The 230686-nt window shown below is 50.2% G+C and carries 200 protein-coding genes, 3 tRNA genes and 1 pseudogene (2 of these 204 cut by a window edge); 65 read left to right on the top strand and 139 right to left on the bottom strand.

The window, feature by feature from the left end:
- The 8 genes from TERTU_RS06645 to TERTU_RS06610 form a co-directional block, all read left to right on the top strand.
- A protein-coding gene (locus TERTU_RS06645; RefSeq protein ID WP_015820107.1) for a TonB-dependent receptor crosses the window boundary here: on the top strand, nt 1–588 show its 3' portion. The gene continues 2265 nt to the left of window position 1, outside the view; only the last 588 of its 2853 coding nucleotides appear in the window; the start codon falls outside the window, past its left edge; the stop codon is at nt 586–588.
- Nucleotides 589–636: 48 nt separating this feature from the next.
- Nucleotides 637–2160 carry a tryptophan halogenase family protein gene (locus tag TERTU_RS06640; RefSeq protein ID WP_015818947.1) on the top strand — a complete coding sequence of 508 codons (1524 nt, stop codon included), beginning with the start codon at nt 637–639 and terminating at the stop codon, nt 2158–2160.
- Nucleotides 2135–4579 (top strand): glycoside hydrolase family 95 protein, encoded by a 2445-nt coding sequence (locus TERTU_RS06635; RefSeq protein WP_015817296.1) that lies wholly within the window; start codon nt 2135–2137, stop codon nt 4577–4579. The genes TERTU_RS06640 and TERTU_RS06635 overlap by 26 nt, the downstream gene beginning before the upstream one ends.
- Nucleotides 4576–6249, top strand: a complete 1674-nt coding sequence (locus TERTU_RS06630) for a DUF5597 domain-containing protein (protein ID WP_015819141.1) — start codon at nt 4576–4578, stop codon at nt 6247–6249. Before TERTU_RS06635 ends, TERTU_RS06630 begins: the two co-directional genes overlap by 4 nt.
- A 12-nt stretch (nt 6250–6261) precedes the next feature.
- The gene (locus TERTU_RS06625) at nt 6262–9195 is read left to right on the top strand and encodes a TIM-barrel domain-containing protein (RefSeq protein WP_015817636.1); all 2934 of its coding nucleotides are present in this window, start codon (nt 6262–6264) and stop codon (nt 9193–9195) included.
- A gap of 15 nt (nt 9196–9210) precedes the next feature.
- Nucleotides 9211–10101 carry an amidohydrolase family protein gene (locus TERTU_RS06620; protein ID WP_015820490.1) on the top strand — a complete coding sequence of 297 codons (891 nt, stop codon included), beginning with the start codon at nt 9211–9213 and terminating at the stop codon, nt 10099–10101.
- Between the two features lie 58 nt (nt 10102–10159).
- Nucleotides 10160–10927, top strand: coding sequence for an IclR family transcriptional regulator (locus TERTU_RS06615; RefSeq protein WP_015820749.1), 768 nt, complete (start codon nt 10160–10162; stop codon nt 10925–10927).
- Nucleotides 10928–11030: 103 nt separating this feature from the next.
- Nucleotides 11031–12050 carry an aldo/keto reductase gene (locus tag TERTU_RS06610; RefSeq protein ID WP_015816876.1) on the top strand — a complete coding sequence of 340 codons (1020 nt, stop codon included), beginning with the start codon at nt 11031–11033 and terminating at the stop codon, nt 12048–12050.
- A 34-nt stretch (nt 12051–12084) separates the two neighbouring features.
- On the opposite strand, the gene TERTU_RS06605 is transcribed toward TERTU_RS06610, so the two are convergent.
- Nucleotides 12085–13662 (bottom strand): UxaA family hydrolase, encoded by a 1578-nt coding sequence (locus TERTU_RS06605; RefSeq protein ID WP_041590095.1) that lies wholly within the window; start codon nt 13660–13662, stop codon nt 12085–12087.
- A gap of 357 nt (nt 13663–14019) precedes the next feature.
- On the opposite strand from TERTU_RS06605, the gene TERTU_RS06600 reads away from it, so the two are divergent.
- From TERTU_RS06600 to TERTU_RS06575, 6 genes are all read left to right on the top strand, one after another.
- On the top strand, nt 14020–14802 hold the full coding sequence (locus tag TERTU_RS06600; protein ID WP_015819555.1) for a FadR/GntR family transcriptional regulator: 783 nt from the start codon (nt 14020–14022) through the stop codon (nt 14800–14802).
- A 128-nt stretch (nt 14803–14930) separates the two neighbouring features.
- Nucleotides 14931–16334, top strand: a complete 1404-nt coding sequence (locus TERTU_RS06595; protein ID WP_015819110.1) for a glycoside hydrolase family 28 protein — start codon at nt 14931–14933, stop codon at nt 16332–16334.
- 375 nt (nt 16335–16709) lie between these two features.
- Nucleotides 16710–19403: a TonB-dependent receptor gene (locus tag TERTU_RS06590; RefSeq protein WP_015818196.1), complete on the top strand. Its 2694-nt coding sequence runs from the start codon at nt 16710–16712 to the stop codon at nt 19401–19403.
- Between the two features lie 96 nt (nt 19404–19499).
- Nucleotides 19500–21998, top strand: a complete 2499-nt coding sequence (locus TERTU_RS06585) for a glycoside hydrolase family 88 protein (protein WP_015817034.1) — start codon at nt 19500–19502, stop codon at nt 21996–21998.
- Between the two features lie 33 nt (nt 21999–22031).
- Nucleotides 22032–22874 (top strand): 5-dehydro-4-deoxy-D-glucuronate isomerase, encoded by an 843-nt coding sequence (kduI, locus tag TERTU_RS06580; RefSeq protein WP_015819242.1) that lies wholly within the window; start codon nt 22032–22034, stop codon nt 22872–22874.
- 28 nt (nt 22875–22902) lie between these two features.
- Entirely contained in the window at nt 22903–23697 is a 795-nt protein-coding gene (locus TERTU_RS06575) for a gluconate 5-dehydrogenase (RefSeq protein ID WP_015818416.1), read from the top strand.
- A gap of 225 nt (nt 23698–23922) precedes the next feature.
- Here the strand turns inward: TERTU_RS06575 and TERTU_RS06570 are convergent, their stop codons facing one another.
- The 6 genes from TERTU_RS06570 to TERTU_RS06545 all read right to left on the bottom strand — a co-directional run bounded on the left by TERTU_RS06570 (nt 23923) and on the right by TERTU_RS06545 (nt 35598).
- The gene (locus TERTU_RS06570; protein ID WP_015818333.1) at nt 23923–26268 is read right to left on the bottom strand and encodes an RICIN domain-containing protein; all 2346 of its coding nucleotides are present in this window, start codon (nt 26266–26268) and stop codon (nt 23923–23925) included.
- 392 nt (nt 26269–26660) lie between these two features.
- Nucleotides 26661–27929, bottom strand: coding sequence for a pectinesterase family protein (locus tag TERTU_RS06565; RefSeq protein WP_015817490.1), 1269 nt, complete (start codon nt 27927–27929; stop codon nt 26661–26663).
- A gap of 244 nt (nt 27930–28173) precedes the next feature.
- Complete coding sequence (locus TERTU_RS06560; protein ID WP_015816881.1) at nt 28174–32004, bottom strand: pectate trisaccharide-lyase; 3831 nt, start codon at nt 32002–32004, stop codon at nt 28174–28176.
- Nucleotides 32005–32704: 700 nt separating this feature from the next.
- A complete protein-coding gene (locus TERTU_RS06555; protein WP_015818746.1) occupies nt 32705–34009 on the bottom strand; it encodes a TRAP transporter large permease in 1305 nt (434 codons plus the stop codon).
- The gene (locus tag TERTU_RS06550; RefSeq protein WP_015818316.1) at nt 34009–34497 is read right to left on the bottom strand and encodes a TRAP transporter small permease; all 489 of its coding nucleotides are present in this window, start codon (nt 34495–34497) and stop codon (nt 34009–34011) included. The genes TERTU_RS06555 and TERTU_RS06550 overlap by 1 nt, the downstream gene beginning before the upstream one ends.
- A 54-nt stretch (nt 34498–34551) precedes the next feature.
- On the bottom strand, nt 34552–35598 hold the full coding sequence (locus TERTU_RS06545; RefSeq protein ID WP_041590094.1) for a TRAP transporter substrate-binding protein: 1047 nt from the start codon (nt 35596–35598) through the stop codon (nt 34552–34554).
- Between the two features lie 979 nt (nt 35599–36577).
- Between TERTU_RS06545 and TERTU_RS06540 the strand changes: the two genes are divergently transcribed.
- Nucleotides 36578–37504: a LysR family transcriptional regulator gene (locus TERTU_RS06540; protein WP_228378280.1), complete on the top strand. Its 927-nt coding sequence runs from the start codon at nt 36578–36580 to the stop codon at nt 37502–37504.
- Here the strand turns inward: TERTU_RS06540 and TERTU_RS06535 are convergent.
- The 9 genes from TERTU_RS06535 to TERTU_RS06495 all read right to left on the bottom strand — a co-directional run bounded on the left by TERTU_RS06535 (nt 37493) and on the right by TERTU_RS06495 (nt 48293).
- A complete protein-coding gene (locus TERTU_RS06535) occupies nt 37493–38386 on the bottom strand; it encodes a DMT family transporter (protein ID WP_015820055.1) in 894 nt (297 codons plus the stop codon). The two genes, TERTU_RS06540 and TERTU_RS06535, sit on opposite strands and share 12 nt — an antisense overlap.
- A 141-nt stretch (nt 38387–38527) precedes the next feature.
- On the bottom strand, nt 38528–40417 hold the full coding sequence (locus TERTU_RS06530) for a flavin-containing monooxygenase (protein WP_015818549.1): 1890 nt from the start codon (nt 40415–40417) through the stop codon (nt 38528–38530).
- Between the two features lie 21 nt (nt 40418–40438).
- On the bottom strand, nt 40439–40930 hold the full coding sequence (locus TERTU_RS06525; RefSeq protein WP_015819636.1) for a nuclear transport factor 2 family protein: 492 nt from the start codon (nt 40928–40930) through the stop codon (nt 40439–40441).
- Nucleotides 40923–42131 carry an aromatic ring-hydroxylating oxygenase subunit alpha gene (locus TERTU_RS06520; RefSeq protein WP_015819145.1) on the bottom strand — a complete coding sequence of 403 codons (1209 nt, stop codon included), beginning with the start codon at nt 42129–42131 and terminating at the stop codon, nt 40923–40925. The genes TERTU_RS06525 and TERTU_RS06520 overlap by 8 nt, the downstream gene beginning before the upstream one ends.
- 1 nt (nt 42132) lies before the next feature.
- The gene (locus TERTU_RS06515) at nt 42133–43278 is read right to left on the bottom strand and encodes a cupin domain-containing protein (protein WP_041590093.1); all 1146 of its coding nucleotides are present in this window, start codon (nt 43276–43278) and stop codon (nt 42133–42135) included.
- Between the two features lie 37 nt (nt 43279–43315).
- A complete protein-coding gene (locus TERTU_RS06510) occupies nt 43316–44740 on the bottom strand; it encodes a di-heme oxidoredictase family protein (protein ID WP_015820832.1) in 1425 nt (474 codons plus the stop codon).
- Between the two features lie 46 nt (nt 44741–44786).
- Complete coding sequence (locus TERTU_RS06505) at nt 44787–45395, bottom strand: glutathione S-transferase family protein (RefSeq protein WP_143876273.1); 609 nt, start codon at nt 45393–45395, stop codon at nt 44787–44789.
- Between the two features lie 571 nt (nt 45396–45966).
- Nucleotides 45967–47709, bottom strand: a complete 1743-nt coding sequence (gene dld, locus TERTU_RS06500; protein ID WP_015817270.1) for a D-lactate dehydrogenase — start codon at nt 47707–47709, stop codon at nt 45967–45969.
- 20 nt (nt 47710–47729) lie between these two features.
- On the bottom strand, nt 47730–48293 hold the full coding sequence (locus tag TERTU_RS06495) for a DJ-1/PfpI family protein (RefSeq protein WP_015816846.1): 564 nt from the start codon (nt 48291–48293) through the stop codon (nt 47730–47732).
- 383 nt (nt 48294–48676) lie between these two features.
- Here TERTU_RS06495 and TERTU_RS06490 point away from each other — a divergent pair, with 383 nt between their 5' ends.
- A complete protein-coding gene (locus TERTU_RS06490) occupies nt 48677–49225 on the top strand; it encodes a hypothetical protein (RefSeq protein WP_015819966.1) in 549 nt (182 codons plus the stop codon).
- 264 nt (nt 49226–49489) lie between these two features.
- Here the strand turns inward: TERTU_RS06490 and TERTU_RS06485 are convergent, their stop codons facing one another.
- From TERTU_RS06485 to thrS, 12 genes are all read right to left on the bottom strand, one after another.
- Nucleotides 49490–51277 (bottom strand): ATP-binding protein, encoded by a 1788-nt coding sequence (locus TERTU_RS06485; RefSeq protein ID WP_015819795.1) that lies wholly within the window; start codon nt 51275–51277, stop codon nt 49490–49492.
- Nucleotides 51270–52403 carry an SIR2 family protein gene (locus tag TERTU_RS06480; RefSeq protein ID WP_015819649.1) on the bottom strand — a complete coding sequence of 378 codons (1134 nt, stop codon included), beginning with the start codon at nt 52401–52403 and terminating at the stop codon, nt 51270–51272. Before TERTU_RS06480 ends, TERTU_RS06485 begins: the two co-directional genes overlap by 8 nt.
- Nucleotides 52404–53564: 1161 nt before the next feature.
- Nucleotides 53565–53641, bottom strand: a tRNA-Pro gene (locus TERTU_RS06475).
- Between the two features lie 92 nt (nt 53642–53733).
- The gene (locus TERTU_RS06470; protein ID WP_015819942.1) at nt 53734–54087 is read right to left on the bottom strand and encodes a MerR family transcriptional regulator; all 354 of its coding nucleotides are present in this window, start codon (nt 54085–54087) and stop codon (nt 53734–53736) included.
- The gene (gene ihfA / locus TERTU_RS06465; RefSeq protein WP_012779336.1) at nt 54071–54394 is read right to left on the bottom strand and encodes an integration host factor subunit alpha; all 324 of its coding nucleotides are present in this window, start codon (nt 54392–54394) and stop codon (nt 54071–54073) included. The genes TERTU_RS06470 and ihfA overlap by 17 nt, the downstream gene beginning before the upstream one ends.
- Nucleotides 54378–56762 carry a phenylalanine--tRNA ligase subunit beta gene (pheT, locus tag TERTU_RS06460; RefSeq protein ID WP_015817155.1) on the bottom strand — a complete coding sequence of 795 codons (2385 nt, stop codon included), beginning with the start codon at nt 56760–56762 and terminating at the stop codon, nt 54378–54380. The genes ihfA and pheT overlap by 17 nt, the downstream gene beginning before the upstream one ends.
- Before the next feature lie 103 nt (nt 56763–56865).
- Nucleotides 56866–57855: a phenylalanine--tRNA ligase subunit alpha gene (gene pheS, locus TERTU_RS06455; protein WP_015818684.1), complete on the bottom strand. Its 990-nt coding sequence runs from the start codon at nt 57853–57855 to the stop codon at nt 56866–56868.
- A 214-nt stretch (nt 57856–58069) separates the two neighbouring features.
- Nucleotides 58070–58429 carry a 50S ribosomal protein L20 gene (gene rplT, locus TERTU_RS06450; protein ID WP_015818090.1) on the bottom strand — a complete coding sequence of 120 codons (360 nt, stop codon included), beginning with the start codon at nt 58427–58429 and terminating at the stop codon, nt 58070–58072.
- A 36-nt stretch (nt 58430–58465) separates the two neighbouring features.
- Complete coding sequence (gene rpmI, locus TERTU_RS06445; RefSeq protein WP_018013586.1) at nt 58466–58660, bottom strand: 50S ribosomal protein L35; 195 nt, start codon at nt 58658–58660, stop codon at nt 58466–58468.
- Between the two features lie 458 nt (nt 58661–59118).
- Complete coding sequence (locus TERTU_RS06440; protein ID WP_015819778.1) at nt 59119–60387, bottom strand: glycosyltransferase family 87 protein; 1269 nt, start codon at nt 60385–60387, stop codon at nt 59119–59121.
- A 693-nt stretch (nt 60388–61080) separates the two neighbouring features.
- Entirely contained in the window at nt 61081–61623 is a 543-nt protein-coding gene (gene infC / locus TERTU_RS06430) for a translation initiation factor IF-3 (protein ID WP_026160453.1), read from the bottom strand.
- Between the two features lie 63 nt (nt 61624–61686).
- Nucleotides 61687–63600, bottom strand: coding sequence for a threonine--tRNA ligase (gene thrS, locus TERTU_RS06425; RefSeq protein WP_015817780.1), 1914 nt, complete (start codon nt 63598–63600; stop codon nt 61687–61689).
- A gap of 271 nt (nt 63601–63871) precedes the next feature.
- On the opposite strand from thrS, the gene TERTU_RS06420 reads away from it, so the two are divergent.
- From TERTU_RS06420 to TERTU_RS06395, 6 genes are all read left to right on the top strand, one after another.
- Nucleotides 63872–65233: a capsule assembly Wzi family protein gene (locus tag TERTU_RS06420; RefSeq protein ID WP_015820320.1), complete on the top strand. Its 1362-nt coding sequence runs from the start codon at nt 63872–63874 to the stop codon at nt 65231–65233.
- A gap of 72 nt (nt 65234–65305) precedes the next feature.
- The gene (locus tag TERTU_RS06415) at nt 65306–67801 is read left to right on the top strand and encodes an SLBB domain-containing protein (protein WP_015816818.1); all 2496 of its coding nucleotides are present in this window, start codon (nt 65306–65308) and stop codon (nt 67799–67801) included.
- A gap of 471 nt (nt 67802–68272) precedes the next feature.
- Nucleotides 68273–69835: a hypothetical protein gene (locus tag TERTU_RS06410; RefSeq protein WP_028877489.1), complete on the top strand. Its 1563-nt coding sequence runs from the start codon at nt 68273–68275 to the stop codon at nt 69833–69835.
- Nucleotides 69832–70395: a hypothetical protein gene (locus tag TERTU_RS06405; protein ID WP_015819399.1), complete on the top strand. Its 564-nt coding sequence runs from the start codon at nt 69832–69834 to the stop codon at nt 70393–70395. The genes TERTU_RS06410 and TERTU_RS06405 overlap by 4 nt, the downstream gene beginning before the upstream one ends.
- A 65-nt stretch (nt 70396–70460) precedes the next feature.
- A complete protein-coding gene (locus tag TERTU_RS06400; protein ID WP_015818025.1) occupies nt 70461–71024 on the top strand; it encodes a hypothetical protein in 564 nt (187 codons plus the stop codon).
- Between the two features lie 65 nt (nt 71025–71089).
- Entirely contained in the window at nt 71090–71665 is a 576-nt protein-coding gene (locus tag TERTU_RS06395) for a hypothetical protein (protein ID WP_015820805.1), read from the top strand.
- 431 nt (nt 71666–72096) lie between these two features.
- Here the strand turns inward: TERTU_RS06395 and TERTU_RS06390 are convergent, their stop codons facing one another.
- From TERTU_RS06390 to TERTU_RS06320, 16 genes are all read right to left on the bottom strand, one after another.
- Complete coding sequence (locus TERTU_RS06390) at nt 72097–72297, bottom strand: hypothetical protein (RefSeq protein ID WP_041590089.1); 201 nt, start codon at nt 72295–72297, stop codon at nt 72097–72099.
- Nucleotides 72294–72443: a hypothetical protein gene (locus tag TERTU_RS21970; RefSeq protein ID WP_015817307.1), complete on the bottom strand. Its 150-nt coding sequence runs from the start codon at nt 72441–72443 to the stop codon at nt 72294–72296. Before TERTU_RS21970 ends, TERTU_RS06390 begins: the two co-directional genes overlap by 4 nt.
- Before the next feature lie 209 nt (nt 72444–72652).
- Nucleotides 72653–72919 (bottom strand): hypothetical protein, encoded by a 267-nt coding sequence (locus TERTU_RS06385; protein ID WP_015818030.1) that lies wholly within the window; start codon nt 72917–72919, stop codon nt 72653–72655.
- Complete coding sequence (locus TERTU_RS06380) at nt 72912–73373, bottom strand: hypothetical protein (protein ID WP_015817054.1); 462 nt, start codon at nt 73371–73373, stop codon at nt 72912–72914. The genes TERTU_RS06385 and TERTU_RS06380 overlap by 8 nt, the downstream gene beginning before the upstream one ends.
- A complete protein-coding gene (locus TERTU_RS06375) occupies nt 73373–74785 on the bottom strand; it encodes a hypothetical protein (RefSeq protein WP_143876272.1) in 1413 nt (470 codons plus the stop codon). Before TERTU_RS06375 ends, TERTU_RS06380 begins: the two co-directional genes overlap by 1 nt.
- Nucleotides 74767–75399 carry a hypothetical protein gene (locus TERTU_RS06370; RefSeq protein ID WP_015818213.1) on the bottom strand — a complete coding sequence of 211 codons (633 nt, stop codon included), beginning with the start codon at nt 75397–75399 and terminating at the stop codon, nt 74767–74769. The genes TERTU_RS06375 and TERTU_RS06370 overlap by 19 nt, the downstream gene beginning before the upstream one ends.
- Entirely contained in the window at nt 75400–75579 is a 180-nt protein-coding gene (locus TERTU_RS06365) for a hypothetical protein (RefSeq protein ID WP_041590088.1), read from the bottom strand. It lies immediately after the preceding gene.
- Nucleotides 75579–75752, bottom strand: a complete 174-nt coding sequence (locus TERTU_RS21965) for a hypothetical protein (RefSeq protein ID WP_187148803.1) — start codon at nt 75750–75752, stop codon at nt 75579–75581. Before TERTU_RS21965 ends, TERTU_RS06365 begins: the two co-directional genes overlap by 1 nt.
- Nucleotides 75752–76024, bottom strand: a complete 273-nt coding sequence (locus TERTU_RS06360; protein ID WP_041590087.1) for a hypothetical protein — start codon at nt 76022–76024, stop codon at nt 75752–75754. Before TERTU_RS06360 ends, TERTU_RS21965 begins: the two co-directional genes overlap by 1 nt.
- 32 nt (nt 76025–76056) lie before the next feature.
- Nucleotides 76057–76878 carry a major capsid protein P2 gene (locus tag TERTU_RS06355; RefSeq protein ID WP_015817232.1) on the bottom strand — a complete coding sequence of 274 codons (822 nt, stop codon included), beginning with the start codon at nt 76876–76878 and terminating at the stop codon, nt 76057–76059.
- Nucleotides 76879–76887: 9 nt separating this feature from the next.
- Entirely contained in the window at nt 76888–77061 is a 174-nt protein-coding gene (locus TERTU_RS21960) for a hypothetical protein (RefSeq protein WP_015820448.1), read from the bottom strand.
- Between the two features lie 148 nt (nt 77062–77209).
- Nucleotides 77210–77860: a hypothetical protein gene (locus TERTU_RS06350; RefSeq protein WP_015819973.1), complete on the bottom strand. Its 651-nt coding sequence runs from the start codon at nt 77858–77860 to the stop codon at nt 77210–77212.
- Nucleotides 77847–78278: a hypothetical protein gene (locus TERTU_RS06345; RefSeq protein ID WP_015818180.1), complete on the bottom strand. Its 432-nt coding sequence runs from the start codon at nt 78276–78278 to the stop codon at nt 77847–77849. Before TERTU_RS06345 ends, TERTU_RS06350 begins: the two co-directional genes overlap by 14 nt.
- Complete coding sequence (locus TERTU_RS06340) at nt 78266–78679, bottom strand: hypothetical protein (protein WP_015819089.1); 414 nt, start codon at nt 78677–78679, stop codon at nt 78266–78268. Before TERTU_RS06340 ends, TERTU_RS06345 begins: the two co-directional genes overlap by 13 nt.
- Nucleotides 78680–78843: 164 nt before the next feature.
- Nucleotides 78844–80469, bottom strand: coding sequence for a replication endonuclease (locus tag TERTU_RS06335; RefSeq protein ID WP_015820940.1), 1626 nt, complete (start codon nt 80467–80469; stop codon nt 78844–78846).
- A gap of 519 nt (nt 80470–80988) precedes the next feature.
- Nucleotides 80989–81192: a hypothetical protein gene (locus TERTU_RS06320; protein WP_019603212.1), complete on the bottom strand. Its 204-nt coding sequence runs from the start codon at nt 81190–81192 to the stop codon at nt 80989–80991.
- 104 nt (nt 81193–81296) lie between these two features.
- On the opposite strand from TERTU_RS06320, the gene TERTU_RS06315 reads away from it, so the two are divergent.
- From TERTU_RS06315 to TERTU_RS06305, 3 genes are all read left to right on the top strand, one after another.
- Nucleotides 81297–81668, top strand: a complete 372-nt coding sequence (locus tag TERTU_RS06315) for a helix-turn-helix domain-containing protein (protein WP_015819326.1) — start codon at nt 81297–81299, stop codon at nt 81666–81668.
- Between the two features lie 122 nt (nt 81669–81790).
- On the top strand, nt 81791–82768 hold the full coding sequence (locus TERTU_RS06310; RefSeq protein ID WP_015820710.1) for a phage integrase: 978 nt from the start codon (nt 81791–81793) through the stop codon (nt 82766–82768).
- A 15-nt stretch (nt 82769–82783) separates the two neighbouring features.
- On the top strand, nt 82784–83395 hold the full coding sequence (locus tag TERTU_RS06305) for a hypothetical protein (protein WP_015820272.1): 612 nt from the start codon (nt 82784–82786) through the stop codon (nt 83393–83395).
- 102 nt (nt 83396–83497) lie between these two features.
- Here the strand turns inward: TERTU_RS06305 and TERTU_RS06300 are convergent.
- Nucleotides 83498–83573, bottom strand: a tRNA-Asn gene (locus TERTU_RS06300).
- 107 nt (nt 83574–83680) lie between these two features.
- A tRNA-Val gene (locus tag TERTU_RS06295) sits at nt 83681–83757 on the bottom strand.
- Between the two features lie 381 nt (nt 83758–84138).
- On the opposite strand from TERTU_RS06295, the gene TERTU_RS06290 reads away from it, so the two are divergent.
- Together TERTU_RS06290 and TERTU_RS06285 are read left to right on the top strand one after the other, a co-directional pair.
- Entirely contained in the window at nt 84139–85608 is a 1470-nt protein-coding gene (locus TERTU_RS06290) for an MFS transporter (RefSeq protein WP_015816983.1), read from the top strand.
- 82 nt (nt 85609–85690) lie between these two features.
- Nucleotides 85691–86710 (top strand): glycoside hydrolase family 43 protein, encoded by a 1020-nt coding sequence (locus TERTU_RS06285; RefSeq protein WP_015820737.1) that lies wholly within the window; start codon nt 85691–85693, stop codon nt 86708–86710.
- A 156-nt stretch (nt 86711–86866) separates the two neighbouring features.
- Here the strand turns inward: TERTU_RS06285 and TERTU_RS06280 are convergent, their stop codons facing one another.
- The 4 genes from TERTU_RS06280 to TERTU_RS06265 form a co-directional block, all read right to left on the bottom strand.
- Complete coding sequence (locus TERTU_RS06280) at nt 86867–88033, bottom strand: nucleotide sugar dehydrogenase (protein WP_015817839.1); 1167 nt, start codon at nt 88031–88033, stop codon at nt 86867–86869.
- An 825-nt stretch (nt 88034–88858) separates the two neighbouring features.
- Nucleotides 88859–89194, bottom strand: coding sequence for a type II toxin-antitoxin system PemK/MazF family toxin (locus tag TERTU_RS06275; RefSeq protein ID WP_015818337.1), 336 nt, complete (start codon nt 89192–89194; stop codon nt 88859–88861).
- The gene (locus TERTU_RS06270) at nt 89191–89451 is read right to left on the bottom strand and encodes an AbrB/MazE/SpoVT family DNA-binding domain-containing protein (protein WP_015818797.1); all 261 of its coding nucleotides are present in this window, start codon (nt 89449–89451) and stop codon (nt 89191–89193) included. Before TERTU_RS06270 ends, TERTU_RS06275 begins: the two co-directional genes overlap by 4 nt.
- Nucleotides 89452–89944: 493 nt before the next feature.
- Nucleotides 89945–91342 (bottom strand): MBL fold metallo-hydrolase RNA specificity domain-containing protein, encoded by a 1398-nt coding sequence (locus TERTU_RS06265; RefSeq protein WP_015819893.1) that lies wholly within the window; start codon nt 91340–91342, stop codon nt 89945–89947.
- 389 nt (nt 91343–91731) lie between these two features.
- Between TERTU_RS06265 and TERTU_RS06260 the strand changes: the two genes are divergently transcribed.
- Nucleotides 91732–92733 (top strand): NAD-dependent epimerase, encoded by a 1002-nt coding sequence (locus tag TERTU_RS06260; protein ID WP_015820631.1) that lies wholly within the window; start codon nt 91732–91734, stop codon nt 92731–92733.
- 133 nt (nt 92734–92866) lie between these two features.
- Here the strand turns inward: TERTU_RS06260 and tnpC are convergent.
- The 26 genes and pseudogenes from tnpC to gyrA all read right to left on the bottom strand — a co-directional run.
- Nucleotides 92867–93667 (bottom strand): annotated as a pseudogene (gene tnpC / locus TERTU_RS06255) (IS66 family transposase); the annotation flags it as partial.
- Nucleotides 93668–93899: 232 nt separating this feature from the next.
- Nucleotides 93900–95069 carry a hypothetical protein gene (locus tag TERTU_RS06250; protein WP_041590085.1) on the bottom strand — a complete coding sequence of 390 codons (1170 nt, stop codon included), beginning with the start codon at nt 95067–95069 and terminating at the stop codon, nt 93900–93902.
- Nucleotides 95070–95381: 312 nt separating this feature from the next.
- The gene (locus tag TERTU_RS06245; RefSeq protein WP_187148802.1) at nt 95382–96098 is read right to left on the bottom strand and encodes a WecB/TagA/CpsF family glycosyltransferase; all 717 of its coding nucleotides are present in this window, start codon (nt 96096–96098) and stop codon (nt 95382–95384) included.
- A 112-nt stretch (nt 96099–96210) separates the two neighbouring features.
- Entirely contained in the window at nt 96211–96909 is a 699-nt protein-coding gene (locus TERTU_RS06240) for a class I SAM-dependent methyltransferase (protein WP_049772807.1), read from the bottom strand.
- 106 nt (nt 96910–97015) lie between these two features.
- Entirely contained in the window at nt 97016–98218 is a 1203-nt protein-coding gene (locus TERTU_RS06235; protein WP_015818039.1) for a hypothetical protein, read from the bottom strand.
- A gap of 26 nt (nt 98219–98244) precedes the next feature.
- On the bottom strand, nt 98245–99522 hold the full coding sequence (locus tag TERTU_RS06230; RefSeq protein WP_015819791.1) for a polysaccharide pyruvyl transferase family protein: 1278 nt from the start codon (nt 99520–99522) through the stop codon (nt 98245–98247).
- 7 nt (nt 99523–99529) lie between these two features.
- Nucleotides 99530–100648 carry a glycosyltransferase family 4 protein gene (locus tag TERTU_RS06225; protein ID WP_015817927.1) on the bottom strand — a complete coding sequence of 373 codons (1119 nt, stop codon included), beginning with the start codon at nt 100646–100648 and terminating at the stop codon, nt 99530–99532.
- Complete coding sequence (locus TERTU_RS06220) at nt 100645–101694, bottom strand: glycosyltransferase (protein WP_015818272.1); 1050 nt, start codon at nt 101692–101694, stop codon at nt 100645–100647. The genes TERTU_RS06225 and TERTU_RS06220 overlap by 4 nt, the downstream gene beginning before the upstream one ends.
- On the bottom strand, nt 101688–102749 hold the full coding sequence (locus TERTU_RS06215; RefSeq protein ID WP_015818805.1) for a glycosyltransferase: 1062 nt from the start codon (nt 102747–102749) through the stop codon (nt 101688–101690). The genes TERTU_RS06220 and TERTU_RS06215 overlap by 7 nt, the downstream gene beginning before the upstream one ends.
- Nucleotide 102750: 1 nt before the next feature.
- Nucleotides 102751–103746: a Wzz/FepE/Etk N-terminal domain-containing protein gene (locus tag TERTU_RS06210; RefSeq protein WP_080516692.1), complete on the bottom strand. Its 996-nt coding sequence runs from the start codon at nt 103744–103746 to the stop codon at nt 102751–102753.
- 255 nt (nt 103747–104001) lie between these two features.
- Nucleotides 104002–105072, bottom strand: coding sequence for an undecaprenyl-phosphate alpha-N-acetylglucosaminyl 1-phosphate transferase (locus TERTU_RS06205; protein ID WP_015817575.1), 1071 nt, complete (start codon nt 105070–105072; stop codon nt 104002–104004).
- A 36-nt stretch (nt 105073–105108) separates the two neighbouring features.
- The gene (locus tag TERTU_RS06200; RefSeq protein ID WP_015820004.1) at nt 105109–106539 is read right to left on the bottom strand and encodes a mannose-1-phosphate guanylyltransferase/mannose-6-phosphate isomerase; all 1431 of its coding nucleotides are present in this window, start codon (nt 106537–106539) and stop codon (nt 105109–105111) included.
- 741 nt (nt 106540–107280) lie between these two features.
- A complete protein-coding gene (gene ihfB / locus TERTU_RS06195; RefSeq protein ID WP_015820472.1) occupies nt 107281–107577 on the bottom strand; it encodes an integration host factor subunit beta in 297 nt (98 codons plus the stop codon).
- A gap of 633 nt (nt 107578–108210) precedes the next feature.
- A complete protein-coding gene (locus TERTU_RS06185) occupies nt 108211–108570 on the bottom strand; it encodes a four helix bundle protein (RefSeq protein ID WP_015818176.1) in 360 nt (119 codons plus the stop codon).
- A 313-nt stretch (nt 108571–108883) separates the two neighbouring features.
- A complete protein-coding gene (locus tag TERTU_RS22160) occupies nt 108884–109063 on the bottom strand; it encodes a four helix bundle protein (protein WP_015820939.1) in 180 nt (59 codons plus the stop codon).
- A 349-nt stretch (nt 109064–109412) separates the two neighbouring features.
- Nucleotides 109413–111095 (bottom strand): 30S ribosomal protein S1, encoded by a 1683-nt coding sequence (gene rpsA / locus TERTU_RS06175; protein ID WP_015819122.1) that lies wholly within the window; start codon nt 111093–111095, stop codon nt 109413–109415.
- A 623-nt stretch (nt 111096–111718) separates the two neighbouring features.
- On the bottom strand, nt 111719–112903 hold the full coding sequence (gene lapB, locus TERTU_RS06165; protein ID WP_015819404.1) for a lipopolysaccharide assembly protein LapB: 1185 nt from the start codon (nt 112901–112903) through the stop codon (nt 111719–111721).
- Between the two features lie 5 nt (nt 112904–112908).
- Nucleotides 112909–113214, bottom strand: a complete 306-nt coding sequence (locus TERTU_RS06160; protein WP_015820102.1) for a LapA family protein — start codon at nt 113212–113214, stop codon at nt 112909–112911.
- Nucleotides 113215–113256: 42 nt separating this feature from the next.
- Nucleotides 113257–113943, bottom strand: a complete 687-nt coding sequence (cmk, locus tag TERTU_RS06155) for a (d)CMP kinase (protein ID WP_015820818.1) — start codon at nt 113941–113943, stop codon at nt 113257–113259.
- Between the two features lie 15 nt (nt 113944–113958).
- Nucleotides 113959–114657 (bottom strand): orotidine-5'-phosphate decarboxylase, encoded by a 699-nt coding sequence (gene pyrF, locus TERTU_RS06150; protein ID WP_015820467.1) that lies wholly within the window; start codon nt 114655–114657, stop codon nt 113959–113961.
- A 224-nt stretch (nt 114658–114881) separates the two neighbouring features.
- On the bottom strand, nt 114882–115241 hold the full coding sequence (locus tag TERTU_RS06145) for a ComEA family DNA-binding protein (protein ID WP_015817558.1): 360 nt from the start codon (nt 115239–115241) through the stop codon (nt 114882–114884).
- Between the two features lie 395 nt (nt 115242–115636).
- Nucleotides 115637–117043 (bottom strand): sulfate adenylyltransferase subunit CysN, encoded by a 1407-nt coding sequence (cysN, locus tag TERTU_RS06140; RefSeq protein ID WP_015818245.1) that lies wholly within the window; start codon nt 117041–117043, stop codon nt 115637–115639.
- Between the two features lie 405 nt (nt 117044–117448).
- Nucleotides 117449–118375, bottom strand: a complete 927-nt coding sequence (gene cysD / locus TERTU_RS06135; protein ID WP_015818839.1) for a sulfate adenylyltransferase subunit CysD — start codon at nt 118373–118375, stop codon at nt 117449–117451.
- Nucleotides 118376–118468: 93 nt separating this feature from the next.
- Nucleotides 118469–120697, bottom strand: coding sequence for a bifunctional prephenate dehydrogenase/3-phosphoshikimate 1-carboxyvinyltransferase (locus tag TERTU_RS06130; protein ID WP_015818798.1), 2229 nt, complete (start codon nt 120695–120697; stop codon nt 118469–118471).
- An 80-nt stretch (nt 120698–120777) separates the two neighbouring features.
- Nucleotides 120778–121911 (bottom strand): prephenate dehydratase, encoded by a 1134-nt coding sequence (gene pheA, locus TERTU_RS06125; RefSeq protein WP_015817137.1) that lies wholly within the window; start codon nt 121909–121911, stop codon nt 120778–120780.
- Nucleotides 121912–121926: 15 nt separating this feature from the next.
- Nucleotides 121927–124497: a DNA gyrase subunit A gene (gyrA, locus tag TERTU_RS06120; RefSeq protein ID WP_015817630.1), complete on the bottom strand. Its 2571-nt coding sequence runs from the start codon at nt 124495–124497 to the stop codon at nt 121927–121929.
- Between the two features lie 220 nt (nt 124498–124717).
- On the opposite strand from gyrA, the gene TERTU_RS06115 reads away from it, so the two are divergent.
- From TERTU_RS06115 to TERTU_RS06100, 4 genes are read left to right on the top strand one after another with little or no spacing between them, the layout of a single operon-like run.
- Nucleotides 124718–126046, top strand: coding sequence for a TRZ/ATZ family hydrolase (locus tag TERTU_RS06115; RefSeq protein ID WP_015820371.1), 1329 nt, complete (start codon nt 124718–124720; stop codon nt 126044–126046).
- Complete coding sequence (ubiG, locus tag TERTU_RS06110) at nt 126043–126816, top strand: bifunctional 2-polyprenyl-6-hydroxyphenol methylase/3-demethylubiquinol 3-O-methyltransferase UbiG (protein ID WP_015820071.1); 774 nt, start codon at nt 126043–126045, stop codon at nt 126814–126816. The genes TERTU_RS06115 and ubiG overlap by 4 nt, the downstream gene beginning before the upstream one ends.
- Nucleotides 126817–126821: 5 nt before the next feature.
- Nucleotides 126822–127484, top strand: a complete 663-nt coding sequence (locus TERTU_RS06105) for an HAD-IA family hydrolase (protein ID WP_015819213.1) — start codon at nt 126822–126824, stop codon at nt 127482–127484.
- Nucleotides 127485–127535: 51 nt separating this feature from the next.
- A complete protein-coding gene (locus TERTU_RS06100) occupies nt 127536–128303 on the top strand; it encodes a YciK family oxidoreductase (protein WP_015819395.1) in 768 nt (255 codons plus the stop codon).
- Here TERTU_RS06100 and TERTU_RS06095 read toward each other — a convergent pair.
- The 15 genes from TERTU_RS06095 to flhA all read right to left on the bottom strand — a co-directional run bounded on the left by TERTU_RS06095 (nt 128300) and on the right by flhA (nt 144265).
- Nucleotides 128300–128869 (bottom strand): lipoprotein, encoded by a 570-nt coding sequence (locus TERTU_RS06095; RefSeq protein WP_015818935.1) that lies wholly within the window; start codon nt 128867–128869, stop codon nt 128300–128302. The genes TERTU_RS06100 and TERTU_RS06095 overlap by 4 nt on opposite strands.
- The gene (locus TERTU_RS06090; RefSeq protein WP_015818587.1) at nt 128862–129275 is read right to left on the bottom strand and encodes a DUF2802 domain-containing protein; all 414 of its coding nucleotides are present in this window, start codon (nt 129273–129275) and stop codon (nt 128862–128864) included. The genes TERTU_RS06095 and TERTU_RS06090 overlap by 8 nt, the downstream gene beginning before the upstream one ends.
- A gap of 124 nt (nt 129276–129399) precedes the next feature.
- Nucleotides 129400–129885, bottom strand: a complete 486-nt coding sequence (locus TERTU_RS06085; RefSeq protein WP_015817951.1) for a chemotaxis protein CheW — start codon at nt 129883–129885, stop codon at nt 129400–129402.
- Nucleotides 129886–130027: 142 nt separating this feature from the next.
- Nucleotides 130028–130996, bottom strand: coding sequence for a chemotaxis protein CheW (locus TERTU_RS06080; RefSeq protein WP_015818682.1), 969 nt, complete (start codon nt 130994–130996; stop codon nt 130028–130030).
- On the bottom strand, nt 130996–131793 hold the full coding sequence (locus tag TERTU_RS06075) for a ParA family protein (protein WP_015818325.1): 798 nt from the start codon (nt 131791–131793) through the stop codon (nt 130996–130998). The genes TERTU_RS06080 and TERTU_RS06075 overlap by 1 nt, the downstream gene beginning before the upstream one ends.
- Nucleotides 131794–132032: 239 nt before the next feature.
- A complete protein-coding gene (locus tag TERTU_RS06070) occupies nt 132033–132950 on the bottom strand; it encodes a flagellar motor protein MotB (RefSeq protein WP_015817389.1) in 918 nt (305 codons plus the stop codon).
- A 10-nt stretch (nt 132951–132960) separates the two neighbouring features.
- Nucleotides 132961–133701 carry a flagellar motor protein gene (locus TERTU_RS06065; protein WP_015817273.1) on the bottom strand — a complete coding sequence of 247 codons (741 nt, stop codon included), beginning with the start codon at nt 133699–133701 and terminating at the stop codon, nt 132961–132963.
- Nucleotides 133702–133711: 10 nt separating this feature from the next.
- On the bottom strand, nt 133712–134851 hold the full coding sequence (locus TERTU_RS06060) for a protein-glutamate methylesterase/protein-glutamine glutaminase (protein ID WP_015816993.1): 1140 nt from the start codon (nt 134849–134851) through the stop codon (nt 133712–133714).
- Nucleotides 134852–135050: 199 nt separating this feature from the next.
- The gene (locus TERTU_RS06055) at nt 135051–137420 is read right to left on the bottom strand and encodes a chemotaxis protein CheA (RefSeq protein WP_015820183.1); all 2370 of its coding nucleotides are present in this window, start codon (nt 137418–137420) and stop codon (nt 135051–135053) included.
- A gap of 25 nt (nt 137421–137445) precedes the next feature.
- Nucleotides 137446–138240 (bottom strand): protein phosphatase CheZ, encoded by a 795-nt coding sequence (locus tag TERTU_RS06050; RefSeq protein ID WP_015819165.1) that lies wholly within the window; start codon nt 138238–138240, stop codon nt 137446–137448.
- 18 nt (nt 138241–138258) lie between these two features.
- The gene (gene cheY / locus TERTU_RS06045) at nt 138259–138645 is read right to left on the bottom strand and encodes a chemotaxis response regulator CheY (protein ID WP_015818851.1); all 387 of its coding nucleotides are present in this window, start codon (nt 138643–138645) and stop codon (nt 138259–138261) included.
- Nucleotides 138646–138781: 136 nt separating this feature from the next.
- Nucleotides 138782–139489, bottom strand: a complete 708-nt coding sequence (locus TERTU_RS06040; RefSeq protein WP_015820508.1) for an RNA polymerase sigma factor FliA — start codon at nt 139487–139489, stop codon at nt 138782–138784.
- A 63-nt stretch (nt 139490–139552) separates the two neighbouring features.
- Entirely contained in the window at nt 139553–140371 is an 819-nt protein-coding gene (locus tag TERTU_RS06035) for a MinD/ParA family protein (RefSeq protein ID WP_015819902.1), read from the bottom strand.
- A gap of 107 nt (nt 140372–140478) precedes the next feature.
- On the bottom strand, nt 140479–141999 hold the full coding sequence (gene flhF, locus TERTU_RS06030) for a flagellar biosynthesis GTPase FlhF (protein WP_015817757.1): 1521 nt from the start codon (nt 141997–141999) through the stop codon (nt 140479–140481).
- A gap of 31 nt (nt 142000–142030) precedes the next feature.
- A complete protein-coding gene (gene flhA, locus TERTU_RS06025) occupies nt 142031–144265 on the bottom strand; it encodes a flagellar biosynthesis protein FlhA (protein WP_015817748.1) in 2235 nt (744 codons plus the stop codon).
- 406 nt (nt 144266–144671) lie between these two features.
- Here flhA and TERTU_RS06020 point away from each other — a divergent pair, with 406 nt between their 5' ends.
- The 3 genes from TERTU_RS06020 to katG all read left to right on the top strand — a co-directional run bounded on the left by TERTU_RS06020 (nt 144672) and on the right by katG (nt 150139).
- The gene (locus TERTU_RS06020) at nt 144672–145805 is read left to right on the top strand and encodes a tetratricopeptide repeat protein (protein ID WP_015817072.1); all 1134 of its coding nucleotides are present in this window, start codon (nt 144672–144674) and stop codon (nt 145803–145805) included.
- Between the two features lie 184 nt (nt 145806–145989).
- Entirely contained in the window at nt 145990–147597 is a 1608-nt protein-coding gene (locus tag TERTU_RS06015; RefSeq protein ID WP_015818621.1) for an NAD-dependent malic enzyme, read from the top strand.
- Nucleotides 147598–147886: 289 nt separating this feature from the next.
- Complete coding sequence (gene katG, locus TERTU_RS06010) at nt 147887–150139, top strand: catalase/peroxidase HPI (RefSeq protein WP_015819603.1); 2253 nt, start codon at nt 147887–147889, stop codon at nt 150137–150139.
- A gap of 65 nt (nt 150140–150204) precedes the next feature.
- On the opposite strand, the gene flhB is transcribed toward katG, so the two are convergent.
- From flhB to TERTU_RS05910, 20 genes are all read right to left on the bottom strand, one after another.
- Nucleotides 150205–151338, bottom strand: coding sequence for a flagellar biosynthesis protein FlhB (gene flhB, locus TERTU_RS06005; RefSeq protein ID WP_015819614.1), 1134 nt, complete (start codon nt 151336–151338; stop codon nt 150205–150207).
- Nucleotides 151339–151359: 21 nt separating this feature from the next.
- Nucleotides 151360–152133 (bottom strand): flagellar biosynthetic protein FliR, encoded by a 774-nt coding sequence (fliR, locus tag TERTU_RS06000; RefSeq protein ID WP_015819020.1) that lies wholly within the window; start codon nt 152131–152133, stop codon nt 151360–151362.
- Nucleotides 152133–152402: a flagellar biosynthetic protein FliQ gene (locus tag TERTU_RS05995; RefSeq protein WP_015820085.1), complete on the bottom strand. Its 270-nt coding sequence runs from the start codon at nt 152400–152402 to the stop codon at nt 152133–152135. The genes fliR and TERTU_RS05995 overlap by 1 nt, the downstream gene beginning before the upstream one ends.
- A gap of 8 nt (nt 152403–152410) precedes the next feature.
- Nucleotides 152411–153124 carry a flagellar type III secretion system pore protein FliP gene (gene fliP, locus TERTU_RS05990; protein WP_461552069.1) on the bottom strand — a complete coding sequence of 238 codons (714 nt, stop codon included), beginning with the start codon at nt 153122–153124 and terminating at the stop codon, nt 152411–152413.
- A 134-nt stretch (nt 153125–153258) separates the two neighbouring features.
- Nucleotides 153259–153762 carry a flagellar biosynthetic protein FliO gene (gene fliO / locus TERTU_RS05985; protein WP_015818846.1) on the bottom strand — a complete coding sequence of 168 codons (504 nt, stop codon included), beginning with the start codon at nt 153760–153762 and terminating at the stop codon, nt 153259–153261.
- Nucleotides 153763–153774: 12 nt separating this feature from the next.
- Nucleotides 153775–154218: a flagellar motor switch protein FliN gene (gene fliN / locus TERTU_RS05980; RefSeq protein ID WP_015819517.1), complete on the bottom strand. Its 444-nt coding sequence runs from the start codon at nt 154216–154218 to the stop codon at nt 153775–153777.
- Complete coding sequence (fliM, locus tag TERTU_RS05975) at nt 154215–155213, bottom strand: flagellar motor switch protein FliM (protein WP_015819068.1); 999 nt, start codon at nt 155211–155213, stop codon at nt 154215–154217. The genes fliN and fliM overlap by 4 nt, the downstream gene beginning before the upstream one ends.
- Before the next feature lie 24 nt (nt 155214–155237).
- Complete coding sequence (locus TERTU_RS05970; RefSeq protein ID WP_015820424.1) at nt 155238–155768, bottom strand: flagellar basal body-associated FliL family protein; 531 nt, start codon at nt 155766–155768, stop codon at nt 155238–155240.
- Nucleotides 155769–156183: 415 nt separating this feature from the next.
- On the bottom strand, nt 156184–157509 hold the full coding sequence (locus TERTU_RS05965) for a flagellar hook-length control protein FliK (RefSeq protein WP_041590080.1): 1326 nt from the start codon (nt 157507–157509) through the stop codon (nt 156184–156186).
- A gap of 74 nt (nt 157510–157583) precedes the next feature.
- Complete coding sequence (locus tag TERTU_RS05960; protein WP_015820031.1) at nt 157584–157928, bottom strand: Hpt domain-containing protein; 345 nt, start codon at nt 157926–157928, stop codon at nt 157584–157586.
- Nucleotides 157928–159649, bottom strand: a complete 1722-nt coding sequence (locus TERTU_RS05955; protein ID WP_015817189.1) for a SpoIIE family protein phosphatase — start codon at nt 159647–159649, stop codon at nt 157928–157930. Before TERTU_RS05955 ends, TERTU_RS05960 begins: the two co-directional genes overlap by 1 nt.
- A gap of 99 nt (nt 159650–159748) precedes the next feature.
- The gene (locus TERTU_RS05950) at nt 159749–160057 is read right to left on the bottom strand and encodes an STAS domain-containing protein (protein WP_015818649.1); all 309 of its coding nucleotides are present in this window, start codon (nt 160055–160057) and stop codon (nt 159749–159751) included.
- A 74-nt stretch (nt 160058–160131) separates the two neighbouring features.
- Entirely contained in the window at nt 160132–161196 is a 1065-nt protein-coding gene (locus TERTU_RS05945) for a protein-glutamate methylesterase/protein-glutamine glutaminase (RefSeq protein ID WP_015818725.1), read from the bottom strand.
- Between the two features lie 76 nt (nt 161197–161272).
- Nucleotides 161273–161914: a chemoreceptor glutamine deamidase CheD gene (cheD, locus tag TERTU_RS05940; protein ID WP_015817185.1), complete on the bottom strand. Its 642-nt coding sequence runs from the start codon at nt 161912–161914 to the stop codon at nt 161273–161275.
- 25 nt (nt 161915–161939) lie between these two features.
- Nucleotides 161940–162740, bottom strand: coding sequence for a CheR family methyltransferase (locus TERTU_RS05935; RefSeq protein WP_228378278.1), 801 nt, complete (start codon nt 162738–162740; stop codon nt 161940–161942).
- A gap of 66 nt (nt 162741–162806) precedes the next feature.
- Entirely contained in the window at nt 162807–165548 is a 2742-nt protein-coding gene (locus tag TERTU_RS05930; protein WP_015817791.1) for a methyl-accepting chemotaxis protein, read from the bottom strand.
- A 240-nt stretch (nt 165549–165788) separates the two neighbouring features.
- Entirely contained in the window at nt 165789–166358 is a 570-nt protein-coding gene (locus TERTU_RS05925) for a chemotaxis protein CheW (RefSeq protein ID WP_015819958.1), read from the bottom strand.
- A gap of 119 nt (nt 166359–166477) precedes the next feature.
- On the bottom strand, nt 166478–168946 hold the full coding sequence (locus TERTU_RS05920) for a chemotaxis protein CheA (RefSeq protein ID WP_015820541.1): 2469 nt from the start codon (nt 168944–168946) through the stop codon (nt 166478–166480).
- Between the two features lie 66 nt (nt 168947–169012).
- Nucleotides 169013–169375 carry a response regulator gene (locus TERTU_RS05915; protein WP_015819044.1) on the bottom strand — a complete coding sequence of 121 codons (363 nt, stop codon included), beginning with the start codon at nt 169373–169375 and terminating at the stop codon, nt 169013–169015.
- A gap of 140 nt (nt 169376–169515) precedes the next feature.
- The gene (locus tag TERTU_RS05910) at nt 169516–169800 is read right to left on the bottom strand and encodes an STAS domain-containing protein (RefSeq protein WP_015819001.1); all 285 of its coding nucleotides are present in this window, start codon (nt 169798–169800) and stop codon (nt 169516–169518) included.
- A 394-nt stretch (nt 169801–170194) separates the two neighbouring features.
- Between TERTU_RS05910 and TERTU_RS05905 the strand changes: the two genes are divergently transcribed.
- Nucleotides 170195–171907 carry a substrate-binding domain-containing protein gene (locus TERTU_RS05905; protein WP_015819573.1) on the top strand — a complete coding sequence of 571 codons (1713 nt, stop codon included), beginning with the start codon at nt 170195–170197 and terminating at the stop codon, nt 171905–171907.
- A gap of 17 nt (nt 171908–171924) precedes the next feature.
- Here the strand turns inward: TERTU_RS05905 and fliJ are convergent, their stop codons facing one another.
- From fliJ to fliS (TERTU_RS05830), 15 genes are all read right to left on the bottom strand, one after another.
- On the bottom strand, nt 171925–172359 hold the full coding sequence (gene fliJ, locus TERTU_RS05900; RefSeq protein WP_015818609.1) for a flagellar export protein FliJ: 435 nt from the start codon (nt 172357–172359) through the stop codon (nt 171925–171927).
- A gap of 8 nt (nt 172360–172367) precedes the next feature.
- A complete protein-coding gene (gene fliI / locus TERTU_RS05895) occupies nt 172368–173810 on the bottom strand; it encodes a flagellar protein export ATPase FliI (protein ID WP_015820785.1) in 1443 nt (480 codons plus the stop codon).
- Nucleotides 173803–174648 carry a flagellar assembly protein FliH gene (locus TERTU_RS05890; protein WP_015816890.1) on the bottom strand — a complete coding sequence of 282 codons (846 nt, stop codon included), beginning with the start codon at nt 174646–174648 and terminating at the stop codon, nt 173803–173805. Before TERTU_RS05890 ends, fliI begins: the two co-directional genes overlap by 8 nt.
- An 8-nt stretch (nt 174649–174656) precedes the next feature.
- On the bottom strand, nt 174657–175688 hold the full coding sequence (gene fliG, locus TERTU_RS05885; protein ID WP_015817500.1) for a flagellar motor switch protein FliG: 1032 nt from the start codon (nt 175686–175688) through the stop codon (nt 174657–174659).
- Nucleotides 175689–175690: 2 nt separating this feature from the next.
- A complete protein-coding gene (gene fliF, locus TERTU_RS05880; RefSeq protein ID WP_015817368.1) occupies nt 175691–177367 on the bottom strand; it encodes a flagellar basal-body MS-ring/collar protein FliF in 1677 nt (558 codons plus the stop codon).
- Nucleotides 177368–177386: 19 nt separating this feature from the next.
- Nucleotides 177387–177749, bottom strand: coding sequence for a flagellar hook-basal body complex protein FliE (gene fliE, locus TERTU_RS05875; RefSeq protein ID WP_015817944.1), 363 nt, complete (start codon nt 177747–177749; stop codon nt 177387–177389).
- Between the two features lie 338 nt (nt 177750–178087).
- Nucleotides 178088–178261 carry a PA3496 family putative envelope integrity protein gene (locus TERTU_RS05870; protein ID WP_228378277.1) on the bottom strand — a complete coding sequence of 58 codons (174 nt, stop codon included), beginning with the start codon at nt 178259–178261 and terminating at the stop codon, nt 178088–178090.
- 277 nt (nt 178262–178538) lie between these two features.
- A complete protein-coding gene (locus TERTU_RS05865; protein ID WP_015819717.1) occupies nt 178539–180005 on the bottom strand; it encodes a sigma-54-dependent transcriptional regulator in 1467 nt (488 codons plus the stop codon).
- A 16-nt stretch (nt 180006–180021) separates the two neighbouring features.
- The gene (locus tag TERTU_RS05860) at nt 180022–181269 is read right to left on the bottom strand and encodes a sensor histidine kinase (protein ID WP_015820378.1); all 1248 of its coding nucleotides are present in this window, start codon (nt 181267–181269) and stop codon (nt 180022–180024) included.
- Nucleotides 181270–181513: 244 nt separating this feature from the next.
- Complete coding sequence (locus tag TERTU_RS05855) at nt 181514–182200, bottom strand: hypothetical protein (RefSeq protein ID WP_015820657.1); 687 nt, start codon at nt 182198–182200, stop codon at nt 181514–181516.
- A 477-nt stretch (nt 182201–182677) separates the two neighbouring features.
- Entirely contained in the window at nt 182678–183784 is a 1107-nt protein-coding gene (locus tag TERTU_RS05850) for a phosphoribosylaminoimidazolesuccinocarboxamide synthase (RefSeq protein WP_015818654.1), read from the bottom strand.
- A 134-nt stretch (nt 183785–183918) separates the two neighbouring features.
- Nucleotides 183919–185349 (bottom strand): sigma-54-dependent transcriptional regulator, encoded by a 1431-nt coding sequence (locus TERTU_RS05845; RefSeq protein WP_015818173.1) that lies wholly within the window; start codon nt 185347–185349, stop codon nt 183919–183921.
- 345 nt (nt 185350–185694) lie between these two features.
- Nucleotides 185695–185991 (bottom strand): hypothetical protein, encoded by a 297-nt coding sequence (locus TERTU_RS05840; RefSeq protein WP_015819628.1) that lies wholly within the window; start codon nt 185989–185991, stop codon nt 185695–185697.
- Between the two features lie 193 nt (nt 185992–186184).
- Nucleotides 186185–186568 carry a flagellar export chaperone FliS gene (gene fliS / locus TERTU_RS05835; RefSeq protein WP_015819337.1) on the bottom strand — a complete coding sequence of 128 codons (384 nt, stop codon included), beginning with the start codon at nt 186566–186568 and terminating at the stop codon, nt 186185–186187.
- Nucleotides 186569–186741: 173 nt separating this feature from the next.
- Nucleotides 186742–187119: a flagellar export chaperone FliS gene (fliS, locus tag TERTU_RS05830; RefSeq protein WP_015820425.1), complete on the bottom strand. Its 378-nt coding sequence runs from the start codon at nt 187117–187119 to the stop codon at nt 186742–186744.
- 399 nt (nt 187120–187518) lie between these two features.
- On the opposite strand from fliS (TERTU_RS05830), the gene TERTU_RS21955 reads away from it, so the two are divergent.
- Nucleotides 187519–187674, top strand: coding sequence for a hypothetical protein (locus TERTU_RS21955; RefSeq protein WP_187148801.1), 156 nt, complete (start codon nt 187519–187521; stop codon nt 187672–187674).
- Between the two features lie 104 nt (nt 187675–187778).
- On the opposite strand, the gene fliD is transcribed toward TERTU_RS21955, so the two are convergent.
- The 3 genes from fliD to TERTU_RS05815 all read right to left on the bottom strand — a co-directional run bounded on the left by fliD (nt 187779) and on the right by TERTU_RS05815 (nt 192278).
- The gene (gene fliD / locus TERTU_RS05825) at nt 187779–189860 is read right to left on the bottom strand and encodes a flagellar filament capping protein FliD (protein WP_015817736.1); all 2082 of its coding nucleotides are present in this window, start codon (nt 189858–189860) and stop codon (nt 187779–187781) included.
- Between the two features lie 154 nt (nt 189861–190014).
- On the bottom strand, nt 190015–190422 hold the full coding sequence (locus TERTU_RS05820; protein ID WP_015817424.1) for a flagellar protein FlaG: 408 nt from the start codon (nt 190420–190422) through the stop codon (nt 190015–190017).
- A gap of 80 nt (nt 190423–190502) precedes the next feature.
- A complete protein-coding gene (locus TERTU_RS05815; RefSeq protein WP_015819610.1) occupies nt 190503–192278 on the bottom strand; it encodes a flagellin N-terminal helical domain-containing protein in 1776 nt (591 codons plus the stop codon).
- Nucleotides 192279–192692: 414 nt separating this feature from the next.
- Here TERTU_RS05815 and TERTU_RS05810 point away from each other — a divergent pair, with 414 nt between their 5' ends.
- The 11 genes from TERTU_RS05810 to TERTU_RS05760 all read left to right on the top strand — a co-directional run bounded on the left by TERTU_RS05810 (nt 192693) and on the right by TERTU_RS05760 (nt 204400).
- Nucleotides 192693–193691, top strand: a complete 999-nt coding sequence (locus TERTU_RS05810; protein WP_015819305.1) for an NAD-dependent 4,6-dehydratase LegB — start codon at nt 192693–192695, stop codon at nt 193689–193691.
- 21 nt (nt 193692–193712) lie between these two features.
- A complete protein-coding gene (locus TERTU_RS05805) occupies nt 193713–194843 on the top strand; it encodes a LegC family aminotransferase (protein ID WP_015820532.1) in 1131 nt (376 codons plus the stop codon).
- Between the two features lie 22 nt (nt 194844–194865).
- On the top strand, nt 194866–195498 hold the full coding sequence (locus tag TERTU_RS05800; RefSeq protein WP_015817028.1) for an acetyltransferase: 633 nt from the start codon (nt 194866–194868) through the stop codon (nt 195496–195498).
- Nucleotides 195495–196496, top strand: a complete 1002-nt coding sequence (neuB, locus tag TERTU_RS05795; protein ID WP_015818568.1) for an N-acetylneuraminate synthase — start codon at nt 195495–195497, stop codon at nt 196494–196496. The genes TERTU_RS05800 and neuB overlap by 4 nt, the downstream gene beginning before the upstream one ends.
- Nucleotides 196493–197692 carry a UDP-N-acetylglucosamine 2-epimerase gene (neuC, locus tag TERTU_RS05790; protein ID WP_015818296.1) on the top strand — a complete coding sequence of 400 codons (1200 nt, stop codon included), beginning with the start codon at nt 196493–196495 and terminating at the stop codon, nt 197690–197692. Before neuB ends, neuC begins: the two co-directional genes overlap by 4 nt.
- Before the next feature lie 6 nt (nt 197693–197698).
- Nucleotides 197699–198763, top strand: a complete 1065-nt coding sequence (locus TERTU_RS05785) for a nucleotidyltransferase family protein (RefSeq protein ID WP_015819799.1) — start codon at nt 197699–197701, stop codon at nt 198761–198763.
- The gene (locus TERTU_RS05780) at nt 198760–200052 is read left to right on the top strand and encodes an N-acetyl sugar amidotransferase (RefSeq protein ID WP_015819487.1); all 1293 of its coding nucleotides are present in this window, start codon (nt 198760–198762) and stop codon (nt 200050–200052) included. The genes TERTU_RS05785 and TERTU_RS05780 overlap by 4 nt, the downstream gene beginning before the upstream one ends.
- 24 nt (nt 200053–200076) lie before the next feature.
- A complete protein-coding gene (locus tag TERTU_RS05775) occupies nt 200077–200769 on the top strand; it encodes an acylneuraminate cytidylyltransferase family protein (RefSeq protein WP_015818917.1) in 693 nt (230 codons plus the stop codon).
- On the top strand, nt 200766–201545 hold the full coding sequence (hisF, locus tag TERTU_RS05770; protein WP_015820671.1) for an imidazole glycerol phosphate synthase subunit HisF: 780 nt from the start codon (nt 200766–200768) through the stop codon (nt 201543–201545). The genes TERTU_RS05775 and hisF overlap by 4 nt, the downstream gene beginning before the upstream one ends.
- Complete coding sequence (gene hisH / locus TERTU_RS05765) at nt 201542–202162, top strand: imidazole glycerol phosphate synthase subunit HisH (RefSeq protein ID WP_015820889.1); 621 nt, start codon at nt 201542–201544, stop codon at nt 202160–202162. The genes hisF and hisH overlap by 4 nt, the downstream gene beginning before the upstream one ends.
- A gap of 162 nt (nt 202163–202324) precedes the next feature.
- Complete coding sequence (locus TERTU_RS05760; RefSeq protein ID WP_228378276.1) at nt 202325–204400, top strand: motility associated factor glycosyltransferase family protein; 2076 nt, start codon at nt 202325–202327, stop codon at nt 204398–204400.
- 227 nt (nt 204401–204627) lie between these two features.
- Here TERTU_RS05760 and TERTU_RS05755 read toward each other — a convergent pair whose 3' ends face one another.
- The gene (locus TERTU_RS05755; RefSeq protein ID WP_015817860.1) at nt 204628–205596 is read right to left on the bottom strand and encodes an integron integrase; all 969 of its coding nucleotides are present in this window, start codon (nt 205594–205596) and stop codon (nt 204628–204630) included.
- Nucleotides 205597–205859: 263 nt separating this feature from the next.
- Here TERTU_RS05755 and TERTU_RS05750 point away from each other — a divergent pair, with 263 nt between their 5' ends.
- The 6 genes from TERTU_RS05750 to TERTU_RS05725 all read left to right on the top strand — a co-directional run bounded on the left by TERTU_RS05750 (nt 205860) and on the right by TERTU_RS05725 (nt 210341).
- Complete coding sequence (locus TERTU_RS05750; protein ID WP_041590079.1) at nt 205860–206216, top strand: hypothetical protein; 357 nt, start codon at nt 205860–205862, stop codon at nt 206214–206216.
- A gap of 132 nt (nt 206217–206348) precedes the next feature.
- The gene (locus tag TERTU_RS05745) at nt 206349–206858 is read left to right on the top strand and encodes an SEL1-like repeat protein (RefSeq protein WP_015820111.1); all 510 of its coding nucleotides are present in this window, start codon (nt 206349–206351) and stop codon (nt 206856–206858) included.
- Between the two features lie 153 nt (nt 206859–207011).
- Nucleotides 207012–207428, top strand: a complete 417-nt coding sequence (locus TERTU_RS05740) for a hypothetical protein (protein ID WP_041590078.1) — start codon at nt 207012–207014, stop codon at nt 207426–207428.
- 75 nt (nt 207429–207503) lie between these two features.
- The gene (locus tag TERTU_RS05735) at nt 207504–207839 is read left to right on the top strand and encodes a transposase (protein ID WP_015818494.1); all 336 of its coding nucleotides are present in this window, start codon (nt 207504–207506) and stop codon (nt 207837–207839) included.
- On the top strand, nt 207818–208672 hold the full coding sequence (locus tag TERTU_RS21950; protein WP_228378313.1) for an IS3 family transposase: 855 nt from the start codon (nt 207818–207820) through the stop codon (nt 208670–208672). The genes TERTU_RS05735 and TERTU_RS21950 overlap by 22 nt, the downstream gene beginning before the upstream one ends.
- A 133-nt stretch (nt 208673–208805) precedes the next feature.
- Nucleotides 208806–210341 carry an amidohydrolase family protein gene (locus tag TERTU_RS05725; protein ID WP_015820938.1) on the top strand — a complete coding sequence of 512 codons (1536 nt, stop codon included), beginning with the start codon at nt 208806–208808 and terminating at the stop codon, nt 210339–210341.
- An 18-nt stretch (nt 210342–210359) separates the two neighbouring features.
- Here TERTU_RS05725 and TERTU_RS22150 read toward each other — a convergent pair whose 3' ends face one another.
- Complete coding sequence (locus TERTU_RS22150; RefSeq protein ID WP_015820937.1) at nt 210360–210605, bottom strand: hypothetical protein; 246 nt, start codon at nt 210603–210605, stop codon at nt 210360–210362.
- A 523-nt stretch (nt 210606–211128) separates the two neighbouring features.
- Between TERTU_RS22150 and TERTU_RS21220 the strand changes: the two genes are divergently transcribed.
- The 6 genes from TERTU_RS21220 (at nt 211129) to TERTU_RS05695 (ending at nt 216581) form a co-directional block, all read left to right on the top strand.
- On the top strand, nt 211129–211548 hold the full coding sequence (locus TERTU_RS21220) for a GFA family protein (RefSeq protein ID WP_080516690.1): 420 nt from the start codon (nt 211129–211131) through the stop codon (nt 211546–211548).
- 648 nt (nt 211549–212196) lie between these two features.
- Nucleotides 212197–212451, top strand: coding sequence for a DUF2164 domain-containing protein (locus TERTU_RS05715; protein ID WP_015817720.1), 255 nt, complete (start codon nt 212197–212199; stop codon nt 212449–212451).
- A gap of 701 nt (nt 212452–213152) precedes the next feature.
- Complete coding sequence (locus TERTU_RS05710; RefSeq protein WP_015818363.1) at nt 213153–213767, top strand: hypothetical protein; 615 nt, start codon at nt 213153–213155, stop codon at nt 213765–213767.
- Nucleotides 213768–214395: 628 nt separating this feature from the next.
- Entirely contained in the window at nt 214396–215043 is a 648-nt protein-coding gene (locus TERTU_RS05705; protein WP_015817432.1) for an RNA polymerase sigma factor, read from the top strand.
- Entirely contained in the window at nt 215036–215419 is a 384-nt protein-coding gene (locus TERTU_RS05700; protein WP_028876656.1) for a VOC family protein, read from the top strand. Before TERTU_RS05705 ends, TERTU_RS05700 begins: the two co-directional genes overlap by 8 nt.
- A 757-nt stretch (nt 215420–216176) precedes the next feature.
- Nucleotides 216177–216581, top strand: coding sequence for a DUF6326 family protein (locus TERTU_RS05695; RefSeq protein WP_015819041.1), 405 nt, complete (start codon nt 216177–216179; stop codon nt 216579–216581).
- 368 nt (nt 216582–216949) lie between these two features.
- Here the strand turns inward: TERTU_RS05695 and ansA are convergent, their stop codons facing one another.
- The 4 genes from ansA to TERTU_RS05675 all read right to left on the bottom strand — a co-directional run bounded on the left by ansA (nt 216950) and on the right by TERTU_RS05675 (nt 221230).
- Entirely contained in the window at nt 216950–217972 is a 1023-nt protein-coding gene (ansA, locus tag TERTU_RS05690) for an asparaginase (protein ID WP_015819604.1), read from the bottom strand.
- Nucleotides 217973–218215: 243 nt separating this feature from the next.
- Nucleotides 218216–219184: a PDR/VanB family oxidoreductase gene (locus tag TERTU_RS05685; RefSeq protein WP_015820441.1), complete on the bottom strand. Its 969-nt coding sequence runs from the start codon at nt 219182–219184 to the stop codon at nt 218216–218218.
- A gap of 61 nt (nt 219185–219245) precedes the next feature.
- Nucleotides 219246–220271: a 4-hydroxy-2-oxovalerate aldolase gene (dmpG, locus tag TERTU_RS05680; RefSeq protein WP_015817552.1), complete on the bottom strand. Its 1026-nt coding sequence runs from the start codon at nt 220269–220271 to the stop codon at nt 219246–219248.
- A 50-nt stretch (nt 220272–220321) separates the two neighbouring features.
- The gene (locus tag TERTU_RS05675) at nt 220322–221230 is read right to left on the bottom strand and encodes an acetaldehyde dehydrogenase (acetylating) (protein WP_015820309.1); all 909 of its coding nucleotides are present in this window, start codon (nt 221228–221230) and stop codon (nt 220322–220324) included.
- A 181-nt stretch (nt 221231–221411) separates the two neighbouring features.
- On the opposite strand from TERTU_RS05675, the gene TERTU_RS05670 reads away from it, so the two are divergent.
- The 3 genes from TERTU_RS05670 (at nt 221412) to TERTU_RS05660 (ending at nt 225185) form a co-directional block, all read left to right on the top strand.
- Complete coding sequence (locus TERTU_RS05670) at nt 221412–222635, top strand: FAD-dependent oxidoreductase (RefSeq protein ID WP_015818480.1); 1224 nt, start codon at nt 221412–221414, stop codon at nt 222633–222635.
- 11 nt (nt 222636–222646) lie between these two features.
- On the top strand, nt 222647–223174 hold the full coding sequence (locus TERTU_RS05665) for a cupin domain-containing protein (RefSeq protein WP_015816940.1): 528 nt from the start codon (nt 222647–222649) through the stop codon (nt 223172–223174).
- A gap of 157 nt (nt 223175–223331) precedes the next feature.
- On the top strand, nt 223332–225185 hold the full coding sequence (locus TERTU_RS05660) for a gamma-glutamyltransferase family protein (protein WP_015818349.1): 1854 nt from the start codon (nt 223332–223334) through the stop codon (nt 225183–225185).
- A 349-nt stretch (nt 225186–225534) separates the two neighbouring features.
- Here TERTU_RS05660 and TERTU_RS05655 read toward each other — a convergent pair whose 3' ends face one another.
- The gene (locus TERTU_RS05655) at nt 225535–225888 is read right to left on the bottom strand and encodes a non-heme iron oxygenase ferredoxin subunit (protein ID WP_015818790.1); all 354 of its coding nucleotides are present in this window, start codon (nt 225886–225888) and stop codon (nt 225535–225537) included.
- Nucleotides 225889–226100: 212 nt separating this feature from the next.
- On the opposite strand from TERTU_RS05655, the gene TERTU_RS05650 reads away from it, so the two are divergent.
- Nucleotides 226101–226910 (top strand): sulfite exporter TauE/SafE family protein, encoded by an 810-nt coding sequence (locus TERTU_RS05650; RefSeq protein ID WP_015819558.1) that lies wholly within the window; start codon nt 226101–226103, stop codon nt 226908–226910.
- Nucleotides 226911–226914: 4 nt separating this feature from the next.
- Here TERTU_RS05650 and TERTU_RS05645 read toward each other — a convergent pair whose 3' ends face one another.
- From TERTU_RS05645 to TERTU_RS05635, 3 genes are all read right to left on the bottom strand, one after another.
- The gene (locus TERTU_RS05645) at nt 226915–227616 is read right to left on the bottom strand and encodes a GntR family transcriptional regulator (protein WP_015819230.1); all 702 of its coding nucleotides are present in this window, start codon (nt 227614–227616) and stop codon (nt 226915–226917) included.
- 230 nt (nt 227617–227846) lie between these two features.
- Complete coding sequence (locus TERTU_RS05640; protein WP_041590077.1) at nt 227847–228635, bottom strand: aspartate dehydrogenase; 789 nt, start codon at nt 228633–228635, stop codon at nt 227847–227849.
- Nucleotides 228636–229182: 547 nt separating this feature from the next.
- The gene (locus TERTU_RS05635) at nt 229183–229833 is read right to left on the bottom strand and encodes a GntR family transcriptional regulator (protein WP_018016337.1); all 651 of its coding nucleotides are present in this window, start codon (nt 229831–229833) and stop codon (nt 229183–229185) included.
- A 159-nt stretch (nt 229834–229992) separates the two neighbouring features.
- Here TERTU_RS05635 and TERTU_RS05630 point away from each other — a divergent pair, with 159 nt between their 5' ends.
- A protein-coding gene (locus TERTU_RS05630) for a TauD/TfdA dioxygenase family protein (protein ID WP_015817091.1) crosses the window boundary here: on the top strand, nt 229993–230686 show its 5' portion. Its footprint extends 107 nt past the window's final position; only the first 694 of its 801 coding nucleotides appear in the window; it begins with the start codon at nt 229993–229995; its stop codon lies off the right edge, out of view.

The raw sequence follows: 230686 nt of genomic DNA, 5'->3' as shown, positions 1-230686 counted from the left end.
GAAACGCGTGACCTGAACGTGACAGCAACAAATGTGATTAATACCGGAACCGCAGACGTACAAGGGATCGAAATCGGCGGGAGCTATTACTTCGACTTTTTACCAGCGCCTTTTGACGGCTTTGGTGTAACCGGTAACATGACCCTGGTGGACAGTTCAACAGAGCTGCCCGCGCAAGAGGGCACTACGCCAACAGACACCGATGGTTCCCCGATCAACGACCTGCCACTGGAAGGGCTGGCAGAGCGCACCTATAACCTCGCACTGATGTATGAAAAGGAGCGTTTTTTCGTTCGCCTGGCTTACAACTATGCAAGTGAAATTTTGCAGTCCATCGGTCCCAATGGCTGGAACGGGACCGATCAGGACATCGTTTGGAAATTGCCGGTTTTTGCAGATGCGTACTCGCAATGGGATCTCTCAATGGGATACGACATCACGGACCAACTGACACTTAATCTCGAGGCATACAACCTCGGCAAATCCAAAACCAAGGGAATCATGAAACAAAACGAGGCAGGCGAACACCCCGCTTTCGTTTACAGTCAGGACACGCGCTACGGTATTAGCCTGCGCTTCACGTTCTAACAGCACTTAACACATGAAGCCAGTGACATAACTGCCCGCAGCTAAGTTATGAATACGAAGATAAAACACTTCGCGATAGTCGGCGGCGGCACTGCAGGTTGGAGCGCCGCCGCCATGCTCGCAAGGCGTTTTGCAGGGCAATCTATTGCCATTACTCTCGTTGAATCGCCCGAGCACGCAACTATTGGTGTGGGCGAAGCTACCGTACCCGCAATCACCCAGGTACACAAGCAGCTGGGCATAGACGAGCAGGCTATGCTCGTAGCCACCGATGCTACGTTTAAACTCGGTATCGAATTCCGCGATTGGCGTGTACCGGGTGAAAAATTTTTTCACCCGTTTTCCGATTTCGGCGTACCTATAGAGGGAAAAGCTTTTTACCATGCATGGCTGTGCATGCAACAAGAAGCAAAGCTAGAGTCTCATACTGGAAATCCACTGGAGCATTACTCGCTCTGCGCATCGCTGGCACAGGCCGGTAAATTCAGCCTCCCCAACAACCACGCGTCTACCCCCCTCGCCTGGTATGGCTACGCCTATCACTTCGACGGCGCAAAATACGCAAATTTTCTGCGTGACTATGCGCAGCAACTGGGTGTTGCTTACACAAAAGGCACCGTCTCTGCGTTTGTCAAAAACCCTACCAGCGGCAATATTGATTGTTTGGTGCTGAGTGATGGGGCACAGCTGAAGGCCGACTTTTTTATCGACTGTACAGGTTTCAAGTCGCGCCTTTTAGCCCAGGAGTACGGTGAACCTTTCTGCGACTGGAGCCACTGGCTTCCCTGCAATAAAGCCGTTGTCGTTCAAACAGCAGCAAACCCAACCCCACCGCCCTACACCATTTCAACTGCACTCGATAGTGGGTGGGCCTGGTCGATCCCGCTTAAATCACGCACTGGGAATGGTTATGTTTTCTCAGACAACCATATAACGGAAGATCAAGCAGCTTCCCAATTATTACGTCATGTTACGGGCAAGCCGATAAACGATCCTCGCGTCATCACATTCCGTGCCGGCATGCGAGAAAATTTCTGGGTAAAAAATTGTGCTGCCGTCGGATTGGCCAGCGGGTTTATCGAGCCTCTCGAGTCCACCAGTATTTCCATGATCCACACAGCAATTGGCAAAATTATCGAACATCTTCCCAACGGATGCCTGGACCCAAAAGCCACAGAGCATGCTAACCACCTCAACCGCCTCGAATACGAACGCATTCGGGATTTTATCCTGCTGCACTATTGGTTGAGCGACAGAACCGGCTCGAATTTCTGGAAACAGTTTAATGAGCTATCACTGCCGGACACCCTACAATACAAAATTGATCAATGGCTTACCAATGCACAGCTGGTAATACTCGAGCAGGAGAGCTTCCAGGCACAAAGTTGGTTGGCCATGTACAGCGGCTTTAAACGCTATCCGCTTTCATACGCAATAGACGCTCCGATGTCAACTACCGTTCGAGACGTGAGCGCAAAAATGCGCGCAGCCATCGTAAAAGGCGTTTCCCACGCGCCCTATCACCATGAATTTCTCAGTACGCTTTATGAAACCGACGCCGCAACGCAATAATTTTCAGAATCAGAAATTCGCCTGGCAAATACTACTGCTGCTGGCATTTCTGATGGTCGCATTCGCTCCTATAGTACGAGCATCCCACCCGGCGCAAACGAATTTACTATTTTTCTCGCCTGCATCCGATTGGGAAAATCAGGGCTTGCCCATTGGCAACGGCGCCATGGGGGCAGTAATAACCGGCGAAATCAATAAAGAGCTAGTTCAATTTAACGAAAAAAGTCTATGGGAAGGTGGCCCAGGTGCGCAGGGTTACAATTTTGGATTAGCCGCCCCCAATTTCCCCGCCAAGCTAAAAGCCGTTCAGCAACAACTGGCCAAGGGAGCCGTTTTGTCCGCAGAAACCGTCGCCACGCAACTGGGGCAAGACCCTACCGAATACGGTAATTATCAGACCTTCGGTGATCTTATCATCGAACATCTACACTCTACCGAAGTGCAAGACTACCGACGCAATCTTAATATCGAAAATGCATTGGCCAGCGTTGAATATACTATTACAGGTGTAGGTTACCGGCGCGAATATTTTGCCAGTTTCCCGGACAAGGTAATTGTGCTACAGATAGCCTCGGACAAACCCGGCGCCCTGAATCTGAACGTAGGTCTACACACCAGCGACAACCGATCACAGTTACTCAACGCAACCACGCACAGAATGTCGCTTTCCGGAGCACTGAATAATAACGGATTGCGCTATGCCGCAATGGTGGAAGTAAGAACACAAAGCGGAACGGTTGCACGTACCAGTGATAAACTCCAAATTCGCAGCGCAGATAAAGTCACGCTCGTTCTCGCGACTGCCACGGATTATGCACCTGTGTATCCAACTTACCGGGTAGCATCTGGTGCTCCATCTCCACTGGCTGTTGTGGAAACACGACTAAATAGTCTTACCAAAAAAGGCTACCCACTGCTTAAGAGCCGACATATCACGGACTATCGCAGTTTATTCCAGCGAGTCACGCTCAATCTCACCCCGAATTCGAGTCCCAACTCTGTCGCAGACACCAAGCCGCTGCCTGCTCGCCTGGAGGCCTACCACAAAGACACTCCAGAAAATAAACGCGCGCTGGAAACACTGTATTTTAATTATGGCCGCTACTTGTTGATTGCCAGCTCACGCGCAGGGAGCCTGCCCGCCAACCTTCAGGGCGTTTGGAACCATTCCAACACTCCGCCATGGAACGCCGACTACCATGTCAATATTAATTTACAGATGAATTACTGGCCTGCTCTGGTAACCAATCTTAGCGAGACAACACCTCCGCTCTACGATTTTGTTGATGCGCTTCGTGCACCGGGTGAAAAAAGCGCGCAAACACTTGGCGCAGACGCTGGCTGGGCAGTGCTGCTAAACACCAATATCTTCGGGTTTAGCGGACTTATCTCCTGGCCCACAGCATTCTGGCAACCGGAAGCCAACGCTTGGTTAATGCGCTTATATTTCGACTTTTATCAGTTTACTGGCGATAAAAAGTTTTTACGCGAACGGGCATACCCGGCAATGAAAAGTACCAGCCAGTTTTGGATGACCTTTCTCACCCAGCGGGATGGCACCTACTGGGTGAACCCAAGCTACTCACCAGAGCATGGTCCGTTCAGCGAAGGCGCAAGCATGTCCCAGCAAATTGTAAGTGAACTTTTTCGCAATACCCACGCAGCAGCGGAAATGTTGAAAGACCGCCAGTTTGCCCGCAGTTTAAAACCGTTCCTACAAAATACGGATGACGGCCTCCGCATTGGCAAATGGGGACAACTGCAGGAATGGCAGCAAGATCTGGACGACCCCACCTCTCAACACAGACACATTTCTCACCTTTATGCTCTCTACCCGGGCAATCAAATTTCAAATGCCGACACACCTGAGTATTTCAAAGCTGCAAAAACTACGCTGAATGCTCGCGGTGATAGCGGCACTGGCTGGTCAAAGGCGTGGAAAATCAATTTGTGGGCTCGCTTAAGAGAAGGCGACCGCGCGCTGAAGCTGCTAAGCGAACAACTAGAGCACAGCACGTTGCAAAATCTTTGGGACAATCACCCTCCTTTTCAGATCGACGGAAATTTCGGAGCAACGGCCGGAATCGCGGAAATGCTGATCCAAAGCCACAGGGGGAAAATCGAATTATTACCGGCGTTGCCGCAAGCTTGGGCGAATGGCAGTGTAACCGGTCTCCGCGCTCGTACCGGAATCACCGTCGACATTTATTGGAAACAGCACCAGTTGGAAAAAGCCGAACTCAGCAGCACACTAAAGCAGACCATCAGTGTAGTCACAGCGCTCGCTTGCGAAAATTTGACGGTCCAGCATAAAAATTTACCCATGGCAGCTGACTGTAAAAATGGAATTTTGACTCTCGCCACCAAGCCGAACACCACCTACCAAATTGGTGTGGCCAATAAGGAGCCCGTGTTGTGACATCGTTTATCTACCGCAGCTTACTATTGGTACTGATATTCAGTGCTTCTGCGACTTTGTACGGCAAAGAATTACCCGAGTTGCGGACAAAAAATGGTAAGCATGCGCTATTCGTCGACGGGCAACCCTTTTTAATGCTAGCCGCGCAGGCAAACAACTCCAGCAATTACGCCGCTGCACTAGAAAAAGTATGGCCCGTTGTTCATGAAATTCAGGCAAACACATTAGAGATCAATGTTGCCTGGGAACAGGTGGAACCACGCGAGGGGCAGTTCGATTTTAGCTTCGTGGACACACTTATAAAACAAGCGCGACAACACGATATTAAACTCGTGCTGCTCTGGTTCGCCACATGGAAAAATAATGCCCCGCATTACGCGCCTGCCTGGGTAAAACTCGATAATGCACGTTTTCCCAGAGTCGAAACCGACGATGGAAGAATATTAAACTCCCTTTCTCCGCACTTCAAATCAACACTGAATGCGGATAAAAAAGCATTTGTCGCCCTGATGAAGCATCTAAAAAAAGTCGACAAACATCACCAAGTGATCATGGTACAAGTTCAAAACGAGGTAGGTACTTACGGGAGTGTACGCGACTTTTCTACACAGGCGAACTCACTGTTCTCACAACCCGTACCAAAATTGCTCCGCGATGCATTAGCGTTGCCGGATGGCAACTGGACTCAAGCGTTTGGCAGCAATGCAAGTGAATTTTTCCACGCCTACAGCATTGCACGCTATTGCAATGACATCGCCGAAGCAGGGAAAGCCATACACCCCCTCCCTATGACAATTAACGTCGCATTGCGTAACCCGTTTAACCCCGGAAAACCCGGGAGCTACTCAAGCGGAGGTGCAACCGACAATGTTATTGATATTTGGAAAGTAGCGGCACCTGCAATTGATATTATTGCCCCAGATATATACTTTCGCGACTATCGCACAGCAACGAAAATCCTCGATATTTATGCGCGAGACGACAACCCCTTATTTGTGGCCGAGATCGGAAACGATCAGCCCTACGCGCGATACCTGTTCGAAACACTCGGCCGGGGCGGTATTGGTATTGCACCTTTCGGTATGGATACCACCGGCTACACGAACTATCCGCTTGGTGCAAAAGGCTACCGCAGTGAAGACTTCGCTCCATTTGCGGAAGTCTTCGCACTGCTTTCGCCCTGGGCGCATCAATGGGCAAAGATCAGCTATGAATACCCGGTATGGGGCGTTGCAGAACCTGTTGATACCGAGAAAGCACAGGCCGTTTGGAATTCGGCCAACACAGTGACTAAAGCTGCACAAAAAAATCTGGCTACGGAGCTGACCCAAGTCCTGGATTTAGGCTTATGGAATGCCGAAGTAACCTATGGCCGCCCCATGTTTTGGATAGACCCGCCGAAAGGGAATAACCCGGCCTCCGGTGGCGCACTGGTGGCAAAACTTTCGGAAAATAGTTTCTTAGTTACAGGCCTGCGCTCACGCGTTACCTTCATGCCCTCCTCCGAACTTAGCGACAAACGCACAATGATAGTTCGGGTGGAAGAAGGCCACTTTTCAGATAAGGGGAAGTGGGTTTTCGAGCGGGTTTGGAATGGCGATCAAACTGACTGGGGCCTTAATTTCGACGATCAACACCACCTTCTTAAAATAACAATGGCAACCTACTAAGAGAGATTGCGCATGCAACTGACCCATTTAATCAGAAGTAGTTTTTTATGTACCCAAATCGCGCTCACGAGCCTGTTACTCGCTTGTTCGCAGAGTACACAACTCAACAACGCCAAAAACACAGCAGACGCCAGCTCTGCAGTGACACGCACTGAGCACGGTATTATTGTGCATCCTCACACGGGCGCCGCTAAGTCAGTTCGGCTGCAGGTATTTGATGAAAATATCATTCGTGTTACCAGTTCTCCTGCCGATAAGATTGAGTTGCCAGCCAGTATTATGGTTAATGGTAAACCACAAAAAGTGCCGTTTGAAATAAATGAGACTGAAAAAAACGTCACATTGCAGACACCAAAAATGTCGGTACAGGTCGCTATTGGCGACGGTAAAATCGTTTTTACCGATAACAACGGTAAGCGCCTGCAAACGCTGAATAGCGGTAAATTTAATCCAGTTACCCGCGATCCCAGCGGCGCACCTGCCGATACCCATGAGATATCACAATCTTTTTCAACCGAAAAATCAGACGCATTCTACGGTTTGGGGCAGCAGCAAAACGGCCAGGTAAACCTGGCCGGCGAAAACCTCTACCTCACTACCTACAATTTAATTATTACGATACCGTTTCTTACCTCATCAAAGCCGTTCGCGATCCTCTGGGATAACAACAGTGACTCTCGCTTCGGCGACCCCGAGCCAGCAAAACCCCTGTTTGAAAACTTCACACTTTTCAACGCCAAGGGCGAGCAAGGGGCGCTTACCGCTCGCTACTTCGATGGCGACCAGCTTTTGCTGGAACGCGATGAAAAAGACTTAAATTATCAGTTTCTCAGCAACAACAGCATCCGCGAATTTCCGCTGCCGGAGGTCACAGAAGCAGCAAAAAATTTACGCATAGAATGGCTGGGCAGTATCCAAAGCAACACCAGTGGCACGCAGGAAATTCTCATGTATTCCAGCGGCTATGCCAAATTAAGTATAGACAACACGCTGCTGCTTGATCGTTGGCGGATGAACTGGAACCCCTGGTACCACAACACCAAAGTGGCATTTGCCAAGGATCAAAAAAAATCCTTCAAACTCGAATGGGAACCCGGTGGCGGTTACATGAGAGTACTAAGCCACGCACCATCTGCAGAATCCCGCAAAGAACGTATCACCTTCAGTTCAGACGTTGCTAAAGCCATTGATTACTACGTGGTTGCAGGTCAATCAAAGGATGAACAAATCGCCGGGTACCGACAACTCACTGGCAAATCTGTACTTCTACCGCGTTGGGCCTACGGCTTTTGGCAAAGCCGGGAGCGATACAAAAGCAGCGACGAAATCGTAACGGCTGTTAAAGAGTACCGCAGTAGGAAGATCCCGCTAGACAATATTGTCCTGGACTGGTCCTACTGGCCCGTCGATGCCTGGGGTAGTCACGATTTTGATAAAACATATTTTCCAGACCCATCCGAGCTGGTAAGCCAGGTGCACGATCTCAATGCCCATATCATGATCTCCGTTTGGCCCAAATTTTACCCAACGACGGAAAACTATAAAGCGCTCGACAAATACGGTTTCATGCTCAATCGCAATATCGAAGAAGGTAACAAAGACTGGATTTACCCCGGTTTTCTCAACGGGTTTTATGACGCCTACAATCCGGATGCACGCGCACTTTTCTGGCAGCAGTTGGATGCGAAAATTAATCAGAAAGGCTTCGACGCCTGGTGGCTGGATGCGGTGGAGCCAGATATCCACTCCAATGTTAGCTGGAACAAACGCAAGGAGCTTATGAGCCCAAACCATGCCGGTACCGGTGCTCAAGTATTTAATGCCTACGCGGTTCCCCATGCGGAAAGTGTTTACCAGGGGGATCGAGCCAGCGCACCAGACACCCGTGTGTTCATTCTCACTCGCTCAGGATTTGGAGGCATACAGCGTACCGCTTCGGCGATCTGGAGCGGGGACACTGTATCGCGCTGGTCCAATCTTCACGAACAAATTGCCGCTGGTATAAATACTGGACTTGCTGGAATGCCCAACTGGACATTTGATATAGGCGGCTTTACTCCGGAAGATCGCTATCGTTCGTTCGAAGGCAAAAGCGTCGGGCCCTACACCGAAATGGACCCTTCCCAGTTACCCGAATGGCAAGAGCTAAATACGCGCTGGTACCAGCTGGGCGCATTTCTTCCCATTTACCGCTCCCACGGGCAAAACCCCTACCGCGAGATTTATAACATCGCTGCTGAAGGTAGTGAAGCTTATGACTCCATGGTGTGGTACACCCAGCTGCGCTACCGTTTGCTTCCCTACATTTATTCCCAAGCAGGCGATATGTTCCACAAAGATGCAACCTTGATGCGCGGTCTGGCGATGGATTTTCCAATGGATTCCAAAGCCGCATCAATTAACGACGAGTATCTTTTTGGCCCCCATTTACTGGTAGCTCCAATATCCGATTTCGGTAAGCGGGAACGCCAGGTTTATCTGCCAAGAGATACCCTGTGGTACGATTTTTACGATGCAACTCTGTACACAGGCGGCCGCACTATCACAGCCGAAGCACCCCTCAGCCGCATACCTTTATATGTGAAAGCCGGTTCCATTTTGGTGACCGGGCCCACAGCGCAATTCGCGAAGCAAACTGCCAATGGCCCGCTTACGATCACGGTTTATACGGGTGCAGACGGCGAATTTGAGCTGTATGAGGACGACGGTGAAAGTTACGACTACGAACAAGGCGCATGGTCGCGCATTCCGTTGCAATATGATGATCAGTCAAAACAGCTCACCATCGGCGCGCGGCTCGGCGAGTTTAACGGCATGGCCACAGAGCGCGACTTGAATATTCGCTGGATCAGCGCTAAAAATTCCGATAGCGCAGACTTCGACAAGCTCGTCAGCCAAACTGTGCGCTACCGGGGCAAACCGCTCCAAGTGACATTGGGGCAATAGATATACAGGCGACCTATGATCGATACCCACGCGCATCTCCTGACCAATGCGCAACTGCGAGAAATATTTCCGCCGGGCACCGCGCTTCCCGGCGACATTTCGCAAGCCGAATTGGTCAGGCTTGGTAATGTCTGCGGCGTGCAAAAATTTATCACCGTGCAATCACAGGAAAGTGAGGAGGATACAGAAACTCTGCTCTGCAACGCGGTGGTTCACTCTCAGGTGGTCGGCGTTATCGGCTGGCTGAATCTGACAGCCGATAGCGCCGTGAATCAACTCAACCAGTGGCTAACAGACTACCCGGATTACCTGCTAGGTATTCGGCCAATGCTTCAGCACATGAAAGATGAAAACTGGATATTGCAACCCGGCTGTAGCCCCGCGCTGCGCGAAATGAGTCGGCAGCAACTCTGCTTCGAAGCCCTGGTGTACCCCCGTCACCTGAAAGCGCTCACCACCCTCGCGGATCGCTATCCAGAACTCACTATTGTTGTAAACCATGCCGCGAAACCAAATATCGCAGCGGACGAATTCAACATCTGGTATCGACAAATCACCGATTTAGCTCTACGCTCCAATGTCGTATGCAAGTATTCCGGGCTGTTCACAGAGGCAAACCACAGCTCTAAAATCTCGCTGGCCGCCCAGATCCAACCCTACAGCCGCGTACTCTGCAATGCTTTTGGCGAAGATCGTTTACTGTGGGGCAGTGACTGGCCAGTGCTCACAGCGGCGGCAGAATACATTCACTGGCACCACGCAGCAAAAATACAGATAAAAAGATACCTGGGGCAAAATGCGGTAGATAAAATTTTCGGTGGCAATGCAGTAAAGCTCTACCCCATTCGTGCTGGAATACAGAACCATCATCCACTCCCGAGCCAATCTGCCTATCAGCGGGTGTAACCTCCACTTCCGAAAATAGCTCAACCACCGCAGCTCTCCAGCAGGACAATAGAGACTTATGACCAAAGCGCCTAAAACCGATGACGAACGCCGCTACAAAGCCCCAGCGCTGGCCAAAGGTCTGGACATACTTGAGCTACTGGCACTAGAACGCGCGCCATTAAGCAACTCTCAAATGGCAAGCAAACTTGGCCGTTCTATTAGCGAACTCTTCCGCATGGTAGTCACCCTGGAGGAACGCGGTTATATCGAACAACAAACAGATGGCTTTGTGCTCACAAATAAGCTCTTTTCTCTGGGGCTTGCGCAAACGCGCGTGCGTAACCTGATTGAAACTTCGCTGGCAGAAATGAAAAATCTCGCCGACAAGGTCGGTCAGTCCTGCCATCTCACGGTCTGTTCGAACGGACAAATTGTTGTAGTCTCCCGTGTAGAAAACCCTCGTGATCTCGGTTTTTCTGTCCGCATTGGTTACCGACGCCCGCTCGCGGAGTCCACGTCCGGTGCGGTGCTCTGCGCTTATCACCCCATGGAAACCAAACAGAAAATCCTTGCTGAGCTTGCCCTAAATGCAGATCAGGAACGCGAATTTTTAATGCGTATCTTAAAGGTCGAACAAGATGGATATGCCATTCGCGCCAGTGACTTCGTTGAAGGCGTAACCGATATTTCAGTACCTATTCTTGAAAATACAGAAGCTGTCGCCGCACTTACCGTGCCACACGTTCAATGTAAGCCCGAACTGGCGACCATTGAGGGAACATTGCAAGCAGTCAAACTGGCGGTTAGTAATATCGCTACGCTGATGAATACGGAACGCCGCTAAATCAACGACAGCGGATGCTTGCTCCGGTAACTTGCTCCGGTTACTTGCTCGATCTCATCATACTTCGTTAACATGGCCAATATTTTTTGCTTTGTAGTTAACGATGTATTTAAAACCGTGTCCAGCAATATCAAGTGTTACCACTACACCTCGGCTAAACCGCCAGAATAAACTTGCGCTTGGCGCCGCCCCTCTTGGCAATTTATATAGTCCAGTCAGCGAATCAGATGCGCAAGCGACTATCCTCGCAGCAATTAACGCTGGGCTCCAGTTTATAGATACCGCGCCTTTTTATGGGTTCGGTATTAGTGAAAAACGGATTGGCAATGCGCTGCAATTGGAGGGATCTCTCGATATACCGATAGCAACGAAAGTCGGCCGTATTTTGCAACCAACAGCCGACAGGCTCCCTCAAAGCAGAGACAGTTTTTTTAGCAACGCGCCTTACCACGCCAAATTTGATTACTCATTCAACGGCATAATGCAGTCATTCGAAACCAGCTGTGAACGATTGAAGCGCTCCTATATCGACTTGGTACTTGTCCACGATCTCGACGAAGTAACCCACCCAAACGCCTTTTCTCAGCACTGGGATTATTGGCAACAGGGTGGATTTCAGGCACTGCAAGAGCTTAAATCTGCAGGCAAAATAGGAGCAACAGGATTGGGCACCAAAGATGTGGGCAGTGCCCTGAAAATAATTCAAGATACCGCACCAGACTACCTGCTGATTGCAGGTCGCTACACGCTACTTGATACAACCGCCGAAAAAAATCTTTTCCCAGTATGCGAAGCAAGAGGAATAAAAATTATCAGCGCTGCACCTTTTAATTCTGGTATTTTGGCAAACGAACGAGGTAAACGCAGCGATTTTTATGAATATACCTTGGCGCCGCCAGCGATACTAGAAAAAGTAAAACAGCTGGAAAACCTCTGTAAAGAATGGAATATTCCCCTGCCGGCAGCGGCACTTCAATTTCCAATGCAGCATCCACTGGTTGAAACCGTTGTTGCCGGATTCAGGTCAGAATTGGAACTGACTGACGGTGTTCGCTTATCGAACCTGGAAATACCTGATGCCTTCTGGCAGTCGCTGCGAGCGCTACATCGCCGCTGGAATTAAACCAGCGGACAACCGATAAAATCATCTCGCTCGACTAAACCACCGCGCCAATCTTCCAAGGGCAGAATTCGCTGTCACCATAACCCAGCGTTTCACTTTTCGTTTGTTCGCCTGAAGCAATCGCGATAATTGCTTCAAAGATCTCTGCTCCAACTTCTGTAAGCGTTTGTTCACCGTCGATAATAGTTCCGCAATTAATATCGATATCGTCTTTCATGAAATCGTACACGCGGGTGTTGCTGCTCAATTTAAAGCATGGCACAGGTTTAAAACCAAATGCAGAGCCACGCCCCGTGGTAAACCCGATAATATTCGCACCTGAGGCAACCTGCCCGGTCACAGACACCGGGTCGTATCCTGGGCTATCCATAAAAACCAAACCACGGGTTTTACGCTGCTCGGCGTAAAGCAGCACATCAGTGAGTGGCGAAGTGCCGCCTTTCGCCTGCGCCCCCAATGACTTTTCCAGGATGGTACTGAGTCCGCCCGCCTTGTTCCCCGGCGAGGGGTTGTTGTTAAGTTCAAAACCGTTCGCACGCGTGTATGCTTGCCACCAGTCAATTCGCTCACTGAGTTTTGCCGCAACATCAGCGTTAACCGCACGCGCTTTAAGCAAGTGTTCGGCGCCGAATATTTCAGGTGTCTCCGAATAAATCACATTGCCGCCATGTTGAACCAGAAGATCTGCCGCAACACCCAATGCGGGGTTCGCAGTAATACCAGAAAAACCGTCGGAGCCACCGCACTGCACAGCCAAGGTTAACTCAGCCAACGGACACTGCTGACGCGATTGCGCATTAACTGCCGTCAGCAGCGTTTTAACGCGCTCGACACCCTTTTCTATCGCCGCGCGGGTACCGCCCACCTCCTGAATATTAAAACTACTGAAGGTCGCGGAATCCTGTAACCCTGCACGGGATAAAAACCCTTGTACCTGCATGGTTTCACAGCCCAAACCCACCATAAGTACGCCGCCAAAATTGGGGTGGGTAACATAGCCCTCCAAAGTGCGGGTGAGCGCATCGAACCCTTCGCCAGCAGCGCGCATCCCACACCCGGACTCGTGAGTTAGGGCAATAACACCATCCACATTGGGGTAATCCTGTAATACTGCTGGATGAGAAAAGGCTGCAGCAATCTGTTTTGCAACGGTTGCCGAGCAATTGACCGAAGTGAGGATACCAATAAAATTACGCGTGCCGACACGGCCGTTCGCACGGCGAAAACCGCGAAAAAAGCGCTGATTCGCTGGTGTAGTTGGAACTTTTGCCATAACGGCATCTGTACTTGAACCGAAGTTTGCAGGTAACCCCTCCAATACACAATTGTGATAGTGCACGTGGCTGCCAGGTAAAATATCGACCGCCGCCACACCAATAACCTGGCCAAATTTGGTGATTGTATCGCCTTGGCTGATAGCCGTAACAGCCACCTTGTGCATCATTGGAATTTGTTCACGTATCTCCAGCATAATCGCTGACGCGGCGGACTCAGCCTCAGGATGCGCGCCTTGTGTGGGTGCCTTGGGTGGCGAGACTAGTTCGCCGGGCTGTAAATCGGTCAACGCAACAGCGACGTTATCGGCGCTGTCTAACCGCAGTGTTTTATTCACTTTCAACCTCACTCCATCTTGCAATCAACTCAACACCCGCACCTGCAGTCGCCGAGTCACAATATTGAAATGAATCTAACAACTTTTTGGCCTGACAGCAATTCAAATTTTGGTATGACTAATATTGAGGCCACCGCTTTACCACTAATTTCCGAGACTTGGGCAGCAGAGAACCAAGCGTTCACCACATACCTACTCCCGCCGGAGCTGTTGCGACTATAATGGCGGAGCCCGGTAGAATGAATGAACAAAATAGCCGTTGACACGGCCGCTGCTAAGCCCACGGGTACCAGACGTTAACTCCGTGGCCTGCCCAAATAACACGGCACCTCAAAATACTCGATAAGGTCCCTCAACATGATCAACATCACTGGCCGACACGCCCAGCCAAATCGACTTTACCAGCGCGTTGCAGAGGAGTTGGCCAACGCCATTCGCCAAGGCGAATACCCCGCGGGCAGCCGACTGCCCGCAGAACGTAAGCTGGCTGAGCGTTTTGAAATTAGCCGCCCCACCGTGCGGGAAGCGATTATTGCCTTGGAAATTGCTGGAATTGTAGAGGTACGCGGCGGCTCCGGTGTCTATGTTTGCGAAGAAGCCGACTCGGCAGGCAACACCACCGACCTGGATATCGGCCCCTTTGACATCCTGGAAGCGCGCATTTTGTTTGAAGGCGAAGCTGCCGAGCTTGCCGCGCGGCAGATCACAGACGAGGAGATAGCCGAACTACGTGAAGCGCTGGAAGCCATGGTGCAGGAAAACGACGCTGAGCCCATTTGTGAACAAGCCGATGAGAATTTTCACAAATTAATTGCCCGCGCAACCAAGAACGACGCCGTTGTTGCAGTATGCGACCTGTTATGGCAAATGCGAAATGAGTCGCCAATTTCAGCACGAATCCACGAAAAAGTACGCCAATCGGGTTCTCGCCCCCGGATTGAGGAGCACAGAAACGTGTTGGATGCCCTCGCCCGTCGCGACCCCGCGGGAGCCAGGGCGGCCATGCGCAACCACCTGACGGCGGTTATCCAGCAATTGCTGGACGCCACAGAAGCCACAGCGATCGAGGACGCCCGCAAAAGCGTCGAAAAAGACCGCTCCCGTTTTTCGCTAATAGATCGCGCCAAAGCGCTCACCTGATCAGTCATCCGAGACACCTAACCCAGCGCACATTTCAACACACTCCCTTCAGCCAATTTCATAATTGGTCTTACCAAAACGACAGAAATGCTCTACCCTAAGGTCTGACATAACAAAGGTAGAGCATAATGAAACCAATAACTCGCCGCCAACTGCTTCAGGCAACTGCTGCATTCAGCTTGCCGGGTTGTCACAATCTGTCGTCACTGTCGCCCCCCGTAGACTGGGCAACCGCGCAAACCATTGATACTGCAGTTCAACCACCCGTATTCCCGGACAGGCAATTCGATATTCAACATTACGGCGCTGTTGCCGATGGTCAATCACTCAGCACCGGTGCAATAAACAGCGCCATTATCGCGTGCCACAAGGCGGGAGGAGGACGCGTGCTGGTGCCTGCCGGGCACTATCTGACTGGTGCCGTTCACCTGCTATCCAATGTTGAGCTTCACCTGGCCGAAAACGCGCGGCTTAGTTTTAGCCGAGACCCAAATGACTATCTGCCAGCTGTTTTTACACGATGGGAAGGGGTCGAATACATGGGCTATTCGCCTTTGATTTACGCCTACCAGGCGGAAAACATCGGCATTACCGGCACAGGTGTTCTTGATGGCAGTGCCAGCGAAATGCACTGGTGGCCGTGGAAAGGTACGAGCGAGTGGGCACGCCCCGGCTTTGCATCACAGGACAATAGCCGCGCCCAGTTGTTTGCACAGGCGGAGGCCGGCGTCCCACCTCGGCAACGTCACTACAGCGACGGGCACTATCTGCGCCCCCCGTTTATCCAGCCGTACCAGTGCCGCAATGTGTTATTGGAAGATGTCACCATCATCAATGCGCCCTTCTGGCTGGTGCATCCGGTCCTGTGTGACAACGTCACCGCCCGGCGCCTGCACCTCCAAAGTCTCGGCCCCAATTCTGACGGGTGCAACCCGGAAAGCTGTCGCAACGTATTAATAGAGCATTGTTTTTTCGATACTGGCGATGACTGCATCGCCATTAAATCCGGACGCAATGCCGACGGGCGACGACTGAATATTCCCAGCGAAAATATCGTGATACGCCATTGTGAAATGCGTGCTGGCCACGGCGGTGTGGTTATTGGCAGTGAGATTTCCGGCGGAGTTCGCAACGTTTATGCGCACGACAACCGCATGAGCAGTCCAGACCTGGAGCGCGGTTTCCGCATAAAGACCAACTCAGTCAGGGGTGGATTAATCGAGAACATTTACCTGCGTGACATTCAAATCGGTCAGGTAAAAGATGCCATCGTAATAAATTTTCATTACGAAGAAGGCGACGCTGGAAAATTCGATCCGACAGTACGCAACATCAACCTGGACAATATCAGTTGCGAACACGCCCAACAGGTATTCCAAATTCGCGGATTCGACCGCGCGCCCATAAAACAACTCTCGATCACCAATTCAACATTCAACCGTGCGCGCAGCGCAGGTGTAATTGAGCATGTCGACGGACTGACCTTATCGGGCGTATCGGTGAACGGCAAACCCTATGGTGCGGCGACATGAGCGCTTAAGAAATAATCCAGATGAAGTTGTCTGCTGGCGGCCGCGCCCGCAACCGCTCTACCCGCCTTACAGAGCCTAACGCCCAAGGCGCTGATACAGCACCGGCAACCCTTTCATCTACTCGCTGCCTGCAGCATTTTTTGTCGCAGTGATCGCGTCAGCAGTCACCTTGGCGCCGGCACGAATCGCCAGGCAGATTGGTAATAAACTCAATTTTTCTAGCACGAATTGCAATATAAAAAAATTGGTATTCCAATTCTATTGATTGGTATACCAATTTGTGCCAGCATTGGCCTTATCCAAAAATAATAAAGGTAATACCAAAAGCACCTTCCCGGTGCCGGTGAAACCGTAAACATCGAAGGGAAAATAATAATGAAGCCATATGCAATCACCCCCCTGGCCGCCGCGGTGGCTATGAGCATCAGCACCTTGAGTCTTGCCGAGGAACAAGCACTGGAGGAAGTTTATGTCACGGGGTTTAAAGCCTCGCTGAAGAACTCGCTGGCAACCAAACAACAGGCAAATGGCGTTGTAGATGCTATCTACGCTGAAGATATCGCCGATTTCCCCGACAACAACCTTGCAGAATCACTGCAGCGCATTCCCGGTGTCGCGGTGTCTCGCGCAGGTGGCGAGGGCCGACAGATTACGGTACGTGGCCTGGGGCCGGACTTTACCCGCGTACGCATTAATGGCATGGAAGCCATGTCCAGCACAGGTGGTACCGATGCGGTAGGCGGCAACAACCGCGGCCGGTCTTTCGATTTCAACACATTTTCTTCTGATTTATTTAGCAACCTGATCGTGCGAAAAACCAACTCAGGTGAAGTTGAGGAAGGCTCTCTGGGCGCGACGGTAGATTTGCGCACCGCCCGACCGATGGACTTTGATGGTTTCACCCTTTCAGTGTCTGCTCAGGCAGGCTACAACGACAAATCGGAAGAAATCGACCCCAAACTCTCCGTTTTGGTCAGCCACCATTTAACAGATACCTTCGGCGCCTTGTTTTCGGTGTCCTACGCTGATCGAAAAATTATCGATGAAGGCAACAGTACCGTACGCTGGTCCAACGCGGAAGATTTTGGTAGTTATCAGGGCGACCCGGATGCAGCGGAGCTTGAATACCTGAATGGCGACGACGCACCATTTCACCCACGGATTCCGCGCTACGATTCCTATACCCATACTATTACCCGCACCGGCGCCGCGCTGAGCTTGCAATGGCAACCAGCAACAAGCACTGAGTTCGTATTGGACACACTCTATTCTGAGCACGACGCGACACGCCGCGAAGTGTTTATGCAAGGCGTGGGCAACAGCACAAGCACCGTCGCCGATTATGATGTTCGCGATTACATCGTGGAAGGCAATACGCTGGTCTACGCTGATATCGCCAATGGCTCCGTACAGGCTGAAGACCGCTACGACGAACTTAACACCACATTCAATCAAATCACCTTGCATGCGAACCATGAATTTAATGATCGCTTGCGTATCAACGGGCTTATAGGAACCGCAGAATCCGAATTTAAAAACCCGATTCAAAACACATTTATCAGCCGCGCCGACGGCGTTGGTTTTAGCTGGGATTACCGCGGCGAAAGCGACGATGTTATGCTCACTTTTGGCGATGACGCTTACACCGAGTCCGCTTGGGCGCTGACCGGAATACGTCAGCGACCACAGGGAACCAACAACAGTTTCTCTAATGCTGCTGTCGACATCGAATATGATATCAACGCGGTGTTTACCGTTAAGGGTGGCATAAGCTCAAAATCGTTTGAATTCGATTCTTACCAATCCCGCCTTAGCTCCGAGAATAATCACGGCGTGACCATTGACGGCTACCTCACGACTTACGATTCAGGGCTGGGAGACGGCAGAGAGTGGCTTATCCCGGATCGCAAAGCACTGCTTGCCGATTACCCAATCCTGGATGACACCGGTGAATGGGAACTGATACCACGGCAACCAGATACATTCGGCGTAACCGAAGACACCACCTCCGCTTTTGTGCAACTTGATTTCGCCACCTCGCTAAACGATATGCCTTTTAGTGGTGACATCGGTTTGCGCAAATTTAACACCAGTCAATCGTCAACCGGCTGGTACGACGTCAACGGCGACGGCGAAAAAGAACAAATATGGGTCGATCACAGCTACGATGATTTACTGCCCTCAGCAAATTTCAGACTCGAAGCCATGGAAAATGTGGTGTTGCGATTCAGCGCGTCAGAAGGTATTGCGCGCGCAGGCCTGCAATCGTTAAAAGCGGACCAGGCAGTGCGCGTCGATGGTAGTGCCCGCGCAATCACGGGCGGGAACCCACTCCTTGAGCCCACTAAAGCCACCAGTTACGACGCAGGTATTGAACTCTACCTGAGCGATACCGCCGCCATGACGCTCACCGTATTTAAAAAAGAAATCGACAGTCACGTACAAAGTCTGAAGGACCAAAGAACACCCGCCGAACTTGGCATTCCCGATGAGGAAGTTGTCAGCCAGTGTGAACAGGCCGGGCAGGTTACCGCAGACTGTAACTCGTCATTACTGTTTGATCGCACAGTACCGCTCAACGGCCCGGGTGGCGACCTTCACGGCTTTGAGTGGGGCTTCCAAACCACATTTGGCGCATTCGGCGAATTCTGGGAAAACGTCGGTATTATTGCGAACTACACCTACGTTAAGACACAGGTCGCGTATCTCGATAGCGATGGCAATATCGATGTAATCGCCGACCTGACAAATCTGTCCGATGTCACTTCCAGCGCGACCTTGTACTACGAAGATACCCATTTCAGCGCGCGTCTCGCACTGGTAGAGCGCAGTGACTATCTCACCGATCCCCGCGGTCGCAACGGCAATGTTCAACACGGTACTTACGGCACCAGCAACCTGGATTTTTCTGCGGCCTACACGCTTAACGACCATTTCAAGCTCACGTTCGACGCAGTCAACCTTACCAACGAAGCTGATGACCAGTGGGTAGACGTCAACGATAAACGTCTTTCCTACTATCACGAAACCGGAACCCAAGTGTACTTGGGGGCACAGTATAAGTTTTAACATTTTCATATTTCCTCGACTGGGCAATGAAGCGTCATAGCGCCAGCACCATCGGCGCTTTTTTTCGTTTCCAACCACTAAACTCTGGAATGAATCGTGACAAAAAACTGGCTTAAACCTTTTTCAATTGTCAGCGCATCGCTGTTAATGCAATCGTGTATGCAACAGCAAACATCACTGGAACAAGCGAATACCGAGCAATCCCCTAGCATTGCGGTCCTAGCGGTCGCCAACCCCTCGGCATTTGAGCGACTGTCAGAGCAGATTTACTTAAGTTTTAACGAATTGGGTATTGAAGGCACGCACACATTAGTCGTGCGAGATAAAAAAGCACAGCTCCCACTCGATGTTATCGATAAAGACGGAGACGGCAACGAAGATGGTATTGTTATTCTTGTCAGCCTGAAAAGTGGCGCAAAAAAAGAACTTGTAATTTCACGTGCTGCAGCCCCCATTTCTCGGAGCGACCAAAAATTAACGCAAGCGGAAATATCGAGAAAACACGGTGGAGATTGGAACACCCACCCCAAGAAACCCGAATTCAAAGCCTATGACGGCGGGGTGTTTGAAAACGTCACACAACTGACACCACCCGATTTTTATACGGATCATTCCAACTGGATACGATATGAAGGGCCGGGAATAGAATCCGACAAAATGGCGTACCGGCTCTACCTGGACGAGCGCAACGGTTTCGATGTATTCGGCAAAACCACCCCTCAACCGATTTTGCAACGTGTTGGGCTGGACGGTTATGAGTCCTACCACAGCATGACGGAATGGGGTATGGATCTGTTAAAGGTGGGCGATTCTCTTGGCGCGGGTGGATTTGGCTTCTGGCAAAATAACCAGGTGCAAGCAGCCATCCCCGCCGAAACACGCACCGCGACTATCCGCAACAATACGAACACCTATTCATCATTTTCTATCGACTATCAAAATGTTCACATTGGGCAAAATCAGCTCAATATTTCGGCGCTTCTTTCCATGCAAGCTGGTAGCGAATTGGTGCACACACAACTGGCGATGTCTAATGCTAGTAACGATTTTGTTATAGGCACTGTGAAACACCCCAATACAGAATTACTTCTGGGAGATATGAATATTCCAGGTGATAGTTTTACCTATCTCGCAAGTTGGGGGCCTCAGTCGCTCGACGGAGGCCAACTCGGCTTAGCTGTACTGTTTCGCAAGCGTGACTTTAACAAAATTGTTGACGATAAAAAATCTTACGCGGCACACATGAAAACTCGAGGTAACCAATTGGACTACTACTTTGTTGCGGTCTGGGATGGAGAAACCCAAGAGCCGATAAAATCTGCTGACCAATTCGATGCTTTTCTCAAGAGGGAAACAGAAAAGCTGACTCAACCTATTCGTGTGCGCCTGCAAACAAGCCATACCAAAGAGACCCGCGCACAAATATCCAGACAATCCGCAAAAGCGGCGTTGCATTGGAGCGAGTGGATGGCTGACTCAGAGCTGCAACGGAAAACGCTGAAATACCGCGCGGGGGGTTGGGATACCAATCGACGCCGCGTACCTAAATTTGAATACGATATTGTCGGAATTTTGCCCTTAGCTTATGCGCGATTGGGGGCGGCAATGAATAATCCAGACTATACCGACGTTCTTGAGAAAGTGACGGGGTCTTACATTCGCAGCGACGGCAGCATTATCGCCTACAGCTCCGAAAACTTTAATATCGACAGTGTAGCGCCCGGTCGAGCGGTACTCGCGTTGTACAATCAAACCCAGTTGGACAATCAAGCTCAAAAGAAAAAATACAAGTTGGCCGCTGATCAGTTGCGCGAGCAGCTGCGCAATCACCCAAAAACCCGCGAGGGCGCTTTCTGGCATAAGAAAAAATACCCAGGGCAACTCTGGTTGGACGGCGTATATATGGGTATGCCCTTTCTCGCAGAATATACTACTCTGTTCGAACAGGGCGCCGCACTACACGAAGTAGTACAGGAGTTCATCCTTACCCGTAAATATTTGCGGGATGAAAAAACCGGACTTTATTATCACGCGATTGACGAAACACGTCAGCAGGAATGGGCGGATCCTACGACAGGGCTCTCATCTGAATTTTGGGGCAGAGGCGTAGGTTGGCTGGCAATGGCGTTAGTAGATACGCTTGAATACCTGCCTGCCGATAAACCTGAGTTAACTACGCCACTTCAGGACATGATTACAGAGCTGGCGGGCGCTCTTGTAAAGTATCGCGATCCAGATACAGGTTTGTGGTGGCAAATTATGGATAAGCCCAATAAACGCGGCAACTACCTGGAATCCAGCGCATCGGCTATGTTTGTGTATTTTTTTGCGAAGGCGGTAAATCGTGGCTATTTACCCGAGAGCTACACAAATGTGGCCACTAGTGCCTACGATTCACTGGTGAAAGAATTTATAACGGTTAATGCTGACGCCACCATTAGCATGACCAACCAATGCCTGGTAGCGGGGCTCGGCTTCGGTCGGGATGGAAGCTACAACTACTATATGAGCGAGCAGATCGTTGCTGACGACCCAAAAGGTACAGCGCCTTTTATTATGGCGGGGCTTGAAGTGGCCCAAATACAGAAAAGATAGCTCAGAAACCAGCTTTAAAACACGGAATTCACTATGACCATATCCATTGAAGAGCGGTTCGCCGTCCACAAAAACGATTACAAAAACTACGATACAAGCAAGCTCCGGGAACACTTTCTCATCGAATCTGTGTTCAAGCCAAATGAAATTTGCCTTACCTACACACACTACGACCGAATTATTGTTGGCGGCATCTATCCAGTAGATAGCGTGCTCCATCTGGAATCTGTCGATCAATTAAAATCCGACGCGTTCCTTGCCCGCCGCGAACTCGCGGCAATCAATATTGGCGGTGAAGGCATCGTGACAGTTGACGGAGAGAAATACACAATTGCCGCGAAAGAGGCCATTTATATCGGCAAAGGAGCGCAGCAAGTGAGCTTTGCCAGCACAACTGCCAGCGATCCAGCAAAGTTTTATATGAACTCAGCCCCGGCGCACCAGCAATTCCCCACCAAAAAAGTGGGCAAATCAGATGCGAATGTATTGTCGCTCGGGGATGCCACCACCTGTAACGAACGCGAAATTTATCAGCTCGTTATAGGCGGCGTCGTGGAGACGTGCCAGTTGCAAATGGGTATGACGGAGCTAAAGCCCGGCAGTATCTGGAATACCATGCCGATGCACACCCACAGTCGTCGCATGGAGGCTTATTTTTATTTTAATTTACCTGAAGAACACGCTGTGTGTCACTTTATGGGGCCCGCTGACGAGACTCGCCACATCTGGGTCGGTAACGAACAAGCGGTGGTATCACCACCCTGGTCCATGCATTCTGGTGTCGGCACAGCGAATTACACATTTATTTGGGGTATGGCTGGGGAAAACCTGGACTACACAGATATGGACTTTCACAACCCGGCAGACCTCAAATAAACCAGGTAATAATCAGGAGCAATACACAATGAGCACGGCGCTTTTTAATCTCGAAGGTAAGGTAGCCCTTGTCACGGGCGCGACTCACGGGTTGGGCATGGCCATGGGAAAAGGCCTCGCCAAGGCAGGAGCGACACTTGTCATTAATGGTCATTCCTCTCAGGAAAAGATCGATAGTGCACTTGAGGATTATCGCAATCACGGCATCAATGCGCTCGGTTACCGTTTTGACGTAACCAACGAAACGCAAGTTGCAGACGCCCTTGAGGCTATTGAAAAGGACGTTGGACCTGTTGATATCCTGGTAAATAACGCAGGCATTATTCGCCGAACCCCCCTTTTGGAAATGCCAATAGAAGAATGGGAGCTTGTATTAAAAACGGATTTAACGGGCGTTTTTACCATGACGCGACCGGTAGCCAAAAGCATGATCGGCAGAGGCAAGGGGAAGATTATTAACATCTGCTCCATGATGAGTGAGTTGGGGCGAAACTCGGTAGGCGCATATGCTGCAGCAAAAGGCGGCCTGAAAATGCTAACCCGCAACATGGCGACAGAATGGGCGAAGTACAATATTCAGGTTAACGGCATTGGTCCCGGTTATTTCGCTACCAGCCAGACCGCACCTATTCGCGTAGATGGTAACCCGATGAACGAGTTTATCATCAGCCGCACACCGGCAGGCAAATGGGGAGACCCCGATGACCTGCAAGGCGCAACCATTTTTCTCGCATCAGACGCAAGTAATTTTGTTACCGGGCAAATTCTCTATGTGGATGGAGGAATCCTGGCGACAATCGGCAGGCCGGCAAACGAAGACTAAAAACACCGGCCTTTCGGTACTTATCGTCCATCACCAGTTAGCTGCCCGTAGATTCCCCCCTTTTCAAAAGCCTCTCTTGGCAATCATCTTCAAAAACCCACTGCGGCTCGCGACTTGGAGCGAGCCTCACATAGGATTTATCACCGATTTATTCACATTCGACACCCCTGGCAGAGAACAGATAGAGTCCGCTGCCAGGTCGTGTTATAAAATACTACAGTGAATTTAATTGGAGCGAATGCCCCACACCGCAGTCCCATCATTGGATAATGCGCTAAATGTAACTTCGAAGCGGCTGCGTACCTGATTCCATTGGCGGCTCACGGCGCCTGAATAGCGCGTACCATCGATCACTAACGAAATAGCACGCTCGCCTTGGGAGTAACTCCAACTGCCACTCGCGCCACCACTGATCGATCCGCCGCTGTTTAATTGAATATCCGTAGACTGTTTTATCACCGCAGAAATATCCTTACCGTGATTTATCAGCTGATAGGTGCCGGGAACTTCCGGAGCATAAACTGCCTGCAATTGATCAAAGCTTCGGTTACTGTTATTTACATCTACTTTTTTCGCGTAGCGCAATGGCGACACGACAGGCCAGCCGTTTTCATTAAAAAAGAATTCGTGAACACGAACAGCGTGCTGCTCACCACGGCCGGGAAATCGGGTATGAAAGAGTAAAAAGTACTGCCCTGTTGCCGGGTCACGCCATGCGGAATTGTGCCCAGGAGAGACGTAACCCAAAGTGTCGTTGCTACCGGAGAACACATAGTTACCCATTAATTTTACGCCGTGGGGAGCAATACTGGCGTCGTCAAATACGGTTCCCGCAGCCCCTTTTACACTAGCCATGTTTGTGCCGTTCGAATCGTAATAGGGGCCCTCCGGATTGGCTGAGCGAGAGACGCGGATATTATAGCCACCATCTGCAGACAGTCCGCCGTAACTCGAAAACATATAATAAAATCCGGTTTCCGGGCTATAGATGACATAAGCTCCTTCAATCCTTGCATGATTACCGCCCAGCAAATGCTTGCCGTAACCTTGCCCACCATAAGGGAAGCCCGTGGATGGATCGAGCTGCATAATAAATATGCCACCAGAATAAGAACCGTACATCATCCAGAGGCGCCCGTTCTGATCGAAAAATACTGCAGGATCGACGACATTCGGATGGACATTCGCGTTGTAGGTTGTGCCATCTGCACTCGGTTGCCCCCACATGCCGGACCGCAGAATTATCCCTTGATTTGTGTAAGGCCCCCCTACATTGGATGCACTAGCAATTCCCAACGCAGAGAGCGGTGAATCTCCACGGCAAGCGTTGTAATACATTAAATAGCGGCCGTTTACACTAGCGACATCTGGCGCCCACAAGGTGTTAGTTTCCGCCCAGCTTAGCGCTTCCTGCAGCTCGTTAACGACATTGTTAAAAATCGGATTTTGCGCATTCACGCCATCCGCTACACGCACCCAGTTTTGCATATCTACACTGCGCGCAACGCTAAGATGACTACCAAAAATATAAAACTGTCCCTCTGCCGCGATTACTGAAGGATCATGTACCGAAATGGAGTTTAAACTGGGCGTAGCAAAAACAATGTCTTCAGGTGGTGGGGTTGGCGTAGGCGTGCTGCCAAAATCGCAAACTTCAGCACTCAGACTTGCGCCTGTTATACTCAAGCTGTCGATGTTCGCCAACCCTGCATTTGCAGTCGCTTCCAACCGAACAAAATGGTAGCCCTGGCTCAACCAGGTTGTTGAGGTTTCGCTAGCTGCCCAAGACGACCAAGAGCCCGTAGTTGGAAAACTTACGCTGGCAACTAAGGCACCATCAACTGTTAAGGCTCCAGGCCGTGCCGCGGCGCTGCCGTTGGAAAATCGCCATTCAAAACTATAGGTACCGGCAGTTGAAACGTTGATTGCCCACTCTACGCCTGTACCAACCTGATTGTCGGTGTTTGCAAATCCGCTTCCGGTAAAACCCATATTGTTACTATCGATGCTTCCATCAACGCGACAAAATCCCGCGTTATTTTCTTCAATAACCAGCGTATCAGGCGGCATAACAACCGGGCTAAGAACCCATTGCTGTGGGTCGCCGCCCCAATGAGTCCATTGAGCAATATTGGCTCCATCGCTCGTATCAAAATTATATAAATCAAGCGATTTATCGGAATAAACATTAACGATGCTTGAGTAACCATTCCCAAGATCGTTGATGTACCAGTGCTGGGTTTCACCAGCCCAATATGTCCACTGAACAATGTTCGCACCATCGGTGGTATCAAAGTTATACACTTCCATCGCCATACCGCTGTTGGCATTAACAATAGAATATATTCCTTCACCAACGCTGGAGATCTGCCAGCGCTGATGACTTCCATTGTTGTCAGACCACTGCTGGATATTTGCGCCCTCCGACAGGCTGGCGTCAGCCACCTCGATCGGCTTGTCAGATATTTTAGATTTAATTACGTAGATCCCATCTTCCAGTGCATAACCTCTAAAACACATGGAAGAAAACACTACTAACATCAGCAAACGGAAAATCAGTATTGGTCTCATGAGCGCCTCCTATTAATTTTGAATTTCCCTATATCCCGCTTGCAGAGAATACAACCGTTACACCATGTTATCTGCAAGAGAAATGCAGCAAGGGCATGATAACTCGGATGATAGTTTAAAAAAGATTAGCAAGGGAAAACGAGCAATCCTTTAATTTGTTGACTACTTAATCATTCTCGAATCTGGTATTGTGATCAAATTCCGCTCACAAGACTGTATCGGGATTAATGGTCACGAAACTTGCTATAGCACCTCCTTTTTGGTGCTAGAATTTCGGAGGAATAGTTTGAGTTGGTTATAGCCGAGCAATCCTCACAAACAAGCAGTATTATTCAGTACAGTTACAAACGTCGACAGACAAATAACGTTCAACGCAACACCGTTTGAGTCACTTACTCCATTCGCTGCGAGCCGGCATCCAGCACTTTCATGCCATCCGCCCAATCAGCCACGTGATAACCGCGCAATATATCCAGCATATTGGACTTAGCAGGACCACCATTTTCCAGACCGAATTCTCTTTCGCGTTGTGTACGAGCATGAACGCCAGGGCCGCGGTTATTCCATTCAAAGAACCTGGCACTTTCAGGCGCAAAAACCAAGGTTTTCTTTCCGTCCTTATTGGTACCTCGCATCGAAGTCCAACCACGCTTGGAAATATGCGCGCCGAAAACGCTGTTTGCGAATAATACGAAACCCACTGCATCTGGGTCTGCATAGCGGCCGTCAGAAAAATTTCTGGTGGGATGCCAAGGTCGACCCAATGCTACCGAGCCATCGGGAACGCCTTGTTCCGCGCCCAGCATGCAATGATTAAATACAAATCCATAGCTGTCGCGAAGCTGCGTCGAGGGCGCCGAAATGTAGCCACCTAGCGTTCCGGGTGATATCGCTTTACCGCGTTTGCGGGAAATCAGCTCACTGTTCTCGAACCAAACCTGACCACTGCCGAAAATAAAATCCACGTTACCCGTGACCATGCTATCAATAACGATCGCGCGTTTTCCTCGGGCAAACAGGGTATCTTGATGACTCGCGAGCTTAACGCCTTGCAGTAAAACTCGATCACTCTTTGAGTCTAAAAGAAGCGCCACAGCCTGAGCGCTAGCTTCCCGCTGGGGATTATTTTTTTCGAGGCCATCATTGCGTAGAAAATCAAAATCGTTCTCGATTGTGAGATTTCGCACAACCACATCGGAAGCGTTGATTGTTACCGTTGCCGATCCAGGTGTGCCCCAACCGTCGCGGTCATAGCTAGCAGCAGCACCTGCAGGCAACGCGTGCACAATGTGCGATTGATCCCGACCTATGCCTGCAAGCGTCAGCCCCGGAAGATCCAACACAATTTTTTCGCGATATCGACCTTTACCGATGGAAATAAGCGTGCTGCTACAATCAGTTTTTTTGAGATAGCTAAGCGCATCGCCAACCATTGCAAAGCACTGCCCGACACACGATTCCGTATCACCGCCCCCAATATCCGCCTGCGATAACACACTTACGCTGCAGCCACTCTCCACCGTTTTAGTGATTTCTTCACCTGCGGCCTTCGACACAACAAGAACTTGCAAACACAAAAATACGATATGTATTCGTTTCAATAAAAAGCTCAACGCCCAATTCAACGCGTTGTTCGGTAAACAATGCCCACGTCTATTCATAGCCACCTGTTTCCTGTTGTTATTTTTTAATATTCATTACATGTAAAAAAGGGCTCCCGAAGGAGCCCCTGTTGCCGCACAAAAACCTATGCAAATCTTCTATTAACCAGGCAATTAAATAGATGAAACTTGCTATTTAATCCCGTGCCCTTCGGCCAATCGCAGCGCTTCCCTGCACCGCCTGTTAACTTTGCTATCTTCATTACCAAGCTATTAGCACCGCGTCGCTATTAGCTACGCTGTGCTACTGGCAACCGCCAGGCGCACTGGCAACGACATCAGAAATGCTCGATGCACCAGTAACAACCCAGGGTGCAACGCCACCCTTGCCTGCGGTAGCAAAAAGGTAATCTGCCAGGTCTTGCCCAGCTGGCAACAAGTGGCCAGTAATCTCAGAGCGTGAACGATTGCTGTACTGCGCCATCATATCCGGCGTCGAGCCTTCACTTTTGGTAAGATCTCCGGCATCACCTTGCAGCTGGCAATTGGCGTTGGCCATCCACACGTAGCTGCCCCACACATCCAGGCCTCCTTCACGGAAATCACGCAGCAGGGTCTCAACAAAATAGTCAAGATCATCGCTGTTGCTATTGTTTGCCGCCTCGACTGCGTTATTCAGAACCATATTGTTTTCAAACGCGATTCGGCCCCCAACACGCACGCTGAGTATATCTTTGCGGTAGTTGTAGAACACGTTATTAAACATGTGGCTCTGTCCACGCCGCATAAGTGGCACTCGACGCAAGGTCTCGTAGCGACTATCGCTGTAGTGCTCGTCCGTTGTTACAAACAAGTTATTGTGAATAGTCGTCGTGATTTGTGAATTGATGGTACGGCTGTCGCTGGAACCGTGCAGCGCTGCGCGCTTAACATTGACCAGCTTATTGAACGAGACCGTAATATCGTAAGCACCCACTTTCACGTCAAACGCCGAGTCACCTGTGGTATCAAATGTATTCTGGTGAATCCAGATATCATGCGATTCACCCGTCGAGCGAATCATATCCGGGTCCAGATCGTGATCTTCCACATGCCCCACACCAATAAACTTATTGTTGGTGATAATGACATTTTCCGACTCGTGCGTAGAGGCACCGCTGCTGTCCGAACCGATTTTAAAGCCATTGAAGACAAAGGTGGCATTCGCACCGCGCCCGTCTATCGTGGTGTTGCTGTCAATCAGATAGTTGCGAATAGGCAGGCTGCTGTCATTGAGTTTTTCGTTAAAGAATGTTTCCAAACAAGCTTCGCTGCCCACACCGTTGGCGGAACACCAGGCATAAGGATCACGACATTGCGACTCGTTTAACCCAAGTGCTGATTGCAAGCTGCTATTCGAACAGTAAGGGCGATACATCATCAATTGCACTTCATCGCGGAAATCCTGTTTATCAAACACTATCCACTTATAGTCAGGTGAGGAAATCGCAGCGAGGATCTGATCTTCCGGGCGGTTGTTAGTAATAATCACCAGTTCACTGCCGCCGTTCGCATTGTATCCGCCAGTTGCGCTCTCACCGAAGCCAACAGGTTGGCCGAGGCTGCTGCTCAAACATTGGATAATTTCCTGATCGGTTTGCAGAGAAGTATCTCGCCAGTTTGTGTTCGGATCGTTTAGTAATGCGTCACAAGCGCCACCAATACCTCCGGAAGAGCTGCTCGATGAACTACTGCTGGAAGAACTGCTCGATGAACTGGAGCTACTGGATGAACTTGAGCCACCACAGGTTGCAGCTGCCACGCCCGGGCCAGTAATTTCCACGTAATCTATATTCGCGAGCCCGGATGATTGATTTGCCAGCAAGCGTATTTCTTTATACCCCGCACCCAGATTTAGCTGCACCGACGTAGTAGCCCATGAGGTCCAACTACCGGTACCCACAAAATCTTCAGTAGATACTGCAACGCCATTTACACTCAGTATCGCTGACCTGTTCACATCGGAACCATTGGCATAACGCCAGCGCAACGTATAAGACCCGCTATCGCCGGTAATTGTCCAATCGATCCCAGTGCCATTAGCATTGTCGGTGTTCGCAAATCCGCTGCCGGTAAATCCGCCGTTGTTGCTATCTACAGTTCCGTCAACGCCACAAAAGCCAAGGGCGTTTTCTTGCACAGTCGCGCTAACGACCGAGCCACCGGATGACGAACTGCTTGAAGATGAGCTACTTGATGAGGAACTATTTGACGAAGAACTGCTTGACGAAGAACTGCTAGAACCGCCCTGATCGCACGACGAAATGAATGTCCAGGACGCATCGCTGCCCGGAACCGTATTGGTATACCAGTTTGCCGCGTAGAGTGCGCCACTGTAGACCATTTGATCACCGGCATTCGCGTGATTATAGTCGCCGCCAGACCAGTCTCGCGCCGTCCAGTCAGGATACTCATTAATGCCAGCACAACTGCCGCCACCACCGCTTGTGCTCGAGGATGACGATGAAGCGCTAGTTGAACTAGAGCTGGAGCTGGAAGAGGTTGAAGAACTGGAGCTGCTGCTCGAGGAAGAAGACGATCCACCGGCACTCGCATAAGTTTCGAATTCTGCGATCGCAGGGGTACCGCTGCTGGAAAGGATTTCGAAATTTATTTTGCCAAGAGTAACTGGATTAAAATCAATGGTTCCAGCGCCCGTTCCGGAACTGATTTGCGCGCCGGTATCATTATTAATCAGCTCCCAGTGCTGTATATTACCTTCGCTTCCTGCGGCTTCAACAATAACGACACGCGCGACTGTTGTATCTTCACTCCACTTTATCGAGATACGCCCTGTTGAACTGCTGGGCGACCAGTAGGTGGCCAGGTCACCATCGCGCACATCACCGTAGGAAGTGCCCGACGCTTTACTGGAACCATCCGAACCAGCACCGATACTTAAATTCGTTCCGCCAGATCCACCAGAAGATGAGCTAGTTGATGACGAGCTGCTACTGGTGGAGCCACCACTGCTGGAACTACTGCTCGACGAGCTGCTACTGGATGATGAAGACGTGCTCTGGCAGGAACCATCAGACGTTAACATCCCCTTGTTCGCACCGGCAGTCGTTTGCACAATTTGAGGTACACATCCGGCATCGTCTAGCGAGTAGCTGTAGGGAATATTAACCGTCGTAGTGGATTGAACATTAGGACCTGCCGGATGTTCATCACTTTCCTCTTCCCAAACCACACTGCTGGCAAAAAAGTTGCCTGCGACCTGCCAGTAACCCTCCACGTCGTCATAAAACGTACCCAGCGGATTACGCGCGTTTTCAAAATAATTATTTTCTACACGTATCTTCGCACCACGGCGCGAGTTAATGCCGGTGCCTGAAATATTGCTGAAGAAGTTGTTGTAGGTATGAATCGCGTCGCCGTGGCGCAGCAGCGGGATACGAGAGTGAATATTTTCATAAAAATTATGATGAAACGTAATGTAGTTGTTTTCATCATCACTGCTGCTCGACCCTATAAGGCCGCCGCGCCCAGAGCCTTTAAGGTGACTGTACGAAAGGGTCACGTATTTGGTGTTGGCTTTCATATCGAAAAGGCCGTCGTAACCTTCACTTTCGCCACCAAACGCTTCCAGAGTTACGTGGTCTACCCACACGTTAGACACGTTAGATTCCATACCAATGGCGTCACCACCATTTGAGGTTGTGCCATTGGATTTTTTTACATCGCGCACGTACAGGTTTTGCAAAATAATATTACTTGATGAGCGTACATGGATACCCACCTCATCGAATGTTGCACCACCACCGACGCCCACAATAGTCACATTACTGACTTCTTTAATTTCAATCACGCCACTGGCGGTATTACAACTACTACCACTGACTTTACTGGTATTGCCCGGAGTAATTGTGCCTTCAACCTGAATTATGATGGGAGTGCTACTGGACGCCCGGCCGCACAACGCCTCGTGAATTTCCGTTCCTGTGCTTGCTCTTACAACCTGGCCGCCGGCGCCGCCCGTCGTACCGCCATTTAAGGCCGCAAAACCCACAGGCGCTGCAGAAACTGCCGTTGCTGCGCTACCGGCGAGCATTGCTACTGCCATTGCTACACATCGGTTTAAAAGGATGTTCATACCATTAACCCTTGCTGAAATTTTTGAGAGTTCGTCAGCCCGATTCGATTATTGTTACCCACGCAGTGGACAGACGAACGTTATTGAGATTGGCAGATGCCGTGGAGGGCGAACTCCATTCGCCGACCGGTCGCACCAGATAGAGGACGACTACACGGCAACTGACAGGAGGGGGTTACAAAAGCCTCACAATGGTCTTACCAATAATAGCCAAAGCCGCAGCATATGGCCTGACCAGTCTACAATCCAAAGTGGATTTGTAAAGTTCGCTTTATGATCGAATCTGCATATTCAACGAGATTTTTAGATAATTAACGCTAATTTGTAACGAGCGTCATATTTTCAGATGTGTTTCGTGCCGAATTGAGAAAAGCAAGCACCACCTACTTAACTCGTTAATATAAAAAAGCAGCTATAAAAAGCCGGGCAAAATATCGTCATGCCCATATAAAAGGCAAGCTGGCAAGCGGAACACTCAGGATAAAATTAAAATTTAAAGAATAAACGCTCGGATAAAGCTGCTCGCTTTGCGTAAAAAATATCACTGCAAAACCACATTCCGATGGCGCCTATAATGCCATATAGAGGCGGCCAAAATTGCGCGCCCGATCATGTACAGGCAGATCCCTGTGGCAGAAGTTAACGGTATTAACGCGCGGTTAGTCACAAACGGAGAAAAAACCTTAAAATTCGTGGATTCCTACTTCTCGTATAACCCAGCGTTGATAGGTAGCCACTCGCTTAGCGCAGGAACAAATGTAACCAGCAGCAGCGCAATAAACATGGCGGCATACAAAGGAATTAGCGGCTTCACCAGTTTTGCGATACTGGTTTTAGCGATACTGCAGCCGACAAATAACACACTGCCCACAGGAGGCGTGCAAAGACCTATGCAGAGATTTAACACCATCATGATGCCAAAGTGCAGTGGTGATAAGCCAAGCTGTACGGCGACGGGTAAAAAAATCGGGGTAAATATGAGTACCGCCGGTGTCATATCCATAAAGATACCCACGGCGAGTAAAATCAGATTTATCATCAGCAATATTACGAACGGGTTGTCGCTCAGTGCCAGGAGCGTGGCACTAATGGCCTGCGGAATATTCTCATAGCTGAGCATCCACGACATCGCTGTAGACGTTCCTATAAGCAGCATAACTATCGCCGTGGTTTCAACCGCTTTGGTAAATATTTCAGGTAAATCAGTCAGCTTTACCTGACGATAAACAACGGTTGCCAGAAAGAGTGCGTACAGCACGGCCACCACACTCGCTTCGGTAGCCGTGAAGAACCCGCCGATAATCCCACCAATTACCAGTACAATCAGCAGTAAACTCGGTAGAGCATCAAGTGTTTTTCGCACCACGTCGCCAGGCGTAGGCACTTGGCCAACCGGGTAGCCCTGTATTTTTGCATAAACGGCACAAACCCCCATAAGGCCCAGCGCCACCAGCAAACCGGGAAGGTAGCCAGCAACAAATAACGCCGCAATAGAAACACCACCACTCGCCAACGAATAAACGATGAGAATATTGCTGGGTGGAATCAGTAACCCGGTTGTCGATGCGGTGACAGTTATCGCTGCAGTAAAATTTCGGTCGTATCCCTCTTTTTCCATGGTGGGAATCATAAAACCGCCAATAGCGGAGGTCGCCGCCACGGAGGACCCGGAGATAGCGCCAAAAAGTGTGCAACTAATAATATTAACAAACGCCAGTCCGCCGGGAAGCATCCCCACCAGAACCTTGGCAAACTCAATTAAGCGCAGCGCAATACCGCCCCGCCCCATTAACAATCCAGACAATACAAAAAACGGAATCGCCAACAGAGCAAAGCTATCTATGCCTCCGCCCATACGCTGTGCAACCGTTGTTACCGCTGGCAAGAAATCGATAGTAACCAACATGGCAAGCAACGTGGCAACACCAATGGCAATGGATATAGGTACATTTATTAAAAGAAGAACGACAAAAACACTTAACAAAATAATTACAGATACATCCATTAGTCGCGCTCCGCAGCTTGAACGGCTTGTTTGGAAAAGAGCAGCACTCGAATCTTATCGATAGCGAACACACATATGAGCACGCCACTCAGTGGAAGCACCAAATAGACATACCCCAAATTGATCTGCAATGCAGCTGACACCTGAGCCAGAGCAAAAGTCAGTTGCACAAGTTGGATTCCACCTAACACCATCACAATCAATGCATAGCTGGCGCACACGCTGTGCGCTAACAATGCTACCGCCAACGCGCGCTCGGCAGCTAAGGCTCTGGTAACAATATCCAACCCCAGATGTGCCCCGGTTCGGTAGGCATAAGCGGCCCCGAGCAAGCCAATCCAGACCAGTAAATAGCGCGCGAGTTCTTCGGTATAAGAGCTCGGTTGAGCCAATAAAAAGCGTGTAATCACTTGCCAGCTAACATCCATCACCATGACAAAAAGCAGCAATGCCAGAAAGCGACCCAATAGTTTTTCGAGGGTGTTCATGTTGGAGCCTATTAGCACTAATTCGACGACCGCGGAGTTGCGGTTAAGCATTAATTATTGTTGTCTGATTTCGGCAACCAAGCGACCAAGTTCAGTATCTTTTGTTGACTCAAACATGGGCTCAACCGCGTTGGCGAAAGGTGCTTTTTCCGGTTTAATAATCGTGACGCCGGCCGCACTAATTTCCTTCAACGCGTTTTCCGTTGCCCGCTGCCAAAGCTGGCGCTGAAAAACCACTGCATCATCCATCGCCTGCTGCAGCCAATGTTGTTCGGTAGCGGATAACTTATTCCACACATGCGTGCCAATGAGGATAATATCCGGCACCGAGGTATGCTCGTTTAAAGAGTAGAACTTTGCCACTTCATAATGTTTTGAAGAGTAGAAACTTGGCGGATTATTTTCGGCACCGTCCACCACCCCTTGTTGCAGCGCGGTGTACAACTCACCCCACGAAATAGGCGTGCCTGCCCCACCTAACGCACGCACCATCCGTACCGCCGTCTGGCTGTTCTGTACCCGTATTTTTAGCCCCGCCAAATCAGAAGGTTGCTGAACAGGTTTATCAACCGTGTAGAAACTGCGGCTGCCCGCATCAAAATAACCCAACCCGCGCAGTTTTACCGGCTCGCCAGAAAGGAGCAACTGGTGCCCAATCGGCCCATTCAATACCGTCCAATAATGGTCTGCGTCGCGAAAAACGTAGGGCATACTGAACACTTTCATCTGCGGGATAAAGCCTTCGAGCGGACTGGATGAAACCTTGGTCATCGCGAGAGAACCAATCTGCAACAGCTCAATCATCTCCCGCTCAGAACCGAGTTGGCCACCGGGGTAGATCTGTAGAGACATGCGCCCAGCAGAAATCTCGTGTACACGCTTTGCCATATAAACCATGGCTTCGTGAACAGGGTGTGCCACGTCTAACGCGTGGCCCATCCGTATCACGCGTACCTTCGATTCCGGAGCACAGCCTGTCAGATTGGTGCTCAGCATAAGCGCCAGCATTAACATTAAGCTCGCCCGAAGGGCCCGCAAAGCAGGTTTTGTGCAGAACATACGCACCTTTTTATAATTATTAGTGGTTGCCAGAAGCGGCATCACGCCAGTGGTTACAGAGCGATGCCCGACATATTGGTATTACCATTTTTGCGATGATTACACATAACGGTTTCCATATCAATATTTGGTATGACCAATATACATTCAACAGGGGACAGCTCGAACCGGCATTTTGGGGAGTGGAAGTGAGCAGCCTTATGCGGCGAAGGAGCCCGTCATCGGGCTCAGTGGCTAAATTGAGGTGAGTCAGCGCCATATTGTTAGCTCGATATCTAGCTATACCGGCAACAAGGCCACCGATAGTGTGACTATGGTATTAACGCAGAATTACCGCCAGACGATTCGCCCGACCAGCATGTTGCGCACCAAGAAGCAATAGACCAGGGTATTGCCCGGCAATTATGGCTAGTGGATGAATAGCAAGCCGGGCTCGTATCCGAAACCTAACTTTTTCGAAACCTAATTTCCTGTCTTTCGGGGACATCAGCGACAAACGCCAGGGCCTGCCGACACTCGTGTCTTACCAGGCCTGGGTTCGAGTTTGCCGCATCGCACTTCTACACGGCCGCGACGCAAGCATACAATCAGTTACAACCTTCCCCTAACCGCATTAGCCAGTGCCAGGGCACAACAATGCCAGACAGCTCACGAACCTCAGCAAAATCCGTTAATGTTTTTCCTCGTCCAAACATGGCAAAACCTGTTGTTCACAAGATCCCAAACTTGCATACATCACTTTCGGAATAAACGTTCAAACGTTTTAATTAATTTGGTAATTTTGTCACGTAATACAATATTCAAACACTATTTAATGCTTTGATCCCAGTGCTATTCAGATCAATAAAAGCTGTATGCAGCATTCAAGCAAACCACATTATCAAAATGTGCATTGATCCTGCTTCGAGGTTTATCACCAGCATCTATTGCCAGCGAGATTTGGCTAAATAGCAATAGAGTGGAACAATGCGTTAAGAAATTTACAATAAAAACTTCCAGCAAGCATTTAACGGATAAAAAAGTGGATACATTAGACGGGATAAAAACGATTGTTGCTGTACTTGAAACTGGATCGTTCACAGCAGCTGGCGATCGACTTGGCTTGTCCAAAGCGCTAATAAGCAAATATATCAGTCTGATGGAACAGCAATATGGCGTGCGATTTTTCAATCGAACCACGAGAAAAATCGCGCCGACAGAAGCAGGCCTTAAATACTACGAGAAAGCGCAAATCATCCTCAATGAGTTCGCATCACTGGTCGATTTTGTTTCAGAAAAGAAAGACTCTTTGAAAGGATCACTCAAAATCAGCACTTCGGTCACCTTTGGTGAATTTTTGTTAATAGACAAGATTCCCGAGTTTATGCGTACTCACCCAGAGCTACACCTGGATATCAATCTTTCCAACCATAAAATCGATTTGCTCGAAGAAGGAGTCGATGTTGCTTTGCGCATCAGTGACAGAATCAGTCCAAATCTGATTGCCAGGAAAATCACTGAGTTTCCATTTTGCTTGTGTGCCTCGCCAACCTACCTAAAAGCGTATGGCACACCGCAGTCTACGGCAGAACTACAGGATCATAAATGTATCGTTGATTCCAACTTCAGAATCACCAACGAGTGGCCATTTCAGACCGCCGATGCGCTAGATAGAACTATCGCAGTTCCATCAGCTATTTCAGTAAACAGCCCTAGGGCAATACGCGACCTGGCAATTAATGGAGTGGGAATAGCGCTGCTACCGAAATTTGTTGTCTACAAAGATATCGAAGCCGGCATTCTGACAGAAATACTCGAGAATCAATCGACACTGTCCTTTTCGTTGCATGCATTGATTCCTCACCGCGAATATATCCCTAACAAAGTTCGCTATTTCATCGAATTTCTATCCGAACAATTTAAACCACACAGCTTGTGTGCAGACGAAAAAACTAGACTACTTGGTTAGCGCTACATTTCTTCGAGGCAAGCTGAAAACAAATATACCCAGTAATACAAATAGAAATGAGAGGTAAAATACAGCGCCTGCGTGTTCACCTAGAATCACAATGGAGGTGGCAGCACCGACGAGGGTTGCGATAACGCCAATAAAACTGATATAAACCGGGCCAGAGAGCTTCTGCACAAAGAAAAATAAGCAGTACATAAACACATAAATGGTTACTTGTAGTGCAACCCATCTAGGCTCACTAAAAATACGATAAAGCTGCAGCGTCCAGTCGTTGTCGCCCACAACCAATACAACAGCAGTAATTGGACATGAAAACAGCAGCATGGAAGCCGCTAGTTGTATGGGGTGAATCAGCTCTGGCCAGCGCTTTGTGCGATAAATATTACCCAACGCGATAACAACGGGAATCAAAAATGCGATAAATGTCCAGAGGTTGAGCGCTCCGCTGCCTGTATTCGCAGAAAGCGAAAGAAATACCCCACCGACGACACACAAACTGGTACCCAACAAGTGAGTAAACGATGCCTTCGACATTCCCAGAAAAATAGACAACAGCCAGGTGAGGGTGATTGGAAAAGACAACAAGATCGATAGATACGACACACCGATTTTTGTTACCACAAAGAAAGACAAAATATTCGTAAGAGCAAATATAAAACCCGTAACCGCGGAGTATTCCAGGTAGCGCCAACTTAGTCTATGTCGATAGCCGAGAAGTACGGCAAGAAGCTGAAGCAAAACTCCAGCGATAAATGAGGATGATAGCAAGAATGCGAGTGGGGTCAGGCCATCGCGACTGGCGAATTTAATCATCGATACAGACATCGAGAGGAGCGTACCAAGCACCACGAGTAGCGCCATCACAAATACTACGCGCATGTAAGAACCTGAAAACAATCGATATTTCTCCTGCCCTTAGCCTAACAGCCCAATATTGCAAACTTATATAACAACCAACCGCTATAGCCGAAACCCCGCGCCCAAACCACGGGATTTCACCATAGAGTGTTAGGCAGAGCCTTAGGACGTAGCCGAAGCCTCGGAGTAATGACCTTTCGCCAAGTGGGAATTTACGCTCGATACCGATACCTGGCCGGAACCTATAACACTTTCGTGGACACCGTAGCGCTGCTGCAAGAAAAATTTAAAGCCTTCGAGCTCGTACTGCTTATCAAACAGATCTACCAGATTCGTGTTATCGCTAACACTGCTAAAACGCTTGCAACCCGGCCATTGATTTTTAAGAATCTCCTGCACGGTGCGGAAGCTACTATCCTGATTCACATCCATATTCTCGAGGTTAAACAACCTGGCAACAAAGCGAAACGCTGGCGCGAGCGCCGATAACCCTGCGCAAAGCGGGATGAAAAAGAGCAAGTGAGACAGGGGTGCTTTGGTGATACCCGCCCGATAGACAAACTCTTTTGCTTCTTTATAGTTTTTACCGTGACCAAACAAGCGGAATTGTGCAGCCACCATACTCCCGAAATAAAAATTATAGAAAAGCCGGGGATTCAAAATAAGCCGATACCATTTTGCTTCCACGCCAAGCAGGCGCGCCATGTAGCGAGTAAATACGTAATACTTCACGTTTTCGGACTTATTCGGCTCCATGTAGAAATAGAAATCCTGTTCCTCATGCTTTAAGCGCGCGATCTCCTCACGCAATTGTGCGTCGGGTAGCAGCGCATTCCGCTTCGCAAGCAACGACGAGAAATAACGCGCCTGCAGTTCTGCGCAGGTTGGAACGCCACCTACGTCCGGTCGGGTAAAGCCTATCCAAGCCATGGTATCTCGCAGATCCGGGTGAATCATATGACAAAAACAATTGCGGATATTCTCTGCGGCTTCCTTCGCTGCCGGATGATCTATAAGGTCGAACTGCGTCTTATAGCCCGTGGACAACATGATGTCGGTGCAGGGTATTTTAGTTCCATCCTTAAGGATCAGACCGTCTTCCACCGCGTGATCCACATCAGTAAGGTGAAGCTGCAAGCGACCAAAATCTATGTCCTGAAAGAATGCATCATTCTTATTAGTAAACTCGCCGTGAAGCCCTTGTTTTACCAGATACTTCCACATCCAGATAGACGATAGCTGTCGCTCGCGCTTGTTTTCGTTGTGTCGAATGCCGCGCTGTACAATTCGGGTTTTCAGCGACGCTTCCAAATTGGACTGGCTTACAATAAAGGAATAGTGTGCAGCACGGGTGGTGCGGGAATCGTTGGTATCACCAAAAATTATTCGCGATACAATACTTTTAGGGCGTTTGATCAGCAAGTGGGCGGTCTTAGCAACCTTTGATATTTGGTGTGCGATATCGGAACCCGACTCTCCAACGCCAAGGCAAACCACGTCTTTGCCTTTAAATGCCTCAGGGGTTTTATACATATAGCTGTGATGAATACTGCCCTTGAATTGATCAAGGCCACTAATATTCGGGATATTAGGGTTACGAAATTTTCCACTGCATATGGCAACAGCGTCAAAATATTCGCTCTTGATTTCTCCAGCACTGTTGCGAAACTCGACTTCCCAGGTTTCCGAATCCAGTGGCGAGATTCTAAGTACTTCTGTTTTGAACCGCACAAATTTTTTCAGGCTGTATTTGTCTGCGAAATCATGGAGATATTCCAGATACTCCGAACCCGTCCAATAACGCCGTTTACGATCTTTGGGGATGTGGGATGAAAACGACATGAAGTAGTTCGATATCGTAAGATGGATATCGTTGTATGCGCCTACCTTGTCATCCCGGCAGTAAAAGGTACCCCCTACATCATCCTCCAGTTCAAAACAGGTTACTGAGTGACTGTCCTCACGCAACTCGCGCATGGTGACAAGCCCGGCCAATCCGGCGCCGATTACCGCCACTTTTTTCATCTGATGATTGGATGTTTCTAGACGCACTGTAATTTCCTCGCAAAGGCATTAAAACGGATAGGTAATGGACCCAGGTATTTCAGCGGCATCCACGATGAAGTGTTTTTTTCTGAATTTATAACGATCCTCTCGGATCACAACTTCGTCATTACAAATGCCAGCAGCCAGCACCTGGCTAGGCTTACCACATAAACTTTCCAACACGAAAAAACTGGAACGGCAACAGAATACAGGCTCACCGATTACCCTCTCCTCAATCGAGAGACCACTGTAAAACCGTCGCACGGATCGCTCGCGGAAAAACACACCTGTGCGCAGACCATTTACTCTGTCACGCAACATATCTATACCGGTGCAATTAACCAGCGCGAGCTCATAGTCGCTTTCCATATTTTCCTGCGTACCGATTTTATAAGTACACTTCGCATCGAAATCTTGTAGCCATACATCCAGAGACTGATCATCGAGCAGGCGTGTGTATTTCGCATAAAGATGGTTAATGTTCGCGTAGTGGAATAAAAATTCAGTCTTTTTATCCATGGGGCTGCTCCCCTAGCGCGCTTTTATAAAACCGATAGAACGCTCGAATCGCGGATTCTGACACCATATAATCGGTATCCCCCATGCCCTCACCAGCCTCTAACACAACTGGGGTATCGCCCAGGGCAACAGCGTCTTCCTGAATAAGCTCGAGCACTTCGTTATCGTCCACAGTTACAAAGCCCGCGGGGCCAAGTAGATTGGCTTGTAGTAGACGCTGCTCTGTAAGGGATATGTCTTCATCCTGAAACCCAAAAAAAGTCCAGGTTTGGATACACCTGGATGCACCATCGGGGCGTACATGACGCATCACCAGACAATTAAGTTGTTGCAAGAAAATGAGATTCGGCCAGATTGTCATTACTGCACCGGTTCCCCCCTCAAACTCACGAATGTGTTGGATCATCCGAGGGTCTGCCAGACTTAATGCGCTTTCCGCTTTCGCAGGTTTGAGCTTATCGAAGGACGCGGTAGAAACCAGTACACTTGAACTGCCAGTTTCGCTGACCACAACATCGGTTTTTTGATCACTACGCCAAATGCCAAATACCTTAAAAAAGGAATGCAAAATAGCCGCGTGTATCGGATCTTTCACATTTTCTATCTGTAACTTCCAGTTCGCCTTAATGATGTGCCGCATCTTTCCGATCACTTTAAGCGGCCGACCGTCGCAAACCCTGTCGAAGTAGCTGCAAATTTTTGGCCCCAGATAGGTCGCGAGATCGTCCATATCCGGCGCCAGCGACCCAAATACCACGCCGTTGCGCACGGCAACTTTTACCGGAGTCAGGTTGTGGTCACTTATATTAAAATCACTGGGCATACCGCCTTTACCGTCGATTCCATGCCGGTAGGGCACGCCCTTAAGTTTTCCGCTCAGATCGAACGCCCACTCATGATAGGGGCAAATAAACTGCTTAGCTTTACCCTTGTTGGCGATACACACCTTTGAACCACGGTGGGTACATCGGTTAACAAACGCGTTAATGTCGCCGGATTTGTCTCTCACAACAACAACCGGTGTTTCGCCAATATAGGTTTCGATATAAGCTCCGGCGTCCGGCACTTCACACATCAGACACAGGTAGTTCCAGGAACGCCCGCCAAAAATATTGGCAAGCTCTGCCTGATAAACGATTTCATCAGTGTAAAATTTTGGCGAAAGTCGTCTGAACTCTGTGTCTAATGGTGTGCAGCTCATATCAGGCTCCGACAAGTTCCATTTTTTCTGGTTCTTCAGCTTGCTGAGCGACGGGTTCCTCAACCTCGGCTGCCGCGAAATGAACGACAAGATCTGCAATCCTTGCCATGACAACGCCCAGCATCGACCAGCCTTTCTCCTGGATTTCGAGCAAGGGAGCAAGATCACCCACCGGATATTCGCGGATAAAGTCGTATCCCATTTTTACGTGCTCGTGGTCGTGCATGGAATGTTCGTCAAAATGCTTGTTAGTGCTTTCTGTCTGCATCGCAGGCTTAACATGCTTGTAGAAAAACGTTGCAGAACACTCCACCACCAAATGGACCAATACCACTTTTTCGATATCACTCAGCGTTTGAATAATATTTTGAAACCAGGCAGCGGACGATTCGAGAATCGGGTCGAATACTGGCGTTTTCTTGGTTCTTGCCTCAGACAAATCCCGATTGTGACCTAACTCTTCAATCAAGTGATCCCAAGCCAGGTCTTCATGCGCGCCTTCACGTGTACATAACACCCGTGCAAACACCATTTTTTGGAAATAGTTGGACCAAACCTGGAAACAGTCTAAAAATCGCGCCTTGTTAGCCGGTTTGTCTAGCAGCCCTTTATTGATCAGTGCGAATAAGCGGTGCTTGTCAAAGCGCTCCATATAGTATTCGTTACGCTGAAATAATATTTCTTTGGGATCATCGCGCAACGCCATAGCATCCGCCTCTCGCTTTTCAAACGATGCCCATGGATCTGTAATTTCTTCATACAGCCCACGCGAATCAAATTGAAGAGAAAGCCCCCAAAACCCGTTCGGCTGCCCGCCGATAAAACCGTGATCTCTACCCGGTGGAACCACCAAAATGTCGCCGGCGTTCATACTGCTTTTCACATCACCGATGGTTTCAGCACTACCTTCACACAGCAGAATCATCGAATCGACAGGGTGAGTGTGTTCATCCAACTGCTCACCCGCTTCCAGCCGAACCCACGCCATAGAAATACGATTGTCTTTGGGTAAAAAATCCACCAATGCGCTGTGCTTGGTAAAATCCTTAACGTGTCCCAGCCAATGCTCTACGCCGTTTACCACAACTGTTCGCATCGAGGGGATATCATCCCTGTTGATCAATTGAACTTGATTAGTCGTGCTCATAACTTTCTCCGTTTCCGCTAGGCATTAAGAATTATGGTTATAGTGTGTCGCGCTCAACGACTTGCAATGATTTCAAAAACTCAACGATTTTGGCTTTTTTGTCTGCATCCAGTTGATCAAAGTTATCTCGGGAGACACGTGCCTCACCGCCGTGGTACAAAATGGCTTCGGTGATGGTGGTAATATCGCCGCGATGGCCATAAGGCGCGGAGCTACCGACGTCCCACAATTTTCGGGTAAGAAATAATTCGGCACCCGGTCGGCCATCTTGGGAAAGTCGATCCTGATCCAGTACTTCGTTGCAGTAAAAGCGAATGGCATCTTCTCGCTCAGGTGCATCACATAGGTTATGCAATTTGAGATCGGTGTAGGCTTCCACTGGAATATCGCCATTCGCCTCAGCGTGCAGTCGCGGACGAGGCCCCTCCGTCGTCATGTTCCAGACAATCGATTGGGTTACATCACGGAAAGTGTGTTCCAGGTTAAGAGGGCTCGGCTCAGAAAACAGCGGGGAATTCAGCTTGAGTGATGGTTTATGGCATGAACCGCAACCGACATTTTCAAACTCCCGCTTACCGTCTCGAATGCGATGCTGCAATCTGCGGTTTTCCGGCATAACCTGTATAGGTACAGGCAAGGACGCCTGCCACACGGTAAGTGCAGTTATATCGCCAATGGAAAGCTCGCGATGTACACCGTCCAAATCGTGGTCGCTGTCGAACCCTTTACCCGCAAACAAGTCGAAGCGTTCTTCGGCCTGCATACCGTGGTGATGATTCATCGCGTCTATCGTGAAATGTCGCAGAGAGGCAATATTGCCCGATTGCGCAAACGGTCTCACCATCAAGTCTGGCCGAATACCTTTGCTGTCAACCACTTCACCGCCTGCTACGGTAATCTCAAAATCCACGCCTTTACTGGAAATTACATGCTCGCCATCGGCCAGCCCCTCGGCCTGTGCTCGCAACTCATAGGTCATTTCTCTCGCGACCATTTCAATCGCACCGGCGCCGTGCATACCGAGTGTATTGCGTTCATTGCTAAATTCATTCGAAACGGATTCTGTGACCGGGTCCAGACGCTGCGCGAGAATGAATGCGTTAACAACAAACTCACCGGCACCACCAACAAAAGGCTGCGAGTGGCACCCGGCACAAGAATTGGTTTCCGGTGCAGAGGTACGAATAAATGCAGGCTGCGTTGGCTCGCGTTTTTCTCCACCGCCTGTCGTCGCCGGACGACCTAGTCCATCACAAATGTTAAATTTTGCGGTAAACAAATGCTCGCCAAGCTCGCGAATCTTACGCAGGGAAGCAGCGCCATTTGCTATATCCGCATGCTCCACATGCGGGCCCATCACGCCCTGCTCCGGGTAGTCCGGCGGACAATCCGCATAGGAAAATAGCGGCAAGCCCAGGCCTACCATCAGAGTCAAAACACTTTTTTTACGAAAAATATCCACACGTCCCCCGACATCGAAAATAGCTGTTAATAAAGCGTCAATACGACTATTTCTTGGCATTCATCGAAATAAAGCCGTTGATTGATTCCACATTCCCCAACCAGTGCCTAATATTCGAATAGATATCCATTTTTACCCCCGCTTCCGGCGCGAGCTTGGTGTAGGTGTACAGGGCGATATCGGCGATAGTATGTTGCTCGCCAACCATCCACTCGCGGCCATTGAGATATTCATCCAGCAAATTGAGAAGAGAAATGGATTCATTGATGGCTGCGGTGTAGTCCAGGTCTTTGCCGAGTAATTTGATCGCTCGTGCAGTGACCAGGCCCTTCACCATCTGGTGTGAGGCTATCGATAAAAAACGCTGTATTTCAGCCAACTCCACTGCGGCGTCCGGCAACCATGCACCCGTCTTATCGTAAGTTTTTGCGAGATACACCAGAATTGCACTGGAGTCAGCAATAACCGTATCGCCATCCACCAATACCGGAACCTGACCAAGCATATTCAGTTTGCGAAATTGCGGCTTTTTGTGCTCGCCGTTTTTCAGGTCTACGTTTATAAGCTCATAATCCAAACCAAGAATTGAGAGCATCAGCTCTGCTCGATGTGAATGCCCGGATATAGGATGACGGTATAACTTGAGATTGCTCACATGCACTCCAAATAAAAGCCACGAAATTCAGGCGGCTATTCAACGTGAATGCGAGCGTGTTTTATAGATAGCAAAAGTAGATATTGAGTTTATAAATTGTTGACAATGCGACAGTTGACTTTCCTACAAGCCCGCAAAAACCTGCGGATTTTAGAGTGTAGTGGTTAAAAAAGGCTTCGGCTTAAGGCCTAGTTTAGGCTGGAAAAAACTTTCGATACGCGTGAGAGTGTGACTCATGTCCTAAAATTGAATGATTACAGTGGGAATTTTTTGCAGCACGAGCACCAGCGAAAATCTGCGCGCTGGTGCCTGAATTTTTCTACTGACGCGAGTTTCATTTGCTTTGGCACGCTACGATGATTAAGTCCGCAGCGGTCGTAGACACACTCACAGTATGTAGACAAGTACGCACATTTACCTTCAAGACTAAAAAAAGCTACTACACGCTTTAATGATTTGATTTAGCCCTACCCAACGGGTGGAGCAGGCAAGCTAAGCCAGTAGGTAAGCAGCTAAGTAAGTAAGTAAGCAGGTAAGTAAGCAGGTAATTACGTAAGCAGACAAGCGGCAGTTAACAACAGCCACCGTACCGCTTTTGCTTGGATGTTTTGCCAATACCGGAATTAAATGTGTTGGTGGGGTCGAGGCTGCGGTAGAACGCTTCTGTTTCTGGTGGGACTTGGTACAGATGGCCAAAGTTATGCTCGGCTGGATAAGCGGCTTGACGCGTATCCTGGTAGGCCAACAGGGCTTTTTTTACGTCCTTCGCGCAATGGCCTTTCTTTACCAGATAATCCTGATGGAACACATGGCAAAAAAAGTGACCGTAATAGAGAGGAGGCAGAATTTTTTCACTGATTTCACTGGGCAGTGCCTCAAACCAGTTGGATTCATTGCGCTTTAGGGCAATATCCAGTGCAACAATATCTTCAACTTCCTCGGTATTTACCTGCAAATAGCGCACTCCTGCTCCCGCCACCGCAAAGCGGTGCAACATTGCATCTGTGGCTTCATCCGGGGTACACGCAATGTAGGCGCCGTTGGAGGTGGCGTTACTTTTATCCGCTCGCTCATGCTCGCTTTCATTGCCAAACAGCGAGGCGAGATACCTGTTTAATTCTGCGATACCGTCCCCCGACATCTTTATAATCAAGTGATGTTCGTAACGTGCGTGAAATCGCAGCAGGCGGTTTGGCAAATGCTGTGGAAACAGCTTACTCGCCCACTGCAGCATTCTGTCTGGCAAATCTCTCGGCAGCAGAGGAACACTATTTAACACCGACGTAAAGTAGCCCTTCACCGAAAAAAGCCTGGGCATAGCATCGGTCCCCAACCGCTTTATCGCGATAAAGGTATCCTTGCCATAGTCCCGCGCCACATCAAACGCGGTTTTATGAATATACTCACCTAATACCGGCATGTGCTCGAAGGAGCTGAGAATATGCCGCCGAATTTCGGTAAACACAGCGTCATCGTTGGTACCCAAATAAAACACTTGCGACTGCTCTTCTGCAACAAAGGTATCGAGCCTTACCGCGAATACCGCCAACTTGCCCGCACAGCCGCTGGACTCAAACTGGCGGCGCGGATCGGCGTTATAACGCGCTGGGGTTTCTGCGTTTACATCGCGCACCCGCGCAATATATTCCCGGTCAGATGCCATTTTGTCCGTTGCAGGCGCGTTCGACTCCGCAGGCAACGCTTCGAGTCGCTGTAGTATCTCCTGCGGCGAATCGCCTAATTCCAGCCCCAAATGGTTAACCAGAGTAAGCTCGCCCTGCTCGTTCACCTGGGCATAAAGGGACAGTTCTGTATAAGCTGGCCCACGCTGTACAAGCGCGCCACCAGAGTTATTGGCAATACCGCCCACCACAGAAGCGCCGATACACGAAGAACCAATAACCGAATGCGGTTCACGCTTTAACGGCTTGAGGGCATTTTCCAGTTGATACAACGAAGTACCAGGAAAAGCCAGCACCTGCGAACCTTCGTTGAGCAGCACCAGCTTGTCCAGTTTTTTGCCGCTGATAATCACCACCGGCCGGTCGTAATCGTGCCCGCTCGGGCTGGAACCTTCCGTTAAGCCAGTGTTTGCAGCTTGCATAATGATGATGGCCCCCGCATTAACGCAGGCCTGGAGCACCTGCCACTGAACCCATAAACTGGAGGGAAAGACAACCGCAACAGCGCTGCCCTCCCCTGAGCGAAATCCGGTGCGGTAATAACGGGTTTGTTTGCTCGAGGTTAAAACGTTCTCTTCGCCCGCCACCTGTTGTAACGCACGGATCAGCTCACTATTGCTCATGCTAGCCATTGCCCTGAAAAAGGATATCTCTATTTATTAAGTAACTCGTTAAACTGTTTCAGCCAGGCGGGATGCGCAGGCCAGGCAGGCGCGGTTACCAGGTTGCCATCGGTGATAGCGTCGTCCACCGCGATATCCGCATAGTCGCCCCCCGCAAGTTTAACTTCCGGTGCGCACGCAGGATAAGCCGATACTTTCTTGCCTTCAATAATCTTCGCCGCAGCCAGCAGTTGCGCGCCATGGCAAATTGCGGCAATTGGCTTGGCACTGGCGGCAAAGGCGCACACCATGTCGATAACCGCAGGGTTCAGTCGCAAGTACTCCGGCGCTCGACCACCGGGAATCACCAACGCATCGAACTGACTCTCGCTTACATCCGCAAAGCTGGCGTTCAAGGTAAACGCGTGGCCAGGCTTTTCTGAATAGGTCTGGTCGCCCTCGAAATCGTGAATCGCCGTTTTTATTTTGTCCCCGGCAGATTTATCCGGGCATACCGCCAACACCTCGTGCCCCATCGCCTGCAGCGCCTGAAAAGGCACCATCAACTCATAATCCTCAACAAAATCACCTGCAATAACCAGTACTTTAGCCATCGTTATTCTCCTTGGAACTCAACTGAAACATAAATGTTAATTTTCACGCCACAAAAACGCGAGCAAAGACAAACCGCAGCCTAGAGCGTGCGCGTCGTATCTTAGGCGGCTTAGAGTGTTGAAATTGTGAATAGTGCGGTTTTGGTATGGTTTAATCAACCCGCTGCAGCATATGCTCACATAAATCGTTCGGGCGAGTGCTTTCAGCTAATGGTTCAGTTCTGTAATTGAAAAAATAGAAAGGTACTGCAACAATTTACTTGGAATACCGAGTGTAGATTATTGCCAACGCCCGAAATTTGCGTTTCGCAATCGACCGGAAGAGAGCATCAAGTAGAAAGCTGCAAAGCAATACGCTGAAACTTAAAAGGCCAGAGTAAGTTGTGAACATCTACGCCGTAAGGCAAGACAATTACAAATACCGCGACATCGATTTACATATCGACGATGTTATCGATGCCTTCCCCGAACGCTACACGCTCCACGAGTGTATGAAGTTCAGTGAGTTCAATATTGCAACGGCTGATTTTTGGCCTCTTATGAAAACGGAGTTTCTGCCGGGAGACGAGCACAGCAACGCCATACCTGATATTTCACCTTGGGTAGACGCGACCTTACTGCTCTCGCCCAAAGCCTTTCGATTCCTTGGTGACCTAATGAAACCCTTGGGCGAATTCTTCCCCCTCGTCGTCGAGGGGGAAGCCTATCAGATTTTTAACTGCCTGACGCTCGTGAACACTTTGGAAGCACAGAGCGAAATCGGTGAAATAATTGTTCTCGATGAAGGCAGCATCGGCGAAAGCCTGCTATTCAAATCCCAATTTCAAAGCTGCTTGGATACCTACTGTACAGATCGATTTAAACAGGCGGTGGAGGAGTTCGAACTCCACGGTGTAGTCTTTGATAGGCGGCTTGCCAGCACTTGTCAGTAATACTGACAAGCTAGAGGCCATTGCTTGCGATGCTCGGGGAACGTGTCTTTAGCTCAGGGTCAGTTTTTTGAGCCGCCCTATAGGGTTAACTTGGAGTTCTGTGAAAAACTGTACTAGGCATTGATAGCGAAATTTAAAAACAGACGTTAACCATTCAGAATAGCGCTTTTGAGAAAGCCACGTTAAGTGCAACCTGTCTCTCGTCTGCCATCGACGGACATTAGTCTAATCCAAACTCAAAGATATTCCCCTTATTTCTGATATTTAAAAAGGTATTGATTGATCGTTCCATAAGACACTTAAATCCACGTCATCACTGTCAGGTTGATTCTCAACATTCAGCTTGCTAAATTGAATTACCATCGGCAAGTCAAAGGAAGTTCCTGTCACTATACAGCAACCTTTGCTCAAGTTTGGGATCATGCCTCTCGACAGACTGTCTAATGTGCTTACTGTGTTTTCCAGTAAAAATAAATCCCTATCGTTGACCAGCCTATGAATGAAAAAGTTATGCAATTGTGACATTATAGTAGGAGATATATCCGCTGGTCGCTGACTGGACAGCGTGAGATACATACCAAACTTCCTGCCTTCCTTAATTATTTCCTCAAAAAGTTCCAGCCTATAGTCTTTCCAACTCTCATACTCTCTGTTTGATTGTACTGATAAAATGTTATGAGCCTCATCTATTATGAGGTGCATCGTTTTTGTCGGTGGACTTTGGTTTGCAAGAGCATTTTTATGCTTGTTGTAATAATACTTTGCAAGGAGCAATGGAATTACCTTTTTTGTTTCCTGATTTGCCTTTCTCATTGATATGACAGTAAGTATTTTATCGTCTTGCTCATTGGAAACAGTAATGACTTTCTTCAATGAAGAAATTGATGACTCTATTCTTTTTAGGAGAGGCTGAATGTGGTCGAATTGAACATACCCGCCAATCAGATCGCTTGCTAGCTGAAGGTTAATACGAACAATCAGTTGGTCAAAATGTGTTAAAGCCGGTAACGTGATATTGTCTATGTCATTTTTAAAATAGTTGATATATGTGCTGTCGTTTTTACCACCATCTAGTGATGCAAATGGATTGCTACCTGGAAAGTAGAATTTCTCAAGTTTTCCATGCCAGCTTAGTCGAGAAAGCTGATCCTCTAACTCCGTTGCGCCTATTAGTTTCGCAACAATTCTAAGAAGATCAGAAAACTCCTTTTTAGGTGAAGCGGAAGTCAATGCGCGAGTAAAAACTTTTTTAGTGTAGGCTTGCAGGCTATTGGGTACGTCCAAATATTTCTCCCGCCCTTTAACCACCCTAGACAAAAACGGCTTTTGGGTGTTTTCTGTAGCCTTAAAAAGTATGCCAAAAACCTCCGCATCCCAAAATTCCTCTTCAGAAAGTGGAAATCGCTGTCCTTGGTCGGTTTTTGTGTCGAGTATATATACGCTTTTCTCCTCTAGCGGGAGAAGCTGGTTGCCGGTATATTCACCATTAAAATCGAGAACAATAAATTGGCTTTTCCCAGCTATGCTGGCTTTCTTTTTTTCAAATAAGTTTGTATATAAATTGGTTAGCGTATTGGACTTTCCACTTCCTGTATTACCAAATATTCCGATATGGGTATTAAACAGTTTTGACCATGATAGAGAGACGGGAATACCTTCCTTTAACAGCTTTCCGACGAAAAAATCCTCTTGGCATCGCCCATATATTGTTGATAGCTCGGACTCCGATATAAGGAATACCGAATCTCGAATCATTGGTAGGTATTTTATTCCCTCCAAAAATTCACCTTCTTGAAAGTAACCTATTGGCCTTAGCTCAACCTTTCTAACAAAGTCGGTCTGATCTTCGTTCAATTTCTTTTCATCTAAATACTCGCCCTCGACGATACAAACTATGTTTCTAAAGCCGCGCCGTATTGTCACGTGTTCCCGTATTGAGATACCTTTATATTTCTCTCCAAGGTAAAAAAGCGTTTCTTTGTTTGATTCGTCAAAAACACGAATGACAATTTTTACACCTCGTACCTCTATTACCTCTCCAACGCTATCCATTAGCAGTTCCATCGCCTTTTGATAAAGTGAATACTTGTGAGTTGAATGCAGAAAAGTTTAGGACAGCTTCGGTTGTTACGAGCTTAATATTTGGATAGTCTTTAAACTTCGCACTCATAACAGACTTCTCAGGTTCGTTAAAACAGCAAACGTAAACGGTGAGAGATGGATTTGAAAGTGATCGCTGGACAAGATGTAATATGTGTTCGTCTGCGAATGAAAATCCGAATGTTATAAAAACGGTATTCGGTCGTTCAAGCTCAAAACTAAGATGTCTAAGAATTTGATAATAATTCTCTTCAAAAACGGTTTCATAAAACTTCCATTTGGTTGGATTTACTATAGGAAGTTTGTTGTACTTACTCCAAAATCCTTGGCAATATACTTCGTCGTTGTGCTGCAAAGCAAGAAGGTCGTTTTCAGTGGCATTCTCATTTCCAACAATCGTGGAAAACTCACTGAGAAGCTCCAACTCTCTTTCGTTAAATGATATTCCTGCATCCTGATTGCTGTAGTCCACGACAATGTGGCCGCTTTCTTTTTTCCAATATACCGATCCGTGTACATGCAGGACGTTTATTTGAGGTGTTGGCGTTGAATAGTTATCAAATATTCCTTTTTGTATAACGTGATTGTTATAGTTTTTCGTATGAAAATATCTTTTTTTGAAGCCGTTTGTTCCATCGTTTATGGAAACTGTTTGACCGCTATTCGATAATATATTTTCTGCTGCAAACTCTAGGCAGCCATCATAGTTTGTAGTGTATATATTGCATTTTCGTTCGTTAGCTTTCTTTTCCTTTATCACACTAGAAACGGTTGATATGAAATCTGTATAGTGATTTATCACCTCTAATCTGTGAGGTGGTAATGGTACAGGAGGGTTTGATTCGATAGCTGGTTTTATGCAGGAATTGTAATAGTGCATAAATAACAGCGTATTTAGTGTTTCTTGATTCCGCTTGGTCAATTCAACAGATAGCGTTTCAACCGTGAACTGTTCTTCCATCAAGCTATCTTTGAGTGATAGCTGTAGGGTTGGCAAGTATCCGAAAGATGCGCCAGAGCCAATTAGAAAGTTTAGATTCTGTTCATATATTTCTGAAATATTTAACTCTGATGCCATGAATAATATCCTTCTTATTTTCTTTGCGCGGTTTTAGACCTTGAAGCTAAAATGAAGGTCGAGCAATTGATTTTGCTTTATGGCGCGAACCCAGCCCATTGTTTAGTTATTTACACTACTCATGTCAGTTATGGTCCCATCAATAATTTTTTTGCCAGATATACAATAAATGGGTCCATCCTTTATTTATGCCCGCTAAAGGTCGAAAGCAGCTCTTCAACGACGTTAAAAGAAAGACACCTAGCCCACCCCAGCGGTACTAATAAGCGGGGAATAAACAAACAGCAGTGCAGTAAAACTCTCAAAATCACTCTTCGATTTTACCAGTGGTCAGAACTGCTTTTTGTGTGCCTTTAAGAGCCTGATTGATAGAGAGGACTAAAGAAAGAGGGGTTGAGCGGCTATAGGCATATAGCGATGGATGATTTTGCCACTGTTCAACAGCCAAAGTTGAGGCGGGCGCCTCGTGGTGAGCTGGGGTGAACCTCTCCCCTTTATCGTATCTGAACTCCATTCAAGCACATCCGATTTGCCTTACGAATTCTGGGAGTTTATGGGGGGAGCCGGAAACTTGTCAAATATTGATCACTGGCATTCATAGCCACCTATTACTGCCGCCCCCCTTTATCTGGAGTCGAGTCAGTGGCGCTGCCAATGCAACAAGACCACACTCTGAATCACCTAGTCTAGGGCACGTCTTACGCCAAAACACGCTTCGAATTTGGACTTAATATGGACTTAAATTACAGACACAAAAAAGCCACCCGTTCAGGGAGTTAGAGAGATCACGGGGGTGTGGCCGGAATGGACTCGGTGCTTTGCATCTCGGGCTGTGCGCCCCAGGCTGCACCCGTCCCTATCGGGCGCCCAAATCTGCCTTTGGCAAATTAGTGAACCGAGGTCTAAGAACAACGTCGGTCACTTCAACCGGCAAACAAAAAAGGCCACCCGTTGGGTGAGTTAGAGAGATCACTGGGGTGTGGCCGGAATGGACTCGGTGCTTTGCACCTCGGACTGTGCGTCCCAGGCTGCACCCGTCCCTATCGGGCGCCCAAATTTGCCTTTGGCAAATTAGTGAACCGAGGTCTAAGAACGAAAGTCCATCACTTCAGCCGGCAAACAAAAAAAGGCCACCCAATAGGTGGCCTTTTTTTGTTTGATTGGTCGGAGTGGCCGGATTTGAACCGACGACCACCACACCCCCAGTGTGGTGCGCTACCAGGCTGCGCTACACTCCGAATTCGCTGCGTACAATGGCAGGCGAGGCGCACATCATACGGATTACAGGGCTTTATGCAAGCCCCTTTTTTGCTGTATTTTGGCGGCTTGATTAGCTTTTAAGCATCGCCAAAACGGCTTCCAGCTCTCTGATCATATCCTGCACAACATCGCCCAGAACAAGTTCTTCAGGCTTGCCGTCAGTGGTCATTTGCTGGCGCGCACCACCGATGGTAAAGCCTTGATCGTAGAGCAGGGAGCGGATCTGGCGGATGGTAAGTACATCGGACCGCTGATAGTACCGGCGGTTGCCGCGGCGTTTAACCGGTTTGAGTTGCGGAAACTCCTGTTCCCAATAACGAAGAACGTGCGGTTTTACCGCACACAACTCGCTGACTTCTCCAATGGTGAAGTAGCGCTTGCCAGGGATTACGGGTAATTCGTCGTTATTACTCGGTTCCAGCATACGCTTCGACTCGTGCCTTTAATTTTTGTCCTGGCCGAAATGTTACCACCCTTCGCGCGGTGATAGGGATCTCTTCCCCGGTTTTGGGATTTCTGCCCGGACGCTGTTTCTTGTCGCGTAAATCAAAGTTTCCGAAGCCGCTCAGCTTCACTTGCTCGTTGTTTTCGAGCGCGTTGCGAATCTCTTCGAAGAAGTACTCTACCAGTTCTTTGGCTTCACGCTTGTTGAAGCCAAGTTCCTCGTAGAGGTTTTCTGCCAAATCCGCTTTGGTTAACGATTCTTTTGAGCCATTATCGGAGGCTTGCATCGAATTCATCCCCCAGTTGCGCAACGATTGCGCTCACTGCACTGTTGATTTCTTCTTCATTAAGAGTGCGTGAAGGATGCTGAAAGGTCAAGCTAAAAGCAAGACTTTTTCTTTTAGGATCAATGCCTTCGCCGCTATAAACGTCAAAAACCTTTAACTTCTTCAAGCTTTCGCCAGCATTATTTCTGATGACAATTTCGAGCTGTGCACTGCTGACGCCCTTGTCGACAAGTACGGCCAAATCGCGGGTAACGCCCGGGAATTTAGACAATGGCTTAAACTCGGGCACGGTGCCTTCGGCGACAGCCTGTTGGTCCAGCTCGAACACGAATACTGGGCGTGCGATACTCAGCTGCTTCTGGACTGCCGGGTGAATGGCACCTAAATAGCCTACAATCTTGTCGTTCAAGACAACATCAGCACACTGACCAGGGTGCATGGCGGGGCGTGTGCTGGGTGCAAACTGGAACGCCTGGCCAGTAATCGCCAGCAGCGACTCCAGGTCCCCTTTCAGGTCGTAAAAATCCACTTCACCTTTGTCCGCGGACCAGGCCGCCTCGTAGCGCGGACCGTAGATTAAACCGGCAATACCCGGTACCTGGGTTAGCCCTGCTTCGGAAGGGACAAAACGCAGGCCTTTCTCGTATAGTCGCACGCGGCTTTGCTGGCGGTTGAGGTTGCGTACCAGGGTATCCACCAGACCGGGAACCAGCGAAGTGCGCATGGTGCTCATATCGGCAGAAATCGGGTTGAGCAATTCAACGGCTTCTCCACCTTCGAAGAGCTGGTGCAATTTCGGGTCGATAAAGCTATAGGTAATTGCTTCCTGATAACCACGCCCTATCAACTGGCGTGCGACACGGTCTTCGGGAATTTTCTGCTCGCGAATAAGCGGCAATTCCGCAGTAATACGCATCTGGGTGCTGGGCAGGTTGTTGTAGCCGTAGATACGCGCCAATTCCTCGAGCAGATCCTCTTCGATGCTGATGTCGAAGCGGTAAGTCGGTACGTTGAATTCCCACCCTGTTGCGGTGGTATCCCGCAGTTCCAAACCAAGGCGCGCGAGAATATCCAGCACTTCGTCGTCCGGAATAGCGAAGCCGAGACCCAGCTCAATGCGTTCGCGACGCAGGGTAACGCTGCGTGCAGCGGGCAATTCTGTTGGCAACTCCTGGCAAACAACAGGCCCTGCTTCACCGCCGACGATGTCGAGTAACAGCTGGGTCGCTCGCTCTAATGCGGCGACTGTGCCATTGAAGTCTACGCCGCGCTCAAAGCGGTGCGAGGAGTCGGTATGCAGGCCATAGGAGCGCGCGCGACCGGCAATGGCCAGCGGCGAGAAGAACGCACTTTCCAGGAATATATTGGTAGTAGTGGTAGTAACCGACGAGGGTTCGCCCCCCATAATACCGGCCATGGCCAGCGGGCCTGCGGCATCTGCGATCACCAGGGTGTCGCTGTTAAGTTTTACTTCCTGGCCGTCCAACAACGTCAGGCATTCATCCTGTTCGGCCATGCGCACGCGGATGCCGCCATTCAGTTTGTCCAGGTCGAACGCGTGCATCGGCTGACCCAGTTCGAGCAGGATGTAGTTGGTTACGTCCACAATGGCATCGATGGAGCGAATACCGCCGCGGCGAAGGCGTTCCTGCAGCCATTGCGGGCTCGGCGCACTCACATCAACACCCTTGATAACGCGCCCGGCGTAGCGGGCACAGGCATTGCCCGCCAGCAGCTCAACCGGGAAGGATTCCGCTGATTGTGGCGCTACTGGTGTAATCTCGGGGTAGCTCACCTCACATCGGTTCAATACGCCCACTTCGCGCGCAAGGCCCTTAAGGCTCAAGCAATCACTGCGGTTAGGGGTAAGGTCTACTTCAATAATGGTGTCGTTAAGACGGAGGTATTCGCGTAAATCGGTGCCTACTGGCGCGTCTAGGGCGAGTTCCATCAAGCCGGAATCATCGTCACCCACTTTCAGTTCAGTTTCTGCACACAGCATTCCCATGGATTCCACGCCGCGCAGCTTGGCCTTTTTAATTTTGAACGCTTTACCGTCGTCACCCGGTGGCAGCTGTGCGCCTACCAGGGCGAATGGAATTTTGATGCCCACGCGCGCGTTGGGGGCCCCGCAGACTACTTGCTTGATGCCGTCTGGCGCACCGGCAACTTTACATACGCGCAGTTTGTCCGCGTCCGGATGTTGCTCGGCTTCCAGAATTTCGCCGACGACCACCTGACTAAAGCTGCCGGCCACCGGTTCTACGCCGTCCACTTCCAGGCCAGCCATGGTGAGCTGTTCTACGAGTTGTTCTGTGTTAATGCTGGGGTTTACCCAGGTACGCAACCAGGATTCGCTGAATTTCATGTTTTTTTAGCTCTGTATTCTGTGGAAGCCGGACATTCCACACTGTATTAATTGTGTGCTCGCACGACCACGCGCGCGCATGCTTTCTGCTCTGACCGTTGGCTTAAAATTGCTTCAAAAAGTCGAGATCGTTCTCGAAGAACAGGCGCAAATCATTGACGCCGTAGCGAAGCATGGCGAGGCGCTCTACCCCCAGGCCGAACGCGAAGCCGGTATACACCTCTGGGTCCACGCCACTTGCACGCAGCACATTCGGGTGCACCATGCCGCAGCCACCAACTTCGAGCCAGCCGGTTTTGCTGGACGCCCACTGAATATCGAACTCAGCTGAAGGCTCCGTAAACGGGAAGAAGGATGGACGAAAGCGTACTTCGAGGTCGTCTTTTTCGAAGAACACGCGCAGAAAATCCACAATGGTCCCTTTAAGGTCTGCAAAGCTGACGTTTTTATCAACAACTAACCCTTCCACCTGATGGAACATCGGTGTGTGAGTCTGGTCGGAATCGCAGCGGTAAACACGGCCGGGGCAGATGATGTAAATCGGCGGCTGCTGGTTTTCCATGGTGCGCACCTGTACCGGCGAGGTATGGGTGCGCAATACGCGGTCTTCATCCACGTAGAAGGTATCGTGCATCGCCCGCGCGGGGTGATGTGCGGGAATATTGAGGGCATCGAAGTTGTGATAGTTGTCTTCAATCTCCGGGCCCTGCTCAACTTTATACCCGACGTTACTGAAGATGCGCTCGATTCTGTCCAAAGTGCGGGTTACCGGGTGTAAGCCGCCCACCTCGTTACGGCGCCCTTCAAGCGTCACGTCGATGGTTTCGGAGGCGAGTTTGGTATTGATCGCCGCCAGTTCCAACGCTGCCTTTTTCTGGTTTAGTTGTTCTTGAACACGGGCAACGGCTTCGTTAATTTTGGCTCCAACCACCGGGCGCTCTTCTGCGCTTAGTTTGCCGAGGGTTTTGCGCAGCGCGGTGAGCGGGCCTTTTTTGCCCAGGTAATTGACTCTCACAGTGTCCAGCGCGGCCAGGTCGTTGGCGCAGTTGACCAATTCAATCGCTTCTTCGGTTAACGCTTCTAGATTTTCCATAGTGGTGTGTGCTTCGATACTTATTCGAATGTCGAAATTTGAGAATTTGCGCTTACGCAAAGCGCAGAGAAGGTGCTGATTATCGCTGAACTGGCCAGTGATTTTGAGCGAACAGGCGTTATTTTGGCTGCTCGCCAGAAAAAATAAAGGGAAGCGTCGAAACGCTTCCCTTTATGATCGTTTTACAAACCCATTGGTTACCCAATGACTTTGATCAAGCAGCCAGCGCGTCTTTTGCCTTCGCTACAATAGCGGCAAATGCAGGCTTGTCGTGAATAGCCAGGTCAGCCAATACACGACGATCCAGCGTAATCTCCGCTTTTTTCAGACCAGCGATCAAACGGCTGTAGCTCATGCCTTCGGCGCGAGACTGTGCGTTGATACGGGTGATCCAAAGCGCGCGGAAATTGCGCTTTTTGTTGCGACGGTCGCGATACGCGTACTGACCCGCCTTAATAACGGCTTGTTTAGCTACACGGAATACGCGCGAACGAGCACCGTAATAACCTTTTGCTGCTTTTAAAACTTTCTTGTGGCTGCGGCGCGCCACCACTCCACGTTTAACTCGAGCCATGTGAACTCCTCTCTAAATAATTACTGGTGGGGCCAATTACTTGGCGCGCAACATACGATCTACCGCTGGCACATCAGCCGCGTTCAGCGTGCTGGTACCGCGCAACTGACGCTTGCGCTTGGTAGTCATCTTAGTGAGGATGTGGCTTTTGAAAGCGTGTTTGTGCTTGTAACCGCCAGCAGTCTTTTTGAACCGCTTAGCAGCACCGCTATGTACTTTAGCTTTTGGCATTTGTCTTCTCCAAAATCGGGTTTAAACCCAGAGTGTTACTTTCAGAACCAACTAGGCAGCTAAAAAGCCTGAGGGTTCGTTTGTTAGGTCAGAACCTGCGCGAACACGTGCACAGCCCCTGCCCTACTTTACGCCGAGTACTTACGTATGGCGTAAAATCTGTGAGCTACGCGCCTCGCCAAAGCTGTATCCAGCGAATAAAAAACGCGCAACATCGAAATACTATTCTTCGCGACGCAGCCCAAACTGGCTGCTCTCTGCGTCAACTTAAACTATCAACGCAAAATCAACTCATCAACTCTAACCAGCAAAGACAACGGCTCGTATCTTGTGCCAGTTCTCGTGACCAGCCATGCCCGGATCGCGAAGCTTGCGGATTTTAAAGGTGATTCGGCGAATACTCAAGTGATACAGAGCCAATCACTTGAAGTAAGTACCCACTTATGACCCAAAAGACGTTACACCAGCCGTTTTTGTGGCTTGGTCCACACCCGCACGGCTAATGTGCCCCGCATAGGGAAACATGCCGTTGTGAGTAGACACGCCAAACCTAGGGTTGCAAGAGTAAGCACCATAGACCTGTCGACTGGCAAGCCGATGCTTCCCAGCATGGTAGACACATTGATATAGCGCGCACCTGCCAGAAACAACCCGGCGAATATCACAAACTGCACTCGATTCAACACGGGAAGCGCAATGAGCGTGCCCGCGAGCAAGGTGTAGTCATAGATGTGCAGCGGCATGCACAGGAGCGTTATGAGGAACACAAGGGCGACGTATTGGGGAGCAAACGGGGGCGTTACCCACTCGGCAACAACCAAATGGCGATGAACAAGCGCTACCACAGCAACGAGTAAGGTGCCTAACACAGCAACCGTCGCCGTAGCCCAGCCAGTGAGTGAGCGCAGGCCCGGCAGGATACCAGCATCATTCGGCCCTCCGGCATGCTGGTAGTCGGCGATAGAACGTTGCAACTCTGGCAACGGATTTAGATCTCCTCCCCACAGCAACATGATGCCGTTGAACAACCCCACCACCAATGCTGCGCGGAAAAATACTGGCCGCCGAACCGGCTGTGCAAGTATGAACCCCATCAAAAGCAACGATAGATGCGGCTTAATAGACGCAACCAACACACAGATCGCGACCAGCCAGTAGCGCCGCAGCTCCAAAAAGTAAAGCGCACCGAGTATGCCAGCCAAGGCAAAAAGCGAGGTTTGCTCCACGTAAATCGTAGCGGCCACCGAGCTGACCATGCTAGCGACCGCAACGACAACAGCAACACTCAACGCCCTGTGCTTGGTTATTACCGCCGCCTTTGTATGGCGTGAGATGAGCATCCAGAGAAGAGAAAGGGTAATTAACCACACGAGAATATTGATACCGGCCAACAACCAGCGGGCAGTATTCCAGCTACCCGACAAAGCAACGGGAACCGTTACCAACGCCAGAGACGGCGGGTAGAGATGCGCTGCATCGCCGCCCTGGTCACCGTAGAGCGTCGGGCGAAAATTTTCACCCTGCATTTCCTCAGCCCATACTCGTTGATACAACAGATGATCGTAAGGGCTGTTACCCGAGAGCCATATCTTGCCACTCACGTAGAGATGCCTGCCATCGAGAAATTTGTTGGGCGCTGTTCCACTCATGGGTTTGAGTAACAGCAACAACGTACATGCGGCAAACAACACGGCCAATACGCGAAAAATAACGGGAGAAGCTTTCATAAACTGTACCTTCCATGAATAACAGTTTGTCGGGATGCTTTACCCATAAATCCGGCAGCTAACTGACATCTAAACCACTGGATTAGGTCGAGTTTTAACGAGCTGGTACAAAGGAACACGCTGGAAAAAGTGCGCATGTTTCTTCATCGGAAAAACTCGATCAGCCATATGTTTTCACACATGCCACAACGTCGGAGTAAAACATTCCCAGCGAAAAAGGCACGCCAATTAACTAACTGGTTCCGGTGCAGTTCGGTGGAATCTCATCCAGTGGCGTGCGGCTTCTTTTACCTCAGCAATCCATATGCCGCTACCTATTGGCTAAATAGCGTCTGTGGCGTGCTAGATTTCGTTTTTTCGATTTGAAAGGAAGGAGGTTTTTGCATTGGCGCGTGGAATTTTTTACAAAAATTTTCTGGCGCCAACAGCGAGGCGGAGCAACTGGAAGTGCGGGGCGAGAGGCGGGCAAAAAGAATGTAACAATAATTTTTTATAAGCCCCAAAATAAAAAATGCGCCCAACCGGTGCGAAAGAACTTTCACACCAAAGGTTGCGCGCATTTTTAGTGACGTAAACTTTTACAACCGTTTACGCCTACAACCGCTTAGGCTTCGCGACTTAAATACCGCAACCACAAACGCATTAAAACTGTTGTTTGCAATTACCAGTGCTTAGCCGCAGATGTACTGCAGATTATTTACGCTTCTTGGGCGCTAACACCATAATTAACTGGCGCCCTTCCATCTTCGGATACTGCTCTACTGACGCGATTTCATCCAGATCTACTTCGATACGTTTCATCATCTCCATACCGAGCTCCTGGTGAGCCATTTCACGGCCCCGGTAGCGCAGAGAGACTTTTGCTTTGTCGCCATGCTCAATGAAACGCTGCAAGTTACGCAGTTTAACTTTGTAGTCACCCTCTTCAGTACCAGGGCGAAACTTCATTTCTTTAACCTGCTGTTGCTTTTGTTTCTTTTTGGCTGCCGCTTTTTGCTTCTTAATCTCAAAAAGGTGTTTGCCATAATCCATGATTTTGCAAACGATTGGCTCGGCCTCGGAAGCAATTTCCACCAGGTCGAGACTGGCAGCCTGAGCGGCCTCCAACGCTTCTGTGAGGGTCACAATTCCAACTTGTTGACCGTCGGCGCCTATAAGGCGTACTTCTTTAGCTTGTATCTGATCATTAATCGCCGCTTTCTTTGAACGCCCTTTGGCAGTATCACGATTGTTAATGGTGCATTTCTCCTCTGCAAATTAATCGTTATCCAGCATCCGCTGTCTTTTATAAGGCGAAAACTATGCCCGCCCACGCTTGGCGACGCTGTCTGCCAAGAGTGTAGCAAAATCGTCAACGGAGTATGTTCCCAGGTCTTTGCCTTCGCGGGTGCGAACCGCAACGGAGTTGTTTTCCATTTCCTGGTCGCCGACGACCAGCAGATAGGGAACCTTCTGGATTGTGTGCTCGCGGATTTTAAAGCCGATTTTTTCATTTCTCAAGTCGGAAACCACCCTAAAACCCTCGTTTTGCAAGGAGTTACGGACTTTTTCGGCATATTCGGCTTGATTATCTGTGATATTCATAACAACGACCTGCTCTGGCGCCAGCCAGGGAGGGAAGGCACCCTCGTAGTTCTCGATCAGAATACCAATAAAACGCTCGAACGACCCAAGAATGGCGCGGTGCAGCATGACTGGCACCTGACGGGAGCCGTCTTCTGCGACAAACTGTGCATCCAAGCGTGCCGGCATAGAGAAATCCACTTGAATGGTGCCGCATTGCCATACTCGGCCAATGCAGTCTTTCAGGGAGAATTCAATCTTCGGCCCATAAAATGCGCCTTCGCCGGGCAGGTACTCAAATGCCAAACCTTTTGCGTTAAGGGCATCCGCGAGCGCCTTCTCAGATTTATCCCACACTTCCTCGCTGCCAACCCGCTGTTCCGGGCGGGTGGACAAGCGGATAATCACGTCCTCAAAGCCGAAATCCCGGTATACCTCGTACAACAGGTCGGTAAAGATGGAGACTTCGCTTTGAATGGCGTCTTCAGCACAGAAAATATGGCCGTCGTCCTGAGTGAACGCACGAACACGCATAATGCCCTGCAGCGTGCCTGAAGCTTCATTACGGTGGCAGGAGCCGAACTCGGCAAATCGTAGCGGCAGGTCGCGATAGCTCTTCAGACCCTGATTGAACACCTGAATATGACAAGGGCAGTTCATCGGTTTAACCGCGTAATCGCGGGATTCTGACTCAACGGTGAACATGCCATCGCGGAATTTATCCCAGTGCCCGGAGCGCTCCCACAAGCTTCGGTCGACAACCTGTGGCGTTTTAATTTCTTTATAGCCGTTTTCGCGCTGAACTTTGCGCATATACTGCTCAATTGCGGTGTACACCGACCAGCCTTTAGGGTGCCAAAACACCATGCCCGGCGCTTCTTCCTGCAAGTGAAACAGGTCGAACTTTTTGCCCAGCTTACGATGGTCGCGTTTTTCCGCCTCTTCCAACCGGTGCAGATACGCTTTCAGGTCTTTCTTGTTCGCCCACGCGGTGCCGTATATCCGCTGTAGCATTTCGTTTTTCGCGTCGCCTCGCCAGTAAGCGCCCGCGACTTTCATCAATTTAAAGTATTTGAGTTTGCCGGTTGATGGCACGTGGGGGCCACGGCAAAGGTCTTCGAAGTCGCCCTGCTTATATAGAGACAGGTCTTCGTTCGCAGGAATACTCTCGATAATCTCCGCTTTGTAGTCTTCGCCAATACCGCGGAAAAAAGCCACGGCTTCGTCGCGCGGCAGCACCCGGCGGGAAACAGGGATATCCTGCTCAGACAACTCCGTCATTTTTTTCTCAATGGCGGCTAGATCTTCCGGGGTGAACGCCCGCGAGTAGGCGAAATCGTAGTAAAAGCCGTCGTCAATAACCGGCCCGATGGTCACTTGTGCTTCCGGAAACAGCGATTTCACCGCTTGCGCCAACAGGTGAGCGGTAGAGTGGCGGATCACCTCCAGACCTTCTGGCGATTTTTCCGTCACAATGGACAGGGCCGCATCTTGCTCAATGGTGAATCCGGCATCTACTTCCTTGCCGTCCACAATGCCAGCCAGGGTAGCTTTGGCCAGACCTGGGCCGATATCAGCGGCAACATCCAGAACGGTAATGGGGTTGGAGAATTCGCGCTTGGAACCGTTGGGGAGAGTTATAACAGGCATATTTGTATCCTCAGTGGTGACCCCTACGAAAGGCCACGTGATTATGGGTGCGACGAACGGAACATGATCACCGCACGTAAAAAAGCGAGCCGCGGATTATATAGACAAGCGACGTACAAGTCTAAATTCACGACACGTTTGAAATTGTAATCCATCGTTGACTGACCGCCAAAAGCCCTTATCATGCAGCTCTCGCTTAACGCCTTAAGAAACTCAAGGATTACCACCGGTTTTGCTTCCCCTTCACCCAGCAACGCTCGCCAGATATCTCGTGATAACGCTGCTCGCCACAGCGTATAAACAGAGCGCTGCATCGCCATGGATAGACGCCGGAGACGCCCGCACCCGCCACCACCTGCTAATTCTAAAAGACGCAGGTAAAATTCGGCTGCCACTTAATACCTGGCCGCTCATGTGGAGCGGGGTAAAGAGTGAGTTGGACGAATTGCGAGCAGAATCCCTCAGTCAGCGAGAACTGTGGTCGTATCAATACTTGCGGCACCAGCTTAAGCGCGCGATGCGTGAAACAGAACTCAGCATTCAAGCACAAGCGGCGAGCAGCCCAGGCGCATTTGCCGGCTTTTCAGCGCCCGAAAACGACCCGCAATTCGGTCGTATTTCATCAACATTTACCCGCACTAACTTTGCCCTCAAGCTATCGCGAAGTTACGTATTCGATCCGTTGGACGACCACACGAATCGATACGATGACTCCTATATCGCCACTACACTTGGCAATTGGGTGCTTGGCGTCGGCGCACAATCACGCTGGTGGGGCCCGGGTTGGCAATCGAGCCAGATGCTGAGCACCAATGCCCGGCCAACGCCCGCACTTTTTGTTCAGCGCAAAGATGCGAGCGCCGCGAAAAACACCTACCGCACCCCCGTTAGCTGGGACATTGCGCTCTTCGCTGGCGAACTGCAACAAAACGACTACGAGCGAAAACCGCTGTTCTCCGGGGCCAGGCTCTCTGTGTCTCCTTCGCGCTTTCTCGAAATCGGTGCAGCGACCACGCAAATATCCAGCGGTGAAATAAAGCGAAACGACGAGCCCGCAGAAGAAACCGAGAGCTACAAAATGATCAGCTTGGATTGGCGCGCGAGTACGAATGCGCCCTGGGGCCAACTGGCGGTTTATCAGCAAATGGCTCAAGACAATTCTAAGCTAGGCGAGAACAGTTACGTTTACGGTATCGAAAATGCGATGCTTCTGGGCAATACCCATACTCGCGTTGCCATCGAATATAACGACAATACACCGGTGACAACGGAAAATACCGATCTGGTTCATGGCTACCGCAACTACGAGCGCAGCCTGGGGTCGGCATTCAACTTCGATAAGCACAGCCAAAGCGCAACACTGTTGGCGCAGCACTATTTCAGTAACGGCCACCAACTACACTGGAAACTAGGCAGAGTTACCTTGAACAACGATAATACGCCCGAAGTAGCGGCCACGGAGGTCGCAGAACAGCATGCACAGAACACCTCTTTTGCTGCTGTAAGCTACTCTGCGCCAGTTAACAGCTGGTTGAAAATCTCTGTCGGTGTTAATTACTTCGCGAATAAGTTACGCCTGGCAGACGAAACAATCAGCTCCGGCGGCTACGCAACCTTCGACCTTGAATTTTAAATGCACCTGGAAACAAGAATCAGCACGGAAACCACTCATCACATGAATGCCCATCCTATACAAGCCTGCTCTATGAACGTGAAAAGATTCAGCTACCTGCTTGGCCTTCTCGTCTGCCTCTTCGCCAGCCTGCATATCAACGCTCAGGGGCTGGGCTTTACCCCCACCCCGGAACAGATCGAAAAATTCAAGCAGATGTCACCCGCCGAGCAAGAAGCGCTCGCGCGCTCGATGGGAATTAATCCCAGCGAATTTCAACAGCTCATCGGGAGTGGCAGGAGCTCCACTCCAGCCGCTGACGCACGGGAGGCAATCTCAGGTAAACGTGAGCGAATTAAATCCGGTACCGGCGAGTCCGAAGTCGAAAAAACCGCGTTGCTCGGCGTGGACGAACTAAGCCTGGAAGAAGATAAAGAAAAAGACTCGATCAACGAAAAGCTTGAGCTCTTTGGTTACGACATCTTCCAATTTGGTGCAGATACTTTCTCGCCAAGCGTCGACATCCCTATTCCCTCAGACTATGTCTTAGGGCCAGGCGACACGATCAACGTGCAGCTGTACGGCAAGGAAAACACCACGCACAGCCTGACAATTGATCGCGACGGCCAGGTAATGTTCCCGAATATTGGGCCGGTATCCTTGGCGGGCTTGTCCTACTCCAAGGGCACTGCAAAAATCGAAGAAATTGTCAGCCAGCAAATGATTGGGGTTAAAAGTTCAGTCACCATGGGCACGCTGCGCACTGTGCGGGTGTTTGTACTTGGTGAGGCAAACGTCCCCGGCTCCTATGTTGTGGGTTCGCTGTCCACGATGACGAACGCCATTTTTGCCTCCGGTGGCATTACCAAAATCGGTTCGTTGCGCAATATTCAATTGAAACGACAGGGCAAGGTCGTTACGACACTGGATCTTTATGATCTACTGCTGCATGGCGACACCAGCAAAGATGCACGGCTTCTACCCGGCGACGTTATTTTCGTTCCCCCCATAGGTAAAACCGTCGGCGTTGCGGGCGAAGTAAAACGCCCTGCTATTTACGAACTACTGAAAGAAAAGAGCGTTGCCGATGTTATCAGCCTGGCGGGAGGCCTACTTCCCACCGCGTTTGTGCCCGCATCACGGATCGAACGTATTTTGCAAGACAGCGGTGAGAAAACGCTGGTAAACCTGGACCTTTCGACCAATTCTGGTCGGAGCTTTAAGGTGCGCGACGCTGACGTAGTACAGATATTTTCTACGCTGGAAACCATGCGCGATATCGTCAAACTGGAAGGCCACGTAAAGCGCCCCGGCGGTTTCGCCTGGCGGCCGAATATGCGGTTTACCGATATCGTCAGCAATGTGGACGATTTACTGGCTAACCCGGATATCGAAATAGGCATTATTCAGCGCGAAGAAAAATCGACTCGCAAAATTCATGTGCTGACATTTTCGCCGAAAATGGCATTCGCCAACCCAAATAGCCCAGCGAATATCAAATTGGAATCGCGCGATACCGTCACCCTGTTCGATTACGAAACGGATCGCAGTGAGCTGCTTGAGCCTCTGATGGAAAGACTGAAGACCCAGGCCAGCATTAACCACCGCCAAAAAATCATGGAAATATCAGGCAGCGTTCGCTTCCCCGGAAGCTACCCGCTGGCAAAAGATATGGACACCGTAACCGCAATTAACCTCGCTGGCGGCCTCACCGAGAGCGCGCTGGGAACGTCTGCGGAAATCACTCGCTACGACCTGAATGAACAGCGTACAACAGTCGTTATGCATATAAGTCTGGATATGCAACTGGATAATCCAGTGCTGATGGCCGGCGATACCCTACGCATAAAACAAATCCCTCTGTGGCAGAAAAAAGAATCCATCTCGCTCCTAGGGGAAGTTGTACACCCTGGCAACTACACCATCTTGCCGGGCGAAACCATTATGGACGTCCTTCACCGCGCTGGCGGCCTAACCCCGCACGCCTATCCTGAAGGTGCCGTTTTTTCTCGCGAAGAGCTGCGCCAGCTGGAAGCGGAACGACTTGAAGACCTGCGCGATAAAATTGAATCGGATATCGCCGCGGTAAGCTTGCAGGAAGGTAAAGTCAGCGACGAAAAATCCGAGCAAATTCTTGAGAACCTGAACCAGGTGAAAGCGTTGGGTCGCATGGTTATCGACCTGCCCGCCATTATGTCCCACCCGAACGAACTGGATTTTCAAATGGTGGATGGTGATACTCTGGAAGTACCCCGCTATAAACCTTCCGTTACTGTGGTCGGAGAGGTGCAATTCCCGACATCGCACTTTTACGACAAGCGCCTTACCGTGGACGATTACGTCGACCGCTCTGGCGGCACCAAGTACAACGCAGATAAAAAACGTATTTACGTAGTAAAAGCCAATGGCCGTGTATTTCTGCCCAGCAACTCCGCCTGGTTTAAAAATCGCAGCCAGGCAATCGACCCCGGCGACACCATTATCGTACCGCTGGATACCGATCGTGTAGACCGCTTGACGGTCTGGAGCAGTGTGACGCAGATTATGTATCAGGCGGCGTTGGGTATTGCGGCGATAGGGAAGTTATAGGCCCACCGAAGGCGGGGCTTGGGGAACACTCCCGCTGGTCGTTTCTGGGGGCGCCGCCGCCGTGCGGGGCCTGCCTGGGGGACACTCCTTTTGGTCGTTGCTGGGACGCTTCGCTGCTGGGGAGCGATTTCCTTCGGTCGCTTTGGGAAAACGGCATCAAAATTTGGGAAATAGCGCACCCATAGCGTTTGGTTGCCGTGGGAAACTATGTCGGAGGACGGAGCGCCGCCGCTACTCGGGGCTTGAGGAACACTCTCTTTAGTCATTGCTGGGACGCTGCGCTTCTGGGGGCGCTTTCCTTCGTCGCTTTGGGAACACACCAACCGCAAGTGGTAAAGAGTACGGCTGGGGTGTTTGTTTGGGTTGGATAGCTTTTTAGGCTGGTAAATCCGGGTAACTGAAAAGCACCCGCTACGGAAAAAAGTGCTTCGGAGCAAAAGCACCAGAAACTCAACTTGAAGATGGAATTTCATGAACACATCACACCACCCAATTGTTAACGATTCCTTTGGCAATTGTTACGAACTAGTGCTCGGGTATAACCCACCGAGTGACTGTCGGCGGGAATGTCATCGGTTTACTGACACGGTTTATGCCATGCAGTTCGTTGCTCGACTCAATGTTACCAACCAGCAATGGCCAGCATTGCTGGGGCGTTGGCTGAGCAGCACCAACGAGCACGAATACATGGCCTACCGGGTCGCGGCGCTTGTGGTTCGGGGAGTCGTTAACTTTTTCAAAATACCTCGCTTGAACGAAGCAACGCCCATCCCCATCGAATTGGGCAAAGCACTCGTATTTTCGCCAGCGGTGGAAAACACGCCTACTCCGTTCGCCGCACAAAAACAGCAATTGTCGAAAAGAGCTGATGCAGAAGCACTTACGGAGAGCCTCACACCCACGCAGCTTAATCAAATACAGGTGGATTGTGGCTTTATCAGTCGAACCCAGGCAAGTTTTAGCCCGCCTGATGAGCAACTCGCACGAAGCCAACTGACCGACGCGCTTGTTCGCGGTGATATCTGGGCATGGAAAATAGACTTCCGGCCACACGCACCCAGCAGCAACACGAAAAGTGAGGTTTCTTCTGCAGCAAATATACCTGGAAACCGGAGAATACCCTTAGCTCCGGAACCCGCCTCCTCCACACCGACCCAAGCCGCAGCGCGGCCTGCGCCCATCGAAACAAGTATTGCCAGCAAAAAAACTGCCCCCCAAAACTTTGCCGAAGCCAAACAGCAACTGGCAAAACGGCGCGTGCAAATCCAGAACGAAGGTAAAGTACCGGAAAAATACACACAGGAAGAACTTGTACATATCGCCAGCCAGGGAGAAATTAATGAAAAATACATCGTGCGCATTATAGAAACGCGACACATAAAAGATGGAGACGGCTATTTGGGAACTATAGAAAACGGCGCGATGAAGTACTGGAGTACCACCTTCGACCAGCTTGAAGCCAACGATACCGACCCCAGATTAATCTGCGCCGCCACCGGCAAAGCCTATAAACCTGAAGAAGAGTACACCCTCGCGATTATCGATAAGCAGCAGGTTATGGACAAAGACGGCAGTTACACATTTGTACCCACCTATAAAAATATGAGTAACTTTACCAAACAGGAAATCGCCGGAGATTTACCACATCCCGAGCTGCTTGAAGAAACCCTCTCGCAAGAAACGAGTGAAAAGTATTTTGAGGCGGTAACGGCTATGGAATCTGTTGAGAAGGGGGGATCAAAAAAAAGCGCTATTCAAATGCGGTATTTTGAGTCAAACAATACTTCCGAGCACGACCAAAAACTGTTTGAAAATAGGGCCACACTACAAAGCGAGACCGGAGCCGACGAGCACTTTCTGGGCAACGGGCTTACCAAAAATATGAGGAACCCGGATGGCGACACCAATCCATATGGTGTAGTGGAAACCTTTTCCTACGACAAAAATCCTCAAACGTTAAGGCAAATGCAGGCCGGCGATAACCCAGCGGTGACCACGATAAAATTAACCTCTATACAAGGATTACACGCATGAAGCCACCGGAATTCGATGAAAAAAACTGGAAACCCGTACCCCGTGTTCCGGAATGGCCGGTGTATCAGCCTGAAGCGTTACCAATAGGCTGGCGGCATATCGGTACGTTTAACGGCGATCCACAAAGATCGAAATACGGCTGGAAGATTTTTTACGATGGATGCCACCTGATTTTACGTGACGTAAATGACGACCCCAACCCATTCAATGGAAAACCCTTCAGGAGTATCGAGCAATACGAATTCCCCATCCAGGGCGCACGCTGGTTTGTAGACAATATCAAGCGTTTCTTTCTGAAACCCGGCGAGCCGGGCGCCTTGCCTGCCCATAAATTTTCGCTGACCGAGTACTGCGGCGACGAAAAACTGGGTATTTCACGCCTAGCAGATTGCTATGCCAGCACACCCGGTTATTGCTTTAAAAATCAAAGCCGTTGCGGCCACCCTAACAGGGACCTGTGCCAACGTTTCGACATGAGCGACGAAGCCCTGTTTAAAGAAGGCGGCTACCTGGCGTTGTTTACGGAGATTGCCGAAAGGTACGAGCGTGGGGAGTTATAAAGGAGTGCGATTTTGGTTTGTCTACCGGCAAATCGAACCCGCAATACGCTTAAAGGATTAAACGCATGAAGCCCCCGAAGTTCGACGATAAAAACTGGAAGCCCGTACCCCGTGTTCAAGAATGGCCGGTCTTTCAGCCAGAAGCATTGCCTGAAAGCTGGAAAATTGTACAGAAATATTTTCAAGATCGCGCGGGGGACGACTACAACTGGCATTTGTACTTCGATGGAAAAATGCTAATCATTTATGAATGCGACGACACAATAAATAGATTTAACGGAGAACCAATCCGTCACATATTCCAATACGAATTCCCCATTCAGGGCGCCCGCTGGTTTGTGGACAATATCAAGCGTTTCTTTCTAAAACCCGGCGAGCCGGGTGCCTTGCCAGCCCATAAATTTTCGCTGACCGAATACTGCGGCGACGAAAAGCTAGGTATCTCACGGCTAGTAGATTGCTATGCCAGCACACCGGGCTATTCGTTCGAAAATCTCAGCCGCTGCGGTCACCCTAACAGGGACCTATGTCAGTGTTTCGACATGAGCGATGAAGCCCTGTTTAAAGAAGGCGGCTACCTATCGTTGTTTACGGATATTGCAGAAAGGTACGAGCGTGGAGAGTTATAACGGAGTGCGATTTCGGTTTGTCTACCGACAAATCGAGCCCGAAATACGCTTAAAGGATTAAACGCATGAAGCCACCGGAATTCGATGAAAAAAACTGGAAGCCCGTACCGCGTGTTCAGGAATGGCCAGTGTATCAGCCTGAAGCTATACCAACCGATTGGAAGCTAATCACGACAACTTACGAAAAACGGGGGAGCAGTGATTACGATTGGAAATTTTACTTTCACCAAGAAATACTTATCATCCATCGCTATCTAGATACGATTAGTCCCTTTAGCGGAACGCCTATCCGACATATAGAGCAATACGAATTCCCCATACAGGGCGCACGCTGGTTTGTAGACAATATCAAGCGTTTTTTCCTGAAACCCGGCGAGCCCGGTGCCTTGCCTGCCCATAAATTTTCGCTGGCCGAATACTGCGGCGACGAAAAGCTGGGCATCTCCCGATTAGTAGATTGCTATGCCAGGACACCCGGTTATTGCTTAAAAAATCAAAGCCGTTGCGAACACCCAGATCAGGACTTATGTCAGTGCTTCGACATGAGCGACGAAGCCCTGTTTAAAGAAGGCGGCTATCTGGCGTTGTTTACAGATATTGCAGAAAGGTACGAGCGTGGGGAGTTAGAGGAAAAACCGTAGAAGTGCAGCGCAGCGAAACGCCCCAGAAGCCGGTTCGACGAACCGGCGTTCCAGCAATCCTAAAGGATTGCTACAAACAAAAAAGCCCAATCATTTCTGACCGGGCTTCCGAATGTGTTGGCCCCTCCGGGGTTCGGGCGGTATCCCTCACCCGTTCACCGCTGAAAAAGCGATGCTTTTTCCGGGCGCGGTTCACCCAACTGGGCTACGCTCAGCAGTCTCCGCCAAATTAAAAAAGCCCGACCATTTCTGACCGGGCTTTTTTAATTTGGCTCCGCCTGCTGGGCTCGAACCAGCGACCCAATGATTAACAGTCCATACCACAAGCCACAAAAATAAAGTTATTCCAGCATTTTCAATATGTTAGCCGGTCATCACATGCCATTTATACGCATTCCGCGCATTCACTGTGGGCAATATGTGGTCATAGATTAACTACCATTCCAACTAGAAAGCCCCTGCTTCAACGCCGCCCCAGCATCGACCTGTATGGTGACCACACCGCCTTGCATTGACGTAGAGACGCTGGACGGAGCCGCGTCACGTGTAGCCCGACCTACCGCCAATCCGAAGGTGAACCCCGCTACGACAGCGCCACCAGTGAGCAGCACAAACAGAATCTTGTCACTCACGGAACGCGACTCAACAAATAGCGTTCAATGTAATCAATCTTGCCTTTTAGTTGCTCAAGCATCGCGGAGTGCTTCACATAGACCACGACCACAACCAGGGTTCCTACGTCCCCACCGGCCGCGACAAACTTCAGTAGCTCCTCCACTACTCGCACTCCACCGCTTCACAAACAGCGCCGGTCACCACTGGCGCGACCGCTGGCGAAATGCCAGCCGACAACAAACTAAGTGAAACCAACAAACCTACAATTTTTTTGTTTTTAAATAACTTCTTCACGCTTCATCCGCTCCCGAACTAACTCAATGATTAAGCCCGCAGCCACTGCCGCAGCAACAGACACTACAAATTGTTTCATCAATACGACTCCCCGCTATGCGTTACATCGTAAATCCAGGTTCCCAGGGAGAACCCGCCGTTATCCTCACCGTCATCCAAAATATCACCAATGCCATTTACCGCCCTGTAAGCAAGGTTCTGGTCACTGGTAGGGTTAACACTATCGGCCGCATCCTCCAGCCCCTGCGCGATTTTTTTGCGGTTCCACCACAACACGCTGATGCCCGCAATCACCGCAAAGCTGACGACCATCAACCCATCAACTTTTATTTGTGTTTTAGGCAAGGCGAACCCCCTCGCGTATCAATTCTTCACTATAAGGATTGAACCCATTTTCAACATAAATCATCGCAGCCAATATCGCTGGATAATCCGATTCAGTAACAACCTGATTCGCAGGTATTCCTGTTCGGCGTGACACCGTTGAAATATACGATTCAGTATGATTTTCGTGAGATGGCGCCCAGGTGCTAATTATTTTTTCAATGGTATTTACACCGCGAGAAGCATAACTTTTCAGTATCTTGGCGGCAGCGCGAATGCCATAAATTTCATGGTCAAACACCACAAAACGCGCATCTCCGCTTTGGTCCACAGCCATACCCAACCATTGATCCGACGTTCGTTCAATATTCAGTGGGTTATTATTACGTATACCCCGCGCCAACTTACTCACCCCATAAACCCCCAGCGCCCCAACGGCCGCGAATAAAATTAAATACCCTTTAACACCACGCATCAAATTTGCGCGGTTAAATATTGTGGCAACAGTCTGATTGTGACCTCAGACTCTAAAAGTAACTCGCCTATATCCTCATACCCCCGGTATGCGAATGATGAACTGCCGGCATCACGTAACAGCGTGTAATTTCCATCGGTATATTTAAGGCTCACAACATAATCCAGATAGTTACTCGCAAGCCCACCACCGATATCTAGCCCCTGCAAAATCGCCGCGACAATATTTCCTCTCAGCACCACACCGCTGTTGCGACTCAAAAAGCCATAATCGCCAGCGATGCTAAATTCCCTGCGCGTCGTTTCATCTTCGCCATCTTGAATATACAAACGTGCTGCATACTCAATCGCATCGACCGTACACACTTCGATAGAGTTGTTTTTACTCGTAATAAAATTATTTTTCTTGCGTGACAAATAGCCGCCAGAATGTGTTACTGCAAATCTACGCTCACCCAAATATCGCTGTGAACGCATATCAAATGCTTGGTACACATGCGAGCCCGAACCGCTCTGCAGTAGTTCGCCACGCTCCCTATCTATCGACAAGTTTTGCGTATAGTTCCCACCAAAACCAGTGAGAGGCAGTGCATTAACCTCATCCGCACCCAACGGGTAACGGTAAAGCACTTCATTTGCTTTATAGCTATCCCCCGCTGTGGTTTTCGCACGTATAAACACCAATTCACCACCAACGATATGCGCACCTAAACCACAACCAAAATAAAAGCCTGCTTCGTTATAAACTGAAAAAACATCGCCGCTATATAGGTTAATACGCACAATACCATTTCGTTCGACAACATAAGCATTGCCAGACACAGGATCAACGTCACCGCCACAAATATACTGCAAGCTATTAGAGAGCGCTTTAGTACCAACCAAATTTGCGGCATAGTCATAAATATAGATGTGCGTGTTATCGATCAAATAAATTTTGTTATCCCATTCAAAAAATGCACGCGCGAAATTCGATCCTGTTACATCAATAATCGGCGTAGTGCTAATAACCGTGTTCGCGGCGTGCACCACTTGAACATCACTTACCAGACCAAAAGTTTTTGTAAATTCAACCGGCATATTGATCGATCCCAGCGCGTTAGTGCGTATATTTTCAGCAAGCGACAACTCACCCGATACCACCAACTTTTCATAATCCCCACGGCCGACAGTGAGCACCACCCTAATTCGAACATCGTGCGGATTCAGAAGCACCAATTCGTCAACTGGCGCAGAAAAGCGAGACTTATCACCCCTCTCCATTTTCAACACTTGCTGATTGATAGTAACGTCAATTTCCCGAGGCGCGTCTTTCACATAAACGAATTCATCAGAATTTAACGGTACATTTACCGCTAACCCAGGTTCCAAATATTTCACTATGTCACGTTGACTCATTTTTTTAACACCCACAAAGCGGTAACTGCACCAATCGCCATAATGGCCAGCGGTAAATTTTTGGTTAGGTTGTGAATCACCGTTGCGTCTTCAGATCGATTACTCTCACCAATCAACGCTTGGTTATAATCCAGGGCCTGACTTACCAATTGGTAATTTAAATCTGCAGCATCCTCAATCCGACCCGTAGACTCGAATAACACTTCACGACCAAAATCAAACGCCCTTGCGCTTTGAGAATCGGCAATATCAGCAACGGTGCTTAAGCTGTCATCGAAAGATTCAGTCACCGTGTAGAGCGCATCAGTAGAAAAGTCTTGCACAGCGTCTATAGATCGCTCGTTAACGTCCCCCACCAAATAGAACGCGTCTTCGGTGATTTCCCCAACTTCGCCTATCGCCGATTCAGCAATATAGCGGTTCTGAGTAACTGCAGAATCTGCCACATCGTAAGCCATTTCGCCGTGCTCAAATGCTGCAGCTATGGCGCCGTGATCGGTCATGGTGTAGCTGTTGTTATCGCCGATAATCGCCGCAGAGCTATCGCCAATTTCACTTAAACCAATATTGGTGGTACTTACGTTGTTCGTTGTAGAACTGCTGGATTTTGACCCTGTAAATAAACCCATTTACACCACCCACCACGCAATCAATCCACCGATCAGCGCCGCTATGGCCATTTGTCGCGCATCGACTTGTTTACCCGGCATCATCAAGCCGCCGATTGTTGTCGGCCCGGTTCCCGTGCTTGAACCTGAAATATGTTCGCCACGAACATTTATTGCTGATCCGCCACCACCACCGCCCATTATTTCGCTACCTTTTTCACTAATACGACGACCAGGAACCCGGCCAGTGCAGCACCAGCCAACTTGATTAAATTTTCAGTATCGTTCCCTTGCTGAAAATTCACACCACCGACATTCACCGGCCCAACATACGCGCTGTCTGTTGCCTGATGTATCCCAGTAACGCCGACCATTACTTCATGACCTTAATAAGACCAACCACCGCCACCAATCCCAGGCCACCATAAACAAAATATTTCACTGGTATATCGGGTAATCCCGCACCAGCACCCGCAGTTGGGTTTGGCCCGGACACTTGGCCCCCGGACGTGGTTTCTACTACACGCTCAGGCATTGCGGTTTGCACCCCGGCCGCGTGATAGCGCACAGCACCATCCACCACGGTATTAAGCACATCAAACCAGTTTGATCCGGTTGTCTGCCCACTATCGACTGTCATTGCCATAAATCCCCCAAGGGGCGGAAAGCCCGCCCCAATTAATCGCCCATCGCACCCAGCGTTTCCACCATACAATCAATGCTCATCGCCCCGGAGCATTCCAGGAAGTAGCGGAAGTCTTGCGCACCAACCAATTGCATTGGATCGCCGCCGTAGCCTTTTTCTGTACGATCAATGAAGTAGTAACCCGCTTGCGGATCACGCACACCGTTTTGCTGTTCCCGCGCGTTATGGCTGGTCTTGCGCTCAAATACCGCGTAGGTATCACGCTCGATTTTCATCTTGCTGATAGTGCCTGTTGAAGGGACAAAACAAATCGAGTTGAGCGCTTGTGTAGTTACACCACCATAGGGGATATCCGAAATTTGCAATTCACCTGCGCCCTGAATTGATCGCGGGTATTTTTGGATATGAAGCATAGTGCCCGGCCCACCACCAACCTTTTCAGACTGTCGCGCACTCATTTCCATTACAGGAGCCGCAGCCTCTGGCGCAATGTCAATTTCAACGGAGAACGAGCGAATACCGCGACCGTTTTGGTCGTAGGAATCCGTGTTCACTGCTGTTTGCTCAATCTGATCACGGCGCTTTAAGCCAAGACGATCAAAGGGGATTTTCAGCAAACCATTAGCAGCGGCCAATCGATCAAATTGGTTTTTTGCATCTCGCCAAGTTGCTGAGAAACGCTGAAAAGGTTTGCCATTAACCAAAATGCGGATTTCTGTCATTTGCGCCAGCGTCACGCCGGAATATTCCAGCGTTAAATCGTGATATCGCCGGCCAATGGGCAATTTAAAGAGCGCGGTAGAACCCGCTTGCACACTTGCCGCTGACGGCATACGAACATCGATAGTAGGCATAGCGTCCCCTTACTTCTTGCCGCTGGTCGCAACGTTCGCGACCTGTTTCAACACTTTGATATTGCTGCGATGCATTGCGAACGCAACAACCCCCAGAGCGGCGACACCCGCCATTGCAGAGAACGCTATTTTTCCATCGAAATTGCGTTTCACTGCGTTAGTCACATCATTCATTGGCCCCATAGACCCAACCCTCACTCAAAAAAAAAGTACCCAGCAAACCGCCCTACGCGGTTCAGTGGGTACTTTTTAGCGGGTACTTCGGTTTGCCTGTCAACTAGGCCCACCGGTTAACACCGGTTAGTTTTTCGGTCTACCGGTTAAAATATTTTTACTTTGGTGTAAAAACATGGATTTTTTCGGCCTGCTTCGCGGGCTCCCAACGAAAAAAATCGCCCGGAGTAATATCCCTTAGCTGGCCGAAATCCACATCAATTTCCTGTCCAATGCGCTTAGCGGCATTCATTCCCATACCACCGGCCCAGATCCGCCCCGCATTTTCGATACTATCTTTACTAATCGACTGAGGACGCTGGCTTGTCGCATGCCACACCAGGCCGTATTTACGACCCTCTTGCCATAACCGCTTGTGGAACGGGTGCCGTTTTAGCTGAATAGGTCCAGGGCCTTCACAGGCCGCGCCGTACTCTTCGGCGATAAAGTGAGTCAGCGTACGACCGTCCAGAATATTCCACACAGCTGCGCACACATCCTCAAATAGATCAATATTCCCGCCCTCACCGGTATAAGCAATCCTAAAGCCCTTGCCCGATTGATGCGCACGTGAGAGCGCGCGAAAAAAAAGCGCCGGCTTATCGAATCGATGCGCATCATGGTCTTTGTTCGTATCCCATAAAACCACGCGCTGACCGGCCGCAGCGATTCCAGAGCGGCGCTTAAGCGCTTGGCTTTTACCGTGACCGGAGCGGGCTAGATAAAGTGTATGTAGATTCTTAAGGCGCGTGTTCTCATGCCTCGCCATCGGTTAGCCCCTCATCACTGTCACCGGTCTGCGCCTGCTCTTTCGCCTTTTGCTTTTTCCTGTCTTCAGCCCACAGGGCTTTAATCGTTAACCATGTTTGTTTAAACAAGGCACCCAGGAACCAACCGGCCGCGATTTCTTCAGCATAAGGGACTTTACCAACGGCCGAACCTAAGCCGTACTTCTCCAGAACGGCCGCCATTTTCTCAGCACCTTCTCTTTTGGCTTGATCCTCATACTGAATGCGATCATCGACCATGCGCCAGCCGCCTTCGATTGCAGCCATTAACAGCCCGGCCGCATTCTTAGCGCCCTCACCCGGCCCCTTTTCCGGTTCGGGTTCAGGCTGCTTTTTCGGCCCCGGCTCACTATCGACCGCTTCCCACTTATCCGCCAAATCGTCGATTACCGATTCCATAACCACGCCCCCAGGCCAGACGCCAACAATAGGCCGACACCCACCAATTTACCGCCCATGCCGGTTTCACCCGGTTTAGCTGCTGGTGCGCTTTCGGTTTCTACCGGTTCAGCTGGATCAAAATCACCGGTTCCCGCTTCGATCTGCACCGGTTCACTCTCCACAGTTGATTCACTCACCACCGGTTTCTCATCGGTAACGTTTATCGGTTTCTTGACCGTTGCACCGGCTATAAACTCAGCGTTGTCCCAAATCCATTGCTGACGCGCTTTACCTGTCCCCTGATTAGTGCCGCAACAATCGCACACCGTATAGAAATGGTTTCCACGGCGTACCGCCTGACGGACTTCAGCGCGGTTACCGGCCGCACATTGAATATGCCCTACTGTTTTCTCACTCATTGGATTGGCTCCCAGCTAATTGAAAATGTACCCCCATCGCCGAAGGCAATCGCCGCAGCCATCGCTAGCAACGACAGCGCCCCAGCACCACGAAAAATTAAATTTGTATAAAACCAGATTTTTGAATACTTCAGAATTTCTCCCACCAAACGCACCCCGTACAGTTATTGACACAAGTCCAAGGGCGGCGGCTGCGCCGCCACCTTACCGGCCACGCTGTCGCGTTGCCGGATTTTCCAAACATGATCACGAGTCACCAACAAACGCCGCCCCAGCGCCCGGGCGACAGGCTGCAACCAAACACCTATTAAACGGCGTAGCGCTTCGCCGTAATGTGTTGGCTGGTTGTCATCTTCGTGATAAAAGGGACGCAACAGCTGATCCTTACGACTCACAGTCGCGCCCCCCATGAGTTCAACAAATTCTCGCCAGTCACCACGATCCGCCGCAGACCTCAAAGCTTCGATTTCTTGCGGATCACCCTCAGTCAAAGGATCACGTCTTCGTCGCAGTTCTCGCCACACAGTGACGCTAACGCTACCTATCTGCTGAAACTGGCGAATCCCCCAAAGGGAAGCCCACGCACGCGCACGCATCGCGCCCTCATCAGCGAGACATTCCCCCTCTTCATCAACTCCCACTTGAAAGCCGTCCAGATTTTTAGAGACATATTTCGCGATGTACCCCGCCGCTGTTCCCTGTGCAGGATCAATTTTTTTAACGTCCCATCGGCTTTCATCAGCACCCAGTTCGTCCCCATCTTCGGCCAGGGCATGTTCGCTAAATAATTTACAAGCTGTATCGCAAACAGCTGGATCACAGAAGAGAAGCAAATGAAAATGGGGGGTACCGTCATGGTGGGGCTCTGCAACTCTAAAACCAAAAAGCTTGATGTCGTTACGTGCCCAGGCAGCACGAATACGCGCCCAAACACCGTTTAAATACGTCATAGCTTCGACTGGCGTAGCGCCATTAAATTTTGGATTGATACCACCGCACTCTAATTGCGCGTGATATTTGGAAGGACAAGTGAGTGTAAAAAAGAGCCCCATGTATGCCATGCCTTCGGCTATTTCTTCATAGCCACGCATACGAACCATTAATTCATTGCGGCGGTTTTCAGGGTTGGCGACGCTTTTCTCTATGCAGTTTTCCATTAATACAATGTCGCCCTCTTCGTTTACCGCTTCCATACCCGACATAGTTTTTTTATTTCGAGCCTGCGCAGCCTTCCATCGGGCAAAAGCCCAATTGGAAACGTAGGCCGATTTTCCTTTACGAACATATCCGAGTGAGCGCAAAACCGATTCCGTGTTGCGGCCGTAGATCACACGCAACTGACGCCGCCACCAACGATGATCTGACACTCTATTCGCAGCCCTCAACACTTTAGGGCAAAGCACCTTGTAACAACCCCTGTCGTTCTCAGTATTGCCGACAGGAAACTCCACACCTACCGCCTCGCAAAACTCAAACAACCGCCACCCCGTGTTCAATAAATCCTCTTTTGCTGCGTAATGTGAGTAAAGCCCCTTACACTGAATTGCGCGCACACTGGCAAGGTCACAAATAGCTTGATCATCCATTGAAGTAGAAAACTCGCCACCAGCCTTTAAAGCTTGATCTATTTTTCTAAGCCGAGTGTTAGCGTAGGCGTGGCCGCGATCACGCGCCCACCGGATATAAGAGGTTTTTAAGAATTGATCAACGCCTGAATGACTGGCAAAGATGCGTGCCGCAAAAGCGCGGCACTCTGGAGTTCCGATTTTTTCTAAAGCTTCAAAGCTCATGCGGCTAGCCCCGATTTATCACGACACGCCTTCCTCACACGCCGTTAACAAACGAGATACAAGGTCTGCAAGCTCAAAAGCTGCCCTATCTTCGTCTTCTAGCGCTCGCTTCAGCTCTCGCCCAGACTCGCACACATTCCTGCGCGCAGAGCACTCACGAAATTTTTGAACCTTGTAAATCAGATCGCTATTCACATAGATCATCAGCCGCGCCATTACACTGCCCTCAAGCTTGTTTTTTCAGTTGCAGAAACCGGCACAGCTGATTGCACAGCAGTGACGAATAATTCAATTTGGATTTTGTTTGGCTTGGCCCGCACTGCAGGCTCAACCATCAGGAGGGATTTACACGAGTGGCAGCGCGTGAGCATTGGTTTAATTTCACGCACTTTTAGTTGCTGCGTTGCGCTACATTGGCCGCACTGCATTTCTATAAGCGCGCCTTCGAATGCAAATAACACGTCAGTACTCACGTGAATATTCCCCCGCGTAATTCAGATTCGATTCAGTTTCAGAGACCTAAAATTTTGCTTCCAGGGCGCGGCGCATTAGGAGCGCGACGTTAATCAGCAAGCGCTCTTGTTCATCCTCGCGGGGTAGAACTGGATACACACCCCTAGCGACTTTGCGCTTGATAGCGCTCACAGACTCACCTGTAAGAGCTGAATATTGTTGTGGCGTCATATACGGAACTGTTAAGGCGATATTTACTGGTTCGCTCATTGGGGTTAACCTTTCTGGTTGATCGATATAGCCCTATATGGGCCACAATTGTGGCCCGCCCCTAATTATTTGGCCACAAGTGTGGCCCTGTCAAGCTGTTAATTATGAAAATTGGCGAGAAAATCCAGCGAATTTGCGATAGAGAAGGCTTAAAACTTAAGGAATTCAGTGAGTTAGCCGGTATTTCGTACTCCGCAGCTAAGTACTATGTGCGCGGTGACAGAGCGCCAACTGTGGCCCAGCTCCAGAAGATCACCCAAGTTGAGAGGTTTAAAAAGTACTCACTCTTCATTACCTCACCGGATGCAGATGAGAAGGAACTTGAATTAATCGACAAGCAAAACATCACAGAGAATGACCCAACCACAGAAACTGACGAATTCAACGATCTATTTCGTCAGGTTTGCGAGGCTGGCCACGGTGACGAGGCTTTGAAGTATCTGAGGTATCTCGCAAAGCGCGAAGATAGCGAATAGCTTCCTTCTTTTTGTTGTCAGGTAGGTTCATGAATATAGCGAGTGCTTGAGCATGCCTTTTCACTTCTTTCCCCTTTTTATTTTGTTAGACACGCCAAACATGGCAAAAAGATGGCTAGAACATGATTAAAAAAGTCGATGGCGGCTACTTTGTCGACGTTAGGCCAGCCGGTAGAGACGGCCCCCGCCACAGGAAGACCTTTAAAACGCAGAACGAGGCAGCAGCATATCAGCGTTACATAATCGCCGAACATGCGAACGCAAAACCTTGGAAGGAAGCACCGAAAGATAATCGACGATTAAGTCAGCTAATTAATGCATGGTGGAAGTTGCACGGCCAAAGCTTAAAGAGAGGGAACGAAAGAAAAACCTATTTAGAAAATCTAGCGTTACAAATGGGTGATCCGGTAGCCAACACCATCACACCAAAAAATTTCGCAAGCTTCCGAAGCACCCGCCTTAAAGATGTTTCCGCGAATACAGCCAATCACGATTTGGCTTACTTGAAAGCATTATTTAATGAATTGTCCCGCCTCGGGGATTGGCATCAACCTAACCCGTTCGCCGAGATACGACGACTCAAAACGGACGAAACTGAACTCACCTATCTAGAGCGCAGCCAAATAGACGAATTACTTACGGCATTGGATAACTGCCGAGGAAGTCACGCGGGAATAATTGCGCGCGTGTGTTTGGCCACTGGCGCGCGCTGGAGTGAAGCGGCCACCCTTAAACCTTCCCAGGTGAAAAATAACAAGGTGACTTTTTCCAAAACCAAAAGCGGGAAGGTTCGCGCGGTTCCGATTGCGCCAGAACTGGCCGCGCTAATTTTAAATAGCGCACCGCTGGTTGACGGTTACAGCGCATTTAAACGAACAGTAGGCAAGCTGGATTTAGAGCTACCACCCGGCCAACTTTCGCACGTATTGCGGCACACTTTCGCCAGCCATTTCGTTATGAACGGTGGAAATATTTTGACTCTGCAAAAGATACTAGGCCATGCTGATATTAAGATGACAATGCGCTATGCGCATTTGGCGCCGGAGCACTTAAACGAGGCTGTTCAGCTGAACCCCTTGAGAAATACGCCAATATATTGACAGGAAAATACTTACATGGAAGACTTATATTGCAGTTTTTTAAATCATTTCGAAGAAATTCTCGCCTTTATAGCCGCGTTAACTGCGGTGTTCACGCTCGGTAATCAGTTTAAAACTTCGAACGAGTTGAGGAAAAGAGAGCTCGAAAAAAGTGAAAGAGAAATCCAGCGGGATAATTCGAATCAGCGCAACCTGACAATCGAGTCTATCGAGAATGCGACCAAAATACTCAGCGACTTACTAAACTTGCAATCCCAGCACTACGAAATATCCAGAACGAATGCCTACAAACTCACAATTCAACGAACAAAAGCTGAGTTTAGGTACAACACGCTCCGTCCTGTCACTCAACCAGAATTTAAATCACACATGAAACACATTGAGGAAGCTGAACAATATTGTTTAGATAACGCAAAAGAAGCACTTGATAGCTGGAAAGACGCAACACAGGCGCTAAATGAACTATCGAACATAAAAACTGATGAGCCAAATGCTAGGGAGTCTGTCTGCGAAATCGCTAGGGCCAACTTAAAAGCCCAAGCAATTGTCATTCATAAAATATCGTTAGTCCGGGAAATAGTGTCAGACATCAATGCCAAAATAGACGAATTCGAAATAGCAAAATAATAGTTACGCACCCTCTGCCAAAATGTGGGCACTGAAACGAAAAAAGGCCAACCCGAAGGTTGACCTCTTTTCTGCAAACTATTGATTTTAATAGTTTTTATTTGGCTCCGCCTGCTGGGCTCGAACCAGCGACCCAATGATTAACAGTCATTTGCTCTACCAACTGAGCTAAGGCGGAATGGCTTTGGGCTCTTGCCCGAAAGAGCGCGTATCTTACTGATGCGGCCCTGGGGTGTCAACCCCTAATAAAACTTTTTAACTCGTTGATTTTTCTCGGGTTTATAGTGGTAGGACCAGGCGGATTTGAACCGCCGACCTCTACCATGTCAAGGTAGCGCTCTAACCAACTGAGCTATGGTCCTACTATATCCCGCAACGAGAGGGCGCGTATTGTATATAGGAATATCTGCCATCGCAACAGAAAAATCCGCGCGGAACGTTAGCCTCTCAGAGTGGACAAAAGCTTGGTTTAATTTGATCGTCGACAGTAATGAAAGGTATTACGCGCCTACATGTATGTAAGTACGCGCCTTCATTCTGCTAGAATGGCGACCCGATACCTGTGCGTTTTGATTGGGGGCGTACATTATCCAGCGTTCTTTAAGGCTGCCACAGAGCATACAAGAGCCAGAGAACCACATAAGAAGCAGAAGGCCCTAGACTGAATAGAGCCCTACCAGAGTGAAATTTGAGTATGCTTTCCTCAAATTTTGTTGTTCTTCCACGTATATGAATAACTAAAAATGAATACACAATCCGATAAATTATCCGTAATGGAGAAAGTGGGCTACAGCCTTGGCGACCTTGCCGCCAACCTGGTATTCCAAACGCTAGTAACCTATATCGTGTTTTTTTACACCGACGTGTACAAACTGGGCGCCGGTGCTGCTCAAACGGTCATTTTCTGGTGTGGTATTTTAGGTGGTGTTGTCTTTGCCCCCATTATGGGGATGATCGCCGACCGAACGCACACCCGCTGGGGTAAATATCGCCCGTGGGTACTCTGGACCGCGGTTCCATTCGCCATCATGATTTTTCTTACCTTTACCACACCCGATCTTGGGCCGACCGGTAAAGTGATATATGCGTTTGTGACTTACCTGCTTCTGGTGATGCTCTACACCGCCAATAACCTGCCCTACGCCTCTTTGAGCGGCGTGTTAACGGGCAATATGGCCGAGCGCAACAGTTTGTCTTCTTATCGGTTTGTGGCTGTTATGGCTGCGCAATTTATTATCCAGGTGCTGATGCTGCCCATCATTCTTATGGTGGGTAAAGGTGATCAGGCGCTGGGTTTCCGCATGATCATGAGCGTATTCGCCGTTGCGGGTGTCATCTGTTTTATTGTCACCTTTTTCACAACGAGAGAGCGGGTTGTGGTCGCCCAGGAAGAGTCCAAAATCTCCGATGACCTTCGCGACCTGATGAAGAACTTCCCCTGGGTCATTATGCTCGGCGTCGTTATTTTGGTCTTCATCACGCTCGCGTTAAAAGGTGGTATGTACATCTACTACTTTAACAACTATGTCGATGAAGCAGCGCTTGCGCAGTTCCTGACCAACATCGGTTTCTACAGCTTTATCGATTGGCTGACCGTCGTGTTCCACAGTATGGGCCTGAACTTCGAATGGCCGCGCGAAGCCACGGCTTCAGGCTACGGCTTGTTTAATGGTGGCGGCATTATTCTAATGATCGTCGGTATCGGCTTTTCTAAGTCGCTCGCGGATAAATTCGGTAAGCGCAACATCTACCGCCTGTTTCTCGCAATATCCACACTGTTCATTCTAGCGTTTATTGCATTCCCGAAAGACGCCATCGGCATGATGTTTATTTCGCAGATTCTGCATGGCTTCTTTTACGGCATCACTATTCCTTTGATGTGGGCAATGATTGCAGACGTCGCTGACTATTCCGAGTGGAAAAACAAACGTCGCGCAACCGGTATGATTTTTTCAGCCAGTATTCTCGGCCTCAAAGGCGGCCTGACCTTGGGTAGCACTATCGCCTCCATGATTTTGGAGCACTACCACTACAACCCGGACCTGGACGTGCAAGCCGAGGAAACGGTACAAGGAATTCGCCTGGCCATCAGCCTTTATGCGTCTATTCCCTTCTTTCTGGCGGCGGCGATTCTGTTTTTATACGAGATTAACAAACGTATGGAAACTCAGATCGAGAATGATCTGGCCGAGCGACGAACTGCTACACTCTAAACACTATTTACCCTTTTTCGCCGGGCGCCTTCGCGGGCACCCGGCTTTTTCATAAACACCCAAGCGAAGGTTTTACATTCCTATGGCCGACGAAGAATATACCCAACTGGACTTTGACGAAGTAAACGCCAAGGCAATTTCGCAGCCACTGGTTAAAAACATCTACACCGCAGACCCGTCCGCACATGTTTTTAACGGCAAGATATACATCTACCCCTCTCACGATATCGACGCAGGCATTCCATTCAACGACAACGGCGACCACTTCGGCATGGAGGATTACCACGTAATCTCCATGGACAGCCCGGAAGCAGAAGCTGTCGATAACGGCGTTGCGCTGCACGTTAAAGATGTACCCTGGGCTGCCCGCCAAATGTGGGCTCCCGATGCCGCCCACAAAGACGGCAAATACTACCTGTACTTCCCCGCCAAGCGCGAAGACGATATTTTTCAAATCGGCGTTGCGGTAAGCGATTCGCCAACCGGCCCTTTCGTTGCCCAGCCAGAAGCCATAAAAGGCAGCTACACCATCGACCCGGCGGTATTCGAGGATGACGACGGCAACTATTACATGTACTTTGGCGGAATCTGGGGTGGTCAGTTGCAAAACTACCGCAACAACACCTATAGCGCATCTAACCAGGAGCCTGCAGACAACGAGCCTGCGTTAGGCCCTATTGCCGCAAAAATGAGCGACGATATGCTGGAGTTCGCGGAAGAGCCGCGTGAGCTGCAAATTATTGACGACGAAGGCAAGCCGTTGCTCGCTGGCGACCACGACCGCCGATTCTTCGAAGCCTCCTGGATGCACAAATATAATGGCAAGTACTATTTCTCGTACTCCACAGGCGATACCCACTTCCTGTGCTACGCCATCGGCGACAACCCCTACGGCCCGTTCACCTACGCTGGCCGTATTCTGAACCCGGTTGTTGGCTGGACCACGCACCACTCCATCTGTGCTTACGAAGATCGCTGGTTTCTTTTCTACCACGACTCCACCCTGTCCAAGGGCGTCACTCACCTTCGCTCCATTAAAATGGCGGAGATTAAGTACGATGCGGATGGGAAAATTATTACGATGGACCCGTACAGAGACTAGGCCAGACAGAAAGCCTGCACCGCAGGCTTCTTAGGAAGACCGGCCGCGCTCCAGCAGGAAACACAGCAGCCGTACCGAGAAATTGGTGAAGTGGCCCAGGCCACCAGCCGAAAGCAGGGCGAACGCCCTGCTCTCCACACGCGCTACATGTGTGTATTAATCACTGTTAAACAAATCGCGTGTGTAAACCTTTTCGGCTACATCGCGGATATCGTCGACCATTCGGTTGGCTACAATCACATCACTCTGCGCTTTAAACTCGGCCAGGTCGTTAACGACGGGCGAGTTAAAGAAGTCTGCTTCCGTCAGCACTGGCTCGTACACAATAACGCGAATACCCTTTGCTTTAATGCGTTTCATCACACCCTGAATGGATGACGCCCGGAAATTGTCGGAGCCCGCCTTCATAATCAGGCGGTAAACACCCACCGTTTTAGGCTGCTTGCTGATAATGGAGTCGGCAATAAAATCCTTGCGGGTGCGGTTCGCATCCACGATGGCGGCAATCAGGTTGTTAGGTACATCGTGATAATTCGCCAGCAACTGCTTGGTATCTTTCGGCAAACAGTAACCGCCGTAGCCAAATGAAGGATTGTTGTAGTGCGTACCGATACGTGGGTCCAGGCATACGCCTTCGATAATCTGGCGGGAATTCAGCCCGTGGCGCTCGGCGTAGCTGTCCAGCTCGTTGAAATAGGCTACACGCATGGCCAGGTAAGTATTAGAAAACAACTTAATTGCTTCGGCTTCGGTAGAATCGGTAAACAGAATATCGATATCTTTTTTCTCGGCGCCTTCCGAAAGCAAGCCCGCAAAAATGCGTGCGCGCTCAGACTGCTCACCAACAATAATGCGCGACGGGTGCAAGTTGTCGTAAAGCGCCTTGCCTTCCCGCAAAAACTCTGGCGAGAACATAACCTGCTCTGTATTCAACAATTCTTTTATCGACTGAGTGAAACCCACGGGCACGGTAGATTTCACAATCATGGTCGCATCGGGGTTAAGCGCAATTACATCTTTAATCACGGCCTCCACCGAACGCGTGTTGAAGTAGTTGGTTTCTACATCGTAGTCCGTCGGGGTGGCGATAATAACGAACTCAGCACCGTCATAGGCTTCTGCCTTATCGAGAGTTGCTCTCAGATTGAGATTCTTGTTAGCCAGAAAGTCTTCGATTTCGGCATCAACAATCGGGGATTTCTTATTGTTAATAAGATCCACTTTTTCCGGAATAAGGTCCAGCGCCACTACCTCGTGATGCTGAGCCAACAAAACAGCGTTGGACAACCCAACATACCCTGTACCTGCAACGGCTATTTTCATAGAGCAACCTGTGTTGATTAAAAATTCAGTCTCGAATTTTACCCCATCCGCAGGGGGTAAAAAATGTTAAATAATTGTCGGAAAAATTTACCTCTATCGCCCTCGCGAGCGGGAGTGTTCCTCGTCGCGTCACTGTAGCACCCTACCCGCAAGTCGCTAACAGGGCGCGGCCCGCGGCTACCGTTGGAACGCTACGCCACGCTTCACCTCTGGAACCCCCACTATCGCCAACACCCAAAGCCCGACATCGGGTTTTACTAGCAATGAATGTTCCGGGTGAGCGAGGCGATGGCCTCGCTGGAGCGTTCCGCTACGCTTCACTGCTGGGACGCTCCCAGGGGGAGCTTGGGGAGCACCGCCGGAGGCGGATGCTGGAACGCTTCGCTGCTGGGAACGCAAGTAAGCTTGCTGCTGGGAGTGGAGCGAGGCTTTAGCCACGCTGGAACGTTCCGCTGCGCTTCACTGCTAGGGCGCTCCCGAGGGAGCTTGGGGAGCACGGCCGGAGGCCGTTGCTGGAACGCTTCGCTGCAGGGAACGCAAGCAAGCTTGCTTCTGGGAGGGGCGAGGCTATGGCCTCGCTGGAACGTTCCGCTGCGCTTCACTGCTGGGGAGCTCCCGAGGGAGCTTGGGGAGCACGGCCGGAGGCCGCTGCTGGAACGCTTCGCTGCAGGGAACGCTTCGCTCCTAGGAAAGCCAAGAAGCGAGCAGAGCGAGTGTTCCCAGAAGCGGGCGCAGGCCGCGTTCCCCAAAGTGGCCAAAGGCCACGCCCCCATTAGCTGGACAAAGTCCAGCGTTCCACCAATTCGAAAGAATTGGTCTCCAGATTCAGACCAAAAGCCTCACTTTCGCTAACACATCCTGAATAATCACCGCCGGCGCTTTCTCGATAAATTTCGATCCGCGCGCTTTGTAGTCAATCGTCTTCACTTGGTGACACAACACTGCGCCTACGGTTTTTGTTCCTGCAAGTACTACTTCGAACCCATGAGCGCGAATTTTTGATGTTATAGGAGCCACTAACGCGAGGCCGATTTTTTTATTGAACGGCAAAGGCGAAAGTACCAACGCGGGTCTCGCCAGGTTTTGTTCTTTGCCTGCTGCTGGGTGGAAGTCTGTGAAGATAATATCGCCTCGGGACGGAACATACTCAGTACCGCTCACCAATGCTCTCCTCCTTCAGGATTAGAGTTAAGCCACGCATCGTCTTCCTCGTCCATTTTCAGAGATTCATCTGGACAATTCTCTAGAAGCTCAGCCAACGAATATTTGGCTTCACGAACGGGCTTTAAAAATACACCCCCGTCTTTCAGCGTTACTTCAAACGTGTTCCCAATATCACATGACAATTGGTTTAACAGCCCCTTGTTCAAGCGAATGGCAGCGCTATTGCCCCATTTCTGAATTTCAATGTTTGCCATACCTTTTTCCAGAATTTTGATCGCCTTGAAATCCTAAAACCAAAACAAAAACGTGTCAACAATGTAGATACGATAGCGGGCCTCCGGCCCGCTGGAACGTTCCGCTTCGCTTCACTGCTGGGGCGCTCCCAAGGGGGAGCCTGGGGAGCACGGCCAGAGGCCGTTGCTGGAACGCTTCGCTACTGGGAACGCAAGCAAGCTTGCTTCTGGGAGGGGCGAGGCTATGGCCTTGCTGGAACGTTCCGCTTTGCTTCACTGCTGGGACGCTCCCCGGAGGGGAGCTTGGGGAGCACGGCCAAAGGCACGTGCTGGAACGCGTCGCTACTGGGAACGCTACGCTTCTGGGTAAAACCATTTGGTTCCCAGCAGGGCGAAGCCCGTTCCTAGAAGCGGGCGCAGACCGCGTTCCCCAAAGTGGCCAAAGGCCACACTCCCAGCAGCTGGACGAAGTCCAGCGCTCCGCCAATTCGAAAGAATTGGCCCCCTGAGATTGCTAAAACACCTCTACCCCCTTAATCATTTCCTCCAACTTCTTTCCCAATACCTTTTTAGCATCGGGTTCGCCGTGGATCAGGCGGATTTGGGTGGGGCCTATGCGGGTACGTTTTACAAAATTGAGCAGATTTTTCTGGTCGGCGTGGGCGCTGTATCCGCCGATGGTGAGCACTTGGGCGTTAATGGCATAGCGTTGACCGTCGATCATCACCCACCCGCCCTCCTTGGCGCCGTAGTGCTGAATCGAACTGCCAATAGTGCCACGCGCCTGATAACCGACAAATAGAATCGCATGGCGGGAGTTCTCAATAAGTGCCTTGGCGTAGTTGAGGCTGCGACCGCCGTTGAGCATACCACTCGCGGCGATCACCACCGTCGGGCGCGCACTGTCTGCCAGGTATTCAACCGTCCGCAGGTGTTCTTCGTGCGAGCCCACCGTATAAAGGTTATCAAAGCTCAATGGGTGCCTCCCCTGCCGGAGTCTGCGTTGAGCTTCCGCATCCCAATAAGGTTTAAGCTCCCGATAAACCTCCGTGAATTTTGCAGCCAATGGCGAATCAACAATCACTTCAAGATTCCCCCACCGCGCCTTCTCGGCAGAAATGATCGATTCCAGTTCGTAGAGCAACTCCTGGGTACGACCGATACTGAACGCGGGAATCAACACCGTTCCCCCATTCTCAAACGCGCGCTCTAAGGCGGCAAACAACCGTTGTTTACGCTTGGCGCGGCTTTCATGCTGTTTGTTGCCGTAGGTGCTTTCGAGAACCAAGGTATCGGCGCGATAGGGTGATCGCGGTGCAGGCAACAGAGGCGCATAAGGCGCGCCCAAATCTCCGGAAAAAACGGTACGATGAGTGTAGTCAGGGTATTTTGCATCTAATTCAACGTAAGCGGAGCCGAGTATATGACCCGCGCGCTGCAGCTTAAGTCGCAATGTGCAGCTTTCGCTTTCCACCAGCGGGAGCCAGGTTCCGTAATCCAGTGGCCGCAACATTCCGCCCACCTTTGCCAGAAATCGCTCGATTAACCGAGAATCCCGGGTAAAACCGACTTTTAATGCATCCTCAATAACCAGCGGCAACAGCCGCGCCGAGGGAATAGAAGTATAAATAGGCCCGCTAAACCCCGCGGCCAGTAAATAAGGAATACGCCCGACATGATCGATATGCACATGGGTAACGATTAGGCCACGCACTTGGGATATATCGAAATCAATCTCATGCTGGCTACCGTCGCCACCGGCCCCCTCCTCCCCCTGGAAAAGCCCGCAATCGATCAGAAAGTGGTTTGACGGTGACGCAATATAACGATGACAACTGCCAGTAACACCAGACAAAGCGCCGTGATGTTCAAATTTAGGGTATGGGTGTTTAACTAGTTTTTGAGTTTTCATAAAAGTCCTTTTTATAAAAAGCGGGGGAAGCGAGGCTTTGGCCTCGCTGGAACGTTCCGCTACGCTCCACTGCTGGGGCGCTCCCCAGGGGGAGCTTGGGGGCACGGCCGGAGGCCGTTGCCGGAACGCTGCGCTGCTGGGAACGCTTCGCTCCTAGGAAAACCAAGAAGCGAGCAGAGCGAGTGTTCCCAGAAGCGGGCGCAGACCGCGTTCCCCAAAGTGGCCAAAGGCCACGCCCCCATTAGCTGGACAAAGTCCAGCGCACCACCAATTCAAACGAATTGGTCCAACGTTCCACCAATTCGCAAGAATTGGTCCCCTCAGCGCCCTCCCGGCGGGCATTCTGCTAAACTACGCCTTTGAAAAATTTAAGGCAACGTTCCCATTCCATGAAATATTTAGTTACTGGCTCCGCCGGATTTATCGGTGCGGCTACCGCAAAACGCCTTGTGGACGAAGGCCACGACGTATTCGGCCTCGACAACCTGAACAGCTATTACGACCCTGCGTTAAAACATCACCGCCTGGAAAAACTCCTACCTTGCGAGAACTACCATCAGGTGACCATGGATCTCGCTGATCGGGAGGGTGTTGCCAAACTATTTGCTAACGAGAAATTTCAACGGGTAATCCACCTTGGTGCGCAAGCAGGCGTGAGACATTCCATAAACGCGCCCTTCGAATACATTGATGGCAATGTTGTGGGCACTATGACTATTCTGGAAGGGTGCCGCCACAACAACGTAGAGCACCTAATATACGCTTCGTCCAGCTCCGTATACGGCATGAACCCAAAAGTGCCGTTTGCCGAAAGCGACAACGTGGACCACCCGGTATCACTTTACGCCGCCACTAAAAAGTCCAACGAGCTGATGGCCCACGCCTACTCAAATCTGTATGACATACCGACCACTGGATTACGCTTTTTTACCGTGTACGGCCCAGCAGGTCGCCCGGATATGGCACCTTGGCTATTTACCGAAGCCATTTTAAAAGGCGAACCGATAAAGGTGTTTAACAAAGGAAAAATGCAACGCGACTTTACCTACATAGACGATATTGTCGAAGGCATTTTACGTATTCAAAACGTGATACCCACACCCAACCCGGATGACGAGGGCAGCAACCCCTCCACCAGCCGGGCACCCTACCGGATATACAATATTGGGAACAACAACCCGGTGGAGCTGGCGACATTTATAGATGCTATAGAGCAAGCGTGTGGCAAAAAAGCGGAGAAAATATTGTTACCGATGCAGGCAGGGGATGTGGTTAGGACTTATGCAGATATTGATGCATTGACTAAGGCCACACAACATAAGCCCGCAGTGGATATATACGATGGAGTGGTTCAATTTGTAAACTGGTACAAGGATTACAAACAGCTTTAGCTCGAAAGCGGAGAAACGACAGCGGAAGCCTCTTGTATATTGTTTTATAATCGGTCAACAAGGTCAATATGGACATACCCGCCAGACTGAATGATATGCGCTGAAAAACGGTAAGCGCCAATCCAACCCCACCCTACACAAGGTTGGCATTCCAAGGTAATAAAGCTTCAACATCCTCAATGCTCTGCGCATTGGGTAGCTCTTTAAAAACGTGCGTTAAATAGTTGTAGAGATTGAGTTTATTAGCTTTAGCGGTTTCTATTAGACTATAGAGGTTTGCGCTGGCTTTCGCCCCTGCCTGACTTTTACTCAACAACCAGTTCTTACGGCCAATGGTGAATGGCCTGATGGCGCGTTCAGCGGCGTTGTTATCCATGGGATATCGACCGTCCTCCAGATAGGCAACCAGCCGGCCCCACTGATTATTGAGATACACCAACGCCTTGCCGACCGCCGTTTTTGGTGGCACAGTGTGGAGGCTCTTTTCCATCCAGTCTTTGAGTTTTTTGAGGACAGGCGCAGCTTCTTTGTCTCGAATCGCAAAGCGTTTATCGGGCGGTTCGTCTTTTATACGTTTTTCGATGGCATAAAGACGCCGGATAAAGGCCAGTGCCTGATCCGCTTTGCCAGTTTTTCCCTTTTTCTGGAGATCTTGCGCCTCTTTAAACTTACGCCGGGCATGGGCCCAGCACCCTAAGCGCGTAATACCGTAGTCGTCACAGGCTTTTTGATACCCCTCATAACCATCAACCATAATGGCGGTGTTTTCGGCACTTAATAGGTTAAGCGGGATTTGTTGGCCGCGACTGTCTGCGTAATGGAAGATGCAGGCGGGTTGTTCACCGTCATGTGCCATGACCCACATGTAACTTTTGCTTTGAGCGGTTTTACCCGGCTCATCCAACACTTGTAGCGGCGTTTCGTCCAAGTGAAGACAGAATTCTGTTTGGGACAGGCCCGATTGCTCATAGTCAGCAAAGAGCTGGGGCCAGTTGTACTTTTTGTTGGGCATGGGGGCTCCTCGTTGGATGGAGCCTTTACGTTACGTAATTGATTTTAGCCAGTATAGGGAGGGGTTCGTTTGGCGCTTACATATCTACGATTATTTAACTCACGTTTTTAAATATCTACCCAATGTGCAAAGAGCTGAGAATGTTGAAGCTCTATTACCTTGGAATGCCATCCTTATATAGGATGGGGTTGGATTGGCGCTTACTCTGCATTGAACTCGAGTCCAAAATTCCGCCAGACGTGAACCCTAACAACAAGAAAAACATATAGAAACTTTTATACTCTTCAGTAATTGAATTACTTACACCCGCAACAACCATATTTATCAAAGCCCATAAGCAAAAAAAGAATGTCAAATTTAATTTTTGGTTAGCAATAATAAGCCGAAAGTAAATAAATGCTACAAGTGAAACCCAAAAAAAATAACATACCAAACCAACTAACCCAAATTTATAGCCATAAAAATAGTATACAGATTCTATAGGCCCGTGTGCATCCAATATTTCTGAATTGCTTGGCCCATGCCCCAACAAATAACCCTGCGATAAAGATAGAATGAGACCTTGTAGCTCGCTAGCTCTATGCTGAAATGTTCCACCAGAAGGGGCGTCCAAAACGGCTTGGAAGTGCTTTATGGCCTGTAATTCTACATCAATAAAAAACAGCAAACCCAGGAAAAGAACCAACCCCCAAAAAATAAAAAACGTGACAACCCATGAAACACGATGACGCGGAATCGAAACAACTGTCATCAAATTAACAATAATATATATTAAGAGAGCTCCACGAGAGCCACTTAAAATCAAACCGGAAAGCAAGAAACCATATTGCAACAAAAACAATTTTTTCGCTGTCACACCTCTATATAACTGCAGCAACGATACCTGCATAACAAATACCAACCAATATCCAAATCCGCCTGGATATCCTAGCGTTCCACTGAACCTAAAAAAATGAAAAGGATTTTCAGCAGTTGATTGTCGCGCTTTGTACAAATCAACCAGAGGATATGCTGCGGGATAGAACACAAGATACGAAAACAATACAGACAATACTCCTGCAATCAGGATAAATCGAACCGCCTGATCTTGCGAATAACGTTTACTAAGCAACCATCCGCTAATAAATATCAGTGCGTAAATTGTAGGCTTTAAGCACTCTACGAAATCCTTCAACAAAAAATCAGCATCAACGCTAAATATTAATATTAAAATAAATAGCAGCGTAAAAACTAAGTTTACTAAAAGAAAAAAAAATGTCGATTTACTAATTCGATTGCCGTAAACTAATATAAGCATGCAACTGACAAGCAATGAGATAATCATTACTGGCTCATTTAGCAGGCGAATAGACCCAATAGAGATGGGCATTATGAAAATCAACCCAATGAAACTATAGAGCCATACCGTATAAAATGTCAAGCGCACAGATCGTTTACCAATTAAAACACCCGAGATTTTCACAAACACTAAAATTTAATAAACATATTAAGCATCTAAGGAACAGTATCTTTTTCGCTAATCATTAATGCGATACTCTCGAAATCAAACGCAAATTTATCCTTACCCCAAACGAAGCTGCCAACACAACAGATAGTCACAACAACAATAGCCCGGCACAAGCCGCGAAAAATTTGATCAAACACGCTGATTCTTGATTACATCATAAAGAAACAACAACAAAAAAATTGGATAATATATTGCCACTCGCTTTATGACGTGGGGCTCATTTACAAAACGGTATGCCCAACGAAGATGATAACGGTTTATCCAATCCGGATAGTAACTTAAAGCTTTACCATTCGCGGACTGCGAGATGAATGCTCCACATGTAAAATAATACCCGCTTGGATTTGATTGAGCCAAACTACACGCCACACGCTCCTGCTTTAAATTGCCCAACCCTAAAAGGGCCATATCAGCACCTGATTCTGATATGATAGAAAGTATTTCACTTTCAGGCCTATATCCATCGCAACTTCCTATCCATTTTATACGGGGATAAAGTTGAGAAAAGTATTGAATAAATTGATCCGCATCACCGGGCTTACCACCCGCAACAAAAACTTTATGCTGTTCTCGCTCGCTATAACCCAAAACTACTGGAGCTAGAGATGTCAGATCAAAGGACTGGCGCGCGACAAGAATACTACGACCCAAAAACACTTTTAGGATAAAAGTTAAATAAATACCATCGACTCGATAATAAGCATAATCAAACTTACTAGCCCAACGCCGCAACATAAAATAATTAAAAGGATTAATATAAATATATGCTCCAGGCAAAAGATTCCCTGCATCAATTAATCTAGCCACTTGGACATAACGGCCTCTAAGAAACGTAATTATATTCACTTCGCCAACCAAATCTTGCGAAAAAAATAGGCAATCGAATAATCGCTGCCAGCATGACCAACAATAATGCACCCTATAAAATACAAAAGGCTCGAATAGTTTTCTAAAATATTCAGACCTTACCAATCAAAACAAGAGCCTGATTATTGCTAAACCCTAAAAAACAGTGATCAACATCCGAAAGACACTCTTTATAAGCTTTATATTCACCATATTTCCAGCCTGGGTACCCAAAAAAATCGTCAAATAAGATTAGTGTACCGGGTTGCAAAACGTCTTTTGTTAGCGTCAATATTAATTTTGCCGGAGTATAGGTATCTGTATCAATATGGATGAGGCCAATTTGATTAGACTCCATTCCCTCCAGAAAAGGAGGTAGCGTATCCTGAATCCATCCAACTTTTAATTCAGCGTTACGCTGTATTTTAGGCAATTTTCCATTTGTACTAAAGGCCCCTTTCCCCCACCTGTGCCCCACCCAATCTTCTTGAAGCCCTTCAAAAGCATCAAAACCGTAAACCTTGTTTGATTTACTCCCATTTAACAACCTCTTTGATATTCTATTTAAGCTGTCACCCTTGAACACACCGAACTCCAAAACATCCCCCTCCAATGGCAGCTTATCTACAGCCCAATCTAGCAAGTCACCCCTTTTGCTGAATACCTGTGCCTGAGGGGCATTTTTTTCAATAAATGCCACAGACTCATTTACTGCATTTCGCCAGCGCACCGTATTGATATTTTCTCTTAAAACCAGGTTAAACAAGGACTCTACTACACTGGATACTACTTTAGATATGTATTTACCCACTTTCCTTTCCTATTTTTATTTCACATTTAGAAGGTTAGCTAATTCATTTGAAAAGGAACCTTCTAGCTTATAGTTGGATTCTTGAACTTGAATTACCGTATGCAAGTCATGGCGCTTGTTCAGCACCTACGTCCGCGCCCTCCAGAACTACCCCATAATCACGAAATAGGTAGTTTATCGAAAACGCGAAAATAAAGTTTAGGAGAGCAATTGATGCATAGTAAGCGCGAACAAAGCTAACGTCTAGAACATATGTATGATTCTGAACCATTACAAAAACAAATAATACTATTGCAAGAAAAACCGAATATAACAAAAGAAATTGCTGCTTATTAACCTTCACAAGCAGCACGACCGCAGTCACGCCAGATAACATTGAAGCGTAAAAACAAAACACATAAGGTGCAAAATCAACAAACAATCCCCATTCGTGCATAAAAGAATTTGGAACGAAATTAAATAATAACTCAACAAAATCAGAGACACCAACCACAAACAACGCTAACGCAAAAAGGCTTAAAACAAACCACACCCTAATTCTAAACGATCCCACCGACTTCATCATCACATCTCGAATTGACTGATTCAGCATATTAAATGGTGTTCCTATTATTCGTTCTGCCAACGCTACATTTCCAACCAGCAAAAGATTTTTCTCTATAGTGGAATAATAAATAACCGGAAAAGCACTTATGAATATAATAAGAAACGAGTAAGGCATATTGAAACTTAAATAGCTTCTAATAACTGGGAAGTAGCCAACTGAAAACCGCCTGATGTTTTCGTAGAAATTCAGACAGTCAGATTTGACATTGACACACAAAGCAATTACGACCAACAGCAACCCTAAAACCAATCCCAAGGTATACCCAAGATCGGCAAAAAAGTAGAAAAATAGAAGCTGCAAAATCACAACAATAAAACTTCGCAGAAATCTTAAAAAACCCAGAAGCTTGAACTTATCATCCGCAACCAAAACTGATGAGAGAAGAAGATATGATGACTGAAGAATAACGAAAATTGTGAATACAAGTGAATTTATAGGAATAAATTGACTAGCAACGCTTGTTACTATCAAAGAAAAAACTATAAAAGCGGGCACCGCTTTACGCAGTAACTCATCACCCGAAGCAACTCCTAGCTCAACTCGAAAAGTACAAAGCACTACAAACAGCGAACCGATACTAATTATGCTTGCAAGCTCTCCCATTATTTTTGCACCATATAAAATCGCAATCAGTGGTGCAGACAGAAACGCTACAACATTACCTAAAGTGGAGAATGAGATAAGCCATATAAGTCTTCGCATTTATTCGCCTATAACTGCTCAACTTCTTACTGAGCTTCCGACGATTTCAAAACACCTTCAATTGGACTAGAAGAACCTGAAATCAAAGCTGGCAGATTTTCAACAATTTTGTCATGTAAACCGTTATCGTTTATTATATTTTCAAAGGCATCAACAAGGACTTTAGGCGCTATCTCTGAATAGCTGATCATGTATTTAACATCTAAGCCCATATCGCTAACAATATGCCATTTTGCGCCAGCATCGTAGGGCACACAAATTACTTTGCACATATGGGTCAGCGCAAAAATAGCAGAATGCATGCGTGTAGCAATTAAGCAAGCAGACTTTCGATACTCTGCAAATAATTCTTTCGGACTCAAATAAGATTTTATTTCTATTAACTTTCCATTTAGATCAGGATGCTCCTGATAGATCTCCGAGAGCAAGCCAACATAACCTTCCCACTCATAATATACCTGTGGAACAACCTGAACTCTGTAACCGGCACATAATAAATGTTTCATCAATGCCGCAATCGAATCTTTATAACGCTGCCTAGCAATCAATCCACTTTCTTTCCAGTCGACCAAAGTAAATGATACTAACTTGGGATCTCTAGCAATATCGTCCTCATTTCGATACTTGTTGATGAAGTAGAAAGATAGATCGGGGGCCAATTTAACGTTCTTCAAGCCAAGCTTTTTCTGCGCGTACTCAAGTGAGTATGATTCTCGTGCAGTAACATATACACACCGGCTAAGCACAAACCGGAGCATTATTCTTGAAATAGCATATCTTAACGGCCATATTGATACGCCAATAGCGTAAGTCTTCTTTTTTAAAACCAAACAGTAAAAAGGATGGAGAAGCATTGCGAACATATCATATATTTCACCTATACCATTCCTATTCCTGAAGTTCCTCCCATTCCACAAAACAGCATCAGCACTTGCGATTTTTGAAAGTGCCCGCTTACCAGGTCCGAAAAATATGGTTTTTAAGCTTAGAAAATAAATGACCAACTGGAAGTAAGCAAACAAAATTCCAAAAAGCGAACGAAGTTTTTTGTTGCCTAGATTTTTGAACTGGCTTGACAATGGATTAAAACTATTTCTTACTCCAGGGCAAATGTCGACGTCATGAAGAGCCGAGCAGTCAAAATGGTCCGTGAATGCTGTTTCCTGATTTTCTCCATACACACTAACTATGCTTTTTTCAGCGTTAGGATACACATCTTCGACGATATCCAAAATTGCTTCCTGCATGGCAGCGTCACCCCTGTTCATTTCAGAAGCAAAATCTAACAATAAAATATTATGCATATGACACTCAACCCTCAACCAATCGAAGCAGCTCCGAAACTTCAGAACCTATAGACTTTACACAGTATTTGCTTTCTATCCAAATATTTCCAAGCGATTCAGCGTAATCTATTGCATCTATGATTTCTTGGACATTATCTTCCGAAAACATTAGTCGCTCATCTAAAATTACTTCAGGATTCCCCCATGCGCGCGTGGCCACAACTCTAGTTTTAGATCTTATGGCCTCCAGAATAACCGTAGGCAAAGATTCGTAACCTCGAGACGGAACTATAAGAAGTTTCGCTGATGCGAATATCGCCGGCATTTTGGATTCTACTACGGACCATTCCACATCTATATTCTTTATAGAACAAATGCGATCAATAACCTGCTCTCCCACCGTCTGAAACCTGCGAGTTCCCAACACAACTTTAAATGTCTTGCTAGAGTAATATTCAGCTAAACTTATAATCAAATCCAACCCTTTCTTTTTTGCTGCTCTTCCAACGAACAAAAAATCGTATTCACGATCATTAAGGCTTGATCCACTATCGTACTTATCAGAAACTCCGTTATAAATAACGACAATTCTAGATCGATCAATCCCATATATTTTTTGCATTTCTTCTATTTGATATCTAGACACACTTACACACAATAATGACTTCCGATAAACTACAGAGTCCAGCTTCATTTGTAGCCAAGCATTAATCCATTTTAAATAATCGACCAAATTAGTTCCTAGTTCGGTCCCTATTTCAGGCACATTTGTACCATGCGGTGTAGAAATGAATTTAGTAGTACTCAGATTGATTGAAAACAGCGCACCCAACCCCAAGAAGGCTGCATGAGAGTGTACTAAATCGTATTTACTGTAGTTTTTATCAAGCCATCTCTTCACCGAATATGCTCGATAGAGATAGCGTATAACTCCTTTTAGCTTTAAATCAGGAAGTACAGCAATGTTTATTCCCCAAAGAGACAGATCCATCCCCTTGTCTACTGAATCAATGGTTAACACCGACACTTCGTGACCTTGCGATACCATCTCGATACAAAAATTAAATGGATTTTTAACTTCTCCACTTACTACAGCTGAATCTTCTAAATGTGGAAATTTATATGCCAACACTAATATTTTCATTTGAATTCACCAACTAACAATTCGTATTCTCTAACGCATCGCTTTTCTGTAAAGCGCTCGAGGTTCCGGCTAGGCATCGATACTGGAGCACTATCAACTAATTCTAGTAGCCTTCTTCCGTAGCTCGAAACATCTGTACTAGTTGGCAAAACAGTCTTATTGTCATGACTGCAGATCTCTCGTATACCATGAGGACACTCAAGTGCAAGCACTCGTGGGCAATATTGGAGAGCCTCGATTAATACAGTAGGCAAACCTTCCCACAAAGATACCAAACAAAAAATGTCCGCTTGTTTCAGTAAATCGGCTATATTATCTCTCCACCCTAGAAACTCAACTTGTCCATCAAGCGATTTTTCTTTTACCAACGCTGTTAACATATTCTGGTCTTCACCCTCGCCAACAAAAGTGAGCTTGAAATCAACCCCTTCATTAACCAACCATTCTGCAACGCTCAGTAAATATTTTTGGTTTTTTTGAAAACACAATCGCCCAACATTAATAATTCTTAACCCCCCACCCCGGCTACTGCTCTGATGCTCAGCATAATCAACTGATTTTAAAACCGGATTATAAATAACACGAAAATCACTTCTAGGAAGCTTAATCTGACTAAAAATAGATTCTTTTAATCCGTTACTCACGAAGACAACTCTAGAAACGAGATACTGAAGACAACTGAAGACTGCCCTTTTAACAAAGACTGAGGCAAATGTATCACCTGCTAGTTTCAAATCGACGTGTTGCACATATATCAAGTTAAAACGGAATAAGTATAAAAATCTTACGATCGCAGCCAGTACCGCGTCAGTTCCATTCCCCACTACTACGGTAGTATTAGCAGGCTTACTTAAAAAAGGAATAAGCTTGAACAGCTTTAATATAGTACCCTTCACAATAGAAGGGCCAACCTCATTCTCTAAAACACCCTTCTCCTTGCAAAGAAAGATGACATCATATCCACTTCGCTCAAGCCCGTTAGCAATATTTATATGGACTTTCTGAACACCTCCTCCGGATAAATTTCTTAAGTAGAATATTAGCAACCTAACACCTCAAGATACTTTTTTACAGCAACGCTTGTAGAAAACTCTCTCCCCCTGGAGACTAACGCTTGTTTAGAGCGAGATAAAGATAATTCATTTTGTATTGCGACAGCGAGCTCCTCGGCGTTAAATATTCGCACGAGAGACCCATATTCACCGTTTTCAAGGATTTCAGAAGGACCATATTTACAATCGGTTGAGACGACCTTACACCCCGCCAAAAGTGCTTCCACAATAACGTTTCCAAAACCTTCCCACAAAGACGAAAGAACAAAGCAGTCAGCGACTAAAAAGTAACTGTATGGATTGGCTACATAACCCAACAGAAACACCCTATTTTGAAGACCAAGCTCCGAAGCAAAATATTCCAAAGACGTTTTCTCAGAGCCTTCACCTAAGATAACTAGGTCCCCATCATAACCATAGTGCTTAACTAATATGCTGTATGCTTGAATCAACATCTTAAAGTTTTTCTGCTTGGTCAACCTTCCGGCACCAACTATAAATTTATTCCCCCAAGAAATGGGTGCTTTTTCACCGTCCCCTACTATAGGGTTGTATATGGTTCTTAGATTACTAAATCCGCCATGAAAATAGCGATCGAACTCGCTCCTAACACCTTCTGATACACAAACCAACGAATGGAGCCTCGGGTATAAGACTTTCACTAAGGTTTTTGTTATCTGGTAGATTATCCAACCCCTTCGTCTCATTTCCTCTAGGAAATTATTATGCTCCACCCCTATAACACCCACTTTAACTCCACAGGTTGCAACTAACGAAACAATATTTTCATGCGTCATATTTGAAATTAGTTTTTCTATACCGCTCTCCTTAATGGCCTTGCGAAGAGCAAACGCACAAGATATCAATCGCTTTGACGTCAATTCAATTATCTCTATCTGATTATCAAGCTTGCACTTGTTTGGGCCGACAGAATCCAATACGAAAAAACAAACAGAATGCCCCTGACTTACCAAACCATTAGCGAGTAAAACACTAACATATTCAGCCCCACCACCAGAAAAATTTCTTACAAATAAACCAATTCTCATTCTAATATCTTTTACTAAAAATATTTTTAACAAACAAAAAAAGTAGCGAAAACATCCCCCCTACAACCGCAAAGAGAACGACAATCAACTTCCTAACAGGTGATACGGGCGACTCAGCCACCATCGGCATAATAACAGGCTCAACTAGATAATCTTCGTCAACCCTAGCTAGCATCAACGTTTTTGTTTGCGCTTCAACCATATTATAAAAGACAGTTTTTAGCTCAGCTATCTTGGTTTCATCGATTTTTTCCTGTAGATAGCCTATGTTTTTTTCTGCCTTTACAATATCCCTATCCCTAAAATCACCATTTAGTTTTTCAACAATCATTTCTACCCACTCTTTGGCAACATGAGGAGAATAATGTTTGACTTTGATAGATAGCAGCCCAGTAGATGCGTCAAATTTAATTTCTACAAAATCAATTATTTTATCAAACACCTCATACGAACTTGGTTCCGCTTCTTTGCCTGAAGGCGGCTTTCGTATCCATTTTTGTTCATCAACCAAGTAGATATCTTCATCCCAAACAAACTTGTCTCTTGCACGATCCCATTCTTTAACACCAAACACCAAGGGTTTCAAATTATGAGTGCGAATTAACTCATCCCAGAATGGCCAAGATTGACCTAGCACTACTGCATGATTTATTTTATTTTGTCCACCAGCACCTAAGTTAATACCTGCAATAGCTGCTAAACCACCCAATTGGCCCGACATATTTTTGGCTACACCATCATCCTGCGATATACCGTACACACCTTTACTTTCATACATGTTAGGAAGGCTAAGTGAAAACAACACCCCACATAGAATAAAAAGAGCTGTTATTCCTAATAGCCAAAATTTTCCGCTCCAGAGTGATTCCCACAATTTAATCAAGTCAATCTCACCTATAAACTCTGAATTTTGAGCTGACTTTTCGTTTATGCTTTCAATCGAAATAGAATCTAGTCGTTGTTCTATTTTAAGGAGTCTATCATCAGTATCATTCATAACTCAGTTATCTTAAAGCAGTAGTATCAACGCTCATATCGGAACTTATCTAGTCTAATTATGATTCATTGAACAAATTGAATTCTAAAGTTAATAATGCTTACAAGCATTCGTGCCGGGTAGAACCCAGAAAGATTAAGTGCAACTATTCGCAGCAACCCAGTAGCTAGCCCGACGCCATCCCCAACAAAAAAAGCGCGAGTTGACTCTCCGCCCTTAGAAAGGTTTTGAAAATATCGATAATTAAGTTGCGATTTATGCCGCAGTAAAAATTCGCCGCTTACTCCACCGAATAAACCGCCAAGACCGCTTCATCAACAACTGATAAAACACAACCAGCGCTATTGCCCCTAGAAACGAAAACCAATCTGGCGCTTTATACACATGCAGTACTGCGCCTACGACCACGAACAACCCCTGTACACACAGCATAATGTACAAAGTTTGTTTCGCGTTAAAGCCGGCCCGCAGAATAATGTGGTGGATATGAGTTCGGTCTGGCGCCATGGGGGAGCGACCGCGTTTTACTCGGCGGTACATGATGGTAAACATATCGGTGATGGGTAGCAGCACAAACCAGAGCGCTGTAACCGGGCTAAATGCAGCGGACTCGCCTTGGGAGCCGTAAATCAGCAACACCCCTAACGACAACCCCATAAACATGCTGCCGGAGTCGCCCATAAATATTTTACCGATGCGCTTGGGTTTTCTGGCGCCCCACAGGTTAAAAATAAGGAAGGCGCCGGTGGAGCCGATAAAGGCCATGCACAGGTACTGGAAGGTGGTATTGCCATTTGCGCCGAAGAGCGCGACCAGGCCAATAAACGAAACCATGGCGATGGAGCCTACCAGGCCGTCCATGCCATCCATCATGTTCATGGCGTTAATTGCCGCCATAATGGAGAGTACAGCCAGCGGGTAGCCCAGCCAGCCGGGGTTTAACTCGCCAATACCAAACAAGTCTCCAAACGAATGGAAGTGCACCTCCAGAGCGTAAACAAAAATGCAGGAGATCAGGAACTGGCCAACTAGGCGAAAGCGCGCGCTGAGTTCGTACCGGTCGTCGACCATGCCCATAAACACGATTAGCCCACCGGCCAATAGAAAAAGCCGTATTTCTATTGGCTGCTCAATAAAGAGAAAGGTGGTTAGCAAAATACTGGCATAAATAGCCAATCCACCGACTAACGGAATAACGCCTTGGTGCTGTTTACGGCCGCCGGGTTTGTCGACAAGTTGCGCCCATTCGGCGACAGGCTGAAGTAACTTTACTGCGGCAAATGCGAGTACAAAAGACATTGCCAAAATAATGTAGCCTAGTTCCATGTTGTTTCGCTTACTCTTTACGTAGGTTTAACTGTTTTATTCCGCTCTGCCGTAGGCATCCTGAAAACGTACAATGTCGTCTTCACCCAGGTAGCCACCACTGCGCACCTCAATAAGGTGTAATGGCAGTTTGCCGGGGTTGCTCAGGCGGTGCTTTTCCCCTAAAGGAATATAGATAGATTCATTTTCGCCGAGCAACTGCTCCTTCTCGCCCTTTTGAACGAGTGCAGTTCCTTCCACTACCACCCAGTGTTCCGCGCGATGGTGATGCATTTGCAACGAAATACTAGCGCCGGGTTTTACTTCTATTCGTTTTACCTGGAAACGCTTGCCGGCATCGAGGGTATCGAAGCTTCCCCACGGGCGGTGCACCTGACGGTGATGCTGAAACTCGTTGCGATCCTGCTGCTTCAGCCAATCCACCACGTATTTCACGTCCTGGGTTGCTTCGCGATTGACAACCAGCAAGGCATCATCGCTCTCGATTATTGCGATATTCTCCAGGCCAATTGCGGCTACAAAGCGATCTTCTGAGTGGATTAGGCTGCCAGTGCAGTTTTTGATAAACGCGTCGCCAAATACTGCATTACCGTTTTCGTCCTTCGCGCTGGACTCCCACAGCGATTCCCAACTGCCAAGGTCGCTCCAACCCGCATCCAGGGGCACCATCCAGGCCTTTGGAGTTTTCTCCATCACAGCATAGTCAATTGAGATATTTTCACATTGCGCGAACTCGGGCTCTGCGAGACGAATAAAGTCGAGATCGGTTTCGGCGTTAACTAACGATGCTTCACACTGCGCTAACCAATCGCCGCCTAGACTGGCCACTTCGGCAAGCAGCAGATCTGCTGGAAACACAAACATGCCGCTGTTCCAGGTGTAGGTACCCGCTGCCAGATAAGATTGTGCAGTGGCGAGATCTGGCTTCTCTACAAATTGAACAATTTTGCTTCCGCTGGCGGACGTCGCATTCTCACTTTGTATATAGCCATAACCGGTTTCCGGCTTATGCGGAATTACACCAAAGGCAACCAGGCGCTCTTGCTCAGCCGCCACAATTGCCTGTTCGAGGGCGCCGTGAAACGCATTGAGATCACTAATAAGGTGATCTGCAGCCAACACCACCAGAATGGGGTTTGCGTAGAGCTGCTTAGCGCGATAAGCCGCGACAGCGATTGCAGGAGCCGTATTTCGGGCGCAGGGTTCGAGAATAATTTCCGCTTTGCGGGAGTCGATTTCTGCGATCTGGCTGGCCACCATAAAACGCTGATCGTTGTTACACACCACAATTGGCGGCGCAAACTGTTGCACACGCTTCATGGTGTGCTGAAGCATGGTCATATCGCCGTAGAGTTTGTGGAGCTGTTTGGGGTATGCCTTGCGGGATTTTGGCCACAGTCGAGTGCCACTGCCGCCGGAGAGTATGACCGGAACAACGGTCCGTGTTTCTGATTGGTTTTCCTGCACGAGAACTATCCGAACTTTGATGTAGTACACAATTTGCGGGGATTATAAAGCAATGACTACAAGTTGTGTTGTTCGCAAAGTGTAATATCCCCAACCTGAGCTTGTGATTTTGCTTAACTCGCTAGCCTGCTCTTATGCAGCTTTAATTTACTGCTTGCTCGCCATTGCCAGCACCACTTCAAACTCCAGATTTTTATCGATACACCTGCCCGTTTGTCGGTTTTATAGGGAACGGTTTGTCTTGTTCTCTTGACAGCGCGCCCCTAAAACAGAGTGAAATTTAAGCTGCTTAAGATAACGGCCAAGATGCGCAGGACAATTTAAAAATTTTTCCGGCCAATTTTCCGACACAACAAAAATACATTTAACATGCCAGCGCGCTGGCGAATATTCGCTCAATAAACGACCAAACTGGCTTGGGTTTGCACCACCGGGTGCCGAATTTACCGCGACACTCGTTTGTTAACCCATATTTCCCGTAAAACGCGCCATTTATTGCCGAACAAATTTACAGAGTCGATTTAGAAATGCCGCTTTCTGCTCGGCCAGCTAAAATGAAAACAGCGCCGCATACCCTCACATCATGCGTTGACTCGCAGGAAATTCTAAAATGGGAAAATCAATTACGCGCTACCGCTCAAACAACCTCATACGCGAGCAACTAAATCGCGATCTGCGGCTTTCGATGGTTGGGCTGAAAACAAAAGGCGATAACCAGCGTGGGCTGGCCGTGCAGGGATGTTATGGCAACTCTTCCAGGCTCTCGTTTACACGGTCGCGCATTTCTTTACCGGGCTTGAAGTGGGGAACAAACTTACCTTCCAGCTCGACAGATTCACCGGTTTTAGGGTTGCGGCCTGTACGCGGCGCACGATAGTGAAGTGAGAAACTGCCAAAGCCGCGGATTTCGATGCGATCGCCGTTGGCCAGGCATTGGGACATATACTCAAGAATAAGCTTTACCGCCAACTCAATGTCCTTTGCGGAGAGTTGGTCCTGCCTTTCAGCGATGCGTTCTATCAGCTCTGACTTTGTCATAGGATTTGGCCAAGCTTGAGTGGTGAAGAAAAGTTAGCGAATAACCGCTGCCGCCCGCAAGGGAGCAAAGCCCAAACCTGAAAATGTTACCCACAGGTTTGGCGACTTTATCAACCAAGGCGCGTTGGTACCTGCGCCGCAGTTCGAGCTAACCAGATATTAGTCCAAAAGTTGGGTAATATCATTGTGTTAGCGCAATCTGTAAATGTATTTGCTACTTTTTTTGGTTAAGTTGTTGTTTATACAACAAAAACTGGCGTTTCGCCAGTTTTTGTTGCGGAACGCCCCGCACGGCGGGGCTTCTGGGGCGCTTCCGTTGGTCGCTTTGGGGGCGCCGCCGGTGGCGGCTTCTGGGAACGGGCTTCGCCCTGCTGGGGAGGGAAAGCTTTGGGTATCTTTTGATTTGGCTGGGTAGGTGATGGTTAGGGTTGTGGAACACCCCGCATCGCGGGGCTTCTGGGGCGCTTCCGTTGGTCGCTTTGAGGGCGCCGCCGGTGGCGGCTGCTGGGAACGGGCTTTGCCCTGTTGGGAGAGAAAACCTTCGGCTGACTTATGATTTGGCTAGGTAGGTGATGGTTAGTGTTGTGGAGCGCCCCGCGCTGGTGGGGCTTCTGGGGGGGCTGCGCTGGTGGGTTAGCTTTGGTTTGTGTTCCGTTTTTTTCTTGCTCTGATCAAGGCGCCGAGTTGGTGTGAAATAGTCGTCGCTTTATTGAGCAGGTCTTTGCCAAGCGCTTGTTCCACATATCCAATTTCGATCCCTATGTATATCTGGGTGATCAATTCTGCGGTTGAGCCTTTGGCGATATTAAGAAACCTTATGGAGTCTTTGAGGCTTTCCCGCTCCTCTCCCTCCGCGATATTTGACGGTATAGAGAGAGCGGAGCGAGTAATCTGATCTCGAAAGCCGTAATCCCGCAGAGTGCCAAGATTTTTGTACACTTCGACACACAAACGCGCACTCTCCTTCCAAACATCCAGTTTTTTGAACTTCATCGAAAATCCCTTTCCTATGGCAAGTTGAGAGCGCCCCACTTTGCTCCGCAACTGGGGCGCATGATTTGCGATCCATCATAACGCCTAAACCGACAAACCTCTCCTACCTACCCCAGCTCTGCCCTACCAAGTCAAATCATAAGGCGGCCGAAGGCTCCCCCTCCCCAGCAGGGCGAAGCCCGTTCCCAGCAGCCGCCAAGGGCGGCGCCCCCAGAAGCGAAGCGCTCCCAGCAGCGCAGCAAAGCAAGCGTTCCTAATAAGCGCAACGCCCCAAATTTACCAAGTTCCTCTTCCTCAAAACCAATCTCGCCCCCTATGTATATCTGGATGATATTTCTGCGCATGAACCTTTGGCGATATTTGACGGTATTGAGAGGGCGGAGCGAGTAATCTGATCTCGAAAGCCGTAATCCCGCAGAGTGCCAAGGTTTTTGTACACCTCGACGCACAAACGCGCGCTCTCCTTCCAAACATCCAGTTTTTTGAACTTCATCGAAAATCCCTTTTCCATGGCAAGTTAAGAACGCTCCTCTTAGCTCCGCAACTAGGGCACTTACACTGAAGCTGTCATACAACCCCAACCGCCAAACCCTCTTCGACCACCTAAACTCATCAGCTGCCCAGTCAAATCATAAGCCAGCCGAAGGTTTTCTCTCCCCAGAAGGGCGAAGCCCGTTCCCAGCAGCCGCCACCAGCGGCGCCCCAGAAGCAAAGCGTTCCCAGCAGCGCAGCGTCCCCAGGCGCGACGCAAAGCGAGCGCTTTTTTTTCCCTAAAAAAAACCGACAACCCCTTTCGAGATTGTCGGTTTTCGAAATTAGAGAAGCGCTATTCGCGCTTGCTCTTATTTTTCTTTGGATTGCATTTCTGCTTTGATCAGGTCGCCCAGCGTAGTAGGAGCTGCAATTTCTGCTTGCTTGGCGCTGTGGTCTTTGATCGCTTGCTTCTCGTCGTCTGAATCCTTGGCTTTGATGCTGAGGATGATCGTACGATTTTTACGGTCAACGTTGGTGATTTTGGCTTCTACGTCGTCGCCTTCTTTCAGCGCGTTGCGGGCATCTTCCACCTTGTCGCGGCTGATTTCAGAGGCTTTCAGAGTACCTTCAACGTCGTCGGCCAGAGCGATTACCGCTTCTTTAGCGTCAACAGTTTTAACGGTACCGTTAACGATGGAGCCTTTATCGTTGTTGGTTACGTATACGGAGAACGGATCTTCGTCCAGCTGCTTGATACCCAGGGAGATACGCTCGCGCTCTGGATCAATTGCCAGTACAACGGTTTCCAGCTCGTCGCCTTTCTTGTACTTGCGTACGGCTTCTTCGCCAGCTTCGTTCCAGCTGATGTCAGACAGGTGAACCAGACCATCAATACCGCCTTCCAGGCCGATGAAGATACCGAAGTCGGTGATCGACTTGATTTTGCCGGTGATCTTGTCGCCTTTCGCGTACTGGTTAGAGAACGCATCCCACGGATTTTCTTGACACTGCTTGATACCCAGAGAAATACGACGACGCTCTTCGTCGATATCCAGAATCATCACTTCCACTTCGTCGCCCAGGTTTACAACCTTGCTTGGGTGGATGTTTTTGTTGGTCCAATCCATTTCGGAAACGTGTACCAGACCTTCAACACCTTCTTCGATTTCAGCGAAACAGCCGTAGTCGGTAAGGTTGGTGATGGTGGCTTTAACCTTGGCACCTTCTGGGTAACGCTGCGTGATAGCGGCCCATGGATCTTCGCCCAATTGCTTGAGGCCAAGAGAAACACGGTTGCGCTCGCGGTCGAACTTGAGCACTTTAACTTCGATTTCATCGCCAACAGCAACGATTTCGCTCGGATGCTTGATACGCTTCCAAGCCATGTCGGTGATGTGCAACAGACCGTCTACGCCGCCCAGGTCAACGAAGGCACCGTAATCGGTAAGGTTCTTAACGATACCTTTAACTGCCTGACCTTCTTGCAGAGTAGCGAGCAGCTCTTCGCGCTCTTCAGTGTTGGTTTGCTCCATAACCGCACGACGGGATACAACCACGTTGTTGCGTTTTTGGTCCAGCTTGATAACTTTGAACTCGAGCTCTTTGCCTTCCAGGTGAGTCGTTTCACGTACAGGACGTACGTCGACCAGAGAGCCCGGCAAGAACGCGCGAATGCCAGCAACGTCAACAGTGAAACCACCTTTAACCTTGCCGTTAATAACACCAGTAATAACTTCTTCAGACTCGTGAGCAGCTTCCAGAACTTTCCAGGACTCTGCACGCTTGGCTTTTTCGCGAGAAAGGCGAGTTTCACCGAAACCATCTTCTACGGTTTCCAGAGCGACTTGAACTTCGTCACCGATACTGAGGTCGAGTTCGCCTTTTTCGTTAAGGAATTGTGCGGCGGGAATAACGCCTTCAGACTTGAGACCTGCGTGAACAGTTACCCAATCTTGGTCGATGTCGATAACAACACCGGTTACGATGGTGCCTGGCACCATATCTATCGTTTGTAAGCTCTCTTCAAAGAGTTCTGCAAAGCTTTCGCTCATTGCGCTACCTGTAAGAAATACACCACACGCCAGTATGTGGGTCTGTTTGCGAATACCGAAAACCGCTGAATTTCTGGCTGACAGCCGGTTCGGGTGGAATTTTAGGGGCGCGAAGGTAACAGGTTATTGCGCTGGGATCAAGGGGGGATTACGCGCGAAGCGCGTGGTTTCGGGGAACGGGCGCCAAGCGCCCTTCTGGGGCGCGGTAAAGCCGCTTCGGGGAACGTCCACTGCGTTGACTTCTGGGAACGGGCGCAGGCGCCCTTCTGGGAGACGCGGCGAGGCCGCTTTGGGGAACGTCCGCTGCGCGGACTTCTGGGAACGGGCGGCAAGCGCCCTTCTGGGACGCGGCGAGGCCGCTTCGGGGAACGTCCACTGCGTGGACTTCTGGGAACGGGCGCAGGCGCCCTTCTGGGGCGAGGCAAAGCCGCTTCGGGGAACGTCCACTGCGTGGACTTCTGGGAACGGGCTTCGCCCTTCTAGGTTTGGAAAACTTTTGGCTTTTCCTAGCAGGGAGCGCAGCTCCCGTCCCAGAAGCGGGCGCAGACCGCGTTCCCCAATGTGGCCAACGGCCACGCCCCAGCAGTGTAGCGAAGCGAAACGTTCCGCCCGCGCCAGCGGGCTCACTCTGCCATCCCCATTTTCCCCCAACTCCGACAGCTCGGGCAGAGCCAGTGATTGGCTTGTGCGGTGAAACCGCAGGTGGTGCATATATAGAAGAAATAGTTATCTAAAATTTGAGTGATGGCGGGCTTGAGCTTTTCGTAGGGGATCTGTTCGCTGGCAGGTTGTGCGGTGCACAGGGTGAGGAGGGTTTGGACAGCGACCATTTCCGGGTACTGGGCAATTCCTTCGTACAATACGCGGCAGGCATCCTCTGGGCCGTTCAGCTTCTCCGTGGCACAGGTCAGGTGCCACAGAAGCATAAGGCTGGGTTGCGCCAAATGAATATCGTTAAGCAGTTGAAGATAGTCGCGGTCGCTCTTTAATGCGATATAGCATTCGCGCATGAGGGGTAAGGCTTCAGAAATAACCTGGGGACTTTGGTAGGGAAGCTTTTTAAGAATGCCAAGTGCAGCAGCAGCGGCGCCATCGTTGAGTTCGATCTGCGCCTGCATTAGCTGAGCGCGGGCGCACTGTTTGTCAAAACGCTGTGCATTGCGCAGCAGGCGACGCGCTTCCAGTACCTGGTTGTTAGCCAGCGCTTTCTCGGCCAACTCGCAGCTGAAGTGCGCCTGCATCTCGCGCCAGTTATCTGCAGTGGAACTGAATTTTCGGCTGGTAAGGCGATCTGCAACATCTATTGCATCGAGCCAGTCACTGGTTTCCCGGTATAACTCCACCAAGTAGATCAGGGCTTTTTCGCGAACTTTTTTTTCGGTGTATTTGGCGTCTGCCAGCTCTTTGAAGAGAGTCTCGGCCCTGTCCAGCAAACCCGCTTTAAGGAAATCAACACCCAGTTCCAGTTGGGCCAATTGCAATTGCGGGCGCGGCAGACTTGGACGCGCCAACAGATTTTGATGGACACGTATTGCCCGCGCAGTTTCACCCCGGCGACGAAGCAAAGCGCCCAACGCGAGATGCGTCTCTAGCGTTTCGCTGTTGACCTCCAGCGAGCTGATGAAGGTATCGACAGCGGCGTCCGGCTCATCGTTGAGCAACTGGTTAAGGCCAACATAATAATTACGCTTCAACCAGCTGGACGATTGCTGCTGCGGCAGGCGACCGGGCCCGCGAGACAGCCGTCCTAACGAGAACCCTATTGCCAGGGCAGCAAACAATAGAACAAAGACGATTGGGTCGGACATAAACACTAGGGGCTAAGTTGCGCGGCTCGCAGCTTGTCTACTTCTTTTTTCGCCTTGTTCAATTCACGCTTGCGCGCAAGCAGCTTGGTATTCGCCAGTATGAGTGTGCCAAACCAACCCAGCAAAATGCCGAAAGCAAAGGTAAAGCACAGGTAGAACCCAATGCTGAGCTTAGGAAACTGAATCGCAAACAGGTTTACCGAGATAAGATCGGCATTGGCCCAAGCGATCCAACCTGCGATTGCGCACACCAGCAACAGCCACACCAGAATAAACAACCGACGGAACCAGCGATAAATTCGCGCAAACACAAATATCTCCTTAGAGCCTGTACAAATGAGTTAAATAGCGCGTCACCCAAGCAGCGCGCGAGATTTTATCAACGCCATAATCTCCGCTAACACCTCATCGATTGTCAGCGCCGTGCTGTCTAAAACTAACGCGTCGGCGGCAGGCACCAGCGGTGAAGTCGCCCGGTTGGTGTCTCTCTCGTCGCGGGCAATTATATCGGCGAGAATCTGGCCGCGGTCGACGCTCGCTTGCCCGGCGTCCTGCAACTGTTTTACGCGGCGATCCGCGCGGATTTCTGCACTGGCGGTAAGAAATACTTTACAGCCTGCAGAGGGAAACACCACGGTTCCCATATCTCTGCCGTCGGCCACCAAACCCGGGGGCTGCTGAAAACTGCGCTGGCAGTCCAGCAGGCTGGCGCGCACGCTCGGGAAAGCGGCTATTGTCGATGCAGCCATACCGACGTTTTCCTGCCGGATATCACCCGTAACGTCGTCTTGAGCAAGAAACACAATTACGCCCGCGGTGCCAACGTCGAAGCGAATATCCAATGTCTGCGCAACCCGGTTAACCGCGTCGGCATCTTCGATATCTGTATTTCCACGCAGACACGCCAGCGCGCAAAGACGGTAGATGGCTCCACTATCGAGTAAATGAAAGCCGGTTTGTTCCGCGATTAAGCGAGAAATGGTGCCTTTACCGGAGCCGCTTGGGCCATCGATTGTGATAACTGGCGCTACCTCTGCCATGCTGAAACCACCCTGTTATTGAATGCTGTTGACGATTTGGGCACAAGCGGCAGCAGGATCTTCCGCTTGTGTTATGGGACGGCCAACAACAATAAAATCGCTGCCATTGGCAATGGCTTGCTCTGGGGTAACAACCCGGCGCTGGTCTCCCGCTTCGGTTGAAGCCGGTCGAATGCCTGGGGTAATTGTCAGGAAATCTGCGCCTTGTTGAACTTTCATGGCTCCCGCTTCGAGGGCGGAACACACTACGCCATCCATACCCGATAGTTTTGCCAGTGACGCCAAGCGCGCCACCATGGCCTCGGGCGATTCGGTTATACCGATTCCATTAAGATCGGACTGATCCATGCTCGTGAGTACGGTTACCGCAATCAACAGCGGCTTATGGCTGAACAATACCAGCGACTCCCGTGCCGCTTCCATCATCCTCTGCCCGCCGCTGGCGTGGACATTCACCATCCACACCCCCATGTTCGCTGCTGCTTTAACCGCACCAGCCACCGTGTTGGGAATATCGTGAAACTTAAGATCGAGAAATACGTCGAAACCCAGCTTTTGCACGCTTTCCACCACGGCAGGGCCCGCTGTAGTAAAGAGTTCTTTGCCAATTTTCAAACGGCAGGATTGTGGATCGAGTTGACACGCCAGCGCAAGGCAGTCGTTAATATCGTTAAAGTCCATTGCGACTAGCAGTTGGGGACCGGTTACAGACATACAAATCTCCAGGTTGATGCCCGGCTATTCTACCCCGAGCGGCGCGTGAATGGCTGCCCTAATTTGCAGGCCCGACCTGAGCGGTAACGTCTATACGTGAGAAAGCCGCCACACCCGAAAGTGCGGCGGCTTTCTCGTAATTACCAATAACACCAATTAACCAGGCTACTCAGGCTACTACGGGCTCGGGGCATAACAGCCCGCAAGGCTGTCGTATCTGCTGGCTAGAGTGCAATAAGGCTTTTATTTTTCTCCAGCGTTGCTTTACCTACACCTTTAACCGCCAGCAGGTCGTCCATCGATTTGAATTTTCCATTCTTCTCGCGGTAGGCCACAATCGCCTGAGCCTTTTTTAGACCAATTCCCTTTAGAGTATCGGCAATTGTTTGTGCGTCGGCTTTGTTGATATTAACGCTACTTGCAACCAGCGTCGATTTAGCCTGATCCGCCGCTTTATCGGCACTGCCTGCAAAAGTGAGCGGTGAAGCTACCAGCATCGCTGCCAGCAGTAGTGCAAATACACAGGTGTAAAAATCGCGGAAGAAAATGGCTCGGAATGAGCGTGAGACTAATCCTTGCTTCATGGTTCGACTCCTTGTCGTTCAATTGATGTGCTGTCTTCTAGTCTTGGGAAATCCCAGAAGTCACTCTAAAACAATTCGAGCCCATAAATATGTGAACAAATTAACATTTTGTATGCGAAGCCGAACAATATACAGGCAGTCGGCGGGAGAATACTCAGGGAGCTGATCTAATAGTAACGGGGCAGACAGGCGCGTTTTAAAGGCGCCGAGTTTAGAAAAGCCGGGGTTAAACGAGTAAGGTTAAAAGGAGCGCGGTTTAGACAATCATGGTCTAGGCAAGCATTATCTTGGCAACCATGGTTTAGAGACAGGTGCAGCAGAAAGAGACGCCCCCTCAGCACTGCAGAAACAACGTTTCTCTATTGCTGAGAGGATTTGCAAAAATTAGACGCGACCTAGCCGATTTTCTTAGCGTCCCAATGGGGAAAGTGCTTGCGGACCAGCGCATTGAGTTCGACTTCAAACTCCGAGTAATCGCCTTTGGTCGCCGCAGCCGAGGCCAACGCCTCTATCGCCATACCCGCCCCAACAGTAATATTGGTGAGCCTGTCGATCACGATAAACGCGCCAGTTGCCCGGTTTTTCTGGTAGGCATCTACAACGACTTCCTGTTCCAGCTGCACGTCAACAACTGCAATATCATTCAACTGCATTGCCGACTCTTCAGACTTTTCAAAGGTATTGACGTCTACCCGATATTCAATATCCGCAACCACACCCGGAGTAACTTTACTGGCAAATTTAAACAAATATTGTTTACCAGGCTTGAGTTCCGCTTCCGACATCCACACCAAATGAGCCCGCAAACGGTTGGACAGGGTTTGCTCCGAATCGGCTAATACAACCATATCGCCACGGCTGATATCGATTTCGTCCGCAAGCGTCAGGGTAACCGCCTGTCCAACAAATGCTTCATCAAGCTCGCCGTCAAAAGTAACAATTGATTTAACCGTACTGGTTTTACCCGAGGGTAGCGCTTTCACCTTGTCGCCAACTTTTACCACACCAGAAGCCACCGTGCCGCAAAAGCCCCGGAAATTCAGGTTCGGGCGATTCACAAACTGTACTGGAAAACGAAAATCGTCCGCATTTTTATCGCTGGCAATTTCTACGGTTTCGAGAATTTGCATCAGCGATTTGCCGGAATACCAGGGCGTACGCTCACTGATATTGACGACGTTGTCGCCGTCCAGTGCTGACATGGGAACAAAGTGTAGTTCCGCAGGGTTAAGCGATTTCGAAAGATCAAGATACGACTGCTTGATTTCTTCGAAGCGACTCTCACTGAATTCGACCAAATCCATTTTATTAATCGCCACTACTACATGCTTAATCCCCAGCAGAGAAGCGATGTACGAATGGCGACGCGTTTGCGTCTGTACGCCGTAGCGAGCGTCAATCAAAATAACCGCTAAATCACAGGTGGATGCACCTGTCGCCATGTTGCGGGTGTACTGCTCGTGCCCGGGCGTATCCGCAATAATAAATTTACGCTTGGCGGTGGAGAAATAGCGGTAAGCTACATCAATGGTGATACCCTGCTCTCGCTCCGCTTGCAGGCCATCGACCAGCAACGCCAAATCGATTTTTTCGCCGGTAGTGCCGTGCTTGGTGGTATCCGATGCAACTGCCGCAAGTTGATCTTCGTAAATCATTTTGGAGTCGTGCAGGAGACGACCAATGAGTGTGGATTTACCATCGTCAACACTGCCGCAGGTTAAAAACCGCAACAATTCCTTGCGCTCGTGCTGCGCAAGATAAGCATCAATATCTGTTTCTATTAATTCTGACTGGTGAGACATAATAAAAATTTTCTCCGAAAATTTTTGGAGCGCCGCCGCCCTTCGGCGATGGCTGCTGGGAACGGCCTTTGGCCTTTTCGGAACGCTGCACTACTGGGCAGGTTCGCTTCACTCACTTCTGGAAGCAACTCAGGGTCGGATTCCCGAAATACGCAAAACAACTGTTCCTAAAAGTGGCTCAACGCCAGGTTCCATCAAACTTTCCGCGATTAACTGCGGGTTAAAAACTTTCTAATTCGGCTCCATCGAACCAGCCGCTTGAAGCCAAAAAACTAACGGTAGTTTTCATTGCCCCGCTCTTGCCCAGAAGCAGCCATGCTGCGTTCCCGCCAAGTCGCGAAGCGACTGTTCCCAGAAGTGACGGCAAGCCACGATCTAAAAAAACCACCCGTGTTTACGTGCGGGTTAAAAATAACCTTCCTGCTTTTTCTTCTCCATTGAGCCGGAGGAGTCGTGGTCGATAACACGGCCCTGGCGCTCGGAAGTTTTAGTGAGCAGCATTTCTTGAATAATTTCCGGCAGCGTGGTCGCAGTGGACTCCACAGCACCAGTAAGTGGGTAGCAGCCGAGAGTACGGAAGCGAACCATTTTTTCTTCGATCACCTCGTCTTCGCCAATTGGCATACGATCGTCATCAACCATAATCAACACACCGTCTTTTTCAACAACCGGACGTTTGGCGGCAAAGTAAAGCGGCACAATGGGGATATTTTCCAGATGAATATATTGCCAGATATCCAGCTCCGTCCAGTTACTCAGTGGGAACACGCGAATGCTTTCGCCTTTGTCCACACGGCCGTTGTAGAGGTTCCACAATTCCGGGCGCTGATTTTTTGGGTCCCAGCGATGGTTTTTATCGCGGAAGGAGTACACACGCTCTTTTGCCCGGGATTTTTCTTCGTCGCGACGGGCTCCCCCAAATGCGGCGTCGAAACCGTATTTATCAAGCGCCTGTTTTAGCGACTGGGTTTTCATAATATCGGTGTGCTTCGCACTGCCGTGGGTAAACGGACCTACGCCCATCTCCACACCTTCCTGGTTAATATGGACAATTAAATCCCAGCCCAGCTCTTTAAGCCGGTTATCGCGGAACTCAATCATTTCCTTAAATTTCCAGGTGGTATCCACATGCATCAGCGGAAACGGTGGCTTGCCGGGGGCGAACGCCTTCATTGCCAGGTGCATCATCACAGCGGAATCTTTACCGATGGAATAGAGCATCACCGGGTTGTCGAATTCCGCAGCCACCTCACGAATAATGTGGATGCTTTCGGCCTCAAGCTGCTTGAGGTGCGTCATTTGAAACTGGTTAGACATGAGTAACTCGTCCATAATTTTCGCCAACGTTCGTAAAAAGCTACCTAACAAGGAACAACATTGAAAGGAGCTACGAGTTGACCGATTATAAAGAAATCTAATAAGTAATTAAGAATGATTTACTTCTAAGCTTATGCCCACGGTTTTTGCCAAGGCGACAAAATTCGGGAATGAAGTCGTCACGTTTGCACAATTATTTACCGTAATTGGGCCAGATGCGCGCAATGCGGCAACGGTAAAAGACATTGCGATGCGGTGGTCGTGAAAACTTTCCACGGCACCGCCGGTCAGCGTACCGCCGATAACCCGAATACCGTCCGGCGTTGGAGAACATTCAATACCCAATGCTTGCAAACCATCGGCCATCGCCTGAATACGATCAGTTTCTTTTACGCGCAGTTCTTCCGCGCCGGTCAAAACTGTTTCACCTTCAGCGCAGGCGGCCGCAACCAAGAGCGCTGGGAATTCATCAATCGCCAAAGGCACCTGGTCTTCAGGAATCGCAATACCTTTGAGCGGAGCATATTGCACCCGAATATCGGCGACAGGTTCACCACCGACTTCACGCTCATTTTGCAACGTCAGGTTCGCACCCATTTCCCGCAAAATATTAATTACACCAATGCGCGTAGGGTTAATGCCAACGTGAGTCAGAGTAATATCCGATCCCGGCGCGATGGCTGCCGCCACCATAAAAAACGTCGCGGAAGAAATATCCGCAGGGATATCAATATCGGCTGCGGTAAGTTTGCCACCCGACCGCAGAGAAATAGTGCTGCCGTTACGGTTCACCTGATACCCAAAGCCACGCAACATGCGTTCGGTATGGTCGCGCGTTGGCGCCGGTTCTGTGACTTTCGTTTCCCCATCAGCGTAGAGTCCTGCGAGCAGCACACAGGATTTAACCTGCGCACTGGCCATCGGCATCACATAGTCAATCGCGTGCAGCGCGCTGCCACCGCTCACTCTTACCGGTGGTCGCCCTTCTTCGCCGGTCTCGACAGTCGCTCCCATTTCACGCAACGGGTTCGCCACCCGGTTCATCGGGCGCTTGCTCAACGATTCATCGCCGGTAAGTTCGCTGGTGAATGACTGCCCGGCAAGAATGCCAGAAAGCAATCGCATGGACGTTCCGGAATTGCCAACATACAAGGGGCCGGAAGGTTGCTTCAAACCGTGCAAGCCAACGCCATGCACCGTTACCGCGCCATTTTCAGGGCCTTCGATGACCACACCCATATCGCGAAATGCCTGCAAGGTTGCCAGTGCATCTTCACCCTCCAGAAAACCCTCAATACGGGTTACGCCTTCTGCCAGCGAACCGAGCATAATCGAGCGGTGCGAAATAGATTTATCGCCGGGAACACGAATAGTGCCGGTTACGGAACCGCCTGGCGCCACTGAGTAAACCACATTTTTATGTTCTGAATTTTGCATATTTCGTAAGTAAGCTTTGTGCTCAAGCATGTTGGTGAATCGGTCTCGGGCTGACTTCGCCCGGGTGAAGACGCCGGTCATTTCTACCGCATCTTCGCGGCTGATAATGTCCCGCAGGCGCGAAAGATTATCGGAAAACAAGTCGATAGCGTCCAGCACACTCGCTTTATTCGCCAGCATAATGTCGCGCCACATGATGGCATCGCTGGAAGCAATTCGTGTGAAATCCCGAAAACCGCCGGCCGCGTAGCGAAAAATATTTTCATTCTTGCTGTCGTGAGCGAGTGTATCGACCAGTGAAAACGCGATGACATGTGGCAGGTGACTGGTGCAACCCAACACCATGTCGTGTTCATCCACCGGCATTTCCAAGACTTCCGCGCCGACCGCGTGCCACAGTTTTGCCACCGCTTTCACGGCAGCAGGGTCGTTCTCGGCTACCGGTGTGAGAATCACCCGGTGATCCACATATAATTCACTCTCGGCCGCTTCTACGCCGCTCTTCTCTGAGCCGGCTATTGGGTGCCCCAGCACAACGGCCGGTGGAAATTCACCAAAAATCTCCCGCACATCGCGCTCCACGCTCCCTTTTACGCTGGCCCCATCGGTAACAATCACCCCCTCGGCCAAGCGCCCTTTAAGCGCTTTGAAAACCTCGCGCAACGTGAGGGTAGGCACAGCGATAAAAATTATATCGCCCGCCTCAAGCTGTTCCAGCACATCGTCCAGGCTGCAGTAGGCCGAATCCACTACGCCCATCTCCTGCGCTTTAAGGCAGGTTTCCGGGCGCCTTGCAACGCCGATAACTTCTCTGCAAACCGCGCGTTTGCGCAAACCCGCAGCCAGACTCCCACCAATCAGCCCGAGGCCGACAATGACCACCTTGTTAAATTGTGTCATAGCAATTTTGAAGCGATAGGTTACTTGGGTACGTGAACCAACGAGCGCCGCAGATCTCGCGGCGCTGGCTGAAATGGATACTACAATACCCCTTTAGGATAGGAACCCAGGATCTTCAGGTCCGCGACCCGACTGGACACTTCACTGAGCGCCGCCTGAATAGTGCTGTCACTTACGTGACCGGAGAAATCGATAAAGAACACGTAATTCCAAGTCCCGGTCAGGGATGGACGTGTCTCTACGCGAGTTAAGTCGACGTTGTGGCGGTGGAAAGGCTCGAGCAGGCCGTGCAACGCACCGGGCTCATTGCGGGTAGATACAACGATTGAGGTTTTATCGTCGCCACTGGCTTCCACTTCGTCCGCACCGATAATCAGAAAACGGGTCGAATTGTCTGGCTGGTCTTCGATACTTTCAGCATGCAAATTTAAATCGTATAACTCGGCCGCCATTTTGCCGGCGATTGCCGCAGCGTTCCATTCACCTTTTACCCGCTTGGCCGCCTCCGCGTTGCTGCTCACTGCCACCCGCTCGGCGCGCGGATAATGTGCATCCAGCCATTTACGGCACTGGGAAAGCGATTGCGCATGGGAATATACGCGGGAAATGCTGTCTACTCGCGTAATATCGGAAACCAAAAAGTTGTGATGGATGCGCAACACAACTTCACCGCAAATTTTCACACTGCTGCCAAGAAAGTTGTCGAGCGTGTGGGTCACCACGCCTTCGGTGGAATTTTCTACCGGCACCACACCAAAATGGGCAGCGCCTGAAGCCACTTCGCGGAACACCTCGTCGATTGCGCTCAGCGAAACCGTGTGCGCAGAATGGCCAAAGTGCTTAATTGCGGCCTGTTGCGTAAAAGTGCCTTCGGGGCCGAGATAGGCCACTTTAACTGGCGCTTCGAGGGCCAGGCACGCGGACATAATCTCTCTGAACAGACGCGCGAACTCTTCGTTGTCCAGCGGACCTGTGTTGCGCTCCATCGCGCGGCGCAGCACCTGCGCCTCCCGCTCAGGACGGTAAAACGTGGATATTTCACCGTCTGCCGAGTGGCGTTTTTTTATCTCCGCGACTTCCTGCGCGCAGCGGGCGCGAGCGTTAATCAGCTCGCCAATCTGTTCATCGATGGAATCGATTTTTACCCGCAACTGGGACAGGGCTTCGCGCTCGCTGTCTTGTCCGGCCGGGTTATCAGAATCTGAATCCTTCACAAGCCACCTCGCTGATTATTCCTCATTGGACTCCGTCTCGTCGTCTGCGTCCTGATCCAGTTGCTCAGCAATACGCGCAACACCAACAATATGCTCGCTCTCGCGAACCTTGATAAGACGCACGCCCTGGGTGTTGCGGCTCAACAGGGAGACTTCGTCGCCGCGCGTGCGCACCAGTGTGCCCTGATCGGAAATCATCATCAGCTCATCGCCATCGAAAATCTGTACCGCGCCGACGAGGCCACCATTGCGTTCACTAACCTGCATCGCAATTACGCCCTGCGAACCACGGCCTTTGGTCGGGAAGTCATCGACATCGGTGCGCTTTCCGTAGCCGTTTTCGCTGACAGTTAATACTTTGCCACCGTCGGCAGGAATGACCATGGCGATAACCCTGTGCTCATCCGCCATGCGAATACCTCGCACACCACGCGATGTGCGGCCCATAGAGCGCACCTGCTCTTCGGCAAATCGCGCCGCTTTACCACTGGAGCTGAGCAGCATGATGTCCTGCTGACCATCGGTAATTGCAGTCCCCACCAAGTGATCGCCTTCGACCAAATCAATTGCTCGGAGCCCGACCGAACGTGGGCGTGCAAATTGCGACAGTGGGGTTTTCTTTACCGTGCCCTGTGACGTGGCCATAACAATAAAGCGGTCTTCGTCGAACTCGCGCACGGGGAGAATGGACGTAATACGTTCACCCTCTTCCAGTGGCAGCAGATTAACCATAGGACGACCACGAGACTGACGACCGGCGACCGGAATCTGGTATACCTTCAGCCAGAACACCTTACCTGCATTGGTAAAACAGAGAATGTAATCGTGGGTGTTGGCGATTAACAAATGCTCGACAAAGTCTTCGTCTTTCACCGAGGTTGCGGCCTTACCCATGCCCCCGCGGCGCTGAGCCTGATAAGCATCCAATGGTTGGGTTTTGGCGTAACCACCATGGGAAATGGTCACCACGCGGTCTTCTTCATTGATGAGATCTTCAACGGTAAGATCCTGCTGCGAGTTCTGTATATCGGTACGGCGCTCGTCGCCGTATTCCGCCATAACCGCTTCCAGTTCCTCGCGGATAACTTCCATCAAGCGCACGGCATTGCTGAGAATTTCAAGATATTCGGAGATTTGCTGGAGTTTTTCTTCGTATTCAGCAAGGAGCTTATCGTGCTCCATGCCGGTAAGGCGGTGCAAACGCAGTTCGAGAATCGCCTGAACCTGCGCAGGCGATAGAAAGTACTGGCCGTCGCGCATGCCAAACTCGGCGCCGAGGTCGTCTGGGCGGCACGCATCCGCGCCCGCTCGCTCCAAAAACTGCGAAATGGTGTTGGTGCCCCAACCGCGAGCCAGGAGCGCTTCACGCGCCTCCGCCGGGGTTTGCGAGGCTTTGATCAATGCGATCACTTCGTCGATGTTGGCAATCGCAACCGCCAGACCTTCCAACACATGGCCGCGTTCACGCGCTTTGCGCAACAGGTAGACGGTACGGCGGGTCACAACCTCGCGGCGATGCGAAATAAAATGCTCAAGCATCTGCTTGAGGTTCAGCACCTTGGGCTGATCATCGACCAGGGCAACGATGTTAATCCCGAAAACGCTTTGCAGCTGGGTTTGCGCGTACAGGTTGTTGAGCACCACATCGCCCATATCGCCGCGCTTGATTTCGATAACCACCCGCAATCCGTCTTTGTCGGACTCGTCGCGAATCTCAGAAATACCTTCGATTTTTTTGTCTTTTACCAATTCCGCGATCTTTTCGATCAAGCGCGCTTTGTTCACCTGATAAGGGATTTCGTGGATGAGAATCGTATCGCGATTGGTCTTTTCGTCAGTAACAACTTCCGCTTTGGCGCGCACATAAATACGCCCACGACCGGTGCGGTATGCCATCAAAATACCCGCGCGGCCATTGATAATGCCGCCGGTGGGGAAATCGGGGCCGGGGATGTCTTCAATCAGGTCGTCGATAGTGGCAGCCGGGTTTTCGATCAGTCGAATACAGCCGGTAATCACTTCGCGCAGATTGTGCGGCGGGATATTGGTCGCCATACCCACCGCGATCCCGGAAGAACCGTTAATCAGCAGGTTGGGAACCCGTGTCGGCAGCACCGCGGGGATCTGCTCGGTGCCGTCGTAGTTGGGCACGAAATCCACGGTTTCTTTATCCAGATCGGCGAGCAGATCGTGGGACAGTTTCTGCATGCGAATTTCGGTATATCGCATAGCCGCAGCGCCGTCGCCATCGATAGAGCCGAAGTTGCCCTGCCCGTCTACCAGGGTATAACGCAAGCTAAACGGCTGCGCCATACGTACAATGGTGTCGTACACGGCGGAATCGCCATGCGGGTGGTATTTACCGATAACATCGCCCACCACACGGGCAGACTTTTTGTAAGGCTTGTTCCAGTCGTTGTTTAGCTCGCTCATGGCGAAGAGCACGCGTCGATGCACCGGCTTGAGGCCGTCACGCACATCGGGCAGTGCCCGGCCAACGATAACGCTCATGGCGTAGTCGAGGTAAGATTGTTTGAGTTCGTCTTCGATGCTGACGGGAAGGATTTCTTTTGCGATATCGCCCATGAAGTACTCGCCCTAAACCGGGCCTTGCCTTGTTATTGTGAATACTGAACCGGAGCCCAGCTAAGCGCTGATCCGAAGTTAAACAAACGGCGAATACTACCACAAAATCAACATGATAAGCACTTAAAGGCGCGGTTACAGTGGCGAAATTTACGGTTATACTCACGCCCCCTCTGGCGCTCCATGCTGCTGCTTACTTCACACGCAACCCGACCACCCTATGACCAACACTACAACAATAGATTATTCGCTCGATGCCAGCTGGATTCTTCCGGTAGTACCCCACCAGAGGCTGTTTAAAGATTGTAGCCTGCTGATAAGCCGCGATCGCATTCACAGCATTGTGCCCACCAGCCAAAGCCTGCGCGACTACACGGTGCGCGAACGCATATCCCTGCCGGGACAATTACTGATGCCGGGGCTGATCAACTGTCACGGCCACGCGGCAATGACGTTATTGCGCGGTTTCGCCGACGACATGCCCCTGGAAACCTGGCTGAAGGAACACATATGGCCGGTGGAAGCCCAGTGGGCGGGGGAGGAGTTTGTCCGCGACGGTGGCGAGCTGGCGATGGCAGAAATGCTGCTCAGCGGCACCACCTGCTTCGCCGACATGTACTTCTTTGGCGAAGCGCTGGCGAGCGCGGTTCACAAAGCGGGAATGCGCGCGCAGCTGTATTTCCCGATTGTGGACTTCGCGACCGCCTGGGCGCAGAGCCCGGATGAATATATCCACAAAGGGCTGAAACTGCGCGACACCTATCGCTCACACCCGCTTATCAACGTCCACTTCGGCCCTCACGCGCCTTATACCGTTGGTGACGCGCCACTCGAGCGAATTGCGGTTTATGCAGATGAGCTGCATGCGCAGGTTCACATCCACCTGCATGAGACACCGGAGGAAATTGAATCCTCGATAAAAGAGTTTGGGAAACGCCCGCTGCAACGCCTCGCAGACATGGGGTTGCTGACTCCGCTTACGCACTGCGTCCATATGACGCAGACCAGCGCCGAAGATATTGCGTTACTCGCCAATAGCGGCGCCCACGTTATCCATTGCCCGCGTTCCAACCTAAAACTGGCCAGCGGCAGTTGCCCTACCGCAGCCCTCACCCAACAGGGGGTTAATGTGGCCCTGGGGACCGATGGAGCCGCCAGCAATAACAGCCTCGATATGTTTGCCGAACTTCAAGCGGCGGCACTTTTCGGTAAACTTGTCGCGGGCGATGCAGCGGCAATCGATGCCCACAGTGCAATTGCAATGGCAACCATAAACGGTGCCAAAGCCATTGGCCTTGAAGATCAGTTGGGCTCGCTGGAACCTGGCAAACAGGCCGACGTTATCGCCATCGACATGAACGATTTAGACCTGCAACCCGTACACAACCCTGTAAGCCAATTGGTGTATACCCAAATGGGTCACCGCGTATCCAATGTCTGGGTCGCAGGAGAGCAGCTGGTAAAAAGCCGCGACCTGACGACACTCAGCCGCAAAGAGATAGCTGCAAACGCAGCGCAATGGCGAGAAAAACTGGGAGCTAAACGATGAACAGCGAAACCCTTCAACATTCAAACGAAACCCTTCAACATGCCCACGAAACCTTAGAGCATCCCCGCGACACCGAAAACGTCGATGCCGCCGAAATAGCCAAGTTCGAGCGCATGGCCAGCCGCTGGTGGGACCCGAGCGGCGAATTCAAACCGCTGCACGACATCAACCCACTGCGCGCAAATTACATAGACCAACGTGCCCAGGTAGCGGAAAAACAGGTTTTGGACATCGGTTGTGGTGGCGGCCTGCTTACCGAAGCACTCTGGCAGCGCGGCGCAAGCGTTACAGGCATCGATATGGGAGAGGCGCCGCTCGAGGTCGCGCGCTTACACGCGCTGGAATCCGGGGCGGTGGTCGACTACCAACGCATCACCGCAGAAGACTTTGCACAGAGCCACAAAGCTGCATTCGACCTGGTCACCTGCCTCGAAATGTTGGAGCATGTTCCAAACCCTCAGAGTACGCTCAAGGCTTGCGCGACGCTGGTAAAACCCGGCGGTGATCTTTTTTTCTCGACCATTAACCGCAACCCCAAAGCCTATGCATTCGCCATTCTTGGGGCCGAGTACGTATTGAGGCTGCTGCCCAAAGGTACCCACGAATACCGCAAATTTATTCGCCCAGCGGAGCTGACTCAGTGGTTGCGCGATGCGGGCCTACAAGCGGTTGATATGGTTGGGCTCACTTACAACCCCATTACCAAACAATACAAAATTAACCCTACAGACGTTGATGTTAATTACATAATTCACGCGAAGAAGGTGTAACACCCATGTCGCTGAAAGCGGTTTTTTTCGATTTGGACGGAACCCTGTTGGACACCGCGCCCAACTTTGTTATTGCCATGAACAAGATGCTGGAACGCCGGGATCGAGCGCCAATCACAGAGCAGGAGCTGCGCGCGGTGGTGTCTGATGGCGCCAATGCGATGCTCCGCCTGGTATTCGGCGCGACACCAGACGATGCCGATTTCCCCGCATTGCGACAGGAATTCCTGGATTGCTACCTGGAGGATCTCGCCTCTGTTACAACCGCCTATCCCGGAATAGATTCGCTGATTGCCGAGTTGGCAGCGCGAGACCTTGCCTGGGGTATCGTCACCAACAAGCCAGCGACCTACGCCGAGCCGCTGATGACCTTTTTCGATTTTGCCAGTGAACCCAGCGCACTGATCTGCCCCGATCATGTGGCCGAACGCAAACCCGCGCCAGACGCACTCCTGCTGGCCTGCGAACAAACCGGGTGCAGCCCCGACCAGGCCATTTACGTGGGCGATCACCAGCGCGACATCGAGTGTGGCATCAATGCAGGAATGCCAACTGTCGCGGTTGGATACGGCTATATTCACACTAACGACAGCCACACCTGCTGGAATGCTGACCACACGGTAGAAAGCGCCAACGAAATCTGGCCCATCGTCCACCGCTACCTGTAACGTCAATTGCCAGACCCTGGCGAGACGCGAAACGCAGTAACAGGAAACACTATGACTGAATCAACACTTCTACAGGACTATCAACCAGCACCGGGACTGCTGCAAGACAAAATTATTTTGGTTACCGGCGCCGGCGATGGCATCGGCAAAACCGCATCACTCACCTTCGCTGCGCATGGCGCAACGGTTATTTTACTCGGCCGAACGATCGCTAAACTGGAAGCCGTCTACGACCAGATCGAAGCCGCTGGCGGGGCAAAGCCCGCCATTATTCCGATGAATTTTGAAGGCGCGACCGAGCAGGATTACGTCGAGATCCACAACGTACTGGAGCAGGAATTCGGCCGTCTGGATGGCCTCCTGCATAACGCAGCAGAACTAGGGCCGCGCACACCTGTCGCCAACTACGGTCTCGAGGCGTGGCAGAAAGTGATGATGGTGAATGTCACCGCGCCATTTCAACTCACCAAAGCTGTATTGCCTCTGCTGAAACAGGCACCGAGCGCGAGCGTGGTATTCACCAGTTCGGGCGTTGGCCGCAAAGGACATGCTTATTGGGGTGGTTATGCGGTCAGCAAAGCCGCGAGCGACAATCTGATGGAAACCCTCGCGGACGAAATGGACGGCCTACCGGGGCCTCGCGTAAATGCACTCAACCCAGGGCCGGTGCGCACCCGTATGCGAGCCACGGCATTCCCGGCTGAGGACCCAGCAACGGTAACCGAAGCGCAGGCCATTATGTCGGCGTACCTTTACCTGATGGGTGATGACAGCATTGGGGTTAACGGAAAACTGTTCGACGCCCAGGCAACCCGCTAAATCCGAAAATCGTCCGCTTTCGGCTGATAGTAATCAGCCGGGGTTGGCGGATTGCTGGGCGCTGGTTCGGATGGAGGTTCGGATGACGGTGCCGCAGGAGATTTAGGCGTGCCGGGCATGGCGTCGACTTTCGGCTCCCATGGCAACGGGGTTGGCTCTGTAATCGGTTTTTTCGGATTTTTTGTTTTCTTAAAATAGCGTTCGGCCTGTACCTGAGCGTAATCATCCAGCCAATAACGCTTCACTACATCTTCTTGAAACACCACGTGAAAGTATTCGGTCTCACGGTTTGCGCCATCGTAGCGAAAAAAGAATAACAAATTTCCGTGGCGGGATTTGGCGCGACTAAAACGATAGGTATAGATTTCCTGCGCCAGCGGCCCTTCTTGAATAAAGTCCGGATCACCGAGATTTGCTGTGATCCAGTATTTCTCGGTTTTATTGCGGCGGATATCGTCAAGAAAAGAGTCAGGAATTCTTCCCTCCCCGTCGAAATGAGTCACCTTGCTGGAAATCGCGCAAGCGCCGAGGAACAACAGCAGAAAAACCAACGCAATCTTATTCATAGACAGCGGGGCGGGATGTTTTATGAAGCAGTTCCATCAATTCAATTTCGGAGACGGTAAGACCGGTATTCGCTGCCACCGTTGAGGCATCCACACCTTGATCGATCATGGTGTGGGCTTGTGAGTAAGAAAAATCGGATTCGGCCGCGTTGTAGTGATGCTGCTGATCAGACACTTCGCGAAGTTTTTTCTCCAGGGCCATAATGCGCTGTCCCATACCCAGCGAGCCCGAAATCATAGTCGCGGTTTTTTTCTCCATTGCCTGTAACTGCCGCGCAAGCTTGAGATATTGTTCCCGCAATGCCAGCACTTCAGCCCTGGCCTGCCGTGCCCCAACAAGACTGATCGCGCAGGCGAATACCGCCAGCGCAATAGCCATTACGGGGATAAACAGGTCCAGATCCACAACAGCACACCTCTTGTTAGTGATGGTACTAATATAAAACGGTACTAATATAAAACGGTACTAATATAAAACGGTACTAATATAAAATGGTACTAATGTTAAACGATACTAATCTCAAACATTACTAAACTGCTTCAATCTCCGCCCACTCGTCGTCTGTCAATAATTTGTCGAGTTCAATTAAAATCAGCAGCTCGTTGTTTTTGTGGCACACACCCTGAATAAACTTGGCACTTTCCTCGTTGCCCACATTAGGCGCGGTTTCAATTTCCGATTGTCGCAAGTAAACCACTTCAGCAACGCTATCGACGAGTATCCCAACCACATGACTGTCGGCCTCGATAATAACAATGCGCGTATTGTCGGTAATCTCTCCCGGCGGTAAAGCAAAACGCTCGCGTGTATCAATAACGGTTACAACATTGCCGCGCAGGTTAATAATCCCAATCACGTAAGATGGCGCACCCGGTACCGGCGCAATTTCGCTATAGCGCAGCACTTCCTGTACCTGCATCACGTTCACACCGTAGGTCTCGCCGGCCAGTTTAAATGTGACCCACTGTAAGACCGGGTCTTCGCTGGATTTACGGTTGTTCGGGTTTGCCGCCATGAGTTTTTCCTCAGATATCACTTCAGTGTTATTTCGGTCAGGCCTGGGAATTTCAAAGCGTCAAAATTCAGCCACAAATTGCCTGACTAACACCTACAAATATAGTTAATTGCACCATCTATGCCAGCGGACTGGCGTATTTTTACCGCCGACGCTCGGTTGCCATCAATAGCGTTGCCATACGTGGAATGTCGATCAGAGCGCACATCGCCGACTTAACCGTACCGGCAAGCCACGGCCGACTGGTGCGCTGGCTGCGCCATTTGACATCGGAAGGTTCCAGTGTAATGGGCTGATTAACGGCATCTACGGCCAGACCCCAGTTAAGCCCATCAATGGAGATTACATATTTTGCCGTTTCGAGAAATTTGGGCGAGTATTTTTCCGGCATCACAAATAAAGCCGTATTTAGCGTTTTTATTTGCCCCATGGGGGAGTTCAGCAGCCCCATAAACCAATCGGATTGGCCAAAAATCGGGGTAAGTTGATCGCCAATTGTTTGAATTTGTCCCAAGGCAATCAGCGGCACTGCCAGCGTTAGGCCAGACACATTGAACAGTAAAACCTCAAAGCGGGACTGAGCCCACTGCGGCCGTCCATTTTCCGCCCAATGCAGAAGCGGGTTGTCCAGTGTGTGCGCGTCTTGTTCTGCCACCTCTGCCACTTGCACGGCTTCCACAGGGGCTTTTGCTTCGATTTTTGGCGCAGGTGCAATTACCTTTGCTGGCGCATGCGTCTCGGCCTTTTCAACAGCAATTGGCGAAACAGCAACTTCTCGTGTTTGTACTGCCGATTGCGTTTGCACTGCCGGCGGTGGGACGGCTGCGGGCGCAGTTACCGTTTTTGGCTCAGTAACGGTTTTGGGTGCTGGAGCCGGTACCGGAGTGATTTGCTGGTTGAGCAACGCCTGCAGTTGCAGCCGTTTACTGGCTTCCAGTTCGCGCTGATCCAACGTCTGCGTTGTCTGTTGTACGACTGGAGCAGGCGCGGGTTCGGGCTTAAGTGCTGGCGTTGGCACCGGCGCGGCCACCTGGATTGGTTCGGGCTGCAGGTCACCTAACAACTCATCGAAATAGCTGAGCAACGAATCTTGCGCACTGTGTTTATCCATCACTGCATACCCGCTTGTTGCAGCTGGCGTGCGTTGGCGGTATTCAGAAACTGTAACAGCGAGCGATATGCGATTACACCGCGAGAATTGGCATCAAACAAGTGCGGCGGCAACCCCGCTTTGCTGGCGTCGCGAAACCGGGTATCAATAGGGATTTTACCGGCCCACACTTGCTCGCCATATTTGTTGCGAATGGTGCGCAAACTGGTAACCGACGCTTGAGTGCGCCGGTCGTACATGGTTGGCAGAATATGATAAAGCAGCGCCTGCTTACGGGATTTCCCCATCATATTCAGGGTATGCAGAATGCGCTCTAAACCTTTAATTGCGAGAAATTCGGTTTGCACCGGAATAATTAACTGGCTGCAGGCCGCAATGGCGTTAATCATTAAAACCCCAAGTTGCGGCGGACAATCAATAATTGCCAAGTCGTATTCCGATGCTACAGCAGCAAGGCTGCGGGACAATACCAGCCCCATACCACCGCCAACCGCTTTTCGCTCTAGTGTCGCCAGCGCAGTTGAGGCGGGCAGTAGATGCAAATTGGCGAAGGGTGTCGGCAGAATAATTTTTTCCACCAAGTTGTGATTTATTGCGGTGGCGTTATCGAACAGAGTAAAGGCGGAGTCTCGGATTTCGTCCGGGTTTTGTCGAAAATAACAGCTCAACGACCCTTGCGGATCAATATCCACAAGTAATACGCGCAGACCAGCCTCGGCAGCCAGACCGCCCAAGGCTACGCTGGTGGTGGTTTTACCTACCCCACCTTTTTGATTGGCTACAGTCCAAACCTGCACAAAACAACCTTCGTTCTAGGGAAAAAAATTGCCGCAGACGCGGCAATTTTCCTTAAATCACTGCGCAACACACCTGTGTGAATCTCGCGATCGCTCACTGTTAAATCCTGCTCACGCCGCGCTGTTAGACGATACCCGGGTCCTGTTGGTTAAGCGCCATAAAAACAGCAGTACACATCGTTATTCACGATTAGGCAATTAATGTGCCTGCAATTTAAATATTGCCACTAAACGCTGTCTTATTCCTTGCCTCGCGGCTGATCCGGGTCGCTGGTAAAGAGCAGTCCACCATTATTCAATTTTACCGGTTTAATCGGCGCAGTTTCACGATAATCAACGGCAGATTCCTCCGCTGAATCCACCGCTCGTCGGCGCTGCACATTTGGAGCGGCTTCAGATTCCTCGCTTACGGGCTCGGGTATGAACGCTGGCGCAAGCGATGGTGATGGCGAGGCCTCGACCGCTTCACCTGCTGACAGCCGCGGTGCCTCGCGTTTCGTTCGCGCAATACGCAACACAACCCGTCGATTAGCTGCGCGCCCCTGTGCAGAATTGTTATCGGCCACGGGCTGAAATTCTCCATAGCCAGTAGCGGCCAAACGTTCAGGAGCAACGCCTGCGTATGCCAGCAGGTTCACCACTGCCACCGCACGCGCGGCGGACAACTCCCAGTTATTTTGGAATTGCTGATTGCGAATGGGAACATTGTCCGTGTGCCCACTCACCGCAATGGCATTTTCAAACGGCGCCAACACATCGGCTAGTTCGTTAAAAATTTGCTGCGCTGCGGTGCTTGGCGCAGCGCTTCCCGATGCAAACAACAACTGTGATTTCACCGCGATTTCGACCCAGTCCTCGTTGCCGCTTACGGTAACCATGCCAGCGCCGATTTGCTGAGACAAAACCGCATTCAGAGTGTTCAATAGATCGTCTGGCGCCACCAGCGCTGTTCGTGGGAGGTTCGTGGGAGGTGTTTGCACAGCGCCGCTAAATGCACCGCTCAAGGTTTCCGAAAGTGTGCGATATTTGGTCTCGCTCACTTGCGAGACCGAATACATCACCACAAAAAAACCAAACAGCAAGGTAACAAAGTCTGCGTAGGAAACGAGCCAGCGTTCATGGTTAATTTTAGTTTCGACAGGCGTTCGTCTAATCATGAACGCGGCCTCAGTGGAGGTAACCGCTTAATTTCATTTCGATAGCGCGCGGATTCTCTCCATCGGCAATGGAGATAATGCCCTCAATCAACAATTCACGATATTGCGATTGTTGTCGAATACAGGCTTTTAATTTATTCGCGATGGGTAACAACAGTAAATTAGCAAACGCAACCCCGTAAATAGTTGCCACAAAAGCGATGGCTATACCGGGCCCCAACTCGGCCGGGTTAGATAAATGCTGCATAACATGTATCAACCCCATCACCGCGCCGATAATGCCAATTGTCGGCGCATAACCGCCCATGCTCTCGTAAAACTGAACAGCTTCACTGTCGCGCTGCTCGGCGACTATGAGATCTGTTTCCAGCACGTGGCGAATTACTTCTGGTTCGCTGCCATCTACCAATAACTGTAAGCCTTTGCGGCAAAATTTATCGCGTTCCCGCTCGGCGATATTTTCAAGACCGAGAAGCCCATCGCGACGGGCGGATTTCGCCCAGCCAACTACGCGGGTTATACCCTGTTTAAATTGCACGCGCGGCGGTTTAAATATCCATTTAAAAAGAGAGAGTGCTCGCTTCAACCCCGCCATGGGCGTTTGCAGCATGGCAGCGCCAATAGTGCCACCAATAACGATTAGTGCCGCGGGCCCGTTGGCCAACGACCCCCAACTGCCGCCTTCGATAAAATTACCGCCCAGTAGCGCGGCAAACCCGATGACAACACCAAGTACACTGAGTAGATCCATACCCTCGCCGCTAAAATTCGCTTAACAATCGGGGGCATACTTCATCTAAAGGAAGAACTTCATCACTTAAGCCTGCGCGCGCAACAGCGGCGGGCATACCGTAGACAACGCTGGTTTCCTGATCTTGCGACCAAATGGCTGCACCTTTGCTCTTAAGCAGTTTTGCGCCCTCGCAACCGTCAGCTCCCATACCCGTTAACACAATTGCCAACGCGTCTCCCCCCATGTTCGACGCGATGGAAGCAAAGGTGATATCGACACAGGGTTTGTAGTTAACACGATCATCGCCATCAATAATTTTTACACTGCGACCACCACGGTCGACGATCATCTGCTTACCGCCCGGCGCAATCAAAACGTGACCAGGCAACAACGCATCGCCGCTCTCCGCTTCTTTAACGTTGACCTGAGCCAGCCGATTAAGGCGCTCGGCAAATGCACGGGTGAAATTTTCCGGCATGTGCTGTACCACGACGAGTGGCAGAGGAAAATTTGCAGGCAGGTTAGTGATAATGTCGGACAGCGCAACCGGCCCGCCGGTAGACGCGCCTATCGCTACGATTTTTACACGGCCTTTGAGCCTGACTGAAGGGCGCGGACTCGGCGCTACGGGTGCAGAGGGCGACGAGGGCGCCGCATCCGACCTTGCAGACATGCGTGCGCGCAGGGCGGCAGTACGCTCTTTCGCGCGCTGAGACCGTTCATTGGCCTCTGCCGCTAAATCCGACGTATTACGCCGTGCCGCGGGATTGGCATTACTGGCAAAGCCAATCAGTTTCTCGTGGAGTTTTTTCTTTAGGATCGCTGAGTTTCGCGATACTTCCGCGAAATTTTTCGGAATAAAATCGACCGCTCCCGCATCGAGAGCTTCCAGCGTAATAGTTGCGCCTTCGTATGTCATCGAAGAAAACATCACAATCGGCACTGGGCGCTCAGCCATAATTGCGCGCACAGCAGACACGCCATCTAGGTATGGCATTTCATAATCCATCGAAATGATATCGGGTTCCAACTGCTTCGCCTTGTCAATGGCTTCACGGCCGTTGGACGCGATACCCACGACTTCAAGGTCCGGGTGTTCGCCAATAATTTCTTTTAAGCGATGCTGAAAAAAACTCGAATCATCTACGATGAGCACCTTATAGGCCACAACAAATCCTCATTACCTGGCACGTCAAGAATTGCCCACTCACTCACGTGAACGGCCTAGCCCCCAATCATGCAAATAGACTGTACATGCGGCAGTTTAGTCGAGTGCGAACAATTAGCGCGTCTTTGCGTACAATCGCGCCCAATTTAATCGCAGCTCGCCCCCGCTGAAGATCCTCGACACGCATTTTTATTGTGCGCTAGGCGTTGCCCGCGTAGCGTTTCAGCATGCTCGGCACATCCAAAATCAAGGCGATTGTGCCATCGCCAGTGATGGTTGCCCCGGCCATCCCCGGGGTACCGTGCAGCATTTTACCCAGTGGCTTAATCACCACTTCTTCCTGCCCGATAAGCTGGTCCACCACAAACCCAACTCGTTGTGTTCCCACAGAAACAATAACAACGTGACCTTCTTTAGGTTTATCCATAGTCACGTGTTTTTTCACCAGCCAGCGCTTTAAGTGAAAAATAGGTATGGCTTTCTCGCGTATGGTAATGCATTCCTGACCGTCAACAATATTGCTCTTCGAGAGGTCCATATGGAAGATTTCGTTTACGCTCACCAGCGGTAGTGCGAAGGTCTGCTGGCCCAACATAATCATCAACGTTGGCATAATGGCCAGCGTTAACGGTACCTTGATACGAATTTGCGTACCCGCTCCAATCTTTGAATCAATCTCGATCGAGCCATTTAGCTGGGTAATTTTGGTTTTCACCACATCCATACCCACGCCACGACCGGAAACGTCAGAGATTTCTTTTTTGGTTGAGAAGCCGGGCGCAAATATTAAGTTGAATGCTTCAGTATCTGTCAGGCGGGCTGCAGCATCTTCATCGTACAACCCTTTTTCCACCGCCTTGGAGCGAAGAACTTCCGGGTCCATGCCGCCGCCATCATCGCTGATGGACAGCAAAATATGATCACCTTCCTGTTCCGCCGCAAGAATAACTTTACCTACGCGTGGCTTACCTTTCGCTTCCCGATCTGCGGGCAACTCAATACCGTGATCTACAGAATTGCGAACCAAATGCACCAATGGGTCTGCCAGGGCTTCAACCAGGTTTTTATCCAGGTCTGTCTCTTCGCCCTGAAGCTCCAGATTAATTTCTTTTTTAAGGTTGCGTGCGAGGTCACGCACCACGCGTGGGAAACGCCCAAACACCTTTTTGATCGGCTGCATGCGCGTTTTCATAACCGAGGTCTGGAGATCGGCGGTTACCACGTCTAGATTGGCAACAGCCTTTTGCATCGACTCGTCGTTAGACTCCAGGCCTAAGCGAACCAAGCGATTGCGCACCAATACCAGCTCACCCACCATATTCATAATATCGTCGAGCCGCTGGGTATCCACGCGCACGGTTGTTTCGGTGTTGGCCGCCTGCGCAGCTTGAGCTTCCCGGGGTTTGGGCGCACTGGCTTGCGCAGCGGCAGCCGGAGCTCGTTCCCGTGGAACATCCTCCACCGGAGCAGCGCGGCTGGGTGCAGGTGTGGCCGCCGAACTGCTGGGCGCTGCAGGTGCTGGTGCGGGCTTGGCGCTAGCCGCTGCGGGCGGAGTTGGCGGTGCCGCTGGCCGATCGGACGTTACCGATGGCCCTTTACCCACACCGTGGAGCTGGTCGAGCAGGTCCTCGAATTCGTCTTCGGAGATAATATCGCCAGCGGCTTTGGGTTTAGCATCCGTATGCTTGGGCGCAGCGGCGCCTGGGCTTTTACCGGAGCCGTGAAGCTGGTCCAGCAGGCTTTCAAATTCATCGGGGGTGATTTCATCAGAATCGCCGCCACTCGCTGATGCAGCTGGTGCGGAAGGCGCAGGTGCTACGGGTTCCGGCGAGCCCTCGTCCGCAGCGCCCCCCCCGGTTGGCCCTTTTCCAGAACCGTGCAATTGATCGAGTAAGGCTTCAAATTCGTCCTCACTAATTTCGTCTCCGCCAGCTGCAGACACGGCAGCGCCAGGCGCTGCTCCTGCAGGCGCTGGTGGAGGCGCAGATGCAGTTCCTTCGCCATCGTTAATGGCATCGAGAAACCCTTCAAATTCGTCATCAGTAAGATCGATATCGGCGCCGCTTGCGTCCGCTGCCGGAGCCGGCGCAACCGGCTCGGGTTCGATGTCGAAGGGGTCAGCACCAGCGGGTTCAGGCGCAGGTGCAGGTGCAGGTGCAGCTGCCTTTGCGCCAAGATCTTCCCCAGAGATGAGCTTTTCCAGCGCAATAATAAGTTCCCGATCTGCGGGCGTAGGCTCTTCGCGCCTCGACACTTGCGCGAACTGTTCGTTCACAGCATCCAGCGCACGCAGTACCACATCCATCAACTCGGAGGTAACGGAACGTTGCCCGTTACGTAAGTGGTCGAACAGGTTCTCTGTCGCGTGGCAGCAGTCCACCATCGCATTTAATTGCAAAAACCCGGCGCCACCTTTTACTGTGTGAAAGCCGCGAAAAATTGCGTTCAGCAGATCTCTGTCGTCCGGACGCTGTTCCAGATCTACTAATTGCTCAGAGAGCTGCTCGATGATTTCCCCAGCTTCAACCAAGAAGTCCTGAAGGATATCTTCATCATCGCCAAACGCCATTCATAAATCCTCAGTGCATCGGGGCCTAGAAGCCCAAGCTGGATAACAAATCGTCAACGTCGTCCTGGTTGGACACCACATCTTCACGCTTGTCGGCATGAATCTGCGGGCCTTCACCACGACTGCTATCGCTGTCGGTCTTGCGAGTTTGCTTGTTCGCATCCTCTGCCAAACCAGTAACCTGCTCCACCTGTCCGGCGATTCGCATCAGATTTACGAGCTCATTTTCCACATCGGTGATAAGCCCAATCACTTTCTGCAATACCTGGCCGGTTAAATCCTGATAACCCTGCTCGAGAATAATGTCTTGCAGGGTTTTGTTCAGCTGCTGGGTACCGTCGTCCATCTGGTCGAGAAACTCGCCCATCTGGCTGTACAAGTCTTTGAATTCTTCTTTACTCATCTCGCGGCGGCGCAGGCGGTGCCACTCTTCGCGTAAACGATGAGCCTCCTGGCCGAGATTCATGGCGATCGGCGCGGCAGCTTCCACTTTATCCATGGTTTTGTCGGCCGCTTTCTGGGTCATTTCAATGACGTATTGCAGACGGTTTGTCGCATCGCGAATCTCTGAGTTATTCACCTCAACAGGCTCCGATGCGAAATCTGCGTCCACATTGAAATTAACGATTGCCTCGTGCAAAGCGCGAGTCAATTGCCCCACGCTTTTAAATATGTGTCGGTCCCGCGCTTCCACCAAACTGTGAATTAACGCAGATGCCTCCTCCAGATTGTCACCTTGCAGTTGTTCTACCAGTTGCGTTGCGCTGTCTTGCAACTGGGTCAAAAACTGCTCGTCGTGCTCTTGTATCGTTTTATCCATCAGCCGACCCGCTCAGGCTTAACCCGCAACCCGCTCAAAAATCTTATCGATTTTTTCTTTGAGCACCTGCGCAGTAAAGGGTTTTACAACATAGCCATTGACGCCCGCCTGGGCCGCTTCAATGATCTGATCTCGCTTCGCTTCTGCGGTAACCATCAACACCGGAAGGCCTGCGAGTTTGGCATCAGCACGCACTTCTTTTAACAAGTCGATCCCGGTCATGCCTGGCATGTTCCAGTCAGTTACCAGAAAATCAAAATCACCACTTCGCAACATTGGCAGCGCGGTCGTGCCGTCATCTGCCTCGTGGGTATTGGTAAAACCCAAATCCCGCAATAAATTTTTAATGATGCGCCTCATCGTCGAAAAGTCGTCAACGATCAGGATTTTCATATTTTTGTCCAATGCAGCCTCCGATATCCCGTGCGCTGGGGTAAATAAATCTCAGAGAGAGACCATAAAAACAATTCTAGACGCTCGTTGCCAGTCAGCCAGTTTTAGCGACAATTTTCTGGCGACCAAATGATGGCTGTTTGATTTATCACCATCCGGTCAGCTTCGATTTCAGGCGCAGTGCCGCCTGACTGTGGATCTGGCTAATGCGCGACTCGGATACACCCAGCACCAAGCCTATTTCTTTTAAGTTCATTTCCTGTTCGTAGTACAGCGAAAGCACAAGTTGCTCCCTTTCCGGCAGACCCTCAATGGCCCCGGCCAGCGCTTTGCGCATGGCGTCTATTTGTACCTTTTCGGCAGGTTCATCCAAACCTTCAGTACCAAGGGAAAATTGGTTTTCGTTTTCCTCGAACGTTTCTTCCAGGCTGTAAAGTCGTGTCGAGGTGCTATCGCGGAGAATATCGTGATATTCGTCCAGCGACATTTGCAACTCTTCGGCGATCTCGCCATCCCGCGCGTCCCTGCCCAAGCGCGCTTCCACATTGCCGATGGCTTCGGACACGCGTCTGGCATTTCGGTGAACGCTGCGCGGCGCCCAATCGCCACGCCGCATTTCGTCCACTATCGCACCGCGAATGCGTATACCGGCGTAAGTCTCAAAACTCGCACCTTTGCCGGCATCGTATTTTTGGGCAGCCTCCAACAGGCCAATCATGCCCGCCTGCATTAAATCATCCACCAGCACATGGCTCGGCATTCGCGCCATCATGTGATGCGCAATCCGCTTAACCAGGGGAACATAATCCTCGACCCGAATTGCAACAGCAGCTTCCTGGGCCTGTTCGTAAACCATGAGATTTCCTACCGAGGAGAGTGCCATAAATCGCCGCCGGGGACTGATCGCTGGAAACCGCGGCTAGCCATTGGCCGCCACAAGTCGTTCTAGAAAAAATTCCAGGTGACCACGCGCGCTTGTTTGCACTGGCCACTGATCGATTTTTTGAGCAATCACCCGCATCGCAGCAGCCGCTTTACAGCGGGGGGCGAATTCAAGCAGAGGCTGGCGTTTCTGTACAGCTTTTCTCACGTTTTCATCAAAGGGTACATGCCCCAGGTATTGCAGCGATGCATCCAGAAATTTTTCGCACACGCCGTTTAACTTGTTAAAAAGATTAATACCTTCCTGCGTAGTACGTGTCATGTTGGCAATAACACGAAAGCGAAATACGCCGTGCTCGGCATTCAATAATTTGATCAATGCGTAGGCATCGGTAATCGACGAAGGTTCATCGCACACCACGACGATGACTTCCTGTGCCGCGCGCACGAAGCTGATGACGGTTTCGGATATACCTGCAGCGGTATCGACCACCAACACATCCAGCTGATCACTCAGATCGTTAAACGCATACACCAGCGCTGCGTGCTCCTGTGGCGAGAGGTGTGTCATTTGCTGCACCCCGGAGGACGCGGGAACCACTTTAATTCCGCCTGGCCCGTTGAGCAGTACCTCGCGCAGTGACTTGCTGCCATCGAGCACATCAGCCAGGTTATAGCGTGCCTGCAAGCCCAACAGAACATCCACATTCGCCAACCCGAGGTCGGCATCCATCAACACCACGCGACGACGCAACTCCGCCAACCCGATACTGAGGTTAACAGACAGATTGGTCTTACCGACGCCACCCTTGCCGCCAGTGACAGCGATGACTTTAATCGGATTCTTGGCACTCATAATTTCTCTTTCCCGGCGGGATGTGTGAGGGGCTAGATTTATAACCCGGTTCATCGGATTTATGCTCCAACAAGTATAGATGACGATAGCCAGTACGCCCGGCGGCCTTAGCCACCGGTCTGACTCGTGTACTCTTCGCCCTCTGCGCGCAACAGCGCCACCGCAGAGGCAACCAGTTGATGTGCCGACGCACGGGCAATATCGCGCGGTATCTCCTGGCCATTCGTGGTGTAAGCCACTGGTAGCTGACGCTCAACCAACACGCTCAAGGCCTCGCCCAGGCTCGCCGCTTCATCCAGTTTGGTCAGTACGCAGGCGTCAATTCCCTGACGACTGGCATACGCGTGGGTACTGGCGGTCATGGTCTGGCGCTGACTGTTGCAGGCCAGTACAAGCACACGTTTCACCGCCGGACAGCTATCCAGTTTGCGTAACTGTTCCTTTAGCAGCGGATCGCCGTGACGAAAACCAGCCGTATCGATCAGAATCAACGGAAACTGCTTGAGAGAAGCCAATACCCGCAGCAGGCTGTGCTCCGCATCCACCGCACGCACTGGCACATTGAGAATGCGGCCCAGCGAACGCAGTTGATCGTAGGCACCCACCCGGTAGGTATCTGTGGTGATTAACGCAACTTTGCCGGGGCCGTGATCCAACACATAGCGGGCAGCGAGCTTGGCAATGGTCGTGGTCTTACCTACCCCGGTTTGGCCAACAAAGGCAAACACACCGCCCTGCTGGACCAGATCCTGGCCCGCGATCGGCAATTGCCTTGAGAGATGCGCCATACACTGACGCCAGGTTTTACTCATGCTGCTTTGCTGGCCTGCGCTTTCCAGCAGGCGATCGGCCAACGCATCGGGCAGGCCGAGGCGGGCAAGGCGATCATTAATAACGGAATAGCGGCCAGGCATCTGTACCTGCCCAGGCATTGACACTTCCGGCCGACGGGCCATCTGCCACATTTGCTGCTCGATGAGCATGCGCATATCAGCAATATCACTCTGCAGCTGCTCCAGGCGGGCGTCATCCTGAGCGGTACCAGCGCGGCTGCGGGAGTCGCCAAATTCGGCCTGCACTTGCGTGTCTGGCGAAGCGAAGTCTGGGTACGCCCGTGTGCGGGTGTCAGGGTGTCGCATTGCCTGTGGTGCTTCGGACTGTGATGCTTGGGCGGGGATAGTTGTTTGCGCTGGCGGCTGTGCTCGTGGCGCTGGTGCCTCAGACGCTTTTGCCCGCCGCTTGGCATCCAGCATACGCTCGCGCGCAAACTCTATTTCACGGGCCAGTTCTTCACTGCGCGAGGCCGAGATGGATGGCTCGTTCATTTCGACCCGCGCGCCGCTCTTGGCCGCAGCTTGCTCGATTCCGGCATGAGTTTGCCAGGCGGCATCGCTCGTCATGGCGGTATCCAGCTCAGCGTCAAAATGTCGACCAAAATCACGTCGCGCACCTATTTCGCTGGTGGGCAGATCCGGTTCAACTGCAGTGATCACCTCCACACCTTCAGGCACCTTGCGGCTGGACAGAATCACCGCTTCCGGTCCCATCTCAGCACCCACCAGATCCAGTGCACGCCGCATAGTTGGGGCGACAAAACGTTTTACCTGGGCTCGATCTTGCGCGGCCATGATTCAGTCTCCTGAAATAAACTCAATAAAATCAATTACCTAAAACTTCCCCGCCCACACTGGCATCAATACTCAAGGCCTTGTTGTCGGAGACTTCGTTGTACGCCAGCACCCGCATTTGCGGAATATTGAAGCGAACAAATTGCGCCATCATCGAACGCAGAGGCACGGCTACCAGCAGTACTATGGGTTTTCCGGCGGCTTCCTGGTTTTTGGCGGCGCTCACCAGCGCGTTGTTCAAACGTTCCGCCAGTTGCGGCTCTAGTAGGGCGCCGTCATCAGCGCCAGATTTTTGTGCCTGCTGGACCGACTGGAGCAACAACTGTTCCAATGCGGGATCCAGGGTGATAACCGGTAGGTTTGCGTCCTGACCGACAATGCTCTGCACGATCTGACGCGCGAGTGACGCCCGGGCGGCGGCCGTGAGCGTGTTGGTATCCATGTTTTTATTGCCGTGTGCGGCCAGCGCTTCGGCGATGGTTCGCATATCGCGAATGGGGACATGCTCGCGCAGAAGAGACTGCAATACTTTAAGCAGCTGGTTAATGCTGATGGTATTCGGAACAAGCTCCTCCACGAGTTTGGGCGATTTTTCGGCCAGCAGATCGAGCCACTTCTGTACGTCTTCATGGCCGATTAGCTCGTGGATGTGCTGCTGGATTATCTGGTTTAAATGGGTGGCGGCCACAGTCGCCGCATCTACCACCGTGTAACCCAGGGTTTGCGCCTGATCGCGGTGGGATTCATCGACCCAGACTGCTTCCAGGCCAAAGGCCGGGTCGCGGGTTTTGGTGCCGTCGAGTCGGCCAAACACCTGCCCGGGGTTAATCGCCATGTACCTATCCGGGTAAACTTCCCCCTCGCCGACCGTCACCCCCATTAAGGTGATCCGATATGCGCTTGGCAGCAAATCCAGGTTATCGCGAATATGTACCGCAGGAATCAGAAAGCCCATTTCCTGTGACAGCTTTTTGCGAACCCCTTTGATCCGGCCTAAGAGTTCGCCACTTTGATTTTTATCCACCAGAGGAATCAAGCGGTAACCCACTTCGAGGCCAATAATATCCACCGGCGTAACGTCGTCCCAACTCACCTCGGTTGGCTCCTGCGAAGCGGGCCGGTCTGGCGCGGGCAAAGACGCAGAAGGCACTTGCCCAGCACCTGCGGGCGAGCCCGAGGATTTCGGCACCCCGCTGTTGCGCTGGCTGAATCCCCCTTCCTCAACCACCTCGACCTGCTGATGTTTGAAGTGGATGTAGTAGGCGAGCAGCCCACATACAATCGCCAAGCTGAGGAACGGTACATGTGGCATTCCAGGTACCACGCCCATCACGAATAAAATAAAGGCAGCAACCGCCATCGCGCGAGGAGAGTCGAACATTTGCGACAGCACCTGGCGATTCATGTCTTCCGAGCTGTTGACGCGCGTCACCATAATGGCGGTGGCGGTCGAAAGCAGCAGTGATGGAATCTGAGCAACCAGGCCGTCACCGATGGTCAGCAGCACATACTTTTCCAGTGCTTCCATAAACTCGAGATCGTGCTGTGCCATACCTACCGCAAGGCCGCCGATAATATTGATCACAAGAATCAAAATACCCGCTACCGCATCGCCGCGAACAAACTTGCTGGCACCGTCCATCGCACCGTAAAAGTCGGCTTCGGCGGCGACGTCGGCGCGCCGGGTTCGCGCTTCATCCTGATCAATAAGGCCTGCGTTCAAATCCGCATCGATCGCCATTTGCTTACCGGGCATGGCGTCCAACGTAAAGCGAGCGCTCACTTCAGATATTCGGCCCGCACCCTTGGTTACCACCACGAAGTTGATAATCATCAGAATGATGAACACCACCAGACCGACTGCGTAGTTACCGCCAATCACCACCTCGCCAAATGCCTGAATCACCTTGCCCGCGGCGTCACCACCTTCGTGACCATTGAGCAGTACCACCCGGGTTGACGCTACGTTAAGCGCCAATCGCAACAGTGTGGCAACCAGCAAAATCGTAGGGAAGACAGCGAAATCCAGGGGCCGAAGGGTGTAAACACCCACCAGCAAAACAACAATGGAGAGCGCGATATTGAACGAGAAAAATACGTCCAGTAAAAACGCTGGCAGCGGCAGCGTCATCATGCCGAGCAACATCAACAGCAGGATCGGAATACTCAGGTTGCTGCGGCTGACTCCGCGCACCCCCTGGAGCGCGGAATCGCGTGTCAGGGTGCTCGGGAGAGAACGGAGATGAGAAAAAAACGGTTCTGCCATGCGTACGTCTTCACCAATACCGCGCCAGGTTTTTGGCGCTTTAGTACCAACTAAGGGCTATTTTCATAGCTATGGCAAGAACCGTTCCCGCACGCGGTAAACAGACCGCGAGCGGTTTCCCCACCTGCAGCAAGCAACACGAATAGTCGTAGGCGGGTTCCGCAGGATCAGTTGATCACGCGCAATCGGCATTAGCGTTAATTTCTGTTATTTATGCGCGCAAGCCCCTATGCTTGAAGTAACCCGGTATGACTCTGCACACCTGCGGTCAGAGGCGCGATAGTCTGTTGGCAACTTGCCCGCAGATCGCTACAACAAGCACAAAGCGCGATGCTAACTTGGGTATTTACAGCCCAACCGGCCCGCAAGCGCCACTAGCCGCCATGCTTTTACAAGCGAGGTATCTATGTTTGCGCACCGCCCATTTCTGCCTCGACTGATCCTGGTCGTTATTCTTTTGTTCTGCGCCCGCGCGGGCTTCAGTAGCACGCAGGAAGGAGGCCTCGATCTCACCACAATCCCGGACGTGCCAGAGGCCAATCTCCTTGAGATTGATGAGCAGGTACGAGCCGTGCTGGACGAAAAAATTGCGATCGTCAGAGATATGCGTGCCCGCGCTTTTGCGTTGCACACACTGCTTTTCGGCAAAGAAGCGCTCGGCATTGTTTACGATGACAGTATTACGCACACCGCCCAGCAAACCTTCATCACCAGACGCGGTAACTGCTTGTCGCACGCCAGTCTCTACCTGGCTGCGGCCCGTTATGTTGGCCTGGATGCACGATTCCAATTGGTATCCATTCCTCGCGAATGGGTGCCGAACGAAAAATTCAATATTGTACCCGGCCATATCAATGTGGCGGTTGCGATCCCTGGTCATAAAGTGACGGTTGAGTTCAGTAACATTGTGAGCGCAGACGAATCACAACACATGCGGTCACGCACAGTTGCCGATTCGAGAGCCCTGGCCGAGTACTACAACAATCTCGGTACTGAAGCGGCCCAAAATGGCAACCCTTCGACAGCCATCGCCTACCTGCGAAAAGCGATAACAACAGATGAACGTGTCGCCTACGCATGGTCAAACCTCGGCGTGGTATACAAAATGAACGGCTACAACGACCTGGCGCAACACGCTTACGAGAAAGGCTTAAAAATCGATAAAGACAACCTTTCTATCCTGAATAATATTTATATTCTCTACCGGGAAACTGGCCAGCACGAGCGGGCGGAAAAAATAGCCGCGCGAGTGGAACGCTACAGTCGCCGCAACCCATACTACCTGGCGAAGCTGGCAAAATCCGACCTCGCTGAACAACAGATCTCCGAAGCTATCCAGAAACTTAAACGGGCGATTGCCCTCAAACCTGAAGAAGCCGATTTTTACCTGGCATTAGCACGGGCATACTTTGCCAACGGCGACACCCGCATGGGTAAACGCCAACTGCAAATCGGTATGCAGCGCATGCAAACGCAGGAAGAGCGGCAGAAATTTAAGTTCAAACTCAGTCAGCTCAAGCAATCTGAAGCCGGTGCTTAACCCTACTGGCATCTTATTAGATTGACCTATTCCAACGACGCAGGGCATGAACTTCGCTATAGTTGAGGTCACCTGCACGCAAAGAACGCGGCAGAAAAACGTTCCGTCAGCGGTGCGTTAACTTCTGTCTGCGATTGCTGCCATCTTTCTATTTGCCCTCAATACTAAGTGAGCACCGATTTTCATGAAACTGACTGGTCTGGACCTCCTCACCAACCCCCGCTTCAACAAAGGCACCGCTTTCACACTTCAAGAACGCGAAGATTACGGCTTGACGGGCCTCTTGCCGCCCGTGGTCAGCACCCAAGAACAACAGATGCAACGCTCGTTACTTAACTTGCGAAATAAAACCCGCCACATCGATAAATACCTGTTCCTCACCGCCCTGCAAAAGCGGAATGAACGGGTTTTTTACCGTATTCTGCTTGAAAATATCGAAGAGATGATGCCGCTGGTGTACACGCCCACAGTGGGCCAGGCGTGTCAGGAGTTTGCGATTAATTTCCGCGAGACCCACGGCTGCTATATTTCCTGGCAGGATCGCGGCAATATTGCCAATGCCCTTGGCAATTGGCCGGAAAAAGACGTCCGGTTAATTGTCGTCTCCGACGGTGAGCGCATTCTGGGGCTGGGAGATCTCGGCAGTAACGGCATGGGCATTCCCATCGGTAAGCTCACGCTCTATTGTGCCTGTGCGGGTATCGACCCCGCCCACTGCCTGCCGATAATGGTCGACCTTGGTACCGAAAACGAAGCGCTTCGCACCGACCCATTTTATCTCGGTGTGCGGGAAGGACGCATTCGCGGTGAAGCATATGACGCATTTATGGCCGAATTTTGTCAAGCCGTGCAGGACGTATTCCCCCAGGCGCTGCTGCAATTTGAAGACTTCGCCACCCCGAATGCCATCGCCCTGCTCGAGCGCTATCGCGACAAGCAGCTCTGCTTCAATGACGATATTCAAGGCACCGCTTCTGTGGCCCTCGCCGGTTTGCTTGCGGCCACCCGTATCAATGGCAAACGTATCAGCGATATGCGCTTTATGTTTTTAGGTGCAGGCTCGGCGGCGACGGGTATCGGCGAACTGCTAGTCAAAGCTATGCAGCGGGAAGGTATCAGCGAAACCCAGGCGCGCTCACAACTGGTATTTAACGACAGTAAGGGGCTGATCGTCCGCAGCCGCGATCAGCTCACCGACCACGCGCGCCCCTTCGCAGCAGATTTACCGGCGATGGACGCCGCTGCCGCCTTGGAAGCGTTCAAACCTGACGTTTTAATTGGTGCCAGTGGTCGCCCCGGAATTATTACGGAGTCAATGGTAAAAGCACTGTGCGCAATTCACCAGCGGCCCGCGATTTTCGCACTGTCCAACCCCACAGCAAACGCCGAATGTACGGCTAAGCAAGCCTACGAGTGGAGCGACGGCAAAGCCATTTTTGCCAGCGGTAGCCCATTTTCAGCAGTTGAATACAAGGGCACGACATTCATTCCCGGACAGGGGAACAACGCCTATATTTTCCCCGGTTTAGGCCTTGGCGTGCTGTTGAGCGGAGCAACCCGAATTAACGATGATATGTTAATAAGTGCTGCGGAGTGCCTGGCCGCCTGTGTTGAGCAAACGCAAATTGATGCAGGCTGTTTGTATCCTCCGCTTACCGATATTCGCGAAGTCTCCGCAAAAATTGCCGTCGCTGTGGCGAAAACAGCAGAGAAAGCCGGGTATTTACCCGCCCCTCTCGCGTTGGATTTTGCCGACCACGTGCGTGCTCAGCAGTACGATCCCAAGTATTAGGCGTCTTCACACTAGCATCTGGTGACACTTGTTTAACCAGCGTTGCGGTTTTGTTGACCGCAGCGCGCCTCTAATACCTCCCCAACAATCCCTGCCAAAAATTAACAACCACCCGCGCACTAGAGCCATTTCTACCACAAAGAAATAAACAACCGACACTTAAGTTGAAATTAAAATAAAAGCGAATTAAATTTTCCCTATCGTATTTTTCTATTATTCAGCAACGGCCCTCTCACCTAGACTCATCGAGTTACCCGCCAAAAACCACCGAACACGATGAGGCTATAACATGAATAATCGATTCGAGTTTTTCTCCAGGTTTTGTTCTTCCGTCGCAATTGCTCTCACCCTAACCTGCGCCCACCTGCACGCTAAAGACGCGCCAATGAGTAAGCCCGCTGGCGCTGTCGGTATGGGTACTGTGGCGCCAACGCAAGTTAAATCCAACCTTTTCTGGTGGCCCGACCAACTTGATCTTAGCCCGTTGCGCGACCACGATCCCCGCTCAAACCCACTGGGAAAAGATTTCAACTATAAAAAGGCATTTGCTGAATTAGACATGGCCGCGTTAAAACAGGATATCAACGCGGTACTCACCAATTCGCAAGATTGGTGGCCAGCCGATTGGGGCAACTACGGGCCATTTTTTATTCGCATGACGTGGCATGCGGCCGGAACCTATCGCACTATGGACGGACGTGGAGGTGCCGGCGGAGGACAACAGCGTTTCGATCCGCTCAACAGCTGGCCGGATAACGGCAACCTGGATAAAGCCCGTCGTCTGTTGTGGCCGGTAAAACAAAAATACGGCGAACACATATCCTGGGGTGATCTGATTGTTTTAGCAGGCAACGTGGCTTTAGAAAACATGGGCTTTAAGACCTACGGTTTCGCCGCTGGCCGAGACGACGACTGGGAGCCAGATATGGTGTACTGGGGCCCAGAGGTAGAAATGCTCGCCAGCGACCGTCGTGAAACTGACGGCACCCTGAAAAAACCCCTGGCGGCAGTACATATGGGGCTGATTTACGTCAACCCCGAAGGCCCAGGCGGAGTACCTGACCCTGTCGCCTCAGCCAAAAACATCCGCGAAGCTTTCGCCCGAATGGCGATGAACGATGAAGAAACACTGGCCTTAATCGCTGGCGGACACACCTTTGGCAAAATGCATGGTGCTCACAAAGCCAAGGACTGTCTTGCACCCGAACCCGGAGCAGCCGCCATCGAACAGCAAGGGCTTGGTTGGAAAAACCGCTGTGGTAAAGGCAATGCCGAAGATACCACCACCAGTGGACTGGAAGGTGCCTGGACCCAGGCGCCTACCCGTTGGACATCGCTTTATTTAAGCAATTTGCTGACTTTTGACTGGAAAAAAACGCGCAGCCCCGCAGGCGCTATTATTTGGATTCCTACCGACGAGTCCGTTCACAACGCCGTACCTGATGCGCATGTTAAGGGAAAGTTTAACCCGCCGGTAATGACCACCGCGGATCTCGCATTAAAATTTGATCCAGCGTACCGCAAAATCGCTGAACGATTTTTAGCGGACCCTAAGGCATACCAGCTCGCATTTGCCAAAGCCTGGTTTAAACTGACGCACAGAGACATGGGGCCAATGGCGAATTACCTCGGCAACGATTTCCCTGCGACGGCTCACTTGTGGCAGGACCCTATCCCAGATCCCGGTTATAACAACCTGAGTAAGCGAGAGATAGCTAAATTGAAAAAAGCCATTGCAGGCTCGGGGCTCTCTGTTCGTGAATTAGTCAGTGTTGCCTGGGCATCCGCGTCCACCTACCGTGATTCCGATATGCGCGGTGGCGCCAACGGAGCACGTATAGCTCTGCAGCCACAAAACACTTGGGCGGCGAACGATCCGGAATCTACTGCGCGCGTGGTAGGCCGACTAAAAGAAATACAACAGGAATATAAAAAGCCAAGCCTCGCAGACCTGATTGTGCTCGGCGGTGCTGTTGGTATTGAGCAAGCCGCCGCCGCTGCTGGCATAAAAGTGAGCGTACCCTTTGTCGCTGGGCGCGGCGACGCAGTCCAGGAGCAAACAGATATAAATTCGTTTGCGCTTCTCGAGCCCGAGGCAGATGGATTTCGCAATTACTACACCAAGGGCTTTTACAAATCTCCCACCGAGGCGCTTGTCGATAAAGCGGATCAATTAGCACTCACCGTGCCGGAAATGACTGTGCTCGTTGGCGGCCTGCGCGTATTGGGGGCCAACACCGGCAACAGTCCGCACGGGGTATTCACCGATCGCCCCGGCGTATTGAGTAACGACTTTTTTGTTAATTTATTGGACATGTCATTTAAATGGCAGCGTGAAGGAGAAATCTACCACGGTATTGACCGCAAAACCGGAAAGCGAAAATTTACCGCCACGCCGGTCGATTTAATATTTGGCTCAAGCTCAGAATTACGTGCCGTGGCTGAAGTCTATGCGTTTGACAATGCGCAGGAGCGCTTCGTAAATGACTTTGTCGATGCCTGGGTAAAAGTGATGCAGGCCGACAGATTTGACTTGCGTTAGATCGCATTCCCAATTACGGCACTGAGTACAGTATCAGTGCCGTCCTGTTCAATCCTGAGAGGTGATTAGTACTTGCGCATATCCGGCGGAATAGTCAAATTGCGCGGGTAGTCCGGGCGCTCGCCATGCCCTTTGCGAAATTCCCGTAACTGGAAAACGTAGGCCAGAACTTGTGCAACGGCCACATATAGCCCTTCGGGAATTTCGTCTTCCAAATCGGTGGTGGCATAGATTGCCCGAGCCAGAAGTGGTGCCTGCACAAATTCAATTTTATTTTCGCGCGCAATCTCACGAATTTTCATAGCGACAAAATCAATACCTTTTGCCACCACAACAGGCGTGCTCATTGTCTTCGGGTCGTAGCGCAGGGCTATGGAATAGTGGGTCGGGTTAGTAATCACCACATCCGCCTCCGGAACCGCAGACATCATTCTATTCTGCGCCATTTCCTGCTGCATCTGGCGAATTTTACTTTTTACTTCGGGCTTGCCCTCCGTATCTTTCATTTCGTCGCGGATATCCTGACGGGACATTTTTAACTTTTTGCTGTGGTCCCAAATCTGAAAAGGTATATCCATAGCGGCGATAACAATCGTAGACGCGGATAATAAAACCGCAGCCCACAAGCTTAACGTCAGAGAATGTATTATGGCTTGCTCAAGCCCCTCCTGAGAGAGCCCCAGCAGTGCGGTTTTCATTTGCGAAAGCAACACAAAAGCGACGCCGACAACAATTGCCACCTTGCCAATAGACTTCACCAGTTCGATTAACGACTTCATGGAAAACATGCGGCCCAAACCTTTAATGGGGTCCATCCGGTTTAGTTTGGGCGCTAAGGCTTTGCTGCTGAACAGCCAACCACCCAATGCCACCGGGCCTGCAATGGCAGCCACCAGAATAACCGCAAATAGCGGCATTAAGCTGAGCAGCGCCTCTTTAAAAGAAGCCCCCAACTGGGCGAACATCAACTCAGGATCGAAAATCACCTCTCGCGGCAAATCAAAATTAAGGCGCATAATTTCCAGTTGGGCATTAGCCATCACCCCGCCAAACAAAACCAGACTGATTGTTCCCGCCAGGAGCACGGCTGTGGTGGTGAGCTCTCGAGAGCGCGGGACCTGGCCCTCTTCACGCGCCTTTTCCAGGCGTCTGGGTGTGGCCTCTTCCGTTTTTTCCTGCGAACTGTCTTGTTCTGCCATGCCTCTGGTCCACCCGCCCGCTTAAAGTTTTAACATGCGACCGACCTGATCAAAGCCGTAGGTGATCGCTGTTTCAAAAATTTCAGAGAAGTGCGTGAGTCCAAGCCAGATTAACAGCAAGCCGCACATCAGTGTAAACGGAAAACCAACCGCAAAAATATTCAGCTGAGGCGCCGCGCGGCTCATAATTCCGAAGGCGATGTTGACAAACAACAACGACGTTATTACTGGCAGAGCCATCAACAGAGCAGCGGCAAACATCCAGGAACCTAATTTGACGATCTCGTAGAAATTGCTGGATGCAAATACAAATCGCCCCGGTTGCAAGGTGTGAAAGCTGTCGACAATCAAGCTGATCAGCACCAAATGGCCTTCCACGGCAACAAACATCAAAGTAACCAGCATAAGAAAAAACTGGGATAAAACCGTCGTTTGCACGCCATTTGTCGGATCGTTCATTGAGGCAAAACCCAGCCCCATTTTCATGGCCATAAATTGGCCGCCGAGCACAAACATTTGGAATACAACCTGAAAAGTAAAGCCGACTGCTGCGCCTAAAACCACTTCCTGTGCAACAAAAAACAAAGCCTGCCAACTGAGTGGCGGCACACTTGGCAAAGCGGGCAGCAGCGGTACCACTAACACGGTAATAAGAAACGCTAACACCAGCCGCACCCGCGGGCTGACAATACGCGAGCCGAATACGGGCATTACCAGAAACATAACGCCGATCCGAACAAAGGGAAGAAAATATTGCTGAATAAAGCGGGTAATTTCCGCTTCGCTGAATTCCATCAGCCGATGATTTCCGGAATTTGCATCATCAAACCGGTAAACAAGTCCATAAGTCGCTGCAACAACCAGGGACCAACCAGCATAATTGTGGCAATGGTTACCAGCAGACGGGGAAGAAAGCTCAGCGTTTGTTCATTAATCTGGGTCGCCGCCTGAAACGTGCTCACCAATAAGCCGACCGCCAGGCTTGGGCCGACAATGACCGCCACCATGACGACGGTTAGAAAAAACGCATCACCAAACAACTGCAGGGCTATTTCAGGTGTCATGGCTCCCTCTAAATTCCAAAACTTGCGGCCAGCGTACCCATAATCAGCCCCCAGCCATCAACCAGCACAAACAACATAATTTTGAAAGGCAATGAAATAATTAACGGCGATAGCATCATCATACCCATCGCCATCAGCACACTTGCCACCACAATATCAATCACTAAAAATGGGATGAAAATAATAAACCCAATTTGAAACGCTGTTTTCAGCTCGGAGGTAACAAAGGCTGGCATAAGTACAGTGAAAGGCACATCTTGTGGCGTTGCCACCGGCGCAATATCGCCAATCCGAAAAAACAAATCGAGGTCTGATTCGCGCGTGTTAGCGATCATAAAAGCATGAAACGGCAGCTTTGCATTGTCCAGCGCCTGCCGCGCAGACATTTGCTCGTTCATGTACGGTTGCAACGCAGTGCGATTTACCTCGTCCAATACGGGCGTCATTATAAAAAGCGTTAAAAACAACGCGAGTCCAATGAGTATCTGGTTAGACGGCGATTGCTGTAAACCCATCGCCTGGCGCAAAATGGCAAACACGATGATGATGCGTGTAAATGAGGTCATCATCATCAATATCGCGGGCAAAAACGTCAGCGCCGTCATCAGCATCAGGATTTGCAGTGTAACTGTATAATCCTGGCTGCCATCGGCATTGGTTTTTACGGTAAATGCGGGCAAGCCTTCAATGGGCTTAAAGCCTTGAGCACCCTGCTCGAGCATCTGCTCCGCAGTGTTCAATGGTGCATTCAGATTCGTACCGGAACTTTCCTCTGACTGTGCCCACCCGTTTGGTATAAAAACGCAAACAAGCAGCACCACCACAAACAGACCTGTGGCCTGTTTACCCCAGATTTTCATGCGCTGTTTTTTCCAGAGCCAATTATTGTTTTTAAGTAAGCGCTAAAATCCTGGCCTTTACTGACGGGGCGCTGCGCTGTCTCAAGCACAGACTCCGGCGATTGCATGTCCAGCTCATGCAAAAAAGACACGCGGCCAGGTGCAACGCCAAGTAGCAATGTTTTACCGCATGCGTCCACAATCACCGCTTTTTCGCGCGTACCGAGCGGAATACTGGCAACGATTTTAAGTTGCCCCTGGCTGGCAATACCGCCATAGCCCATGCGTTTAGCCAGCCAGGCCATCACCATAATCAGCGCGATCACCGCCATTAGACCGCCTAAAACCTGCCCTACTACGCCTGCGGCGGAAGGCGCGATTCTGGCCGCGGGCTTGACGAGCGTGATTTTATCTGCTTTTTCCTGGGTGGCTGCTTGCTCGCCCCCATTCGTTACGTCACCGGCTTGAGCAATTGCCAACGGCATCCAGAGCAAACACAACATCAGCAACAGATTTTTCATCGGCTTAGATTCCTAACGCAGTTTTTTAATTCGCTCGGAAGGGCTGATAACATCGGTCATACGGATACCGAACTTTTCATTAACTACGACGACTTCACCGTGGGCGATTAAGGTACCGTTTACCAGTACATCCAAGGGTTCACCTGCAAGGCGATCCAACTCGATAACCGAGCCCTGATTTAGCTGCAGTAAATTGCGTATTGTGATGGACGTGCGACCGACTTCCATCGAAATGGATACTGGAATATCCAGAATAACGTCCAAATCCGGGTTGTTACCCTGGCTTGCCGGTGCCGCCGCAGGTTCGTCGAATTCGCTCAACTCCATTGGCGCAGCACCCTGGTTGTTCGCCGCCGCCTCGTCTTCACCAGCACCATCAATTTCAGCCTGCTCTTCCATCGCGGCCGCCCATTCGTCGGCCATGCTATCTTGATCGACTTCGTCGTCTTCACTCATGACTTGGCGTCCTCATCAGTTGCGCTTTGCCCTCTCGTTCGGTCTACATAATCGAGAATACGCAGCGCCAGGTTGTTGTTACACTGCCCGATTTTCGCTTGAAACATGGGCACTCCATTGGCAGTAGCAATATGCACCTCCGGCATGGTCACCGGAATAATATCGCCTACTTTCAAATCAACAATTTCGCGCAAGGTGATATCACGCCGTACCACATCGCACTCCAGGTCTACCCGCGCACGCATAACATCTTCGCGCAGCGCTTGTACCCAGCGATCGTCACGCTCGTCGGTATCCGACTGCAGGCCGGCATCAAGAATTTCCCGAATGGGCTCTACCATGGAATACGGCATGGTGATATGCAGTTCACCACCGCCGCCATCCAGCTCCACATGAAAAGTACTCACCACCACAACTTCGCTTGGGCTGACGATATTCGCCATGGATGGATTGACTTCAGAGTTAATATATTCGAAGTCAATAAGCTTTACCGCTTTCCAGGCTTCGTGAAGATCCACAAAGACCTGCTCCAATACCATCTGCACAACACGTAACTCTGTCGGTGTAAATTCACGTCCTTCAATTTTTGCGTGACGACCATCCCCACCAAAAAAGTTATCGACGAGTTTGAATACCAGCTTCGCGTCGAGAATAATCAACGCTGTACCGCGCAACGGCCTGAACTTCACCATATTCAAACTCGTCGGCACGTACAGAGTATGGACGTACTCGCCAAACTTCTGAATTTGAATGCCGCCAACTGAGACGTCGGCGGTACGCCGCAACAGGTTAAACATACTGATGCGGGTATAGCGGGCGAAACGTTCGTTGATCATTTCGAGCGTGGGCATACGCCCGCGCACAATTCGGTCCTGGCTGGTTAAATCGTATGACTTGACCCCACCAACATCGAAATCACTTTCTGTTTCTATATCACCGTCATCAACGCCATGTAAGAGCGCGTCGATTTCGTCTTGAGAAAGTAAGTCCTGCACTAACGACCTCGAACAAATGCAGTATTACTGCATTACAAAATTAGTAAACAAAACCTGTTCAATACCAGGTTTGCCAATTTCCTGCAGCATCACATTCTGGAGTTCCTGCAGGCATCTTTGTCGCAACAATTCTTTGCCTTCTGCCGTCAGCAATTCCTCGTATACTTCGCCACCAATCAACAAAATAAGATTATTGCGAATTTTGGACATATGCAGCTCGATAGCGGCGATCACATCTTCTTCCCGCACCAGCAATGTCAGTTCCGCCTGCAAATACCGTTGCCTGCCGCGAACATTAAAGTTAACAATCAACTCCGGCTTGATCGGGAAATATATCGCTGGCGCGGGCGGTGGCGTCGGCTCTTCGGCTGCAGCGTCTTCCGCCCCCTCTTCTGCTGGCGGAGGTGGAGTGAGAAATTTAAGCGCGGCTAAGGTTCCCCCAACCGAGAGACCGGCAATCACCAAACCGAGCACGACAAGCATGATCAGTTTCTTTTTTCCCCCACCGCCGTCTTCGGCGTTTTCGTCTTGTGTGTCTTTATCGGCATCCGCCATGTCAAACTTCCGACTACCTCTGTTGAATTTAGGGTAAAGAGCAATACATATGCCAAACGACTGAAGGCATACATGTGCATTTATCGAGCGCCGCTAGTCACTGAACCTTAACCAACAACGACACAGTATGGCCCCGCAAATCATAAGGTCCCACACGCGTTCCAGCGCTTAAGCGCAAGACGAAAATGTTCGGGCAAGACCTCACTCTGCAACAATTGTCGCAACCTAAGGTTAGTCGAATCTGGGTACGCCTGCTTTGCTGTCAGAAATTTGGCGCGAGTAGAAATAGCCAGCAGCGGCCAATTACCGCCGTCTGCTGAAACGGATGAGGTTCGGAATAAGTATTAAAAATTTCTCAGCGCGGTATTTTAAGAAATGTTCTGTCTTCGCTTCGCGTCTTAACTAGGCGTCTTAACTAGGCGTAATAGTCCACCCCAGTGGGCGCAGCCCAGACAGTGACCGGAGCAGCATCTTCCCCGTCGAGCAAATCAATACCCGAACCGGCTCCGCGTGCGTGGTGGGTTTCACCGTCCTGTGATTGCTGGTGGCCAGACTGCTGCGATGGGTGATCTGAAACGTTCACATCACCCAGTGCGACTCCCTGCTGAGCGAGCATATCGCGCAACCGGTTCGCCGACTGGTCAAGCGCTTCTCGCACCTGGGCGTTTGCAGAAACAAAAGTCACCGTTGCCTGGTCGTTGTGAACAGAAACCTTCACCTGCAGCGGGCCCAGCTCCGGTGGATCAAGTTGCAATTCCGCCGAACTCAAATTTTGCGCGACCATCATTGCGGTGCGCTCAGCCACTTGACCCGCCCATGCGGTTTGGCCAAAGCGAATGGTCACCGGGATTTTATCGGTCCCCTGGGCCAGCGCGTAGGGAAAAAGCTCCGCTTTTGCGGCGGAAGCTGCAGTTTGTGTGTGTCCGGACGCGTTAGCCATCACCTCGGCAAACTCTTTTATTTCTCCGTCTCCAGACAATCGGGAAAAAGTCTCGGCAGTCAGCATTTTTGTAGCCGGGCTGCTCGCAACCAAACCAGACAATTTGCTGCCGGCGAGATCGGTGCTTAGCTGCGGGTCAGCGGATTTTAGTGGCTCGCTCTGAAGGCTTGATACGTCGGTAAGGGATGCCGCATTTGCCCCGTTCGCGGCGGACACTGTAGCAGCAGAAGTTACTCCGCCAGACGGTGTTAGTGGCGAGGCCGTGCCGCGACCACTTGAATGAATATTGCTGGCAACAATTTGAGAGGAAGACACTTCTATTCCAGATGCGGGCATTGCCGAATCTTTCGCCGGGTGTTCAGCCGACAACAATGCGGCATCGCTCTCAACCGCACCATCGGCAATACCACTATTGGCTTCGGCCTTTATAGGAGCCTGCTCTAACGACGCAGCGGTGTCTGAGTTGGAGCCCAGCGCTTCCTGGGTTGCCGTTATACTCTCGCGTTCTTGCGTTTCAGTTTGGCCTGCGCTATCGCCTGCTAACGGAATCTCAGCGGCCGCTTCAGCCGGCTCCTCTTTTTTTGCCGATGAGCGCACGTCTTGCGCACGATCGGCTTTTTCCTCACTCCGGCTATCCGCTTGCGCTTGTGCTTTACGCTCCTGATCGAGCGCGTGCCGAAAAGTATCGCGACCGTCTGTGGACGCAAAGGAATCCAGCTTTTTAGCCGCGTGCTTTTGAGTAGATACAGTGTCGAGCGAGGAAGCGCTTTCGAGTAGAGATTGCATTAGCCACACCTTCATGTAGGGCTTAGTCAGACATTACTCGGTAGAGCAAAGCCTGTGCCATATACAAAGGGGCCAGGTTAACGTAGTAATCAGGCGATAAGTTGGGTTAGCTCAGCGGAAACAACGGCAAAATCTTGCTCAATAGCGGTAAAAAGTTGCTCCATGCCGGCTGGGTCCTGCGCGCGCGCTTTCTGCTCAAGTTTCTCACACAAATCGGCCAAAGAATTCGCACCGATATTGCGGCTACTGCCTTTTATACCGTGGGCTTCGTGATTAATAACGGAGAACTCAGGCGTCAACAGCGCGCTGCGTATAGCATCTATCCGCAACGCGCAATCGCGATTATAGGTTGTTACCAGCTCGACAAATTTGTCTGCCAGGAGCTCGCGCAAACTGGCAAGCATCGCGGTGTCCAGCACTACGTTATTCTGCATTAATCGTGACCGTCGTCGTAAGTCCAGCGGAAATTCACTTCGATATCATTGCCGGGGGGATGAATAGTGAGATTTTCGCAGATTGATGTGAGCAGCGACAGACCGCGGCCGAAATAATCCGGTTTGTCTTTCGTTTTTTCGGCGCGCTTGCCAGGTTCGAACCCTTTACCGCTGTCTCTCACACGAATGGTCAGCATTCCACCATGTGGCGCGGCGTGGTGTTCCAGATCGAAACTCACGAATCCTTCTGCCAACTCAGACAGCCTCTGACGACGCAATCGATAGAACTCAGTAAAACCGGCTGGGGTGTCTTTAAGGCGCGATTCCAAGCCTAACACTCCATGCTCAAGAGCATTTGCGTAGAGTTCAGACAATACAGTGTACAAAGTTGTACTGCGATCTTTTAACCCCGGCACCTCCGAAATAATATTCACCAGAAGCGGCAGAGGATCGAACTCTTTTAGACTGGTCGAGGCAATCGTAAATGCCATCGACCAGTCGACCAAACGGCTTTTCACATGGGTGTGAACATCCTCCTCGGGGAGGCCAATTTCCACATCAGCAACACACACCTCTACCAGCGAAATATCGTCGTCTTTATCTGTTTCGCCAATATGCCCATGCACTTCGCGCAGAATCTCATCAAACAGCACTGGCAAGCCCATATGTCGATGCATCAACTGCTTGAGGCGTTCCTCACCAAACATACTGCCGGTTCGATCGCGCGCTTCAACGATACCATCGGACCACATGAAAAACCGGTCGCCAATATCCAGCGGAATGCGACGCGTCGATTTTTCGAAATCCTGCTCCGCGAGAACCCCCAGTGGGAGATTTTTGGATTGCAACAATTCGTAACTGTGGGTTTTGGCGCGGTATAAATAGCTTTCGGGCAAGCCGCCATTCCAGATGCGCATACGGCGTTTTTGAATATGAATATCGATGCAGGTTGCACAGCAAAAAAAACCAACCGGTAATATCTGATGCAACTTTGCATTGATCTCCTTCATGATGTCCGGAAGGGAAAACCCTTTGCGCACCATACCGTAGAACGTTGACGCCAGCGGCATAGAACCAATCGCCGCCGGCAGCCCGTGCCCCGTAAAGTCACCCAGTAAAATCATTACACTACCACTGGGGCTTACCTCCGCAACGAGCACGTCCCCATTAAACACAGATAACGGCGACATATAGGAACGAATAATATCGAGGTCGAGGCAGCCCGAATGGGCAATTTTGTCGTATACCTGCTTAGCAACCGTCTGCTCTTGGATAAGATGCTGGTTGTGAAGCTCGATTACAGATTTTTGGTGGGCCAGGGTTTTATGCATATCCCGCATACGGGAAAATGCTTTTACTTTTGATTGTAAAACAACCGGATTATAGGGCTTGGGTAAAAAGTCGTCGCCGCCGGACTCAATACACTCCACCAGGGATTCTTCACCGGATAGCGAAGTCAGAAACACGATCGGAATAAATTCGTCGCCCGCGAGCGCACGAATTTTACGTGCCGCTTCAATGCCCCCCATTACGGGCATCAGTACATCTAAAAATATGAGATCGGGCTTGGAGGCTTGGAAAGATTCGACGGCTTGAGCGCCGTTCTCCACGAGGGTAGGCACGTATCCGGCGCGCGCGAAAATAGACTCTAATATTAGGCGATCTGCGGCAGAATCTTCTGCAATAAGTATGTTGAGTGGGCTTTCACTCTCTTCTGACACGTATCACCGCCTTAAAAAATGAAGCTTCCGCGTCGACTGCCAATGGCGAAGCCCAAGTCGCGTCGCAACTTACGTCTCCGGGAGCGCTCGAACCTACCACTACTGAATTGTAAATAGCTGTTCGAAACTGGAGATAGCGAATATTTTCTTCACCTCTGGGCTGCAATTATTGATGACAATATTGGCGTTATCGCCGCCAGCAAAATCCCGTAAGACTAATAACATCCCCAGTGCGGAACTATCCAGATGAACGGTGTCCTTTAAATCGACACAATATGACTCCAATGAATTGGAATCCACTTCCTCATAAGCCCGCCGGAAATCGTCAAGGGACGATGCATCGAAACGCCCGTCGATAGAGATTTTCAATATTTTTCCATCATTGGAAACATCTGAAGTTATTGCCATGTCGCAGTCTCTTGTTTTTCCTGTCTCTGGTACCTTGCCCAACATCACCGAGCGAAAGCCCTTCAACCAACGTTTTACTGATAAGCTCTTGTAAGTATATACCGTGTTATCTTATCCAGCGGTAAAACCTGGTCTGCGGCACCTAATTTTACTGCTGCGCCAGGCATCCCCCAAACCACGCTTGTTGCTTCATCCTGTGCAACTGTCACACAACCTGCCTGCTTCATGCGCAACAAAGCCGCTGCCCCATCCGCACCCATACCGGTTAGTATCACGCCCATGGCTTTGGCGCCCACATGTTTGGTCACCGAGTCAAAAAGCGCCTCTACAGAGGGGCGGTGACGGTTGATAAGATCATCCGTACCAAGTTGACAAATATAGCTGCCCTGGCGCTCTATCACACGTAAATGTGCATCACCCGGGGCGATATAAACGGAACCAGGTTCAATTTTTTGATTATTTTCGGCTTCGTAAACATGTACAGCCGAAAGCGTATCTACACGCTTCGCAAAGGACGAACTGAATACCGCGGGAATATGCTGCGCGATAACCACGGCGGGTGAATTGGCGGGCAGCGATTTCACCACATCTTTAATCGCCTCTGTGCCACCGGTAGACGCCCCAATGGCACACAAAAAACCGGGTTTTAACGTTTTGCCATAGGTGAGCGCCGTCGCGACGGCCGAATCTGGAGTTTGTGCTTTTTTCTCCTCTATACGAGGCGCTACGTTAGCCCGCGCGGCACAAAGCACTTTTTCAATAATTTCTTCACTGTATTTTTCAAGCGCCACAGCGCCTTCAGTCTTAGGTTTAGGAACAAAGTCAACAGCGCCTAATTCAAGAGCTTCCAGGGTGGCAGGGGCGCCCTGCTGGGTGAGAGTGGAAATCATAACCACGGGCATTGGCCGCAAACGCATCAGGTTTTTGAGGAAAGCTATGCCGTTCATGCGTGGCATTTCTATATCTAGCGTGAGTACATCCGGGTTAAGCTGCTTGATCATTTCTCGCGCTTCGTAAGGATCAGATGCGCTGCCCACAACATCGATATTTTCATGCCCCGACAAAATCTCAGAAAGAAGTGCACGTACGAGTGCGGAGTCGTCGATAATCAGAACTTTTACCGGCCCACGTTTAGCCACAAATATTCTCTCCACCTTTATCACACTTACTTAAGCAAAATACGACCGCCCTAAGGGTAAAACAGTAAACTGCCAGTTAAAACAGTTCGATATCGCCCTCTGCGGGTTTGGACACCATAGAATCCAGATACGCCTTCTCACGTCGCTCAATAGTGGTATTTGCTCGTGTGCGTAACTTTTTCAGTTTCACGGCGCCCGTATCTGGAAAATAGAGTACTTTTCTGGGGTAATCATGCCCCAGATCTTGCGCAGCAATGGCTAAACCATCCCGCTCCAGATAATTCAACAAGAAATCGATATTGCGCTTGCCGACGTCGATATTTGTCATACAGGTAAGAACCCGGCCACCGCCGAACACTTTCACTTCGAGCCGTTCGCGCTTGCCACCTTGTTTTAATATGGCATTAATCAAATACTCCATCGCCCAGTTGCCATAACACAGCTCTTTGTTCACAGCGTTTGGGCGTGTAATCATGGAATCGCTGGACGCCACCGGCAACATAAAGTGGTTCATACCACCGATGCCAATCACCCGATCTCTAATACACGCCGAAATACAAGATCCCAATACCGTAACAATCATTTCGCCGGTTCGACTCACATAACATTCACCCGGCAAAATTTTTGCTGCAGCGGTGTTCATTCGCTTATCCCAATAGCGATTAATATGTTCAAACCCTTTAAGCGGTCTTTCGGGTTTGTAATCTGAACTGAACACTGGGCTTTAAGCTCCTCTGGACGGCTCAATGGGCCTTTTTGTAGATGGTTCGACCAAGGGCTTGAAAGCGATTGGTTACATTGTGCAAATTTTCCGAATGCCCAATAAACAAATGGCCATCGTCAGTTAAAATATTGGCATAGCGGTCGAATAGTTTTTTTTGCGTGGGAGCGTCGAAGTAAATAACTACGTTACGGCAAAAAATTATGTCAAACGGCCCCTTCATTGGCCAATCTTGGAGCAGGTTGAGCTGTTTAAACGTAATCAAATCGCACACGCTGCTTTTAACTCTTACCCACTCGTGATTTTTATCCGTCTTTAAAAATCGCCGGTATTCGTCTGGAATATTTTCCGCCCGGTCAACCGGGTAGACGCCGTTCTTGCCTTTGTTAACAACATTAGTATCCAAGTCGGTCGCGAGAATACGAACATCCCAACCAGACAGCGACGCTAACGAGCGCAGAACCATCGCAATCGAGTATGGCTCTTCTCCGGTTGAGCACCCAGCAGACCACACCCGAAGGCGCTTGGTTTTTAAATTTTTGCGCATAAGCTGGGGCAACAGTTGCCCAGCCATAAAATCGAAATGATGTTTTTCCCGGAAAAAAGACGTTAGATTGGTGGTGATGGAATTAATAAACTCCACATGTTCGCTGCAATTTTCCTGGTCTATCAACGCGCAATACTGATCGAATGAATTCAGTCGCAATGCGCGCAGCCGCCGAGCAAGGCGGCCGTACACCATATTTTTTTTGTGATCAGACAGGCTAATTCCCGTCAACTTATAGGCAATGGCCTTTATCATCCCGAAATTTTTTTCTGTCATCGGGAATTCTTTGTCGGAAAATTCGTCCCTCGCTGTCGCTAACACTTAGGTCACCCGTCCGCCGAGTTAAAAGTCTTCCCATTCATCGTCAGCCGCAGAACTCCGTGATGAAGTCGCTGGCGCTGACGCCGTACGAGACGAATTCACAGCCTGGCGTTTTCTCGCGGTGTGCATCTCCAGCGTTTGACGGGCTTCGTCGTTTTTACCCACTACCGAGAAGAAATCTACAATCTGGTTCATGGCGCGAGCCTGCTCCGCCATGGATTCACCTGCGGCAGAAACCTCTTCTACCAAGGCCGCGTTCTGCTGGGTCATTTCATCCATTTGCGCTACTGCTGTATTCACCTGCTCAATACCCGAGGTTTGCTCTTTGGAAGCATCGGCAATTTCCCGCATCATCGACGTAACTTCTTCCACCGATGCGACAATCTCACTCAGAGTGGTGCCGGATTCGTTCACCAATGCGGTACCATCCTGAACTTTCTTCACGCTATCGCGAATCAAGTCTTTAATTTCTTTGGCCGCTGCCGCCGAGCGCTGGGCAAGATTGCGTACCTCACCCGCGACTACCGCAAATCCGCGCCCCTGCTCACCAGCGCGCGCAGCTTCTACTGCGGCGTTCAAAGCAAGCAGGTTAGTCTGGAATGCGATTTCGTCGATGACGCCAATAATATCGCTGATACGTTTACTTGCTGCGTTGATTTCGTCCATCGAATTCACTGCGCGACTCACCACTTCACCACCGGTGCGCGCTTTGTTTTGCGCATCCAATGCGGAAGTACTTGCCTGCGCCGCGTTGTCCGCACTTTGCTTCACCGTAGAGGTCATCTCCTCCATGCTCGATGCAGTTTCTTCCAGTGACGAAGCCTGCTGCTCAGTGCGCTGGCTGAGATCCGCATTGCCCTGCGCGATTTCATTTGCCGCAGCGCTAATAGAACCAGCGGCAGTACGTAACTTACTAATAACATCGGTAAGTTTATCCGCCGTTTCGTTCGCATCGTCTTTCATCCGACCAAAGGAACCTTGATAATCCCGAGTAATTCGCTCAGAAAGGTCTCCGCGAGCCATCGCGCCAAGCATACGAATAATATCGTTCAGCGCGACTTCGGTTGTACTAATAAGGTCGTTCAACCCTTTCGCCAGCACTTCAAAAAATCCGGTTTTTCCATCCAGTACAATGTGCTTACTGAAATCACCGGACGATGCGGCCTCGATTATTTCATCCACCTCCCGTTCAATAGCCACTTCTTCTGTACGATCCTTCCATTCCACAACAGTGCCTATGCGCTGACCGTCAACCGTTACCGGGTTTGCCGTTACAGTGAACGTACGCCCTCCCACTTCGGCTTTTCCTTCGTAGGTGGATTTTAAATTGTTTACGAGGCCTCGTTGGTGAGCAGGATTTTTATGGAAAATATCCATATTCGCGCCCATCAGCTTGCTGGCATCGAAGCCGGTGAGAGACTTGCGAAGATCGGACTCCGCATTTTTCATCATGTTTACGACAGCCGCATTCATATAGATGATGTTTGCATCGTTGTCTGCAATCATCACATTGGTGGTCACATTATCCAGTGCTTGCCGCACCCGGGCATTTTCTTCCGCTTCGGCTTTTTCCACCCGTTCTTTGGCAACCGCATCTGTTCGGTCATCCCATTCAACAACGGTACCGAGATGATTACCTGCGCTGTCATGTATTGGTGTTGCGATCAAGTTGAAATTCAATTCACCTACATCCAGGCTAGTTTTATAGGGTTGTTTCAAAGTTGCGAGCATCGACCGCTGATGCTGCGGATTTTTATGGAATTGATCCACATTAGCGCCCATTAACTGGCTCGCATTAAAGCTGGGCAGTACTTTTCGCAGCTCGCTCTCCCGCCGCTCCATCATTTTGCGAACGGCGTTATTCATGTAAATAATATTGAGATCCACATCCGCCATCATCACCGAGGTATTACACACATCCAGCGATTGACGAATACGGGCGTTTTCCTCCGCAAGGAGCTTCTCTTTCAACTCCTGTGCGAGACGTTCTGTTTTGTCGTCCCACTCCAACACCAACCCGAGTCGCTTTCCGCTAGAATCCTTCCAGGGTGAAATAATCAAGCCAAAAGTCAGGCCAGAAATCGTAAAATCTTTTCGGTAGGTTTCACTAATACCGGATAAGCGCTGTTTCAATTCACTATCGGAAGAAAAAAGCGTACCCAAATTAAAACCCATGATGGAGGATACACTGAAACCTGGAACGTCTTTGCTCAGCAGACTCTCGCGCTGGGCGAACATCTCTTTGATAACCTTGTTGAGGTAGATCACTTCCAGCTGCTCATTAACAAACATCACCCGCGACTGACAAATATTCAGCGCATCCGCCAACTCTGCAAGCTTTCGGCTTTCAGCTTCCTGGCGTTTTTGTTCGGTAATATTGATCGCGTACTTGATGACTTTATACACGCGGCCATCGCGGCCTTTTAACGGGTTGTATGACCCATCGATCCAGATCTCATCCCCGTTGCGGGCAAACCGTTTAAACTGCGTCTGCTGCCTCTCACCTCGAGCAAGGGATTCCCAAAACTGGCGGTATTCGTTAGAGTTCCCATACTCCGGTTCAACAAACAGACGGTGATGTTTACCAACGAGTTCCTGGGGGCTGTAGCCCATGGTGCTCGCAAAGTTTGTGTTGGCGTATAGAATATTACCGGATGGGTCAAACTCAATAACTGCCATTGCATCGCTGGCCGCTTCTAGCTTTAGCTTTAACTCATAGGTGTCATCTGACCCAAGCCCGAGCTTGGAAAGGATACTAGTCATTTTTAAGTTCCTTAATCTCTTCTGAACTTTTTCGCAATGGGATAGAAATCCCCCGCCACCGAAAGCACTGCACGAACCCAAGGGTTCTTACGCCAAACAGTCACTTTCAGATTGGAATACCAAATGATCATTTCGACCAATTACCAAAATCTGGTGTGCTGTTGCACACCCTTCGCGTCCATAGGAAGTTGCACCCACGATGAAAAGACTGCAACTTTACTTTCCAAAATTCTATTTTTGCTAACCCACCGAAGTTTGAATTTGCTTGGCGACATTAGCGAGGTTCGGTACGTCCTCTAACGTTAACAGCTCATCAATATCCAGCAGAATGACCATTTTGTCTTCGACGTTAACCAGACCTTTTACAAAATCGGTATTCACAGCGTTCGATAAATCGGGCGGTGGCCGCATATCTTTTTTGCCGAGTGAGTACACATCCGACACGGCATCCACAACAATACCCATTACCCGATACTCGCTGCTTTCTGATTTAACCTTGAGCACAATCACCACCGTTACCGGCGTGTAATCAATGGCTTCCATACCAAAACACTGGCGCAGGTCAACGATTGGAACGATGGTGCCGCGCAGATTAATTACACCCTTGATATGAGCAGGCGCATTCGGCAGCGGTGTCGCACTCTCCCAGCCGCGAATTTCCTGTACACATAAAATATCGACCCCGTACTCTTCACCAGCCATAATGAAGGTCAAGTATTGATCTGTCTGGTGACTATCGGGACTGATACCGTCACCTGCATTCGCCACGTTTGCCACCACGGCACTATCGGCATTTGCGTTAGCCTGCATATTCACCTCACTATTAACCCGGCAGCCTCCGGGGCTACACGAAAAGAGTCGAACCTATCCTTGTTTCTACTTTCTTCGCTTCTTCACTTTTTAAAAACTCTCAGGCTTTTTAAACCCGACTAGCTGGCAAGCTGAGCCAAACCCTGTAAACCTTCTTGCGACATACGCGCACGCGCGCTCGTTTGCACAAATTTATCGCCAGCAAGTTTGACGATGCCGGTAATATCCAAAATCAATGCAACCGTGCCATCACCCAGTATTGTTGCTCCAGAAATTCCATCAACCCTTCGGTAGTTTTGTTCCAGGCTTTTAATCACAACTTGCTGTTGCGCCAAGAGTTCATCTACAACAACGCCTACTTTCCCACCTTCGTAATCAACCACTACGATGAGAGAATGGTCCATATCTATCGCATCTGGCTGAACTGTGAATGTTTTGTATAATTCAATAATAGGCACATAATCATCACGAAGTTTAAAAACATTACAGCCACCAGCGACCTTGTTAATAAACTCACGGCGACAATGCAACGATTCAATAATGGAAACAAGCGGAAAGATATAGGTGTTATTGCCCACCCGTACTAACTGGCCATCCAAAATCGCGAGGGTGAGCGGCAAACGAATCGTGATAGTTGAGCCTTTGTCTTTTGTAGAGCGTATTTCAACAATACCGTTAAGGGCTTGGATATTGCGCTTAACCACATCCATACCTACGCCGCGACCAGATAAATCACTGACTGCCTGCGCCGTTGAGAAGCCGGGCTGAAAAATCAGATCATAGGCCTGTTCATCAGTGAAGGTTTCGCATTCCAAGGGCGTTACCAGATTTTTCTCAATGGCCTTTTCAATTATTTTTTCTCGATCCAAACCCTTGCCATCGTCACTGATTTCAATCACCACATTGCCGCCCTGATGGTAGGCATTCAAGGTTATTTTACCGTTTGCGGGTTTGCCTTTTGCCAGCCTGTCCGCTGGCATCTCGATGCCGTGATCCACCGCATTTCTTACCAGGTGAACCAGCGGATCACCTATTTTTTCCATCACGGTTTTATCGAGTTCGGTGTGTTCACCGAGCATTTCCAGTTGAAGATCTTTACCCAACGCCTGACCTAGATCTCGCACCATGCGCGGAAAACGGCTAAACGCAAAACTGATTGGGAGCATGCGAATTCGCATGACTGACTCTTGCAGCTCACGCGTATTTTGTTCCAGCTGGCTAAGACCCTCGAGCAATTTTGGCAGCCTGTTAACGTCGAAATCGGTGCCCAACTGGCCAAGCATGGACTGCGTAATAACCAGTTCCCCAACCATATTGATCAGGTTATCTACCTTATCAATACCGACCCGGATGGACCCCGTTTCCGCCGATTTTTTAGCGGGTGCCGGTTTGGCTTTTGGCGCACTCTCAGCAGGTTTCGCTGTTGGCACGCTAGCCGTACTTTCGGCCGCTACCTGCGGTTTGGTCTGTGGTATCTCAGGCGGTGAAGCTGCTGCCACATTCGTCGGCGGGGTTTGGGCTTGCGGCGCCTTTTGCTCCTGAAGTACATCCTTTGTTACCCGATCTGCAACAGGCTTGGGTTTACTGTTGCTCTCTTGCGCAATAACCAACTCGGCGTCATCAACTACCCATTCAAAAACAGCTTCAATACTTTCCTTTGTTGCAGAGGACGATACAAGACTGAGCTCCCAACTCATAAAACAGTTTTCACAGTCAAACAGGCTCAGGCGTGGAAGTTTGTCCACAAAAGCCGTTGCGGTGAGCTCCCCTAACTCCGCGAGTGAAGTAAACAGGCGCAAGGGTTCATTACCAGTGTGCAGAATTGTGGCGCCGGGTTTAAATAAAATTTTCCAGTGACTCAAACCCTCGGTCTCGTTGATACCCAACTCTGACTCGTCGATCACCCATTCAAAGATTTCCTGAATTGCCGATTTCTCGCAATCGGACTCAAGCAAAATACGCCAGCTTAAATAACAGGATTCAGCATCGAATGCGTTAAATGCCGGTAGGTTAGGTGTGCAGCTTACGCTCAATAGTTCTCCGAGATCGCCCATATCACGGAGCATTCGCAGAACATCATTACCGGTTTTAAGAATGTCGCTGCCGGGAGTAAATCGAATTTCCCACAGAGTCGGCCCCTGGGGATCTTGCTCTGGTGCTTGCTCCGGAGCACATTCCTGCGAATCGGTTACGTCCGAATCAGAGGACAACATGCGGGCAAACTGGTGCTTTAGCTCCATGGACAAAGGTGTGTGCCCGTCGTCACCGCCCTGCAATAGCTGGAGCATCTCGCGCATGCAATCCACGGACTTCAAGCAGAGGTTGACGTCGTCGCCGGAGAATTTCCGCGTGCCCGCACGCACTTGATCCAGTATGGTTTCGAGGTCGTGAGTAAATTCCGAGACGGAGGTAAAGCCAAACGTAGCACTACCGCCCTTGATGGAATGTGCGGCACGAAAAATTGCGTTAATAGTTTCACTGTCGATATTGTCCGGATCGAGCTCCATGAGCGCGGACTCCATAACATCGAGCCCTTCAAAACTCTCTTCGTAAAATACCTGGTGAAATTGCGCGAGATCTATCGTCATGATCGACTACTCGTTTGCCTCTTTATTTCAAGCAAAACCCGCCATCAGCAAGGCTGGCGTGCGAAGCTACAACACTTTACCGATAGTGGCGAGCAGTTGATCGGGATTAAACGGTTTCACGATCCAACCGGTTGCCCCAGCCGCCTTGCCCTCTGATTTTTTATCGACGCCAGATTCCGTCGTCAACATCAAAATCGGCGTAAATTTGTATTCTGGAAGCTGGCGTAGCTCTTTAATCAGAGAAATACCATCCATGTTCGGCATATTGATATCTGAAATTACTAAATCAACACCAGATTCGGCCTTCGCAAGGCTCAGTGCTTCAACCCCATCGGATGCTTCGCACACTTGGTGACCCGCGCCCTTCAAGGTGAAACTGACCATCTGCCGCATTGATGCCGAATCGTCAACGGCGAGTATTTTTGCCATAGAGCTAATCTCCAATCATCGAACAAGGAACACTCTGAACCTGATCAACGTACATATTGCGTTAAATTTTTTTGCGGCTGCTTTGGGTACCGGCATCGCCACGCATAAAAAATTTTCAATCGACAACGTTTTCTCAAGTACTAATGAATACCAATATAGGAGGCAACACCCAATATTTCCGCTGCTTTGCATAACTTTTCTGAAGGGTGATCCCAGGTAACATTGATTTGCCGCTCTTTTGTCGCTTGCACAAACGCTACCAACAGCTGCAACCCTGCTGTATCGGCTCGTACCACCCCCTCTCCCTTTAACACCACTTCATCACAATCCTGTTTATCCACCAGAGCCTCAAACTCTTCGTGCATACTGTGGATATTTGCAATTGTCATGTTTTCAGGAAGATTAAAATCGACTGAATGGGCCATTATGCACCTCCAAATCACACCACATAACTGAAAGGTTCCAAGCGCTGTTAACAGGCAACCCGATCCTTACCAGCATCATTTTTTGGGGTATAGCCACAGGCAATAACCCATTTCAGACTAAGTCTAGTCTGTGTTGGTCAACTTTCTAGCCTGTTCATTTTTTATTTAATTCGTCTAAGACAGGTACACACTAATAACTCAATACACGAACTTTTTATTGCTTATAACTTTTTAATGTCAAAAAAAATGCTGTAATTGTCGTATGCTTCTACTACTAAAAATTTGAGCGTTTAAGACGACGGAATTTATATAACGACCGGTCGTAAGACTAGTATTTTTAAATAAGGACTGCGAAAATTTCGCTGTGTTCAGCCAACGCAAAACTGGAGTGACTATGTTGGATAACGCGGGAAGGAAACTACACATCGCCGTGTTCGCGCCCTACCTACAGGGTGACTACATGGGGGAGATCATCAATCAACTGCGCGACAGCTGCAACCTGAAGCACTACCGCTTCAGCGCGGTTCGCACCAATGGCTTTGGTGAGTTCAATCTTGGTCTGGGCCTCGATCAGTACGACGGTATTATCGTTATCCGCAATGCTGTTAGCCCGAAGCTGATTGAGAGGATACAAAACCGAGGAATCCCATTACTTGCAGTGGCCCACGACTATTTCCCTTTGGATGTACCCATAGTTACCAGCGACAATGATGCTGGTACCGAGCTCGCCTTCAACTACCTGCGTGAACGCGGCCATAGTGAACTCTTGTTTGTGGGTGATATTACGCAGTACGATTTGCGCAAGCGCTACGAGCGCTTTGTTGAGCTATGCCGCGACGCGGACTTAAACTGCGGCACCGATCATATTATTTGTACCCCGAACGCGATTTTTTCCGGAGGGCTTGCCGCAGGCCGTGAGTTTCTGGAAAGAACTTCCCGTGCGAGCGGTGTTATTTGCGGCGCTGGCCACACCGCGATGGGCTTCGTGCGCAAGCTGCACGATGCCGGCATAAAGTGTCCTGGCGACATTGATGTTATTACCTTCGATGCAATACAGCTTATGCAGGCGATGACACCAGGGCTGCCGTATGTGGATCAAAATCTCGATGTGCTGGCACTTCGCTGTATCACGACTCTGGAAGGAATGATCCACAGCAGTACTTTACCCACTCGAGTAATCACTATTGCCCCAACTATCTTCGATAACCAAGGCGAGCGAGAAACCAAAGAATCTGCTCAAGCCCAAACTGACCTGTACCAGCTGGCGCAAACCGGAGCCGTGCTCCACAACAGTCTTGAGATAACCCAGGACATAGTGGCTACCAGGCTCGATAAAATAATGACCGTGGCCCCCCTGTTCGATCAGTTTATGGAATTCGGTGTTCTTTCTTGCCTGGTTCACGATGGTCAGCGACGGGCTCACTTGCATGTGCACAAAATTTTTACGCTGACAGATGTTTCCGTGATTCGCAGTAATCAGCGGGAATACACCTGCACACCAGACAGTTTTCCTCCACCGGCAATTAGGGATGAATTTAACGGGCAGCACAAAGTCACGATTCACTTCCCGGTCTTTAGCGGCGATCACATTTGGGGGGTACTCACATTCTTTGCCGATAAAACCTGCGATAAAGACGCGATCAGCTTCGTGAATTTTTCGAGTTTTATCGACAACATTGTGTTTAGCTACGGCAAGGTTTTGGAGGTACTAACACTGGAGCAGGAGCTGAAAAAGAACGAACGCAAGGCGCCGCATATTAATCGCGGCCCCATGCCCATTGGCAACCTGCCCAGCTTTGAGTGGGATCTGGAAAAGGGCTCGGTACAGTGGAGCGACATAGCACTAGAGCTGCTTGGTTTCACTACTGAACTGGAAAAAACCATTTATCGGAAAATGGAAATTTTCGATAGAGTCCACCCGGACGATGAACACAAGCTGCGCAAGGAGCTCACTGCTAGCTTATCCAACCTCGGCACACTGGCTACCGCAGCCAGACTAAAAACCGCCGAAGGGGACTATCGCTATTACAGTCTGCAGGGGGAAATTCTGCACGAAGAAGACAGTCGCGCTGTGCGTTACCGCTGCTGTCTTTCGTTGTTGAATTAGCGTCTGTTAACACTCATTCAATCTCGCTTCTGGGCGACCCACTCGTCCAGTGCTTTCTGCTCCAGCCGATCGTCTGCGTCGTGTTCTTCTTGGATATAGCGGGTACGCAAATCTTCCAGCGAGCGGGTTTTCAGATGGCTTTTGTGCCACGCCAGCTGCCGGTGCTGTAACTGCTGTTGCAGAAGGGCGATCTGGTGCTCCTGCCCGCTGATCGCAACGCTCAATTGCTGCAGGAATGCTCGTGTTTGAATGAGTTCGCTCGGTTTAACCGCACGGGTATTCGCCTGCATTCGCTCCACATAACCTTGATAATATTGCGTTAGATCTCGCAGTTGGTCCTCTGCGAGTTGGAGCGCGTTTTTGGCTTGAGTGAAGTTATCTGCAGCCGTTTCTTCGGCACGCCGGGCGAGATCGACAACAATTTCAATTCTCTTTGAACGCTTGCTGGCCATTACAATGCTCAGCGCCTATTTGCGCTGAGCGGCCGCTGTTGCCGTGATTGTGCTGTTTTCAGCGTACCGCCTTGCTGAGTTTGTTCTGCGCTGGCAGCGGGTGTGGTCGCTGCACCAGACTGCACTACCGTAAACAACTGCGCTAGACTCTGCGGGTAGGGTGCAGGTTCACCAATTTTTTGGCCAATAAATTGTTGTAAGTGTGGAAATCGTTCAATAGCCGCATCAATTTGCGGGTCAGAGCCCCGTGCATAAGCGCCTATCGCGATCAAATCTTTGTTTTCCCGATAGCGGGCAAGAAGTTGTTTGAAACGCTGCGCTGCCGCCAAATGGTTGGCGTCGACAATATTCGGCATTACCCGGCTAATTGATGCTTCTATATCAATCGCGGGGTAGATACCCTGCTCGGCCAGTTGCCGAGACAAGACAATGTGACCATCCAGGATCGCGCGCGATGCATCGGCGATAGGATCTTGTAAATCATCACCCTCGGTGAGCACCGTATAAAACGCGGTGATTGATCCACCCCCTTTATCGCCGTTACCTGCTCGCTCTACCAGATCCGGAATTTTGGCAAATACTGACGGCGGGTAGCCCTTGGTCGCAGGCGGTTCGCCAATGGCCAACGAGATTTCCCGTTGTGCCTGAGCGAATCGGGTGAGTGAGTCCATCAGCAGCAGCACGTTTTTGCCTTGATCACGAAAATATTCGGCTATCCGCGTTGCCAGTTGGGATGCGCGCAAGCGCATAAGCGGCGCATCATCGGCGGGGGCTGCAACGACAACCGATTTTTTTAACCCTTGTGGCCCGAGAATATGGTCGACAAACTCTTTAACCTCACGCCCGCGTTCACCGATCAGCCCGACCACAACCACATCGGCAGTAGTAAAGCGGGTCATCATGCCCAGCAATACACTTTTACCCACACCACTGCCCGCGAACAGGCCGATACGCTGGCCCTTACCCACAGTTAACAGAGAATTAATTGCGCGAATACCCACGTCCAGGGTTTCGTCAATGGGGTGACGGTGTAACGGGTTAATTGTGCTGGGTTCCAGATCGACCTTGGCCCGACAACTCACAGGGCCGAGCCCATCGAGCGGCTGCCCGACGCCATTTAAAATGCGGCCACGTAAATGCTCACCCATGGATAAATTTTTGTGTGCATCCACCGGGACTACACGCGCCCCCGGCTGAAGCCCATCAACCTTCTGCACCGGCATAAGGAAAGTTTTATCCTCGTCGAAGCCGACTACCTCGGCTTCGACTTCTCGGCCACTGGAAAGTACGACCTTACACTGACGCCCCACAGACACATTCAGGCCCACGGCTTCCAGCGTAAGACCTACCATCCTCGTCAGCCGTCCCTGGGCGTGCGGTACCTGCTCCAGCGCTTCGTAATGCTGGTAGCGGGAAAGTCGTTTTAGCAGCGGGGCCGCCAGCTTAGTCACTTGCGGGCTCCTGATCTGCTTGCTCCGCGTGTCCAGTGTCTCCAATCTCTTCTTCATCCGTATCAGAAATTGCGGGCGATTGGTCAATTTCGCGAAAATAATTATCCAAGCGTTGGTCCACAGAATAATCAATTAAGCTCTCAGCCGTTTTTACGATACAGCCACCCTGATGCAGTTCGGCGTTTTCTGTTGCTCGCCAGTTACGTTTGCTCTCGGGTAGGTGCTCATCCAAAAGCGCCATATCCGCAGGGCTCAATTCCACCGTTATATTCTTCGCCCCCACCGGTAACTCGGTGAGTGCACGTTTTACGACCGGCGTTATTCTCTCTGGCTGGGCCGTCAGTTCGGTCACCAACAGCCGCCGGGCCAAGTTTACGGCCATCTCGACAACCAGCGATTCGAGCTGTTCATCCTGCTGCTGAGTGGGCTCGAACATGCGGTCTGCAATCGACTGTAACCGCGCTATTTCGCCTTCCATTTTCGCACGGGTTTCTGCGTAGGCCTTTTCCTCTCCGTGTTTGCGCCCGGCCTCCTCGCCCTGGTGCAGGCCTTTTTCCATACCTTCCTTAAAGCCGTCGGCGTAGCCTTCCTGTTGCGCCTGATCGGCGATGGCTTTTAGCTCTTCAGCGGTGGGAAGCTTGGGGGGTTCAACCTCCTCTATTTCCTCAATTACCGGCTCTGGCTCTTTCTCGGCTTGCTTTTCGGCGGCTTCGCGGCGAGCGCTTTTGATTATCTGACCGTCGTCATTCCACGCAGGTAAATCCCAGGCCGCAACAGTTTCTCCGGACTGGGGTTGCCACACACCAGCGGGGCGCTTTTTCTTATCGGAATCGACCACAGGCCCGCCTACATCATTTCTTCGCCGCCGCCGCCGAGATTAATCTCACCGGCATCGGCCATACGGCGGGCAATAACAAGAATTTCTTTTTGCGCGCTTTCCACTTCGGACACTTTCACCGGCCCCTTCGCTTCCAAGTCGTCACGCAGCAACTCTGCCGCGCGCTTGGACATATTGCCAAATATTTTATCCTGCAAGGTTTCGTCAGCGCCTTTAAGGGCAACAATGAGCACATCGGATGAGACTTCGCGCAACAGGGCTTGAATACCCCGGTCGTCGACATCTTTGAGGTTCTCGAACACAAACATCAGGTCCGCAATCTGGTTGCCCATATCTTCGTCTATTTCACGAATGGCATCCATCAGTTCGCTGCCTATGGAGCTGTCCAGATTGTTAACAATTTCAGCCGCCGTTTTATAGCCGCCCATTTCTTTGGTTTGCGAACCGGCGCTTCCGGAGAATTGTTTTTCGAGAATGTTGTTTAATTCCTGCAAGGCGCTCGGCTGTACTGTATCTAGAGCGGCTACGCGCATCATGACATCCAGGCGCACTTTTTCCGGAAAAAATGCCAGTACCTCGGCAGATTGATCCGCATCGAGATAGGCAATAACAATGGCCTGAATCTGTGGGTGTTCGTTGCGAATAATATCAGCGACGGAACGGGCTTCCATCCATTTCAGGGTATCCAGGCCGGTGGTGTTACCACCAAGCAAAATTCTGTCGATAAGACCGTTAGCTTTATCTTCACCGAGCGCAGAGACCAGCATATTGCGAATATAATTATCAGCGCCCATACCCAAACCAGTTTGGGTGCGCACTTCGTCAAGAAAATTCGCCAGCACCACTTCCACTTCATACTGCTGAATATTATTAAGCGCAGCCATCGCCGTGCCCAGGCGCTGAACTTCTTTCGGACCCATATGTTTGAGAATTTCTGCAGCGGCGTTCTCACCTAATGTCATCAGTAAAATCGCCGCTTGATCCACGCGGCTGATTTTAACTTCCGGCTTGCCATCTGCACCAATATTTTGTTCAGGCATAACTACTCTTCATTAATCCAGCGTTTAATCACTTGCGCCACACGGCCTGGATCTTCTGCAACCAAGCCTTTCACCGCATTTAATTGCTGCTCGTACGTTTCTTCCGGGCTGGGCAGTGCCAGCGCATCGCCACCAGTGAGCGTTACGGTTTCGTCAGACAGCGAATCAAACGAATCGATACCTGCAGCCTGCAACGCTTCCAACTCTTTTGCTTCTTCTTCCGCCTTCGTTTTGGCTCCAGCGCCAGCAAGACTTTTCAGCACTGGCCGCATCAAACCGAGAATCAGCGCGACGATAATCAAGAACCCAGCCAGCTGTTTTGCCAGTGACAAAAACCAGTCTTCTTTCCAGATGGGTAAATCACCACTGTCAAAATCCAGTTGCGCGACAAACGGTTCATTCAGCACGTTCACACTGTCGCCTCGCGCGGCAGAAAACCCGACGGCATCACGTACCAGTATAGCCAGCCGCTCCAATTCAGCTTCTGTCCAGGGAACGCGAGTGGCCTCGCCGGTCTCAGCGTTGCGTTGCACTTTATCGTCCACCACCACAGCCACGGTCAATCGACGCAGGCGCCCCTTTTGATGCTTGGTATAGCTAACCGTGCGATCCAGTTCGTAATTGCGTGTAGCGCGACTCTGGCTCTGCTGGGGCGGCGTTTGCCCGTCTCCGCCACCACCAGGTACAGCCACTTCTGGCGCTGCACCGTCGGCAGGCGGTTGATTGGTGAGCGCGCCGGGTATGCCGCCGGGGCCACCAGCGCCGATACGCTGCTCTTCGGAGGTTTGTTCGCTGCGAATTGCCGGTAAATCCGGGTTAAAGGTCTCGGCCGCCTGTTCCATTTCGGTGAAGTCCAGATCTGCTGCCACCTCGGTTTTAAAATTGGCGTCGCCGATTATCGGAGTCAACAGGCGGCGAATGCGCAACACAATATCGTCTTCCACTTTACGGGTGTAATCGAGGTGTTGGCTCGCTTGCGCCAGTTTCTCGTCTTCTGGAGCGACCTCCATCAAATTGCCTTTTTGGTCGACGATGGTTACGTTCGTCGAATCCAATTCGGGTATGCTCGCAGCCACCAGGTTGGCTATGCCCGCAATTTGTTTGGGCTTAATAGGCCGGCCCGGGTAGAGATCGAGAAACACCGACGCGCTGGGTTCGCGTCCATCGCGAACAAACACCGACCGCTTGGGGATCGCGAGATGGACGCGCGCCGAACGCACTGAATTAATACTGGCGATGGTACGCGCAAGCTCGCCTTCCAGACTGCGCCGATAACGGGTTGCTTCCATAAACTGGGAAGTTCCGAGCGGCTGCTCCTGATCGAGCAGTTCAAAACCAATGGTCTTATCGCCTTGGATTCCGTTCTCGGCTAATAGAATGCGAGCCTTCTGCAACTTGTCGACTGGCACCAGCAGGGCGCCGGTACTGCCATCAATTTTGTAGGGTATGTCATTAAAGTCCAGAACTTGCCCGACCTCTGCGGAATCCAGGCGATCCAGACTGCCGTACAGTGGTTTGTAGTCTTCGCCCTGGCTCCACAACACCACCGCAAAACCAATGGCGACGCTGGCTGCCAGGCCCACCATTAACCCGGCCTGACGAATTAAATTTAAATTATTAAACCCTTCAATTAAGTCGCCCGCGGGGTTAGCGCTTGAGGGAGAGGCCGCATCTGCCATGGTCAATTACCGCAATCAATTAAATAGGCATGTTCATAACATCGCGATAAGCCTCGACCAGCTTATTGCGCACCTGGACCATTGCATCGAACGCAACACCCGCTTTTTGCGACGCGATCATTACATCGGTTACGTCGACGGAGGAATCACCTCGCACGTAGGACTCGGCCATGCTACTCGAGGCCTGTTGTACCTCATTCACTTTATTAACGGCCTGCTCCAATAGCTCTCCAAACTGCGGACCATTAAGTTTGCGCGCCTGGTCTGCGCCCTGTACGGCTCGATCGGCATTAATAGCACCAGGGCCACCGAATGCAGACGATTGCTGTTTAAGCGCACGCATCTCCAGCAGCAGTCGATTAATATCCATTTGATTACTCATGATCGAACCCACACGTTATTTGCTTTGAGTACAAATATTTCTGTTGCCAGACAACGACAATATTTTGTCGTTTATTCGGCTACATTCATTTTCAAATCAAATTTTGCACAAAGTGGGCCAAGACTTTCCGCCGGCAATTTTTGTCCGCCGAACGAAAAAGCGTTTTCTTTTAGAGGGCTGGATAAACACTATTGCGAACGAAGTTTTTTAAGGTAGGCGCACGATCTAGAATGACAGTGAGCGCGAGTCAGGAGTGGGAGCTTTGCTATAGGGGAAGGGCCGAACCACTTGCCGCGATTCAGCCCGAAGAGAAGTTTAGAGCTGTAAGAAAATTTCGATTAAATATCGAAATCGAATTCTTGAACTTCTTTTAACAACCGAAGTTCTTCGATTTTATTTTCCAGCTTACGACGGGCGTCGATCTCGGGAATGCTGGTTGATAAATCCTCGTCAATTCCGGATTCCAGCGTATTTTCCAAGATCACATTTTCTAAGTCAGAAGAACTATCCAAAACCTCGATACCCATACCGTCGACTCCCAGGTAATGCGCGTTAAAGAAAAAGGAAATGCATCAAAACTAACTGCCGCTATCCTGTCCGGTGAGTGTGACAACTGAATGACGACTTACCAAAAGCGGGCCTTCTTTTCGCGATAATACCAAAAGTATTTGCAAATAAAAGCATTTTTGTGCGCTGCCTGGCAGGAGTCTAAAAAGCTTGGTTGCAGCACACAAAAATGTCGGGGAATGGTGTGGGCATGGCGCCAAAATACTGACTTTTCAATTTTTTCTAAAATAACGCAACCGCGTCTAAATCGTAGCCTTCATCGCGCAAACGGGCGAGTTTATAGCGCAAGGTGCGTGCGCTGATCCCGAGTTTCTCGGCGGTATTTTTTTTGCTGCCGCGTTGTTCCCGCAGGGTTCGCACAATAATTTCAAACTCGCGTTTCATAAGGTCGCGCCCCAGCTGAGGGCCATCATCCAATGTCATTGCAGCACTTTCTGCAAGCCCCTGGTTGGCAGTCGGGCCAGCGCTGTACGCTTGCTCGCCGCCAGCTATTGCCACCGGTGCCTGCTGGGATACAGCCACATCCACCAGCGAGGGCTTCTCGCTATATTGTTCTCCACCGCTCAATCCCAAGTCCAGTGCGGTGATGTTATTTCCGGGCTGCAAGATCAACGCACGTTGCATCACATTATCCAGCTCGCGAACATTACCCGGCCAGGGATACTGCAGCAGCGCTGCCCGCGCTTCGTCCGTCAGTATCACGTCGCCCCGGTGCTGTTTGCCCGCGTGGCGACTCAGCAGTTTCTCGGCCAGCGGTAAAATATCTTCTTTGCGATCCCGCAGTGGCGCCCATTGCAATGGCAGTACACTCAGGCGAAAGTACAAGTCCTCGCGGAATTTTCCTGCCGCCACCTGCTGACGCATCTCGCGGTTGGAGGTGGCAATTACCCGCACATCCAAGGGAATATTTTTTCTGCCACCCAAACGCTCAACTTCTTTTTCCTGTAATACGCGGAGCAGTTTTGCTTGCAGGCCCAGGTCCATTTCCGAAATTTCGTCCAGCAACAAAGTACCGCCGTTGGCCTGCTCAAATTTTCCCGGCGCCGCTTGATAAGCGCCGGTGTAAGCGCCTTTCTCGTGACCAAATAACATGGCCTCGAGCATATTTTCCGGAATCGCCGCGCAATTTATCGCCACAAACGGACGATTGGCGCGAGGAGATTTCTCATGTATGTAGCGCGCTAGTACTTCCTTACCGGTCCCGGATTCGCCGATCAGAAGTACAGTGGAATCCGCCTGTGCCACCCGACAGGCCAGCTCTAGCAAGTGCCTACTGGACGGGGCCTGCGCCACTGGTTCGCAGTCGGATTTGGCGAGAGGCTCAACCAATTTGTTCACCGTTTTCAGCAACAGCTTGCCTTCGAAAGGTTTCACCAGATAATCCACAGCACCGTTGCGAATGGCTTCAACGGAGTCACTGATGCTCGCGTAAGCGGTAACCAGCAACACTGGAATATGGGGGAAATGCTGTTTAACGTGTAGCAGTAAATCGTGGCCACTCATCTTGCCCATATTGACGTCGGAAATAATCAAGTCGAAGGCGGCATCCGCTTTTAGCATTTCCACAGCGGCTTCCGCGTTTTCGGCTTGGGCGACGGAAAACTTTTCCAGTTGCAGGGTATCCACGACGGCCTCTCGCAGATCGAAATCGTCTTCTACGACAAGAATTTTTGCGCGCTTGGAACTCATTGTTAACTCCACCCTGTTAGGCATATTTTTGTTCGTAAACCGGTATTTGCAGGAGTGCAGTTACTCCCTCCCCCGGCTCCGAAAATAATTCAAATTGGCCCCCATGGGCCCGTGCAACCGATTGCACCACCGCCAGACCCAGCCCTGTGCCTTGCGCTTTGGTAGTAACAAACAGATCTTTCGCCTGCGCCAGTAAAGCCGTGGACATACCAGGGCCGTCATCGCTGATTTCGATGGTCAGTGTCGAGATGTCCTCGCCACTCACCGCCCGACCACAGTCGAAAATAACTTCGAGATTAGCCCCCTCTCCCTGGGCCTGAATCGCATTGGTAACCAGGTTCATAAGCGCACTGATCAGCGCCTCGCGGTGACATTTGATAGCGACCGGCGTTTTCAATCGCCATTCGCAGCGACTTTTGGAGGTGGCGAGAGGAACTTCTGCTGCCGCCTGTAAGCCGGCGAGCAGATCGCCAGCGCCAACAATATCGTTGAGCGGCAGCTCGCTTTTTACGAATAACAGCATGTCGCGCACCTGGCGCTCCATGTGCTGTAGGCGACCGTAGAGTTTGTGGGAAAATTCGGCGCGCTTGGTATGATCGAGTTCGCCCTGTGTCAGGTGCTCTGCATACAGCATCGCGGCAGACAGGGGCGTGCGCACCTGGTGAGCCAGCGCCGACACCATTTTGCCCATAGCCGACAGACGCTCTGAACGGCTTACCCGCTGTTGCAGCTCACGGGTTTCGGTAAGATCCGTTAGCAGGATGATCTGTCCACCCAGGCCCGTTTGCGCGGGCGAGCGATGCGCATCCAGTGAGCTGGTCGCAACGCTCAGACGGCGACCGGCGCGTGTGGACACTTCCAGACCATCGTCATTCTTGGGGGCAAAGCATTCAGCGATCACTTCGCGCCACAAGCGGCCTTCCAGCGCGACCTCCAGCAAGATGCGCGCGGCGGGGTTGCATTCGACGATATAACCCCGGTTGTCCAGCACAATTACCCCCGCAGGCAGTACTTCCAGCAGAGTTTGCATCTGGGTGGCGAGTTGTTCGCGCGAAGTTTGCTCCTGTACTTTTTCAGCCGAAACCCGGTCCAGCTCGCCGGTAAGCTCCGCCACCTTGCTCTCGAGCATGTGGTAGGAGCGGGTCAACTGCGCCGACGTCTCGTTAAAAAATTGAAATGCTGCCGCGAGACTGTCTTGCTTATCGGCAAAAGAGTCCAGCAGTTCATCGCCGTCTTGGCGTTTAAGAAGGGCTTCACCTGACATCAAACCGTCACCTCAAACTAATCTGAGGGTGATTTAGCAAGCCTGATGCCAGATATTTATATCTATATATATCAACAGGTTGGAGTGCTAACAGTGCAAGAAACCCGGTTTGCGACGGGGAATTGACAGCTCACACCGCCAGCGCCGGCACTGTGCCGACACCGGGCGAAGTGCATAAATCACGGCAATTTGGGAGCCTCCATACCAGGGCCTGTTGACACTAATGGAAACAACCAGGTTGAGGCTAATAATAACTCGGCGTATTCCCCTCGCGGGTGATAAATACACTGGTTTCACCGGCCGACAGATTGCGTAAGCTGGAGGAATTCGCGGGCTTGTATTTGCCGCCTTCATAGGCTTGCAGCGCATTGTAGAGTTCACGAATAAAGTAATCCGCGTCCTGCGCACTGGGCGTGTAGGCGACCACGCGACACATAGTGCTGCGGCACTCCACACCAGCCAGGCTTACGGTTTCCAGCGCCTGCCACCTTTCCGCGGCGGCCTTTAACCCGGCCTCGTACTCTGTTGCCCAGTCGAAATCCACGGGCTGCTGGTCAAAATTCGTGTTGGCTCGCTGATAGGTTTCTATCTCAGCCTGCTGCATCTCCTGGGTTCGGCTATCAGTCTCGGCCAAGCGTTGTGGGGTTTGCTCTGCAACGCTCTCGGCGGGCGCCTCCGGCAGATTCGGTGCAGCCGCAGAATCGGCTACCGAAAAGGGTTGTGCAGCGCTAGCTACCGGCGTTGGTCGTACATAGGTCACCGGCGGCGGCGCGGGTGCCACGCGTTTAGGCGCGGGCGCAAATTCCAGAGAAATGGGAGGTGCCGGGCGCACCGGACGAAAAATAACCGCAATCACGCCTGCAAGCGCAACCAGCACAAGCAAGGCAAGAAGCGTAATTTGCGTTTGACCCCGGCTGAAAATAGCCCTCATATGCCACTCCTGTTATCGTTTTTTTCGTGTTTTGAGAGTCGCTGTCAGCGAGTAGAGTTTCGCCTGAAGCCGCATTTTACACCAGAGAAAACAGTCTGAGACAAGCGGTCGCAGCATGGCTGCGAAATTAAAGGCATCGCAGCCAAAAGTGGTCAATGGAGCGGTACAGACCAAAGAAAGTCGGTCGAGAAGCATGAAACTTCATGAAGAAGCTATACGTAAGAGGTACGGCGAAAGGTACAGCAAGAGGTGCGGCAAGAGATACAGTAAAAAACTGCATTAAAAAACCTCAGTAAAAATCTACAGAGGGCATTCAGAGCGGGAAGTAACACCTCACCCGCCGCACCCACGACAACCCACAGAAGGCGAGTCTCGTGAACCCGCTTTGTCCATTCTATTTAAAAACCCGCATAAACTGAGTGCAAGCACAGCCTTCAGTTTATGCTGGCCTTGTTTATAGGTGGACTACTGGGGCAATCAGCCGTCGATTAGTCCGTACTGTTCTCTCAGGATGGCAATAATTTCGGCTTTCGGATTCTCCGACAACACGATTTTTTCGCCGGTAATTTTCTCGGCGATATCGGTGTAGGTTTTGGAGACTTCCATCAACAACGCCTCCGGCAGGGCGTTATCGCGGGCAAGCGCGCTGCGTTCGTCCATGCGATCTTTATTGAGCAGAATGTCCGGATCGGGGAAATAATTCAGTAGCTGCTGACGGAACACTTCTTTGGAGTTTTCGATCACTTTGCCGTCGCGGTAGTTCGGGCCATCCCAAATACGCGAGGAGTCCGGGGTACCCACCTCATCCATGTAAATCAATTCTTCCTGACCTTCGGCATTGGTGACGTAGCCAAATTCAAATTTGGTGTCGACAAAAATCTGATCCAGTTTTGCCAGTTCATCGGTGATCACATCAAAGCCTTCTTTGAGCAGCTTTTCGTAGGTGTCGATATCACGTTTGTCGGCAAAGTTGAACGCAGCGTAGTTGTCCTCAATGTTCTGGCGGGTGATATTAACGTCGTCCGCTTCTGGCACACCGGGAATCCCTTTTAATACACCTTTGGTTGATGGCGTAATCAGCAGTTCTGGCAGCTTTTGGTCTTTTTCCAGGCCATCTGGAATCTCAATGCCGCAGAATTCGCGCTCACCTTTGGTGTATGACCGCCACATGGAGCCGGTAATGTATTGACGACAAATCGCTTCGATCATAACCGGGCGTGCTTTCTGTACAATCCACACAAATGGATGAGGAATGTCCAGAATATGGCTGTTCGCCAGGCCCTTCTCGCGGAACAAACGAAACCAGTGGTTGGAAATCGCATTTAGCGCAGCACCTTTGCCAGGCACACCGTTCATACCGCCTTCGCCATGCCAAATGCAATCAAATGCGGAAATGCGATCACTAATCACCATAATCGCCAGAGGGGCGTCAGACGCGACTTTGTAACCCTTTTCCTTAATCAGGCGCTGGCTGTCTTCGTCGGTCAGCCAGTAGACCGAGCGGACTTTGCCACTGTGTACAGGTTGATTGGTGCGGATGGGGAGATCGTTATTTACTGATAAAACGCGCTCGGCAAGGCTCATTGATATCACTCGCTCGGTTAACAGGATGTCGGCCTGCACTGCGGCAAAGGGCTTAAGTGCAGGAAAACCGCCGATAATAGCAAAACTGGCCGACGGATATCATCCCCATTTTTTACCGGGCATTACGCCAGGAATCAGCTTCTCTGAAGCCCGTATTTGCGCATTTTTTCGACCAGCGTCGTGCGGCGTATAGCGAGCTGTTCAGCCGCCCGTGCTACCACGCCACCGGTGTTGTCGAGTGCCTGTTGGATCAGGCTCTGCTCCAGCCCGGCGATGTACTCTTTCAGATCGATGCCCGACTCCGGCAGCAGCGCAATATCGCCTTCGGCCACGACCGTCGGCTTGCGTGTTTCTTCGGCGGGCTGCTCGAAGGATTCCACTTCAGGCACTTCACCATGACGGTATTTCTGCGGCAGATCCTGCAACCCCACAATACCGAATGGCTTCATAATCGCCATGCGCTCGACCAGATTGGCGAGTTCGCGAACATTGCCCTGCCAGGGGTGATTACACAGCGACATAACTGCTGCACTGTTAAACCGGACCGAGCCGCGCTTTTCGCTTTCGAGACGGGAGATCAGCTCCTGGATCAGCAGCGGAATATCTTCTGCGCGCTCCCGCAAGGATGGCATTTCAATGGGGAAAACATTGAGCCGATAGTAGAGATCCTCACGAAATTTCCCCTCTTCGATCATCTGCTCAAGGTTGCGGTGTGTGGCCGCGATAATGCGTACGTTCGTATTAAACGTGCGGTTTCCGCCCACCCGCTCGAAAGTCCGTTCCTGCAGAACCCGCAGAATTTTTACCTGCATGTGCAGTGGCATATCGCCAATTTCGTCGAGAAACAGGGTCCCGCCTTCGGCCAGCTCAAAACGCCCTGCTCGCGCATTAATCGCCCCGGTAAACGCGCCTTTTTCATGACCAAAGAGTTCGCTTTCGAGCAGTTCGGCCGGGATCGCGCCGCAGTTTACCGGCACGAAAGGCCCGTCCCGACGCGTGGAGTGGTAATGCAGGTTGCGTGCGACCACTTCTTTACCGGTACCCGACTCACCCTCAATCAGCACCGTCACATCTTTATCGGCCACCTGACTCATCATTGCCCGCACCGCCTGAATCTGGCGGCTGGTACCGACCAGACTGCGGAATAAATGCACCGGACGCTTCGCATCGCCGGCATCGCGGCGCCGCGCTTCGTTGTATCGCTGCGCGCGATGAATAATGTTGGTCAGAATGTTGTAATTAACCGGTGCCGATAGACGATCGATTATCAGGCTTTTCAGGTAATTATTGCTGCTGCTTTCCAGCGGGTGGGGCTCCCCGAGCAACACGATAGGTGCGAGAAAGCCCGCTTTTTGAATTTTGTCCTGCAGCTCGGTCAGATGCGTTGCATTGTTGCAGGCGCCGAGAATCAGCATGCCTGCGGAATCGCCTTGTTCTAGCCAGGAGTCTACTTCGAGGAAAGAAGCGGATTCGACATGCTCTCCCAAAAACTCAAAAATCACCTGAAAATCGCGGCGGGTTTGCGGGTCGTCGTCCAGCAACAAAATCGTTTGTTCGTTTAACATTCACTCTTTCCAAAACTCGATACTGCGTAAACACCAAGAGCGGCAGTCTACACCATCAGCACCTGACTGTAATTTGACACGGGCCTATCGGCGTCATTAACCTCATTATTAATAGTCAACAAACCGCCAAGGGTCAAATTTCCGACATTAAGTTTTTAGACTAAATCCGGGTGAGCATTAAGTGAGCTTAGAACGGAGGCAGGCGATATTCGCCAGACCTCACCGGCCTGGCAATTGCGAGGCGCAAGCAGGCGAGGCAAAGCAAGGAGCAGGGTTAACGGCAACTCGCAGGAGAACACCGCTTAGAACAAACGCGGTTAATTGAAAAGACGAAGTAAAACCCCGCTACGCATCGTCAACTTGTACGCGTTTAGGACGCGGGACGGCTCGTAATATCTTAGCCTCGGCGCTGGCCTGTTCCGGCAATTGCGCCACGATTTCCGCGTAGAGCTTAAGTACAGATTCCATTTCGTTCACCAGCGCGGAGGTGTCACGCTGCGGGTCGTCAAGGGCATGAGACAGACAATCACCGAGTTTACGGTCCCAATCGCGCAGTGCGTCCCAGTCTTCTTCGCGAAACGATTTCTGTAATTCTTTGCGCGCACGTATCAAACTGAAATGGGCAGAAGAAATAACAGACATTAAGTTCACCAGGGGTTGAGTTGAAAACTGTGGAGCTTTTCAGCTCTACAATTTTACTAACGGCAACCCAAAGCAAAACTTTAGCTAAGGCATGTGCAAACTTATCGGTGATGAACGGTATTGCGGGAAGGCAAACATTGGGAAAACATGTCTCCGGCTGCGGAAATACATCCTTGCCGGGCGAACACAGAGGTTACTCTGCGTTCGCGACTGATATCCCATCCCAGCCCTGGCGTACATTTTCGATGAGCTTGCCTACCTCAGTTAATGCCAGCATTTCTTCTTTTTCCTGACAGGTTTGCAGGCGCTCGGTCATATAGCTGTAGAGCGAATCTAAATTCACAGCGATTTCACCCCCTGCCTCCATGTTCAGGCTCTCGCGCAATCCGTTAATAATGCCGAGAATCTTTTGTACCAAAAGCACCTTATCCTGCTCATTGCCGTCACGGATACAGGCTTTAGCTTGAGAAACGCGTTCCAGGGCACCGTTAAGCAACAGTGAAATCACCTGATGTGCTGTCAACTCGTTGACGTTTTCTTCCATCACAAGCGCAGCATTTGTTGGGGCCACTGCCATGGCTACCTCCTCTTTACTCAACATTCAGCGGCAGAAAATTGCCGATATTTACTCGTAGTAGTGACAATGCAGAAGAAGTGCCAAGAATTGACATTTGGCTGAAGGAAAGTAGGGAAAAGAGAAATATGGAGGCCGGACAAACTTGCCCGGCGAGCGAGGTAAAAAAGCGGTCGTTAGCCTATTTGTTGCCAGGCATCGCGCATATTGGCCAACAACGAAGCCGCTTCATCAAGTAACTCGGTATTTGCCTCGCGGTGCGCCTTAACCAGAATACTTTGAATATACACGTAAAGCGCTTCCAGATTCGCGGAAATATCGCCGCCCTCATCGTGGTTCAGGTTTGAACGCAAACCACCCACAATCGCAATAGCAGAATTTATTTTCTTACCACGCAGCTCGATATTCTGATATTGAATAGCGCCCTTGGCTTGGGCAATACGTTCGAGCGCCCCTTCGTACAACATATCAATCAGTTTATGAGGTGATGCGACCTCAACGTTGGCGTTGCGGTGTACTTGAGCGTATGAATCTACGGCGAATTGAGCGTTCACGATAACCTCGTTTAAGAACCAACGGTGAATAACAAGTTGGGGATTAATGCTGCTATAACTTATATCGACCGCTTGGCGAGGAGCTTTAGCATTTTTCAGCGATATTATAAAGGAACCTCTGATTAACCTAGTAATTTCTCTGCGTGACCTGCGGCGATTAGTTGTTAGGCGCCTTTCGCAGTTAATGGCCTTAGTCCTTAATAAGAAAGGCAACGCCACAAATGATCGCCGCAGGCCGCGCCCTACGGGGCTTACAGGAATTTAACCTGAGGGTGTTGCGCTCGTTCGCCGTGCAACCAGCACGCCTCGCTCACGCGCCTACTCATGTTAAATTCCTGTAAGCCAGAGGAATCACTATGTTAATCAGAGGTTCCTAAATACGCTTGAAGTAGAGAGAGTATGGCAGATTATACCGGCAGTGTGAGCCTGCCTGAGACCCGAGGAAAAGCCTCCGGGGAGATAGTTGTCACGGGGTTCACACAGTGGCGATACGCCCGCGCTCAAGGCAGTGAAACTCACCAGCACTTAACACCGAATTATTCACTTACAGCGTAAGGAAACTCTGATCAACCCCTAGGTGACCAGCACGCCTTGCTCCCGCGCCTACTCACGTTTAATTACACAAAGCCAGAGAGATCACTAGGCTAGTTAGAGTTTCCTTAATTATTTTTGGCGGTAAACGGTAGGGTATCGATCAGGTTTTCGATAAATCCACCGGATGTATTCAGCCCGTTCAGAATGCGCTCCATGGCGATAAACTGATTCATCAGTCGTTCTTCGTATGCTGTCATTCGGCGATCCAGAGCTTCCTGGTCATCATCCAGGTCTTCCAGCGAAGCCTCGAGATTGGTTTCACGAGTGGCAATCAAACCTTTACTGCCGAGAAATCCATCGATCAGATCTTCCAGTTCACCCGCAAAACCCCGCGAAAAACTCACCGTAGCGGAAGTTGCGTTCTCGCCAATAATAAGGCCCAAACCCTCCCCGGGCTGGCCGAGTGATGGCAGCAGTACATTGCCAGAACCAAACGCGGCTACACCATTCACGGTACCAGCGACAGTTGTACCGGCGGTGCCTGTCGCCACAGACAGGCCGAGATCAGTGGTAAGGTCGGCGCTCGCTGTGGTGATAGAAACGTTTGAGGATGCACCATATTTTGTGGAGGTGAATTCGAATCGGTTATTGTCCGCGTCGTAGCTGACAGTCACGCTGGCATTCGCGGCAGCGAGGGTACTATCGGAGTTAATCAGCGATTGCAGGGCAAGTGCCATTTCGTCCTGGCTCGCGTAAACATCCGGTGCCAGGGTGAGCGTGCCGGAAGAAACGCCATTCACGTCTACCGTAAATTCGTGGGTTTTACCGGAGGTGTCGAAATTAGGAAAGCCCGCAGCAATTGCGCCCCCGGCCAAACTACCTTTACTTGGTTGAGTGGTAACAACAACATCGTAGTCGCCACTGGCCGTGCGGGCATTGCTGCTGTTGATAAAAATCTGGCTGTCCGTGGTATTGTTCGCAGGCGCAAACAACTTTTGCACGTCTTCGAAATTTTTGTCCATCGTTTTGCCGAAAGTTTCTTCGTCAATACTCATGGTACCGTCAAGCTCCGTGCGAATACCGATAGCGCCCAGAGACGAAAAACTGGCGTCCCCAATGCCTGGCACCGCACTCGCAATAGTCGTTCGAATTTGCGACATCATGGATTTGGCAAGTGCGTCGTTGGCCAATGACCCTGTAACTTTAACGCTCTCGCCTTCGTCATTCTCCTGATCGGTGATACCCATCGCCGGTTTAACAGCATCCAGAAACAGATTATAGGCCTCTACGAACGCGCGAATATTTTGTTCGGCAAAAGCCTTATCGTCGGAAACGGTAATCGTTACTTTGTCGCCCGGCGCCGCTTGCAGCACATCCATACTCAAGCCCTCGACAATATCGTCGATGGTGTTGGACTCCCGATAAATATTCAATCCGTTCAAGGTGAGATGCGCATCGGCGCCCGCCTGCAACTGGGTAAGCTGTGAGGCAGTTTCGTTAAATGTAAAGCGAGACAAGCCGGTATTGTCATTGTCGGTTGGAGTACCGCCGGATTCTGCCGCCGAAATTTCCAGTTGGTTATTTACCCCGGACTCCGCCGTAATCTGCAAAACATAGCCGTTGAGACCATCGTTGACGATCGTCGCCTGTACACCAAAATCCGCATCATTTATGGCGTCGCGAAGCCCTTCCAACGAATTATTTTCACTGTCGATGGTAATCTGAACTTCTTCGGTATCCAGGTCCGGCGTAAAGCCGTTAGTGCCCAGCATCGCGCCAGCGCCGTCCACGGCCACATTACCAAAGCGGAAGGTCAAAACCCCTTCGCCTACAGCATCGGTTGGGTCACTGAAAGAGAGCGACGTTAACGACTGGGACGCAGCAATATCTTCCACGGTGAAGTTATAGCTGCCAGGTTGCACGGTGGTGTCCAACCCCGTTGGCACCAGTGCGGTACTTTCGGTATAAGAGGCGGTTTTACTGAACATACCGTCTGGGTCGGTCAGTACTTTTGCGGCATCCTGAAGGGTCGCCAGCGCGCTGCTCAGTAAACCAAAATCAGAAATTTGCGACTCCGCTTTATCGCGCTTGGAGTCGATACGGTTTTGCGGCGCAGCGCGCTCGATTTCCGTTAATTGTTTGGTGAGATTTTTAGTGTCGATACCAGAACCGGCACCCAACGATTGGATAATATTATTGTCGATCATAACGCTTCTCCAAAATTATCCCCCGCTGAGTGCTGGTAGAAAGTGGGTTTTGTTGCAAGCCTATAGCAGAAAAGACGCAAAGAAATTTTCTTGGCGCCTTCCCCGTGTTCCCTATCTTAGACAACAATAGCCTAAGCGATAATGCTCTTTATTTTTAACCTAGAGCATTCATTAACCGTAACTCTCCGTCTTCCTTCAACTTGCGTGCCAATTCAAGGAACACCTCTTCGGGTATCTGTCGAATCAACTCGCCGGAGTCACCATCAACCACTTTAATTACGGTACGCTCAAGATCCTCGTCCACAGTAAATTGCAGGTCTCGATGAATGGTTTGCACGTAATCATTTATCGATGCCACCATTTTATTTAAGTCCACCTCTGGCTCTTTTGCAGCTTGTGACTGCGCAGAGGAGGTTTCGTCAACATCCTGACTTTGCTGCACTTTATCTGCGGACACCGGCAATTTGTTGCCGCCAGTGGTCCGAGCCTCAACAGCCCCCTTTGATGAAGCAGAGACGGCCCCCAGTTGGCTGGCCGGTGCTGAACTTCTTACTTCAATCATGGGTTTATCCTCTCTTTTGCGTCAGCGGGCGCGAAGCCCGCCGTTGCCTGGGTAATCTTCAGTAACTACTTAGCTGACGATTACTGTAAGAGTGAAAGTACTTGTTGAGGTCTTGCGTTCGCCTGAGCAAGCATGGCTTGCGACGCTTGCTGCAGTACTTGCGCGCGACTTAATTGCGCCGTTTCTGAGGCAAAGTCCGCATCCATAATCCGAGAGCGCGATGCTGCCGTTTTCTCAGAAATGTTTGCCAGGTTAGACACTGTAAAGTCGAGGCGGTTATTGATCGCACCCAAGTCTGAACGGGTGTCGTTAATCTGCTCCAGGGCGGAGTCGATAACATCAATCGCTCGCTGCGCGTTCGCCGCGGTGGAAATATCCACCCCGCGAATGGAACCAGCACCGACTGCCGCGTTCTGCTCGTTCAAACCGGTAATACCGTAAACGTTGGCTGCAGTGGCATTGGAACCGTACTCAATGGCAATGGGGTCGCCACTGGTCGCACGTAAGCCAATTTTGTTATTTGCACCGTCACCAGCTTCGAAGGCAACAACACCGGTTTCGCTCGACAGTTTGTTGATTTGATCAATCACTTCAGTAACAGTGCCTGCGATATCGGTACCCGCTTCAATTTTACCGATTTCCACACCGTTGATGATCAGATCGCCCGCGTTAATATCGGCACTGGCGTTCGCGGTTAATGCCGCACCAAGCAGGTTGCCATCGTCGTCTTGAACGTTCAGACCGAGCGCGTCTATTTCCGCTGCCGTTGCACCGGTACCGGCTTCAATTTTAACGCCAGCGCCTGTGCCACTGGTGTCGGTAAATACCAGCGAGAATTTGTTGATAATGCCATTACCACCAACACCCGTACCACTGAAACCAGAGGCTTCCTGGGCCGCTGTGGTGTTACCGGTCACTTCAATCGATTCAACACCTTCAGCACTCAATACCAGTTTACCGTCGTCGGACAGGCTGGCGCTCACGATGGTTTCATTATTAATCTTATCGACCAGTTCATCCATGCTGGTTGTACCGGTAAGGATGAAGGTTTGCAGGTTGCCGTCACCGTCTTCCACTTCAATCTGCATGGTGTCGGTGCCTTCGATCAGCTGACCGTCACCGGCAGATGCCGCTTCCACGGAAACCAATGTAGAGACTTCTGCGCCCTTACCTTCCAGGTCGGCATTAATAATTTCCAGTGCGTCGTTCACGGTTGCGGCGGTGCTCAGCGAGCTGATAGCCACATCGTTAATAACCAGTTCATCACCGCCAGCCAGCGCGCTCAACGAACCAACACCGGCAGTGCCGCTGCCCACAGCCGCACCAATCACATCGCCGCCTGCGCCACCCAGGTTGGATGAATTAAAGCCGCGAATATTAAAGCTGATGGTCTGGTTGGATTCAGAACCCACCTGCAGATTCACATCGCCCAGGCTGCCGTCCAGAATATTCTGGCCGTTGAATGAGGTGGTATCCGCGATACGGTCGATTTCAGCTTTCAGCTGCTGTACTTCCGCATCCAGCGTGGTGCGGTCGTCATCAGAGTAGATACCGTTCGAAGACTGGATAGCCAGTTCGCGCATACGCTGCAGGATGTTGGTGGTTTCGTCCAACGCACCTTCAGCGGTTTGAATTAATGAAATACCGTCGTTCGCGTTACGCACCGCCTGGTCCAAACCACGGATCTGCGATGTTTGACGGTTAGAAATCGCAAGACCCGCCGCGTCATCCGCAGCAGAGTTGATGCGCTTACCCGATGCCAGGCGTTCACTCGCTTTATCCAGAGCGGCACCGGACTGAAGCAGCTGACGCTGGGCATTCAGTGAGGGAATATTACTGTTAACGACTAAAGGCATGGTAAGCCTCCCACAATATAAATGTTGAAATATGACCTACGCAGGCCAAGTGTTAGCTATCCAAGGCTAATGGAACCAACCTCGTGTACCCAGGGTATCGGCCCTCACAATCAAAACTTTAGTAGTAATTTTATACAGATTGTTGGTACGCAACTGGCACTTTAAACAACATAAAACTGAGCAAAACCTGTTATTTATCGCTATATTTCAATAACTTAAGCCTCAATAACGTATTCGCAGGGCCCGCCCCCCTACATACCCAGCCCCAGAAGAGTTAAGACGAAATTCGCATTGATACTAAACTTCTTAAGCAAATGAGAAATATCATGCCGCCTGGACTAACCTTCAACACAGTAGCGCTAAATACCTGCTCACCTCGCCCTACAGACCAACAATTGCTAAACGGCACACTCTATGAACACTACCGAAGACAATGTCCGCGTTCTGGTAACCGGCGCAGATGGCTTTATTGGCTCCCACCTGGTGGAGCGGCTCCTTCAGCAAGGTTATAAAGTTAGGGCTCTGGCGCAATACAATTCGCTGAACCACTGGGGCTGGCTCGAAGACGTGCCAGCACACCCGCATTTGGAAATCATCACCGGAGATATTCTGGACGCGACCTGTTGCCGAGAAATCACGCGTGACATTCACACCGTGTTTCACCTGGCCGCGCTGATCGCGATCCCGTTTTCCTACCGCGCGCCTTCACGCTATATCGAGACCAACGTTACCGGCACGCTAAATATGTGTCAGGCAGCGCTAGACCAGGGCGTGGTTCGATTTCTGCAAACCTCCACCAGCGAGGTATATGGCACCGCGCAATATGTACCTATCGATGAGGCGCATCCACTGCAAGCGCAATCGCCCTACAGTGCGTCTAAAATTGGCGCCGACGCACTGGCAACCAGTTTCCACCGTTCTTTTGAGTTGCCGCTCACCATCGTGCGGCCGTTTAACACCTATGGGCCACGCCAGTCTGCGCGCGCAGTCATTCCCACCATCATTACTCAGATCGCTGCAGGTGCCGAATCTATCCAACTGGGCGATCTCTCCCCTACGCGGGATTTTTCTTTTGTTACGGATACCTGCGACGGGTTTATCGCACTGGCAAACTGCCCGCAGGCAATTGGTGAAACGGTAAACGTGGGCAGCAACTTTGAAATATCGGTTGCCGATACACTGGAAAAAATTCGCGAAATTATGGGCAGCAACGTCAAGTTTATGACAGACCAAGCGCGACTGCGTCCAAGTGCGTCTGAAGTTATGCGGCTCTGGTGCGATAACAGTAAGTATCGGGCGCTAACCGGCAAGCAACCCGAATTTTCAATCGACGATGGCTTACGGGCGACCATCGAATGGTTCTGCAAGCCGGAAAACCTGGCGAAATATAAACCGGGTATTTACAACGTTTAAATCACTACAGGTAATAGCGCCATGTACGACGCGTTTATAGCGCAACTTAGGGAACAGGCGGGAACAAAGGAACGCATCGCACTTCATCAGCCAGTATTTCCCGGCAATGAAAAACAGTATTTAAACGACGCGATAGATTCCACTTTTGTTTCCAGCGTTGGCCCCTATGTGGATAAGTTCGAAGCAGCCATGAGTGTTGTCACCCGTGCGCCCTGCGCAATTGCCACATCGACTGGCACTGCCGCACTGCATGTCGCGCTTAAGACTGTCGGCGTCGGCTCTGGCGATTTGGTCATCACGCAACCACTGACTTTTGTTGCTACCTGCAATGCCATTCACTATTGCGGCGCCGAACCCGCGTTTGTGGATATCGACCCGCAAAATTTCGGTCTCGATCCGCACGCGCTGGAACGCTGGCTCGATGAATACGCCTATATCGACGACCAGGAAAACTGTCGCCATAGAGCGACGAATAAAAAAATTTCTGCTTGCGTCCCAATGCATAGCTTCGGTTTGCCCGCCGCTATTTTGCTGTTGTTAAAAGTCTGCGAACAATGGCGAATTCCGTTGGTTGAAGATGCCGCCGAAGCACTCGGCAGTGAATTTCGCGGGCAGGCAATGGGCACGTTTGGCCGCATGGGAGTGCTGAGTTTTAACGGCAATAAAATAATTACTACCGGGGGCGGTGGTATGGTCCTTGCTCAAACCCCTGAGGATGCCGCCCGTGTCAAACATTTGACTACCACCGCGAAACGCCTGGACGACTTTGCCATGTTTCACGACGAGGTCGGGTTTAATTACCGCATGCCGAATATCAATGCGGCAGTTGGCCTGGCGCAACTGGAGCAATTGAATAATTTTGTCGCGCGCAAGCGTGCGTTAGCAAAGCAGTACCAGCAGTGGTTACCGGAGTTCGGCCTGCAGTTTGTGGATGAACCCGCAGATACCCACGCAAACTTCTGGCTGATAACCGCTGTGTGCCAGAGCAAACAGCAGCGCGATATGCTGCTGACACAGACGCAGGCGAACGGAATTGAAACTCGCCCCGCCTGGGCGTTAATGCATCGCCTGCCGATGTATCAACACTGCTTGCACGACGGTTTAACCGTGGCAACCCAATTGGCGGAGCGGCTTATTAATTTACCCAGTTAACACCCATTCCAGTAGGGGACACATGAATAAAGTCGGTATTTTTGGTTGCGCAGGTTTTGCCCGAGAATGCGCCGACATCGCCTACGCGATGGGCCTGCACCCGATACTTATTGCCTACGAAGCCAATGAAAAAGCGGCGCTCAAAGGTGACTATGATTGCCTTCTGGAAAGTGAATTACCTGCAAATCACACGCTGCCGCTTGCGATAGGTATCGGCGACAACGGGGTGCGACAAAAAATAGCCGAACGTTATTTTGAGCAGGAATTTATTAATCTCATTCACCCGAGTGCAACGTTTGGGTATCAACAAAAAAACGCAGTCGACCAAAAGCGGGGATTAATTATTGCCGCGGGTGTGCGCCTGACCAACCAGATCGCACTGGGCGATTTCTGCATTCTCAACCTCAATGCAACCATCGGACACGACTGTATTCTGGATGCATTTGTAAACGTCGCCCCGGGCGCCAATATCTCGGGCAACGTACATATTCAATCTGGCTGCTGGATCGGCACCAACGCCGCCATCAACCAGGGCTCAGAGTCCGCAAAGCTCATCATCGGTGAAAATACCATTGTCGGTTCCGGCTCCGTGGTGACCAAACCCTGCGACAGCAATGCCGTTTACGCCGGCGTACCGGCCGTGAGAAAAAAATGAGCACGCTGATTATCGCAGAAGCCGGGGTTAACCATAATGGCGATTTAGCGAGGGCGCTGGATCTGGTTCGCTGTGCGGCAGAGGCCGGCGCAGACTATGTAAAATTTCAGACCTTTGTAACCGGCGAGAATATCACCCGCCATGCGCCAAAAGCACGCTACCAACAAGAGACCACCGGCAACACAGAAAACCAATACGATATGGTTGCCGCGCTGGAACTAACGGCCACAGATTTTTACGACATTAAAGCCGCCTGCGATAAATACAATATCGGTTTTTTATCCACCGCTTTTGACTTCCCCAGCGCCGATGTATTGCAGAAAATTGGTGTGGACTACATCAAAATTCCCTCTGGTGATCTCACAAACTTACCCTTATTACGATACCAGGCGCAGTTTGGCCGGCCATTTTTAATTTCCACCGGCATGGCAACCTGCGACGATATTAAAGCTGCAATTGCCGCACTGGAAAACTGCGATATTCAGCGCAGCACTATAACCCTGCTCCACTGCACGACTGAATACCCGGCGCCCTACAGCGAATTAAATCTGCGGGCGCTCCACACTCTGGCGGAAACATTCGGCACTCGTGTTGGTTATTCCGATCACAGTTTGGGTATTGAAGTCCCGATTGCCGCGGTGGCAATGGGCGCGTCGGTGATCGAAAAACACTTTACCCTGGACTGCAATCTGCCGGGGCCGGACCACCGCGCCAGCCTTCCGCCAGACCAGTTGGCGGCGATGGTCAGCGCCATCCGCCATATCGACACGGCCATGGGCGATGGAATAAAACGACCGACCCATAGTGAACAGGCCAACCGGCTTATCGCGCGCAAATCTATTGTCGCCCGCACCGCCATCAACGCAGGCGACATTTTTTCTATCGACAATCTCGCGGTAAAACGCCCAGGGACCGGGATCAGCCCGATGAACTGGGATGAAGTTATTGGCCGCCAGGCCAAGCGCGATTATTCACCCGACGAGTTGATAGAACTGTGAAAACGCGTCTGTGCATTGTTACCGGCTCGCGCGCAGACTTCGGTTTGCTGCGCTGGCTAATGCAGGATATTGCTGACAGCGATAACTTTGAGCTGCAAGTGATTGCGGTGGGATCACACCTGAGTACAACCTTCGGCGAAACCCGCGCAGAAATAACCGCCGCCGGGTTTTGCCTGGATGCCACCGTCGATATTACGATGCCGGCCGACAGCCCCGCAGACATTTGCCGCTACACCGGCACGGCCATGGCACGGTTTGCCGATACCTACCAACAGTTACAGCCACAACTGATAATTGTGCTGGGTGACCGCTACGAAATATTTGCCGCTGCCAGCGCAGCACTGTTTTGCGGTTACCCGCTCGCGCATTTAATGGGGGGCGAGCTGTCTGAGGGCGCAATTGATGAAGCCCTACGCCACAGCATTTCGAAAATGGCCTCGCTGCATTTTGTCGCCAACGACACCTATCGCCAACGGGTGATCCAACTCGGCGAGCCACCTGAGCGCGTGTTTACTGTCGGCGGTATGGGAGTAGATGCATTACATCGAAGCACACCCTTATCACGCGTGGAACTGGAGCAAACTCTTGGCGCACCCTTGTTGGAAAGGAATCTGCTCGTAACGTTTCACCCGGCAACCCTCGCAACGACTAACACCACGACAGATGAAAGCCCCGATGCGCAAATGCAGGCGTTGCTTGATGCGCTAACTGCACTAGACCAAACGCGTATTATCATCACCTTCCCCAACGCGGATGCCGGGCACAAGCGATTGATTTCTGCGATAACCCAATTCTGCGCAGACAATCCCAACGCCCTCCACTTTGCATCGCTCGGCCAGCAGCGCTATCTGTCGTTAATGCGTTATGTGGATGCGGTTGTCGGCAATTCGTCAAGCGGTCTGGCAGAGGCACCCAGCTTCGGCATCCCCACGGTCAATATTGGCGATCGGCAGCGCGGCCGGATGAAGGCAAGCAGTGTTCTGGATTGCCCGCCACAGCCAACAGCTATACTTGAAGCAATACAGTTGTGCTATCAACCGGAAATTCGCGCACGGGCGAAAAACTGCGTCAATCCCTACGGCGACCCCGGCGCGGCAAAACGCATTGTCACCGCATTGGAATCCATTCCGCTTACCGGTTTACGCAACAAACATTTCCACGATATAGCTGTGCCACCGTCGAGAACGGAGGCATAGACAACGATGATTATGAATGTAACCAGCTGGCGCAGTGCACTACTCGACGCGAACGCATCCATCCGGGACGCGATTGAAAGTCTGGACCGTAGCTCCCTGCAGATTGCACTCGTTGTTTCGCCAGAATTACAACTGCTGGGCACCGTAACCGACGGCGATATTCGGCGCGCATTGATTAAAGGCGTAGAACTTACCAGCCCGATTAACGGGGTGATGAACCAGCGCCCCTTGGTCGTGCCACCCAAATTGGGTAAAACCGCGGTATTGCAGCTGATGCAGGCCAATAAAATTTTGCAATTGCCCGAAGTGAATGAACACGGCCAGGTGTGCGGGCTCCATTTACTGGAAGATATGGTCGCGCCGCCAGCGCTCGAAAATACATTGGTCATAATGGCGGGGGGCAAAGGTACACGGCTGCGCCCGCTCACCCAAAACTGTCCGAAACCCATGCTGCCTGTGGGTGGCAAGCCCATGCTGGAGCATATTGTCCTTCGCGCTAAATCCGAGGGGATAGGCCGCGTAGTTATGGCGATCAATTATCTCGGCGAAATGATCGAAGAATATTTTGGCGACGGCAGTGCATGGCAAATGGACATCAGTTATTTGAGGGAACAAAACGCGCTCGGCACCGCAGGCGCACTAAGCATGCTCCCAGATAAACCCGAAGCCCCTATTTTAGTGTGCAACGGCGACGTACTTACCGATATTCACTATGCAGACTTCCTGGATTTTCATCATAAAAACCAGGCAGTCGCGACCATGGCGGTTAAGCAACACGAGTGGAGGAATCCGTTTGGCGTGGTACGCACGGATGGTGTGGACATCGTCAGCTTCGATGAAAAACCCATCAGCCGCTGCCACATCAATGCTGGAATATATGTGTTATCGCCAGCCGCCATGACCTACTTGCAACCGAACAGCGCTTGTGACATGCCAGGGCTGTTCGAAAAAATTCAAGCTGATAGCGGCAAGATTATCGCTTACCCCATGCACGAACCCTGGCTGGATGTGGGACGCCCGGATGATCTCGCTCAGGCACGTCAGGCCCATACTACCGAGGCACGATTATGAAAATTGCCCCCAGCCCAGAAACCGATCTATCGCGCTTTAACGCCCCGGCAGATCAACTGGACGTACTTTACGGGCTGCCACGTGATGTGCAATTTTGCACCCGCTGCAATATGTCGAACCAACAGCCCATGTCGAGTAACGAATACGCGCATGGCAAGGATTCAAAAAAGCGCACCCTCGCGTTCGATGAACACGGTGTTTGCCATGCATGCCGTTTTAATGACTTAAAAGAAAGCGGCGAGATTGACTGGGCAGAGCGCGAAGCCGGGTTACAGGAACTGTGCGATCGCTTCCGGCGAAACGACGGCAGTTACGACTGCATCGTGGGTGGCAGCGGCGGCAAAGACAGCGGCATGCAGGCCCATTTACTGAAATACAAGTACGGTATGAATCCGTTAACCGTAACCTGGTCGCCGCACTTATATACCGATATCGGCTGGAAAAATTTCCAAAACTGGATTCACGTCGGCGGTTTTGACAATTACCTCTATACCCCCAACGGTAAAATTCACCGGCTGCTCACCCGCAACGCCACAATCAATTTAATGCACCCGTTTCAGCCCTTTATTCTTGGGCAAAAAACCTTTGTCGCAAAAATGGCAGTGCGTTTTAATATTCCGCTTATTTTTTATGGCGAGATGCCCGGCGAATATGGCGAACAGATTTCTCACAAAACATCGAGCTATGCGGCCCGTTCCGAGAATGCCGAAAGCGAAGGTTTCTCGCTGGATTTTCTAGCCGGCAAAGACGTGCGTGATGTTCTTCTCGGCGGGAAACCCGTCGGCGAATACCTTGACGAAGGCACAGCCCTGGTTGACCTGATGAGCTATCTCCCCACCGACCCGGACCTGCTCGAAAAGAAAGGCATCGAGTTTAAATACCTCGGCTACTACAAAAAATGGGTACCACAAGAAGCCTACTACTATTCTGTGGAACACAACGGCTTTGAAGCCAACCCGGTGCGCACCGAGGGCACCTACTCCAAATACAACAGTCTGGATGACAAAGTCGATGGCTTTTTCTACTACACCCGCTGGATAAAATTTGGCGTTGGCCGCGCGATGATGGATTCCGCCCAGGAAATTCGCAATCACCATATTACCCGCGATGAAGGTCAGGCTTTAATGGCCCGCTTTGAAGGCGAATACCCGGCCCGTTACGAAAGCGAATTTCTCGATTACATCAGCATGTCCCGCGAAGAGCTGTTTGACTTGATGGATAAATTCCGTTCGCCGCACCTGTGGAAAGTGGAAGACGGCTGCTGGACACTGCGCCACACGCCCTACTAACCCCTACTTGTCCTGAATATACACATGAGTACGCACAGTGTTTTAACATTAATTCCCGCCCGCGCAGGCTCCAAAGGCCTGCCGGGTAAGAACGTTCGGCCATTAGCGGGCAAACCTTTAGTGTGCCACACCATCGAACAAGCCCTGGCCGCCCGCTGTGTAACAACAACCGTGCTAAGCTCCGATGATCAGAGCCTGCTAAATCACACAAATAGTTATTCACAATGCAAACCACTGCTGCGACCAGAAGCCCTGGCCAGCGACGAAAGCCCGATGACATTGGTCGCAATGCACGCGCTAGAAAAATTTCCCGACTACCGGTATTTGCTGCTATTGCAACCCACATCCCCCTTGCGCACCAGTGCAGATATCGATAAAGCGTTCGATCTGTTAACGCAAAATCATGCCACGTCGTGTGTTTCCGTCTGTGCTACCCAGGAATCGCCCTTTTGGATGTATTTGCAAGACGAACAGCACCGACTCGAGCCGATTATAGGAACCGATACTTTTACACGACGGCAGGATTTACCCAAAACCTTCCGCCTTAACGGCGCGCTCTACCTGATTGACACAGCGCAATTTAAAAAAGCGCCAGTATTTGTACAACCCGACACCCTCGCCTATGAAATGCCGGTGGAGCGCTCCATCGATATAGACACACTCGATGACTTCACACGTTGCGAAAAATGGTTGCAACAAACGGGAGCGCAGCAGTGAAAAGTCTCAACCCGCCATCTACGCGCTTTATTGCACGCCTGGATGTTAAAGGCGATCAATTAATAAAAGCCATTCATTTAGAGGGCTTGCGGGTCGTGGGCGATCCACAGATATACGCAAAACGATATTACGAGCAGGGAGCAGACGAACTGCTTTATATCGATTTGGTTGCCAGCCTTTACGGTCGCAATAAACTAAAAGACATTGTAAGCCGCACGGCACAGGATATTTTTATACCGCTCACCGTGGGTGGCGGTATTCGCAGTGTGGAAGATGTAACAGAACTACTCGCAGCGGGCGCCGATAAAGTGGCGATAAATACTGCAGCCGTTGCCAACCCTGCACTGATCGAGCAAGTGGCATTGCGGTTTGGTTCTCAATGTATGGTTCTTTCTATAGAAGCCAAAAGGCTCGGGGAAGATCGCTGGGAGGTTTACACAGACTGCGCGCGCGAGAGTAGCGGGCGTGATGTTATCGCATGGGCAAAAGAGGCGGTAGAGCGCGGAGCCGGAGAAATATTATTAACCTCGATTGACCAGGAAGGTACCCGCAAAGGTTTTGACACCGCTCTCACCGCCGCAGTTGCTGAAACCGTTAGAGTGCCGGTAATAGCCAGCGGTGGTTACGGCCAGCCGGAGCATATTAATGCGATTACCCATCAGGGGTCCGCAAATGCAATTGCCTTTGCGGACGCGTTACATTTCGAGCGCGAAACTATCGCCAGTTTGAAAAGCTATGGTGCAGAAGCCGGGTTACGCGTGAGGTCTTTACTGTGAGAGTCGTAATTGTTGACTATGGTATGGGTAATGTATTCAGTGTCGCGCGCGCACTCCAGTTTTGTGGCCACACAACGGAACTCACCGCAAACGACGCGAGCATTCAGTCCGCCGATGCGGTGATATTACCGGGCGTCGGTGCTATTGGCGCAGCCATGCTGGAACTTAAACAGCGCGGGCTGGATGCAAGCTTGCGCCGCTTCGCGGAGCGCGAACGTCCACTGCTCGGCATCTGCTTGGGAATGCAGGCACTCGCAACAATCAGTGAAGAATTTGGCACCCACGCCTGTTTAAATTTAATCCCCGGCCAAATCAAAAAGATTCAACCGGAACACGATGGAATGAAAGTGCCGAACATCGGCTGGTACGCAATGCAAGGGTCAACAGCCCAAGGCTGGCAGGGCACCAGCTTTGATGGCCTAGAAGAAAACGCCGCTACCTATTTTGTGCATTCCTATCAATTTATTCCCGACAACGCTACTGACGCCATAGCATTTTACCGCTGGGGGAATCAATCAATTACCGCGGCGGTTCAGAGAAATAATATCCTCGGCACCCAGTTTCACCCTGAGAAAAGTGGCCCCGAAGGCCTTAAATTATTGCAACATATTTTTTGATAAGCGAAGCACCAGCAACCAGGGCCTGTTGACAATGGTTCAATCCGCCCTGCATGCAATCCCGAATGAGAAAGCTCCGCCAATTCGCCCTGTACACGCATGAGCCGGACTCGTTGAAATGCACAGCAGCGAGTAAATAATTGGCCCAAATTTAGAAGGTTTATGAGTATGTCCGAAGCGCTACAGCAATTACTACGACAAGCTGAACTGCAGAAGCTGCAATTGGAAACCAGCTTGATGTACCAAAAAAATCTAGCGCTGTTTAAAGAGCGTTTTCCCAGTATCTATCAGCTATTTGAAAAACACCAAAGTACAGACGTACAACTGGCGGTAGATAATCAGGGCAATCTCAATTTAATAAATCAGAAGGGGAAGCACTATGTTTACAATTCCTCACCCGCTGAACTCTCCAAAAAACAGGTCGACCGATTTAGCAAACACACAAAAGTAAGAAAATTCCGCATTCCCGAGTCGCCCATTTATAACCCTGAGCACCTCTATATCCCTAAGTTAAACGAGATGGTGCAGGAGTACCAAAAGTATTCTGCTGCAAGGGAAAACGCATGCCCACAATTTATCGTCAACCTGATGTTAAGTGGCATTGGGCTTGGGTACCAAATACCCATGCTTCTGGAAAGGTTTGATATTCAACACCTGTTCCTCTACGAAAATTGCAAGGATACATTCCACGCGAGCCTGCACGTGATCGACTGGCAACCGATACTGAATTACTTTCGCGAGAGCGGTCGCTCTATCACGTTCTGTATTGGTGTTGACCCGCGCAAAGCCCTGGCCCAGGTGGAGTTTTCGATTCGCAAGCTCGGCTTGCACACCCACATGTTTACCTTTGTGTTTCAGCATTCCCAACGCAAAGAAGAGCTCGACTTTATCAAGATATATGAAAGTGAAATTCGTTCATTTATTGGTGGCGTTGGCTATTTTGATGATGAGCAGATAGGTTTAGGGCACGCTTATCACAATTTGCGCAGTGACCATGCGGTATTCAAAATACCGGAATTTAGATCCCGCTTTGAAAGGCTGGCGGTAGTCGCAAATGGCCCGTCGCTTGACGACCACCTCGAGTACCTGAAGCAAAACAGCGATAAAATCTTGATTTTATCCTGCGGTTCCGCACTGGGCTCACTTTACCGCGCAGGCATAACGCCAGATTTCCACGTCGAAATGGAGCGGGACTATGCGATGACAGACTACATCAAATTCGATACGCCTGCTGAATTCCGAAAGAATATCACCCTGCTCTGCTTGCACTCCGTTGCGCCAGAAACACTCAATCAATTTGGCGATGCCTGTTACGCGGTGAAAGTGCACGATGCTGGCGCCAGGTTAATCCACGACTACTACAAGCCGCAAAAGCTGGTGGAACTAGCCTTTTGCAACCCTACGGTTTCCAACTGTGCACTCGCGTTCGCCGTTTATATGGGGTTTAGCAATATTCATTTAATCGGCACCGATTTCGGGATACCCGACGACAGTCAGCATCACTCCAAAAACAGTCTGCACTACCAGATGGAGCAAGCACTGGAAGACGGTGAAACTTTTGATTACAGCTACAGCAACTCCGACGATCTGTTCCGGGAAGCCAACTTCGGCGGCACCATTAAAACCCACCAAGTACTGGATATCTCACGCGTCGCTATTGAAAGACTGTTGGATTTTGCAGTAAAGAAAACGCCCGAATTCACTTGCGACAACAGCAACAAAGGGGCCAAAATCCGCCACGCCATGCCGGTTGATTTGGCGGATATTGACGATTTTCCAGTACTGGACAAACCGTCGTTAATTAAGCAGATTAAACAAACCCACTTCCACCACTATACAAACAGCGCCTTCGAAAAAATCACCTCAGATGCCCTGCTAAAAAAATTCTATGCAGTGCAAGCGTCGGTGAAGCTGCGCGATGATATTCCCAATGATAAAGCACTGGTGCAGGAGCTGGATCGCATCACCAAAACGGTATCCGAAGAATACGACCCCATTACACATCAACTACTGCGCGGTTCGCTCAGTTGCTTCTTCGGTAGCATTGTCGAAAACAGCCTATACGCGACCGATCCGGATCAATTCCAGCATCAACTCAACCTCGGCCGTAAACACTACAACCGATTTATCGATTTAATTTACGAAAGGGCCCGGGCGGAACCATTTAAAGTCGACGATTTCCCGCTACAACTACTGCAAAAAATGCGGGAGAAGAAAGGTACTGGAGCACACGGCTAAAACCGATTAACACAAATTCGATTTATTCTGTTGTGGTTGAAGTTTTGCTATTGAGTAAACCGGCGCCCCAATATCAGTTAAAAAAGACAGGTTCAGGCAGGTCAATTTGGGCCAATAGAGATATTCGCTAAAAAAATGACTCCACTTTGCTTTGTCAGACCCTTAAACAATAGAATCCGCGAATACAACGCGAATCGAGAACTTTCTCTGGTTTGAGCAATCCTTGGTCATATCAAACCCGAGAGCGGGCTTTTCACTGCATTCCCACCCATTTGCAGAACGTGAGTGTAAATCTGCGTCGTGCGTAAGTCTGCGTGCCCAAGCTGCTCCTGAACCGTGCGAATATCTGTACCAGACTGCAATAAGTGCGTTGCAAACGAATGCCTTAGTGTGTGCGCACTTACAGTTTTGCTAATAGCTGCAACGCCTGCAGCTTTCCTAACCGCTTTTTGCAAACCCGTTTCGCAAATATGATGACTTGCCAAGTGCCCCGTCTCTGGGTCAATACTTAGTCTGGATGATGGAAATAGGTAATGCCACTCCAGTTCTTTCGATGCAGAGGTATACTTTCGACGCAAGGCTGATGGCAACCAAACACCGCCGTATTTTGGATTGTTGATATCAAGCGCGAGATAGCGCTCGACAACAGACGTTTGCACCCGCAGAGGCGCAAGCAATTCAGGCGCTACCGTCACAGTACGATGCTTTCCGCCTTTGCCATTCCAGATTCTGATACAGCAATATTCAAAATCAATATCATGGACTCTTAGCCTAACCGATTCCATTAGCCTAAGACCACTGCCATACAACAACGCCGCTGGTAAAAAATAAACCGGAGATATACGCTCAAGTAGCCTTCTAACCTCATCAGGCGTCAGCACAACGGGTAGCTTTCTTGGCGCATGACTGTGAACAAAACGAAGAGTTTGAGATAGTGGCCGATTGACGATATCGCGATATAAAAAACTCAATGCATTCAACGCTAGCGCTTGTGTTTGAGCCGCCACGTTCCGCTCCAGTACGAGGTAACTGAGAAATAGTTCAACCTCCCGGTCTCCCATCTCCGCCGGGTGCCTCTTATTACTGTAAACAATAAAACGTCTAATCCACACGAGATAGGAGTCGATCGTACGCTTTGCGTAACGCCGTTGAAACATATAATCCTTAATAGACTTTAGAAAAGGCGAACGATCCATGTTCACTCCCGTACCGAAACCAACAATGCATACGTTATTATACTGTATATATAAACAGATCATACCAAATTGATAAGATTTGCATTAGTATGGAATCGATACGTATTTCGTGTAAGGTGGTTTTGGCGCCAAACTATCTTAAAGGTTTGATATATATAGATTTTTCTGCACAAAGTGACTAGGGACGCCGGAGTTATACGGAAATGCGCCGTGTTTAATTATGGATAAGTTCCATCTAATAAGATTGTTATGCGTAGAAGCAGATGAATGCACATCGAGTGAATATTGTTGGATTGCTGCAGCTGATCGCGAGCGAAGAGGAGCAGGAAAGGTACCAGGAAGAAGTTCCATTTGTTAGCGTTCCAAACGAAATGTGTTGTCAATGGTTTGATGACTTTTATCATCCTGATTTCAATGAGTTCGTAGCTGAGTTTACTGAGGAAGAGCTTCGGTCATTCAGTGAGTTCAATGATCTTTATGAAAAACATGTTGATTCACTACCGGAAACTCTGGATGACTTGAAAAGACATAGTGGCTGGGTAGAAGTCTCAGCGTTGGCAAATGAAATCGTTCAGTTATATGGCTGGAAGAATTTGACGCTTGAATATGATCCAGAGTAAAACGCATAACAAACCGCTGCACACCGACAAATACTGCTACGCTCGTTTTTGTGTGTCGCTGCGCTCCACTTTACACAAAAACGCTCTCCACAGTATTTGCGGGTGAGCGGGGCGTTATGCAATGAGTAGATTATGAGAATTATTGTACTAATAATATTTTGCTTACCTTTATATGGATTAACCAAAGAAAGCTGCGATCTAGATTCTATCGGATTAAGTGATCAATCTAGCGAAATTGAAAAACATTTTTATACTGGAACTTGTCATTATCGAAATGAAGATTATCAACTTTCAGTTAAAAGCTGGGAAATGCTCGCAAAGCTGGATCCAGTAGGAGATGAAGACGAGGAGTTAAAAGTTGATGTTTTGAACAATCTAGGATACATGAAGTTTTTTGGCTACGGGACAGCAGAAGATAAATCCACTGCAATTGATTATTGGACTCAGGCGATATTGCTCGGACACTATGAAGCTGAATATCATCTTTGTCATGCATATGCTGATATCGAAGAGCCAACCTATGATAAATCAAAAGCAAGAAAGCACTGTGAAAAGGCGAAGTTAATCTACAACGGAAAAGATAGCCCTGATACAGAAATATTGGATTCAATAGAGAAATATCTAAGAAAACTAGGTAAATAAGTGCATAACAAGGCGTCCAAACTCGTTTCGGGCCTTCGGCCCTGCACTGGACAGCCAAAGCTGCGCTACTTTTGTGCATTTGCTCCGCAAATTATTGCACAAAAGCATCACAACTTTGTCAGCCGTTTAACGCAGCGTTATGCATAGGTCGCTATGAACTACCTTTATATTTTTTTAGCAATAGTTTTGTTGATCACGGCTGGATTAGTTGTAGATCATTATCGTATGCGAAAAATTGCAATGAGTAGAGGTAAGCCTGATATATGCGCGTATGCAAGGTCTTTTGACTTTCGAAATACGGATACGAAGATCATGCGTGAGGTTTATAACAGTGTTCAAGAATGGGCAGGAAAGTATGACGGTATCGCTTTTCCGGTTCAGTCGTCAGATTCTTTCGAGTCATTGTACAAAATGGACCCTGATGATCTGGATGATATCTACATAGAGGTGGCTGAAAAACTAGGAATAAGTATCAAAGAAGCAGAGAAAAACCCATATTTTGAGCAGGTAAAAACCGTCAAAGATCTTGTTCTATTCTTAAACAATCAACCAAAGTTAAAAAATGCATAACAAAGTTGTCAAATTGACAGTGGAACCTAACCCGATAATGCACACACCTCCATATAACTTTGTTGGAGGTGACAAATGGCCAGAAGAAAACATTACAACTCATATGATGACGATTTCAAGGCGACAGCGGTAGCGCTAACGGAAATTCCTGGGGTGCAAGCAAACCATGTTGCTGAAGCGCTCGATATTCATGAAGTGATGCTATATCGTTGGCGAATGGAAATGCGACGAGGGCAGATTAGGGTGAAAAAGAAAAATATACAGATAGATCCAGATATTAAATCGGAGTTGAAAAGGCTGCGTAAGCTGGAGCGGGAGCACAATCTCTTGCAAGAAGAGCACGCCCTTTTAAAAAAAGCCATCCAGCACTCTTTGCAAAAAAAAGAGAAATCTTTGAATTCATCGACCTAAATAAGTCGCAGCACAGCATTGCGCTAATGTGCAGGTTGTATGGTGTAAGCAGACACGGTTACAACAGTTGGCGACGAAGGGGCGAGAGTAGGCGTAAGCGGGAAGATAGCGAGATCTACTCACTGATTAACCGTATTTTTCAAAAGCACCAAGGATGCTACGGAAGCCCGAAGATAACGCAGGAGCTACGCAAACAGGGGGTCAATGTAGGTCAGAAAAGGGTGGCCAGGCTCATGCAGGAGCACGGACTAAAGGCTGTAAAGGCCAGAATGTACAGGACAAAGGCTTATCAGCATGTATTTCAGAAAGCGAGCCCTAACCGAATAAAGGATTTTACCCCAACGGGAATTAATCAGCTTTGGGTAGCAGACGTGACCTATATCCGCATGCCAGATGAAAGCTGGCAATACCTATCGGTCATCATGGATCGCTACAGTCGTCGAATAATAAGTTGGTCTCTTGGAGAAAATCGTACAGCGGAATTGACGAGCAACACCCTTGCGAGGGCAATGCGGAATCGCAAAGGCGCGAAAAACGTTATTCTGCATTCAGACAAAGGGATAGAATATATCGCAACATCATTTAGAAGAAAGCTACACCACTACGGCATACAGCAAAGCATGAATGGTGTTAAGCAAATGAATGACAATGCGCATATCGAGTCTTTCTTTCAGGATTTTAAAACAGAAAGAATTAAGAGGAAGGCTTTTAATACGGTAGATGAGTTGAGGGGAATAATCAGCGAATACATGCGCTACTACAACCATGAGCGTTCGCATTCGGTGATTGGGTATATATCACCCGCTAAATTTGAGAGTAGAATAGCGGTTTAACAAACAGGTGTGTGCAAAAGCGGGTTAGGTTCCCAGTTTTTCCGTCGCTCCTTTTTGTGCTCAATAGCACAAACGGGCTTCTCCAAAACTGCAATTTAAAACGGCGTTAAGAAAACGGATTGTATCGAAATCAATGTCATTATTTAGACTATTAAAGAGATTGGCGATATATATTTTAGGTGCTATCGCCCTTGTTGCTCTGTTATTTACGATTGGTGCTTGGTGGCCAGAGGAGAAAGCTCAACCTGTATATACGGATTTTCCGATAGTTATTAGAGGCGTTAACGTTGTAGACACCATCGGTGGAAATTTACTATCGAATCAAACTATCTTTATAAATAAAAAGAAAATTCAATTTGTTGGCCACGATGCTGAACTAAGCCTTCCTGACAAAGTAATTGAGATAAATGGACGTGGTCGGTTTGCTATCCCTGCGTTGTGGGATATGCATGCTCACATATTTAAAGTTACTCCACTTTTAGATTTACCTTTATACATTGCATATGGCGTTACTAATGTAAGAGATATGACTAGCTGCCCAAAAGCTGGCGATCCCTTTGTTCCATGCCCTGAAGATTTAAGGGAATGGAATAGTGCCGCGCTTAATAATGCGCTGATTGGCCCTCGTATCCAAGGAATTTCAAGTTGGCAATTAAATGGCCCTGGGATACATAAGCGTATGAAGGGGCTTCCTCATTTTTTTGGTACGGAAGATCAAAAACAGGCAAGAGAGTTTGTACATTACTACGCCGGCAGGGTGGATGCCTTAAAGGTCTACAATTACATTCCACGGGAAGCGTATTTTGCTTTAGTTGCAGAGGCTAAAAAAGTAGGTTTGGATGTGGTAGGACACCGTCCTCATGCAGTAAGTGCTGTGGAGGCTGCTCGAAGCCAAAAAAGTATCGAACATGCGCGTTTTATCTTGCACGAATCTTTTTCAGGGAGTGAAGCTCTTCGTGCTTCAGTTGTAAAGGGGTCTTGGAGAGAAGATCGGCGTGCAATGTTAGATCAGCACGATCCAGAACTGGCAAATGATATCTTTGAGGCCATGAAGGCTAATGGTACGTGGTATGTTCCAACTCATCTTACTCGAAGGGTTGATGCTTATGGAGAAGATCCGATTATTTTAGAAGATCCGATACTAAAATATTTGCATCCATTAATGAAATGGCAATGGCTTGAAGATGTGAATAAAACTATTGCCGAAGATCCCTCTCCAGAAGGGAGGCAGACCTACAAAGAATTTTACAAAAAAGGACTTGAACTTACAGGGCAGGCGCACCGCGCCGGTGTAAAAGTTTTAGCTGGTACGGACTATATAGTTGCCGGAATAACGGTACATGATGAATTGGAACAATTGGTTCTTGCAGGTTTAAGCCCTTTAGACGCACTTCGTGCAGCGACTGTTGGTCCTTCTGAGTATTTTGGTTTGCAGGATGAATTTGGCGAAATTAAAAAGGGGATGAGTGCAGATATAGTGCTTTTGAATAAAAACCCTTTAGTAGATATCGAGAACACGAAAGCTATTAATTCCGTTATATTCGACGGCAATTATTACGATAGAGACGCTCTAGATAATCTAGAAGCCTTAGTGGTAAAACGAGCAAGAAGTTGGAGTATCGCCTGCAAAATACTATGGGAGTTTATCAAGAATCCGGTGGGATATTAGCATGAAATGCCTGAGTTCTCAGATGCACAAGTATATAGCAAAACAGGATTTTATGCGTTCTTTAATTCTGGTGTGATCGGATTTTTCCGGGCTGTCTGCCATGGACGCTCTGATAGGGCTGAGGTCTACTTTTGCCATAGCTAAAAACAGGGCTTCTTCGGTCAGTAGGGCTTGCGACTTATAGCGAGACTCCCAAAAATGACCGGTGCATTGGTCTTCCTTGTTGGCCATGAGTGCAACAGGCTCTACCAGGCTGATATCCATTAGGCGGTTACGATACTGTTTGCTATATCAGACACAGTTTGTTGTTTTGCAGAATCAAGCTCCTCACCCTGTCGCCAATTTTGAACTAGTGCTGGCCCTTTAAACAGGCAGCACCATCGTTTCAGAATATTATCTGTGGACAAGTCTTTAATGGATTCAGGATGAAGTTTAACAACAATGTGTATATGGTTTGACATAACAGCATAGGCGCAAATATCAATAGCGAAGATTGACGACAATAGTCGAATACGGTTTTCAATCCCTTGCTTGCGGTGTTCGTAGCTTTTACCTGATGCCTTATCGAAACTGCACAGGTATGAACGCCGTACACAGCGTGAGACGATATGGTTGTACGGAGTATCGCTAATACTGACTTGTTCTTTCCTCGGACGAGTCATTTTATTTCTATTGTACTGTTATTATATGCAGAGACACGAAGAAGCCTGTGTTATCGATAGGTGAGAGCCTGTCCCCGGCGCTTCCTTGAAACCTCGGAATACTTAATGACTTAAGGATAAATAGCATGTCTAGAAAAGCTAGTTGTTCATGCGGAGAACTTCAAGTTGAAGTAAGCGGCGAGCCAAAAATAGTTGTTGCATGTTCCTGTACCATCTGTCAAAAACGAACCGGGTCTGTTTTTGGAGTAAGTGCCTATTTTTCAAATGATCAATTGCTGGCTAAAAATGGCGAGTTTAAGTCTTTTACAAGCACAGGTGATTCCGGTGGTAAAATAGAACGTCATTTTTGTCCGCGTTGTGGCTCTACTGTTTTCTGGGAAGCTCGTTTTGTTCCTCAATCTATAGGCATAGCTGTTGGTTGTTTTTCTGACCCTCAGTTTCCTCTGCCTATAGCAGCGGCTTGGTGTGCATCAAAACATGAATGGGTATCTTTTCCAAATGGTATTCCTACTTCAAACAACCAAGATTTTTCGAGTGGAGCCTAACAAAGTGTTCCTGTTGAAAGTTTTTCCGTTGCTGCTTTTGTGTTTTTTAACTCAAAAGCATGCAGTCCAAAAATCCAACAGAATACGGCGTTGAGACTCCGAGTTCCCCAGGAAAAGTAGACACCCTGTATAGTTATATTTGACCCTATATGGAGGTGTCCTTATGGGCTTGGTTGGCAGCTCATTAATAATTAGTCGCGGGAATTGTTCAGTATGAATACCATCGCGGAAAGCACTATTATACAGCGGAAGATATTGCTGTTTATCGATTATAACAAGCAACTAAATAATTTTACGATTGATCATGAGGCCAGGGCGGCACATATAGAGGTAGAGGCGCCTCTCAAAGAGTCGAAAAAATTCGGATTTTATTTTTGACGAACAATATTCAATCCTCAACCATAAAAAAATTTAGTGGAAAAACAGTATTCTGAATATTCATCTGAAAATATTGTATTTTCAAAAAAACGTTCTTGGGTACGACTTGACAAACACTATCAAATTGACTGTGAAATACCCTGCCAGCGAACTGAACAAATATATCAACAGTTTTTTGCTACATCCCGTACTGTGGTGAACATGTAACTTCACCATAAGCTCTACTACAAATAATCTTCCTGCTTGCAATTTCCTTAAGAGGATATATGAATGGCTAGTATCGAGTTTTCTAAAGAGGAAAAAGACGTGCTTTCCAAGAAAATAAAAAACTATTTTCTTGAAGAGCTAGAGCACGAAATTGGCCAATTTGACGCTCTTTTTCTATTGGATTTTATATCAGAGGAGATAGGGGTTTATTTCTATAATCGAGGGCTATACGACGCCCAAGCAATATTGGAAAACCGGGTAGAGAGCGTTGTTGAGGCGATTTACGAACTCGAAAAGGTTACTGATTTTAGACGCTAACGCATTGCGTTAGTAGCTGGGACCGGTTATACAACGAAAAATTTCAAACTTACCGGAATTCCAATCCGGAAAATTGAAGTTTTTCGCAAGAAACCGCTCTCATCAAATTTAATCCGTTATTCAAACACATGAAGGATTTCAGATTTATTTAAATAGCAGAGAATTTAGATAAAAGGTAATATGAAAACACTATTTCGAATAGCAATTATAGTCGGCTGCTTTTTGTTGGCTATTGCGTGTTACGTCTTCGGAATCCCGTATGGCGGTATAGCTTTCTTTTTACTGGGGTTAATATTTGAAGCGTTATTTTGGATCGGCATCTTCAAAAAAAAGAAAAACTTGGTCTAGCGGTTATATCGACTTACCAAGATTTAGGGAACCTCTGATTAATTAAGTGATTCCTCTGGCTTTCAGTAATTTAACGTGAGTAGGCGCGTGAGCGAGACGTGCTGGTTGCCTACAAGGACTTAGGTAAGTAGCGTTCGCAGGAGCGGAAGCTTTGCACGGCGAATGAGCGCAACACCCTCAGGTTAAATTCCTGAAAACCCCGTAGCGCCACGGGCATAATGGCGCGGCCGCGAAGCTTGCTCAATACCGGTCAATTATCTTCACGCGCGTATGATTAGGCTGCCGAATACCTACCCTTACACTATTGTATTAAAACAATGTATTATTGAAACAATATAACCAGGAGAGAACCATTGTTTAAAAAAGGAATTTTTGCGGCAATACTTTTCTTGACCCTCCAAGGATGCTTGAGCTTTGAACCCGAAAATACTACAGGCAATCGGGAGCAACAGAAAACCTATTTAAAATATTTAAACCGAGAAGTAATCTCTACGCACGGGCTCGACATCACCCTTAAGATTCCAGAAAAATTCTCGCCCAAGCCTATAATTAACTACGAGGCAACCTTCAATGCTCACCCGTTCTACGTTTCACTTGCGACACTCATATCGCTAGACACTCTACTGACGGTTCATGCGGAGTCCGTTGAGGATGGATCCGGTTATTTAAACTACAGTCATCTCGAGCGGTTTGATATTGATGACATGGTGTTCTATCGTAAAGACCAGTGTTTAAAACTGGATGAAAAGACTATTAACGCTATGCAAGATTTACGTTATGTCGCGAAAATAGGTTTTGACTTTGGATCGCCGACTTATTTAGCTCAGCTTTTCAAGCATTCTGACGACGCAAATAAGGAAATTGTGCTGACTCTCGCAAAACATGTTGATGACTGTTCGATGATACACGGCAGGTTTGATGAGTTTACTAACGAAATTAATCGTTTGATAGAAATAAATTTTCGTTGATATAGAGAGATATAATTTCTGCCCATCTCATACGGGGACTAGCCCCCTTTTCCGCACAGTTGGTTCGTTTTTATTTTCGGTTAAATACTAGGGCCTGTTAACACTAATTCGATTCATTCTGTTGCGGCTAAAATTTCGCTATCGAGTGATGCGGCACCCCGACGTTTGGAGCATAGTTTGGTTGTTCCAAATGAGCGATAAACAACGCTGAGAGCGAGATTTTAGCCGCAACCCGCAGGGCTGGGCCTGTATTTCCAGGCTGATGCGTTATTTTTCGCTCGTTTAGCCCGCTAAACAACGCCAAAAATGCCTTTCATCCTGAAAATACAGGCTCCAGCAGAGCGAATTGAATTAGTGTTAACAGGCCCTAGCCAAAAGCAACCTCAATCCGAGCATGGGTGCGCTACTCAGATGGGTAGGCTTTGCTCTTCGCAACTCGTCAAAGTCATACTCTGCTCACCCGGCAATAGAGGTAAAACCCGCTATTTAACGACTTCTTATATAGGTTTGAGAATCAAGCCTAAATACAACTGCCTATTCGCCGCGGGGCAACCAATAGAAATTGCTGCTACGGCAATATGCCTGTGATAGCATAATTATGCATAGATTCCCGCGGAGGCTTTCACCCGTGCCAACAGGTCAAAAAAAATACTATGACGAGTTGCTCAGCTACGCTCGGAAAATGACTTTCTATGGCGATGAGGCAGAGGATCTTCTGCAAACAGCGCTGCTTAGCGCGCTAGAAGCAAACCGTGGTGATATCACACACGAGGCTAATCGACGATGGTTGGTTGGTGTGCTTCGCAAGCAATCCCTCTTTGTCGCACGCACAGCGGCGCGGCGCAAGAAACGAGAAGCTGCGGTTACCTGTGTTGGCCAGTCCAGAGCTGAAAACGACCCATCAACCCGTGACTTTGTTAACACCCTGCCACCAAAACTCAAGACAACCGCGCTACTCATCTTAACTGGACATTCAAAGTTAGAAATAGCATTCCTATTGCGCGTTTCGGACTGCGCCCTTCGCCAGCGCATCGCCCAGATTAAAAAGCAGTGGCGTTTGTTCGATGGTCGATCGGTATTTGAGCTACCCGGTCTATCCGGAGAGCTCGCTTACGGTCGAATACGACAAGCACTACTCAAGGCACCAGTTCGCAACAAGATCACACTGGCGACTCACGATCCAAGCGGACATCTGATTATGTTTAACTCACAAAACGGAGGGTTACGGCAACTTAATGTGAAACCACGTCAAAACGAGGAACACAGCAATGTTTAGAGACAGCAATATAGGTGCCATTTGTTACTATGTGAACGATATAAACCAAACTGAGGCCTTCTATCGAGACGTCTTAGGGCTCGACGTAGATCGGATGGAGGATGAGGGAAGCGACTGGCTATTAGCTAAGACGGCGAACGGTGTGGAGCTTCTCTTCTTTGAGCAGGAATCTCGTCCCGGAAACTCGCCGATCATAGTGTTTGAACTTCCGGACGGCGGCATCGACGACGCAGTCACCGCGCTTGCCGAAAAAGGGGTGACCATTGTCACGCCCGTTAGCCATGCACCTGGAGGCTGGTCAGCAGAGTTTGCAGACCCGGATAACCACCAAATATCGATGTATCAACCCGGCGATGCACCAAGGAAAATAAACTAACCGGCTGTGTAGTTACACAAAAGCCTGTTACTACAGCGCTGAAAGCACTACCTGTTTTTTTAGTGGTGCGCTGAGTAGTGGGTTGACTTGAAGCTTTATTATAGGAACCTCTGATCAAGCTAATGGTTCCTATACTCAACACATCTCTCTCTACGTGCTTGCGCAAGTTTACATGTTCGATCAACTGAGTAGTATACAAAACCTTATAATATCCATCTCATTCATTGATACTTAGACTTAGTATTTACTACACCATGACATAGCTTCAAAATCTAACGACCGCTTTTCATAAATTATTTGAAAATCCAGCCTTCATAGCCTTGAGATTTCTACCACCGATCATTTAAGAAGACTCCAATCAGTACACCCAAAACACGCATATACACTTAGACTCGTGTCTTGATCTTCGGGCTGGCGGACCGAGTAATTGTAGACGTGCGTATCAGTGATTTACACATACGTTAGGTTCACCTAGATATCTTTAGTATACTTATAACTATATGGGCCAACTATTTATCAGGCTACTGACCACACAGATTGCTTCGGTTTCCTAAACACCAAAAATCGGGCTATGCGTTGCCATTCATAACGTGTAGCCTTTAGATGTGCGACCCAACGCGTTCAATTATCACAGATACTAACCGCCAGCACGCAAAATACACCGTAAATTAAAACCAAATTTGAAGACGCAATAGGCTAGAAACTCGCACAATTAAACCTTGGACAAACTGCATATATAAAACAGGGAGAGATTTAAATGTTTGAATGGGATGGCGACACTAAAAAACTTTTATCGACACTTTGGATTTTTCTCACCGTAAACTACATATATTGTGATGTATTCGGAATGCACGATGCAGACACCCTACAACAGTTATTATCTGGCGAAGTTGGAGATATAAAAATTACAGAAGAGTTTCTACTCTATTTTGCAATAATAATGCAAATCCCCATGATCATGATCCCCCTTTCACGGTACCTATCCTACAAAATAAACAAATATTTAAACATTGTCGCAGCAACAATATCTGGCGGAATACAAAGCTATACCGTCTATATGGGAGGCACACTTTTTTATTTATTTTTTAGCTTCTTCGAAATAGCTACTGCCTTAATAATTATAATAATGGCCATTCGATGGAAACCAACCGCCACACGTTAGCGGACCGAAAACACCTAGTCGACTGCCATTTTATGAAAAACCAAAAGGCAGAGTCTAACTTCATAACAGGCATTTCGCTATGTTGCGCGAGAAGCTAGGCGCCTAAAAAGCGTGTATGAGATAGTAGAAAAAACAACTTTTGTATTTATGCGGAAACGCAGTACGCCTGTTTTCGCAAAAAAATAGAAGCGGTATTTTTGTGAAGATGTTATTCGACAAAATCATGTTAACGGCCCAAGCAAGCTGACCAATATTGTTAACAGGCCCTAAGTAAACCGTATTATCGAATATCGCCCCAATGCAGAGTGCTTTTTACTACCACTGTGTACCGTCCGGGCTTTGGTGACCTGCTTTCAAATACGTTTGTCTTAACCGACGCTTTTAACAGGTCCCAACTCCCCCCGTAAATCCTGCTGCATAAGTTGCCGCACCTGACTGACACTATGCTGCTGGCTGAATAAGTATTGCAGCTTGGTGACCACGGCCTCGAGTGTCATATTGTTGCCACTGATAACACCGCAAGCTGCAAGTGTGCCGCCTGTTGCATAACCTCCCATATTAACCTTCCCCTTAAAACATTGACTGACATTGACGACGACTATGTCGGCCTCATCGGCCTTTTTTAAGAGCTCTACCAGCTGAGATTTATGCGGGGCGTTACCCACACCGTAGGTCTGTAGAATAATCGCCTTTACCGGTTGGGTAATAAAATAATCCAAGAGGCTGACATCCATCCCCGGAAAAAAACGCACAATAGCTATGGGTTGATCGGTGATTGGCGAGACCTTTAGAACCCCCTCCCCTGCGGCTCGATGGGATACTAATTGGCGGTATTCGATGCCGGCCTCCACAATCGCAGGAAAATTTGGCGAATCGAATGCGTCAAAACCGTCGGAGTGGGCTTTCGTCGCTCGGTTTCCGCGCAATACATGGTTGTTGAATAAAAGTGTCACTTCCGGAATGGGGTGCTGAGCGGCCAGGTATAGTGCGGTTAGCAAGTTAATCTGGCCATCTGAACGTGGTGTCAGCAACGGAATCTGAGAGCCGGTAACAATCACCGGTTTTGACAAATTTTCGAACATGAAGGACAGCGCAGACGCGGTGTACGCCATGGTGTCTGTGCCGTGCAGAATAACAAAGCCATCGTAGTCGTCGTAGCGACGCTGAATATCCTCAGCAATCTGCTGCCAATTGGCCGGCTGCATGTTGGACGAATCGATTAAATGGGTGTATTCGTTTATTTCAAACGCGGGCATTTCGTCGCGGGTAAAATCCGGATGTTGCTGCAAATAATGCGTGAGCACACCTGGTGCAGGACTATAGCCGTCAGCCGTTTTCAGCATTCCGATGGTACCGCCGGTATAGGCGACATAAATACGTTTTTGGGTCATGGCTACTCGCTGGCAAATCGGCGGTTGATACTTGGGCGGTTGTTCATTTAAAACCAAGTTAAGGCAGGTGTACTGTGAAAGGCACGGAATTATGCCAGACCTTGCAGGCTCGAACGCAATCGCTCAGCGGCACGCCTGCCGATATTCATTATAGCCCCGGCCAGAACAGCCCCGATCACAATAGCCCCGGCCAGAATTCCGCCGCCCGCAGGCACAAAGATACCCGCTAAAAATCTAAGGCGGTTACAAATCGAGTACGAGCGTATCCGACAACGCCCGTGAGCAGCAGGTGAGAATGTGCTCCTGGCTGGCCTTTTCGTCTTCAGTTAAAAAGGCATCGCGGTGGTCCACTTCGCCTTCTTTCACGCCAACATAACAAGTGCCACAGGTCCCCACTTCGCAAGATACCGGCACCGTAACACCATTTTCGTCAAGTGCGTCAACAATCGTTTGCGTCGGCCTGACAGCCACCCGGGCACCCGTGCTGGCAATCACCACGTCAAAGGGTTTATTGTCAGCGGCATTTATTTCCGTGGCAAAGGCTTCATAGTGCAACTGCGCTTCCGGCCAGCCCGCGTTACGCGCGCTTTGCAGGATATAGTCGCGGTATTGCTGTGGACCACACACGTAAATATGCGCCGTAGGGTCTGCGTTCGCGAGTACTGCAGGGGCGTCTATTCTGCCCTGCTCCCGACTGAAATAGACAGATAGCTTCCCAGCAAACGGATCGCTTCGCAATTCTTCCAGGTACGGCGCCTGAGTCGCCGTTGGAACACTGTAATGCAAGTGAAACGGCTGCCCCGAACTCTGCAGGGTGCGCGCCATCGCGAGCAACGGGGTAATGCCGATACCGGCAGCGAACAGCAAAGACCTCGGCGCGTTCACTGCCAGCGGGAATGCATTACGCAAACCGCTAACGGTTACCACGGAATTCAATTGCAGTTGATCATGAATGGCTATGGAGCCTCCACGACCGTCACTTTCCCGCCTAACAGCGATGATATAGGAGCGACAATCACCGGCGGTATTACACAGGGAATACTGCCTTGTCTGGCCGTTGGGCGCGGTGATATCAATATGGGCACCCGCTTCAAAGGCCGGTAACACGCAGCCATCAACCGCAGCGAGTGTGTATTCGCGCACGCCCTCACAGAGATCGCGCAGTTGTTGAACGGAAACGGAGATGGGTAACTTTACAGGCTTGTCGTTCATACTTTCACTGCCGAACTGAATTAATTTGGAATTGCTTCAAGGAGCCAGGTTTAAGGATGCATCACGCAGGTTTCGCCTGAGACAGGGTTAGGGCAAGATCATCAATCATATCTTCCTGCCCGCCCACGGTTCGTCTCCGGCCCAACTCCACCAGCAGTTCCCGTGCAGGTACGCCGTATTTCTTTTCTGCGCGCTTGGCAAACAATAAGAATGAACTGTATACACCCGCGTAGCCGAGGGTTAATGCGTCTCGATCAACGCGTATAGGCTGGTCCATCATGGGCACCACTAAATCTTCAGCGACATCCATAATTTTGTTCAGATCGATGCCATCTGCGATGCCCATTCGGTGCAACACTGCGCAGAAAACTTCCAACGGTGTGTTGCCTGCACCGGCCCCCAGGCCAGCGACTGAGCCATCGATACGATTGGCCCCTGCCCTAACGGCGGCCACGGAATTGGCGACCCCCATACCCAGATTATGGTGCCCGTGAAAGCCCACCTCTGTTTCCGGCTTGAGCGCCTGGCGCAATTGCGTAATTTTTTCTGTGACTTCTTCAGGCAGCATATAGCCAGCCGAGTCAGTGTAATAAATGCAGTTGGCACCGTAGGATTCCATCAGCTTCGCCTGCTCGAGCAGTGCTTCTGACGAGATCATGTGGGCCATCATGAGAAATCCGACGGTATCCATGCCCATGGTGCGGGCGGTGGCAATATGCTGTTCGGAAACATCCGCTTCCGTGCAGTGGGTGGCTACGCGTATCGTCCCCACGCCCGCGCTATGCGCCATTTTTAATTCATCGACGGTGCCTATGCCAGGAATCAGCAATGCCGAGATTTTTGCGTTTTTCATGCGCGGGATAACCGCCGCAAAATAGGCTTCATCGGTATGCGCGGGAAATCCATAATTGACCGAGCTGCCGCCCAGGCCATCGCCGTGGGTAATTTCGATCAACGGTACTCCCGCCTCATCAAGGCCGCAGGCCACGTCTATCATTTGTTGCACACTGATCTGATGCCGCTTCGCGTGCATCCCGTCGCGCAAACTCATATCGTGCAGAATAATCTTCTTGTCTGCTTCGCTCATAAAATTCTCCTAGGGATCTAAAACACCACTAAATGTTCAGGGTGCTCCGGTTAGCCACGCGCGGGTAGTTGCAGTTTTTGGTTGGCGACCTGCTCAGCAAACAATTCTGCGGTGCGCAGGCCAGCAGCGGTCATGATGTCGAGGTTACCTGCATATTTGGGCAGGAAATCGCCCAAACCTTCCACTTCGAGGTACACCGATACCCGGTTGCCGTCGAATACCGGGCCATTTTTTACGCGGTATCCCGGCACATACTTTTGGACTTCCGCTACCTGCTCTAGCACTGCGCGGATAATCGCCTCGCGGTCCGGCTCGTGTTGGGTTATGCAATGTACGGTATCGCGCATTAGCAACGGTGGCTCGGCGGGATTGATAATGATGATGGCTTTGCCTCGCGCAGCGCCGCCCACCTGCTCTATGGCCTTGGCGGTGGTGCGCGTGAATTCATCAATATTTTTGCGGGTGCCCGGGCCAACAGATTTAGAGCTGACGGTCGCCACAATTTCGCCATACGCTACCGGTTGCACCGATGACACTGCCGCAACTATAGGGATTGTCGCCTGGCCACCACAGGTCACCATGTTGACATTCATAGCCAGGCTCGCAGCATGGTCGGCGAGGTTCACCGGAGGAACACAGAACGGGCCTAATGCTGCAGGAGTGAGGTCGATCATAATTACACCGGCAGCATTGAGTTTTTCCGCATTGTCCTTGTGGGCGTAGGCGGATGTGGCATCGAAGGCGATCCGAATATCGTCTTGCTCAATGTACGGCAATATGCCGTCGACACCAGTGATAGAGGTTTTCACACCCATTTCCTGCGCGCGCTTGATACCTTCCGACTCGACAATACCAACCATCCAGACAGGCTCAATCCACGCACTGCGTTGCGCTTTCATTAGCAGATCGGTGCCAATATTCCCCGGCCCAATGATGACCGCTCTCAGTTTTTTACTCATATAACCCTCTGATTCTGCTCACGCAAAATGCGCTGTCCTCCAGCAATCGCCTGCAAGTTGAAACCGGATAAGTAACGACTACACACACTACAACTGGACATGGCAGCCAATATAGCATCTAATAGTATTGTCATACAATGTTACCGTATACCTATATCATACACTAAGGCGGAGATCCGCAATGGCAAAAACGAACACTGTACTTATCGTCGGCGCTGGCCCTGTGGGCGCCGTTCTCGCTTACGCGCTGCGCGCCCAAGACATACCCGTGACCATGATCGAGGCGCTGGCTTCACCTGAAATTGATTGCCGGGCGGCCTCTTGCCATCCACCGACGGTTGCCATGCTGGACGAGCTGGGGTTACTGGAAGACGGCCTGGAGCAAGGGCTGGTATCTCCGGTTTTTCATTACATCGACCGGGTCACTGGTGAGCTGGTAGGCCGTTTTGATATTGGCGCTATGGCGGAGCCGCCTAAACACCCATACGTGCTGCAGTGGGAGCAGTACAAAATTGTCCTGACGGTACTCGACCGGCTGAAAGACGACGCGGGTTTTGATTTACGCATGTCCACACGCCTCACCGGCATTCAACAAAACGACGAAGGCGTGATCGCGACGGTTGAGACTGCCGAAGGCGAAAGCGTATCAATCGACGGTCGCTTCCTGGTGGGTTGTGATGGTGGACGCAGCACTGTACGCAAGCTGCTGGACATCGAATTCGAGGGTTTCACCTGGCCAGAACGTTTTATAAAAATCGATACCCGCTACGACTTTACCAACCTCAGCGAGGCCATCACCAACCGCAACTATTTTTCCGATCCGAACCAGTGGATGAATCTGTTTAAAGCCCGCGGCGAAGACGGTTCAGGCATGTGGCGCTCGGTGAGTCCGACTCTGCCGGAACAGAGTGAAACAGAGCTCACGTCTGCAGAAGCCGTCGAAGCCCGCCTCCAGAAATTCTGCCCATCAGATACACCATACGATATCGTCAACGTCGCCCTCTACCATGTGCACCAGCGAGTTGCCGCCACGTTTAATCAGGGTCGCGTACTTCTCGCCGGTGACGCTGCACACGTTAACAATCCGGTTGGCGGCATGGGAATGAATGGTGGTATCCACGACGCGGTAAATCTGGCCGAAAAAATCGCCTGCATTTGGTCGGACGGTGTCGATTATCAGCCCCTGTTTAACCGCTACACCCGCCAGCGCCGCAAGGGGCAAATTGACTACGTTCAGGCCCAAAGTATTCGCAACAAAGAAACACTGGGGGAAACCGATCCCGCCAAACGCGCGGAGAAACTTGCCGCTATTCGTCGTCAAGCAGAAACCCAGGTGGAACACGACGCGTTTATCCGCCGCGCCTGCATGATCGACAGCCTTAACGACGCTAACGCCACCCTTTAGGAGAAATTGCCATGGCCATTGCCCGCCACCCAAGACAACCCGAGCTGGTCGACATACCACTCGAAGAGATCATGGACAAGTACGTCTCGCGCTTTAAGGACCTGACGCCCGACTGGGATGCTTTTGCCGATGCGAATATCGACGGCTATAGACGAGCCCAGCATCGTTTCGTGGGCGCTGGCGCTTCAGGCAAACACGAAGACAGCACTATCGTTCCTGCCGGCAACTTCACACTCTCCATCATGCTGGTACCGCCCGGCCAGGCAAACGCCCCACACACCCACGAAGTCGAGGAAATTTTCTTTGTCCTCAAAGGTCGCTGCGTTGTGTTTATCGAAGATGAGGACGGCAATCGTCTCAGCAGCGAACTGGGCCCTTGGGAAATGATTTCCTGCCCCGCCGGAGTTATTCACGGCTACATCAACCAAACTGAAGAAGATGTTTACCTTCAAGTCATGCTCGGCCGCGGCAAACCAGAAACCGCGGGATTTACCGATGACAGCCTGTTCCAAAATAGGGAACGCCATCTAAATCCTTGAGTGCCTGCACTCTCGGATCGGCTTGCGGCGCTGCCGCCGCCTCCGGTTGCTGCGCCGCCACAGAGGCGGCTCAGAATCCGAAACAGTCGCGGTGTGCTTCGCTATTTCATCGTCCCGGTGACGCCCTGCTGCGTCCTTACCCCCTAACGAGGCACCTATGTTTACCACTCGCCCCGAAATTTGCGGCACGTTTGGCGTTGTCAGCTCCACTCACTGGATCGCTTCAAGCGTCGGCATGGCCATGCTTGAGCGCGGCGGCAACGCGTTTGATGCCGCGGTTGCCGTAGGCTTTACCCTGCAGGTTGTGGAACCTCACCTGTGCGGGCCCGCTGGCGAAGTACCTATTCTGTTCCACGCCGCGCAAGCAAACCGCACTTCGGTTCTCTGTGGTCAGGGCGTTGCGCCAGCAGCAGCGTCGATCGCCGCCTTCCGCAATCAGGGATTGACCTCCGTTCCAGGCTCCGGGCTGATCGCCGGTGTTGTCCCCGGTGCCTTTGACGCCTGGCTTAAACTGCTGCGCGACTACGGCTCGCTGCGGCTAAAAGATGTGCTCGAACCGGCAATCCACTATGCCGAAGCGGGCCACCCGCTATTGGGCGGCGCCGCGCGCGCTTTAAGTGAAGTTGCCGACGCATTTCGTACTGAATGGCTCAGCTCGGCACCCGTTTGGCTGCCCGGAGGCGAAGTACCGCGTGCAGGGCGGCTATTTCGCAATCCAACACTGGCGAACACCTGGCGGCGGATAATCAAAGAGGCAGGGAACGGGAGTCGTGAACAACAGATAGAGCGTGCGCGTTACACCTGGTCACAAGGGTTTGTCGCCGAGGCGATCGACAAATTTAACCGTGCCGAACCCCTGATGGACGCCAGTGGAGAACGCCACGTTGGATTTCTGACCGGCGATGATATGGCACGCTGGGAGGCCAGCTACGAAACGCCCACCACCAGTCACTACCACGATTGGACAATTTGCAAAACTGGCCCCTGGGGCCAGGGCCCGGTGCTGTTACAGGCACTCAAGTTGCTGGAAGGCTACGACCTCAGCCGTATGCATAGTAACGACCCGGAATTTATTCACCTGCTGCTGGAAGCCCTGAAGCTGGCCTTTGCCGACCGGGAAGCCTACTACGGCGATCCGGATTTTTCCGACGTACCAATGGCGACGCTGCTAAGCGATAAATACGCCAGCGAACGCCGCGCATTAATTGGCGAACGGTCAGGTGTTGATTTGAACCCCGGGGTTATCCCCGGTTTTGAGGCGCAAGTAGCAACCACCCTTGCTCAAGTCAGGATTGCCGACGGCGGCGACGGCGGCGGGCTGGGGGTGGGCGAGCCCACCATGGCGCACTTGAGAGACACCACCAAATCCGCTGATGGCGGTGGACTCGGAGAGCCTACCATGGCGCACTTAAGGGCCACCACCAAGCCGGGTGATACGGTGCATTTCGATGTTATCGATCGGTTTGGCAATATGGTCTCGGCAACGCCCTCAGGCGGCTGGCCGCAGTCTTCGCCCACCGTCCCAGGACTCGGCTTTGCCCTCAACACCCGTGCCCAGATTTTCTGGCTCACACCAGATCTACCCGGCAGCCTGGTTCCCGGTAAACGGCCGCGCACCACGCTCACCCCCACCCTCGCTTTCGCCGATGACGGCAGCGCCCTCAGCTGCGGTACCCCGGGCGGCGACCAGCAGGACCAATGGCAACTGTCATTACTGGTGCGACTGATCAACCATAAGTTGCCTCTGCAGCAGGCGATTGATATGCCACTGTTTCATAGCATGCACGCACCCGGCTCCTTTTATCCGCGCACTGCCATGCCAAACGTAATAGTGGTGGAAGAGAACCTCGGGCAATCCGTGATTGATGAACTTACCCGCCGCGGTCACGATGTAAAAGTAGCACCAGCATGGTCTGCCGGACGCCTGACCGCCGCCGCCAGAGACCCCGACGGGTTACTCCGCGCGGCGGCAACGCCACGGCTGATGCAGGCCTACGCGGTTGGCCGCTAAGCCATTCACCACCGAGAGCTGACTATCCCACAGCGGGCGAGGCAGGTGCGCAGCGCCTGCCCTACCTTTAAATGGAAAGCCTGTCGAGCGGCATCGAATCATCAAGGGAAACTCAACAACAAGCAGGGCGGGATTGAATCGAAACGACTAGGTTAGCTTTCACACTCAGCACGTTTGGGCGTTGCCCAACCCGCCCCGGTGCTGCAACGGGGCAGCCAAGCAAACTGGGATCGGCAAACTGCGGCAAACAGAAAAACCACGAAAATGCGATTAAGTTGCGAAGCGAATCTGGATATTCTCGGGCAACGCTAGCTCGCCCGATTAGCCCAGACGGCGTTAGGTCTACCGGCTAATCGATCTGAAGACAGACTACGCCATCGACAATCGAAATTGGCCAGGTTTTCAGCGCCTGCCGACAGGGCAACTTGGTCGCCGCACCGGTGGTGACACAAAATCGTCCACCGTGAACCGGACAAACCAGTTGATCCTCGACGAACTCGCCTTCAGCCATGGAGGCAATCGCGTGGGTGCACTCGTCCTCAAGCGCATAGTAGTCACCCTGATAGTTGCACAACACGATAGGGTCCATGCCCTCTGGATCGAAGCGGGACATCTCCCCCGGCGCCAGTGCATCGGCGGGGCATAAGGGAACGTACTGTGCGGAGGTGGCAACAATCGCCTCTCTATTTTCAACGGTATTCATGTCGGCAACCCTGAAGTCTTTGAAATTTTGTGTATTATTGTATTACAAACACACAATAGTCAAGCTGGATGGCTTGACTCCCGTTTGCCGCTGGTAAGCGTTTGTTGATGAACACGAAAACCGCTTGAATACTTGTCATACAATAATATATTGTTACAAACTTACCTATCGCATGATTCATCCATAAATACACCAACCGGGAAACACATACATTGGAATGGTTAACAATTGTTTTAGCCCTCGTGGCCACCGGCTTAATTGCTGGTGTTCTTGCCGGGCTGTTGGGCGTCGGCGGCGGTATCGTCATAGTACCGGTACTATTTTTCGTTTTTCAGGCAATAGGTGTCTCTTCTGACAGCGCCATGCTCATCGCCACTGGCACCTCACTGGTGATTATTATTGCAACCAGCATTTCCTCTATCCGTGCACACCATACCAAGGGGAATGTCGACCTTGCCCTGGTGCGCCTGTGGTGGCCATTTATCGTACTCGGCGCCTTGAGCGGTGTTTTACTATCGACCCATATCGGCGGCAAATTCGCTTCTATTGTATTTGGATGTACGGCAATTTTGGTCGCTTGTAATATGCTTTTTCGGGCCAGCAGTGCGCCGCTGCTGGCACAGCTTCCAGGCAAAACTTTTCAGGCAATCCTGGCAGTGATTATTGGCGGGATTTCAGTGATTATGGGAATTGGCGGCGGCACCCTGGGAGTGCCGCTGCTAACGGCATGTAATTTCCCTGCGCACCGCGCTGTGGGTACGGCTGCGGCATTTGGATTTATCATTGCCGTGCCCGGCGCGTCTCTGTTGTTATTGCTGGCCAGCACCCCCGCAGACGCGCCAAGAGGAACCTACGGCTTTATCAACCTTATTGGAGTGGCGTTGATTATGCCTCTCTCAGTCGTTATGGCACCGGTGGGCGTAAAACTCGGTTCACTGATCAACGGGACAACGCTCAAGCGAATTTTTGCGCTGTTTCTGGTGCTGAGCGGCTTACGAATGATGGTGCAGGCGCTGGCCTGAAAAATTACATCTCTCCGGCGGCTTCAGCTTCAAGCGGATTCACTTCAAGCGTGGCCACTGCAGCCGCCCGGGCATTCACCAGATGCTGAGTCATCGCTTTCGCCGCACCATCAGCGTCTCCCGCAGTTATGGCGTCCATCAGCCTGTCCCACTCATCCATCCCGGCGTCGAGCCGGCCTGGCATGGACATAGATCGATAGCGCAGATACTGCACTCGTACCAATAATTGCCGGGCGATATCGTAAATAACCTTACTGCCACAGTTAGCTAAAATCGTTTCGTAAAATTCGCTGGCCGCCAAGGATAACTCTAGCAAATCGCCCTTGTGCAATTGCTTGTGAATCTCCTTGTGCACCCTAACCAATGCTTTTAACGCCGTTTTGTCGCCAAGTTCGACAAACCGCTTCACCGCCTCGGTTTCCAGCTTCATACGCACCAAATACACATCACTGGCATCTTCGGCACTGATTACCGCCACTCGCAGCGTGCGCCGCTGCCCGATTTCGATCAGATTTTCCGATTGCAACTGCCGCAGTGCCTCGCGCACAGATGTGCGGCTAACACCCAAGGCTTCACACAACTCACGCTCGATTAAGCGCTTCCCCGGCGGATATAAGCCGCTACTGATGGCATTCCTGAGTTTGTCCAATGCGTGATCACGCACCAGAGCTGGGTTCGCCGTTATTTTCAAGTCCTGGTATTTCAATGCTTCCTCACATATTCAATTATCATGTTACCGGTTTTCGCAAGATATACCCGATAAACCCCCGGGCACTAGCGTGTTCATAACCGCTTTTTTGGGCAGCCCTTAAACCTAAATCCAGTAATCAGGGTCTGGCTAAGTAAGAGCTCAAAATTTTTTGGTATAGCCAAATCGCCCTAAAAATACGCCATAGGACGGTTCTTAAACCAATATGTTTAACTGGGCAATTTAATTCACTTGGCCAAAAGTTTCGACAACGGCTGACCAACACCCAGACGCGCGGATTGCAATAAACTATAGGCCGTGAGCAAGGACGTTTTCGGGTTATCCGGCGCCGCACGGCCGAATATTTCGAAGCGAAAATGCCCGAAGTCACCTTCAGCGTAAATAATGCCTAACGGATCGGTCACCGCCCGGGAAGATACCAAACGCACGCGCGTCAACTCCAGACCCAGCCCCGCTAACGCCACGGCAACAGCCACATTCGCGTTTTTGGGAAACTGCAGCGCCGCGTCACGCGCATTACCCTCAAAAAAGACTTCTTCCTCGCTGGTATGCGCCAAATCGATCAGCGATTCCGCGCGCGTACCAATCCATGCATGCGGGGGCTTGAGCGAAGTGTAGGTCACATTTTTTAGGCCGCCAAAGCGGGCCGCTGCCAGCCCGTCTAGACCGGCAACCGCCCCCGCGGGTATCAATAACTGAGCGCCACCGCGCTCACTGGCGTCCATCAGCAGCTCGCTGGTGCCGGTATCTGCCAGCCCACCAACGGAAGAGATCATGACATTAATGCCACTCGACAACAACGCGGGCACATACTGCATAACCGCCTGATGCCCAGCACACTCCAGGACAATGTCCGGCTTTTTAGCCACTAACGCTGCCACATCATGCACTGCTCTGGGAGCAGAGCGCCCCTCACGCACAAGAACGGCAGCGAGCCGGTCTTCTTCACCAAGACTGCAGAGTACCCTGGCGATCTCCTGCCCGATTGCGCCGTAACCGATTAATCCGATTTTCAAAAGCCTTTCTCTCTAATACAACCCGTAGAACTTTGTATGATAGTATTATCTCACTACAAAGAACAGTCAGGTTTGATCTCGGACATAGTGTCGCGATTATGCCGTGAAATTGCAGACGTACGGGATACGCAAGTCTCGCCACTTCCAAGAGCTAAGAGCAGACTATTCGAACCGCGCGATGGAAGCCGGTCGAAACCACAGTCGAGTGCTACTCGGGCTAGAAACCACGCGCGTGAAAGAAAGAATGAGTAAAGAAATGCGAACCCGCAATTGTCTATCGCGAAACCAGCATGCTTCCTAAAAGAACGACGCCGAACGCAAGCGGGAACAAAAGCAACGCACCCGACTGAAATAGTCGAAGGCACAGGATTGAGCTCAACGCCTGAAGCGCGAAATTCCCCGGCGAGAGTATGGAGGAGTAGCAATAACCTTGAGGCCCCGCAAGGTCACGAAAAAACATTCCTTGCGGAATCACTGGCCAATACCTGACTGGGCACTGCACCAACGATCAAGTGCTCCACTGTTTTTTCGTGATCAACAGTTCCAATCAGCTGGGCTTTTCAACCCCGAAATAGTCATGTAGAGAATCGATAAACGTATTCATAATATCGACGGCGAGCGCCTGGTCCGACGCGCGAATCGCGTCCAAGAGTTTGCCATCGCATTCCAGGGTTTTCTCGCGGTTGGCTTTATTTTCGTGAATCTGATTGCGCACCAGCTGGAAACTGTCATTGACCATTGCAGCACACTGCGCCATAAGTGCGTTGCGGGATGTAATACGCAACAATTTTTGCAACGCTTGATGCGCTTCCACAAAGGCGGTGATGTCATCTTGCTCATGCGCCTTTTTTTCATCGTCGAAGCACGCCTGTAACTGAACAACGTCTTCCGGTTTAGCCAGGTGTGCGGCACGCCGTGCAATTTGGGTATCGATCAAACGGCGCGCTTCCAGTCGATCGACAATATCGCGCTGGGTATCCAAAGGACATAAGTAGCCTCGCTCGTGAGACTCCAATAAACCCTCACGACTCAGCCTCGCCATGGCTTCGCGCACAGGTGTTCGCGAAACGCCATAACGTTTCGCCAAATCGACTTCCACCAATCGCTGACCCGGCGAAAAAACATCACCCACCAAATCTTCCTTGAGTAAACCATAAACCTGGTCGCTTAATTTCGGAGGGTGTACCACTGTTCTCATGTCTTTTCTCATTCCCGTATTTTACCCCGGTTATTGTATTTCGCTGCTTACTTTAGCGCCAGCCAATGGTATACTGTATACAGTATTCCATTGGCCGCAGCGCTTGTTCTTTCGCCTGCTGTGCCGTTTGTTGTTCAACGCACTTTGTCGAGTTAGGTTATGTCATATAAAACAATTGCCGCTGCACCACTAACGCCCCACATAGGCGCACTTATTTCCGGAGTCGATCTCACACAAGAGCTAAATCCCGAGACCGTCGAAGACCTGCGCCAGGCCATTGCCGATTACCAAGTCATTTTTTTTCGTGACCAACAACTTGATCCTGCCTCGCTAAAGCGAGTCGGAAAATATTTCGGTGAGCTGCAAATTCACGCGCTCAAAGGTCTGTCCGAAGAACACCCGGAAGTTCGCAAACTCCACGCTGACGAAAATTCCAAACATGTCGCTGGCGAAGAATGGCACACAGACATGTCTTGTGCAGCCGTCCCTCCACTCGGCAGTATTTTATACCTGCACACTTTGCCAACACTGGGCGGCGATACTATGTTTGCATCAATGTACGCGGCCTACGACGCACTTTCCGATAGAATGAAAACCTATCTCGAAGGCCTTACTGCCACCCACGACGGTAAACTGGCTTTTGGCCGCTTCGACCCAACCGGTAATTTTCCCGTTGCCACCCACCCCGTTATCCGCACGCACCCTGTAACCGGCAAAAAACTCCTTTTCGTTAACCGCGGCTTTACTTCGCATATTAACGAAATATCAAAAGAAGAAAGCGAATCCATTCTCGCTTACCTATTCCGTCACTGCGAAAACCCGCTGTTTCAACTACGGTTCCGCTGGGAACCAC

The organism is Teredinibacter turnerae T7901, from assembly GCF_000023025.1.
Taxonomy (GTDB): domain Bacteria; phylum Pseudomonadota; class Gammaproteobacteria; order Pseudomonadales; family Cellvibrionaceae; genus Teredinibacter; species Teredinibacter turnerae_B.
The sequence above is the reverse complement of the archived record's forward strand: the minus strand, read 5'-3'. Positions and strand labels throughout refer to the sequence as shown.

Excerpts from the sequence above, each read along its gene's own strand:
- TERTU_RS06640 (WP_015818947.1), top strand. The coding sequence starts at position 637 with ATGAATACGAAGATAAAACACTTCGCGATAGTCGGCGGCGGCACTGCA.
- TERTU_RS06635 (WP_015817296.1), top strand. The coding sequence starts at position 2,135 with ATGAAACCGACGCCGCAACGCAATAATTTTCAGAATCAGAAATTCGCC.
- TERTU_RS06625 (WP_015817636.1), top strand. The coding sequence starts at position 6,262 with ATGCAACTGACCCATTTAATCAGAAGTAGTTTTTTATGTACCCAAATC.
- TERTU_RS06620 (WP_015820490.1), top strand. The coding sequence starts at position 9,211 with ATGATCGATACCCACGCGCATCTCCTGACCAATGCGCAACTGCGAGAA.
- TERTU_RS06615 (WP_015820749.1), top strand. The coding sequence starts at position 10,160 with ATGACCAAAGCGCCTAAAACCGATGACGAACGCCGCTACAAAGCCCCA.
- TERTU_RS06610 (WP_015816876.1), top strand. The coding sequence starts at position 11,031 with ATGTATTTAAAACCGTGTCCAGCAATATCAAGTGTTACCACTACACCT.
- TERTU_RS06600 (WP_015819555.1), top strand. The coding sequence starts at position 14,020 with ATGATCAACATCACTGGCCGACACGCCCAGCCAAATCGACTTTACCAG.
- TERTU_RS06595 (WP_015819110.1), top strand. The coding sequence starts at position 14,931 with ATGAAACCAATAACTCGCCGCCAACTGCTTCAGGCAACTGCTGCATTC.
- TERTU_RS06590 (WP_015818196.1), top strand. The coding sequence starts at position 16,710 with ATGAAGCCATATGCAATCACCCCCCTGGCCGCCGCGGTGGCTATGAGC.
- kduI (WP_015819242.1), top strand. The coding sequence starts at position 22,032 with ATGACCATATCCATTGAAGAGCGGTTCGCCGTCCACAAAAACGATTAC.
- TERTU_RS06575 (WP_015818416.1), top strand. The coding sequence starts at position 22,903 with ATGAGCACGGCGCTTTTTAATCTCGAAGGTAAGGTAGCCCTTGTCACG.
- TERTU_RS06570 (WP_015818333.1), bottom strand. The coding sequence starts at position 26,268 with ATGAGACCAATACTGATTTTCCGTTTGCTGATGTTAGTAGTGTTTTCT.
- TERTU_RS06565 (WP_015817490.1), bottom strand. The coding sequence starts at position 27,929 with ATGAATAGACGTGGGCATTGTTTACCGAACAACGCGTTGAATTGGGCG.
- TERTU_RS06560 (WP_015816881.1), bottom strand. The coding sequence starts at position 32,004 with ATGAACATCCTTTTAAACCGATGTGTAGCAATGGCAGTAGCAATGCTC.
- TERTU_RS06555 (WP_015818746.1), bottom strand. The coding sequence starts at position 34,009 with ATGGATGTATCTGTAATTATTTTGTTAAGTGTTTTTGTCGTTCTTCTT.
- TERTU_RS06550 (WP_015818316.1), bottom strand. The coding sequence starts at position 34,497 with ATGAACACCCTCGAAAAACTATTGGGTCGCTTTCTGGCATTGCTGCTT.
- TERTU_RS06545 (WP_041590094.1), bottom strand. The coding sequence starts at position 35,598 with ATGCCGCTTCTGGCAACCACTAATAATTATAAAAAGGTGCGTATGTTC.
- TERTU_RS06535 (WP_015820055.1), bottom strand. The coding sequence starts at position 38,386 with ATGCGCGTAGTATTTGTGATGGCGCTACTCGTGGTGCTTGGTACGCTC.
- TERTU_RS06525 (WP_015819636.1), bottom strand. The coding sequence starts at position 40,930 with ATGGATAAAAAGACTGAATTTTTATTCCACTACGCGAACATTAACCAT.
- TERTU_RS06520 (WP_015819145.1), bottom strand. The coding sequence starts at position 42,131 with ATGAGCTGCACACCATTAGACACAGAGTTCAGACGACTTTCGCCAAAA.
- TERTU_RS06515 (WP_041590093.1), bottom strand. The coding sequence starts at position 43,278 with ATGAGCACGACTAATCAAGTTCAATTGATCAACAGGGATGATATCCCC.
- dld (WP_015817270.1), bottom strand. The coding sequence starts at position 47,709 with ATGGCTAGCATGAGCAATAGTGAGCTGATCCGTGCGTTACAACAGGTG.
- TERTU_RS06495 (WP_015816846.1), bottom strand. The coding sequence starts at position 48,293 with ATGGCTAAAGTACTGGTTATTGCAGGTGATTTTGTTGAGGATTATGAG.
- TERTU_RS06485 (WP_015819795.1), bottom strand. The coding sequence starts at position 51,277 with ATGGATAGCGTTGGAGAGGTAATAGAGGTACGAGGTGTAAAAATTGTC.
- TERTU_RS06480 (WP_015819649.1), bottom strand. The coding sequence starts at position 52,403 with ATGGCATCAGAGTTAAATATTTCAGAAATATATGAACAGAATCTAAAC.
- TERTU_RS06470 (WP_015819942.1), bottom strand. The coding sequence starts at position 54,087 with ATGCTGGAACCGAGTAATAACGACGAATTACCCGTAATCCCTGGCAAG.
- ihfA (WP_012779336.1), bottom strand. The coding sequence starts at position 54,394 with ATGCAAGCCTCCGATAATGGCTCAAAAGAATCGTTAACCAAAGCGGAT.
- pheT (WP_015817155.1), bottom strand. The coding sequence starts at position 56,762 with ATGAAATTCAGCGAATCCTGGTTGCGTACCTGGGTAAACCCCAGCATT.
- pheS (WP_015818684.1), bottom strand. The coding sequence starts at position 57,855 with ATGGAAAATCTAGAAGCGTTAACCGAAGAAGCGATTGAATTGGTCAAC.
- rplT (WP_015818090.1), bottom strand. The coding sequence starts at position 58,429 with ATGGCTCGAGTTAAACGTGGAGTGGTGGCGCGCCGCAGCCACAAGAAA.
- rpmI (WP_018013586.1), bottom strand. The coding sequence starts at position 58,660 with ATGCCAAAAGCTAAAGTACATAGCGGTGCTGCTAAGCGGTTCAAAAAG.
- TERTU_RS06440 (WP_015819778.1), bottom strand. The coding sequence starts at position 60,387 with ATGAAAGCTTCTCCCGTTATTTTTCGCGTATTGGCCGTGTTGTTTGCC.
- thrS (WP_015817780.1), bottom strand. The coding sequence starts at position 63,600 with ATGCCTGTTATAACTCTCCCCAACGGTTCCAAGCGCGAATTCTCCAAC.
- TERTU_RS06415 (WP_015816818.1), top strand. The coding sequence starts at position 65,306 with ATGAACGTGAAAAGATTCAGCTACCTGCTTGGCCTTCTCGTCTGCCTC.
- TERTU_RS06410 (WP_028877489.1), top strand. The coding sequence starts at position 68,273 with ATGAACACATCACACCACCCAATTGTTAACGATTCCTTTGGCAATTGT.
- TERTU_RS06405 (WP_015819399.1), top strand. The coding sequence starts at position 69,832 with ATGAAGCCACCGGAATTCGATGAAAAAAACTGGAAACCCGTACCCCGT.
- TERTU_RS06400 (WP_015818025.1), top strand. The coding sequence starts at position 70,461 with ATGAAGCCCCCGAAGTTCGACGATAAAAACTGGAAGCCCGTACCCCGT.
- TERTU_RS06395 (WP_015820805.1), top strand. The coding sequence starts at position 71,090 with ATGAAGCCACCGGAATTCGATGAAAAAAACTGGAAGCCCGTACCGCGT.
- TERTU_RS06380 (WP_015817054.1), bottom strand. The coding sequence starts at position 73,373 with ATGCGTGGTGTTAAAGGGTATTTAATTTTATTCGCGGCCGTTGGGGCG.
- TERTU_RS06370 (WP_015818213.1), bottom strand. The coding sequence starts at position 75,399 with ATGGGTTTATTTACAGGGTCAAAATCCAGCAGTTCTACAACGAACAAC.
- TERTU_RS06365 (WP_041590088.1), bottom strand. The coding sequence starts at position 75,579 with ATGGGCGGTGGTGGTGGCGGATCAGCAATAAATGTTCGTGGCGAACAT.
- TERTU_RS21965 (WP_187148803.1), bottom strand. The coding sequence starts at position 75,752 with ATGGTCGGCGTTACTGGGATACATCAGGCAACAGACAGCGCGTATGTT.
- TERTU_RS06360 (WP_041590087.1), bottom strand. The coding sequence starts at position 76,024 with ATGGCAATGACAGTCGATAGTGGGCAGACAACCGGATCAAACTGGTTT.
- TERTU_RS06355 (WP_015817232.1), bottom strand. The coding sequence starts at position 76,878 with ATGCCTACTATCGATGTTCGTATGCCGTCAGCGGCAAGTGTGCAAGCG.
- TERTU_RS21960 (WP_015820448.1), bottom strand. The coding sequence starts at position 77,061 with ATGGGGCCAATGAATGATGTGACTAACGCAGTGAAACGCAATTTCGAT.
- TERTU_RS06350 (WP_015819973.1), bottom strand. The coding sequence starts at position 77,860 with ATGGCGAGGCATGAGAACACGCGCCTTAAGAATCTACATACACTTTAT.
- TERTU_RS06345 (WP_015818180.1), bottom strand. The coding sequence starts at position 78,278 with ATGGAATCGGTAATCGACGATTTGGCGGATAAGTGGGAAGCGGTCGAT.
- TERTU_RS06340 (WP_015819089.1), bottom strand. The coding sequence starts at position 78,679 with ATGAGTGAGAAAACAGTAGGGCATATTCAATGTGCGGCCGGTAACCGC.
- TERTU_RS06335 (WP_015820940.1), bottom strand. The coding sequence starts at position 80,469 with ATGAGCTTTGAAGCTTTAGAAAAAATCGGAACTCCAGAGTGCCGCGCT.
- TERTU_RS06320 (WP_019603212.1), bottom strand. The coding sequence starts at position 81,192 with ATGAGCGAACCAGTAAATATCGCCTTAACAGTTCCGTATATGACGCCA.
- TERTU_RS06315 (WP_015819326.1), top strand. The coding sequence starts at position 81,297 with ATGAAAATTGGCGAGAAAATCCAGCGAATTTGCGATAGAGAAGGCTTA.
- TERTU_RS06310 (WP_015820710.1), top strand. The coding sequence starts at position 81,791 with ATGATTAAAAAAGTCGATGGCGGCTACTTTGTCGACGTTAGGCCAGCC.
- TERTU_RS06305 (WP_015820272.1), top strand. The coding sequence starts at position 82,784 with ATGGAAGACTTATATTGCAGTTTTTTAAATCATTTCGAAGAAATTCTC.
- TERTU_RS06290 (WP_015816983.1), top strand. The coding sequence starts at position 84,139 with ATGAATACACAATCCGATAAATTATCCGTAATGGAGAAAGTGGGCTAC.
- TERTU_RS06285 (WP_015820737.1), top strand. The coding sequence starts at position 85,691 with ATGGCCGACGAAGAATATACCCAACTGGACTTTGACGAAGTAAACGCC.
- TERTU_RS06280 (WP_015817839.1), bottom strand. The coding sequence starts at position 88,033 with ATGAAAATAGCCGTTGCAGGTACAGGGTATGTTGGGTTGTCCAACGCT.
- TERTU_RS06270 (WP_015818797.1), bottom strand. The coding sequence starts at position 89,451 with ATGGCAAACATTGAAATTCAGAAATGGGGCAATAGCGCTGCCATTCGC.
- TERTU_RS06265 (WP_015819893.1), bottom strand. The coding sequence starts at position 91,342 with ATGAAAACTCAAAAACTAGTTAAACACCCATACCCTAAATTTGAACAT.
- TERTU_RS06260 (WP_015820631.1), top strand. The coding sequence starts at position 91,732 with ATGAAATATTTAGTTACTGGCTCCGCCGGATTTATCGGTGCGGCTACC.
- TERTU_RS06250 (WP_041590085.1), bottom strand. The coding sequence starts at position 95,069 with ATGATTATCTCATTGCTTGTCAGTTGCATGCTTATATTAGTTTACGGC.
- TERTU_RS06235 (WP_015818039.1), bottom strand. The coding sequence starts at position 98,218 with ATGCGAAGACTTATATGGCTTATCTCATTCTCCACTTTAGGTAATGTT.
- TERTU_RS06230 (WP_015819791.1), bottom strand. The coding sequence starts at position 99,522 with ATGCATAATATTTTATTGTTAGATTTTGCTTCTGAAATGAACAGGGGT.
- TERTU_RS06225 (WP_015817927.1), bottom strand. The coding sequence starts at position 100,648 with ATGAAAATATTAGTGTTGGCATATAAATTTCCACATTTAGAAGATTCA.
- TERTU_RS06215 (WP_015818805.1), bottom strand. The coding sequence starts at position 102,749 with ATGAGAATTGGTTTATTTGTAAGAAATTTTTCTGGTGGTGGGGCTGAA.
- TERTU_RS06210 (WP_080516692.1), bottom strand. The coding sequence starts at position 103,746 with ATGAATGATACTGATGATAGACTCCTTAAAATAGAACAACGACTAGAT.
- TERTU_RS06205 (WP_015817575.1), bottom strand. The coding sequence starts at position 105,072 with ATGGAACTAGGCTACATTATTTTGGCAATGTCTTTTGTACTCGCATTT.
- ihfB (WP_015820472.1), bottom strand. The coding sequence starts at position 107,577 with ATGACAAAGTCAGAGCTGATAGAACGCATCGCTGAAAGGCAGGACCAA.
- TERTU_RS06185 (WP_015818176.1), bottom strand. The coding sequence starts at position 108,570 with ATGAAGTTCAAAAAACTGGATGTTTGGAAGGAGAGTGCGCGTTTGTGT.
- TERTU_RS22160 (WP_015820939.1), bottom strand. The coding sequence starts at position 109,063 with ATGAAGTTCAAAAAACTGGATGTTTGGAAGGAGAGCGCGCGTTTGTGC.
- rpsA (WP_015819122.1), bottom strand. The coding sequence starts at position 111,095 with ATGAGCGAAAGCTTTGCAGAACTCTTTGAAGAGAGCTTACAAACGATA.
- lapB (WP_015819404.1), bottom strand. The coding sequence starts at position 112,903 with ATGTCCGACCCAATCGTCTTTGTTCTATTGTTTGCTGCCCTGGCAATA.
- cmk (WP_015820818.1), bottom strand. The coding sequence starts at position 113,943 with ATGGCAGAGGTAGCGCCAGTTATCACAATCGATGGCCCAAGCGGCTCC.
- pyrF (WP_015820467.1), bottom strand. The coding sequence starts at position 114,657 with ATGTCTGTAACCGGTCCCCAACTGCTAGTCGCAATGGACTTTAACGAT.
- TERTU_RS06145 (WP_015817558.1), bottom strand. The coding sequence starts at position 115,241 with ATGAAGCAAGGATTAGTCTCACGCTCATTCCGAGCCATTTTCTTCCGC.
- cysN (WP_015818245.1), bottom strand. The coding sequence starts at position 117,043 with ATGTCTCACCAGTCAGAATTAATAGAAACAGATATTGATGCTTATCTT.
- cysD (WP_015818839.1), bottom strand. The coding sequence starts at position 118,375 with ATGGACGAGTTACTCATGTCTAACCAGTTTCAAATGACGCACCTCAAG.
- TERTU_RS06130 (WP_015818798.1), bottom strand. The coding sequence starts at position 120,697 with ATGACACAATTTAACAAGGTGGTCATTGTCGGCCTCGGGCTGATTGGT.
- gyrA (WP_015817630.1), bottom strand. The coding sequence starts at position 124,497 with ATGGGCGATATCGCAAAAGAAATCCTTCCCGTCAGCATCGAAGACGAA.
- TERTU_RS06115 (WP_015820371.1), top strand. The coding sequence starts at position 124,718 with ATGACCAACACTACAACAATAGATTATTCGCTCGATGCCAGCTGGATT.
- ubiG (WP_015820071.1), top strand. The coding sequence starts at position 126,043 with ATGAACAGCGAAACCCTTCAACATTCAAACGAAACCCTTCAACATGCC.
- TERTU_RS06105 (WP_015819213.1), top strand. The coding sequence starts at position 126,822 with ATGTCGCTGAAAGCGGTTTTTTTCGATTTGGACGGAACCCTGTTGGAC.
- TERTU_RS06100 (WP_015819395.1), top strand. The coding sequence starts at position 127,536 with ATGACTGAATCAACACTTCTACAGGACTATCAACCAGCACCGGGACTG.
- TERTU_RS06095 (WP_015818935.1), bottom strand. The coding sequence starts at position 128,869 with ATGAATAAGATTGCGTTGGTTTTTCTGCTGTTGTTCCTCGGCGCTTGC.
- TERTU_RS06085 (WP_015817951.1), bottom strand. The coding sequence starts at position 129,885 with ATGGCGGCAAACCCGAACAACCGTAAATCCAGCGAAGACCCGGTCTTA.
- TERTU_RS06080 (WP_015818682.1), bottom strand. The coding sequence starts at position 130,996 with ATGGATAAACACAGTGCGCAAGATTCGTTGCTCAGCTATTTCGATGAG.
- TERTU_RS06070 (WP_015817389.1), bottom strand. The coding sequence starts at position 132,950 with ATGATTAGACGAACGCCTGTCGAAACTAAAATTAACCATGAACGCTGG.
- TERTU_RS06065 (WP_015817273.1), bottom strand. The coding sequence starts at position 133,701 with ATGGATCTACTCAGTGTACTTGGTGTTGTCATCGGGTTTGCCGCGCTA.
- TERTU_RS06055 (WP_015820183.1), bottom strand. The coding sequence starts at position 137,420 with ATGGCGTTTGGCGATGATGAAGATATCCTTCAGGACTTCTTGGTTGAA.
- TERTU_RS06050 (WP_015819165.1), bottom strand. The coding sequence starts at position 138,240 with ATGGATAAAACGATACAAGAGCACGACGAGCAGTTTTTGACCCAGTTG.
- TERTU_RS06040 (WP_015820508.1), bottom strand. The coding sequence starts at position 139,489 with ATGGTTTACGAACAGGCCCAGGAAGCTGCTGTTGCAATTCGGGTCGAG.
- TERTU_RS06035 (WP_015819902.1), bottom strand. The coding sequence starts at position 140,371 with ATGAGTGCCAAGAATCCGATTAAAGTCATCGCTGTCACTGGCGGCAAG.
- flhF (WP_015817757.1), bottom strand. The coding sequence starts at position 141,999 with ATGGCCGCGCAAGATCGAGCCCAGGTAAAACGTTTTGTCGCCCCAACT.
- flhA (WP_015817748.1), bottom strand. The coding sequence starts at position 144,265 with ATGGCAGAACCGTTTTTTTCTCATCTCCGTTCTCTCCCGAGCACCCTG.
- TERTU_RS06020 (WP_015817072.1), top strand. The coding sequence starts at position 144,672 with ATGTTTGCGCACCGCCCATTTCTGCCTCGACTGATCCTGGTCGTTATT.
- TERTU_RS06015 (WP_015818621.1), top strand. The coding sequence starts at position 145,990 with ATGAAACTGACTGGTCTGGACCTCCTCACCAACCCCCGCTTCAACAAA.
- katG (WP_015819603.1), top strand. The coding sequence starts at position 147,887 with ATGAATAATCGATTCGAGTTTTTCTCCAGGTTTTGTTCTTCCGTCGCA.
- flhB (WP_015819614.1), bottom strand. The coding sequence starts at position 151,338 with ATGGCAGAACAAGACAGTTCGCAGGAAAAAACGGAAGAGGCCACACCC.
- fliR (WP_015819020.1), bottom strand. The coding sequence starts at position 152,133 with ATGGAATTCAGCGAAGCGGAAATTACCCGCTTTATTCAGCAATATTTT.
- TERTU_RS05995 (WP_015820085.1), bottom strand. The coding sequence starts at position 152,402 with ATGACACCTGAAATAGCCCTGCAGTTGTTTGGTGATGCGTTTTTTCTA.
- fliP (WP_461552069.1), bottom strand. The coding sequence starts at position 153,124 with ATGCTCGAGCAGGGTGCTCAAGGCTTTAAGCCCATTGAAGGCTTGCCC.
- fliO (WP_015818846.1), bottom strand. The coding sequence starts at position 153,762 with ATGAAAAATCTGTTGCTGATGTTGTGTTTGCTCTGGATGCCGTTGGCA.
- fliN (WP_015819517.1), bottom strand. The coding sequence starts at position 154,218 with ATGAGTGAAGACGACGAAGTCGATCAAGATAGCATGGCCGACGAATGG.
- TERTU_RS05970 (WP_015820424.1), bottom strand. The coding sequence starts at position 155,768 with ATGGCGGATGCCGATAAAGACACACAAGACGAAAACGCCGAAGACGGC.
- TERTU_RS05965 (WP_041590080.1), bottom strand. The coding sequence starts at position 157,509 with ATGAAGGTGTGGCTAATGCAATCTCTACTCGAAAGCGCTTCCTCGCTC.
- TERTU_RS05960 (WP_015820031.1), bottom strand. The coding sequence starts at position 157,928 with ATGCAGAATAACGTAGTGCTGGACACCGCGATGCTTGCCAGTTTGCGC.
- TERTU_RS05950 (WP_015818649.1), bottom strand. The coding sequence starts at position 160,057 with ATGGCAATAACTTCAGATGTTTCCAATGATGGAAAAATATTGAAAATC.
- TERTU_RS05935 (WP_228378278.1), bottom strand. The coding sequence starts at position 162,740 with ATGACAGAAAAAAATTTCGGGATGATAAAGGCCATTGCCTATAAGTTG.
- TERTU_RS05930 (WP_015817791.1), bottom strand. The coding sequence starts at position 165,548 with ATGACTAGTATCCTTTCCAAGCTCGGGCTTGGGTCAGATGACACCTAT.
- TERTU_RS05925 (WP_015819958.1), bottom strand. The coding sequence starts at position 166,358 with ATGCAGGCTAACGCAAATGCCGATAGTGCCGTGGTGGCAAACGTGGCG.
- TERTU_RS05920 (WP_015820541.1), bottom strand. The coding sequence starts at position 168,946 with ATGACGATAGATCTCGCGCAATTTCACCAGGTATTTTACGAAGAGAGT.
- TERTU_RS05915 (WP_015819044.1), bottom strand. The coding sequence starts at position 169,375 with ATGGCAAAAATACTCGCCGTTGACGATTCGGCATCAATGCGGCAGATG.
- TERTU_RS05910 (WP_015819001.1), bottom strand. The coding sequence starts at position 169,800 with ATGGCCCATTCAGTCGATTTTAATCTTCCTGAAAACATGACAATTGCA.
- TERTU_RS05905 (WP_015819573.1), top strand. The coding sequence starts at position 170,195 with ATGTTGGATAACGCGGGAAGGAAACTACACATCGCCGTGTTCGCGCCC.
- fliJ (WP_015818609.1), bottom strand. The coding sequence starts at position 172,359 with ATGGCCAGCAAGCGTTCAAAGAGAATTGAAATTGTTGTCGATCTCGCC.
- fliG (WP_015817500.1), bottom strand. The coding sequence starts at position 175,688 with ATGCCTGAACAAAATATTGGTGCAGATGGCAAGCCGGAAGTTAAAATC.
- fliF (WP_015817368.1), bottom strand. The coding sequence starts at position 177,367 with ATGGCAGATGCGGCCTCTCCCTCAAGCGCTAACCCCGCGGGCGACTTA.
- fliE (WP_015817944.1), bottom strand. The coding sequence starts at position 177,749 with ATGAGTAATCAAATGGATATTAATCGACTGCTGCTGGAGATGCGTGCG.
- TERTU_RS05865 (WP_015819717.1), bottom strand. The coding sequence starts at position 180,005 with ATGAGTTCCAAGCGCGCAAAAATTCTTGTCGTAGAAGACGATTTCGAT.
- TERTU_RS05860 (WP_015820378.1), bottom strand. The coding sequence starts at position 181,269 with ATGTCAGGTGAAGCCCTTCTTAAACGCCAAGACGGCGATGAACTGCTG.
- TERTU_RS05855 (WP_015820657.1), bottom strand. The coding sequence starts at position 182,200 with ATGAGGGCTATTTTCAGCCGGGGTCAAACGCAAATTACGCTTCTTGCC.
- TERTU_RS05850 (WP_015818654.1), bottom strand. The coding sequence starts at position 183,784 with ATGAGCCTTGCCGAGCGCGTTTTATCAGTAAATAACGATCTCCCCATC.
- TERTU_RS05845 (WP_015818173.1), bottom strand. The coding sequence starts at position 185,349 with ATGTTAAACGAACAAACGATTTTGTTGCTGGACGACGACCCGCAAACC.
- TERTU_RS05840 (WP_015819628.1), bottom strand. The coding sequence starts at position 185,991 with ATGTCTGTTATTTCTTCTGCCCATTTCAGTTTGATACGTGCGCGCAAA.
- fliS (WP_015819337.1), bottom strand. The coding sequence starts at position 186,568 with ATGGCAGTGGCCCCAACAAATGCTGCGCTTGTGATGGAAGAAAACGTC.
- TERTU_RS21955 (WP_187148801.1), top strand. The coding sequence starts at position 187,519 with ATGGCAGATTATACCGGCAGTGTGAGCCTGCCTGAGACCCGAGGAAAA.
- fliD (WP_015817736.1), bottom strand. The coding sequence starts at position 189,860 with ATGATCGACAATAATATTATCCAATCGTTGGGTGCCGGTTCTGGTATC.
- TERTU_RS05820 (WP_015817424.1), bottom strand. The coding sequence starts at position 190,422 with ATGATTGAAGTAAGAAGTTCAGCACCGGCCAGCCAACTGGGGGCCGTC.
- TERTU_RS05815 (WP_015819610.1), bottom strand. The coding sequence starts at position 192,278 with ATGCCTTTAGTCGTTAACAGTAATATTCCCTCACTGAATGCCCAGCGT.
- TERTU_RS05810 (WP_015819305.1), top strand. The coding sequence starts at position 192,693 with ATGAACACTACCGAAGACAATGTCCGCGTTCTGGTAACCGGCGCAGAT.
- TERTU_RS05805 (WP_015820532.1), top strand. The coding sequence starts at position 193,713 with ATGTACGACGCGTTTATAGCGCAACTTAGGGAACAGGCGGGAACAAAG.
- TERTU_RS05800 (WP_015817028.1), top strand. The coding sequence starts at position 194,866 with ATGAATAAAGTCGGTATTTTTGGTTGCGCAGGTTTTGCCCGAGAATGC.
- neuB (WP_015818568.1), top strand. The coding sequence starts at position 195,495 with ATGAGCACGCTGATTATCGCAGAAGCCGGGGTTAACCATAATGGCGAT.
- TERTU_RS05785 (WP_015819799.1), top strand. The coding sequence starts at position 197,699 with ATGATTATGAATGTAACCAGCTGGCGCAGTGCACTACTCGACGCGAAC.
- TERTU_RS05780 (WP_015819487.1), top strand. The coding sequence starts at position 198,760 with ATGAAAATTGCCCCCAGCCCAGAAACCGATCTATCGCGCTTTAACGCC.
- TERTU_RS05775 (WP_015818917.1), top strand. The coding sequence starts at position 200,077 with ATGAGTACGCACAGTGTTTTAACATTAATTCCCGCCCGCGCAGGCTCC.
- TERTU_RS05760 (WP_228378276.1), top strand. The coding sequence starts at position 202,325 with ATGAGTATGTCCGAAGCGCTACAGCAATTACTACGACAAGCTGAACTG.
- TERTU_RS05755 (WP_015817860.1), bottom strand. The coding sequence starts at position 205,596 with ATGGATCGTTCGCCTTTTCTAAAGTCTATTAAGGATTATATGTTTCAA.
- TERTU_RS05750 (WP_041590079.1), top strand. The coding sequence starts at position 205,860 with ATGAATGCACATCGAGTGAATATTGTTGGATTGCTGCAGCTGATCGCG.
- TERTU_RS05745 (WP_015820111.1), top strand. The coding sequence starts at position 206,349 with ATGAGAATTATTGTACTAATAATATTTTGCTTACCTTTATATGGATTA.
- TERTU_RS05740 (WP_041590078.1), top strand. The coding sequence starts at position 207,012 with ATGAACTACCTTTATATTTTTTTAGCAATAGTTTTGTTGATCACGGCT.
- TERTU_RS05735 (WP_015818494.1), top strand. The coding sequence starts at position 207,504 with ATGGCCAGAAGAAAACATTACAACTCATATGATGACGATTTCAAGGCG.
- TERTU_RS05725 (WP_015820938.1), top strand. The coding sequence starts at position 208,806 with ATGTCATTATTTAGACTATTAAAGAGATTGGCGATATATATTTTAGGT.
- TERTU_RS22150 (WP_015820937.1), bottom strand. The coding sequence starts at position 210,605 with ATGGATATCAGCCTGGTAGAGCCTGTTGCACTCATGGCCAACAAGGAA.
- TERTU_RS21220 (WP_080516690.1), top strand. The coding sequence starts at position 211,129 with ATGTCTAGAAAAGCTAGTTGTTCATGCGGAGAACTTCAAGTTGAAGTA.
- TERTU_RS05715 (WP_015817720.1), top strand. The coding sequence starts at position 212,197 with ATGGCTAGTATCGAGTTTTCTAAAGAGGAAAAAGACGTGCTTTCCAAG.
- TERTU_RS05700 (WP_028876656.1), top strand. The coding sequence starts at position 215,036 with ATGTTTAGAGACAGCAATATAGGTGCCATTTGTTACTATGTGAACGAT.
- TERTU_RS05695 (WP_015819041.1), top strand. The coding sequence starts at position 216,177 with ATGTTTGAATGGGATGGCGACACTAAAAAACTTTTATCGACACTTTGG.
- ansA (WP_015819604.1), bottom strand. The coding sequence starts at position 217,972 with ATGACCCAAAAACGTATTTATGTCGCCTATACCGGCGGTACCATCGGA.
- TERTU_RS05685 (WP_015820441.1), bottom strand. The coding sequence starts at position 219,184 with ATGAACGACAAGCCTGTAAAGTTACCCATCTCCGTTTCCGTTCAACAA.
- dmpG (WP_015817552.1), bottom strand. The coding sequence starts at position 220,271 with ATGAGCGAAGCAGACAAGAAGATTATTCTGCACGATATGAGTTTGCGC.
- TERTU_RS05675 (WP_015820309.1), bottom strand. The coding sequence starts at position 221,230 with ATGAGTAAAAAACTGAGAGCGGTCATCATTGGGCCGGGGAATATTGGC.
- TERTU_RS05670 (WP_015818480.1), top strand. The coding sequence starts at position 221,412 with ATGGCAAAAACGAACACTGTACTTATCGTCGGCGCTGGCCCTGTGGGC.
- TERTU_RS05665 (WP_015816940.1), top strand. The coding sequence starts at position 222,647 with ATGGCCATTGCCCGCCACCCAAGACAACCCGAGCTGGTCGACATACCA.
- TERTU_RS05660 (WP_015818349.1), top strand. The coding sequence starts at position 223,332 with ATGTTTACCACTCGCCCCGAAATTTGCGGCACGTTTGGCGTTGTCAGC.
- TERTU_RS05655 (WP_015818790.1), bottom strand. The coding sequence starts at position 225,888 with ATGAATACCGTTGAAAATAGAGAGGCGATTGTTGCCACCTCCGCACAG.
- TERTU_RS05635 (WP_018016337.1), bottom strand. The coding sequence starts at position 229,833 with ATGAGAACAGTGGTACACCCTCCGAAATTAAGCGACCAGGTTTATGGT.